This window comes from Beijerinckia mobilis, from assembly GCF_000745425.1.
Lineage (GTDB): Bacteria > Pseudomonadota > Alphaproteobacteria > Rhizobiales > Beijerinckiaceae > Beijerinckia > Beijerinckia mobilis.
Genome location: NZ_JQJH01000003.1, coordinates 115,344 through 329,119 on the forward strand (window position 1 = coordinate 115,344; position 213,776 = coordinate 329,119).

A 213,776-nucleotide genomic window follows, 5' to 3' on the forward strand; every position below is an offset into this window, starting at 1 on the left:
TTTCCGGAAACACTCCGGCCAAAAGTCAGCAGGGAACGATCTGGCTGACTTTAAGATCTGTCAAACGGATCAGGACGACATTCTCTCGAATTACCGTCAGACTGGCGATCGCGAGTTGACAATCCCGCTAGTCGACGGTCTCGTTAAAGATCATCTTCCTCCGCTTCTCCCACATTGAGGATGCGGTCGGCGATGAGACCGGAATTTTCCCGGATTGCCGCTTCAATCTTTTCTGCAGCTTCGGGATTATTCTTGAGGAAGGTTTTGGCGTTTTCACGTCCTTGGCCGAGCCGCTGGCTGTCGTAGGAAAACCAGGCGCCGGATTTCTCGACGACGCCGGCCTTCACACCAAGATCGACGAGCTCGCCGACCTTGGAAATGCCTTCGCCATACATGATGTCGAATTCGACCTGTTTGAAAGGCGGAGCGACCTTGTTCTTGACGACTTTGACCCGCGTCTGATTACCGGTGATGTCCTCGCGATCTTTGATCGAACCGATGCGGCGAATGTCCAGCCGGACAGAGGCATAGAACTTCAGAGCATTTCCGCCGGTCGTCGTTTCCGGGCTGCCATACATGACGCCAATCTTCATGCGAATCTGATTGATGAAGATCACCATGGTTTGGGAACGGGAAATCGAGGCGGTCAGCTTGCGTAGGGCCTGGCTCATGAGCCTTGCCTGCAGCCCGGGTTGATTATCACCCATTTCTCCCTCGATCTCGGCGCGTGGCGTCAAAGCCGCCACCGAGTCGACGACGAGCACGTCGATCGCGCCGGAGCGAACCAGAGTATCGGTGATTTCGAGCGCCTGTTCACCCGTATCGGGCTGCGAGATGAGGAGATCGTCAAGATTGACGCCGAGCTTGCGGGCATAGACCGGATCAAGAGCATGTTCCGCGTCGATGAAAGCGCAAGTGCCTCCGCGCTTCTGCGCTTCGGCAATGACATGCAGAGTGAGCGTCGTCTTGCCGGAGGATTCAGGCCCGTAGATTTCGATGACGCGACCACGCGGTAGGCCACCGACGCCGAGGGCGATGTCAAGGCCGAGTGATCCAGTTGAAATCGTTTCGATTTCTATGGCTTTCTGGCTCTTGCCAAGACGCATGATCGAGCCCTTGCCAAAAGCCCGTTCGATTTGCGACAGGGCGGCATCGAGCGCCTTGGTCTTATCCACGGAAGTTCCTTCCACGAGGCGAAGATTCGATTGTGACACGACACCCATCCTTCTGGCACGAGCCTTGTGCAGGCGCAATCATTGTGGATGGAATGTACTTGTTTTGTTCTCTTCCGCAAGAGGATTTTCAGAACTTTATTCTTCTCATGCCAAGCGTTCGACGCGGCGCGGGAGGATTTGGTGATTGATGAATTTCAGCGATCGGCGGCGAAAGGATCTGCCTGAACATTCCCTTGTTTAATGGTGTAGTTTTTGCTTACCATCGGCGAAAACCGATCCAATGTCGTGATGGTAACGCGCGCCCATGTCTGAATCTCAAACGCCTATAAAACTCCGCGTGCCGGATGATCTCATCAATTTCGGTGAGGTTCCGCCAGAGGTGAACGAGATATTGCAGCGTGGCGTCGCGCTTTATCGCCATGATTCCGAGGGGGCCGATAAAGCATTTCGCGAAGCCCTGATGCTCGATCCAGAGGCTCTCCCGACCTATCTCTGTCTTTATAAAATCCATACATATCAGGGCAATCTCGACGAAGCGCTGGCAATCGCCCTGGCCGGGCTGGCGGAAGCTGCACGTCAGGCGGGGCTCGATCCCGACTGGCGGCTGTGGAAAACCGAGCAGATTCCTTCAGACGTGAACAGTCCCGGCCATTTTGCTCTTTATACTTTGAAGGCACTGGCCTTTATTCATCTGCGGCGCGATGAGAGCGCAATTTCACAGACCTACCTGGCCAAGCTTGCTGAACTCGGAGCCATGGAAAAGGTCGGCGGCAGCGTCATCGCCGCTCTTGCTGCAGGCGTAAATTGAGCCGCATCGCTTTATGAGCAGCGGGAAACGGCCGCCGAATGCTCTCTGTATACGCGCTTCGAGCCAGTGGTGAATACGGATAATTCCGCGGCCAGAATGATGGACCGAAAATTGCTCGTTCTTGTTAGCGCAGGCTGGAAGGCCGTGAGTCGTTTCGGGCAGTTCCGTAGCACTCTGGCTAAAACAGGCATATTTTCAAATCGTTTGAATCGCGTCGTGATTCTGCGCAAAACGAAAATGCTTTAAAAGCCTGCTTGTGCAATGCCCTTACAGGGATCGGTCAAACGAGGTTAAGACAAGATGGAAACGGTTTTCATTAGGGAAACTTCCGACGGGCGCAAGATCGAGGTCATTGGAGCCAATGTCTGCGTGGATGGGAAACCTGTGGCCAATTCGCTTGTGTCACTAAAAGATCATCCCAATCGCGAAGCCATTCTCTTTGCTCTTCCCAATGCTGCTTTCATGGCGGGTCCGGTGGTTTTGACGGCTGAGGAAGCCTCCGTCGCCCGTGGTGCGCTCGCCGCCGCCAAGCCTGCAATGACGGATCCTGTCGAGATTTCGGAACGATTCCGGTCGGCCTGGAATTCGCGTAATCACGAAGCCGGCATCGAATAGGTCTGCTGGTTCAGCACACGTCTACAATCTGGTGTTGGAGCAGCTCGGATGTTTTCCGAACTGCTCCCAATGGCGCTTTCGGCGCTCCTATAGCATGTCCCCTGATATCATTGTTATTTAAAGTTTTCGTATTGTTCGATGCGTTGTCAAAATTGGAAAATGCGTGAGATATAATTATGTCTCTCGGTCATTTTGTTTCATGCATCGTTTGTCTGGCAGAGAAGAGTCTGGTTTCTGAAGCGCGACGCTGACGCTTGTTGGGGCGTGAACCGCGCCAAACCCGCGAGCCGCGCCAAACCTATGAAGTTTTTGATCTGGCCATGTTTTTCGGCGGCCGAATCTTGAATTTTCTCTTATCCTTTCTCCGAACTCCGGTGTGTTGAAAGCCGGTGGCTCTCCGTTCGTCGTAACGGCAACGATCACAACGCTCTAAACGTGCGTTGCCTTCACCCGAAAGGCTGGTTGAAAGATTAATGACGAATTATAATCTCAATTCCATGCAGAAGAAGAAACATCAGCTTGAGCTTGACGTTCGGCGGTTCGTTTCGGAATTGAACAACAGGTGAGGAAATGCTCTGGAATAAAAAACAGAGAGAGCATAATAATTGTTATCAACATGTGAGGACTATATTTTTAATTATACTTATTAATATTTGTGATTTGATTGTTGGAAGCTTTTCGGGTTTCCCGCGCGTCGCGCGGCCGCAAACTAAGCCGGCGCTTTCCCATTTGGCACTAACATTCGGTTTGGCTGTTTTCGCCCTTTTTCTCACTCCTGAGGCGCGTGCCGAGCCCATGGAGTTTCATCTTGTGCCGCGTACTTCCTTAACGGGTTGTTCCGCCGATTGCCGTATTGTCGTCATGGAAGGGGACATTACCGATGCGACCCCCGACGCCTTCCTGGAGTTCATGCAGGCTCATGGCCTAAAGCATGGACCGCAGCCTATCGTCTATATCCATTCGAATGGCGGTAAGGTGATGGCCGCGATGGAGCTTGGCAAGATCTTTCGCCACTTTGGCGTGACGGCCGTCGTGGGGCGTTTTCAGGGCAACGGTAAGATAAGCGGAGCGCACTGCTACTCAGCCTGTGTCTATGCGCTGATGGGCGCGCGCAAGCGCGTCATTCCGCTGGAGAGTGAACTGGGCCTGCACAGGATGTATCTCGTTTCCATCGAGGGGCGCCAGCAGGACGATGGCGAAATGAAACAGGTATTGGAACATTATACGCGATCGATGGGTGTGAGTCCCAATGTCATCGTAACGGCTGAACATATGCGTCCGGACGATGTTTATATCGTCAGTCGAGAGGAAATCAGCAAATGGCGTCTGGGAACGGCGACGTTGTGACGGTTCGCGGGCCGAGGCGACAGGTGGCAGCGGCATCAATTGTTGCCGCGGGAAGATTTCTCGCAGGAATCGGTTAGGTCTGGTGGTGAGCGTCGCTGAACGGTTGCAGGGCCTTCGAGGATGTGAGGCAGTAGGGCGGCGATCCCGCCGCGATTAGATTCGGGTCCTCCTGACCTCCGGATCGATCGCTTCGACCTGTGGTAGAGCCTTTTCCTGCAACTTATTGGTGGCTGATCGAGAAATGCAGGCTTCGGAAAACGAAAAAATGCGACCGGACCGCTTTCGATGCTTGACTTCAATCGCTGCCTATCTTACCTGGACGACCACCGCAGCGGAATGCTTCGCGGGAATGGGGGAGTAGCTCAGCTGGTTAGAGCGCCGGCCTGTCACGCCGGAGGTCGCGGGTTCGAGCCCCGTCTCTCTCGCCATTCAAGATGGTAAAAAGTAGCGCAGATTTTTGACAATAATCTTAAACTAATCTGCCTCGAATTTCAAAGCAAAGTGATCTTTCGTTGAAGTGGCAGGTCGCAAATGATCTGCCAATTGACTTGTGTGGCAGTCCGCTCAGTGCGTTGAGATCCATCCTCATTTGCTGTCATGCTTCTTCGCCTTGACCTTGCGTTAAGACGTGAGCCTCTCGATAAGGCTGGGGCTTTTCGCAGCACCTCGCTTCGCAATTCGAAATCTTTGAAAACGCTATCGCTTTTCTCGACAGACCGGCTCAAAAATCATCCATGAGTTCGGAGAGCGAAAAGAGTGAATGGTCGATAGCCGATCCTTTGAAGCTCGTCCAAACGACAGAGTTCATGCGAGCCGCAGCCTTTGACGCCTCCGGTCTTTTTTCTCTTAGCTATAACTTTGTCATTGGTTTATCGACGCTTTTGGCAGTTGCAAAAGAGCTCCGGAATTTTGCGCTCGCTCGCTCGTGACCAGAGATTCTCTTGCGTGGTCGATTGTGCTGCGATAGGCATCGCTCAACGCAGGATGGATTTGGATCGATTCTCAATCCTCTCCGTCACTCCTGTTGTTCCTACCTGGTGATTTCTTTCCGATTTTGGCTAGTTTTGCTTTTATTTCTGCTAGAACGGGGATAAGTCGCGGCGATTGGTAGCCAAAATGTTGCCCTGGCCAAATCTCGCGATTTGGTCTCAGGGCAGGTGGCTTCCCGCCGAGCCTCATTGGTCAAGAAGGTCGCGATCGATGAGATTGCCTGAGAGTATTGTCGAGCCGGAGTCTGTTGAACCCGTCTCCTCACGTTGGACGAACACGAACAAAGACCGTTCAAGGTCTTGAAATTTTTCTCTCGCTTGAGACCGGCTTGCGACTTTGGGTCTTTATCGCGAATAAAGATCGATATTTGCGGCGAGAGGTAAACTTGGACAAAAGTTCGGAAGGAAGGCTGTCCCAGCCTGAATTCCAAACCAAGGAAGGTATTGACGATGGGAGCTTGGCCTTAGATTTCGCGGGCCTGGGTATCCAAATCCGGCGGCCATACTTCGCTGCCGTATCGTAAATACCGCGACGAATCGATGTGTTATCAACGCTTCGTTTCGCCTTGAAAGAGTGCAGGAGCAAAGCTCTGTTCGCTCTTAACCTATTGAGCATCGGACGGAACTGCGGTCGTTCTTTGCTCTGGAGGCATGTTGATGCTGAACCTTTTCGATCAATATCTGCCGCTCGTCGTCTTTGCCGGTGTTGCTGCTCTTATTGCCGGCGCCCTGCTCGTCGCGCCGTTCCTCGTCGCCTTTAAGGCGCCGGATCCGGAAAAGCTTTCCGCCTATGAATGCGGTTTCAACGCTTTTGACGATGCGCGTATGAAGTTCGACGTGCGTTTCTATCTCGTCGCGCTGCTCTTCATCGTCTTCGACCTCGAAGTTGCCTTTCTGTTTCCCTGGGCAATTGCCTTTCGCTATGTCGGCGATTTGGGCTTCTGGTCGATGATCGTGTTTCTTGCCATTTTGACGGTCGGCTTCATCTATGAATGGAAGAAAGGGGCGCTCGAATGGGATTGATCCCCGCAAGCCAGTCTACGGCGCCGGTACCTTCGCAGGATGCCTATTTCCTGTCGATCAACGATCAGCTGGCCGACAAAGGTTTCCTCGTCACATCGACAGATGAACTCATCAATTGGGCCCGCACCGGTTCCTTGATGTGGATGACCTTTGGTCTTGCCTGTTGCGCCGTCGAAATGATGCAGATGTCGATGCCGCGTTATGATTGTGAGCGGTTTGGCTTCGCGCCGCGCGGATCGCCGCGTCAGTCAGACGTCATGATCGTAGCGGGCACGCTGACCAACAAAATGGCGCCAGCTTTGCGCAAGGTCTATGATCAGATGCCAGAGCCTCGCTATGTCATCTCCATGGGCTCCTGCGCGAATGGGGGCGGCTACTACCATTATTCCTATTCCGTAGTGCGTGGTTGCGACCGGATCGTTCCCGTCGATATCTACGTTCCCGGATGTCCTCCTTCGGCTGAGGCTCTCCTTTACGGCGTGTTGCTACTGCAGAAGAAGATACGCCGGACCGGCACGATCGAACGCTAAAACCAAATCTCGATGAGCATGCCTCCTTGAGAATTGGATTCCGAGAATTGGATTCTGGAATTTGGCCCCCGCGACTGCGGGGCGGCGGGTTTCCGCCGGACGTCACTGATCGCAACAGGTTGGGATCAGTGAGAGTTGATATAAGACCAGATCAGGCGCCGCGATCAATTGTGGTACGAGACAGTCGCGAGGAAGAATCGATGATGGATAATGAGCGTCGGGAATTGCTGCACCAGGAACTTAAGCAGCATGGCGACGCGATCGTCGCGGCTCTGCCCGGGGCGATCAGCGACGTTAAGGTTGCCTTCGGTGAATTGACATTGACGGTGCAAGCTTCGCGCCTGATCGAGACCGTTACCTTCCTGCGCGACGATTCTTCTTGCCTCTATGTATCTTTCATTGATCTGACAGCGGTGGATTATCCGCTGCGTGAGCATCGCTTTGACGTGGTGACGCATTTGTTGTCGCCCAAACAGAATCGGCGTATCCGCATCAAGGTCGAAACCGATGATATGACGCCCGTACCTTCCCTGGCGGCGCTTTATCCAGCCGCCAATTGGTTTGAACGTGAGGCTTATGACTTCTTCGGCGTCACTTTTTCGGGCCATCCGGATCTGCGCAGGCTCCTCACAGATTATGGCTTCGACGGTCATCCTTTACGCAAGGATTTCCCAATGACGGGCTATGCCGAAGTTCGTTATGACGACGAGCAGAAACGTGTCGTCTACGAGCCGGTGCGGTTGGTTCAGGAGTTCCGCAATTTCGATTTTCTCTCTCCATGGGAAGGGGCGATTGATTACGTCCTGCCAGGCGACGAGAAGGTCAAGCATAATCCGCAATGAACCTGTGATGCCTATGCGACCCCCCCTGCGCAAGGTTCAGGCAAGAATCATGAGTTTGTATCATGAGCGATAATCCGGTCCGCAATTTTGCGATCAATTTCGGCCCCCAGCATCCGGCGGCGCACGGCGTGTTGCGGCTCGTGCTCGAACTCGACGGCGAGGTGGTTGAACGCGTCGATCCGCATATCGGTCTCTTGCATCGCGGGACCGAGAAGCTGATGGAAGCACGCACCTATTTGCAGAACGTGCCTTATTTCGACCGGCTCGATTATGTCGCGCCTATGAATCAAGAACACGCCTTCTGTCTCGCCATTGAAAAATTGCTCGGCATAGAGGTGCCACGCCGGGGGCAATTGTTGCGGGTTCTCTTCTGCGAAATCGGGCGGATCCTGTCGCATCTTCTCAATGTCACGACCCAGGCCATGGATGTGGGTGCGCTGACACCGCCGCTCTGGGGCTTCGAGGAACGCGAGAAGCTCATGGTTTTCTATGAGCGGGCTTCCGGCGCGCGCATGCATGCGAATTATTTCCGGCCGGGTGGTGTTCATCTCGATTGCCCGCCGCAGCTCATCGATGATATCGGCGCGTGGTGTGATCCATTTCTTAAAACCGTTGATGATCTCCAGGATCTTTTCATTGAAAATCGCATCTTCAAACAGCGCAACGTCGATATTGGCGTCGTAAGTCTTGAAGATTGCTGGCGCTGGGGCTTTTCCGGGGTCATGGTTCGCGGATCTGGTGCCGCCTGGGACTTGCGCAAGGCCCAGCCCTATGAATGTTATGAAGAGATAGACTTCGACATTCCGGTCGGCCGACATGGTGACAATTACGACCGCCAGGTCATCCGCATGGAGGAAATGCGGCAGTCAACCAAGATCATGAAGCAATGTATCGAGAAACTTTCGCGTGCGGACGGCAAGGGGCCTGTCGCAACGCCGCATCATAAGGTCGTGCCGCCATCGCGCGCGGAAATGAAGCGGTCAATGGAAGCGCTGATCCATCATTTCAAGCTTTACACCGAAGGCTTCCACGTTCCTGCGGGAGAGGTCTATTGCGGCGTCGAGGCGCCGAAGGGCGAGTTCGGTGTCTATCTCGTCTCGGATGGAACCGATAAGCCTTATCGCTGCAAGATACGCGCTCCCGGTTTTGCCCATCTTTCGGCAATGGATTTCCTCTGCCGCAAATCCATGCTCGCCGATGTCAGCGCCATTCTGGGGTCGCTCGATATCGTGTTCGGTGAGGTCGATCGATGAACAGGTTGCCAGTCGAACTCGTTGTTATGGAGGTGCAAGGATGAGTAACCGCCGCTTGGCCGAAATTCAGCCTGACTCCTTCGCCTTCACGCCGGCCAATGAAGAAATCTGCAAGCAGCTCATCGCCAAATATCCTGAGGGGCGCCAGGCTTCCGCAGTGATTTCGCTTCTCTGGCAAGCGCAGAAGCAACATGATTACTGGCTGCCGAAGCCGGCCATCGAAAAAATCGCTGACATGTTGAACATGCCCTATATCCGCGTGCTCGAAGTCGCGACCTTCTACACGATGTTCAATCTGGAACCGGTCGGGCGTTTCTACATTCAGTTTTGCGGCACCACGCCCTGCCTCATCGCGGGTGCCGACGAAATCAAGGCTGTCCTTGAAAAACGTGTCGGTCCCGAAGCAACGGTGACGAGCGACGGCCTGTTCAGCTGGCGTGAGGTCGAATGTCTGGGTGCTTGCTGTAATGCTCCCATGGTGCAGATCAACGACGATTATTATGAAGATCTGACGCCGGAAAATTTTAACCAGCTGCTCGATGATCTCGCCGCGGGCCGTCCGGTACGGGTGGGTTCGCAGACGGGGCGTGTCTCGTCTGAGCCCATGGGCGGTCTCTCCGCCTTGACATCCTTATACGGTACCGATGGCCTGAGCGGGCCGCAATCGGTCAAGCCGGCGCAGAAATAAGAGAGGGATTGTCCATGCTAGAGGACAAGGACCGCATCTTTACCAATCTCTATGGCTTTGGAGATTGGAGCCTCAAGGGGGCCCGGGCACGCGGCGCCTGGGATAATACCAAAGGCCTGATCGAAAAAGGCAAGGACTGGATCATCAATGAGATGAAGGCGTCGGGGCTGCGCGGCCGCGGCGGTGCCGGTTTTCCGACCGGGCTCAAATGGTCCTTCATGCCGAAGGCGGATCCAACGCGTCCTTCCTACCTCGTGGTCAATGCCGATGAATCCGAGCCCGGCACCTGCAAAGACCGGGAAATCATGCGCAACGATCCGCATCTCTTGATCGAGGGGTGTTTGATCGCCTCGTTCGCGATGGAGGCGCATGCCTGCTACATTTACATCCGCGGCGAATATATTTTCGAGCGCGAAAGGCTTGAGGCCGCCATCGCCCAGGCTTATGAGGCCAAGCTCGTCGGAAAGGACAATATCCACGGTTGGCCCTTCGATATTTACGTCCACCATGGCGCCGGCGCCTACATTTGCGGTGAGGAAACAGCGCTGCTCGAATCGCTCGAGGGCAAGAAGGGCATGCCGCGCATGAAGCCGCCGTTCCCGGCTAATATGGGGCTCTATGGTTGTCCGACGACAGTGAATAATGTCGAATCGATCGCTGTAGCGCCGACGATCCTGCGCCGGGGCGCTGCATGGTTTTCTGGGTTCGGCGCCAAGAATAACGCGGGCACCAAGCTGTTCTGTATCTCTGGTCACGTGAACAAGCGCTGCAATGTCGAGGAAGCCATGTCGATTCCCTTCCGGGAATTGATCGACCGCCATTGCGGTGGCATTCGCGGTGGCTGGGACAATCTCCTGGCGGTCATTCCCGGCGGATCATCGGTTCCCTGTGTCCCGGCCCATGAGATTATCGACGCGCCGATGGATTTCGATACGTTGCGCGGATTGAAATCCGGTCTTGGTACGGCGGCCGTGATCGTGATGGATAAATCCACTGATATCGTGCGCGCCATTGCCCGTCTCAGCCATTTCTATAAACACGAAAGCTGTGGCCAGTGTACGCCTTGCCGTGAAGGAACGGGCTGGCTGTGGCGTGTGATGATGCGTATGGCGGAAGGCCGCGCGCAGAAGCGTGAGATCGACATGTTGCTCGATGTCACCACGCGGATAGAAGGGCATACAATCTGTGCGCTCGGCGATGCGGCCGCATGGCCGGTGCAAGGCCTCATCCGGCATTTCCGTTCCGAGATTGAAAAGCGCATCGACGAATATGCGGCCAATCCGCATAGCGAGCCAGTTGGTGATTTCGGCGTCGCGGCGGAATGAGCGACGATCGCGGATGCAAATCGCGCGATTACGAATTTTTGTTCGTCCAAAGGCATTCTTATGAGTAAAGACAGGGATGCCTCGGTTCAGGAATCACTCTATCGCCTCGAGACGTTGTTTGCGCGGACACAGGAAGATTTCAAGGATCTCCAGGAACGTCTGACAATGATCGAGAAAGGGCAGGCGGGAGGTTCGGGCTCCGTGAGCGCTCAGGTCGAGGTGCTCCTCGCCGGCCTCGGTGGTCGGCTCGATCAGCTCGACGAACGTCTGCACCGCATTGAACATCGTTTGGGTCTTGTGCTTGAGCATTTTGGTCCTGGCACATCGAATGTCGATAGATGAATGTTGTCTGACGATGTGATGGGTGTATGCGGCCGTGGTGCGGCCGGCTTGATGACTGGTTTGACGATCCGTGCCTGGATCCGCAATTTGGAGCCTGAAAGATGAGTAAACTCATCGTCGATGGCATAGAAATCGACGTGCCACCGGAATATACGCTGCTTCAGGCCTGCGAGACCGCAGGTGCGGAGATTCCACGTTTCTGTTTCCACGAGCGCCTTTCGATTGCCGGCAATTGCCGTATGTGTCTGGTCGAGGTCAAGGGCGGTCCGCCCAAGCCTGCGGCCTCCTGCGCCATGGCGGTGCGCGATCTGCGCCCGGGGCCCAATGGCGAGCCGCCGGAAGTCTTCACCAAATCGCCCATGGTGAAGAAAGCCCGCGAAGGCGTCATGGAATTTCTGCTCGTCAATCACCCGCTCGATTGCCCGATATGCGATCAAGGCGGTGAATGCGATCTGCAGGATCAGGCGATGGCCTTTGGCGTCGATTCCTCCCGCTATATCGAGAACAAGCGCGCCGTCGAGGACAAATATATCGGCGCGCTCGTGCGGACCTCGATGAACCGCTGCATCCATTGCACACGCTGCGTCCGTTTCACGGCCGAAGTCGCGGGCACCAGTGACATGGGTGCGATCGGTCGCGGCGAGGATATGGAGATCACCACCTATCTCGAAACAGCGATGACCTCCGAACTGCAGGGGAATGTCGCCGATCTGTGTCCCGTCGGGGCGCTGCTGCCCAAGCCTTACGCCTTCAAGGCGCGTGCCTGGGAACTGTCCAAGACCGAAGCGATCGATATAATGGATGCTTTGGGTTCTGCCATCCGCATCGATACGCGGGGCAGGGAAGTCATGCGTATTCTCCCGCGGCTCAACGATGCCGTAAATGAGGAATGGATTTCCGACAAAGCCCGGCAAATTGTTGATGGTTTGAAGGTGCGGCGTCTCGACAGACCCTATATCCGCAAGGACGGCAAGCTTGTCGCAGCAACGTGGCAGGAGGCTTTTGCAGTCATTGCAGAGAAGGTGAAAATGACGACAGCCGATCGTATCGGCGCTGTCGCTGGCGATCTCGCCAGCCTCGAAGATCTCTTCGCGCTGCAAAGTCTTATGCGCCAAATCGGAACCATCAATCTGGACGCCCGGCAGGATGGCGTGAAGCTTGATCCCAAATTCGGCCGCGCGAGCTATCTCTTCAATCCTTCGATTGAAGGTATCGACGAAGCCGATGCTCTGATGATCGTCGGTTCGAACCCGCGCAAGGAAGCTCCGGTTTTCAATGCGCGTATTCGCAAACGCTGGCTCAAGGGCAATTTCCCCATTGGGCTTATCGGCGAAAAAGCGGATCTGACTTATCCTTATGAATGTCTTGGCGCGGGTCCCGAGACGCTTGCGTCATTCCTTGGTCTTCCTTCGGCCAAAAAAGAAAAGCCTGTCCTGCTCGTCGGCCAAGGGGCTCTGGCCCGCCCGGATGGCGAAGCAGTGCTTGGTCTCGCGATCAAGGTGGCTGTGGCGCTCGGCGTCATCAAGGATGGCTGGAACGGTTTCGGTATCCTGCATACGGCGGCGTCGCGCGTCGGTGCGCTCGATCTCGGTTTCGTGCCAGGACAGAAGGACGGCGTGAAGGGGCTTGATACGCAAGCTATGACCAAGGTCGGCGCGCTCGATGTTCTGTTCAATCTCGGCGCCGATGAAATCACCATAGAGCCGGGCGCTTTCGTCGTCTATCAGGGCACGCATGGAGACCGCGGCGCATCGCGCGCCGATGTCATTTTACCTGGCGCGACCTATACAGAGAAATCGGGTCTCTACGTCAACACGGAAGGGCGCGTGCAATTGTCCGATCGGGCCAATTTCCCGCCGGGAGAGGCGCGTGAGGATTGGGCCATTCTTCGCGCCTTGTCGGATGTGCTCGGCACGCGTCTGCCTTTCGATTCCCTGGCTGGTTTGCGCGGCGCGCTTTATGCGGCGCATCCCCATCTCGCCGAGATCGATGGTATCGCCGTGATTGATCCAATCGATCCGTCCCGTTTTGGGGGCCTCGGCGAGCCGGATGGCAAAATTCCCTTCGTCTCTCCGGTCGTTGATTTCTACGCAACCAATCCAATCGCTCGCGCCTCCGCCGTAATGGCTGAATGCTCGGCCTTGGCCCAGGGCTTGGCGCGACAAGCGGCCGAATAAGCAGACAGGTGTGCGATGAGCGATACTAGCTGGGTAATTCCTTTCCTCCTGATGATCGTCAAGAGCCTCGTGCTCCTGGTGGTCCTCCTCGTCTTCATCGCTTACGTGCTCTATGCCGACCGCAAGATCTGGGCGGCGGTACAATTGCGGCGCGGACCGAATGTCGTCGGTCCTTATGGGCTCTTTCAGAGCTTCGCCGACATGCTCAAATTCGTGTTCAAGGAGCCGGTCATCCCGGATGGCGCGAACAAAGGCATTTTCCTTCTCGCGCCATTCGTTATGGGGATGTTGTCGCTCGCTGCCTGGGCGGTCATACCGTTGAGCGACGGCTGGGCCATCGCCAATCTGAACGTCGGTGTTCTCTATATTTTCGCCATTTCGTCGCTCAGTGTTTATGGCGTCATCATGGGCGGCTGGGCGTCGAACTCCAAATATCCATTCCTATCGGCACTGCGTTCTGCAGCACAGATGGTTTCCTATGAGGTTTCGATCGGATTTGTGATCGTGACCGTCTTGCTCTGCGCCGGTTCACTCAACCTCAATGATATCGTCGTCGCGCAGGATACGCGTTTCGGTCTTCTCGGCTGGTATTGGCTGCCGCTGTTTCCGATGTTCGTGATCTTCTTCATCTCGGCGCTTGCGGAAACCAACCGCCCGCCTTTCGACCTTGTCGAGGCGGAATCGGAACTCGTCGCCGGCTTTATGGTGGAATATTCGTCGACGCCATACATGATTTTCATGCTCGCCGAATATGTGGCGATCATGACCATGTGTGCGTTGTTGACCATCATGTTCTTCGGCGGCTGGCTGTCGCCCATTCCATATCCGCCCTTCACCTGGGTGCCAGGCGTCATCTGGTTTACGCTGAAAGTCTGTCTGTTCTTCTTCATGTTTGCGATGGTGAAGGCGTTCGTGCCGCGCTACCGCTACGATCAGCTGATGCGGCTTGGCTGGAAAGTCTTTCTTCCGATCTCCCTGTTCATGGTCATCGTGGTGGCGAGCGTGCTGCACTTCACCGGCTGGGGCGCGGGATTGGGCCAATAGGCCGGAACCGGCGAACGAACCTGAGGGTCTGAACCGGAAGCACTTGAGCGGAAAGAGCTGGTTCCTGCCCGCCCGCTAATGGAAACGGAATTCTGCAAGGGAAAGCTATGAGACTCGATTCTGCCGCCAAGGCGCTTTTTCTCAAGGAGTTCGTCGGTGCTTTTGCGCTGTCCATGCGCTACTTCTTCAAGCCACGGCCGACATTGAACTATCCGCACGAAAAGAACCCGCAATCGCCTCGCTACCGGGGCGAGCACGCTCTGCGGCGTTATCCCAATGGCGAGGAACGCTGCATCGCTTGCAAGCTCTGCGAGGCGATCTGTCCAGCTAAGGCTATCACTATTGAAGCGGGGCCACGCCGCAATGACGGTACGCGGCGCACGACGCGTTACGATATCGACATGGTGAAATGCATCTATTGCGGCTTCTGCCAGGAAGCCTGCCCGGTGGATGCCATTGTCGAGGGACCGAACGCCGAATTCGCTGTCGAAACCCGAGAAGAACTTTACTACGACAAGCAACGCCTCCTCGACAATGGCGCCCGTTGGGAGCGTGAGATCGCTCGCAATATCGCGCTCGACGCACCCTACCGGTGAGGAATACGACCATGGACGTGCCCGCGTTTTTCTTCACTTTATTTTCGACGGTCATGATCGTATCGGCCATCCTGGTCATTGCCGCGCGCAATCCGGTCCATTCCGTCCTCTTCCTGATCCTTGCCTTCTGTAATGCGGCCGGTCTTTTCGTCATGCTCGGCGCTGAATTTCTGGCGATGATACTCGTTGTGGTCTATGTCGGCGCGATAGCGGTGTTGTTCCTCTTCGTCGTCATGATGCTGGACGTCGATTTCACGGAATTCAAACAGGGTTTCCTCCAATATCTGCCCATTGGCGCCTTGATCGGTGCAGTGGTGCTCGTTGAGCTCTTTCTCGTGCTTGGCAATTGGGTAGCGGGTTCTGGCTCCGTCGCCGCCGTCACGACGCCGGTGCCGCCCGGCATGACGAATACGATGGCGCTCGGCCGCGTTCTTTACACGCAATATGCCTATCTGTTCCAGGGCGCGGCTTTGGTGCTGCTCACCGCCATGATCGGCGCCATTGTCCTGACGCTGCATCACAAGGTCGGTGTCAAGCGTCAGAATATTGCCGAACAAAATGCCCGCACGCCCGCCGACGCGATTGAAATCCACAAGGTGGCTTCGGGCAAGGGACTCTGACGTCACATGTTAAAGAGGTTGAAACCATGACGGTTCCTCTCACTCAATATCTTCTGGTCGCCGCGATCCTGTTCACAATCGGTATCGCCGGCATCATTCTCAACCGGAAGAATATCATCATCATTCTGATGTCGGTGGAATTGATCCTTTTGTCGGTCAATATCAACCTAGTCGCCTTCTCGGCCTATCTCGGAGATCTCACCGGACAGGTTTTCGCCTTGTTCATTCTGACGGTCGCAGCGGCGGAAGCGGCGATCGGTCTCGCCATTCTCGTAACCTTCTATCGAAACCGCGGTTCGATCGCGGTCGAAGATATCCATTTGATGAAGGGTTGAGCCGGTTATGCATGCCGCAATCGTCTTTCTCCCGCTCACCGGCTTTCTGATCGCCGGAATTTTCGGCCGTGTCATTGGTGCGCGCGCCTCGGAAATCATCACGACGACCTTGCTGTTTGTCGCTGCCATATTCTCCTGGATCACCTTTGTTCAGGTGGGGCTCGGGCCGGGCAAGGTGCCCACCGAAGTGATCGCGTCCTGGTTTAATTCAGGGATTTTGCAGGTCGACTGGGCCTTGCGCATCGATACTTTGACGGCGGTCATGCTCGTCGTTGTCACGTCGGTGTCGGCCCTGGTACATCTCTATTCAATCGGCTACATGCATGAAGATCCGTCGCGCTCGCGGTTCTTTGCCTATCTGTCGCTCTTCACCTTCACCATGCTGAGCCTTGTCACTGCCGATAATCTCGTGCAGATGTTCTTTGGCTGGGAAGGCGTCGGTCTTGCCTCCTATTTGTTGATTGGCTTCTGGTATACAAAGCCATCGGCCTGCGCGGCCGCCATCAAGGCTTTTGTTGCCAATCGTGTTGGTGATTTCGGCTTCCTGCTCGGTATCTTCCTCGTTTTCATACTGACCAGGTCCGTCTCCTTCGACCAGATTTTCGCAGCGGCTCCGGGCTTGGCGGGCAAGCATCTTTTCGTCTTCGGGAACGATTTCGACGCTCTGACGATTACCTGTCTGCTGTTGTTCATGGGCGCTATGGGTAAATCCGCCCAATTCCTGCTGCACACTTGGCTGCCTGACGCGATGGAAGGTCCCACGCCGGTCTCGGCGCTCATCCATGCCGCGACTATGGTGACAGCGGGTGTGTTCATGGTCGCACGCCTCTCGCCGCTCTTCGAACAGGCTCCGGATGCCTCCACATTCGTGATCATCATTGGCGCGACGACGGCCTTCTTCGCCGCGACCGTCGGTCTCGTCCAGAACGATATCAAACGCGTTATCGCCTATTCGACCTGTTCGCAGCTTGGTTATATGTTCGTCGCGCTGGGTGTCGGTGCATATTCGGTCGGTGTGTTTCATCTGTTCACCCACGCCTTCTTCAAGGCGCTTCTGTTCCTTGGCGCAGGTTCCGTCATTCATGCGATGCATCATGAGCAGGATATGCGCATGATGGGTGCCTTGCGGAGCCGAATCCCTTTCACTTATTGGATGATGGTGCTCGGCACTCTGGCTCTGACCGGCTTTCCGCTGACGGCTGGCTATTTCTCCAAGGATGCCATTATCGAAGCGGCATTCGCCTCGCATCATACGGGCGCCATGTATGGCTATGTCGCCACGGTCGTTGCCGCTGGCCTCACGTCCTTCTATTCTTGGCGGCTTGTGTTCATGACCTTCTTTGGTCCCGCCAAATGGGGTGCGGATGCGGAGGTCGTGCATGAGCTGGCACATGACGGTCTTGCCACGGCTGGTGCTCATGGTGGTCACGCTGCAGATGATCATGGCCACGATGATCATGGGCATGGTCATGCGCTGGATCCCCATGAACCTCCGCTGGTTATGCGCTTGCCGCTGCTGATCCTCGGCGCCGGAGCACTCTTCGCTGGTCTACTCTTCGCTCATCTCTTTATCGGCGAAGGTTATGAAGGCTTCTGGAAGGGGGCTCTCTTCACCGGTCCGGACAATCATATTCTCCATGCGATGGAGGAAATTCCTCGCCTTGCCGGCCTGATGCCGACGATCATGATGCTGCTCGGTTTCCTCGTCGCACTCTATGTCTATATCCTGCGGCCAGGCACTGCACACAGCTGGGCGCAGACCAATCCGATCATCTATAATTTCCTCCTCCATAAATGGTACTTCGACGAGATCTATAACTTGCTGCTCATTCGGCCGATCTTCTGGCTCGGCCGCGTGTTCTGGAAAAGAGGCGATCTCGGAACGATCGATCGGTTCGGACCGGATGGCGTCTCGGCCGCCGTGGTCGATGTTACCCGCCGCGTCGTCAAGCTACAGACCGGCTATATCTACCATTATGCGTTCGCCATGCTTATCGGTGTCGCCGCGATCGTTACCTATTATGTCGTCGGAGGGGTGCACTAATGTTCGGTTTTGGAATCCTCTCCGCACTCATTGCGCTTCCCCTTATAGGTGCGGTTTTCGTTGCACTCATTCCAGGGGATAGCAACGCAAGCCGGTCGAGTGCCCGCTGGGCGGCGCTGATCACGACACTCATTACCTTTGCCTTGTCGGTCTATGCCTACACTTTATTCAATTCGACGACGGCGGCATTTCAGCTTCTTGAGGAAAGAAGCTGGTTCGGTTCCGGTCTAGTCTACAAGCTCGGTGTCGACGGGATGTCGATCCTCTTCCTGCTGCTGACGACATTTCTCATGCCGTTTTGCATATTGGCCTCGTGGGAATCGATTTCCATGCGGGTCAAGGAATATATGATCGCCTTTCTCGTCCTCGAATGTCTGCTGATCGGCGTCTTCACCGCGCTCGATACGATCCTTTTCTATCTGTTCTTCGAAGGCAGTCTCATACCGATGTTTCTCATCATCGGTATCTGGGGTGGTCAACGGCGTGTCTACGCGAGTTTCAAATTCTTCCTTTATACGCTCGTCGGCTCTCTCCTTATGCTTCTCGCCGTCATGGCCATGTATGGAGTCGCCGGGACAACAGACATTACGGTTTTGCTGAAGACAGCTTTTCCGGCATCCATGCAGAAATGGCTGTGGCTGGCGTTCTTTGCCTCCTTTGCCGTCAAAATGCCGATGTGGCCGGTCCATACTTGGCTGCCTGATGCCCATGTCGAGGCTCCGACCGCCGGTTCGGTCATTCTGGCCGGTATCCTTCTCAAGATGGGCGGTTACGGTTTCGTCCGTTTCTCGCTTCCTATGTTCCCGGAAGCGTCGGCCTATTTCGCCCCGCTGGTTTTCGCTCTCTCGGTGATAGCGATTATCTATACCTCTCTCGTCGCTCTCGTGCAGACGGATATGAAGAAGCTGATTGCCTATTCTTCCGTCGCGCATATGGGCTTCGTGACGATGGGGCTGTTCTCAATGACGGAGCAGGGCGTGCAGGGCGCTATCTTCCAGATGGTGTCGCATGGCTTCGTCGCTGGCGCGTTGTTTCTGTGCGTCGGTGTCGTCTATGATCGTCTGCATACGCGCGAGATCGCGGCCTATGGGGGCATTGTCGAACGCATGCCGCTTTATGCCGTAGCCTTCATGATCCTGACGATGGCCAATGTCGGCTTGCCGGGCACGTCGGGCTTCATCGGTGAATTCCTCACCATGATGGGCACGTTCCAGATTAACAGCACGGTGGTTTTATTCGCCGCGACGGGTGTTATTTTCTCTGCGGCCTATGCGCTCTATCTCTATCGCCGTGTGATCTTCGGGGTGCTCGAAAAGGCGTCGCTTAGGAACCTGCTGGATCTTTCCGCCCGCGAGATTGCGCTTCTCGCACCGCTTCTTGGGCTCACACTTTATTATGGCTTTCATCCCGGACCCATTCTCGACGGTTGCGCCGCTTCGGTCGAGGCTTTGATCCGTGGCTATGATGCGGCCATTTCGGCTTCCCATACGGCGTCCCTGGCATTGCCGATCGTGCATTGAAAGCAATGTCGGCCACTTTGCGTAATACCCTGTCGATCATGAGGAATCGTGATCGGCGCCATTTGAAGTCTGAAGGAAGTGAGATGATGTCGGCGGAGACCCTCAGCTCGATGGCATCGGCTTCCTGATCTATCTTTTTCGTTTCGATCGACGAAGAAATTCCTATCGAGTTTGGATCGGCTTGTTGTGCTGTTGCGCTCCGAACTGCAGATGAAATCGTATAAGGGCTGACCGATGACCCCGCTTTCCGTCGTTCTCGCGCATACGCTTCCGGAACTCATTCTGGCGGTTGGTGCGCTGTTGCTGCTGCTGCTTGGCGCCATAAGAGGCAAGGACTCGGATGGGCCGATGACGGAACTGGCGGTCGGTGTGCTGGGCCTTGCGATCCTGAGCATTGTGCTTGGCCATAAGACAGCTTTGAACCTGTTCGACGGCTCCTTTATTGATGATCCCTTCGGCCGTTTCATGAAAGTTCTGGTCCTCATTGGCTCGCTCGTGAGCCTGATTATGGGGCAAAGTTATCTCGCGCGCGAGAAGATCGACAAGTTCGAATATCCGATCCTGATCGTCCTCTCGACCCTTGGCATGTTGATGCTCATTTCGGCGACCGGCCTGATCGCGCTCTATCTTGGTCTCGAGTTGATGTCGCTCGCGCTTTATGTCATCGCGGCTTTTCACCGTGATAATGTCAGAGCTTCCGAAGCGGGTCTCAAATATTTCGTTCTCGGAGCCTTGTCGTCGGGCATGTTGCTCTATGGCGCGTCGCTGATTTATGGCTTCGCCGGAACGGTGAACTTTACGGGTATAGCGTCCGCCCTGCATGGTGAGGCATCGCTTGGGGTCATCTTCGGTCTCGTCTTCCTGACGGCCGGTCTCGCCTTCAAAATGTCCACCGTGCCGTTTCATATGTGGACGCCGGATGTCTATGAAGGTGCTCCCACTCCCGTCACCGCCTTCTTCGCCTCCGCACCCAAGCTTGCTGCGGTCGCGGTGACGATCCGCATCATGATCACTGCTTTTCCCGGCATCCATACACAATGGCAGCAGATCATCGTCTTCATTTCCATCCTGTCTATGGCGCTCGGTTCCTTCGCGGCGATTGGACAGACAAACATCAAACGTCTGATGGCTTACTCGTCGATCGGCCACATGGGCTTCGCGCTTGTCGGGCTGGCGGCCAACTCACCAGCCGGCGTGCAGGGTGTCCTCGCCTATATGGCGATCTATCTGGTCATGACGCTTGGCACTTTCGCCGCCATTCTGTCGATGCGGATCGACGGGGTCTATGTCGAGCAGATCAGCGATCTCGCCGGGCTTGCGCGGACCCGTCCAGCCATCGCTTTCTTCCTGGCGATTATGATGTTTTCCCTGGCCGGTATTCCGCCGCTCGCGGGCTTCTTCGCTAAGTGGTATGTCTTCAACGCGGCTATTCAGGCTCATCTTTATCCCTTGGCGATCATTGGCGTGCTGATGAGCACGGTGGCGGCGTATTATTATCTGCGCATCGTGAAGGTCATGTATTTCGACGAACCGGCTCCGGCCTTCGACCGACCTTCGCCGACAGTTGCCGCTGTGCTCGCGGTGACAAGCCTCTTGATCCTGTTCCTTTGCGTCTATCCCGGTGCCTTCGTCGAAGCGACGACGGTTGCCGCGAAGTCCCTGTTTTGATGGGCCATGAGGATCGTTCTGTAAAAGAGGATGGTGTCTCTGTTCGAGCTTGGTGAAACAGCCCTTGCGCAAAACTTCAGGCTGGTTCACCTGGAAAAGGTGAGCTCGACCAATGACGAAGCCCTGAAACATGGCTTGGCCGGTGAGGCTGGCCGCTTGTGGGTGGTTGCCGATGAACAGGTGGGTGGACGCGGGCGTCTCGGACGTGTGTGGTCCTCTCCCACAGGCAACCTTTATGCGAGCGTGCTGCTGATTGATCCGGCACTGCCATTGCATCTGCCTGAACTGGGTTTCGTCGCGGGGGTTGCGGCCGCCGAAGCAGTGGGGGCTTTGGTCGGCGATAATCCTCGGCTCGGAATTAAATGGCCGAATGATCTCTTATTCGATGGCGCGAAGCTCGCCGGAATCCTGCTTGAAACGACGGTGCGGCCTGATGGTAAGCGCATCTGCGTGATTGGAATCGGTGTCAATTGCGATTCCAATCCCTTGGATACGCCTTATCCAGCGACAGCCTTGGCCAAGATTCCGTCGATAGGGGGGGAAGGAAGTGAACCGCGCGCGGTGACGATGTTCCGGCATTTGTCGTCGTGTTTTGCGGCATGGCTTGAAGTTTGGGCAGAAGGGAAAAATTTTGCCCAAATTCGGGCGAAATGGCTAAAATATGCGGCGCATCTCGGTCAATCGATTACGATTGCTCGACAGAATGAGCGTATCGAGGGAATATTTAAGACGATTGATTCTCAGGGACGTTTGATTCTGGCTGGACCCCAGGGCGAAAAAGTGATCGAAGCCGGAGATGTTTTCCTAAACGCTCCACCATAAATCGGGTTGGTCATTGTCAGAACGGGATTTCGGAATGGTTTTGGGTAAGGAGTCAGAAATCCGGTTTGGTGTTCACCTGTCTCGATCCCGTTCACGGCCAGATAGCCGATTTGTCCTGAACTTTCTGGCGCAATTCGACTTTGTGCATCACGGAGAAGAAAGGTCTCCACGATGAGCGACGTCGAAAACGAACTTGTGTTCGTACCGCTTGGTGGGCTCGGCGAAATCGGGATGAATTTCGCGCTCTACGGCTTTGGCCCGCGCACCAGGCGAAAATGGATCGCGGTCGATTGCGGGTTGGCCTTCGCAGGGCCAGAATATCTCGGCATTGACCTGATTCTGCCTAATCCAGCCTTCATTGAAAGATTGCGTGACGATCTCGTCGCGGTCATCATTACCCATGCTCACGAAGATCACATCGGAGCACTTCCCGACCTGTGGCCACGGCTTCGCTGTCCGATCTACGCCACCCGTTTCGCCGCTAGCCTTCTGGAAACCAAGCGTCTTGCCGAACCTGGTGCGCCCGAAGTACCGATCCTGACTGTCGATCAGGGTGAGGTCCTGCGGCTTGACCCCTTCACGATCGAATTCATCGCAATGGCGCATTCGATTCCGGAAAGTTGCGCGCTGGCGATCCGGACTCCGGTCGGCACGCTTATTCATTCGGGCGATTGGAAGATCGATGGTGAACCGGGTCTTGGCAGGAAGACGGATGCCCAGCGTCTGACCGAACTCGGTGACGAAGGAATTCTGGCGCTCGTTTCGGATTCGACGAATATTCTGCGTGACGGTGTGAGCCCTTCGGAAGGTGATGTCGCCCGCACCTTGCATGAAATTATCGGGACCGCCCAGGGCCGTGTCGTCGTCACGACCTTCGCTTCCAATGTCGCCCGTATCCGAGCGGTTGCCGAAGCGGCGATGGCGGCGCATCGCAACGTTGTTATGGTCGGACGCGCTATGGAACGTGTCGTCGGAATTGCCCGTGACCTCGGTTATCTCGACGGTGTTCCCCTTTTTCTCTCCATGGATGCCTATCCACATCTTCCTCGTGAAAAGGTGGTCATTCTGGCGACAGGCAGTCAGGGTGAGAGCCGAGCGGCCATTGCCAGGATTGCCGAAGGTGAACATCAGGTCGTCAATCTGCATCCAGGCGATTGCGTGATCTTCTCGTCGAGAACCATCCCAGGGAACGAGCGTGAGGTCGGACGTATCATCAACCAGTTCATTCGCGCTGGCGTCGAGGTGATCACCGATCGTAACGCGCTGGTCCATGCCTCCGGGCATCCACGCCGTGGCGAGGTCGAACAATTGTATCAATGGGTACGGCCGAAGATCGCCGTGCCGGCGCATGGCGAGGATATTCATCTTGCCGAACACGCGCGTTTTGCTCTGGAGCAAGGTGCCGAACAGGTCGTCCGGGCACGCAATGGCGATATTGTCATATTGGCGCCGGGACAGCCGGCGATCATTGGAGAAGCGCCATCCGGGCGCCTGCTCAAGGATGGCAACAGTCTTATCAAGGCTGATGATGACGCGTTGCGGGACCGCCAGAAACTCGCTTTTTCAGGTATCGTGACGATCGGCATGGCGATCACGGCGAAAGGTGAACTGGCAGGCGTACCGGATGTGGTCATCGCCGGAATGCCGAACCGCACGCAGGATGGCACGTCAATCGATGTTGTCGTGGATGAGGCTCTGTTCCAGACGTTCGATCATTTGCCGCGGCAAAAACGGCGGGATGCTGATCTCGTCTCTTCATCGATCGAAAAAGCCGTGCGGAATGCTGTGGCGGGTGCCTGGGGTAAGAAGCCGGCGGTGCATGTTCTGGTGATCGAGGTTTAGGAATGGGTTGGTTTGCTCCTCGCGGATCAGCTTTCTAAGCCATCGTATTTCCAGGCTTTTCAAATCCCGGTACGAAATCCGGTCACAACAAAAACGCGATAAGCCTGCCGATATAAAGTGTTGATGGTTGGCAGGTCGCGTGGAGGAAGGGGATGAGGACGCGAAGAGCGGAGCGCTCGCTTTTCTGGATGCTGGTGACGCTTGTGCTCGTCGGCGGCGGCGCGGCGGCTCTCATCACTCTTGGCATGAATGGCTCGCGCATGCATTCGGCTGACGCAAGGAATTTTGGCGGCGCTTTCTCCCTGGTCGATCAAAACGGCACAATGGTCACGCAGGCGAGCTTTCGTGGTAAGCCGCTGGTTCTCTTCTTCGGCTATACACATTGCCATGATGTTTGTTCCACGGCACTCGCCGATATGAGTGTTTGGCAAGCCGAGCTTGGGTCGACGGCGGAATTACCCTTCGTTTTTGTCACGGTCGATCCGCAACGCGACACGCCTGAGGTCCTGCGTGACTATCTTCGGAATTTTGCTGGTCGGATCGTTGCGCTTACCGGCACGCCGGAGTCGGTTAAAACCATGCTTGGTGCGTATCATATCGTCAGCATTCCTGTCGTGAAGGAGAACCCCAATTACGAAGTGGATCATACGGCGACGATTTTTCTGATCGGCAGAGATGGATCGCTTGTCGATACGATTCGATCGCAGGATGATCAGGGGACCGGATTGCTCAAGATACGAAAGCTTCTCTCGCGGGAACTGATCTGAGGAAAATCCTTCCAAAACTTGCCTGAAAGAGCAGATCGATACTGTTAAGCTCTTGCATCCCGCAAAGGGCGGCGCATAGTCACGCCATGATATTTTAGACCGGATCCTTCGGTGAAACACAGGGCGAAACAGGCGAGGAGAGAGGAGCGGCGCTGGATTTCCGCGCTTGCAGCCTATGTTTTTGCCCTGCAGGCACTGATTGTTGCCTTCATTCCCACGCCCTCTCGGGCAGATTTCGATCTCGCCGCTTCATTCCTGGATATTTGCCGGCATGACGGTACGCCGGTTCATGTCCCTGTTCTGCCAGATGAAGCTTTCACGCTCGTTGGTTTTTATGTGTCGGCGGTGGGGGCGGGCGATGATGGGTCGACACCATCAGAAATTGATTTTGGCCTTTTTCCATTCCGTGTTCTGGCGGCAGTGCTGTCGCCCATTTCGGATCTATTCCTCGACGCACGCGAGAGCGTGCGTACTGCCTTTGCGCGCGGTCCGCCGGTAAGGCTCTGATGTGTATCCCACATCCATTGGATGTGGGATACACATAGCGTCACTGGCAAAATTCATCCGTTTAGCCTGATGGTCTGTCCGATCTCAAGTGTGTCGCACTTCTCGGACAATCTGCCGTGTTTGAGGCCGCCAATTCTTCCTGAGATAGAGGCTTAGCGCGATCAATACCTCGATATGGGGTGGCGATCGCGGTCAAACCGGATCTGCCAGATTGGGACGGCCACCAGACAGCGATGCTCACGATCCTGAGCGCGACGAATTTGCTTTTCCCTTGTTGTGTGAGCCGTTTTTCAGCGGGCTCTTCCGGAAATTTTCATGAAACGTCATCTTCGCTCGGCTCACCGCCCGACGCGCCGGACTTGTGCGTCGTTGCGCCTGCCTTTGGCTTTGCTAGCTTCCGCAGGTGCTGGTCCTTATAACGCCGCCTATGGCCAGGATGCATTGGAACTGCCCGCCATCGATATTGTGGAATCCGGTGCGAATACGACCTCTGCTTTCATGCAGGACCTGACAGTTCCGCCGATCAAGGAGCGGTTCCAACTGCCGCAGACCTCCCATAGCGCGACTGCTGCGACCATTGCTCAAACGATCAACATTATCGATACTGAGGATTCGGTGAAATATTTCCCCAGCCTCTTCGTCCGTAAACGGAATTATGGCGACACGCAGCCTGTGCTTGCCACGCGCACCTGGGGTGTCAATTCAAGCGCACGGAGTCTCGTTTATGCCGATGATTTGCTGTTGTCGGCACTGATCGCCAACAACAACACGCTTGGTGCACCGCGCTGGGGATTGGTTTCGCCCGAAGAGATTGATCGCGTCGATTTTCTGTATGGTCCCTTTGCCGCTGCCTTTCCCGGTAATTCCATGGGCGGCGTCCTGCAGATCACCACCCGCATGCCTGACAAGCCGATCGCCGTCTTAAGCCAGAATGAAGCCTTTCAGACCTTCAATCGTTATGGCACGAAGGACACTTATCGCACGGATCAGACCAATATCGCGATTGGAAATAAAAGCGGTGATTTCTCCTGGTTTTTGACGGGCAATTACCAGAACAGCTACAGCCAGCCGCTTTCCTTCGTGACGAGTTCCACATTCCCGGCCAATACAAGTGGCGCTTTCGCTGCACTCAACAAACTTGGTACGCCGGCCAATGTTCTCGGTGCCGGTGGATTGCTGCATACACAAATGGTGAATCTCTCGGGAAAATTCGCGTTCGATATCACCCCATCGCTGCGGATGACCTATCAGGTCGGATATTGGTCTAACCACGCCAATTCATCCGTGCAAACCTATTTGCGTGATGCGACGGGAGCGCCAACATTTGCAGGCATATCGAGCTTTGCCAACAGCAATTATACGTTGCTTGAGGAACATCTGACCAATGCACTTGCGTTCCGGTCGCATACGGATGGCGTCTTCGATTGGGATCTGTCCCTTTCCAATTATTACTTTCTGCATGACACACAGAAAAATCCGTTTGGCGTCACGGCGACTGGGGTTGGTTTCTCGGCCAATGGAAAGGCTGCGCGCCTTGATGGCACCAATTGGATTAATGGTGATTTCAAAGGGATCTGGCGTCCCACAGGGCCAGGGGGCGAGCATGAGGTCAGTTTTGGTCTGCATGGTGATCGCTATTTCCTGATGAATCCGACCTATGGGACGGATATCTGGAACGGTGCGTCGGAGTCGAATGGCCTTGTCTATTCGAAGGGACGTGGCACGACCGTCACAAAAGCGCTCTGGGCACAGGACGCGTGGCGTTTTGCGCCCGGTTTCAAACTCACGCTTGGCGGGCGGCTGGAGCAATGGGAGGCACTCGGCGGCTATAATCTTGCGACAACGACGAATAGTGCCGGGGCGGTGACCGGCACGATTTCCACGAGCCAGCCTACGCTCAACGCCTTGCGGTTCTCGCCCAAATTGTCGATCGCCTGGACGCCCTCGCGGGAATGGGAGATCACGGGTTCCTTCGGTCAGGCCTATCGTTTCCCGACCGTTACCGAACTTTATCAGATCATTTCAACGGGCTCGACCTATGCGATACCGAACCCCAACCTGAGACCAGAAAATGTCTTGAGCGAAGAACTTGCCATCGAACGAAAACTCGATGACGGCCGGGTGCGGCTTTCGGTTTTCAATGAGAATGTCAACGATGCCATTATTTCTCAAACTGCCTATCTCACCGGGCAAATCCCCTATAATTACGTGATGAATGTGGATGCGATCCGCAATACCGGCGTGGAACTGGCGGCTCAGAAAGAGCACTTCCTTTTTGACGCGCTTGAAGCCCTCGGCAGTGTGACCTATGTCGATTCCCGCATCATCAAGGATACAAGCTGGGCAAGCTCCACTGGAACGACAGTCGTTGGCAAACGGGTTCCCTATGTTCCCGATTGGCGCGTGACGGCGGCTCTGACCTATCATCCGACAAAGGAATGGGCCTTGACGGCGGCGATGCGCTACAGCGGCAAACAATATTCGACCATGGATAATACGGATGTCGTCTCAAACGTCTATGGCTCGTTCGACAGTTTCGTCGTTGCCGACGTTCGTGCGCAATATAAACTGAACGATCAAACCTGGATCAATCTGGGTATCGATAATATCAATAATGAAAGCTACACTCTGTTTCATCCCTTTCCGGGGCGGACGTTTGTCTTTGGAGCGCACGTACAATTTTAGACCGGAGGAGGGTGATCGATATTTGCTCTCCGGCATATGGGAACCGATGGCGAAGGATTGTTGTGGGCGTCTGGCGATGTTCAAGCGGAATGAGCTGGCCGCGTAATCACAATCATCCCAAGCGGTGATCATTCCTTAAGCGCGAGGAGAGCGCTGAGCCGGCATGTCTCGACTTCCGGATAGGCGCAGGTGTATCCGCGCACCGCGGACGCCTGGGCATCAACGACGTCGGTGCCAGTGAGCATGAATGTCACCAGCATTTTCGCTAACTGTGAACGAACTCGCGGTTCGGAGGTTGCGGGGCTATCCGCACTTTGGCACGATCAATACGGCGAGACTTCTTCTGATGTTGATATATCGACGATCCTCGACACAGTCAGAGTTTCTTGATCGCGTTTTCAACCAATGTCTTGCAGCGCAGGAGCCGCTCGTATTCGGCCTTGTCGATCTCGACCTTTTCTGGCTCCGACGCAGGTTTTTCACCCAAGGTGAAATTGGCGGCGTTCGACGCTTCAAGAAGAGCCATTTCGAGCTGTGAGATCCGCTCTGTGGCACGTTCGAGATAGGGAATCGGATTGGCGAGGACTTTCGCTTCGTGCTGTGCCTCGAGGCTTAGCAATTGCGCGAAGCGGCGTACCTTGTCGCGATCCTTTTTTCCGAAATCATGTTCGATGATGGTCATGGGCTTCTCCCATCATGCCTTCATGGAACCGTCAGAATGACGGCCTTGGGCCCAGCTTGCAAGACCGGTTTGGATGGAAATGTCATGATGGAACGCTCCCTTCCAAAGATTTCCCCACGATCGCGGCCGGTTTTGTTGAATGAAATTTTTCAGGGAGACTTTTCAATGGGGCCTGGCCTTATGCCACAGACGGGGCAATGGGCCTTGTGCTCCTGACAAGGGATCGGAGGCGGGGAAGGGGAGCTGCTCCATCATCTCGATCTGCGCCGGTGTCGGTTTGCTGGTTTGGTAGGTTCCATCCTGGCCGGGCGGATAGGCACCGACGACCAGAAAATCCGGACTTGCCACCAACAGGCAATGGCCAGTGCCGACCGGGAGGACTGTGACATCGCCAGCGGAAAGACCCACGACGGGACCACCAAGACCACCAAGCATGACCTGTGCCGTTCCTGCCGCTATGCCGAGCACTTCATGAGAGGCGGCATGATAGTGATGAAACGGGAAAATTCCGTTCCTCCATTGCGGCGGCCAGCCGGTTTCCCGGAACAGGGTTTCAAAGTGGTGCGCAAGATCAGGCGTCGCCGCGAGATCCGTCCTGTAGAGCAGGACTGGCAGACGGGGATTATTGGGAATCCAGCCATTTTGCGGGAGAAAAAGGATTTTGGGTTCCACTGGTGGTGCCCCTGCGGCGTTTGCAACGGTCTCGGCCATAAGGGTTCTTCCAATGCAGGGACTTCATCCTGTCACCGAAAGGTGACGCCAAGAGACGACGGCATATCCCATCCGTGGCAGGAAGTGGTCTTCGGATAGACCTGCTTGATCCCGCCAGGTTGCGATCAAGGCGACTTGCTGTAACGAGTGAAAACCAGTTTGGTCTCACCATAAATCCGCGTTTCGACGTGAACGAAAGCTGATGGCAGAAGGAGCGTGGCCTCGGAGCTTTCCTCAATCACGGTGAGTGCATCCTGAGCGAGCCATTCTCCCTTGGCCAATGCCTCGAGGGCGGGTTCCGCGAGCCGCTTTCCATAGGGTGGGTCGAGAAAGGCGAGTGTGAATGGCGTTTCCTTTGTCATCGCGGGGCCAAGCCGCCTGATGTCTCGCCGTACAACACGCGCCCGATCACTCAGTCCGAGACTCTCGAGATTGGCCTGAATGACGGCGATAGGGGCTCGTGCTTCCTCGATGAGCAGGGCGCGTTGCGCTCCGCGCGAGAGCGCTTCGCAAGCAAGAGCTCCAGTCCCCGCGAAAAGATCGAGAACCGCCGCATCCGCAACCGGATCACCGTAGGAATGTTCCAAAACATTGAACAGGGTTTCCCGCAGCCGGTCCGAGGTCGGACGGGTCGCGGCCGTGGGAGGCCCCCTCAATGTCCGGCCTTTCAAGCGGCCGCCAATGATTCTCACCGCTGAAACTCAAGGCTTTTTGCCGGATCCCATATTGTCCGAGCGCCTGGGGCGGGGCGAAGGCGAGGCGGGTTTGCCCCGAGCAGGTCCGGACGCTGCTGATTTGGCGGAAAATTTGCCGCTGGCGCGTTTCGGGTCCGGGCGACCGGTTGCGGCTCTTCCGAATTCCTGCTGCGCGCCCTGTTCCCGCTTGCCGGACGCTTTGAATGCGCCCTTATCGCGATTTCCCTTCTCGATGCGGTTGTCCTTGCCGGAATTGGCCGCAAATTTTGCGAGTTTTTCGGCTCTTTCCGCTGTTCTTTCAGCCCTTGCCGTAGCCGCATGACCGGCGGCGAAGCGTTTGGCGTTGCGGCTGGTTGGTGCAATTGTTGTGGTATTTGATGCGGTGGGAATATGGCGTTCGACTTTCACGACGCGCCCATTCCTGTCAGCAATATCCTGCGATTCGATTTTCTTGCGCGGCGCATTGGTCTTGCGGACCTCATCCTCTCCGCGAAGCGTTGAAATATGTTTGCGCGAATGGGCCGCAGTCGTTCTGGAGACTTTTTCTCTTGGAGTGTCCTGTTGCGGCCGTGGCTTGACGCTATCCTGTGTGATGCGGGCCGGCTTCCGGGCGTCTCGGCCAGTGGCAGGTTTCTCATCCATCCGTTTGCCGCGCGGCGCCCCACGCGCTTCGAGGGTCGTTGCTTTCGCCGACGGCTTCGATCCTTGGGGCGATCCTTGGGGCCGTCCGTGGACAGAAGGAGCATTCTCCTCCTCGTCATGCCGTGTCCAGTCGACGCCAGCGGCGGCGGCGAGGCTTGGCCCCAATTGATCGCGGAGAACCCGCGTGCGCACTTCGCTCAACCCGCCCTCCGGCAGTTCGCCCAGTTGAAAGGGTCCAAAGGACAAGCGGATCAATCGGTTCACCGCGAGGCCGATATGTTCCAGGACGCGTTTGACTTCTCGGTTCTTACCTTCGCGCAGGCTAAGCGTAAGCCAATTATTGGCGCCTTGTTCGCGATCGAGCACGGCCTCGATCCCGGCATAATCGACCCCATCTATCGTGACGCCTTCACGCAGACGGTCGAGGACAGCCTGATTCGTCGTGCCATTGGCCCGTACCCTGTAGCGGCGGACCCAACCTGTCGTCGGTAGCTCGAGGAGACGGCTGAGGCCGCCGTCATTGGTGAGCAGCAATAGCCCCTCAGTATTGATGTCGAGCCGGCCAATGCTGAGAACACGCGGCAGATCCGGGTGATGTTCGTGAAGATAATCGAAAACGGTCAGCCGGCCTTCCGGGTCGTGGTTGGTTGTCACCAGACCGCGCGGCTTATGGAAAAGGAAAAGGCGCGTATGGGTGCGCGGGCCAAGCTTGACGCCGTCGATGCGGATGTCGTCCGCGTCGCTGACGTTTACCCCGGGTTGCGTGATGACGGTTCCATTGACGCTGACCCGGCCGTCGCTGATCCAGACTTCTGCGTCGCGGCGCGAGCATAAACCGGCTCGTGCCATCACCTTGGCGATGCGTTGCGGCTCTTGATCGTCCTTCTGGTTCTCGGCCATTGAGGCGGCTGGCCGCTTTTCTCCCGTCTTGGGGGATTTGGGTTTCCGCAGTGGCGCGGCGGCGCCCTTCTTCGGGTTCGCACTTGCCGACGGCCCCTTTTGTGCTGCAGGGGAGTGCGATTTATGGGAGGCGGCCGCCGCCGCGCGGGACGGAGGACCGGCGCGGTCAGACATTTTGCGCATGGACGGCACACCTGATGAGAATGGACAAGGACGGGGCAGAAGGGCAGGGACAGGAGGCTGCTTTCCTCCCGCCGTTCTATTTGCCGTCTGTGTCCCGGTTGATCAAGTGCATCGTGCCGAAAAGATCATGCGTTCTGCAGGATGCTGATTCTTTCTCCTTCCGGACGGAAACGCTTTTCCTTGAGCGCCGCTTCTATGTCTTCAAGCGATGAGCCGGCCGTTTCCGGCACGAAGAACAGCACGAAGAGAAAAGATGCGACATTGACCCCCGCGTAGAACCACATCGTGCCGCCAAGACCGAGCAGATGGACGAGGCTGAGCGCCGTACCGGTGACGATGAGATTGCTCCCCCAGAGCGTAGCAGCATGCAGGCTGGTTGCCTGGCTGCGCATCGACAATGGGAACATTTCGGCGCCGAGAAGCCAGCCGACCACTTGAATACCGCCGGCGTTGAACATGATGAACAGAAGCAGGAAGGCGATCACCAGCCATGAAGCAAAGCCGCCGGGTGCCGGATGCATGGCGAAGACGATGCCGAGGCCGATCAGGCTGAGAACGGAACCCGGGCACATGATGAGCATGAGGCGGCGCCGGCCGATCCTGTCGACATTGAGGCAGCCAATCAGGGTCATGACGCAATAGACGATAGCGACACCGAGGCTCGCGAGAAGCGCCGAGGAGGCTCCGAAACCGGCCTGTGACAGAAAGGTCGGCGCATAATAAATCATCATTTCGAGGCCGCCGCATTGTGTGAAGACGGCAACGCCCAGGGCCGCTACTAAAGCCGGGCGTACCCAGGGCTGGGAGAGACCGCGCCAGCCGCGATCTTCATCACGCGTGCGCTCGGCCACCTCCTGGATCTGGTTGACTTCCTTGTGGATGGTTCGATGACAATTGCGGACCCGCCGCAACGATTCGAGCGCGCCATGGAGACCGATATTTTCCGCCGCCCAGCGCGGACTCTGCGGTAGAAAAAACATTGAAACAAACACAATGAAGGCGGGGATTGCTGCGATCGCAACCATTTCACGCCACGTCCAGACCTCGTGAAGCGTAAAGCCGACGATATTGGCGAGGAGGATACCAATGCCGATCGCGACATTGAACAAGGTGACGAGTTTGCCGCGCCGATCGGACGGGGCGAGTTCCGAGATATACATCGGTACGACCTGGGTCGAACCGCCGACGGCAAGACCGAGGAAGAAACGGGCGGCGACCAAGGACCAGACGGATGGTGCAAGTGCGCAGGCCACGGCTCCGATCATGTAGACGATGGTGACGACAATGACGGAACGCCGGCGGCCGATTGCCTCGGACAGGCTGCCCGTAGCCAGAGCACCGACCACGGCGCCCGCGAGAATGGCTGCGGCGACGATCTCCTGCATGTTGCTTGGGAGCTGGAACTCTCGGGTGATGAGGATGAGCGCTCCGGAAATAATGCCGGTGTCATAGCCGTAAAGGCCGCCGCAAATGGCAGCTACCGTAGCTGCAAGCGCCAGCATATGATCGGCATGGGGCGATAATTCAAGTTGGGCGATTGCTTGCGCCGGATTAACAGAAGCCGGTGGGGAAAGCGCCTTGTCGTTATCCTGCATAGGACGAGACCTCCTTGAATTTTGCCATCGGCCTTGGGAACGAGAAGCTCACCAGTTCTAACCTTGGCTTTAGTGCCCGTCCTGAACGCGCTTGTTGATGCGTGAAAGACAGAGATGGGCAACAGCACTCGTTCGGTTCTCCATGAGAGGACCGTTGAGCCCGAAGGCAGCCGATTGGCCATTTGGTCTGTATATGCACGCCGGTTGCGTCGGCATTGTCCGGCTCTGCCGGGGCCGTCACAGCGCGCGCAAGCGGGCATCGAGCCCGCAGCTGGCACAAAAGAATATCTATCTGATAATGTATGGGAATTCTCAAACACTGTCCAGCTTCGGACGGCTCGTCTTCGGGGCGCAGAGGGGATCGTTTCCCGCAGGTGTTTGAAAAGACACTATTTAAATATGAGAAAAAAATTCAATTGCTGAATAATTGCCCAGCCACATTCCTGAGGATGAGAGCGATGAATGGTTCTCGCACCCGGCTCTGAGCCGAGACTTTACCCTTCACCGCCGTGCCAGTAGGGTACCAAGAAAAGGACCCATTTTGGATAAGGCCCGATCAACAGGCTTTGGCAATATTCATTGACAGAGGTAGCGATTGCCGTCGTAAGAGAGATAAGTCCCGCTTGAAGGATCGAAGGACCGATATTTGCGGGCACAATAGGCAATCCAGTTTGGGTCAGGCGCAGGTGGAGCACCATAATAGCCCGGAGGAGGGGCTGCATTGGCTGCGCTTCCTGCTATCGCCGCGCCGGCCGCGAGACCCAATATACCGCCGGCTATGGCAGCTCCTGCGGCGTTATTATTATAATAGCCCCGGTTCCTGTAATACCGATATTGAATTTTCCTTAGTCCAGTATCGTCCGATGCAGATGTGCCTGAATGCCATGTGGATGAGGAGAGGGGAAAAATCTGGGCCTCGACTGGTGTAAAAGTCATTAGACCTATTGTGAGAGCCAGCACGCCTGATCCAAAGAGACTGTAGCCGCTAGGCATATCGTTTTTCCTCTATTGTCGCCGTTGCGACGGAATGCATCTGCGCGCACCATTGTGACAATGTCGCGGAAGTCAGAATGAGAAATATTGAATGCCAAGTATCGAACGCCAAGCGCAAATTAGCTGCGCTTGGACGATCATGTTAGAGGGGTGTCTCAGATACTCGGCTTTGCGTTAAATGTCTGTCGAATGGCCTCGTCCGGGTGTCGGTGAAACCGATCACCGGCTTTTTCGGACGCTGTCGCGATCAATTGTCGCGCAAAGACGGCTGGCGGATCACCAGCACCGCCAAACGCGACGCCAATACCACCGGCCGTTCCAGCCACGCGTGCGGACGTTCACCCAGCGGCAATGACGGTGGTGTGGATGGTGCCATTGCGCTTCTACGATTGGCAAAGCACTTTCCGATGCAGAGATGCTTTCCCCGACAGTCAAGGCGTTTGCAGGCATGGCCTCGATACTAAGAAAACTGGCGAGGAGAGCGGCGGTCACAGGCAGCCGGCGAGCATTCATGAACATTCTCCATTATCTGGCTTGAGCAAGACCATCACAAGCCTTAGCAAAAGGCTAGACACTATCGAGCGAAAGTGCAATCCACGCTCTTTTGAAAATCATGCATCTATTTGTAATTTATAGGTTTTTATAAAATCTATCCTGATATGGCCGGGCTGATGCCTATCCTCTCTTTAAAGTGTTCTGGGAGTTCCGAAAGCACGGAGGAGTGCGCTTCCAGAGGTCTGTGATTATCGTGCATTTCAGGCTGAAACCTATCCGATCATTCGCAGTATCTCCGCCTCTAAAAACCGGCGCTATTTCGATCCATCCAAGCGCGAAGCAATCGAATGGTGCCGAAAACACTCGGGAAATCAGAATGCTTTGGCTTTTGCGAATTCGGAATAAGCTTCCACCGCTTTTCGAAGAAGCGTCTTCTCTTGGCTGTCGTCCTGGGCCGAGAGTCTTCCTGCAGCAAAGATTGCAGCATTATATTCGGCAAATTTCTTCCATTCGGCTTCGAGAAAGGCTGTCTTGAAATCCTGATCATGCAATTCGCCGAGATGAGCCTGCATTTGTTCCAACGCGTCAAGCATTGGTTGTAACGACCCGCGTTCTCGCGCTACTCCCGGCACATTTATAAAGAAATCAGCCATGTAGCGTAGCTTCTTGGCGGCGATCCGAAGCTCATGGCGGCTTACGGGAGGTAGCTTCACAAGGCTGGCACCTCGTTTGAGGATTTGGTTCTGACGTCTCTGCAGCACTTCGCGTACGAAAGAAACAAAGGATACATTCTTGGGAAGTGTCCCGCCGTCGTCAACGGTGACTTTCGGCGCCGATGACAGCCATGAGCCATGCTCGAGCCAGAGTGTGAAATCGAGTAAAAATGCCCGCGCGCGATCCGAACGAAGATCGTTCTTGAGTGCGTTATGTTCAGCATGGCGCTCCTTGTCCAGGAGCTGTGCGAGGATACGCGCGCCAGGAATGACGTCTTGCTGTGAAGCCGGTTCGAACACACTCATCTGTAGAACGTCCCGGTCACGGACAGTACCGAAGCGCTGTGCGATCCAGCGCACCTCGTCCTTCAGTTTCGGAAAAGCTTCGTCGGATAATATCGGGGCAAATAGACTAAAGGCGGCGCGCAAACGTCGCAGAGCGACGCGGCCCTTATGAATCGCTTCAACGGGGTCCGGCCCTTCGAGTGCAATCAGATTTAGCATGTAATCATGGAGGCAGGTTCTAGCGATCACTTGAAAAGCTTCATGAGAACTCATGTCCTTGGTGAGTTCTGGAGCTGAGCTTTTGGAGGGTAAGAGCCAGCGATCGAGCGCCAACAAATGGCCGTGCTCGGCCTTGCTGATATGTGAAAGTGTCAGCGGCAGTTCCGCTTGAAAACGATGTGCCAGTTGGAACATGGCAGAGGGATCGCCCTGTTTGAGTTCCAGTTCAAGCTCGTGCAGCGGAGAGAAATGCGATCCCGCCTCAATGGAACCAGTATCAAGGGCGACTTCAATCTCGGTATCGGCCTCTTTGACGAGGAAAGCGATCCGTTTGACGCGGGAAATAAAGACCGGAGCGAGTTTCTCTGCAAATTTCGGTTTGCTAAACAACGGCTTAAGCGGAATATTCGAGATGAGATTAAGATCTGGCGTCGAATCGGGGACGCGTACCTCCCACTCACCACGTTCAACATCGGAGGCTAGTTTGCATTTAACGGTTTGGATGCGCTCAACGCCGTCTGCTCCGGATAGTTCTCGTACACGGAGTGCGACGCCTTCTTTCCAAAGCGTTCCGTCGGGCGTATCGTAATAAATCGTTTTAAGGTCGTAATGTTTTGCTGAGGTGAGAGAGGGCGCAACAAGCGGGGATTGTTGCAGCACATTCCAATCGGTAGGGTCGAAGAGAAATTTCAACTCGGTTTCTTTATCGGAATTCATGGAATTGCCTTGAGGAATTGCCTTGAGCGAAAATGGCCGTTGTCGATTGCTTGTTCGTGGGCGGCCCCAATCAGGGTTGGAGTATAACAAGCCGGTCGCTCTTGACCCAATGCGGAACACCTATTCCGCCTCTCTATTGCTGATTATGAATGGACCATAATCCTGTGACATTGGAATAATTCTGTCTCATCTCGATCGTTCCGGATCGTAGAGAGGGGCTGGGTGCAAAGTGCGGAAGCAAAGCACCAGTCCAATGATCTTATCGCATTTGTCGATCTTTTGGGACGCTGGCAAAGCTTGAGTTCGAAGAAATCCAGCATAATTTCAAATCATTGATAATCACGGCCTTCAGACCTGAGCACCACGAACTGGGCTGAACCGCTTCGCTTCGACCGAATATTTTCCTTTTCGACAAACCGATTTGCCGATGCAAAATTAACGAAAACGCTTTGATTTGTCAGGGGAATGATGGAGAAATATCCGGGATTGGTTCGGAACCAATTTTTCGGGAAGGCCGAGTCCGAAGCGCAATATTCAGCATGCTCGCTTTGCAATGCACGCTGCGCCTCGGGTGACGATCCGGCCTCGAAACCACCAGCATTCGTGAGAATATCGGCTCTTGGCCTGAGCGGTTTCCAATGCTTTCAAGGTCTCATAATCGCCCGAAATTCTGCTTTCGCACAGAGGATAGGTTGGTGAATGTGACTGAATGAGGCTGCTTTGCGAACTTTTTCACTTTGATGAAACTGGAGGTCGATTTTCAGCTTTCCAAGGTTTCCATTTTGATGTGATTAGGATCGTCCGCAAAGCAACCGTCTGGGTTCGGGAATCCTTGGGCAAGACGCTGCAAGGCCTCGATATTCTCAGCTTAATCAAGTGATGCTTACGCCTGTTGGTTCGGGCGAGTGAGCACGAAAGGAGATGTTTCAAGTGATATCCGTGACTTTTCCCGATGGTGCATCGCGCCAGTTCGAGCCCGGCGTTAGCGGGACCGAGATTGCCAAGAACATTTCCCCATCATTGGCGAAAAAGGCGCTCGCCATGGCTGTCGACGGCAGGCTGAGCGACCTTGCTGATCCCATAAACCATGACGTCCGCATAGAATTCGTCACGCGTGATGATCCACGTGGGCTCGATCTCATTCGCCATGATGCCGCTCATGTGATGGCCGAAGCTGTTCAAACGCTTTTTCCTGGTACCCAGGTCACAATCGGCCCTGTCATCGAGAACGGCTTCTACTATGATTTTTATCGCAAGGAGCCATTTACGCCGTCAGATTTCGCAGCCATCGAGAAAAAAATGGCTGAAATCATCGCTCTCGACAAACCTTTCACCAAAGAGATTTGGACACGGGATGATGCCAAGGCCTGGTTCGAGACTCATGGAGAGGCTTTCAAGGTCGAACTCGTCGACTCCATTCCAGGCGAAGAAGATCTAAAAATCTATCGGCAGGGAGATTGGCTCGATCTTTGTCGCGGGCCACATCTTCCTTCGACCGGAAAGATTGGTAACGCATTTAAAATCATGAAGGTAGCTGGAGCGTACTGGCGTGGCGATCATACCAAGCCAATGCTGCAGCGTATTTATGCGACAGCCTTTGCCAGCAAGGCCGAACTCGACGCTTATTTGAAGCAATTGGAGGAGGCGGAAAAACGCGATCACCGGCGGCTGGGTCGAGAGATGGATCTGTTCCATTTCCAGGAGGAAGGGCCCGGCACCGTTTTTTGGCATCCGAAAGGCTGGACCCTGTTTCAGACCCTCATATCCTATATGCGGAGGCGGCAGCAGGAAGCGGATTATGTGGAAGTCAACACACCGCAAGTACTCGATAGAGCCCTCTGGGAGACATCCGGCCATTGGGCGACCTATCGCGAGAACATGTTTATCACCACGACGGAAGACGAACGCGTCTTCGCGTTGAAACCCATGAACTGCCCGGGCCATGTCCAGATTTTCAAGAATGGATTGAAATCCTATCGCGATCTTCCGTTGAAGATTGCGGAATTCGGCGTCGTTCATCGCTATGAACCTTCGGGAGCGTTGCACGGCGTCATGCGGGTGCGCGCATTCACTCAGGATGACGCACATATTTTCTGCACCGAAGACCAGATCATGGATGAGGTGCTCAAGATCAATGATCTCATTCTGTCGATCTATCGGGATTTCGGCTTCGAGGACATCGTCATAAAATTATCGACACGGCCCGAAAAACGCGTCGGATCGGATGAAGCCTGGGACAAGGCGGAAGCAGCCCTTGGGCGTGTGCTCGAGAAGCTCGGACATCAGTTCAAAACCGGTATCAATCCAGGCGAGGGCGCCTTTTATGGGCCGAAGCTTGAATATACTTTGCGTGACGCTATCGGCCGGGAATGGCAATGCGGCACTACGCAGGTCGATTTCAATTTACCTGGGCGTTTCGGTGCTTTCTATATTACGGCGGAGGGCGAGAAAAGTGTGCCGGTGATGATCCATCGCGCCATGTTTGGTTCGCTCGAACGGTTCACTGGTATTTTGATCGAGCATTACGCTGGCCATCTCCCGCTTTGGCTCTCACCCTTGCAAATTGTCGTGGCAACAATAACCCAAGAGGGTGATGATTATGCTTACGAGGTGATGGCGGCGGCACGCAAACGTGGATTGCGCGTGGATGGAGATCTGCGTAACGAGAAAATTCCCTATAAAGTGCGTGAACATTCTCTCGCTAAAGTGCCTGTTCTGTTCGTTGTTGGCAAGAAAGAAGCCGCTGAGCGCACCGTCTCGATTCGTCGGCTTGGCTCGAACGATCAGAGAACATTAGGCCTCAATGAGGCGCTTGATGAACTGGCAAACGAAGGGTTGCCGCCGGACCTGCGTCAAGCCTCGTAGAAGGGCTCTTGGAGGGATTGGGTGATTCGGCGATACTCCTCGAATCAGGGGCGTCGCCGATGCTTCCATCTGCTGGGCGAATCTTCAAAAACGCCAATATCCGATCGAGGTGGACTGAAGAGACCTTTCCGAAAAATTTGGAGTGTTTACCCGAAAGCGAAAGCATTTCTCGTGGGTTACATTGATCGACCGATTTTCCATGCGAAATCTCCTTGCTCAAATCCGTCCGAGCAAGGAGAGTCACTTGCAATGCATCCAAAGTAGGAAATGGGGTGAACGCGTTTCATTGGCCCAAGGGCGGATAATCGAGATGATCCGTCAGTATAATTTAAATAGATTTATGGTAAATTGAGAAGTTAAAGCGATTTCAGGTCATTCCTGAAAGGATTCTAGCAAAGGTAAGGGGGTACCAAGCCGGGTCTTGTTGGATTTTTGCAACAAGAGGTTTGTATCATTCACTCCGCGAAATGGCAGATAAGCCCGAAGAGGTTCCATAATTATTTGAAATATAGCAAGTTTTAAAGGCAACCCGCCGACGTGACGCGGATCGCTCTCCTTGACCGATTGTTGTGGGCATGAGAAGAAGTCAGCAGTGGACTGATTAGGAGTCATTGCAAGATGGCTGCTTTATTTTACGCGATATCCTAGGTGTCCCGCGATCTGCCGGGAGGGGGGCGAATTGAATTGACCTTTTCTGGGTCGCTGAGGAGATTTGAACGAGTTTATCGTTATAATTTGTCGGATTGTGTTTCTGTTTCGAAATTTGTCGTGGGTTGAGTGCGTTTATGAAGATGGGTTGCTGCGCAATGGCGAGTACATGTTGAAAATGATGTCAAGAAATCGTTTTTTCTTGGCTTTTTTTCTGTGTTGTCTGGGCTGGGTAGATGTTCATGCTCAGAACGTAGTCGTGCGACCGGAGCCTGCCGCAGCGCCGGATGGATGGGTTCGTTCGCTTGAGCGCGACTTCCGGACGTTTCTTTATTACATGAAGCCCCTCGATTATGTGCCGATCAGCTTGGCTATCGAGCAGAATGTTTTTTATGATGATAACGTACAACTTGCCCCGGCAGGGCAGCCCTTAACACCTGGGACTTCGCGTGGGGATTTCCTGTCCTCGACCAATCTCAATGGCTCGATGAAGTTTCCCGTAGGATCGCAGACCTTTTTTGTGAGCGGCGGCTATAATATGCAGCGTTACGCTTACAATAAAATTTTCAATTCCAATAATTATCATGTGGATGGTGGCATGAACTGGAGCCTTGGAAACAGGTGCTTCGGTGATATTGTCGGAGCAACCGCAACTTACCAGTCACCGTTTATCCAGCAAAATGTTATCAATCAGATCAATCTGATCACCCAGACTTCCGGTACCGCATCAGCGCGTTGCCATATCGGAGGCCAAATCTATGGCTTTGCGAATGGGGGGTGGCGGCAATATACAAACACCGCTGCAGAGCTTCAAACCAACAACCGGGACCAGACGTTTGAAACTGTTGGGCTGGAGTACAATCATTCGCCATTGGACCGTTTTGGGGTAAGTGCGACTTTCGTGCGCCGCCAATTCACAACACGGCCCGCGACAGACAATGGGCAATTGGCCGAAGGGATCGATCAGCAGAATTATCTCTTTAATTACGAGCGTGTGATTTCGCCTAAAATAATGGTGTCGGGTACAGCTGGTGTTGCAGCCGTCCAGGGGCGGTTTCCGACTTACACGGTGCGCGATGATTTTCCGATTTACTCGGTTGATTTCAGGTGGCTCTTAACACCGAGGTTCTCGATAAATTTCGGCAGCGCCAGAATGATCACTGCTCCGCAGGGTATGGTTTCCAATGCTCAGGAAGAGGAGCGGCAAAACCTTAATATGGGCTATCGGATTTCGCCGCGTCTGTCGCTTGAGGCCTATGTAAGTAGGATGAAATTCAATAATAGTGTGTTAGGAACGGCTTCGGGATCGAATGTTGCATTTCAGCAGCAACGGGTTTGGATGGGCGGGTTTCTCCTAACCTATTATGTAAGTCCTTATCTGCAGCTTCTTGCATCTTATACTTATACTGATCGTCTCGACACAGTTCAGGGTTACGACGCGAAGTCTAACCGGTTTATGTTTGGTCTTTCTTATCATGGGCGTGATTTCTACATAAACCACGGCAAAGCAACTGTAATCGACTAGGATGAGCGAAACGCCAACCATCGGTGATTTGGCAGGGTTGATTGGCGATGGGAAGATAGAGGGATATTGAGATGCGGGAGAAAGCATCGGATGGTGCAATGAGCTTTAACGTTTTTCGTTGGACAGGCCCTCGCGTCGATCGTGTGCAGGGTTCTCGAAAAGCCGGATCGTTGGCCTTTGTCGTAGGGGCTGCAGCTATTGCCGGGGCGGCGGTCTGCGCGGCGACTATCTTGGAAAGCAGCTCCGTTCTCGCGGCGGCACATCGGCTTATGCCATCGGATGTTGTTCAGATCCGTGTTATAGGGCAACCGGATCTCGATACTCAGGCTCGTGTCGATACGGATGGGACCATTGGATTTCCCTATGCCGGGCGTGTCATGGCGAAAGGACTGAGCGAGGCAGAGCTTGGCAAACGTATCTCCCAAATCCTGGATAGAGCAGATGTCATTAAGAAGCCCCAAGTTGTCGTCTCACTGACCACATTTGGCGGGCAGGTTTCGGTGCAGGGTGCTGTAGGCGCGCCGGGTCAATTTGTGCTTGATAGGCCGCTTAATTTGGCGCAAGCCTTAGCGAGAGCCGGGGGTGTTCGTGATACTGCTGGCAGTGTTGTCAAGATTCAACGTGAGACACCTCATGGTCTTTCGGTGACAAGTTATTCGGTAGATGAAGTCATGTCAGGCCGGCATGTTCCTTTTATTCAGAATAACGACAATATCGTTGTGGAGGTTGCTCCAGTTTTCTTCCTTTATGGGTTTGTCACCCGGGCGGGGCAATATCCACTCAAACCGGGTATGAGTGTCCAGCAGGCCTTGGCGCTTGGGGGTGGTATCAGCGATTTGGGTTCAGATTGGCGCTTGGAAATCAAGCGGCGACTTGATGACGGAAGCGTTGTTGAAGCACCTGTCACGTTGGACGATCCAGTGCAGCCGAATGATACAATTGTCGTGAACGAGCGCTGGTTCTAGGACAGAAGTCCTTATTTCGAACTTATCCTTGTATCGATTCCCCCAAGGTAGGGTCGGAAGGGTAAAAAGACGAATAGGCAGCATGCTATTAATTTGACCAAATTGCGATGGGTCTGATTCATTGCGATTTGGTTTAGGCGGTTGTCTAGGCGTATGGATTGCGGGTGAAATGAAGCAGTCCCTGCTCTTAGGGACCAACGCTATGCAAATTTTCCGCATCCTGGCTGCGGACTTCAAACTGCTCATACATTGAAATTGCATCTGCGTAACCGAAATAATGAAATGAACTTTTTTGCTCGCACTCTAATTCATATGTGAATCACTATTTCGATTTGTTCAGGATTATCGAACGCAGGCGTCGCTACGTCTTCAAACAAAAATGAACCTGTTTCTAAATGACGCATCTGTTATTTTGTTGAAAGTTCTCCATATCAGAACTGAAACTCAGTTCTTCCATTTTTATAACCGTGATATTTCCTCGATTTTGACCATCTGAAACGGCTCAGCGATCACGTTTCGCTTCTCGAGGGTCGATTCGTGTTTGACGGAGAAATCCCCATCAGCCGGTGAGTTGGGTGCATCGCTTTTTCCGCTACTCCTAGAAAACCAAAATTTTCTCAGATATCTTCAAAAAGCCGTTGAATAAAATTAGTGCTTATCGAATTGTCTGATTCAACCTGATTTTTGAATGTGGCGGGTGAGTAGCGCTCAAGCTTAACATCAATGTTACTGGTACATCTGTGAAACTCCTATCCTTATGCCATAAACTATGAAACTTTTTGTGCTTTACGGCAATTTCAAGGAGGAAGGAGTTTTATTCGTTTAATCCCGCCACGTGATCTGCGAGGATTAAACTGAACAGACCCTGAGAAATTTGGGTAATGACCTTCAATAAATCAATTTCTACAAATAATTTCAATCTAGTCGACATTGCGTAATGGTACAGAATGATCTATATTAATAAATAGGAAGCTGTGCCGTTCTCTTGCTGTGTGCATATACCCGCAAAATGTGCTCAGTGAAGTCTCGCTGCTTAATAAGAGCAAATTTCGATTTCAATTAAAGCTTTTGGTTATTGCGGATTGGGCAGCTTGCAGGTTGGTTGTCAGCAATGATGGACTAACGTAAAGGCGGGTCAATGTGTTGGGGCGTATGACATGTGCGTTCGTGCGGCATGGGTGGGCTTGGCTTTCTTTTTTGCGTGGTGATTTGTTATGCGTGTGGCCGTTGTACATGACTGGCTTTACGTTCTCGGAGGTGCCGAGCGTGTTTTGAAGGGGATATTGCGGTGCTATCCCGGAGCGGACGTTTTTTGTCTGTTTGATTTGCTCCCGGCGTCTGATCGGCGAAAAATCGGTTATGAAACGAGCCGTGCCTCATTTTTGCAAAAGATGCCAGGTATCCGCCATCATCAGCTTTATCTGCCTTTGATGCCGCTCGCGATCGAACAGACAGATTTACGAGATTACGACCTCATTATATCGAGCAGTTACGCGGTTGCCAAAGGAATTATTACTGGTCCAGATCAGCTGCATGTAAGTTACGTGCATTCACCCATGCGATATGCCTGGGATTTGCAGCAAACTTATTTGGAGGAGGCGCGCCTCGATAAAGGAATTCGGACGCTCTTTGTTCGCTTATTGTTACACTGGATGCGTATTTGGGACACGCGTACGGCGAATGGAGTGGACGCCTATATTGCCAATTCTCGATTCGTCGCGCGACGTATTCATAAATTGTATGGGCGTGATTCAGAGGTTATTTACCCTCCTGTTACTGTGCCGACTATTGTTCCGACGACAAAGAAAGAGAAATATTTCCTGACTGCTTCTCGTCTTGTACCTTACAAGAACACAAGAATTATCGTCGAGGCTTTTCGTGCTCTCCCGGATGAGAAGTTACTGGTTGTCGGCAACGGTCCTGAGCTCGCTTCTTTAAAAGAAAGGGCGGGGCCGAATGTTCAGTTTCTTGGTTTTGTTGAAGATTCAGAGTTGCAGACGCTTATGAGAGGCGCGCGCGCTTTTATATTCGCGGCACATGAAGATTTTGGAATCGTGGTTGTGGAGGCGCAAGGTCAAGGAACACCGGTTATTGCTCTCGGCAAAGGGGGAGCGCGTGAGACTGTGGTTGCGGGAGGTGCCGCGCCGACAGGACTATTTTTCGATGAGCCTAATTCTTCAGAGGTAGCTCATGCCGTCAGTCGTTTCATTCGATCGGAGGCAGCTTTTCTACCTGTTAATTGTCACAGAAATGCACTTCGCTTTAGCGAAGAGCGGTTCGATCATACCTTTAAGAAATATGTCGATGAATGTTGGGAGAGGTTTCAGGCCTCTCTTGTTAGTCCAGTGCCTAATATTGTTCCGCCAATGGTCATTGCTTATAAGTAAGCGAAATGACGTCTCACAGGACTGGCAGGCTGGTCGCTGTCATTCATCGATATATCGACGGGTGGAAACAGAGTGATGAACATCGTGCCAAATGATATCCGTGAAAATCAACCAAGTAGATTGCTCATGTCGGCAATTCCTCAGCCTGAGGAACGCGGTCCGAGCTTACTTGATGTCATTTTTCGGCGGAAATGGCAAATCCTGATCTTTGCGTGTGTGGCTACGCTTTTGATGGCCCTTTACGTTTATCACGTTCCTCCGCGTTATTCATCCTCAGCTTCTATCTTATTCGATCCACGACAGGTGCGTCTGATTGGTAATGAACAGATTATTACCGGCCAGGCGTTGGATGAAATGCAAATCCACAGCACTGTTGAGGTGTTCAGTTCAAGAAAACTTGCTGAAGCAGTGGTCAAAAAGCTGGATCTAAACAAGCGTCCTGAATTCTGCGAGCAATCACCGTCGTTGTTTCAAACAATCAGTCATTGGATTAGCGGGTACTTCGGCCATGTGGCGGCTCCTGAACCATCTGGTCCATGTGAAGTGAGTATCGCGAAAGCGGCGAGGCAATTAATAGAATCGGTCTCAGCGCGGGATGAAGGTAAATCTTATGTTATTCGGCTTCAAGTGGAGTCCAATGATCCTCAACTCGCTGCTGATATAGCCAATGCTTATGCGCGCGTTTTCATTGAAGATCGCTTTGAACAGCATCGCGAGCTGACTGAAAAGGCACGTGAATGGTTGATTAGTTATATTGATCGTCTTGGCCGGCAGACAGCGCAAGCAGATGCAGCTGTTGCGGAATATCGTGGCAGACACCATCTCACGCCTTTGCGTGGTGAAACGCTCGTCTCGCAAAATCTCTCTGATGTCAATACACAGTTAACAACTCTCGATAATGAGATTGCGCAGAAGCAAAGCTCTCTCAATCAATTGATGAATGTCATCAAAACGAATGGGGAAATGTCGGCGATTGCACCGTTCGTCAATTCGTCCACTATCAATGCGCCGTTGCTAAGAAGTTTGTTGGAGAAAGAGTCCATATTGGCCAGTAAAGATGCTGAATTACGGACCCAATATGGCTCAGCACATCCGAAGGTAGTTGCCACAGCAGCTTTGCTGTCGCAGATGCATCGTCAGATCATGACAGAGTTTTCGAAGAGCGTGGACGGTTTGAAACAGGAAATAACGGCTCTCGACGCGCGTAGGGCGTTGTTGTCGACGCAGTTAACAAACTTGCAATCACGTGTCGGACAGCAAGGTGATGAAGATGTTCACCTGCAGGAATTGTTGCGTGCAGCTGAGACAAGTCGTCATGTCTATCAAAATGCACTGACGCGATTGAAGGAGATTGAGATGGAACAGGGGGTCTGGCGCCCCGATTCCCAACTTGTAACGGAAGCTGTTCCCGCTCCCTTTCCTTTTTATCCGCGCAAATCCTTAATGATTGCTGGAGCGTTTCTTGCCTCGCTTTGTGTCGGTTCTGGAGTGGCATTTGGATTGAGTTTGCAGCAGCGATCATTCCGGCACGCGAAGCATATCGAAACTGAAACGGGATTGCCGATGCTCGGTGTCTTCGCTCTGCCGCCAGCGCATATACGCCCCCAGGACGTCACTATCGATGCCCCCCTCTCTTTGGAGGCGGAATGTCTTCAAAAAATTCTCGTCAATATTTTGCGGTCGAGATCCGAGGGTGCGGGAGGTGGAAAGATCGTTATGGTGACGTCCGCTCTGCCCGGTGAAGGGAAGACATCCTTTAGTGTCGCTCTGGGTCGGGCTGCGGCGCAGGCTGGTTTGTCAACTGTATTGGTTGATTGCGATCTTCGTCGTCCAACGGTGCTTCAGAAATTACGTGGATATCTTGGCGGCCCGACAGCCTTTTTGCCTGTGACCAGAGAAATGGGTGATAGTGAGACTGATTATCAACATGCTCTTGTGACTGACCGAGATTCGACACTCAAAATTATTCCACTGGCGCGTAATGACACCGCAAGCCCGCATGTGATCATTGGTGCCCCCGCACTGAAACAGATGCTCCAAGGGCTTCGGCGTTCTTTTGATCTCGTCCTAATCGACACACCGCCTCTGCTCGTGGCATCGGACGGATTGCCACTGTCATATCTAGTTGACGAACTGGTTTTTTTGATCGATTGGCAGACAACACCGCGGGATGCTGTAGGCGAAGCGATAGAGATTTTGCGGCGTCATGAAGCTCCGATAGCTGGCATCGTTCTAGGCAAGGTTGATCTGGAAAAATATACAAAGGTTGCTGGGACGAGCTCTTACGCGCGCAGTTATTATCATTATGGTCATTCAAATCAGCAGACTGAAACAAAAACGCGAAGCTCGGAATGGTTAAACTAAGAGGAAATAATGTCAGTGATCATTCCGGATGATGCGAGCTCTACGCCAAATCAGATAACTATTGGCGTTCAAATCAGCACTTTTCAGCGTCCGTCCGGCTTGCAACGCTGTCTAGAAGGGCTAGCGGAACAAAGCTTGCGGCCCGACGATGTTATGGTCATTTGTCGGGAAGATGATGCTGCGACGCATGCGTGGTTTGTCGATGTTTGGCCTCAACTTGATATTGCTCGCCAAGATAATGCCTTGCCTATTCGTATCATCAACGTTGCCACCCCTGGATTGGTTAATTCGCGTAATGCGGGTTTGAATGCCTGTCGTACAGACATTCTGGCGATTATTGACGATGACGTCGTGCCGCCCCGTGAATGGCTTGCTCATATACACAAACATTTCAAAGATGATCCGACCCTTGGTGCCCTGGGTGGGCGCGATCATGTCCACAATGGTGAGCGTTTCGATGAGCGGCAGAAAGGTCCCGTTGGACTTCTTCAATGGTTCGGTCGTGCCATCGGCAACCACCATCTCGGTTTTGGTCCCGCGCGGCCCGTGCATTTCTTAAAGGGCGCGAACATGATCTACCGGGCGAAGGCTATAGACGGTTTGCGCTTCGATACCAGGCTTCGTGGTCGTTTTGTGCAGCCGCATGACGACTTATCCTTTTCTCTCAAGGTGACGAAGCGAGGGTGGAAATTAGTCTACGACCCAGACGTGATGGTTTTTCATTATGCTGGACGTCCAGATCAACGCGCCTATAGTTCGATTGCACGACAAGTTAAGCTTGATGAGGTACGAGACTCATCTTTCAACATGGTTATCGCTCTTTGGGAAGTTTTGCCGATTTGGAGGCGTGTTGCTTTTATCATCTGGTCGTTCTTGATCGGCACGGGTGTCGAACCTGGGTTGGTTCAAGCCGTGCGGTATACTCCTCAACTTGGTCTTGTCTCCTGGAGGCGGCTTCTGGCTGCCCAACAAGGCAAGTTTCAGGCATTAGTTTATTTGTTCAGAGCGATAGACACGTCGGAGCAGACGCATCTTCCGCAATCTGATCGTTGCTTGGGGCCAGTCAGAGATCGCAAGACCGGCACGCTTTGATGAGGGCAGGATGGTTCTGCGGATTACGATTTTTCACACTTCCTTGCCGTCGCCGACGCGCAAAGTTGGCGGTGTAGAGGCATCGGTTCATCGTCTTGCAAATTTATTGGCTGTTGATCCATCGTTAGATGTGACTGTATTGACCTGTGATAACAAGCCGGTTGATGCGCTCTACCGTTGTGAACATATCTATCCGCTGGCGATGCGAAGCCAGTTGTTTCGCTTGTTTGTGCTTCCATTCCTACTGAATTTTCATAATTTTAGTACAACTGATGTCGTCCATCTTCACGGCGATGACTGGTTCTGGGTGTGGCGTAGGGTGCCGACTATCAGGACGATGCATGGTTCAGCGAAGCGAGAGGCACAAACGGCAAAATCGCTCAAGCGCAAGTTGATTCAATATTTGGTATATCCGCTTGAGCAATTATCGGTTCGACTTGCGACTTGCTCCGTCGCCGTGGGCAAGGATACTCAGGCGATTTACGGCTGCGATGAATTGATCGGAAATGGAGTGAGTCTTGCTCGATTTTCGCCGCGTTCCAAAACCTCGTTTCCGTTGCTTGTCTTTATCGGAACTTGGAGTGGGCGCAAACGGGGCAGTTTTATCTTCGAGACGTTTTGTAAGGAAATATTGCCACGTTTTCCAGAAGCTCAATTATGTATGGTGAGCGATTACACGCCGCCGCATGAGAATGTTATCGGTCATAAACATCTTCCAGAAGCTGATCTTGGAGTTCTTCTGTCTGAAGCGTGGGTATTTGCTTATCCCAGTCAATATGAAGGCTTTGGTATTCCCTATGTTGAAGCCCTCGCCAGTGGCACAGCGATCGTGACGACGGATAATCCCGGTGCAAGAGAAGTGTTGGAGGAGGGACGTTACGGTATCATTTGTTCGGATGCGGAGTTCGGTAGCAAATTGGTCGATCTTCTGACGGATGCGTCGAAGCGTGATGAGTTTGCGAGGGGCGGATTGGCGCGCGCGGCAGAATTCAGTGACAAGACGGTCGCGGCTCGCTATGCGTCTCTTTATCGAGAGGTCGCAGACCATGTTGAATAATAGCGTTGTCGCGGATGAGAGATCCCCTGTAGAGAATACAGCCTCGTCTCTGCGCTGTTTGCAGATAGGGATACGGTGGCGTGGGCAGGGAGCGGGAGGTCTCGATCGCGTTTTTTTTGATCTCTGCCATTCCTTACCAAAACAGGGTGTTGCGATTCATGGGCTGGTGGTTGAGCCCGTTGAGGCTGGGTTAAGCACCAATGAACTGATCGAATCCTTTACCGCCGAGGATGCGGGTTATATTGGCCGACTTTTTGGCGCACGCAGGAAAATTGACCAGCTCCTTGCCACGGAAAATATTGATGTTGTCGCCGCTCATTTTGCCTTTCATATCGGGACGGCACTTGATCGCTTGCATGATCACCCGCTCGTCATGCATTTTCACGGCCCTTGGGCGGAGGAATCCGCCTTTGAAGGGGAGAGCGAGGTCTCTGTATTCGCTAAGCGTTTAATTGAGAAATACGTTTATAGGCGTGCCGAACGGCTCATTGTGCTTTCAAATGCCTTTCGCGATATCCTCGTTCGGGAATACGGTATCGCGCCGGAGCGTATATGTGTCATAAGCGGTGGTGTGGATGTTGATCGTTTTCGGTTGCGGTTATCCCGTATTGCGGCGCGTGAAACACTGGGGTGGCCGACAGACCGGCCGATATTAATTAGTGTCCGACGTATGACAGAGCGAATGGGGTTAGATCGATTGCTTCTCGCCATGCAGACAATCGTGAAAGCTCAACCAGATGTCCTTTTAATGCTGGGCGGTACAGGTCATCTTTCCGAATCATTACAAAAACAGTCCAAGGCTTTAGGTCTTGAATCGCATATTCGGTTCCTTGGCTTCGTTCCTGATGCGCTCCTTCCGTTGGCTTATCGAGCTGCTGATATCAATGTCGTTCCTTCCGTTGCCTTGGAGGGGTTTGGGCTGACTGCAGGAGAAGCCCTGGCTGCCGGAACACCATCGATGGTGACCCCAATAGGTGGTTTGCCGGAGGTTGTTGAGGATCTTTCAACAGATCTTATTTTCGCGTCTTCTAAACCCGATGATCTCGCGGCGGGTCTAGTTGACGCCATAAGCGGTGCTATTTCTTTGCCGACAATAGAAGCCTGTGAGAGCTTTGCATCGCGATTTGATTTAGCGCGGGTTGCTGCAAAAACAGCAGCAATCTATCGGGAAGTGGCTTGATGCCGAGAAAGATTCTTTTCGTCAACCACACCGGGCAAATGGGCGGCGCAGAAGTCATGCTGGTGACGGTAGCGCACCACTATCGTAGCGACTGTCACGTCGTGTTATTTTCCGACGGGCCGTTAAGGCAAAAACTTCTCGAATGCGGCGTTTCTGTCAGCGTGCTTGACAGCGATAAATCCATGTTGACAATTTCGCGGCAGGGAGGGTGGCTTGATACACTCTTCTCGGTGCCCGCAGTTCTCAGAACGGCATGGAGTTTAGCCGGTGTAGCTCGGCATTACGATCTTCTTTATCCAAATTCTCAAAAAGCTGCCGTCATCACGATGCTGACGGGTGCATTCCTTCGCAAACCCGTGATCTGGTATTTGCATGATATTCTTTCTGCGGCACATTTCAGCACCTTACAGCGTCGTGTCGTTGTCGGCTTAGCAAATTACACTACGCGATGGGTGTTGACCAATTCGCAAGTCAGCCGAAATGCATTCATAGCTAGCGGAGGTGATGAAAATCGTATTTCGGTCGCTCCATGTGGTGTCGACTCGGCACCATTCGATACAGTCACCGAAACGGAGGTCCGCAATTTCAGGCAAGAGCTTGGCCTTGAGGAGGTTCCAGTCATCGGTTTATTCGGGCGGATCACTCCATGGAAAGGTCAGCATGTGCTGATCGAAGCATTGACTCAATTACCTGACGTTCATGCTCTCATCGTTGGGGATTCCCTTTTTGGGGAAGATGTTTATAAACAGGAGCTGAAAGAACTTACCACACGTCTTGGGCTGCAAGACAGGATCCATTGGCTTGGATTCAGACTGGATGTTCCTCGTCTTATGCGCTCAGTCGATATCATCGTGCATTGTTCCACTTCTCCTGAACCATATGGTCTGGTCATTGTCGAAGCCATGTTGGCCAAGCATATCATTATCGCAGCGGATGACGGTGCGTCGCGCGAATTGCTTGGTGATGACTATCCATTTCTTGTCACACCCGGGGAACCGGAGATTCTTACTAACGCCATAGTACAAGTTCGCTCTTGCAATACAGAAGAAAAAGAATGTCTCGTTGAGAGAAATTTGCAACGGGCGCGCACGCTTTTTTCCCCAGAACGTATGCTCTCAGATATCGATCGTATTGTTAGCCAAGTGGGGTGAAGTAGCATCATGTCAAAAACCTTAACCCTGCCATACCGCTCGGGTTTATCCTTGCGATATGAAACCGTCGTTGGCTTGAAACAAGTCTTGGCGATGTTGATGCTTGTGAGCATCACATGGCTTATTGCGGTCCTTCATCTTGCTATTTTGGCACGGTCTGTTTACCTCGTCGTCGGCGTTGGCTTGGGCATTTATTATATTCGTCGTTCACCTTGGCAATATTTGAGCTGGGTTCTGTGGTTTTGGACTCTTTCTCCGTTTATGCGCAGAATTTGCGATTATTATTCGCAGCCGGATACGATCAATATTGTTTTGATTACGCCTAATTTTCTAACTTTGCTCATGTTTCCATCCGTTATAACGAGCAGAACATTGCTGAAAAGGAAGGAAGGCGCGGTGGGGCTCCTGCTGCTTGTTCCGGCGCTTTATGGACTTTGCGTAAGCTTTTTGAGAGCTGACATTTATGCGGGTGCTGTCGCCACTCTTGATTGGATCATCCCATTAATATATTATTGGTATATTATAGATAAGGCTAATTATGTCGAAGAGTGTAAGCCGTATTTGGATGTATTTGTGCCGTTGAGTTTGGGTATTATTTCCCTTTATGGAATTTATCAGAATTTTTATCCACCGCCATGGGATGTGCAATATTGGAATTTTTTTAAGGGTGAAGGAGACATATTTAAAGAAGTCCCAATGTTTAGCGTAATGAACAGTGTGGGTGTTTTTGCGATGTGGCTCGTAATGCTCATCGTGTTATCACTCAATATTGGTGGCATCTTTTCTTTTTTTGCGATGCCCGTTGCCCTTTTGGCGCTTGTTATGACGGAAGTTCGCGCGGCGCTTGGTACGCTTGCGCTTGCGCTTTTACTCACAATGATATTTGGTCGAGGTCGGCTTGTTTCGTCTCTTTTCGGGGTGCTAATCGCCATTATGGTCAGTTCTGGCTTGTTCTTGGCCTTGGATTCTGAAGTGTCTTCAAAACTAATTTCGCGTTTTTCATCAGTGGGCGATCTGCAAAATGATGGAAGTGCGCGGGTCCGCCAAGAATTGTTTTTCAGAACCGGCCCTGAATTTATTGAGTCACATCCCTTTGGTGTTGGCATTGGCGCTGTTGGCAAAGGGGCACGCGACGATAAAGGTCGCGATAAAGAAAAGTTCAATGATCTCGACTCTGGTATCATCGCTCCTTTTGTCGTTTTTGGCTGGGCTGCAGGTTTCGTATATTTTTTCGGGATGGTCGCCGTTGTGATACAAGCTGGTCTTGCGGCATGGCGATCAAAATCGCAACTAGCATTTGTTTTTGCCGTGAATGCAGCAGCGTTTTTGATGACCTGTTTGTTTACAGTGGTTATTGGTATTCAGGGGATGATTGTCTGGTTTAGCGCATCCTGTGCTGTGGCCATTGAAATTGCAACTCGAAGTCAACGAAATGTGATGAAGGCACGGCGCGAATATAAGGACTGGCGTGTCTGAACTTTGTGACAAGGCTTCAGAATATCTGATTATCATAGATGTTCATACCTGGTTGTAATTTGGCGTTTAATGCTAGGTTTCAACAAGGCAGACTCGTCGAGCTTGGCGACCGCAGGGTGGTGGTGGTTTTTAGCCCGACCCCATTGATCCCGACTTGTCAGGATCAATGAGGCTTAGCACTACAATTGCGTTTTGTGATGATTTCTGGATCTATAGGTGACCATGATTCGAAGCCTGATCGATGGTAGCGCTTCTGTTGAGACGATGCTGGAACTCCGGGCTTCTTCGCTGCGGGATGCAAAGGAGCGGCTCCGGGCATCATTCACGCGGGAGCGTGTCGAGTTTCCGCCTCGGACTTTCTGGATGTGCTGATCGGTAACGAGCCGTGCAAAACGGGCGATATGCGGGCCGAAGCGGCGGGTGATCCTGGTCCCCTTGGAGGCAGCAGGTGCTTTCTAGGCCCGGGGGCAATGGAACGCGGATGCGCTTCGTGATGTCGTCAGAGATTATGTTGTCGAGCATCTTTGCTCCGACGATAGTGTTCTGGTGATCGATGAGACGGGCTTTCTGAGTAATGGCTTGGCTTCCTGCGGCGTCGGACGGCAATATATGGGCTCGGTCGGCGAGATCACCCACTGCCAGATTGGAGTGTTTGCAGCCTATGCCTGCGGCAAACGTCATGCCTTCATTGATCATGCTCTGTATCTGCCAAAGGATTGGACATCGACCTCTGGGGAGCCACGATCTACGCCTATATGGGTAATCAATTCTACGAAGAATTGCATACCCTTGAGTTTCCAAACGGACTCTAAAGTATAGTTCCTCGGGGAGTGTTTGACCAACCTGTTGGGCTCGGAAAGTTCATAATTGGGTGAACCGCTTTTTTGGGAACGGAAAAGTTGCTAGAAGTGCGAAATATTTTGGAATGTCGTGCGGACGTGCCGAGGTCCCGGTTAAAATTGATTTATTGCTAAGGTCTTAGTGATTTATGTCTGGAAACAATTTTCTCTTTGCTCGGGTTCATGAGCTTTTTTTCGAACAAGTAAAGCTACGACCCAACGCGCTCGCTGTCCGTGATGGCGATAATTTGCTTTCTTATGAAGAATTGGATCGCCAATCGAACCAGTTAGCGCATTTTTTGCTCTTAAATGGTGTGTCTGCCGGTGATCTTGTCGTTTTATTGACTGGTCGCTCGAGCGAGGCAGTGGTTGCTCTGCTTGCCATTCTCAAGGCTGGGGCCTCCTATCTTCCTCTTGATCCTGCTTATCCGATCGATCTCCTAGAATTCATGATGCAGGATGCGAAACCGTCCCTTGTTCTCTATGATAAAACCTTTCCATATACTCAGAATTTCCGTGATTCCCGTGGATTCGATCTAGACTTGGCGCTAGAGGCTGCACGTGGTGAATCCGATCGAGTGCCTGATGTAGGAGGTGATGGCGCAGACCTGGCTTATGTGATGTATACATCCGGCTCGACGGGGCGGCCAAAAGGCGTCTGTGTAAAGCATCAAGCGGTGGCCCATCTCGTTCTTGGTCAAGATTATGCTCCCTTTGGACCGGATCAGAAATTTCTCCATTTGGCGCCGCTTGCATTCGATGCCAGCACATTTGAGATTTGGGGCGCTTTGCTTAATGGCGCTAGCATCGGTATCGTGGGAGAGGCTCGGCCTTCTCTTGATCAAATTGCCGATGCGCTCGACGCATACAGGATAACAACGGCGTGGTTTACTGCGGGTTTATTTAACTTGTTGGTGGATCACCGCTTGTCCGCGCTTGAGCATCTTCAATGTATTCTTGCCGGTGGTGAGGCTTTGTCGCCAACGCATGTCGAAGCAGCGTTGAAGGGGCTACCACATACGCGTCTTGTCAATGGTTATGGCCCGACTGAAAACACGACATTTACATGTTGTTATTCCATTCCGCCAGAGGGTTGGGGTGGAGGTGCCGTGCCGATCGGTGTCCCTTTGGTCGGGACTGATGTTTACATCCTTGATGATGGTCTTGTGCCGGTGGCCTCAGGGCAGACGGGTCAGCTCTGTGTGGGTGGACTAGGTGTTGCGCGAGGATATTTGAATCGGCCGGAATTAACGGCTCAAAAGTTCGTACGAAATCCATTTGATTCAGAAGGGACAACAAACCTTTACTTGACAGGTGACCTCGTACGTTTGCGTTCTGATGGAATGATCGCGTTTCTCGGCCGTGCAGATCAACAGGTCAAGATCAACGGTAGGCGTATTGAACTTGAAGAGATCAGTAATGTGTTGCGTGATGATCCACAGATCGCGGATGCTGTGGTCGTTGTCGATGATTCAAGTGGCGTGAGGCATCTTGTCGCTTATTTGAAGCCAGCGAAGTACGAAAGCGTATCGACAGCTACTCGATCCGCCTGGGTCGCTTCCGTTCTCGCTCGCCTCGGTCGTGCGTTGCCAGATTATATGGTTCCCCACGAAGTAGTGGTTCTCGAGACCATTCCTTTAACACCGAATGGCAAGGTCGATAGGCGGCGGCTGCCTCCGCCAGAGAGACCGACGCTACCCTCCGATTCTGATATAATCGCTTTGTCGGATTTGGAAAAATTGCTACTTGGAATTTGGAAAAATATTTTGAAGGTTGATTCTATCCCGCTTGACAGGAATTTTTTCGATCTTGGTGGTACGTCCTTACAGCTGGTCGCCGCTCACGCCGAGATCGAGAAGGAATTGAACAAAAAGTTTCCGTTGGTCGCTTTATTTCAATATTCAAATATTATGGAACTTGCCAGTTTTCTTGGAGAGACTCGCGTTGATAACGAGCTGGAGTCGGCACGCACCCGCGCATCAAAGCGCAGCGATAATTTGCGGCGATTTCAGAAAAAAGCGAGTGAGAAGGGTAGCTCGCGTTAGTTCAATTTATATTGTGGTATTTCTGGGCGAGTTTCTTTGCATTGATTCTTGATATAACTGCACTGTATTGCTATAAAATACTATATTGAAGCCCGTTAGAATTTCTGTGTTTATAAATCATTGGTAATTATGGAAATTATTGTTGATCTAGAAGCAGGTGTTTTCTGTGATAGGAAATTCAAAATTATAAATTGATCTTGAAATTCCCAAAAAAATCTACTGTGGAAGATGAATGATGATATGTCGGAGTATTTTAACTATTAGGTATTTGCTACAAAAATAAGCTCTTTTAATGGATTTGAATATTATGGTGCCTGCGTCGATTTAAATGCGCAGGGGCATGTTTGGAACTTTCCGAATTGCTCCATCTTGTTGAATCGGGCTGTTCTGCTCACAGTGCCATTTGTGCCGCTAGCAAAATAGTTTGCTAGCGTGCATCTTTGATTAGAGGTTAGGCATCTCCGAATTAGTATAATATATTGCGACCAATAGGGAGTGAGGAAATTTCAGTACTGAACTAAGGTCGTTGCCGTGCGGCTTGGTAGCAAAATGAAATTTTCATAAAATGCATCAGTTAGCTTTGGGGACATCCGGTGACAAAGGATGACAATCGGTCTTACGAGGAACAGGCACTACCGGAAGGGGCTATTGCTATCATCGGCGTGTCGGGCCGGTTTCCTGATGCGGCTAACATAAGCGAATTCTGGCAGAATATCAAAGCGGGTCGCGATTGTGTTTCTCGTTTCGTGGATAATGAGCTCGATGATGCCTTTCCGCCGGAGGTTCGTGGTGCGCCCAATTTCGTAAAGGCGCGACCAATTCTCAAGGATGTTGATCTGTTTGACGCGTCCTTTTTCGGCATGCACGCTCGAGAAGCGGCCTTAACGGACCCGCAACACCGCCTATTTCTTGAATGCGCCTGGGAAGCGCTTGAAGATGCGGGTTATGACCCGGCGACCTATCCGGAGGCGATTGGTGTATTCGCTGGCTGTAGCACGAATACCTATTTTTTGAACAATGTCTGCGCTGATCGGTCTGTCATCGACGACTTCACGAGTAATTTCCAGCTAGGAAATTATCCCATGCTCGTCGGTGAGGGGCAGGAGTTTCTCGCGACTAAGGCGGCTTATAAACTTGATCTGCGCGGTCCCGCGGTCAGTGTCGGGACGGCCTGCTCGACCTCGTTGACTGCCGTTGCACAAGCCTGTCAAGGCTTATTGTTATATCAAGCGGATATGATGCTTGCGGGTGGTGTATCGATCAGTTTCCCGCAACAGCGTGGTTATCTCTATCAGGAAGGCGGTATGGCATCGCCGGACGGGCTTTGCCGGCCATTCGATGCCGATGCTGCCGGAACTGTATTCGGGAGCGGTGTTGGTGTCGTTGTGCTGAAGCGGCTCGAGGATGCGATATCTGATGGTGATCAGATTTACGCCGTGATACGTGCTGCTGCAATCAATAATGATGGCAGCGGAAAAGCTGGCTATACGGCGCCAAGTATTGATGGCCAGGCTAATGTTATTCTCGCCGCGCATGCCATGGCTGGTATCGATGCACGCTCGATTGGCTATGTAGAGTGCCACGGTACGGCGACGCCTTTGGGTGATCCGATCGAATTCTCCGGTCTTGTCAAGGCGTTCCGGTCGACGACCTTGGACAGAAATTTCTGTGTTCTGGGATCGGCAAAGGCAAATGTCGGTCATCTCGACGCCGCTGCGGGCGTAGCTGGTCTCATCAAGACCGTATTGACGCTTCGCGACGGAGAAATACCTCCGCTTTTGCACTTTACCTCCCCAAATCCGCAAATTAATCTAAGCGACAGTCCCTTCCTCATCAATAAGGAAACAATTCCGTGGCGACGGTCAGGGACACCTCGGCGCGCCGGTGTCAGTGCGTTTGGCGTCGGAGGGACCAATGTTCATCTCGTTATCGAGGAAGCGCCACTTTTGGAGGCTGCCGGCGATGCGGACTCTTTGAATGCCGCCTATATTCTTCCGCTTGCGGCACGCAGTCCGGAAGCCCTCGATGAGATGAGGCGGAGGCTTGCCGAGCGGCTGGCGAGCGATCCTAAGCTCTCGCTGGATGACGTTTCCCATACATTGCAGATCGGTCGGCGTCATTTCACTCATCGCACGATGATTGTCTGCCGTGATGTGTCCGATGCGATTGGCGCGCTGACGGCTAGTGAGGGAAGAGTGAAGCCGACAATCGCAGCGCCACACCCAACGCTCGCATACATGTTTCCGGGTCAGGGTACTCAGTATCCCGGTATGGGGGCGGAGCTTTATGAGACGCAGCCGGCGTTCCGCGATATTATTGATAAGGGCGCTGATTTTCTCCGGTCCAGAATTGGCCTCGACCTGCGCGATCTGCTCTACGGGCCGCAGGCAAGTAAGACAGAAAATCAGGAGCGGTTGCGCTCAACGCTCTTTGCGCAGCCGGCGTTGTTTCTCGTCGAATATGCAACGGCTAATCTTTTCGCCCATTGTGGGTTCCAGCCGAATGTCATGATTGGCCACAGCATCGGCGAATTTGTCGCCGCGACTTTGGCATCAGTGATGACATTCGAGGAGGCTCTTGGCTTCGTCGCGGAACGTGCCCGTCTGATGTATGCCGCTCCGGTCGGCGGAATGTTGAGCGTTCGGCTTGCTGAGGCGGATCTCGCGACGATCCTGCCGGAGGAACTGGATATTGCGGCGGTGAACGCTCCGGCGCTTTGTGTTGTCTCCGGCCGGCTCGATGCTATCGAGCAATTTGCTGATGATCTCGCTCGGCGGGATGTCGTCGCTCGTCGCCTTCATACGTCGCATGCTTTTCATTCTCGGATGATGGATCCTGTCGTCGCGGAACTTGCGGAGACGGCATCGAGGATAAGATTTCGGGCGCCGAAAATACCTTATGTATCCTGCATCACCGGGCGCTGGATCTCCGAGGCGGAGGTGACTTCACCGCTGTATTGGACGCAGCATTGCCGCAGAACAGTCCGTTTTGCCGAGGCTCTGCAAAACCTTCGGGCCGAGGGCAATCCCATCTTGCTGGAAGTCGGCGCGGGGCAGACATTGACTACGCTGGCAAATCAGGCGGCGGCATGGAGGAAAAAGGAAACGACGGGTGAGACCGGGGAAATTCGTAAACCTGCGATTTCTTCCCTGCCGGATGCTACGCGTGGGACAATCGAGACCCAGGCATTTGCGGAGGCGGTTGGGCGTCTCTGGATGGAAGGCTTCGAACCGGACTGGGAGGCTATTCACACCAGGCCCTGCCGGCGCGTTTCGCTCCCCACTTATCCTTTTGAGCGGAAAAGGCATTGGATTGATGCACCACAGCCCGCGTGGCGCTCGTTGTCAGATGCGGCGGCGTCGAATGGCGCACTGACGAGAGATCTGGCATCGGGTCTACCGATCGGCGCGGAAGAGTCCCATATTGCTAAAGAAGTTTTTATGGAGTCGACGATGAATATGATGGCCAACCCCAGCGCCGGAAGCGCGTCTCGTGCGCATCGTCTGACGAGAAATGTCCTTGAAATTTTTGAGTCTTTATCCGGAGATCAGATCGCAGCGGATGATTATGGCGCGAATTTCATAGAACTCGGCTATGATAGTCTTTTTCTCGCACAAGTCGCCACGCAATTACAGAAAGTTTTCGGAATAAAGATTACTTTTCGGCAGTTGCTAAATGATTTTCCATCTATTCAAGCGTTAGTCGCACATCTCGACGCTTTATTGCCACCGGACCCTGTTGCAGAGCCCGCACCGACACCTGTGGCGGCTGTGATCCCGGCTGTGCACCGCTCCGACGCAATTGTGGCGCCACAAGCTATCCCCCAGATCAATTCTGGTTCGGGACTCGAAGGTCTTTTCCGTGAACAATTGCATGCGATGCAGACTCTCCTGTCGCAGCAATTGCAGGTGTTACAATCGGGTGCGGCAAATGGGCTAGGCGTTGTTGCGTCTCGTCCATCTGTGGTTACATCGAATGTTGCTGTTTCCGATTTAGGGGCCGCGGCGTCTCCCGTGGTGACCACGCAGGTGCGATCGGATGGAAGCCTGCAAGATAAACCACATGAGGAGGGCGAAACACCTTCCCGTTTCCAGATTTATCGTCCGGGAAATGCGACGCGGTCGGACGATCTTTTGCCGATACAGAAGGCGTTCATCGATGAGCTCGTCGCTCGTTATTCGGCGAAATCGCCGGGATCGAAGGCGATGACGCAGGAATACCGGTCGGTTCTCGCAGATCCGAGGGCGGCGAGCGGTTTTCGTCAGGAATGGAAGGAGATCGTTTATCCGATCGTCTGTGCGCGTTCCAAGGGATCCAAGATTTGGGACATAGACGATAATGAATATGTCGATCTCGTCAATGGTTATGGCCAGACGGCGTTTGGTCACGCTCCGGATTTCATCCTCGACGCAATCAGCGAGCAGATGAAGCTTGGCTTTGCCATTGGTCCGCAGACCCCTCTCGCCGGTGAGGTCGCCACGCTATTCGCTGAAATGACCGGGAACGAGCGTGTCACCTTCTGTAATACCGGCTCCGAGGCGGTGATGGCGGCCATGCGCGTTGCGCGGACGGTCACTGGCCGTGATCGCGTCGTTGTGTTTAATGGCGCTTATCATGGTCAATTCGATGAAGTGTTGGTCAAGGGGGCGAGCCGCAACGCGCCGCCGCGCGCCTTGCCTGTGGCACCAGGCATTCCGCGCGGTTCCGTCGGCAACATGGTCGTCCTCCCCTATGCGACACCTGAAAGCCTCGACTGGATCCGGCAAAATGCCGATGATCTTGCGGCGGTGGTCATTGAGACGGTCCAGAGCCGCCACCCGGCGTTCCAGCCCAAGGCCTTTATCGAGGAAATACGCGCGATCACAGCCAAATCGGAATCGGCTCTCGTTTTCGATGAAGTCGTGACGGGTTTCCGCGTTCATCCAGGCGGTATGCAAGCGGTTTTCAACATCCGTGCGGATTTGGCGACATATGGCAAGGTTGTCGGAGGCGGCATGCCAATTGGCGTGCTGGCCGGAAAATCCCGTTTCATGGATGCTTTGGATGGCGGACAATGGCGATACGGCGATGATTCATTCCCCGAGGTCGCGCCGACTTTCTTTGCTGGTACTTTCGTGCGGCATCCTCTTGTTCTCGCCGCAGCAAGGGCGGTTCTCCTGCATCTCAAGGAGGCTGGTCCCGGTCTTCAGGAGAAATTGACGGCGCGCACGGCGGCGCTTGTCGCGCGTATGAATGGTGAATTGGAGAAACGTGGCCTCGTGACCCGTGTTGAGACCTTCAGCAGCTTTTTCTACATGAATTTTGGTGCCGAAGACCGACTTGCATCGCTGTTATTCATTCATATGCGACTCCTTGGTGTGCATATTCACGAGGGATTCCCGTGCTTTCTGACAACGGCTCATAGTGACGCCGACATCGAACATATTTTCTCGGTCTTCCAGCAAAGCCTTGATGCCTTGCAAGGGGCAGAGATTTTGATGGGTTCGCGCGGGCAGGAGATATTCGGCGCGGTGGTTCCGCCATCGATGGTCCTGCCGGATGAGGTGCCATTGACGGAACCTCAGAAAGAAGTCTGGCTCGCGGCGCAACTTGGCGAAGCGGCCTCCTGTTCCTTCAATGAATCCGTCAGTCTCGACTTAAAAGGTTCCTTGAATGAAACGGCGCTCCTGCTGGCGCTGGAGGATGTCGTCGATCGCCACGAGATTTTGCGTGGTTCCTTCGGTCAAACCGGTGAGAGGCTGCATATAGCTTCTCAGCTCGTGCTGCCGTTGGAGCGGCTGGATTTCAGTGCGCGGAGCGATGCGTCAATCGCGCTGCATGATATTATCGACGAGGACGCGCATACACCTTTTGATCTGGCCAATGGCCCGCTGGCCCGGGCACGTTTGATCAAATTGGCGTCCGACCATCATGTTCTCGTCTTTTCCGCCCATCACATCATTTGTGATGGCTGGTCGATGAATGTCATCATGAATGATCTCGCCGCATTCTATGCGGCACGCGCGGAAGGCCGTGACGCTGGATTGCCCCCCGTTCTCGCTTTTCGCCGTTATGCGTTGAACGAAGCCGCCAAGAGTGGAGCGGCGAGCGAGACCGAGACCTATTGGCTGGATCAATACAAGACCATCCCCGCATCTCTCGAGCTGCCTGCCGATCGTCCGCGCGCGGCGCAAAAGACATTCGCGGGCGCGACCTATAGCACGACGATCGAGGAAGGCCTCTATCGTGATGTGCGCAAGGCGGGTGCTAAACAGGGATGCACCCTGTTTACGACGTTGTTTGCGGCATTTCAGATCCTTCTATCGAAATTGACTGGCTCAGAAGAACTCGTGATCGGCGTGCCGACAGCGGGGCAGAGTCTGCTCGACGACGAAATCCTCGTTGGCCATTGCGTGAATTTCCTCCCCATTCGTGGACCTGTTGATTTTTCGCAGAGCGTGGGCGCGCATTTGCAGGCGGTCCGCAAGGTTACAGGGGACGCATTCGATCATCAGGATTTCACCTTCGGCACATTGGTCAGGAAGCTCAATCTTCCACGTGATCCGCGTCGCCTTCCGCTCACTTCGGTCCAGTTCAATCTGGAAAAGCTTGGCGAAAGTGCCAATTTTCCGGGTCTTTCGGTCAGTATGGCACCAAATGCGAAGGCATTCGTCAATTTCGACCTGTTCATGAATGTTATCGAATCCGACCGTGGTTTGCGGATTGATTGCGATTACAGCACTGAACTATTCGATGAATCGACGATCGCGCGTTGGGTCGATTATTTCCGCATGGTGTTGGTATCGATCGCAAGGGATCCGGCACAACAGCTGACGGATGTTTCTTTGCTCTCTCCGGGGGAGCGAGATTGGCTCCTGTCGGATTTGAACGACACCAAGACGGATGTTGATCTGCGTTCGATTTCCGATCTGATCGGCGATCAGGTCGCGCAACATCCGGATGAGGTTGCAGCGATTTGCAAGGGCGTTTCGCTGACCTATCGGGAGCTTGACGATCGGGCGTCGCATCTGGCGCGGGGTCTGCGGAAACTGGTATCTGGTGAGGGAAGACGCATCGCCCTTGCCGTGGACCGCTCTCTCGACATGCTGATCGCGCTCATTGCAATCATGAAGGCCGGCCATGCTTATGTGCCGCTTGATCCGCAACATCCTGAGGCCCGGTTACGTCTTGTTCTGGATACGGCCGACGTCTCGGCGCTGATTTGTGACAGTGATGCGCTCGCAGCCATGGTCGGTGACCTGCCGGTTGTGCGCCTCGGTGTCGGTGGGTTCGATGTTCCCGTGAGTCAGGATCCCTTGCCGCCGGTGAGCGCGGAGGCAAGCGCTTATGTCATTTTCACATCGGGATCGACCGGTGTCCCCAAGGGCGTCGAGATTGCCCATCAGTCTGTCGCCAATCTGCTATGGTCGATGGCGAGTGTTCCGGGATTTACACAGAAGGATATTCTCGTCGCCGGAACGACGATCGCTTTCGATATTGCGGCTCTCGAACTCTATCTACCGCTCATTCGTGGCGGTGTCGTCGTGATCGCCAGCAGGGAAGATGTCAAGGGCGGCTTTGGTTTCATTTCTCTGATCGAGACCCACAAGGCGACCGTCGTGCAGGCGACACCATCCTTGTGGCGGATTCTGCTCGAAGCGGGGTTGAAGCCGCATTCCGGACTCAAAATGCTTTGTGGTGGCGAGGCGTTGCCGCGTGATCTAGCCGATCAGCTCCTTGCTACCGATGGCGAGCTCTGGAATGTGTATGGTCCGACAGAAACCACCATCTGGTCGTCCATTGGCCGTGTCCAAAAGGGTAGTGCCTCCATCACGATCGGTATGCCCGTCTTCAATACGCAATTGCATATTCTCGATGAGCATCGGCGATTGGCACCCATTGGCGTCTTTGGAGAGCTTTATATCGGGGGGCTGGGCCTGGCGCGTGGTTATTTCCGGCGGCCCGATCTCGACGCTGGCGCGTTTTTTGATTTGTCCTTAATGGAAGGGGCGCAGCAGCGTCTTTATCGCACGGGCGATAAGGGGCGGCGTTTGCCGGATGGTTCCATTGAACTGGTTGGCCGGCTCGACCAGCAGATAAAATTGCGTGGTTTCCGGATTGAGCTAGGTGATATTGAATCCGTCATACGCCAATGTACCGGCATTGCGGATTGCGCTGTTGCCTTGCAGGCTTCTTCAGAAGAGACGATGCGTCTCGTCGGTTATTACGTCGAGGCGAAGGAAGGGGCGTTGTCGCCTGCCATGCTTTCCTCCCATGTCGCTTCGCGACTACCAGATTATATGGTACCAACCGTGTGGCTTAAGCTTGATCGACTTCCATTGACGCCGAATGGCAAGCTTGATCGTAAGGCGCTGCCGGTAGCCGAAGTGGGCATCGAGTTCGAGCATCGTGTCGTGACGCCGCCAAGGACGGAGATGGAAAAGCGTCTCGTCGCGATCTGGAAAGAAGTGCTGAAACTCCCCGATGTCGGGATCGATGACAATATTTTCTCGCTTGGGGTGGATTCCATCCAGATTTTCCGTCTGGCTCTGCGTATGCGCGAACAGAATATTAATTTGTCCGCCGCCGATCTCATGCAGCATCCGACGATTGAAGAACTCGCCAAGGCTGAGGCGAAAGCAAGCTCGGCCGATCAACCTCAAACTCCCTCTTTGTCCAGCTTCCGGCGGAGAGGGGGACGTATGACGGGAGGGCCGCAATGAACCAGATGCGCTTTTCCGATTTGAAGAGTGATGAGGTGAACGAGAAGAAGGAAGCGGAGACCCCGGAAGAGATTCTCAGCTTTCCTTGCTCGTCGTCTCAGGAACGGTGTTGGTTCATCAATGCTCTCAATCCGGGTACGACTGCTCTGAACATCGCTCTGCGGTGGGACATCAAGGGATGTTTCACGCCCGATCTCGTCGAACGGGCGTTCCAGCAGGTTATTGACCGGCATGAAATCCTGAGATCACGTTTCATCGAAAAGGACGGAGAGCTCGTGCAGGAGGTCTCTCCTCACGTTGATTTCAAATTGACCGTCATCGATCTGTCGGTACATCCGGAAGAAAAGCGCGACGAAGAGGCACTCGCCTTCGGCAATCGCGAAGCGCATGTTCCTTTCGATCTGGAGCATTTCTCGCTCATTCGGGCGACATTGCTCATGCTGTCGCCGACGCATGGAATCATTTTGGTGGCCATGCATCAGATCGTATTCGACGGATCATCGATACGTATTCTGGCCAATGATTTTGGAATGATAGCGGCCGCGCTGGAGGCGGGACGGACTCCCGATCTGCCCGATCTGCCTCTGCAATATGGTGACTTCTGCCTCTGGCAGAAGGAATATTATGCGAGCGAAGGGTTCGACGCCGAGGCCAGGTTCTGGAAACAGCAACTGGCGGGTATGACCTATTTCGAGGTCAGGCCGGATTATCCACGCCCTCCCTTGCCGACGCATCGTGGCGAGATCCTGGCTGCGATGTTGCCGCATGATCTCGGCACCAAAGTAGAGGATACCGCAAAACATTATAATGTCACTTTGTTCAGCCTCGGTTGTGCCGTGATCGCTGCGGCGTTGCATCGCTATACCGGGCGGAACGACGTTATCTTTTCGACCCAGATCGCCAATCGTGACGAGCCTGAACTCGAAAACATGATTGGTATCTTCATCAACAACATCGTCATGCGTCTCGATGCGAGCGGTGATCCGACGTTCAGGGAATTCGTGGGGAATGTCGCGAAGACTGTCCAGCATGCGCTGATTCATCGGCGCATGCCCTTCCACAAGCTCGTCGAGCTTGTGAATCCGCCACGTGACCCTAGCCGCCTGCCGCTTGTCTCCATCAGCTTCACGGTTCTCCACGATGTCATGGAGCATAAGCACTATGGCAATTTCGATTTGCTCGGATTGCCTTCTCTGGCTGTCGGATCCGTCTACGATCTGAACTTCTTCATGGTCCATTGGCCAAATGGCTGGCGCATGGCTATGGAATACAATCCGGATCTATTTGATCGGTCGACTGCAGAGGGGCTGCTTGATTTTCTCGTCAAGACATTCGAATCGATCATCTGCCATCCGCAGGACCGTTTATCCGCGTTGATTCCGCCGATGCGGGAATCGGCACAGACACTGAGCGATGCGGACCAAAGTTTTAGTGATCTGATCAGCACGGTTATTCATCATTCCGATATTGCTGATGCGATCATCGCTCCGCAGCTATTGTCATCCGGCAAGCCGGTAGCAAATCTTTTTGTCGTGCCGGCCAGCGGAACAAATACGCCGCTCGAGACTCTGCCCGGCAAATTGATGACATATCTTGCGCAGACCCTGCCGCAGGATGAACTGCCCGGACATATTAGCGTTCTGCTTTCGCTTCCGCGCAAAGCGAACGGTTCTGTGGATCTGGCGGCATTGCCGACCCCGGCGTCTCCTGCTTCAGTGCCGACGAAGCCCGTCGTGCCACAAGAGGATCGGCTGAGTCCTGTTGAAGCCAAGCTCGCTTCGATCTGGGAGGACGTCCTGAAGGTCCAGGATGTGAAGCCGGATTCGAATTTCTTCGAACTCGGAGGTCATAGTCTGCTGGCCGTGCGCTTGATGGTGCAGGTTGCGAAGGTCTTTGGGACGAAGCTTGATATCGTGACGTTGTTCCAGTCGCCGACGTTACGTGAATTTGCCTCACATCTGTCCCTTCCGGATCAGGCTACCGACCATTGGGCCATTGTTTCGATCCAGCCGGAAGGCGACAAAATCCCAATCATCACAATCAATAATGCAATCCGTTTCTATAATCTCGCCCGTATGATGGGAACGGATCGGCCGATGATTGGTGTGCAATTGGAGGATATGGCGGGGGCGAAGCCGGTTGCCGGACGGAGCGTGCAGGATATTGCATCCGACTACATTGAGCCTATCCGCGCGGTGCGGCCTCATGGCCCCTACATTCTAAGCGGTTGGTGCGTATCGGGATCGATTGCTTACGAAGTGGCTCATCAGCTCCGCCAAAGTGGGGAATCCGTGCCGCTCGTGATCCTGGTCGATAATTGGATTCCACGGCATTTAAGGTTTCTGCCGCGTTGCCTTTATAGTCTTGAATATAAGCTAAATTATATTCTTCAGGATTTCCGGCGGATCTGGCGCGGGCAGGCGAATATTTCCAAGGTTTTGTCTGGATATCGCAGACTGCGTAAGAGCGGCCTGCTGAATCTCGCCGCTGCCTTGCGGATCATTCCTCCCTTACCGCCGGAGCCTACCGATGAAGTCGAAAAACAAATCGAGGATAATTATCTAAGTTTCTATCCGTATATGACGAAGGCGCGCCTTTTTTATGTGCCGCCTGACACAAATGACCGTGTCGTCATTATGCAAAGCGACGAATTGGCCAATCTTTTTCCTGAAGATCCAAAGATGGGTTGGGGAGCTCATTGCAAAGGCGGGCTGGACGTCCTTCGCGTTCCTGGCCTCCATGTTGAACTTCTTTTTGACGAAGGGGCCAAGCTGATCGCCGATTATCTACGGCCGGTCCTCGATGAGATCGATCATCAATGTGAACCGGAGCAAGTGGGTGAGGGTCACAAGAAGTCGAATTGATCTCTATGCGGTTGGCCATACTTTTGGCCGCAGTGATCTGCTACACGGATAAGCCATTTGTTCTTCAGTCTATTCGGTTTATCCTTGATGCGTTTCCTCTCCAGGCATCTCTGTTTGGAGAGGTGCTCTATTTTCGATTTCTTATTACGATCAGGATGTTTGTATGCGTCCTTTAATCATTCTTGTCGTGGCCCTCATGGCGTTTTTGGCAGGTCATTTCGTGTTTGGTTCGACGCTTCAGCGATTCGTGCGGGAATCCTACCTCCTTATTTCGAATAAACTGCCAAATGGCGCCACGGGACCCTTTGTCGTTGCTTCGGCATCGATTGAGCTCATCTCGGATGATCCCCAGGAAAGGACCATCACCGCGCATTTATGGTATCCGACCGCTGGTGACAAACCGGATGAGGCTCCGGGGGCTGCCCCACAACCGTCGGCACGACCCTGCGAAACAATTCTGCCTTCGCTGCATCTGGCGGAGGCTCCGAAGCCGTTCAGCCTGCTTCTGTATGCGCCGGGCATGGGGGGAAACCGGCTCGAAAATCGGATGACCTCGCAATTTCTGGCGAGTAACGGCTATCTGGTCCTTGCGATGGATGATGGCATCGTTCCGCAAAAGCCCGGTGATCAGCCCTCTGCCTTTCCGCTGGACTTCCGTACGATTGATCTTATGCGCACGACCATCCGCCTGGGAACGGAGAAGGCGTTGCATGATGCCCGGGCGGCGTTGCAGGCTCTCGATCGCTTTACGCATTGCGCCCAACAAACGTGGGCAGGCAGGGTCATATTCGATCGTGTCGGCTTTTTCGGATTTTCCCTCGGGGGAAGCACCGCGGCTGAGGCAGCCTTGCTCGATCCGCGTGTGGTTGCTTCCGTCAATCTGGATGGCTGGCTGTTTGGGCCGTCAGCAGACGGTAAGAATGAAAAGCCTTACCTGTTGCTTCTCACCGATGACACGAATCTCACATCCGCCGGCCTACGCAAGGCTCTGGCCTCCGATGAGCCGGCTGTTCATTACGAAGCCATAGTGAACGCCCATTTCGTGCAGACGCATAAAGCACTTGTGCAACGGCCAGGAAATTACGGCTTCTGGATCCACGGCACGGGTCATGGCGGCTTCACCGATCTGAATTTGAGCCGTTCGCAATGGCGCGTCTGGCGTCATGGTGATCCTTTCCGCATTCAGGAAAGCAAGGATGCCTATCTCAAGGCTTTCTTCGACACGGCGCTGAAAGGTATGGCCCCGGCTCCGCTGCTTACGGCCAATCCCTCGCCCTATGCCCGTACAGATGTTTTGAAGGACAATGCTGAATGGGGCGAAGGGATCGCCACCGCGCCGACGCAATCGGATCTCGCCTCGAAATGATGCAGCCGCCAGCGATGAGCCGCATCGGGATTGCCATCCTGCCAGCGCAACAATTGTGGCGGTTCATCAGGTTTCACTGAAACATCGAATGAATCGAGCGGGATCGCCAGGCCTTGGCCGAGGGCTTTGACGAAAGCCTCCTTGCGTGTCCAGGCCTGAAAGAAACCACGTTCGCGTTCCGCAGGGGGCAGGCTGGCGAGATCGGCGCGTTCGCGCGGGGAGAAGAAAGTTTCCGCGATTTCTTCCTCGATCGGGCGGATGATTTCGATGTCGACGCCGATCTCGCAATGATAAGTCACGGCGAGCGCGGCCAGATCAAGCGAGTGACTGAGATTGAAACATAGTCCCGTATTTTCCCCGGTTAGATACGGCTTGCCATAGGCGTTGGCGGCGAAATGAAGCTGATCGGGGGCGCTTTTGCCATAGGATGCCAATCGTTCCCGCATACCGCCTCTTGCCGTGATGAAGCGCCGGGCGTGGCGTCCATGAACGAAGCGTTCGACGCGCGCCTTTTCATCCTCACTCAGAAAACCATAAAGACGTTCGCGTTCGCGTGAATCGATATCGAGCGGCCAGATCCACAGATCGACGATGGCAGGATCTGAAGTATTTGTATGCATGATCGCGAATACAGTCTGGCATTGGGATAATGATAGCCCGCTGACCCATTCCGAATGACGGATGGGTAAAGCGCTGGTGGATGCGATGTGTGTGCGCATCCACCAGCTATTCATCAGCAAGTCGATGAGATCAGCCGAGTGAGCGTTCGGCTATATCCTTGACATCCGGCGATAATCCGGCGACGCCGGCGACACGGCGCAATGCGGCCTCGGCGAAGGTGCGGCGGCCTGTTTCGAGAGAACGCCAGCTGCGGAAGGCCGAGAGAAGGCGCGCTGCGACCTGCGGATTGAGCGGATCGAGTTCCAGGACGATTCCAGCAAGGAAATCGTAACCGCTGCCGTCCGCAGCGTTGAACTGTGTCTGGTTGCCGGTGGCGAAAGCGCCGATGAGGGAGCGTGTCCGGTTGGGATTATGCAGCGAAAAGGCTGGATGCTGCATCAGGCTTTTGACACGGTTCAGCGTTTCAGGTTCGGGGATCGTCGCCTGAAGAATGAACCATTTGTCGATGACGAGCGCCTCGGCCGCATGGGTCGCATAAAAGGCTTCGAGGGCTTTTTCGCGGGAGGTGCCGGCATATTGGGTCAATATGCCAAGTGCCGCGATCTTATCGGTCATGGTCGTCGCGCTCTCGAATTGCTTGAGAGCCAATTCGAGACCTTCATCACGGCTTCCTGCGCAGAAGAGATCGAGCGCCGCATTGCGCAACGAGCGCCGACCGGCGGAGGCGGCGTCGGGCGAATAGGGTTCTTCGCTCGTCATCGCCTGGTAAATCTTGAGCAGATTGGGTTTCAGCCCTTCGCCGATCGCCTGCCGCAGGGCGACGCGCGCGCCATGGATCGCCGCAGGGTCGACGTCATTGCCGATTTCTCGCGCGAGATCGGCCTCACCCGGCAATGTAATGACTTGCGCGGTGAAGGCTGGATCGGAGCTTTGGTCGAGAACCCGCAGCAAGGCGCTGATGAAAGCCTCGTCATAGGCCGGCTTGTGCCCCGCACGCACGACCTCGACAGCGCGGACGAGCTGACGGGTGGCATAGGTTTGCGCCGCCTGCCAGCGGTTGAACGGGTCTGAATCATGCGCGACGAGGGTGAGGAGATCGGCCTCGCTCAGTGCCGTTTCGAGACGCACCGGCGCGGAGAAGCCGCGTAGCAGCGAGGGAACCGGGCGTTCAGGCACGGCATGGAAGACAATGCGCCGGCGTTCCGTCGTGAGTTCGATGAGATCCCTCGCACATTCCTTTTCATCCGCCGCATCGGGACCGCTCGATTGCAGATCGACAGGCGTGCCGTCACGCGCGATGAGGCCGAAGGCGACTGGGATGACGAAGGGCTGTTTTGTCTCCTGGCCCGGTGTCGGCTTGCAGCTTTGGGTGAGATCGAGTGTGTATGTCTGCGCCTGTTCGTCATAGGCGGTCTCGACCTGGACGAGAGGCGTGCCGGATTGATGATACCAGAGCGAGAACTGATTGAGATCGCGTTTCGCGGTTTCCGCGAAGCAGGCGATGAAATCCTCGATTGTGGCGGCAGTGCCGTCATGCCGGTCGAAATATAGATCCATGCCCTGCCGGAAGGCTTCATCGCCGATCAGCACCTTGAGCATACGGATGAGTTCGGCGCCTTTTTCATAGACCGTCGCCGTGTAGAAATTGTTGATTTCGAGATAGGTGTCCGGCCGCACATTATGCGCCAGCGGCCCGGCATCCTCGGGGAATTGCGCCGAGCGCAAGGTACGGACATCGGCAATGCGGCGCACCGCGCGCGAGCGCATGTCGGCGGAAAATTCGTGATCTCGGAAGACGGTCAGCCCTTCCTTGAGGCACAGCTGAAACCAGTCGCGGCAGGTAATGCGATTGCCGGTCCAGTTGTGGAAATATTCATGGGCGATAACCGCCTCGATCTGCGCGTAATCCGTATCCGTCGCAGTCTCGGGCAAGGCGAGAACATATTTGTCGTTGAAGATATTGAGGCCCTTGTTCTCCATCGCACCCATGTTGAAATCGGACACGGCAACGATATTGAACACATCGAGATCGTATTCGCGGCCAAAGACCTCCTCGTCCCAGGCCATCGAGCGTTTCAGCGCATCCATGGCATAGGCCGCGGCTTTCTCCTTGCCGGGCTCGACATAGATGCCAAGGGCGACTTCGCGTCCGGAACGGGTGATGAAGCGATCGTGGATCGATCCAAGAATGCCGCCGACAAGCGCGAAGAGATAGCTGGGTTTGGGGAAGGGATCATGCCAGATGGCATAATGGCGGCCGGTGCCCTCTATCGTGCCGCTTTCGATCCGGTTGCCGTTGCCGAGCAACACCTGCGCCTCGCGGAAATCCGCTTCGATCCTGGTCGTATAGACGCTCAGCACGTCCGGGCGGTCGAGGAAATAGGTGATGCGGCGAAAGCCTTCCGCCTCGCATTGGGTGCAATAGGCGCTGCCGGAGCGATAGAGGCCCATCAGCCGCGTATTGGCCGTGGGATCCACTTCCGTCTCGATCTCGAGATGGAACGGCTCGTTCGGCACCACGTCGATACGCAATTGATCCGGGGTCAGAAAGAGATTGGAGGGATCGAGCTGTGCCCCGTTCATGAGCACATATTTGGCCTTCAGATCATCGCCATCGAGAACGAGCGGAGCGCCCGGGACACCGTTCGGATTGGGGCGGAGCGAGAGCTTCGATTGAACCCGGGTCGCCGTCGCATGCAGGCGGATATCGAGTTCCACGCGGTCGATCAGATAATCGGACGGTCGATAATCAGCGAGGCGGACGGGCTGGGGAAGGTCTGTACGCATGGGACTCTCTTCAACGGAATGGACGCGGCTTGAGACGCAGCTCGGGATTTTGCCTCATGTGGCGGCCATCATAGGCTTTCGCAACCGTTGATCAACGCCGTCAGCCTCCGCATCGCGTGCCGACGTCACGATCATTCGGCGGCGGCGAGCCTCGGCTGGGCCAGCTTGCGGGCGATCAGCGCCGCCACGACGAATGTGGTAATGCCGAAAAGGATCAGCACGAAAGAGGCGGACAGCCCGATGAGAGGGCTCTGCGCCAGGGCCGAGGCCAGGCTCGCAAGAATCATGAAAAGCGCATTGAGAATGTTGATGGCTCCGACGATGCGGGCGCGCTGAGTGGCTTCCGCATTGGCCTGAACCATCGTGAAGAGCGGCACGACGAACAGGCCACCGGAGAGAGCGAGGCCGATGACGTCGAAGGCAAGCCGCAGGCCGGTGGCATTGCGGAAGAATTCAACGAGCTCAAGCGTTTCGCCCGGTTTGTTCAGGTTCAAGGTCGCAAAACCAAGATCGATGAGAAAGACCGCCATGCCGATTGCCGCCGGAGTGACGATGCGCAGCGGCGGCCGGCCATGGGCGAGAAAGGCGGCGAGAAGCGAGCCGATGCCGATGCCGAAAGCGAAGAGTGCGCTGATGGCCGTCTCGACATCGAGCCCGCCGCCGAGCTTGTTGCGGATGATAGTTGGCACGAGAGAGACGGCGACGGCGGCCAGTACCCAGAACCAGGAAACGGCGAGGCCGCCGAGCCAGAGCAGGCGATCCGCCCGCAGGAAATGCAGGAGCGCCCGGGTCGAGGCGAAGGGATTGCGGTGAATGTGCAGGGCAGGATCGGCCGCTCCCTTGCCGGGAATGAAGAGGCTGGAGACGAAGCACAAAAGCGCGATTGCGAGCAATTGCAGGGCGATGGTTTCTGGCGTGCGATGGTCGGACGCGGAAAGGCCGCCAAAGATCAATCCGAATAAGATGGCGAGAAAGGTCGCCGCCTCGATCAAGGCATTGCCGGCGGTGAGTTCCTCCAGCGAAAGAAGCTCGGGCAATATCCCGTATTTAATGGGTCCGAACAGGGCAGCGATCGTGCCGAGCCCGAACAGGGCAGCAAAGAGCGCCGGGACGGAATTCAGCCAGAAACCGATTGCCGCCAGCGTCTGAACCGCGAGTTCACCGCCTTTCAGATAACGTGTGATGCGCGCCTTGTCATAGGCATCGGCCCATTCGCCGCCAAGACCTGAGAGAAACAGGGACGGCAGAATGAAGATCGCCACGGCCAGGGAAACGAGCGGTCCGGCTTCCGCTTCGCCAAGGCGAAACAGTACCAGCATGGCGAGCATGTTGCGGACGAAATTGTCGTTGAAGGCCGAAAAAAACTGGCACCAGAACAGGGGAGCGAACCGGCGCTGCCGCAAAAGGCCGAAAATCATCGGAAAGCACCATGGAAAAAGGCCGAAAAGGCGAAACACACAGGAAAGCCGTTAGTCTGGTTTTTTTATGAATGATCCCTCGTGAAACGGGGAGCATCGAAGGCGCCGGTGGTCGATATCGAACCGCCCTTGTACCTTCCCAAGTGTCAAAATAATCAGAAATTCACCTGAAAGATGGCATCGCCTTGAGGGCCATGGACGAGGGTCATGGACGAGAATTATGGGCGACGATCAGGGACTGGCCTGTTTCAGCACATCGGCATGGCCGATAACGCGCGAAATTTCCGGAAAATCAGTTCGGATCCCGTGATCGAGCGCATCGACGCGGTCATGAACTTCGGCGACGGACAGGCTCGGGTCGACCGCGCAATGATAATTGACCACCAGTCCGGCCGAGGTTTCCCGAACGCGGACATTATGAATCTCCGATATCGCCTGATCGGGAAGCGCGATCTTGCTCAGATAGGCCTGGATTTCAGCGATTTTTGCTGCCGGTGCATCCCTGCCGGATAGTTCGGCTGGCATCATCGGTTCGATATGGCTTTCGACTTCGGTGTCAGGTCCGAGTTCCTGGGCGATCTCATTCTCGAGGCGCGAGACGATCTCATGCGCCATGCCATGGGTCATGCTGGCGGTGAGCTCGACATCGAAGCTGATGGAAATACGCCCATCGATTTCCTGCACCGTCACATGGTGGATCGCGACATGCCGCTTGGCGGCAATCAGGAGAATGCGTTCGAGAATCGTCTCGTCGCCGAGCGCGACCGGATGCGCTGACAAGGTGAGCGAGACGTCGGGATAATGTTGGGCGAGGGCGGACCGGACGTTGGTCTTGATCTTGGCGGCTTGTTCAAGCGGCAGCGTGCGGGCGACGGAAATATCCATTTCACCCAGAACCTGTGAGCCAAATGGGCGCAACCGCAGAGTTCCCAGCGCGATTACGCCTGGCACGGACGAAACGAGGTCGCGAATCTTGTCCGCGAGACCTTCGGGGGCCGCATCGAGCAAGGTGTTGATCGTCTGCCGGCCCAATTGAAAACCTGTATAGGCTATGATGCTCGCGACTGCGAGGGCGGCGAGCGGATCGGCGCGGGGGAAACCGAGCCAGGTCATGAAGAGGCCGAAGAGAGCGGCGCCCGACGCACCGAGATCCGCCATGAAATTCAGGGCTTCGGCGGCCAAGGCCTGGCTTTTGGTGCGTTTGGCGATGGAGCGGAGCGATTGCCAGCGGATTGCGTCAATGACCATTGAGACGATCAATACGCCGAAGGAAAGAACGCCAGCCTCGATGATGCTGCCGCCTTCCCACAGGCGGCGCAGAGCTTCGGTTATGATGAAGACGCTGAATCCGAACAAAAGACCGGTTTGGACCAGAGCCGCAAGCGCCTCGACCTTCGCATGCCCATATTGATGAACATCATCGGCGGGCTGATGAGCTATGCGCAGGGCCACGAAGGTCATGAGCGAGGTGAGGATGTCAGCGAAATTATTGGCCGCCTCGGACATGATGGCGAGCGAGCCGGAAGCCACCCCGGCGATGACTTTAGCGAGAGTCATCAGCGCCTTGACGCCGACTGAGATCAGCGCCTCGCGCTCCTTTTCCCAATTCTCGTCCGCCGCCTCGATCGGCTCTCCCGCGGCCATCGGGGAGTTGTTGCCGTCAGCCGTGCGTCCAAAAGCAAACATCGTCCCGAGACCGCTGCCGAGGCTGGAGAACAGGGATCCGCCGGCCGTCATGATGGAAACGCCGCGGGTGAGAAACGTCCGGGCCGTTTTCCGGCCCCGCAGAAGGAGCGCGAAATTAATGGATGCTCTGTCAGAGCGCACAGGAAAGGGGCGCTGACGATTGAGAGTCTGCCGCCGTTTGCGGCTGTTGCTATAATACGGCATCGACCGGAGCCTTGGGAAGCGAATCGGAAGAGGGCCTACAGTCATCGGGCGTAGCGGAACCGGAGGGAAAAGTGTGGGGCAATGCCAGGCCGGGAGCAACGGCACCGTTTCGGCTACGCCCTCTTTCTGCTTCGCTTATCGGTGAGCCCGCCAGGACCATGGACAGCGAGGGAAGAGCCGAGGGACAAGCATGGAATATCTTCATACGATGGTCCGGGTGACCGAGTTGGAAAAGTCGCTGAACTTTTATTGTGACAAACTTGGCCTTGTCGAGGTCAGACGCGTGGAAAGCGAGAAAGGCCGCTACACATTGGTCTATCTCGCGGCGCCCGGCGACATGGAACGGGCGATCAAGTTCATGGCCCCCCTGATTGAACTGACCTACAATTGGGATCCGGAAACCTATACGGGGGGCCGCAATTTCGGTCATCTCGCCTATAGCGTCGAGAATATCTACGCGACTTGTGAAAACCTTATGAGGAAGGGCGTGACCATCAACCGGCCACCGCGTGACGGGCATATGGCCTTTATCCGCTCGCCCGATAATATTTCCATAGAGATCCTGCAGAAGGGCGAGCCTTTGCCGCGCCAGGAACCTTGGGCCTCCATGGCGAATGTGGGGACCTGGTGAAGCAGGGCTGAAACCGATAGGCTCTTCCCGATCCGTCATGCCAGATTTTTATTCCCGTGATTCCTCAGCGATGGGTTCTTTTGGAAATGTGGCGCGGCGATTCTGCCCCCTCACGGCGGCGGGCTGCCTCTTCGACCCGATTCTTAAATGCAGGAAACCGTGATCGAGAGGAGCGATGCGGGTGGCGGATCCAGAAAATATTGGCCAGCTTGACGAAAGGGTGAGCCGGTAGAAGGAAGCCAAGGGAAACGTCGCGGAAAGCGTGAGGCAATTGCGGCAATTCGGCCACAGTCGGGTTTCGGACTGCCGCCTATGCGCTTCAAAAATGTTGCAACGCATCCTCAGTCCTGCGACAGACGGCGGGGAATTCCGGCGGGATTGCAGCGGGTGGAGATCCGCTCTACAGCATCAAACTGAAAGCGTGCGCCGCTTTTGGGATAAACCGACGCTCTTCCGGGCTGTTAGAGCATCGTTTTCGATCTCGTGAAATGTGCGATGCCCATTGGCCGCCATGGATGAGATGTTATGAGGCTTTGGCATCAACCCTGCGGCGATCGCGAACTGGACCCCGATCGGAGATCTTGAATTGGGCATGGTGATTCCTCTCGAAGACGCAAAAGAGACCGGCATCGAAAGGCTCCTTGCCCTGGTGACGCCAGATATGGAGCGCGTCAACCAGACCATTCTCTCGCGCACCACTTCCGACGTGTCGATGATTCCCGAGGTGGCGAACCATCTGATTTCCTCCGGGGGAAAACGGCTTCGTCCAATGCTGACGCTCGCCGCCGCGGGGCTTTGCAATTATGCCGGGCAGGGCCATGTCAAATTGGCGGCTGCGGTGGAATTCATGCATACGGCTACGCTGCTGCATGACGATGTCGTGGACGAAAGCGACATGCGGCGCGGGAAACTCGCGGCTCGTATGCTGTGGGGCAACGAGGCGAGCGTTCTCGTCGGCGATTTTCTGCTCGGCCAAGCGTTCAAGATGATGGTCGAGGTCGGCTCGCTCGCCTGTCTCGAGGTCCTGTCTTCCGCCGCGGCTGTGATCGCCGAGGGAGAGGTCATGCAATTGGCCGCCGCCAAGGATACGGAAACCGGCGAGGACGATTATCTGGCGGTGATCCGTGCAAAAACTGCTGCTTTGTTCGGTGCGGCCGCCGAGGTGGGCGCTTTGCTGGCGGAACGGCCCAAAGCCGAGGTTGCCGCTTGCCGCAGCTATGGGCTGAACCTTGGCATTGCATTCCAGCTGATCGACGATGCCCTCGATTATGGCGGAACATCCGCCAATCTCGGCAAGAATGTCGGCGACGATTTCCGCGAGGGCAAGATCACGCTTCCCGTCGTGTTGAGTTTCCGGCGGGGCAGCCAGCAGGAGCGTGATTTTTGGCGCCGCACGTTGGAGAAGGGCGAAATCGCCGATGGCGATCTTGATGTCGCCATTGCCACGATGCGCCGGCATCGCGCCATTGAGGATACTGTCGAGCGCGCCCGTCATTATGGCGCGATGGCGCATGACGCTCTGGATTTGTTTCCCGCTTCCGCCTGGAAGCTGGCTCTGAACGACGTTGTTGATTTCTGCGTCAACCGCGTTTCCTGACTTCCTCACCCTCTCGATTCCGGCCTGTACCGTTTTGAGACGCGACTTCAAAGTCGCGGCGTAACCGCTTCGCAAGCATGTTTGCCGATAAATCTCCCGGAACAGAATTGCGGCTTGGCCGCACGGAAATCGGGATAGGGCATGCGCGGGTCGCGAGTCGGTTGGGCAATGGGAATCATCGCGCCATGGTGTCTGGCGGTCGGATTGCTCGTGTCGTTCAGTGCGGATGCCGGCCAGGACGCGGTGATGGGCGGTTCTCTCGTGCCATTGTCGGATCGGGCCCCTGACCGTCCGGTTGTGCTCATTCCCGATGAAGCCTTCGGCATAGAAGCGGTTCCCTCCACCCGTAGTGATGCGATCGTCGCCGTGGCGGCCTTGCGGGCGGTCAGCCTGGAATTGGGAGAAAAGCAGGATTTCGCCCAATGGGCGGATGAGGCCGAGCCACATGCCGACCTCAAACGCTTCGCCCAGACGAATGACGGGAAAGCCGTTCCGATGATCGATCGCAGCCGCAAGGGTGATCCTTTGATCGGGTTGCGGCCGACTTTTGATACGAATTTGCGTAAGGATGGCGGCTACGCCAGATTGCGCGCGCATGATCTGCTGTTTGCCCATGATGAAACCTCGCCCACCGGGGGATTTTCTCCTGCCGATGGCGATGTCGATGGGCCGGAAAGCGTCGCGGCTTTCGAACCCTGGCCTGATGGGGAAAATCCGACCACCGCTCCGGCTCGTGCCGATGCCTCTCCGGCGGCGGCAGAGACCGCAACCACGGAGACACGCACCACCCTGATCATGCGCCCGAGCGCGCTCAATGAACGGCTCGTACAAGGGGCGACACCGCCAACGCCGCGCGCCTTGGCGCTCGCTTCGACGACGCCGGCGCCAGCGGACACTACGCCGGTCGAGGTCGTCTTCCAGCGCTCCAAAAATGCGCCAGAGGAATTTGTGGAACGGCAGAAACCGAGTTATGCGGCGCTGATCGGCGCCGATCGGTCGGCGAGCGAAAAACGGTGTCTGGCTGAAGCGATTTATTTTGAGGCGCGTAGCGAAACGGAAGAAGGCCAGGCGGCTGTTGCCCAGGTTGTCCTCAATCGTGTCGCGAGCGGCCTTTATCCAGCCTCGATCTGCGGCGTCGTCTACCAGAACCGCACCCATTACCGCGGATGTCAGTTCTCCTTCGCCTGTGAGGGAAAATCCCTGCGGGTGAATGAGCCCGAAGCCTGGCGCCTTGCTGTCAGGGTTGCGGATTCCGTCATTGCCGGCCGCACTTACCTTGCCGACGTCGGAAATTCCACCCATTATCATGCCGATTATGTTCGGCCGCGGTGGGCCAAGGCTTTGAAAAAGATGGAAGTTATCGGGCGCCATATCTTCTATCGGCTAAGGCCCGGACAAAGCTGAACGGGTCGCGAGCCGTTACGAGTGTACTCTATATGGCCATTCGCCTGAACGCATGAAACGATCCCGGCTGCTGGAAGACCTTTTTGCCGGGAAAGGATTGTCTGGCTGAGCCCGGTCGGCCATCCTATTTCCGCCTTTTCCACGGGGCAAAGTTGACTCGGCCAATTCAGGTGCGTTCTTCCGATAATGGCCGTGTGAGACCCTTCGATCGCGGCGCCGCGTGTATTTTCGCTGTGAATTTTCTCGCCGCCTGCTTAAAAATCTTTGGAAATGGTTCTGTTTTTTGAGTGAGACTATCCGGAAACAGCCGAATGCGCTCTCCCGTCAAGGAAACGTGTTGATGCAAGATGCTTGGCGCATTGTAGCTATTTCCCGCATTGTGCCGCCTCTTTGAGGTGGAAGGAAACTGCAGGAAAGCCATTTCTGCATGATCCGTCCGGGAAATCTCATCATTTGATTACGAAAAGCGCATAAAATTCGTCTTGAAAACGACTATATCCTTCCAAAATTGATGCTCAAGATCGTGTGCGCTCTCAGGGAAAGACGATAGCGTGTCCTTTATTTTCCGCCTTGCTTCTTCTCGTTTTCTCCCGCGCGGCCTGAGTCTCGCCATGACCTGCTCGCTTCTTGCCCCGGCGCCAATGGCGTTCGCAAGGGCCAAGGAAAGCCTGGCCATAGCGACGCCTTTCGAGGTTGGCGAAAGCCCCATGGGCAATTATCTCGCGGCCTATGTCGCCGGGATCGACAAGGACACGCTGGCCGCAGCCACCTATTTTCGTGAGGCGCTGCGTTATGACCCCAACAATCCGGCGCTGATCGAGCGGGCTTTCGTCGCGGCGATTTCAAATGGCAACATGCAGGATGCCTTTGGCTTCGCGGAGCGGCTTCTGACGCGTGATCCCCGTAACGGCCTGGCCCATCTCGCGCTTGGCGTCAGGGCCATCAAGCAGCATCATTATGCCGCCGCACGCAACCATTTCGCCCGGGGCGGCGCGAGCCGCGAACGCGATATTACGGCCACTCTGCTTGCCGCCTGGACTTATGCCGGAAGCGGCGATTACAAGCGCGGGCTCGAACTCGTCGATCGTCTGCGTGACGAGAGCTTCGGCGTGTTCCGGGATTTCCACGGTGGATTGATTGCCGAGGTCGCGCATAATAGCAATGAAGCGACGCGCCGCCTGAAAGCCGCCTATGATTCCGACAAGAACACTCTGCGGCTGGTCGATGTCTATGCCCGTTTTCTTGCCCAGCATGGCCAGCGCGAAGACGCGATCAAGGTCTATGAGGCCTATGATGAACTTCTGCCCAATCATCCGATCATCGTAGACGCCCTCGCGGCGCTGAAAAGCGGTAAGACACTTGAATCGCCGATCCGCACGCCGGAGCAGGGCGCGGCGGAAGTGCTCTATGGCCTGGGTGCCGCCGGCAGCCGTCAGGGCGACGAACTTGCTGCGATGATCTATCTGCGCCTGTCGCTGTATCTCTCACCAGACAACAGCCTCGCGCTGATCACGCTTGGGGATATTTACGAGCGCATCAAGCAGAATGAACGGGCGCTCGAAGTCTATGAATCCGTTCCGGAGGATGACCCTCTGCGGGTCACAGCGGATATTCAAAGCGCCCAGATTCTCGAAGTGCTCGGGCGCACCGAGGAAGCGCGCAAGCATCTCGAATCGATCGTCAAGGATCATCCCAAGGATGCCGATGCCCTTGCCGCGCTCGGCAATCTCCAGCGCGCGCATAAGCAATATGCCGAGGCGATCGAAACCTATACGCGGGCACTGGAAGCGACGAACAAACCCGAAAAGGCCACCTGGCCGCTGTATTATTTCCGGGGCATCTCCTATGAGCGCAACAAGCAATGGCCGCAGGCCGAGGCCGATCTGCGCCGCGCGCTGGCCCTCTTCCCCGATCAGCCGCTCGTCCTGAATTATCTCGGCTATAGCTGGGTCGATCAGGGCCTCAATCTCGATGAGGCCTTCACCATGCTGCACAAGGCCGTCGAATTGCGTCCGACCGATGGCTATATCGTCGACAGCCTCGGCTGGGCCAATTACCGGCTCGGGCGTTACGATGAAGCCGTCAAGGAACTCGAACGCGCGATCGATCTCAAACCATCCGACCCGGTGATCAACGATCACCTTGGCGACGCCTACTGGCGTATCGGGCGCAAGCTCGAGGCCCATTTCCAATGGAACCATGCGCGCGATCTCGGCCCCGAGCCGGAGGACAAGGATCGCATCCTGAGCAAGATCGCGCATGGCCTCAATGACGAGGAAAAGCCGGCGGCTGCTGAAGCAAAGCCCGACAAAAACGGCGGCTGACACCACAGCTGCTCTTATGATTGCTCTTGGCTCCGCCTCACGTGCGGCTTGACGCTTTGCGCCGTCTCGCCGAGAAAATCCCTGTGATTTCCTGATGGCCCTGCCTTCGGCTGGGCCATAATAGTTCCGGATATGGCTTTGGCATCTTCTGTTCTGATCGAACGCGCGCCCGCGAAGGTCAATCTCACCCTCCATGTCGTTGGCCGCAAGGAAAACGGCTGGCACGAGCTCGAAAGTCTCGTCGCATTCACCGCGGGCGGGGATGTTTTGTCCCTGACGCCCGGGGAGATGCTCGGCCTGACGCTCGAAGGTCCGACAGCCTCGCTTGCCGGCGACAATGATCAGAATCTGGTGTTGAAGGCGGCTCGTAATCTCTCAAGCCGTGTTGATGGCTTGCGCACAGGCGCTTTCCATCTCGTGAAACATCTTCCGGTCGCGGCCGGTGTCGGTGGTGGCTCGTCCGATGCAGCGGCGGCGCTGCGCCTGCTCGCCCGGGCCAATGAGATCGCCTTCGATGATCCGCGCCTGCAGGAGGCGGCGCGCGAAACCGGTGCTGACGTCCCTGTCTGCCTCGACCGGTGCGCCCGCATGATGGAGGGCGTTGGGGAAAAACTTGGCGAACCCTTGCGCCTGCCGCCGCTCGTGGGCCTGATCGTCAATCCGGGGCAGGCGCTTGAGACCAAGGCGGTGTTCGCCACGATGAATCTGGCGCCCGGAACGAAAACCCATTACGGCGCGCATCCCGCGCTGTCCGCGCCACAGGATATGGCAGGGTTTCTCGCGGCGCTGCGCAAGGGCCGCAACGATATGGAGGACGCGGCCTGCGTCCTCGCGCCGGTCATAGGGTCCATCCTCGCGGTCCTGTCGGCAGCGCGCGGATGCCAGCTCGCGCGCATGTCGGGGTCCGGTGCGACCTGCTACGCTTTGTTCACCGATTGCCGCGCGGCGCTCAAGGCGCGCCAGGCGATTTTAAAGGCGCATCCGGAATGGTGGGTCAAGGCCTGCGTGTTCCGGTAAGCGATGGCCGATGAATTTGCCCTATCACCATTGGCTCGCGAAATGAGCCCAAAGGCTTCAATGGCCAAGCTCTTGTTAAGCAATATCTGTTAATATATATGTGAACGGTTTTTTACAGGATAAAACCGTGCCTTACCGTTTTCCACTGCTTCGCCGCCCGCTTGCTCTTCTCGCTTGTATCGAAACACTTTCCACTTTGACGGCTCATGCTGAGGATGGGGTGATCGAGCTTGCGCCTGTCACCATTTCGGCTGAGGGCGCCGCCTCGACGGAGACGGTTCAAGGTGGTTATCGCGTCAAAAACGCCACTCTCGGTCCCTTTGGGCAAAGGCCCATTGTCGATACGCCTTTTTCCGTCACGGTGGTGCCATCCGATCTCGCCAAGAACCAGCAATTGTTGAGCGTGCGGGAAGCCCTCCGTCTGATTCCTTCCGTTCAAGGCGAGAATATCCGGCCGCAGACGCGCGGCATGCAGGCTGGTGTCGTGCAAAATACGCGCATCGACGGTCTGAACATTGCGGCGACGACCGATTATCCGATGGAACAATTCGATCGGATCGAAGTGCTGAATGGTCTTTCCAGCGCCATCTATGGTCCTTCCAATCCGGCAGGCACTTTCAATTTCGTCCTGAAGCGTCCCACCGAGACGCCTTTGCATGAATTGACATTCGGTTATCTCTCGCAGACCTCCTGGCTCGGCCATGCCGATCTCGGTGGCTATCTCGACGAGGGGCGGCATTTCGCCTACCGTTTGAATCTGCTTAATCAGAATGGCGTCAATTATGTCGATGGCAGCCAGTTGAAACGCCAGCTTGCGAGCCTCGCCTTCGACATTCACATCACGCCGGAGACGGTCGTCGAGACCAATGCGAGCTTCTATAATTACGTCACCAAGGGTTTGCCGGGAACATTCGCTCTGGCAAGCGGCGTGAGTTTTCCCTCAGCTCCCGATCCGACCCGTGTCGGCTACGGCCAGCCTTACGGCGGTGACGACAATCAGACCGCCATCTTCAGCGGCCGCCTGAAACATGATTTCGGGCAGGACTGGCATCTCACGGCGGCGATCCTGCGCCAGAGCAATGACAGGGCGTCGACTGTTCCGACGAATACACTGACGAGCAATTCCGGGGCCTATACGACGACGGCGGCGACGACAACCTATTCGCTGGATACTGTGCTGAGCAATATGGTCGCGCTCAACGGCCGTTTCTTCACCGGCCCCGTCTCGCATGATTTCGTGATCGCGAATAATGGTTTCCTGTGGGATCGCTATACGCCGTATCAGACCGGGGCGGTGACGCTCGGCAGCGCCAGCCTCGCCAATCCCGCCGTCTTTCCCGCGCGCGCCTTTCCGGATTTCAAGAACCGTTATCGTTCGGTGGAAACCTTCCAGCAATCGATCACGGTCGGCGATATTATCGGGCTCAGCGAACAATGGGCGATGCAATTCGCCATCAGCCAGAGCTGGATCAATGCGCAGAATTTCAACCGTTCCGGTGTCATGACCAGCAATTACAATACGAGCGGAGTCAGCCCGACGGCGAGCGTATTGTTCAAGCCGAACCGGATCTCGACGGCCTATCTCACTTACGCGGAAAATCTGCAGCAGGGCGATACGGCGCCGAATGGTGTGGCCAATGCCGGCAATGTGCTGGCACCCGTGCGTGCGCGGCAATGGGAGCTTGGATACAAGGTCGATCTCGAAAGAATCAATTTGCGGGCGGCCCTGTTCCAGATTGAGCGACCCTATGCTTATACGGTCAATAATGTTTATGGCGTCAACGGCTTGCAGGTCAATCGCGGCATTGAGCTGACAGCCGCTGGAAAGCTAACGGATGATCTGACCCTTTTCGGCGGTCTGTCGCTGCTCGACCCGCGGCTTCAGAATACGGCATCGGTGACGACGACCGACAAGCAGATTCTCGGCCTCTCGCATGTTATGTTCAACATGCTGCTCGATTATCAGTTTCCGCTCGTGCCCGGCCTTGCCTTCAACGCCAATATCAATTTCGCCAGTGCACGGCCGGGCAATTACAGCAATACGACCTGGGCTGACGGCTATGTCGTCGCCGATCTCGGTGTGCGCTATGAGACGAAGGTTATGGACCATCCCGTCACCTGGCGCCTGAATGTATATAATGTCGCCGATGAACATTATTGGGCCAATGTCGCGCCGACAGGTCAGAATGGCTATAACAGCACGGACAATGGCATAGGAACGCTGGGCGCGCCGCGGACTGTCCGTCTATCGATGCAAATGGATCTGTGATGATACGCAACGTCCTGTGCCGGAATCTCCTTGTCTTCCTTGTCGTCCTATGGCCTTGCGTCTCCAGGGCCGATGAACAGACAGGATCCCCCCAGCCTTTGCGCGTCTTTGCAGCGGGTAGCCTCAGGGGCGTGGTCAAGTCGCTCGTCGCGACTTATGAAAAGACGACGGGGCAAAAGATTGATACCGTGTTTGGACCTGCCGGCTTGTTGCTCGACAGGATCGAAAAGGATGGTGGTGCCGATCTCTTCCTTTCCGCCAATATGAACCACCCCGAGCAGTTGGCGCGTGCTGGAAAAAGCCTGCCGCCGGTGATTTATGTGCGAAACGCAATGTGCGGGCTGGCGCGCAAAGATTTTGGCCTCACGACGGAAAATTTCCTGCAGAAGCTTCTCGATCCGGCGACCCGTATTGGGACCTCGACGCCGAAGGCTGATCCGGGCGGGGATTACGCATGGACGATGTTTGCCCGGGCGGATGTGCTGAAGCCGGGCGCCGAGAAGCAGCTTGAGGATAAGGCGCAGAAACTTGTCGGTGGCACTCTGGCACCACCGCCTGCCGCCGGGGCCAATCCTGTCGCGCAATTCGTGAAAGAGGGGACGGTCGATCTCTTCATCGGCTATTGCAGCCATGGGAGCGCTGCGCCGGATAATGATCTCGTCTCCGTCAGGGCACCCGATGATCTTAATATCGCCGTTGATTACGGAATGTCGGTGATTGAAGGAGCGGATCCAGAACGGCAATGGGCGGCGGCGCGCTTCGCCCTTTATCTTTTGACGCCTGGTGCGCAAAAAATCTTCGCAGAATTCGGCTTCGTGCCGGTGAGACAGAGCACACAGAATTGAGGCGTCGCATTATCAGGAGATCTTGTTGATTGCTCCGATCGCGCTGGCGATAAGAGTGACGCTGGCGCCGCCAAGAAGAATCCAGAAAGTCTCGATTTTCGTCATCAGGAGCAGCGCGAGGCTGATTGTGGCAATGGTCATTGTCAGCGGATCGGTGAGCGCGTCCCTGCCAAGCGGTATGGCTGCCGCGAATAGCAGAGCGGCACTGGCGATGACGACGCTTTGCAGAACGGTTTTCACACGCGGATGCTCGACCCTGCGGCCGGCATAGTGAAGGATAGGAATGATGGTCAGGGCTGGCGTGATCATGGCCAGCCAGCCAGCCAGCGCGCCGGGCCATCTGGAAACGAAATAGCCGACACTGACGATGAATAATCCGACTGCCCCGGGCGTACTGCGGGTGATGACGATGGCCTCGTTCAACTGCTGTTCCGTCAGCACATGATAATGGGTGATGAGTGCGTCATGCACAGCGGGCAGGGCCGCGAGTCCGGCAAAGGAAGTGGCCGCGGCCTTGAGCAGGATGACATAGAGCAGAAAGATGTTCATGCTTTCACCGGGGGCAGGAAGACACCGAGAAGACCAGCGAGCAAGAGCACTTCGATGGCGGGGATTTTGAGAAAGACATAGAGTGTGAATGCGGCAAGGCCGATGCCGATGAGACGCAAACATTCGGCCTTGCGTGCATGAGGCCGTGCGATGATCCATGCTGTCTTGATGGTCAAGGCGACCGCGCCGGCCATGGCGCCCCGCAAAGCCTCGTTGAAGAGAAGATTATCGCGCCACGCATCGAACAGGATCGTGAGGGCGACAACCATCAAGGCGCAGGGAAGAGAGGCGGCAAGAAGAGCGGTGATGGCGCCGGGAACGCGTTGCAGGACCCAGCCGAGGCCGGTGCAGAAAGCCAATAGATTGGTGCCGGGTATCAGACGCGCCAAGGCGAAACACAAGGTGAAATCATCCTGGCTGACCCAGTGACGTTTTTCGACCAATTGCTGATGAATGGCTGCGGCGGTGAGGCTGCCTCCGCCCATGGTGAAATTAGCGTGGCGGATGAACAGACTTGCGATCTGGGAAAGAGTCGGATGCGGCCTTCTGGGTTCCTCGATTGCATGTGTCATTGGATTCTTGATGGGCATGGAGAAACGTTTCGTTGCATCGCGATTGGCGAGAATATCCGGTCCTATAGGGGAATAGCAGCGGCAGGACCGGAATACGCGCCGATCGTGTCACAAGTCGCTTCAATCCGTCTTGAGAATATTGCCGGTGATAACGGAGACGTGACCGTGAAAGCCCTCCCGCTGCGCCTTGAGCGCCATTCTTTCCCAGGCGGAATTGGCATGTGCTGCCGCCGCGAAATCCTCGGCTGGCCACGTCATGTCGAGATAGGCTGGAACCTGTGCAATCGCGGCGGCAAGCACCGTCTGTGCTCGTGCGAAGATAAGCGGCGCTGGGTCAAAGTAATCCGCCGCTTCAAGCGTCGCGATGGCGGGCAGGTCGATGTTCAAGGCCCTCGCCAGCGGGCGCGGGGTGTGAATGAATGCGACGAGACGGGGACTTGATCCAGCATAGGTTTGCAAGGTGAAACAGGCGGCAGGCGTTGCCGCAACCTCGGCAATGATTTTCGTGGTGCCGTCCGGCCTGTTATGCAAGGCCTCGTGAACGGCAAGCAGGCAGCCCGCATGCTGCACATCCATGCCGCCGCCACATCCGTGCAGCACGATGCCATCGAGCCTATGCTGTATGATCGCGGTCAAATGATCATCGAGCTTGGCGTCATCGAGTGAGGGAAGCTGTGCATAGATCACTGTGCCGCCGAGGCGACGCAGGCCATCCATTTTCTCTTTGAAACATTCTGTATTTTCGATGGCTCCGGCCGGGATGACAATCGTCCCGTCGGCAGAGCCGGCCAGCGGTGGATGCGCGAAATCATTCAGTCTGTAGAAAACTGGAGATGTATGCGGCGCGTCATCAGCCCTGCATGACATTGTTCAGCTTGGCCCAATAGAGCAGGGCGATGGTTTTCGCGTCGATGATCTCACCCTTGTCGATCATGGCAAGCGCTTCATCAAGCGTCGGTTCCAGAATCTCTATATCCTCGGCCTCCTCTTCAAGGCCGCCGCCCGGGCCGACACGCTGATCAAGGCTGTAGGGCGCCGCGAAATAATAGAGTTTTTCGGCGACCGCGCCGGGCGTTGAATAGGCTTCGAAGAGGAATCTCGGCTCACCGATGGCAAAGCCGGTTTCCTCCTGCGTCTCGCGGATGATGCAGGATCGCGGATCATCGCCGCCGAGCTTTCCGGCACAGACCTCGATCAGGCTTTCGCGATTGTTGCCGAGAAATCCCGGTAGGCGGAACTGCCGCACGAGCAGGACACGCGATCGCGTGGGATCGTATAGGAGAATGGCTGCGCCATTGCCCGTATCAAAGAAATCTCGCGCCTGTTGTTGCCATTCGCCATTGAAGCGCTTGCGCTCGATGACGATACGCTCGAGCTTGCCGAAACCGTCCGTCAGGATTTTGCGGCTGAGAATGCGGATTTGGTCAGACATGCTCAAGGTCCGAATTGTTCGCGTAGAATCTGTTCGTTGAGCGAATGGCCGGGATCATGGAGAAGCACGAGGCCGGTCGCATGATCCATCTCGATGGTGACGCGGGCCACGTGCCGGAATTCGTAATGGTCGGCGACAGCCGAGACTGGTCGTTTGTCCGGATCGAGGACCGTGATCGTCACACTCACCTTGTCACGCAGCAGCGCGCCACGCCAGCCGCGTGGCCGGAACGGAGAAATGGGCGTGAGGGCAACCATGGCGGCATCAAGCGGAAGGATCGGCCCGTGGGCGGAGAGATTATAGGCGGTGGAGCCGACTGGTGTTGCCAGAAGCACGCCATCGGCGACAAGCTCGCTCAACCGTTCCTGACCATTGATCGCGATGCGCAATTTGGCGGTCTGATAGGTCTGGCGGAACAGATAGACTTCATTGATGGCGCGCGCCTTGATTTCCATGCCGCGCGTATCGACTGCCTGCATACGCAGCGGATGCACGACGGAGGCTTCGGCCACTTCCAGGCGTTTTTCAAGCTCGTCCAGCCGGAATTCATTCATGAGAAAGCCGACCGAGCCGCGATTCATGCCATAGATCGGTTTCTTCTGGCCCATGAAACGATGCAGCGCCTGCAACATCATGCCATCGCCGCCGAGCGCGACAATGACATCGGCTTCGTCCGGATTGACATTACCGTAGAGGATGACGAGCTCCCGCATCGCCTCGGCGGCCTCATGCGTGGAAGCGGCGATGAAGGCGATGCGTTGAAAACGACGCTGCTTCGACAAGATTCTGTCCGCGATTGAGGCATTGGCGATGGATGGGATAGAGCACCGTCCCGCTTCACCGTGGCATTGGTAAAGCCACATCGCGTACCAGGGACGATTCTCCTCCTTTTCCTTACCGTCTAGAATATCCCGACAGACCTTCGCAAGCCTAGCCCGGACTTGTCGTTGATCGGGGCCACGCGAAAGTCTCGAAATTGCATTCGCTCGCGAGGTCAATGTGCGGCGCAATGTCGCTTCGGTAATCGTTCTCGCGCTCGCACTCGCACCGTTTGGGATGATTCCCTGATTGGTTCAAGGGTTGGACACGGGTTCGTTTGCGGGAGCGGAAAAGTCGATGGTTGTCGCAGGGTCACCGGCGAGCAGGCGCTGCGGTCTTTGCTGAAAGCTCCAGCCTTTCGCAATGCGATCGAAGATCCAGGTCGTCGAGAAATTGTCGATCGGCCAGCTTTGTGGACTCTGCTTCTTATTGCCGAGAATGAAGTTGGCGATCCTTGGTAATTGATTGTGTTTCCAGGAAATGAGAACAACGCCGCCTTGTTTGGCGTTGACGGCTTCGACCAGTGCCGGTTCTTCCCCTTCCGCGAAGTCGCAATTCACCGGAATGGCTAGCTCTTCCGCGAGAGGCCAGAGCGTCTGCTGCGGTCGCAGGCTGGTGTTGGTTGGATAGGCCCGACAGGCGAAAAGACAATCCGGCTGTGCGATGGTGGGATCGAGAGGGGCCTGACCATCGAGCGGCGCGAAATAGCGCACCAGGGCGCCTGCGCGCTGCCAGCCGCGAACCGAAAGTGAATCCTTGCTCTTTGTCCCATCAGGTTCGACGCCGCGAATGGAATTGGGCAGAAGATTTCTATCCTTGATCGGTTTCTCCGAGTGGCGGATCAGCATAATTTTGAGAGGAGGCATGGCAAAACCTGATACGGAAGCGCGAAGGAACGCCGCGACGGCCTGTGACGAGCCGCCGGTATTCTGGCTTTCCTCCCGAGGCATTGATGTTTAAAGCTCGGCTTTATACTAGACCTCATCGATCCCGGTCTGTTGGATCGATGAGGTCCGTCGGGGAAGCCGCCGCTATGCGGGCGTGGCGCCCAATCTTGACGTATTATTCCTGTCGAGATTGGGTGTGGCACGTAGCGGCGAAGACATGTTTCAGAGGAATGGAGCAATTACGGGACCTGTAACGTCAAGGGAATAGATGTGTTCACCCGTCGCTGGCCTGGTCCTGATCGCACGCTCCTGGTGAGTGGTTATGCGCATCAATCGTTTATGAGAAGGGATGTCCTGCCAAGGCATCGGTTATTCAATCTTTGATTACTATTTGCCGTTCAGATGGAGGAGGGCGACGATTTTGCTGACGTTTTCCCCGCCATGCCATTCCGTCGGAAGGTCCGATGACTGAACATCCCATTGCCGAAGTCGGTTCACATTTTCTCGTCGGCCTTCGCCCGACGCCTCTGCTTGACGAGCGCGACCGGGTTTTGTTGAGGGATCTGCAACCGGCGGGGGTGATCCTCTATAAAAGCAACTTCCGCCATGATCTGCCTTATGCCGAATGGCTCGCCAGTCAAGCGCGCCTGATCGAGGATATTCATGCCGCCTGCGGCCGCGAGCATCTGTGGATAGGCGTTGATCATGAAGGCGGCCGCGTCTGCCGTACACCGGCGCCGATCACAAGGTTCAGCTATGCCGCGCATTGGGGCGAACGTGCTCCCGCGATCGGCGCAGCGATGGGAATGGAACTCGCCTCGCTGGGGATCAATCTCAATTTTGCGCCGGTACTTGATATTCATACCAATCCCGCCAATCCAGTGATCGGTGAGCGGGCTTTCGGTTCCGACGCGGAGACGGTCATAGAGCACGGGCTCGGCTTTCTGCGGGCGATGGAGGCGCAGCATGTGCTTGGCTGCGGCAAGCATTTCCCCGGGCATGGCGATACGTCCGTCGATTCCCATTACGGCCTTCCCAGCCAGTCGGCGGGGCTCGATGATCTGCGCCGGCGTGAATTGCTGCCCTTCATCGCGGCGATCAAGGCAGGCGTCTCGATGCTCATGACCTCGCATATTCTGTTTCCGGCGGTGGATCCTGAGTTTCCGGTCACGCTGTCGCGGCGTTTCTGCACCGATCTTCTGCGTGATGAGCTGGGCTATCGCGGCGTTGTGGTCTCCGACGACATCGGCATGGGCGCGATGAACGCGTTTTTCGCGCAGCCGGAAGCTGCCGCGCGGCTTCTCGCCTCAGGCTGTGATCTGATCATGGTTTGCGCCCATTGGACCGAGACCGAGCGCGTGCGCGATTTCGCTCAGGCGATCCTGCACGCCCGGGAGGCCGGCGAACTTCCCGAAGCGCTGCTGTCAGCCTCGCAGGCGCGGATCGAGGCGCTCCTGCGCGAGGCGCCGCGCAATCCGGTCACAAGCCTCGCGCCGGAGATCTTCGAGCGTCACGCACAGGCGGGACCGCTCTTCGAGGCAAAGACCGTTGAGGTAATTTGATACCAAATCGCACAGAGCCCGACAGATTGGGATCAGCGAGACTGGGTATAAGAATGTGATGGGCTTTCGGTCTGTTGTTCGTGCACCGTTCGCGTTTCCACTGGGCGCACGGTACGGGCGTAATTCTGGGCGATGACCGCGCAGACGAAAAGCTGAATCTGGTGGAAGAGCATCAGGGGCAGTACGGCGAGGGTGACGGAAGGCCCGGCGAAGAGAATATTCGCCATGGGAATGCCGCTGACGATGCTTTTCTTCGAACCGCAGAAGACAATGACAATCTGATCCTCGCGTTTGAAGCCGAGCCAACGGCTAGCATAGGTCGTCGCGGCGAGGGCAATGAAAAGGATCAGCGTGTCGGCGGCGAAGATCACGCCGAAATCAGCGAGGCTGAGCGACGACCACACATGATTGACCATGCCTGTGCTGAAGGCCGCATAGACGACGAGCAAAATTGAGCCGCGATCCACGAAAGAGGTGAGCGCCTTGTGGCGCTCGACGAAGCTACCGATCCAGCGCCGCAGACCCTGCCCGAGAAGAAAAGGGACTAGAATCTGGATCACCAGATCCTCGATCGCGCCGGTATTGAGGCCGACGCCCTTGGTCCGCATCAAAAGCGAGACCAGTGCCGGGGTGATGAAAATGCCGAAGAAACTCGATGCGGAAGCACTGCATAAGGCTGCAGGCACGTTGCCGCCGGCAATCGAGGTGAAAGCCACTGAGGATTGCACTGTCGAAGGCACCAGCGTCAGGAACAAAAGCCCCATCGCGACCTGCGGCGATAGCCAGTTCCCCAAAAAATGCACCAGCATGAGGCCAACAACGGGAAACAGCACGAAGGTGCTGGCGAGCACCACCAATTGCAGACGCCAATGGGTGATGCCGGCAAGCACTGCCTCCGGCTTTAATCGTGCACCGTAAAGAAAGAACAGGGCGAAAATGGCCGCATAGACCAATTGATCCATGAATCGGTCCATGGCGCCGCGCGCCGGGGCTACGACGGCAAGGCCGATGGCGATCAAAAGCCCGATGAGAAACGGGTCGAGCGGGGGAAGAAAGCGGCGGAGAGCGGACATGGCGATTCTTTCGAACATTTTCGGGAATCATGCCCGCATGGAGCGGAAAATGCCCTTATCCATTGGTTTAAGTCGGATGTACGAGCGCGCCGGATCGCCCTTTGAAGGGCACGAATGTCCTACGTCCTGCCGCTTGCCCCAGACGGCAGGATTGATCTTCATGCAATGCCATTGAAATGACGGAGCAACGTCCTATTGAAAGGCGACTTTCAGAATTTCGTAGCTCTTGCCGCCGCCAGGGGTATTCACCTCGACGGAATCACCAATTTTCTTGCCGATGAGGGCGCGCGCGGTTGGAGAGCTGATCGACACACGGCCAGCCTTCACATCGGCCTCGGTCTCTCCGACGATCTTATAGACTTTCTCTTCTTCGGTATCTTCGTCGACGAGCGTCACGGTCGCGCCGAACATCACGGTTGAACCGGACAATTTGCTCGCGTCGATGATTTCCGCACGGGATAATTTATCCTCGAGCTCGGCGATCCGGCCTTCATTCAAGGATTGAGCTTCCTTGGCGGCATGATATTCGGCATTTTCCGATAAATCGCCATGAGAGCGGGCCTCGGCGATCGCCTGAATGATCCGTGGGCGTTCTTCCTGCTGGCGTTGCTTCAATTCCTTGTCCAGCGCCTGGTAACCCTCTGGCGTAATCGGGAATTTATCCATCATCGTCTCTTTCGAAATAAAATACCTGCCGCTCGTAACGCCCGATCAAGAATGGCAAGTATGGGACACCTTCACGGGTCCGGCAAGAGCGGGATCACGCTCTCGAAGTCCTAATCAGGCGAAATAATCCTGAAGGGCGTGAACTTCCAGATCTCCCGCGAGATAAGCACGGATTCCTTGCGCGGCGGCGATCGCTCCCGCAAGAGTGGTATAGTAAGGCACTTTGTGCAAGAGCGCGGCGCGGCGCAGGGAGCGCGAGTCGGCCAGCGCCTGCGCGCCTTCCGTCGTGTTGAGCACGAGCTGTATCAGGCCATTCTTGATCGCATCGACCACATGCGGGCGGCCTTCCGAGACCTTGTTCAACCGTTGCGCCGGAATGCCCTCGGCCTCCAGGAAACGGGCGGTGCCGCCGGTCGCGCAGATCTTGAAGCCGAGCGTCACTAGCAACCGGATTGTTTCGACGGCGCGATGTTTGTCCTCGTCGCGCACCGAGACAAAGACGGTGCCCTTGGTCGGCACTTTGGTGCCACCGCCGAGCTGGCTTTTGGCGAAAGCAATGGCGAAGGAATAATCGATTCCCATGACTTCGCCGGTCGAACGCATCTCTGGTCCCAGGACCGTATCGACACCGGGAAAACGGGCGAAGGGAAAGACGGCTTCCTTTACGCCGACATGCCGCAGCTTTTTGGATTCCAGCTTGAAGTCGGCGAGGCGTTCCCCGGTCATGAGGCGCGCTGCGATCTTGGCAAGCGGCACGCCGATGACCTTGGCGACGAAAGGAACTGTGCGGGCAGCGCGGGGATTCACCTCCAGCACATAGATTTCATCGTCTTTCAAGGCATATTGGACGTTCATGAAACCACCAACCTGCAGGGCGAGGGCAAGCTTGCGAGTCTGATCCTCGAGTGCGGCGATCTTTTCGGGACCGAGAGACCGGGGTGGCAGCGAGCAGGCGCTATCGCCGGAATGAATGCCGGCTTCCTCGATATGCTCCATGATGCCGCAGATGAAGACCTCCTTGCCGTCGCAGAGGGCATCGACGTCGACTTCCACGGCATCGGAAAGGTATCGGTCGAAGAGCAGCGGGTTCTTGCCCAGTACCGTATTGATCTGGCCGGTCTTGTCGTTGGGATAACGGGATTTGATCTCAGAGGACACGAGGCCCGGCAGGGTGCCGAGGAGGTAGTCGTCGAAGGCCGCATTGTCGCGGATGATCGCCATCGCCCGGCCGCCGAGCACATAGGATGGCCGCACCACCAGCGGAAGGCCGAGATCGGCGGCGACGAGGCGCGATTGTTCGACCGAGAAGGCGATCCCGTTCATCGGCTGCTTGAGGCCGATCTTCTCCAAAAGGCGCTTGAAACGGTCCCTGTCCTCGGCAAGATCGATGGAATCGACGGAGGTGCCGAGAATAGGCACGCCGGCCCGCTCCAAAGCATGGGCGAGTTTGAGCGGTGTCTGGCCGCCGAACTGGACGATGACGCCTTTGAGAGTTCCGGCTTGTTGTTCCTTCGCCAGGATGGAGAGCACGTCCTCGATCGTGAGCGGTTCGAAATAGAGCCGGTCCGATGTGTCGTAATCGGTCGAGACGGTCTCAGGATTGCAGTTGATCATGATCGTCTCGAGCCCGGCATCGTGCAGGGCGAAACAGGCCTGACAGCAGCAATAATCGAATTCGATGCCCTGGCCGATGCGGTTCGGGCCGCCGCCGAGAATCACAACCTTGTCGCGGTTCGAGGGGCGGGCCTCGCAGACGGGCGGCCCGGCAAAGGGTGGTGCATAAGTGGAATAGAGGTAGGCGGTGGGAGAGGCGAATTCCGCCGCGCAGGTGTCGATGCGCTTGTAAACGGGCTCGACGCCGAGTTCCGCCCGCAGCGCGGCGACCTCGCGGGGGCCTGTGCCGGTAAGCGTCGCTAGCCGCGCGTCGGAAAAGCCAGCGGCCTTGAGGCGGCGCAGATTGGCGGCATCCTGAGGCAGACCGAAGGCGCGCACCTTGGCTTCGAGGTCCAGAATGCCGGCGATCTGATCGAGAAACCAGCGGTCAATGGAACAGGCCTCGTGGATTTCCTCGATGCTCATTCCCTCGCGCATCGCCTGTGCGACCTTGAGGAGCCGGTCGGGTGTCGGTCGGCCGAGGGCGCCGCGCAGCGCGTTCATGTCGTCGCCGAGACCGAGGCCATCGATGGCGATTTCATCGAGCCCGGTGAGGCCGGTATCGAGCGAGCGAAGGGCTTTCTGCAGGCTTTCCGCGAAGGTGCGGCCGATGGCCATGGTCTCGCCGACCGATTTCATCGCGGTCGTCAGCGTGTCCTCGGCGCCGGGAAATTTCTCGAAGGCGAAGCGCGGAATTTTGGTGACGACATAATCGATCGACGGCTCGAACGAGGCTGGCGTTGCCCCGCCGGTAATGTCGTTGGCGATTTCGTCCAGCGTATAGCCGACGGCGAGACGTGCCGCGACTTTGGCGATGGGAAAACCGGTCGCCTTCGAGGCCAGCGCCGAGGAGCGCGAGACGCGCGGGTTCATCTCGATGACGATCATGCGGCCATCCTGCGGATTGACCGCGAATTGCACGTTGGAGCCGCCGGTCTCGACGCCGATCTCGCGCAAAACCGCGAGCGAGGCATCGCGCATGACCTGATATTCCTTGTCGGTCAGGGTCAGCGCCGGGGCGACGGTGATCGAATCGCCGGTATGGACACCCATCGGATCGATATTTTCGATCGAGCAGACGATGATGCAATTGTCGTTGCGGTCGCGCACGACCTCCATTTCATATTCCTTCCAGCCGAGGACGCTTTCCTCGACCAGAACTTCGTTGGTCGGCGAGGCATCGATGCCCCGCTCGATGATGTCGATATATTCGGCCTTGTTATAGGCGATGCCACCTCCCGTGCCGCCCATGGTGAAGGACGGGCGGATGATCGCCGGCAGCCCGATATCGTCGAGAATATCGAGTGCCTGGTTGAGCGTCTTGATCTGATGCGAGCGCGGCGTCGAAAGCCCTATCTTCGTCATCGCCTCGCGGAACAATTCGCGGTCCTCGGCCTTGTCGATCGCTTCGGCGGTCGCGCCGATCATCTCGACGTCATAATCGTCGAGAACCCCCATTTTCTTGAGAGAAAGGGCACAATTCAGCGCTGTTTGGCCACCCATCGTCGGCAAAAGGGCGAAGCCGCCCGGCGCGGCATGGCGTTCCTTGGCGATGATCTTGGCGACCACTTCCGGGGTGATCGGCTCGACGTAGGTCCGGTCGGCCATGTCCGGATCGGTCATGATCGTCGCCGGATTGGAATTGACGAGAACGATCCGGTACCCCTCCTGTCGCAAAGCCTTGCACGCCTGCGTTCCAGAATAATCGAATTCGCACGCCTGGCCGATGATGATCGGACCGGCGCCAATGATCATGATGGTGCCGATATCTGTGCGCTTGGGCATGCGATCGCTGTTCCTGTAACCAAGGCTCGGGGGAGAGCCATCGAGGGTGAAATTCGGGCAACCGGCATGCGGCCGGGCAAGCTGGCCGCCGCGGAACGCGCGCCCTCCGTCGCGCTTCTCGCCGCATCCATCGGGCAGGTCGCGGCGCGCAGCATCCTTGCCGGGATCGGCCCGGAAGGAAACTGTGAAGAAGGATCGGAATGGCGTGGCGGGCCAGTGCTAAAACAAAAAACCCGCGGATGGAACGAAAGATTGCGCTGAGAGAGCGGGAAAGTGCGCCACACGCTCGCGGAGGCCTCTGGCCTCTTGGTTCGGGGAGTGGATTTTCACAGGCAGTGCGCCACCAAAGACTTCTTACCTCCCGTTTCTTGCTTCCCGTTTCAAGGACCGACGTAACGAACCGACGGCCGGGAGGAATTCTCGAGTGAAGCGGGAATGGGTTCCTCTACCGAGAGCGCGGCGGAACGCCCTGTGTTGACGGAAAGGGAGGCTTCGCGTCGCGCCGGGAAAATGGGATTCGCCTTGGCGGCGGCAATGGCGACGAGCAGTTCCTTGTGGCGCGCCTTGCGGCCGCTCAGCATTGCTATCGGCTGGAAATCATCGAGGGAATGCGGTCCGCTGCTATCTCCCGTGAAGATGCGCAGACCTTCCGGCAGCATGACTGCGTCACCAGAGCGCAGCGTCACATCCTTCAGAAGATCGGCTTTGGCATCCCCCGTCAAAGCCTGGATGATGACGGGTCTCGGTGGTGATTTGGCGATCCGCGCTTTCTTTTTCTTCGCGTGGTGGCTGCGCGCCGAATGGGAATGCGGGGAGGGCGAGACATAGACCGGCGGTGCCGCCTCCTCCAGTCCAAACAGGGCCTCGAAAAACCCCGCTTGGGCATTTTCCACCGGCAGAAGAAGCGCGCCGGCAAGGAGCAAAGATCGAAAAGGAATCTGACGAATCGATGCGTTAGAAATCGATGACGCGGAAATCGATCGCATGGCTATCTCGGAGTTAGGCGCCGCGGTGAAACCAGTTTTGCATCGATGTTTTGAAAGAAGGCTTTGGTGGCGAGTTTAACGCCGCTTCCGCTTCGGCTTCCAGCAATTTCTGGTATTCCTCGCGGATAAGTGCGACGCCATAGGCTCTTTCCAGGCGGCGGATGGTGAAATGTCCGCGTGCCAAGGTCTGGAAATGGTCGATAAAGGCGTAATTGACGGCTGCTCCACCGACGGCTCCGAGCACCGGGACGCTTTGAGCGGCGAGCTTCTGCGAGACCACTATGCCGAAACGCGGCGCGATTTGCGCGATGAGGCGAATCAGCACCGGCGCCGTCTCATCGACGATCTGATGCGTCATGAGATAGCGCGTCGCCTCGGTAACGGATCTGGCAAGTATGCTGCGCATGGCGAAATAGCTGGTTTTGACCGCGATATTTTCCAGCCGGCCGTCAAAACTCATCGCTTCGCGGCGCACCTCGTCGTCCGCATGCAGGGTTCGGATGTCACGCTCATTGCCGAGCGCGAAAACCTCGAGACAGGCGAGAGCAACGTCGGGATGGTCGAGGTCCTCTCCCTCGCTGCGTGCAATATCGGCGATCGAATGGAGCATGACGCCGGTCGAGAAGGGGAGTTCGACAAGAAGGCTTGAAAGGCCGAAGGCTCCCCCGGTGGCGCCCGAGAGCACAGCAACCGCCTTGTGCCAATGCCGGCTGTTCTGCCCTTCCTTGTTCCTCAGCGAATTCAGGACGAACCGCAACGAGGATTGAATCGCTGTGAGCGCCGCCTTGTTGGCGCTGTCCACCACGGCAGGGGGAATGAGCGGTGCGAACAGAAGTGTTTTGCGCCCCACAAGTGCCTGGATGCGTGCTGCAAAACTCTTGTGCTCGATCTGACGCAGGGCACGCAAAAGTGCGGCTTGGTCCTCTGGCAAGAGCAGGCTGCCGAGCGCCGGCAGACCGGAATTGGGCGTTGGTTCGATATTCACCAGGGACATACGGACCTCAAGACCATCCGATGAAAATTATGAAAATAACCTTAACGGCGACAAGAGAGCTTTTTTGATCTGCGGGGCCTGTTCAGCCGCATCAATAAGGAGCACAAGTCAGGTATGAACGAATGATTAACGATCCCGGCTTGTGTTGGTTCAACAAGCCGGATCAATGCAGTCATTGCCTTGATGATACTTGCCTCTTCAAGGCGCAATTTCCGCGGGCATTGCCTCCCGGGGCGTGTTTCCGGCAGGCCTTGCCGGCTGCAGGATCGGGTAGGGACGTTTGGAAGGCGGATGCTTTTCCGCACCTCCCGTTCTGTCCGGCCTTGAAAGGTAAGATAGGGATGAAACCGTTTCTTTACTATGGCGGTTTCGTCGCAGAAATAGCTGGCCTGTGTGCAGAGACGGTTGGTTCTTGCCTTCACTGGACAGGTGGACACCGCGAATTCCGTCAATTCGACAGGAATTGGCAAAAGTTGGAATACCTTGCCTGACGTTACTGGAGCGTGCGGCGGCAATTTCCTAAAGGTTGAGGCTTTTGCTTAGAGTCCTTGCAAAGACCTTCGCTCAAACTGCCCTGAGTTCCGATCGAGGAAGGGAAAATGAGCACGTTGACAAGCTCTTTGGCGTGGTTTTCAGCAATGCGCGGCCTGGCATTGCTGCTCGCGCTGTGCATGGCGCCATCGAGCGGATGGAGCCAGACGAAGGAAGCCATCCTTCGGTCCACTTTTGTAAGCCTTGGTCCGGTGACGAGCGTGCCCTACGGCTGGATCGATTTCTGCCGCCGCAATCCCGGTGAATGTCTCGACGCGGACAGGGCCCCCGTCACGATCCAGCTGAATGCGGCGACCTTGCGGCAATTGGTGCGCATCAACGCAGGCGTTAACAAGGCGATCGTGCCGGTCTCGGACGCGGACCATTGGGGTGTGCTTGACCGGTGGGATTATCCCACGGATGGTAAGGGGGATTGCGAGGACTTCGCTCTGCTCAAACGCAAGCTCCTGATCGAGGAAGGTGTTCCGCGCCAGGCATTGCTCATGACCGTGGTCAAGGACCAACAGGGCGAAGGCCATGCGGTTGTGACCGTTGAGACCGATCATGGAGAATTCATCCTCGACAATCTGCAAGATGAGCTCAGACCATGGGACAAAACCGGTTATCGTTTCGTTAAGCGCCAGTCCCAGGAAAATGAAAATGTCTGGGTGCAGATCGGCGAACCGACACAGGCACCAGCCTATGTTTCGCGCTAGAGCATTTTCAAACTGATCGTATCGTGAAGCGACTCCATATTTACAAACGCATCAAACCGAAAAGTGACTCCCGCTTTTCGGTTTGATGCGTTTACATGTCGATACGCCTGCAAGGCTTGAACGGCACTTCCGCCGCCTATTTTCGCGCGGCGAGGCGTCGATCCGATCTCTGGTGCCATTTGGGCCAAGCCAACGAGAAAATTGCGAGGAGAAATCCACATGGAAACCATCACGATCGGCTCCACCGCTCACAAGACCTCACGCGTCGGACTCGGCACTTGGGCGATCGGCGGTTGGATGTGGGGCGGCACCGACGACAAGGAGGCGATCGCCACGATCCGCTCCGCCGTCGAACGCGGGATTACCTTGATCGATACGGCGCCTGTTTATGGATTCGGCCATTCCGAGGAGGTCGTCGGCAAGGCTCTGGCCGAAGGTGGCCTGCGCGGCGAGGTGCAGATCGCGACGAAGCTCGGCCTTGACTGGAAGGACGGCAAGGTCTTTCGCGATTCGAGTCCCGCCCGGATCCGCGAGGAGGTCGAACAATCGCTCTACCGCCTGCAGACCGATGTCATTGATCTCTATCAGGTCCATTGGCCTGATCCGGCCGTTCCCTTGGAGGAAACAGCGGGTACGCTTGAGGACTTGCGCAAGGAAGGCAAGATAAAGGCGATCGGTGTCAGCAATTTTTCCACTGACCAGATGGATCAGTTTCGCAAGGCCGCGACTCTGGATGCCATCCAGCCGCCCTATAATCTTTTCGAGCGCGAGATCGAAAAGGACGTTTTGCCCTATGCGGCGAAGAACGGTTTGACCGCTTTGTGCTACGGCGCGCTCTGCCGTGGGCTTCTGGCCGGAAAGATGACAAAGGATCAGACATTCAAGGGTGATGATCTGCGGCTCAAGGATCCGAAATTCCAGAGTGATCGCTTTCCCCATTATCTTGCAGCCGTCGAGGAATTGAGGACGCTTGCGAGGGAGCGTTTCGATAAATCCGTTCTGGCGCTTGCGGTGCGTTGGGTGCTCGATCAGGGACAGACCATTGCGCTCTGGGGTGCCCGGCGTCCCGATCAGCTCGATCCGATCGGCGAGATCGACGGCTGGCATATCGACGAGGCCACGATGAAGGACATCGACGCGATCCTCCTGCGTACCATCGAGAATCCGATTTCGCCGGAATTCATGGCGCCGCCGCTGCGCCGTGGGGCAGCGTGATTCTTTCGATCGGCCATCGAAAACCGGAAAAATGTATCATGAAACCGGCGGGCAAGGAGCCCGCCGATTTTTTGTTTATGGCGGGCAGCGAACGGAAGCGAATGCGATAGGGATCAAAAAGCGACGGCGCGGCACTTTCGCGATCACCGCTTGTCGGGTGTCATGTTCAGTCTTCGTATGAAGAAGAGTTCATACAATCTCTCGGCACCAATATGCGCACCTAATTCCTTGAAGGCGAAGAAGGGAATCAATGTGACGAACATGATCATCGAAATGACGAGGATACCGCCGAGCCGGCCGCCATTGAGTTCATGTATGCTCGCAGCAATCGTTTCTCCTTTCAAGAGACCTCGCGCCGATTCCTCAACGATATTGAAACCGATCAGCAGGAGAGAGAAAATCGCGGATTTATAAACGATCGGATAGATCAGCGGCTGCTCCTTGAATCGGTCGGCAAGATTGATTGTCTCTCCGAGCAGCATCACCTTGGCCAGGATCAAGGCATTTACAAGCGCGAAACCAAGATCGGATCCAAGGCGGGACTGTTCGACGAGAATGTATTTGTGAAGGGCGAAAAGGCTGAGCAATATCCAGAAATAAAGAAACATATTCAGGAATTTCTTCGCTTCGTTCAGCACTTTTCTTCTGATGGTCAGGACCTTGTCCGCGAGCATGAAAATGCCTCCCTGTTGCCTTTTGCCGGGCGTGGATTTTTGATGAGAGACTCCAGGAGCAAGGACTCGGCTCAAGCAAATTTTCCAAACTTCGGCTGTACCTGAAAATCCAACAAACATTGATTTTGCTTTCAAAAAGCAAGATCAATCGCAGCTTCAGCCAGGCACGGGCGCCGAGGACCCTTGGCTCAAATTGCTGTAGTCCAACCACTGGCATTTAATAGTGTTTCCCGTGCTGATAAGAAATATCGTTTCTTGCGAGATGAAATGCGGCGAAGCTCATTGGATAACGATTCTGCCGGAGAGGATTGCTGCGTGACACAATCGGTTGGTTTACGACCCGATGATTCCGACTGTCTCGCCATAGGCTTCAAACAGCTCACGCTCCTTGCCATGATCGCCGGATACATTGATGTCGTCGGCTATATCGATCTTGGCATTTTCACCGGTGTCATGACGGGCAATACAGCCCATCTCGGTGTTGCCCTCATAAGTAGTGATTGGCAGGTCGCGGCGAATATTGCCTTCGTCATCGCGGCCTTTTTCAGCGGCGCGGTCATCTCCAGCATCATCCGCCGCAAAATGGAGCCGCCAGTGCTTGAATTGATCATCATGGCGGCACTGCTTGCCATTGCACAGATCTTGCGCCTGACACAATTCAACACACCTCCCTTGGAAATTGCATTGCTGGCGGGTGCCGCAGCTATGCAGGGGGAGACGGTCGCCCGCTTTTCCGGCATTGCCTTGCAGACGATCGTGGTGACCAGCAATCTCCTGAAATGCGCCAAATCCTTCGTGGATTTCTGTGCCGAACGCTTTTTCGGCGCGCCGCCGGAGCAGGGCAAGGGCCTATCGGGCAGAAAGACACATTGGGCTGAAAGCGCCCTGCCGGGCCTCGCATGGGTCTCTTATCTCACGGGGGCCTGTGTCGCTGCACTGCTTGCTGCGCGAATGGAATATCAGCTTATTCTCCCGATCGTCCTGCTTTTTATCGTGATCGGTCTCACACTCATCTTTGAGCGCCGGAAGGTGAAGGCTTCCGTGGAGGAATGATACCCGCGATCATAGGGCAGCGGTTTTCCGCCGAACAATAGAGACCATGCCAGATTGTGACCCTGCGCTCTGAAAGAATGATCATTGTGGCCATGCGTGCAAGGCGGTGGCCGCCACTTGCTGCAGGGCTTCACGCGATGCGCCGGCCTTTGCCTGGACGGAAAGACCGCAGGCCATTGTCATGATGAAACGCGCAAGCTCGGCCGGATCGGACGAGGCGGGCAGATCGCCTTCTTCCTTTGCGCGCGTAAGCCGCTCGCAAAGCTTTTCTTCATCCGCCGCGCGCCGTGTGGTGAGTTCTTTCTGGATCGACTCGCTTGCATTGGAACAGACGAGAGCCCCGTTGATGTTGAGGCAGCCTGCCGGAGTCTGTTGGCCGGTCATTACGAGAATGTAGCCATCGAGCATGGCTTGTGCGACCTCAAGGGCATGAGGCTTTGCCAGCGCCGTGTCGATGAAATGCAGATGTGTCTGATAAAAACGGTCGAGCGCCTTGCGAAATAAATCTTCTTTGTTGCCGAAGGCCGCATAGAGGCTTGGTTTGGTGACGCCGAGCGCTTCAGTGATATCGGCAAGTGTCGTGCCTTCATAACCATTGCGCCAGAATAGGGCGAGAGCCCGATCGAGGGCCTGATCGAGATCGAATTCCCGAGGGCGTCCCATAAGCTGCGCATGCCGACTGGCATGCCTCCTCTCGCTACGATACTATCAAACCGGAGGGCGAACGCCGCTCTTTGAAACGGATCACAGGCTTGCAAAACCGAAGAGGGCGCTCACCGAAGAGTACGCTCATGGGGTCTGGTTAGTCGACCGATGCTCCCGCATGCGGCAGGTGCATCGGCTTCGACCTTCTTGTAACTCTTGATGCGGCTTCAAAACATTGTGTCGAAAGTATGAAGCGGCACTTTTTCTCATTCTGCGGCATCGGCCGTTGCTGCCTTGTGTTCATCTCTCTGAGCGAGGGGCAGTCCGAGGCGCCGCGCCACGACATAGAAGACGGGTGTGAAGACAAGGCCGAAGGCCGTGACGCCGAGCATTCCGAAAAAGACCGCCGTGCCGAGCGACTGGCGCATTTCCGATCCTGCTCCGCTCGCCGCGACCAGCGGCACCACGCCGAGAATGAAGGCGAGCGATGTCATGAGAATTGGGCGCAGGCGAACCCGTGCCGCCTGGACGGCTGCTTCTGTTGTTGTCGCACCGTCGTCTTCGGCCTGCTTGGCAAATTCGACGATCAGGATCGCATTTTTCGCCGCGAGACCGACGAGAACCACGAAGCCGATCTGTGCCAGAATATCGATCGCCATGCCGCGCAGCATCAGGCCGGAGACGGCGGCAAGGAGACACATAGGCACGATGAGAATGACAGAAAGCGGCAGCTTCCAGCTCTCATATTGCGCCGCGAGCACGAGAAAGACGAAGAGTACGGAAGCGCCGAAAATGAGCAGCGTCGATGTGCCGGTGGCACGTTGCTGATAGGCGATTTCCGTCCATTCATAGCCGAATCCCGCCGGAAGATGCTCCTGAGCCAGGCGTTCCATGGCGGCGAGTGCCGTGCCGGTGGAGACGCCGGGACGTGCCGCGCCCATGACTTCGGCATTGGGATAGAGATTATAGCGCGGCACGCGATAGGGGGCCGTCTGCGCCTTGAAGGTGGCGACCGTGCCGATCGGCACCATGGCGCCTTGCGCATTGCGGGTGCGCAGGCGGGATATATCCTCGATCTCCCGGCGGAACTTGCCGTCGGCCTGGGCGACGACCTCATAGGTACGGCCTAGATAGTTGAAATCGTTGATATAGGCTGAGCCCAGATAGACCTGCAGGGCTTCGAAGATGCGTTCCGGCGTCACGCCCACCTTTTCTGCCTTAGCGCGGTCGATGTCGGCATAGATAGAGGGCGTACGCGTGTTGAACAAAGTAAAGACGCCGGCGAATTCCGGTGATTGATTGGCCGCGGCGACGAGATCTTGCGCCGCAGCTTCCAGTGCCGCCGACCCGAGACCCGTGCGATCCTCCACCATGAGCTTGAAGCCGCCGGCGGTGCCGATGCCCTGGACGGGTGGCGGTGCGATCGACAGGATGAAGGCGTCCTGGATCACCGACAGCCTTTGCCGCAGATCGGCGAGAATGACATTGGCCGACAGGCCCTTGGCATGGCGCTCCTCGAACGGCTCCAACGGGGCGAAAATCGTGCCCGCGTTGGAGGCATTAGTGAATGTCGTCGCGTCGAGCGCCGAGAAAGGCACCACATGGGCGATGCCAGGCGTCGCGAGAATGATGTCGCTCGCCTGTTTCAGCACGGCTTCCGTGCGGTCTAGCGAGGCGCCGGGCGGCAATTGCAGAATGTTGATGAGATAGCCCTGATCCTGCTCCGGCACGAAGCCCGTCGGCGCACGGGCGAATTGCCAGCCGGTGAGGCCGATGAGGCCGGCATAGATGATGAGCACGAGCGAGGTGAGACGGATGAGCCGCGAGGTCGCCTGGCCATAGGTTTCGGAGAGCCAGTCGAAGCCGCGATTGAACAGGGTGAAGAAGCCGTGGACGAGGCGCACGGGCCAGAATTCCTTCTTCGCTGTTGTATGCGCCGATCCATGTTCATGCGGCTGCAGCAGCAAGGCGCAGAGCGCCGGGCTGAGAGTCAGCGAGACGAAGCAGGACAGAACCGTCGATGCCGAAATGGTGACGGCGAATTGCCGGAAGAAGGCACCGCTGATGCCGGAAATAAAGGCCGAGGGAATGAACACGGCGCAAAGCGTCAGCGCAATCGCGATGAGCGCGCCGCCGACTTCATCCATGGTGACATGCGCGGCCTCGCGCGGGGACAGCCCCTTTTGCAGATTGCGCTCGACATTCTCGACGACGACGATCGCGTCATCGACCACGATGCCGACAGCGAGAACGAGGCCGAACAGCGAGAGGTTGTTGAGCGAGAAGCCGAGTGCCGCCAGAATGGCGAAAGTGCCGATGAGCGAGATCGGGATGGCGACGATCGGGATGATGGAAGCGCGCCATGTCTGCAGAAACAGGATGACGACCACGACGACGAGCGCGATTGCTTCCAGGATCGTATGCAGCACCGCGCGCACCGATTCCTCGATGAAGCGGGTCGGATCATAGATCACGTCATAGGCAAGGCCGGGCGGAAAATCGCGGGCGAGTGTATCCATGGTCGCGCGCACACGATTGGCCGTGTCGAGCGCGTTTGAGCCCGGCTGCTGGTAGATGGGCAGAGGCACGGCATTGCGCCCGTCGAGAAAGCCGTTCGCGCCGTAATCCTGTGCGCCGACCTCGACGCGGCCGATGTCCTTGATCCGTGTCAGCCGTCCGTCGGCATCCGATTTGATGATGATTTCAGCGAATTCCTGCGGCTGCGTCAACCGTCCCAATGTCTGCACGTTGAGCTGGAAGGCGGAAGCCGAGGGAAGCGGAGGCTGGTTGAGAATGCCGGCGGAGACCTGGACATTCTGCGCCTGCAAGGCGGCGACGACCTCTCCGGCGGTAAGGCCATAGGCGGCGACCTTGTCGGGATCGAGCCAGATACGCATCGCGTAATCGCGGCTGCCGAAGACCTGCACATCGCCGACACCTTCGAGACGCGCGAGCACATCGCGGATATGCAAGGTCGCGTAGTTCGACATATAGAGTTGGTCGCGCGAGCCGTCCGGTGAGAAGAGATGCACGAGGATCAGCATGTCGGGCGTGGTCTTACGCACCGTCACGCCGAGCCTTTGCACTTCCTGCGGCAGACGCGGCAGTGCGATGGAGACTCGGTTCTGCGTCAGCACCTGTGCGGTATCGAGATTGGTGCCGATCTTGAAGGTGATGGTGATGATGAGTTTGCCGTCGCCGGTTGCCTGGCTGCTCATATAGAGCATGTCCTCGACGCCGTTGATCTGCTGCTCGAGCGGTGTCGCGACGGTATGGCTCACCACCTCGGCCGAGGCGCCGGGATAGGTCGCGGTGATCTGGACCGTCGGCGGAACGATTTCCGGATATTCGGCGACCGGCAGCGTGAAATAGGCTGCAAGGCCAATGATGGTGACGAAGGCGCTCAGAACCGTCGCGAAGATCGGACGGTCGATGAAGAAATGCGACAGGCGCATGGCGCGACCCTTACAGTTTTGCGGTGATCGTGCCCTGTTCCGGTGTCACTGTCGCGCCCGGGCGAGCGCGCATCAGGCCCTTGATGATCACGCGGTCATCCGGTGACAGACCTTCCTTGACGACACGCAATCCGTCGACCAGTGGGCCGGTGCGTATCGGTTTCGGGACGACTTTATTATCCTTGTCGACGACCATCACAATCTCATGGGATTGATCGGCAGCGACGGCCTCCGGCGGGACAAGCAATGTCGGCCGCGGGGCACCGATCGGCACACGCAGGCGGGCGAACTGGCCGGGTGTCAAAGCGAAATCAGGATTGGCAATGGTGGCGCGCGCCCTCAAAGTGCCACTGCTGCGCTCCACGGCATTGTCGAGAAAGTCGAGCCGTCCCTGAATGGCGGTTCCTGCCTCGTCATCGAGAATGATGTCGATGAGGGGCGCCTCCTTGTCGGTCGGCTTGCCGTGGGCGCGCATATAGGTGCGATAATCATTCTCGCTCATCTCGAAATCGAGATAGATCGGATCGAGCGAGACGAGGGTCGTCAGCAGATTGGTGCCGCCGCTGGCGCCATTGCTTCCGCCATTGACGAGGCTGCCGACGGAGACACGCCGCGCACTGATCTTGCCATTGAAAGGCGCGGTAATATGTGTAAATTCGAGATTGAGTTCGGCGGTGCGAATGGCGGCGCGCGCCTGATCGACCGCCGCTTCGGCGCCCCGCTGCTGCTGTGTCCTTTGATCGACATTCTGGCCGGAGCCGAAATTGCGCTGTTTCAACTCGCGCGCGCGCCAGAATTCCTGATTGGCAAGGTCAAGCTGGGCCTCGGCTGTGCGTAGCCCTGCCTTTGCCTGCTCATATTGAATCTGATAGGGGCGTGGATCGATGACGAAGAGCAGGTCGCCTTTATGGACTTTCTGTCCGTCAGTGAAATGATATTCGGTCAGATATCCGGAAACCTGGGCGCGGATCTCCACGGAATTGACCGCCGATAATTGTCCGAGAAAACCGACGGTGGGGGCGAGAGTTTTCTCCAGCGGCCGGCTCACCATGACTGAGGGAGGCGGAGGGGCGGAGTTGGCCGCGGCCTGTGGCGGCTGGTTCAGGAAATGATAGGCCGCGCCACCGCCTGCAATGAGCAAAAAGATGAAAATTGCTGATCCGGTTCTCGAGCGGCGCCCGCGAGTCCGAGCCGGATCCTCAATGGCACCACGTTGTGTGCCGGTCAGGGCTTCCTGCTGAATGGTCATGCTTTATGCCCGCTGCGAGCCCACGCGGCAAGAAACACGCGTGGCATGAAAAATGATGGGATGGAAACGCGCCGCCCGGCAGGTTGTCCGTGCATTACATACCATCCGGTATAAAACCAAAGTGCCCTCCGATGACCTTTTTGTCAATTGTTTTATTCCTTTTGGTATGGAATGGCGGAAGAATGCTGAATCACGGCAAAAATCTGTGCGCCTCGTTTCAGCCCGTGCGCGTGGAAAAGCGTATTGATATCAAAAGGCGAGAGGCCTGATTCATCGTTTTTGGGCCCCGCGACGGTGAGGTGGCGGTTCTCAAGCCGGACTGCCTTTATCTCGACAGTTGGGGGCAAGGAGGCTGGGGATGCCGGCTTATTTCTGTGGAATTCGGGTATCTAACGCATCAAACCGAAAAGTGGTGTCCACTCTTCGGTTTGATGCTGCGGATTTTGCGTTGTGATACTTATTCGCAGGAACCAAAATCGCTTTAAATCCTGGCATAATATTGACGGAAGGCTTCTGCGAAGTCACAGCGGGCTTCGAGCCCCCGATAACGCGCCCAGCGCATGAGTGTTTCGTCGGAAAGATAATTGTGCTTGCTGCGTATTTGCGAAGCGAAAACCTTATTGAAAATGGCGATCTTGCTCTGCACCAGATCTTCCGTCATTTCGACATAGAGATTAGGAGAGAAATCCATCGGATAGGGTTGATGGACATAAGTCGGATTTTCCATCAAATAGATGGTTTGCGGCGTATAGCTGAAGGTTGGCCGTGTGGCGGCGATGACAGCTTCATAAACGATCGTATGATCATGGTGAAATGAGGGACCCATGATCATGAGGAGCTGCGGCCTCAAGCTGTGAATGACATTTTCACAGAATTTGACCAGGAATGAGCGGTTGACTGTATCGAGTCTGGCTTCCTTATCCAGTGGAAGTTGTTCGCCATTGACCTCCGGGCGAAGCCATTTTCCGCCAACGACGTTGACATATCTTTCATATTCATCAAGGCGCGTTTGCCGGCTGACGAAACCGTGATGCAATTGCAGATCGGAAGCGGCAATCAGGCAGAAATGAAGATCCAGTTCATCCTTGTATTTCAGGAAGTAGCCGCCAGCAGCAATCAGACTGTCGTCGCTGTGTGGTTCTATGACAAGGGTGACTTTTTTACTCATTCCGATACATTCCTCCTGCCTATGGTCCATGACATTCCGGCAAGATTGCTGCCGGGTTTCCTCGGGATGGCTATTTGCGGGTTCAGAGATGTTCCCGGCAGCTCAAATACCAATGAACGGTTTCGCTCAATTGCGAGGATAATCCATCATCCGGCATATAACCCAATTGCTCGCGCGCCTTTGCGATATTGGCAAGTGAGTGACGTATATCTCCCGTCCGGAAATCCGTATAATGCGGTTCTGCCGGAATATAGGGGAATTCATTGATGATACTATTGCGGATATAGCCGTATAATTGGTTAAGGGTCGTGCTGCGTCCGGTGCCGACATTATAGGTGCCTTCGTAGGCGGAATCCGGGGCGCATGCGGCCAGTAAATTGGCCTGCACGACATTGCTGACGTGGCAAAAATCCCGGCTTGTCTCGCCATCGCCAAAAATGGTTACCGGATTGGCGCTGATCATGGAGTCAATCCATTTGGGAATGACCGCCGCGTAAGCCCCCTGTGGATCCTGCCGCACGCCGAAGATGTTGAAATAACGAAGGCCAACGGATTTCACATGAAAGAGTTTCGCGAAGACGTCGGCGTAGAGCTCGTCGACATATTTCGTGATGGCATAGGGGGAAAGAGGACGTAGCTTGCCGTTTTCTTCTTTTGGCAGGCCCGGAGTATCGCCATAAACCGCGCTGCTTGAAGCATAGACCAGGCGTTTGACGCCTGCATCGCGCGCAGCGACGAGGATATTCAGGAAGCCATTGATATTGTAATCATTTGTGAGTGTGGGTTCCTCGATGCTCCTGGCGACCGAACAGAGGGCTGCCTGGTGAAGGACATAATCGGCCAGGAGAGTCTCGCCACTGTCGATCGAAAACATCATGGCATGCCGGCAATCATCCAGGCTGCTGATGTCGCCGTGGCGAAACTGGAAGCGTGACCATTGCTGTTCCGTTACCAAAGCATGCACGGAATCGAGATTATCCCTTCGTCCCGTGGAAAGATTGTCGAGGCCGATGACATGCTGATCCATCTGCAATAGAGCTTCAAGAAGATGGCTGCCAATAAATCCTGCGACACCAGTGACAAGCCAGATGCCCGGTTTGTCCAAGAGACGAGATTGAAGATCCGGATAAGTAATCATGAAAATGGACCGAGCTGAATGGAGCTGGAAATCATTGCGGAAACAAAATAATTCCTGCATGATATGGAAGTGTTCGATTAATCAGTTTTACACTTTCACCAGGTCTCATCGAACATGACCGTCTGCGAACAATGAGCTTCAGCTCGAGTGTCGCTCCCCGCTTTGTGGGGGAAATCTCCAAGGGTTAATCTCCAGATGATTATCGCACCTTGGCAATAGTCTATCTACAAAACACCTCAGGTCGATGACGGTTTATAAATCCTGTGGCATGCAGTCTCAGGATATAAAGAAATCGTAAAAACATCAACGATCGCGATCAACAAAAAAATGATATGGCATTCTCAGACGATAGTCGGAAAGAGAACATTCATTGGCTTGTCGCGGTAAAAATCTTTGTATTTGTTTTAACGGTCAGAGCAAAACATCAAAACATACGCCAAGCAGTAACGCTTAATGTCAATAAGATGATGGGTTTGTGCGTCCCTGTTCATGCAATTTTGTAGCTTCGCGCGTTATCATGCAGGTGTTTTGTGCATTAACAATTTAAGCGAATAATGGAGATGGTCTATAAGTAGATGGCAGGTTCCGATTATTTGCCGTACTGAATAAGCGTTGCAATATTAGCTGAGGTCCGGAAGAGGCTATCACTTCACGGAGATGGTGTATATTGTCATCCAAAAGTCTGCGGCAATCTAGGCAATTTCAAGGCTGTATGCTTAAGCTTGCATTTCGAGTCCGGTGTTGTTCTTGTGTCTTGGTGATGTATCTTGGACGTGATGGTGAAAATAGCCCAGTCAAATCTTTTGCCTGTATCGGCCGAAATCTATTGTAATTGTCTAGCGTGGCTGAAGTTCCATTTGAAACAGGATAATGTGTGTATATCGGATCCGTTACGCTTGAAGGAGTGCCGCTTTTCAAGCCCGCTTCCAAGTTTTCAAACGGATCCGGTCGCGCGGTAAATTCTCAAATTGGATGATGTTGATACACTATCATCTTGAAAATGCGGATAAGTTACCGAAGGTCGGGCGGCTTCGAACATTTTCTCGGTGTCTCACGAAAAACCGGCGCATTATGGAATTATTTCAATAATGTAAGAGCTCAATATCAGGGGATGAGCACGGCTGCCCCGTCGAAACGGCCGGCTCGTAGGTCGTCGAGTGCACGATTGGCTTCTCTTAATGGGTAGCGCGTTATTTGTGTTACGATGCCGATTTTTGGCGCGAGGCTCAGAAAATCGAGACCGTCCTGCCGTGTGAGATTGGCGACGGAGACAAGTTGTCTTTCCTCCCACAGAATATCGTATGGGAAGGAGGGGATATCGCTCATATGAATGCCGGCGCAAACCACGCGTCCCCCCTTGCGCACCGCGCGTAAGGCCGTCGGCACCAGAGATCCGACCGGCGCAAAGATGATGGCAGCATCGAGCTTTGCGGGGGCAGACTCGTCGGATCCTCCCGCCCAGACGGCGCCCAGCTTGCGCGCAAAGGCTTGCGTGGTCGTGTCGCCGGGTTGTGTAAAGGCGAATACCGTGCGCCCCTGCCAGATGGCGACTTGGGCGATGATATGGGCTGCGGCGCCGAAGCCATAAAGCCCCAGCGTGCGCGCTTCTTCTCCGGCAATGACCAGCGAACGCCAGCCGATAAGGCCGGCGCAAAGCAAGGGGGCGAGACTGGCGTCATCGCCATCCTCACCTAATGGAAAGGCGTAACGGGAGTCGGCAATGGCCGCAGTCGCATAGCCTCCTTCACGCGTAAAACCAGTAAACAGCGGGTGGTCACAAAGATTTTCGTGTCCGCTTACGCAATAGGGACAGACACCGCAGGTGTGTCCGAGCCAGGGAATGCCGACCCTCTCGCCAACGCGTAACGTCTCGACGCCCGCGCCGATTGCGTCGATTCTGCCGACGATTTCATGGCCAGGGATCATCGGTAGTCTGGGATTTGGCAATTCTCCGTCAACGACATGCAGATCGGTGCGGCATACGCCGCATGCGAGCACCCGCACACGGATCTCGCCGGGGCCTGGTTGGCGGTCTGGCAATTCCGTCCATTCGAGCGGCTTTTTCAAGGCTTTCAGGACCATGGCCTGCATATCTTGTCCTTATTGTTGAACGGCGTCAGGAGATGCGCCCGGACGGAACCGTGCGCGCACCAAAATGTGTCGGGCGGTACAGCGGAGCAGTGACACATATTCCAACCATGCGTGATCTGAACAGTTGAATATTGTTCAATTGTTTTGATCACGCAAAGGTTCAATGATTACGCAAGTCGTGTCGGTCTATCTTGCATCTTGGAACCGGGCCTGCCGGGGGATGACCTTCGGCGGTTTTCAAACCTAGTTGGTTATCTCGCATGAAGTGAATCCAAATGTTTGGCAAGGCATGTGCGACCCTTGCCATTCCTGGAATCATCTCTGCGCGGGTGCTGCCAATTGAATAGTTTTGCTAATGATTTCAAAACATAGTAGCGTAAATCCCGTTCGCTTGCGGAGAGGATTGATGAAACGATTCGTAATTATTATGCTCGCTCTTGTGTCGCTCGACCTTTCCGTGTCCGAAACCTCCGCTCAAGGTCTCGTTGGCGGCGCCCAGCAGGGCGCGGCAGCGGGTAACCGTGCGGCTGGTCCTATCGGCGGCGTCGTCGGCGGGGCTGTTGGCGCCGGCGTTGGCGCTGCGACTGGAGCGGTCCAAGGCGTCGTCGGTGGTGTAAAAAGCACGGTGGGCGTGCCGCATCGCCGGAACAAGCACGTCATTCACCATCACCACCATCACCATCACGTTCACACCCGTTAACGCCTTGAATGAGCGCGTTGAGGATGAGCGCGTTGAGGTCGCGAACTCTTAGGGCACATGGGAGACCATCGTCCTACGTGTCCTTTGAATGAGGCCGATCTTACCGTATCAATCGAGGGAAATTGGTGTTCGGGCGGGTGCGGGTAAGCCTCTGATCCGTCCGTGTTCGCGGCCATTCGATGAACCGTTCAACCCAATGCGGAGTCTGACTCCCCGAGCCTTTGACCGAAGGAAGAAAAACGCGTGAAACCCTGGTTTTCCGGAGATCCTTCCCCCGGTGCCTTAAGCCTCATGCTCGGCGCGCATTTCGTTGGAGGGTTTTTGCTTGGTGTGATCTATTTTCGCGCCATGTGGTGGAACACGCGTCTGCTTGCGCAAGGTACCAGGCCGCTGCTGGCAATTTCGATTGCTCTTTGCCGCTATGGTCTGCTCGGCGGCCTTTTGGTCCTGGCGAGCCGGGAGGGCGTTCTCCCCTTGCTCGTCACGGTCGCTGGGCTCTTTGTCGGCCGCTTCGTGATCTTGCGACGCGTGATGGCGAAAATTTCGTAAATTCTCCTCAGTCTTTTCTCTTCGGATGTTCCAGCCATTCGGTGAGGTAAACACCCGTCACGATCACACCGAGAGTGGTGCCGGTCAAAGCTGTCGTCCACCAGCCACCGGAATGATAGGTCAGGGTCGCGACGGCTGATCCAAGGGCACCGAGCAAAAAGACGATTGTCATATAGAGGGCATTCAAGCGTCCTCGGGCATGACCCGGCAGTGAAAAGATGACGCGCTGGCTGAGAATCTGATTGAGCTGGACCGCGGCGTCGAGAGTGATGGCGAAAATCGCGAGCGCGGCGAGCCAATGCCACGATACCGCGAAGCCGGATGCCAGACAGCTTAGTGCGATCCCGATGAGGGCGACCAAAGTGCCGCTGCGGACATAGCCGCGATCGCCGAGCCTTCCCGCGACAGGTGCCGCAAGAGCGCCTCCGGCGCCTGCCAGAGCAAACAGGGCGATCGCATCCTGACCAAGACCGAATCCATGGATCAGGACCAGCGGCGAGGCCGTCCAGAACAGGTTGAACACCATAAAGGCGATACCCTGATAAAAGGCGCGCCGCTGTAGCGGCCGTGCAGTCAGGACGATATGCCCCATGGAGCGCAGGATCGCGCCATAATGGTCACGCTCCTGCAACCGGTAATCCGGCAGGATGCGGGCGAGCCATACGAAGAGCAGAAGCATCATTCCGCTCGAGAGCCAGAAAACCGAGCGCCAGCCGGCATGTCCGGCGATCAGGCTTGCGATGGGCCGCGCGAACATGATGCCGGTGAGAAGTCCGGCCATGATATTGCCGATCGTCCGGCCGCGAATCTCCTCGGGAACCAGAGAAGCCGTGAAGGGGACGATGACCTGTGCACCGGCGGAGCAGAAGCCGACGACGACGGCGCCAGCGAGAAACAATGCCTTCGACGGAGCAAGCGCAAGACCGACGAGGGCCAGCGCCGTGGCCAGCAATGTCGATAGAATAAGACGCCGGTTTTCGAGACAATCGGCGAGTGGGACGAGGAGCAGGAGACCGGCGCCATAACCAAGCTGGGTCAGCGTGACGATCATGCCGGCATAGCTCTCGTCGAGCTGCAATTCCGGCGCGATCAGGTCGACGAGCGGCTGCGCATAATAAAGATTGGCCACCATGGCGCCGCAGGCGACGGCGCAGGCGAGTGTCAGGGCCGAGGGCAGGCCCCGATCGTAGATTTCCGATGCGGCGATGGTCATGACTTCAGATGGGGAGCGATGAGGGAGAGATCGGCCGCCGACAGGCGGTCGGCGGCGGTCGATGCTTGATGCCAGTAAGGATAGAGCAGCGGTTGCAGGCTGACCGCATCCAGTTTTGCTCGCTCATCGGCGGTAAGAACGAGATCGGCCGCCTTGAGATTATCGGCTAGCTGCGTTTCTGTCCGTGCGCCGATGATTACAGATGCAACGCCCGGACGGCCGAGCAGCCAGGCAAGCGCCACTTGCGCGGCCGAGACGCTGCGTGCCTCAGCGATTTCGACGAGAACCTCGACGATGTCGTAAAGCTTTTCCACATCATGGACGGGTGGTTCATCCCACTCCGCCGCCTTGCGTGTGCCTTCCGGCTCCGGTTGGCCGCGCCGGTATTTGCCCGAAAGAAGGCCGCCGGCGAGCGGGCTCCAGACCACGAGATCAACGCCCTGATCAAGGGCAATCGGCACCAGTTCGTGTTCCGCTTCGCGCGCCTGCAGTGTGTAATGGATCTGTTGGGCAATCGGGCGGGCACGCGGAAAGGCCTGCGTCACCCATAGCGATTTCATGACATGCCAGCCGGAAAAATTGGAAACGCCGACATAATTGATTTTACCAGCGCGGACGAGATCGTCGAGAGCGGAGAAAATTTCCTCAAGCGGCGTCAGCCCATCCCATTCATGCAGCCAGTAGACGTCGATGTGATCGGTTTTGAGACGCCGCAGACTTGCCTCGCAGGCGTGAATCAAATGATGGCGCGAAAGGCCACGCTCGTTCGGTCCTTTGTCGCCAGTGGGAAAACGCGCCTTTGTGGCGAGCAGCAGCCGTTCACGGCGCCCGAGCAGGACATCGCCGATGATTTCTTCGGAAAGGCCATCGGAATAGATATCGGCCGTATCGATGAAATTAACGCCAGCCTCCAGACATTGGTCGATTTGCCGTGCGGCCTCTTTGGTGTCCGTATTGCCGGTTTTGGCGAAAACTCCCTTGCCGCCGAACGTCATGGTTCCAAGCGTCAGTGCGGAAATTTTGAGTCCTGAGCGGCCAAGCGGACGATAATCCATACGATTTTCCCTAATCATGGTGCTGTGCCCGTTGGGGCACAAATTTCATGGAGATAATCAACCATGAGCTTTTGAAAATCTCAATCTGATTGAATTATTCCTGCGTCCTGCGGGATGACAAATGTCCGTGACCTTGCAAGCCTTCGGCGCGGCCTGAATGTGCGTTGTTTGAAAGGGAAAATATTTCCAAATCTTTGCGCGTCGTCGGACACAATTCGATTTGAAAATCCGCTGTTCCGGCAGCAGCCTCGCCATGGTGGAGAGCTGAGAGGCCAAAAAATGGCTGCCCGGAGTTGGAATCCTCGCCCTTTTCGACATTTCCTCTGTTTGACCGTCATATCAGCGATGTCTGACCTTGTGATATCACCACATTCAAGGATCCGTCCTGACCTTCCGCTTCGGGCGTTTCTTTTGCACGGCGGCGCTGCCGCCTGTTCGCGGCAGGCAACGAGGAAATTTGCGCGCACAAAGCGTGCGGGGAGGTTCGCGTGACCGTTTCGCTGATCCCTGAGGAGGATGTCGAGACACGCCGGCAAGGCTTTCAGGCGCTTTCGCCGCGGCCCTGGCTGCGTGTCGAGGCGGGGCGGGCATTGGCTGGTGGCCGTTTCGTGGAAATCATCTACTCCGCATCCTTTTGGGATATCCCGGTGCGGCCAGTTTTCCGGTTTTGCCTGCAGGATGGATTGCGAGAGACCTCTCGGGAAGAAGCTTTCATCGATCGGCTCGCGCCTGGTCCGGTGGCGGGCAAAGGACTCTGGCGTGGATTTGTGCCTGAAAACTGCGATGGCTTGCTGATCAGTCCGACCAACCGGCCTGGGCCTTTCGATTTCAGAATCCTCTCGATCCGGGCGATTTCTCTGCCGGAGATGTTTCGCGGCGCATGGACCCGTGACCCGAGACGGGCTGGCACCGCTCTTCTGCGTCAGCTTATCGGACAAAGGCAAAAGGCTACGGCCGTGCTGGAGGGATCTTCTGTTCTCCCTCTCGCGCAGTCACGATCCTGGCTTGCAGAGCGGGTGCGTCCTTTTGAGGTGGGCGGTCTCGATCATCCACGTTTCGACTGGAACAACGGCCTTACGATCCACATCGTCCTGTCTCCGGGCAAGGGGAATAAAGCGACGCTTGCAACGAGCATCGAGGCGCTGCGGAAACAGATCTATCCCCTCTGGACCCTGACGCTCCTGTTCCCGGATGGAGAGGATAGCGGACCTCTCCCGGCAAGCGAGGATCCGCGGATCAATGTTCTGGCTCGGTGCCTCTTGCCGGATTTGTTTGCGACGCTGCCCGCTGCCGATCTGGTGATTGAAATGGAGGCGGGTGATGAATGGATGGACCATGGCCTTGCCTGCTTCACCGAAGCGGCGATCCGTCATCCGGAGGTAAAGCTGTTTTACGGCGATGAAGAAAACGAGTCTGGCCATGTTTTATTGAAGCCCGGCTGGAGCCCCCATTTCTTCGCCAATGGGCCGTTTCTCGGCCGAGCTTTTGCCACCCGTGTCGAGTCATTGCGTCAATCTCTGCAAAAAGATGAAGGAAAAGATCGCGAATTACCGGCAGGGTCGCCGTTTGGAAGGGATTGGCTTCACGCCTTGTCCGGGGCCGAGATCTTACCGTTGCATCGTATCCTGCTGCGGCGAAACGATGAAGGTTTCCCGGAGGAAGCGGTGCGGTTGAAGGAGGGCGAGAAAGTGCTCGCGGGCCGTCCAGCCATCGTGCTGCCTCAAGAGAACGGTCTTGCGGACGAGCTGGAGGAGCGTGAGACCAATCCTTCGGTAATGATCATTCTGCCCGTGCGCGACGGAGCGGAAAAGCTAAGCCGAAGTATCGCCAGCATCTATGAACACACGGCTTTCGACAATTATTCCATTCTGATTGTCGATGATGAAAGCGTCGAGGACGATACGAAGCATCTGTTTGAATTGGTGCGCAAGGACCGGCTCATCTCGATCCTGCACAATCCGGGCGGCGTCGGCATTGCCGCGCTGTGCAATGCAGCTGCTGCGCGGCGGCGTGCCGATATGATCGTCTTTCTCGACAATGGCGCCGAAATTTTAGATTCGGACTGGCTCGACCGTCTGCTGGCCCTCGCTATCCAGCCCGATATTGGTGCCATCGGCGTGCGGCTGCTGACTCCGTCGGGTGCGGTTCTGCCTTCCTCTTTTATCCTGGGTGCGTCTCCTGGCCAGGTTGAGGTTGCCGGCACAACGTGTGCGGACGATGTCCCGGAAAACCGCCTATGGCAGGCGCGGGCGCGGCGGCTGCACGAGGCTGCGGCGGTCGGCGGCGGTTGCTTCGCCGTGGCGCGGCGCAAATTCATGCTGACAGGTGGTTTTGCCCCTGCGCCCGTGCTTCCACCTAACCTCCGTGAAAGTGATCTTTGCCTGCGCCTGGCGGCGAAGGGATATCGAGCGATTCTCGATCCGTCGATCCGGTTGCAACTCGATGCGCCGCGCGCTTCTTCAGGTTCAGCCGGAGAGGAATGGTTTGCGCGGCAATGGTTCGATGTTTGGCGCGATGATCCCTGCTTTCATCCGGGCCTGGTGCTCGATGGCGCTCTTGCGCTCGGATGAAGCAGAGAATGGATTTCCGGTCTGTCGGGATCTGACCGGAAGAACCGGGTGCTCAAAAAGCTCCGATTAAAAACGTCATTCCAGCGAGCCCCATGGCCGCACCGGCGGCCTGCCGAATGCGAAGACCGGACGGCCCGCCAATAGCGCCGAGCGCAAGGCCGAACAGAATGCCGATGGCATGCAAGAGCGCGGTTGCCGCAAGGAAAGCCAAGCCATAGGCGAAGCCGGAAGCTGTCTCGGGCATTTCCACTCCATGCGCATAGCCGTGGAACAGCGCGAAAAAGCCGATCAGGCCCATGGCCGCGCCTAGGGACAGCCGGGCATGAGTGGCGATCACCAAACCGAGGGTTACAACAGAAAGCGCGATGGCGATTTCGACAAAAGGCTCAGGAATATGTTCCATGGCGAGCGCGCCGCCGACTGCCATCATGGTCAGGAAGCTCGCAGGCACCAGCCACAGCGCGCGTCCCCCGAGCATTGCCGCGATCATCCCGACCGACACCATTGCCAAAAGGTGATCGAGGCTCATGAATGGATGCAGAAAGCCGGTGACGGCATCGAAACCATGGTCGTGTGTCAGGCCGGTGCCGATATGCGCGAGGGCCAGAGAAGGGGACAGGATAAGCCCTGTGGTGGTGAGGAGTTTCTTCATGATCGTTCCTGGAGAGACGAAACAGGTCCGACAGACTTGATAAAGCGGATGGCCAGACTTTTGCGACCATCGCAAAGGGCAGGGATGGTTTCAAGTGACCGGATGGCTGCCTTGCGGTAAAAAGTTCGCTTCGGCCGGCAAGCCGGCCATCGGAAAAGGAGTATGGGCGTGGCGGGCGAGGAAGAGCGGTCGATTGTGGTCGAGGGGATGCTGATCCAGCGCCCGGAATTGGTCTGGAGGGTGCTGACGGAGTCGGATTTGATCGGACGCTGGTTTATGCCCAATGATTTCGAGCCCGAGGTCGGCCATGAATATACGTTTCGCAGCGGTCCTGTCGGCGATTGGGATGGGTTGTCCGGCGGCGAAGTGCTCGAAGCCGAACCCTATTGGCGGCTGCGCTATTCCTGGCGCGGCGGCTCGCATGAATTGCCGGGATTCGGCCGCTATATCGATACGATATTGACCTGGACGCTTTCGCCTTTGCCCAACGGGACCCATGTAAGGTTGGAACATTCCGGCTTCACGGAGGATTCCGCACCGGTCTTCGAGATCATGAACAGCGAGAACGGGTGGCAGGCCGTCATCAACCGTTTCGCCAAAGTGGTGAATGAGGTCGCGGAGGACGAGTAACGGGTTTTGTCATGAGCCTCTCTGCGATCGTTTTTTGCGGTGATGACCAGCGGCGCGGCGGGCGCGAGTTCGATCTTGCGCGCGCCATGGTGGCCTCATTGTCGATGCTCGTGCCGTTGCATATCGAAGGCATTGTGCGCGACATCGTCATCGTAGGCCCTGAAGGGCTGGAGCTCCCGCTCGTCGCCGAACATGCTGGTTGTGATTGCGTAGAGGCGGCGAGCGAGGCCGCCGGTCTCCATCCTGCCGCGGAGTTGACGCACGAACCGGATCTCCTGCTTCTCAAGGCGGGCCATGGCCTCGAACCGCTCCTCGTGGAAGAATGCAGACATCGGATGGCCGATCCGGATGGCTGGCGCAAAATCATGCAGCTTACACGATCGCCGGAAAACTGGCGTGAGCGTTACATCAGCGCGGCCTGCGTCGGCCTGATCCTGCCGGGCGCGCGTAAGGTTCTCAGTCCTGGGGATAGTTTCTCGACGATTACGCGGCGGCATCGCGGCGAAACGCGGCTGCCGCCGCTCGCCAACAGGATCGCGTTTTTTTGACAATGACAGGTATCAATAGACAGACACTCACATCGGCCTTGGATGGAGCGGGCCGATGCGCAGCTTTATGACACACTTCGCGAATATCATTGCGCGAATGTATTGCACGCAGAGACTTGTCCCGCACGGAGGCCGGTATTCAGCCATTGCGTGCGCTGCGTCGAGGATCCATGCGTGAAGGAATCCGGCACGGCATAGCCGCGTGAGGATTCCTGGAGACGATCGTCGCCGATCGCCTGCGCTGTTTTGATCGCTTCCTGAATATCGCCTGGCTGCAGGGTCTGCCATTTGCGATTGGCATTGGCCGCCCAGACGCCTGCGAGGCAATCCGCCATGAGCTCGAGCCGGACCGAGAGCGCATTCGCCTGCGCCTTGCTCCCGGCGCGTTGCTGCGCCGCCTGTACCTTCGGCAGAATGCCGAGCAGGTTTTGCACATGGTGGCCGATTTCATGCGCGATGACATAGGCATAGGCAAAATCGCCGCCGCCACCGAGTCGCTTTTGCATGTCGCGGAAAAAGGATGTGTCGAGATAGACTTTCTGATCGTTGGGGCAATAGAAGGGCCCCATGGCGGCCTGCGCGCCGCCGCAGCCTGAACGCGTCGAGCCGCTGTAGAGGACGAGCTTCGGCCTTGTATAGGCAATGCCTTGCTGCTGCGGCAGAATGTCGGACCAGACATCCTCGGTCTGGGCGAGAACGGCGGCCACGAACTGGCCCATCTGGTCGTCCGGCGCGCCGGTTTTCGGCGGGCTCGCCGATTGCGTATATTGATGGCGCGCGCTGTTTACCATTTCCGCGCCGCCGATCAGAAGCCGAGGGTCGATCCCCAGCGCCCAGCCGAGAAGGCCAAGTACGATGATGGCGCCAAGACCGAGCTGGCCGCCGCCAAAACCGCCGCCGCCCGTCGGCCCTTCCGCTCGGCGGTCCTCGACATTATCCGAGCGCCGAAAGCTTTCCCATTCCATCTGACTCTCCGGCCGCACACAGCAATCGCCATGCTTCTTCGCAAGGCATAGAAGGCCAGTTTATAGCGCGTTTTCCGATCGTGGTTTAAGGAAAAGTCCGGTCGCCGGTTATGAAGCCGGATGGACTCAGGTCACGGAGCCTTTCTTGCGCGGCGTGCCCAGGGGCGCGTGTCCACCGCTTCCTCGGCGCCCAGCGCCGGTTGATAGAAACGCGTGAGATCGGGCCTGCGGCCTTCGGCAAGAAGGGCAAGAGTTGATTCATCCTTGATATCGAAGGAATCGAAGCCGCAACGCGCTAACAGCTGCAGCTGATCGTAGAGAATATCGCCGGTGGCGCGTAATTCTCCTTTGTAACCATGGTAACTGCGCAATTCCCGCGCCATGGAATAGCCACGGCCATCGCTGAATTTCGGAAAGTCTATGGCAATCAACCCGAAATGGGAGAGGTCCGGCACGAGATCCTCCACCGTGGCGGCGGGCTCGATCGTGATGCCATAGGCCAGATGGTTGGAGAGATTTTGCTTCTCCGTCTCCCAGCGTTTGCGGGAAAGGAGTACTTTGCCGGAGGCGGGCAGGGGCGCGTCGTCATCGACCTTCTGCCAATCGTCGTCCTGCAGGGAATCGTTCTTGAAAAGGCGCATTTCAGGCATCTGCACGTGTATCGGATTTCTGGACGTGAATGCCGCATTCGACCTTGCCCTTGTCGCGCCAGCGGCCGGCGCGCGGATCCTCGCCCGGTTTTACCGGAGAGGTGCAGGGAATGCAGCCAATGGATGGATAGCCTTTGGCGACGAGCGGATGCGCCGGAAGATTCCATTCCTTGAGATAGGCGGTGAGCGCATCGGGTGTCCAGCCGGCGAGCGGGTTGACCTTCATGCGCGAGGTCCCTTCCTCCAGTTCGAAGAAGGATAATGCCGCGCGCGTCGCCGCCTGAAACCGCTTGCGTCCGGTAATCCAGGCATCAAAAGGCGCAAGGGCGTCGGCGAGCGGCAAAACCTTGCGAATCTCGCAGCAGCGGTCGGGATTGGTGGCCCAGAGAAAGCTTTCCGGATCTTCCGCCGCAAGCCTCTTCGGGTCAGGCCGGATATCACGGACATCCGTAAGGCCGAGTTGTGCCACGAGCCTGTCGCGATAATCGAGTGTTTCCGAAAACAGCACGCCCGTATCGATGAACAGCACGGGCAAAGCCGGGTCGATGCGCGAGACGAGATGGAGCAGGACGGCCGATTCGGCGCCGAAACTGGAAACAAGAGCGACACGGCCCGGAAAGAGATCGCGGATCACGAGGCGCAGCAAAGCCAGAGGCTCCATGGCCGCGAAAGCCTCGGAAAGCCGTGCGGCCGTGGCCGGACTATTGAAAAGGGGTACGTCAAGCGCTTGCATAGAGCGCCTCCTTGAACGGGGCGATTCCCACGCGCCGGAAGGCAGTGATGAAATCTTCTTCCTGCCCCTGTCGTAGCTTCAGATAAGTCTCGACGATGCGGTCGACCGCATCGACGATCTCTTCGGAGGAGAAGCTGCGGCCGGTGATTTCGCCGATTGTGCACTCTTCATCCGCCGTGCCGCCGAGCGTGATCTGATAGGCTTCGACACCGCTCTTGTCGAGGCCGAGGATACCGATATGGCCGACATGGTGATGGCCGCAGGCATTGATGCAGCCGGAAATATTCACCGTCATATGGCCGATATCTTCCGCACGCTTCCCGGCGAAGCGCTCGGAAAGGCGTTGCGCCACTGGGATCGAGCGCGCCGTCGCGAGCGCGCAATAATCGAGGCCGGGGCAGGCGATGATATCGGTGATGAGGCCGGTATTGCCGGTGGCGAGCCCCTGTTTCACCAGCGCGTCGAAAATAGCCGGAACGTCGTCGAGCGCGACATAGGGGAGAACAAGATTCTGCTCGTGGGCGACGCGGATTTCGCTGCGCGAATAGGTTTCCGCGAGATCGGCCACAGCCTCCATTTGCTCGGCGGTGGCATCTCCCGGAATGCCGCCTTCGGGTTTCAGAGAAATAGTCAGGATGCCGTAGCCCGGAATTTTATGGGCGGCGAGATTATGCTCGATGAAGGAGCGGAAGGCCGGATCGGCCGCCTTGCGCGCGTCGAGCTTGGCGGAGGTGGCAGGACGCGGAGCGAGATCGGGCGTCGCGAAATAGGCGCGGATGCGCTCGATTTCTTCCGCCGGCAAATGCAGCGGATCGACGTCGCGATGTTTCGCGAAATCCTCCTCGACCTCGGCGCGGATGGCGTCGGCACCTTTTTCCCCGACCAGGATCTTGATGCGGGCCTTGTATTTATTATCGCGACGGCCTTCGAGATTGTAAATGCGCAGGATCGAATTGGTGTAGGAGAGCAGGTCCTCTCTCGGCAGGAAATCGCGGATCTTGTGGGCGATGAGCGGTGTGCGGCCGAGTCCGCCGCCGACATAGACGGCAAAGCCCACCTCCCCCGCCTCGTTGCGGACGATCTGATAGCCGATGTCATGGACGCGCAAGGCGGCGCGATCATGCGCCGAGCCATTCACTGCGATCTTGAACTTGCGCGGCAGAAAGGAGAACTCCGGATGCAGGGAGGACCATTGCCGCAGGATTTCGCCATAGGGGCGCGGATCCTCGATTTCATCGGCGGCGACGCCGGAGAAATGATCCGCCGTGACGTTGCGGATGCAATTGCCGGAGGTCTGTATCGCGTGCATCTCGACGCTTGCGAGCTCGGCTAGAATATCCGGGCAATCGGCGAGTGCGGGCCAGTTGAACTGAATGTTCTGCCGCGTCGTGAAATGCCCATAGCCCTTGTCGAAGCGCCGCGCGATGAAGGCGAGTTTGCGCAATTGCGTCGATGACAATGTGCCATAGGGAATAGCGACGCGCAGCATATAGGCGTGCAATTGCAGATAGACGCCGTTCATCAGCCGCAACGGCTTGAACTGCTCTTCATCGATCGCGCCCGAAAGACGCCGGGCGACCTGATCGCGGAATTGCGCGACGCGATCGGCGACGAACTGAGCATCGAATTGGTCATATCTGTACATGCGTTTCAGCCTGTGAAAGGGCGTTGTGCGGGAACCCCGCGCGATGTGGTCTCCGTGATTTGGCGCGGAAATTTCCCGGTACGGCCAAATCCGATTGTCTCTGGAGCGTTTCGACTATATCCGGAGACGCTTCTTTCAAAAAATCACTGCATTTTCAGAGCCATGGAACCGCGTCGTTCAGGAATGCGCGGCATAATCGATCGTCGGGCCTTTGGCCCTGATGGTATCGCGCAGTTTGACTGCCGCGACGCTTTGCGTCGCCGTGGTGACTTCGACGAGAAACGGATCGACGATCAGGTTCTTTTTCACATCGCCGCGCGCCAGTTCGAGCGCCGATTTCGCCGCCTCCGCATCCGTGAAAATCGTGGCTTCGCCAATAGCCACGACCCAAGCGCCTTCCGTCGTGAAATAGACGACGAGACCATCCGATAGGCGATTGGCGGAAATGATCTGGGTGGCATTTCTAGCGGACATGGACGGAACGATCTCGTTAGCAGGCGGGGCGATTACACCCCCTATAGACTATTTAACGGCAATTGGCGAGAATTAAGAATAAATCCTTTTTTTAGATGTAAATTACAGGCAGGCCGCTTGCATTATTAGGATAATCCTATAAGGTATGTAGAAATTATGACGTTGAGGGTCTTCGTATCACCTTGAATCGGTCCGCGATTGGAGGCTGTAGAACATCTTCATGTGTTTTCCTAATCGAAGCGTCCTGGAAACTTCTGGACGCTCTTTCGGAGAGCCGCCTTGTCCTTCCGACGACCGTCCATTCTGCCGGGTTTCGGCCTGACGCTTGGATATACATTGGTCTATTTGACAGCCATTGTGCTGTTACCTGTGGCTCTTCTGATTCTCCGCTCGAGTTCTCTGGGTCTCGACGGCCTTTGGGCCATTGCCACCGAGCCGCGTGTCCTCGCGGCCTTGCGGATCAGCTTTGGCATGTCTCTGGCCGCCGCTGGCATCAATGTCGTCTTTGGGGCAATTATTGCCTGGGTACTGGCGCGTTATGAGTTTCCGGGCCGCCGCCTGCTCGATGCCGTCGTCGATCTGCCTTTTGCCTTGCCGACAGCCGTCGCAGGCATAGCGCTCGCCTCGCTTTATGCACCTTCGGGCTGGATCGGCGGTCCCCTGTCTACCCTTGGCTGGCGTATTGCCTATACGCCGCTCGGCATCGGCGTAGCGCTGATTTTCATAGGGCTGCCGTTCATCGTCCGGACGGTGCAGCCGGTGATCGAGGAGCTGGACGCTGATGTCGAGGAAGCCTCCGCCACGCTTGGGGCGACACGTGCGCAAACGCTCTTGCGTGTCATTCTTCCTTCTCTTGTGCCTGCGCTATTGACGGGCTTTGCATTGGCTTTCGCGCGCGGTGTTGGCGAATACGGATCGGTGATCTTCCTCGCCGGCAACCTTCCCTATGTATCCGAGATCGCGCCATTGCTCATCGTGGTCAAGCTGGAACAGTTTGATTACGCTTCGGCGACGGCAATTGCGACTTTGATGCTGATCGTCTCTTTCTTCATTTTGTTGGTGATTAATCTCATTCAGTCCTGGAGCAGGCGGAGGTTTGGTTATGTCTGAGACCTCAATCGAATGGGTACCGGAGGCCGGTTTCGTCGTTCCGCAGAAACAGAGAGTCCGCCGCATCCGCACGGCTGTGACGACGGAAGGCCCGGTGCTGAGGGCCAGCCTTATTGGGATCGCAATCACATTCCTTGCTCTCTTTCTCCTTTTGCCCCTGATCGTGGTCTTCTATGAAGCCTTCAATCATGGTCTCGGGGCTTATTTCTCTGCGCTGACGGAGCCGGATACACGCGCGGCAATCGGGCTCACTTTGCTTGTGTCGGCCTTCGTCGTTCCACTCAATGTTGTCTTCGGTCTTGCTGCTGCCTGGGCAATCGCCAAATTTCAGTTTCCGGGGAAGAGTTTCCTCATCACCCTGATCGATCTGCCGTTTTCGGTATCGCCCGTGGTTGCCGGCCTGATCTATGTTTTGATGTTTGGATCGAATGGACTGCTCGGAGAATGGCTGCAGGCGCATGATATCAAAGTCATTTTCGCTGTTCCGGGCGTCGTCCTTGCGACGATTTTCGTCACCTTTCCCTTCGTCGCACGCGAAATTATTCCGCTGATGGAAACGCAGGGCACGGTCGAGGAGGAGGCCGCTCTGACGCTCGGGGCCAGCGGTTTCAGCACCTTTCTGCGCATTACGCTCCCCAATATCAAATGGGCCTTGCTCTATGGCGTTCTGCTCTGCAATGCGCGTGCGATGGGTGAGTTCGGCGCGGTCTCCGTCGTTTCGGGGCACATTCGCGGCCTGACGGATACAATGCCGTTGCATATCGAAATTTTGTATAACGAATACAATATCACCGCGGCTTTCTCTGTCGCCTCGGTATTGGCGCTGCTGGCGCTGGTGACTTTGGTCGCCAAAACAGTGCTCGAAGGGGTGTGGGGCGAGGAACTCGCCGGGGGATCGCGCCGGCATTGATCGAGCAGGTAGCGGCCTGATGCTTGTCGCAAACGCGATGTATGCGGCAGTAGAGGCCCTGGGGATTAAGGTCTGGGACAAGGTGCGGAGACAGGCATCATGCAGATTCGTGTCGTTGATATCGTCAAGCAATTCGATCCGCGAGCCAAAGGGCCTGTGCTTGACCAGATCAATCTCAATGTCGTCGGCGGCGAATTGCTGGCTCTGCTTGGTCCTTCCGGATCCGGCAAGACCACTTTGCTGCGCATTATCGCCGGACTCGATCAGCCGACCGGCGGCAAGGTTTTCTTCGGTGAGGAAGACGCTTCAGGCTTGCGTGTTCAGGAACGCCGTGTCGGCTTCGTCTTTCAGAATTACGCTCTCTTCAAACATTTGACGCTTGAGGAGAATATCGCCTTCGGTCTGACGGTGCGCGATCGCGCGACGCGTCCGCCGAAAGCGGAAATCAGGCGGCGGGCTCTCGAATTGCTGGATCTCGTGCAATTATCCGGTCTCGGCAAGCGTTATCCGGCGCAATTGTCGGGCGGCCAGCGCCAGCGTGTCGCGCTTGCCCGTGCTCTCGCCGTCGAGCCGCGTGTTTTGCTTCTGGATGAGCCTTTCGGCGCGCTCGATGCCAAGGTTCGCCGTGATCTCCGGCTCTGGCTGCGCGAACTCCATGACCGGACGGGCCACACGACCTTATTTGTGACACATGACCAGGATGAAGCGTTGGAACTGGCCGATCGCGTCGCGGTCCTCTCGCAAGGGCGCATCGAGCAGATAGGTTCGCCCGACGAGATTTACGATCATCCCGCGACGGCCTTCGTTCATGGTTTCATCGGCGAGTCGAGCGCCCTGCGGGTCAATGCACGTGAAGGTCGTCTCTTCATCGGCGATCGGCCGCTTTCGATTCCCTTGCGGGAAGAGCGTCCGGGTTGGGGCAGGCTGTTCATCCGGCCGCAGGATGTCGTCATCGGAGAAAAGGGATTGAGCGAGACAGGACGGCCGCCGATCGAGGCTGAGGTCCTCTCCTTGTGGCGTAGCGGCCCGACTCGCCGCGCGGAACTGGCGCTCGCAGGTGAGGCTGGCCGTATCGAGATCGACGCGCCGGTCGCGACTCCTCTCACCCCGGGAGAAAAAGTGCCGCTCCACTTTAAACGGGGTACCTTCTATCTGGAGACCCCGGCGGCCTAATGTCGCAAAGAACGCATCGGAGTGGGGTGCCGGTGAAACTGTGCTGTTTGAATTGAACGAAGTCAGGCTGGTCGTTCGGCGGATGATGAGCCTGTCGGCATAGACAGCGCGTTTTGACCGCTGGCGCGTTAGGCGGCCTTTCCGCAATGTGGATGCTGCCGAAAGAGGCAATCGAATCCCCTTCGTCCTCCTTTGCCGGAAGGACATCCCTCCCTTTTAGAGTTTTCGTGCTGAGGCCCATTGCGGCACATCCGCGCGGTCCTTCGGCCCAATCCCACGTCCCGGCTCGTTGGCAGATTCGGGATCTGCTCCAATTACGACGGTGCGAGGTTTAGATACTTTCGGATGGCCCTATGCGTTTGGTTGCGATGGCGGCCAATGCGAGGACGAAATTTAAAAAAAATGCGCTGCTGCCCCGGAAAATTTTCTGCGCCGGGCCATCTTCAACGAGTGGGCAATTTCCTTTGCCTGCATCATGCCCTAAAAGCGCGACTTGAAAGCGCCATGATCGGGGAATGGATAGGCACTTTCGCAAGGCTCGCGGCGTCTATCAATTTTGCCGCGCTTTGTGAAAGGTCTTTTTTCACATGTCTGATAAAAGCCTCGTGAAATCTCCAACGCTCAGGATGGCCTGAATTCGGGAGTTTGCGTGTTTCTGACCGACATAGAACCCTATATCGTCCAGCATGGCTATTGGGCTGTCTTCGTGATCGTTCTGCTCGAAAGCGCGGGCGTTCCCCTGCCTGGGGAAACGGCATTGTTGCTCGCCGCCGGCTATGCGGGCGCGACGGGACAGATGCAGCTTGCCTGGATCATCATCGCGGCAGCGGGCGGCGCTGTTATCGGCGACAATATCGGCTTCTGGATCGGCCGCAGGTGGGGCGCGACCTTTCTTCTGCGTTACGGCAAATATATTCACCTGCCGGAGACCCGGTTGCAGGTCGGCCAGTTTCTGTTCAAGAAGCATGGCGCGAAAATCGTTTTCTTCGGCCGTTTCGTTGCCTTTCTGCGTGTGCTTGCCGCCTTGCTCGCCGGTGTGAATCACTTCGGCTGGGGGCCTTTCCTGCTCTATAATGCCGCCGGTGCCATCGTCTGGTCTGTGGTCATGGGCGGAGGCGCCTTCGTCTTCGGTGATTCGATGAGCAAGGTGAGCGGTCCCTTGGGGATCATCGCTCTCGCCATTTTCATCGGTGCGATCGTCGCTTTCATGATCGTCATCAGGCGGGAGGAGCGCAAGTTCGAGGAACAGATCAGCGGCTGCCCTGAAGCCGATATCCGCCCTCTTGTGGAAACCGGCGAATAAGGCGCTGGGAAGCGGCTTTCCGGAACGAAGCGGGACACGAGACGTTCGTCTGCTTTGCGTAAATCCGGAAAGGAATTTCGCGATGCGACTGAATCCTCTCAGACTTGCGTGCTTTGCCGCGGCTTTGGCGGCAGGGCCGGTTTGGGCTCAGATGGCACCGGGTCAGGCCGGCAATCCGCAGGAAGTCATTCCGGAGAAGGCTCCCACATTACCGAAGACGGAGCCTTACCATGGAGGACCGCAACCGCAGAATCCCTTGCGCAGCGGCCGCAGCGTTGGCAAGACGCTCGACAATTCGAATGGTGTCGTCACGTCGCCGGAAGATGTCGATCCCGAAATGTCCACGGATGCGCCGGTCCCTCATCCTCAGGAGACCCGGTGATCCCGTCTTGTGTGAATCGACGAATGGCACTCCCGTCATTCTCAACTAAGCTGCGGGTTAGATGGATTTAAGGAAGACTAGGGCATTGCTTTGGCAGTGAATGGTCTCAGGAGCCGACGCGCGTCTTGCACCGGCTGCGCCAGATTTATCGCCGGGATGATTGACATCAGTCTCGCGATGGCGCTTTCCTGCCCTCAGACGCCGTAACGTTGCCATCCTTTTCGGACGTAGCGTTCTATTGTGACGGTTACGGCATTTTCAGGCTCTGCCTTTTTCCCGGTCGATCATTCGTGAACGCTCCTGCCTCAATGCCGCGCGCCGTCTTCACTGAAGGCTCGCCGATGCGTCATGTCCTCGTCATGACCGGGGCGGGTTCCATCGGCCTGGTCGCTGCTTTCATGGTGGATTTTCTGTCGCTCCTCTATGTTTCGCGGCTGAACAATCCGCATATGACTGCCGCCGTGGGCTTTTCCAGCCAGGTTTTGTTCTTTCCCATTTCGATCGAGATCGGATTTTCTATCGGCATCGGCGCGGTGGTGTCGCGGACCATCGGAGCGGGTAACAGGGCGCTCGCGCGCCAGTTGGCGGCCTCCGGGCTCGTTCTGGTCGCTTTTCTGCTGGTGATTCTGGTGATGGCGGTCCTGCCCTTCGTCGAAGGGATTCTGACCTTTGCCGGAGCGCGGGATGAGACACTGGAGATCGGCACGCGCTATCTTGCGATTACCTTGCCGAGCATGATCTTTCTTGGCCTCGCGATGGCGCTGGCGAGCCTTTTGCGCGCGGTAGGTGACCCGCGCCGTTCGATGTATGTCACTTTGGGCGGCGGCATCGTCACGGCCATGCTCGATCCGCTGTTCATTTTCGTTTTCGGGCTCGGCGTCGAGGGCGCTGCGATCGTCGTTCTGATTTCGCGCTTTGCCTGCATGGTCGTCGGTCTCCATGGTGCCGTCCTGCGGCATAATCTCGTCGGCCAGCCGAAGCTACGGGCGATCGGAGGCGACGTCCGACCGATCTTCTATGTCGCCGTTCCGGCGATCCTGACCAATCTCGCTGCGCCCGTCGCCAATCTTTATTCTTTGCGGATCGCCGCGACATTCGGCGAAACGATCGTGGCCGCTTTCGCCCTGATCGACCGGCTGACGCCACTCGCCTTCGGAGTCCTTTACGCACTTTCGGGAAGTGTCGGGCCGATCATGGCGCAAAATCTCGGTGCGTGTCTGCCCCACCGCGTCCGCCGGACCTTGACGGATTGCCTGATCGTCGCGGCGGTCTATACGCTGGTCATCTGGGCCGTCCTGTGGATTTCGGCACCCTGGCTTGCGGCGCTTTTCGCTGTCTCCGGCGAAACGCGGCACCTCCTCATCTATTTTTGCACTTATGGCGGCATGTTGTGGCTTTTCCTCGGCGGCATCTTCGTGGCCAATGCCGCCTTCAACAATCTCGGCTTTCCGTTTCTATCGACCTTCTTCAACTGGGGGAGAGCGACGCTCGGCACAATGCCGTTTGTCGCCTTGGGCGCGCATCGTTTTGGGGCGACGGGCATTATTATGGGGATGACTGTTGGCGCGGCACTTTTCGGGCTCGGCGCGATGGCTACCGCCTATCTCGTCACCGGGCGGCTCGCCAAGGCGCCGCGTGACGCGTAACATTCGCAAAACGGCGCCAGGATTCATGATCCGCGACCTTTTTCCGCGCGACGGGAATCGCGTGGAACCGAAATTCCAAACCGAAATTTTGTGAGACCCGGAACGGGAGGAATCTTTGATGTTCAATCTTTATGAGATTCTCCAGAATGCTCAGAACGGCTATGGAACTGAAAATCTGGCAAAACAATTCGGATTGTCGCGCGAGCAGACCGAGGCGGTGATTCAGGCGCTGCTGCCTTCCCTTTCCTCGGGTTTCCAGTCGAGCATGATGAACCCGGCGGCCTTCGGTTCCTTCATGGGAGCCATGAGCAATCCGCAGAATCAGGCTGCCTATGCCACCTCCGATGCGACGCAGGCGGGCGCGACGGCGAGCCAGGGTGCCGAGCTCTTCGGCCAGATGTTCGGGCCGCAGGCGATGGAGCCCCTGGCGAAACAGGCCGCCGTGCTCAGCGGAGTCAGCCCGCAGATTATCCAGAAAATGCTGCCTGTGCTGTTTTCGATGCTGATGAATGGCGTCGTTAATGCCATGCGCGAGAAAGGCTTTGGCGGCTTTTTCGATCAGATGGCACAGAGCGGTGCTGGCTCTTGGGGAAATATTCTCGGACAGATGTTTGGTGGAGCGGCGCCTGCGCCGCAAGCGCAGCCCCAGGCAGAGCCGCAGGCTCCATCCGGTGGTCAGAGGCAGGGGGAGGCCGGGGCAGGCGGCGTCTTCGGCAATCTGTGGGGGTCGATTTTGGGACAGGCCCTGGGGGGCGGTCAGGCCCAGCAGCCTTCGCCGAACATGCAGACCATGCCCGGGTTCGATCCAGCGACAATTCAGGCCGGTTTTGAAGCCTTGAGCAAGATGTTTCAGCCTGGTGGGACGGGAACGGCGACGCGCGCCGCATCTGATGTGCCACCCACGGATCTTTCAAGTGAAATTGGCGACATTTTGAGCAATAAAAAGTAGGGAACACGCACCAGACCGGCTCCGGCCATTGTGACGGGTGAAGCGCATGCGGTTCAAGCCGCACGTATTCCATTCAAATTTCTTGAATGGAGCCGGTTTGAAACATCCGGACCTGCCCTCCGCGCATGGGAGGGCTTTTGCGACTTTGGGGCTCGCCTTTCCCGAGTCAAAGAGGCGTGGCGTGCCGAATGGATTGCGCGTCGACGCGCACGCGCCTATGAAGCTTTTACGGCACGGGTGAAGCCTGCACCCGCAACATGATCCTTGAGTAGATGAAAGCGCGTCAATGGCTCGCGACGTTTCGGATTCGACCCTCATCACGTCGCGCGCGGAGCTCGTCGCGTGGTTTAATGAGGGCATGAAGCCACCGGCCGACTTCAAGGTCGGGACGGAACATGAAAAATTTCCCTTCTACCGTTCGAGCCATGAGCCCGTACCCTATGAGGGCGATCGGGGGATCAAGGCGCTTCTCGACGGAATGCAAGCGCGTCTGAACTGGGAACCGATCCTTGATCGCGAACACATCATCGGTCTTTTTGACGAGAAAGGCGGCGGAGCGATCTCGCTTGAACCCGGCGGTCAGTTCGAGCTTTCCGGCGCGCCGCTTGCCACGATCCACGAAACGCGGGAAGAATTAGAGCATCATTTCAAGGCGCTCGATTCCGTCGCCGAGCCTCTGGGCATCGGTTTCCTGCTCATTGGCATGACGCCCAAATGGCGGCGCGAGGATGTGCCGGTAATGCCTAAACAGCGTTACGACATCATGCGGCGCTATATGCCCAAGGTCGGCACGCGCGGACTCGACATGATGTTTCGCACCTCGACGGTGCAGGCCAATCTCGATTATTCGAGTGAGGCCGACATGGTTTTGAAAATGCGGGTCGCGATCGCCCTGCAGCCCCTGTTGACCGCGCTTTTCGCCAATTCGCCCTTTACCGATGGCAAGCCCAATGGACTGCTTTCCGCCCGGTCGGAGATCTGGCGGGATACGGACAAGGCGCGCGCCGGCATGCTGCCCTTCGTCTTCGAAGACGGCATGGGGTTTGATCGCTACGTCGATTATGCGCTCGACGTGCCGATGTATTTCGTCAAGCGGGGCGAAGTCTATCACGATGTCGCCGGGGCAAGCTTCCGCGATCTTCTGGCCGGCCGCCTGCCGCAATTGCCGGGCGAGCGCGCGACTCTCTCGGACTGGGCCAATCACCTCTCGACCATTTTTCCGGAAGTACGGCTGAAACGTTATCTCGAAATGCGCGGCGCCGACGTCGGGCCGCTTCCGCTCTGCCTCGCTCTGCCGGCTTTTTGTGTCGGGTTGCTTTATGATACCGCCTCGCTCGAATCCGCCTGGGATCTCGTAAAATCCTGGAGCGTCGAGGAGCGGCAGACCTTGCGGGACGACGTGCCTCGCCTCGGCCTCAAAGCTTCGGTGAAAGGCCGCAGCCTGCGGGAGATCGGGGTGGATGTGCTGGCGCTCGCCCGCGCGGGACTGAAGGCGCGGGCAAGGCTCGATGAGGCGGGCGACGACGAAACCCATTTCCTTGATCCGCTCGACGCGATTATCGCCGGGCAATCCGAAGCCGAGCGGCTCTTGTCGCTTTATGACGGCGCGTGGGGTCAATCGGTCGATCCGTTGTTCGATCTCGGATCGCCGGTTCTCGCTGCGGTGTGATGCCAAATTCCAATACCGGGCTCATACAGGGACCAAGTCTCATTGAGAATCGGTATTTGCTGAAGCGATAGGAATGGATTTGGATTGATGCCGAGCTTGCGATCCACTTCCGGACCGACGATGGCCCTTGCATCGGCGGCTTTGTTTGGCGCGAGCACCCCATTGGCAAAGCTGCTGCTCGGCGGCGGCGTCGATCCATGGCTGCTCGCGGGACTTCTTTACCTTGGATCCGGAGTTGGTCTCGGTATTCTCCATTTAATCCGGCGCATGATGGGTATCGCTGCGGCGGAAGCACCGCTGAACCGTGCCGATCTGCCATGGCTGGCGCTTGTCGTGCTCTCAGGCGGTGTTGTCGGTCCGCTGCTTTTGATGATCGGTCTTTCGTCAACGCCCGCTTCAACGGCGGCTCTGCTGCTCAATGTCGAGGGGTTCGCGACCCTCGCCATCGCCTGGGTGGTCTTTAAGGAGAATGTCGACCGCCGCCTGCTTTTGGGAGCATTCGCAATTCTCGCTGGCGCAATTGTCTTGTCATGGCAAGGCGGCCCTGCGGGAGTAGGGATTGGAGCCATTGCCATCATTGGGGCCTGCATCGCCTGGGGCATTGACAATAATCTGACCCGCAAGCTTTCAGCCGCTGATCCGATGCAGATTGCGATGATCAAGGGTCTGGCTGCTGGCGCGGTCAATCTGACATTGGCGTTTGCCCATGGTGCGCGGGTGCCGGCCGTTCCGGAACTTGCAGCCGCGGGAGTGATCGGTTTTCTGAGCTACGGCGTCAGTCTCGTTCTGTTCGTTCTTGCCCTGCGCTATCTGGGTTCGGCGCGGACAGGAGCCTATTTCTCAACGGCGCCTTTCATAGGCGCGGTGCTCGCGGTCGTGCTGTTTGGCGAGCCCGTCACCGGCCAGCTGGTAATCGCCGCCATTTTGATGGGCATCGGCCTCTTCCTGCATCTGGCGGAACGGCACGATCACCAGCATGTCCATGAGGCGATGGAACATGCCCACCGCCACATTCATGATGAACATCATCAGCATGAGCACGGTCCCGATGATGCCTCCGGTGAACCGCATGTGCATGTTCACAAACATCAGCCGATGACACACCGGCATCCCCACTATCCTGACCTGCATCATCGACACGGTCACATCCACTGATCCGTCTCATGGCGTCAGAGAGACGCGTGAACGGCTTCCGTCGACGAATGTCAAAGCCCGACGAATGTCAAAGCCGAAGTGCGACGGGCTCGGCACAGGACACCCCGGCTGCAAGCGTGCCTTTATCCATCCGGTGAAGAATGAGTGTCAGAACCGCCGCGACGAAGGCGAGGATCGCGCTGATCCAGGGTAATTGCTCATAGGCCAGTCCCTGCGTCAGCAGCGTGCCGCCAATCCAGGCGCCGATGGCATTGCCGAAATTGAATGCGCCCTGATTGATCGTGGAGGCGAGATTGGGTGCATCATATGCGTCGTTGACGATGCGCATTTGCAGCGGCGGTACCAGGGCGAAAGCGAGGACACCCCAGATGAATATGGTCGCGGCGGCAGGCAACGGCTCGGCACTCGTGTAGCGGAACAGGCACAGAAGCGGGATCAGGAGCGCCAGCGTGGCGAGGATTGTCGGGATCAGCTTCCAGTCACCAAGCCGTCCGCCAAGGAAATTGCCGCAGGTCACGCCGATGCCGAAGAGGAACAGGACGAGTGTCACTTGATGTTGCGGCATGCCTGCGACATTTTCGAGAATGGGCGCGATATAAGTGAAGACGCTGAACAGGCTCGCGGAAGCAAGAACGCTGATCGCCATGCAGAGGAGGATTTTCGGCCGCGCCAGAGCACGTGCCTCACGCGAGAGCTGCATGGGTGCAACCGGTATGGCCCGGGGCAGCCAGGCGGCGAGGGCAATGATGGCGATGATCCCGATCACGGCGACGCACCAAAAAGTTTCCCGCCAGTTCAGCGTTTCGCCCAGAGCCGTGCCGAAGGGCACGCCGAGGACATTGGCCAGAGTGAGCCCGGCAAACATCATGGCGATGGCCTGACCCTTTTTCTCGGGCGGGACGATAGCGGCGGCGACGACGGCGCCTATGCCGAAGAAGGCGCCATGACAGAGCGCCGTCACGATGCGAGCCACCATCAACAAGCCATAGTCGGGTGACAGGGCGCAAAGAACATTGCCGAGAATGAAAACGGCGGCCAGCGCCAGCATTGCCTTGCGGCGATCGAGGCGCGCGGTCGCGATGGCGAGAAACGGCGAACCAAAAGCAACACTGAGTGCATAGGCACTGACCAATATGCCGGCTTCGGGAATTGTCACATTGAGGTCGGAGGCAATGTCCGGTAGCAAGCCCATGATAACAAATTCGCTGGTTCCGATGCCGAAAGAACCAATGGCGAGAGCGACCAGCGCACGCAGGATCGCTTGATTGTTGGTTGTCTGGTTGTTCATGGTTTGGCTGCTTGTAGACTTGCGAAGGGTGGATGCCGATGTCGTTATAATAAATCTCCTTGATCCCAACCTGTTGGGATCAAGGAGATTCGGCGGAAAGCCGCCGCCCCGCCGTCGCGGGGCCGAGTCTCAATGAGTCATTCTCGCTGAAACTTGGTATTCAAGATGCAGGCAAATGCGACCTGCAGCACCCCGGCATGAAATTCCGGTCGCTCAAATCGCAAGGGTCGATCAGGAAGAAGATAACGCTCTCGTCTGGGCGGTCTGGTCAAAACCACCAAAAAACGAAAGCCCGCAGGCAACGGAACCTACAGGCTAATTCATACGCTACAATGCTTCCTCTTTGGTAAAAACTGCAAAGGATGCATGGCCGCTCCGCGAAAAACGCCGTGCGGCCGCGGGGCCGAGGTTTCCGCCGGCCTTCATTGATCCCGGAAGACGGGTGGCAATGAGATTCATTATAACCCATCGGGACGGGTGCATTCGCACCAGATGTATGCGGAGCGTGCTTGGCGCGTACTCTCGCCGATTTTTGACCGTCTGGTTATTGCGAGAGGTGATCAGAAGGAGGGAAGCCGATCGATCCCATAAAGACCTTCGATCGCGGAATCGGTCAGCACGTCCATACTGGGACCATCCGCTGTGATCCGCCCGTTCTGCAAAAGGATTGCGCGGTCGAAAAGCGATCTTGCCCGCAGGGGATCATGGGTGGTGGCGAGGATCGCATAGCCACTTTGCGCAAGCTGCTGCAGATGCGCGAACAGACGCATCTGCTGGCCGAAATCGAGGCCTGTTTCCGGTTCGTCGAGAATAAGGATACGTGCTCCCTGGGCGAGTGCGCGGGCGATGAGGACGGCCTGGCGTTCGCCTCCCGATAATTCCGTATAGGGTCTTTGTGCGAGATGTGTGATCGCCAGTTTCTGCAGGGCGGCTCCTGCGGCCTCGCGGTCATCGGGATCGGCAAGCGGTCCGAACGGCGAGAAGGGCAGGCGGCCGAGCATCACGATTTCCTCGGCCGTATAAGGGAATGCCGGGACGTGTCCTTGGGGGACATAGGCGATGGCACGGGCAAGAGCGCGCCTGCCGTAATTTTCGAGCGCGCGGCCTTCGATCAGGATTGTCCCCTTCTGCGCGGGCAAGAGGCCGAGCAGAAGCCGCAAGAGTGTGGTCTTGCCGGCGCCATTGGTGCCGAGCAGGGCCGTGAGTTCACCAGCGGCCAGGTTCAGGGCGAGGTCGTGGAGAATAGTTCGGCCGCCGAGACGATAACCGAGCCCTGTGACAGTCAGCCTGCTATTCATATCCAGCCCCGCCTTAAAAAACGGAGGACGCCGAGGAAAGCCAGGACGCCAATGAGATCGACCAATATGCCGACCGGGATTTCCTCCTCCGAGATGCTGCGCGCCAGATCATCGCAAAGCAGCAGAAAAACGGCGCCGAGACAGGCCGCGAGCGGCAAAACACGGCTATTGGCAGGGCCGGTGAGCAGCCGCGCGACATGGGGAATGATGAGCCCGATCCAGCCGATCATTCCTGCAATTGAAACCGTGAGAGCGGCGAGAATCGTCGCGGTGGCAATCGCGCCGAGCCGCAGGACTTCGACCGGGACTCCAAGCGTGCGCGCCTCGTCATCCCCCATGGCCAGCGCATCGAGCATACGCCCGAGGCCGGCAAGACTGAACAGGGATAGCCCCAGGATGAAGGCAATGGTCGGCAGCTGCGCCAATTGCACCTGCGTGAGGCTGCCGAGGAGCCAGAACACGATGTCGGGCAGCTGGCGTTCCGGATCGGCGACATATTTCAGGATGGAGAGCAAAGCCGTAAACAGGGCGGTGCTGACGAGGCCGCCGAACACCAGCATGAGAATGGACCGGGCTGCGAAACTGCGGGCGACGAGGACCGCCAGGATGACGGCGCTGATGCCTCCGAGAAAGGAAAGTGTCTGAACGCCGGATATTCCGGCACCGAGGATAATGCCGAGCGCAGCGCCGAAACCCGCCCCGCTGAGGACCCCGAGCAGGTCCGGCGAAACGAGGGGATTGCGGAAGACTGCCTGATAGGTGGCGCCGGTGATCGAGAGTGACGCTCCAATCAGGGCGGCAGCGCCGATCCGCGGCAGGCGGGCGTCGAAAAGGATCGAATGGATGATTCTATAGCGAGCATCCGGCATTTCGCGGACACCCAAGGCGGTCTCCGCGAAATGCAGCAGATCCAGGGGAGCAATCGGATAGCGGCCGATGCAAAATGAGAAGATGGTAACGAGCGCCAGGAGGAGGGTGGCGCCGACGATGAGACCGATGCCGGACCCCGATTTCCGTTGATCCGTGGAAAAAGTGAGAGCGGTCAATGTGTACTACTCTCTTCCGGCAGTTTCCCCGCGAGAATGCGATCGGCTTCTTCAGATGTCAGCGGATAATCGAAGAAATCGCGATAGAACTGAATTGCCGCCGTTTTGGGATCCTGGTTCTGGAACAATTCGGGATGCAAAATCTTGGCGGTCCAAAGCACCTGTAGCGGAAATTCAACGCCGTAGCGATCCCAGGGGAATACACCTGTGGGATTGCGATAGACACGATTGCGCTGCACAGCCACCAGGGATTGCCACAGGCCGTCCGCCGCATGCGGATTGAAAGGTTCCGTATGGCCGGCAATAATGATGATGTCCGGATTCCACGCGGCGATCTGTTCGAGTGATACTTCCTTGCTGTTTCCGGTGATCGTCTCTGCCACGTTGCGGCCCCCGGCGAAGCGGATCCATTCGTCGATAATGGTCTTTTTCCCATCGATCTTGAGGGGATGCAGCGACACGATATGCAGAACGCGTGGTCTTGCTTGTGCGGGAAGTCGATCGGTGATTGTGCGGACAGAGCCGACGATCTCATTGAAGCTTTTCTCGTAGAGCTGCAACGCGTTGTGCGCCGCCGATGTATTGAGCACATCTGCTGTCAGACGAGCCGCGCGTATCAGTGCATCGCTGTCTTGAAAACTGCCATCGATCACGGGAATGTTCATGTTCCGCAAAGGACCTGTGGCCGGAGAATTGGAAAAGACAAAAGCCGTATCGACCCCGTGGCGAACGAGTGTCTCGATATTCGGAACTGGCCCATTAATCGAAATCGCCTTGTTTAAGACCGGCGCGACCTTATACATCCAGGGTTGCGATGATGGACTGTCTACGGTGACAACGATCCTGTCCGCCGCTTTGAGCAATATGAGAAGGGCTTGATGCGCAAACCAGAGTTCCGCAAGCCGGGCAGGGTGCTGCGCAATTTCGACCCGTGCGCCGCTCATGTCGGTAATCGTGCGCGGCCCGTCAGCATGGCAGGGAAGCGGAAGAAGCGCGAGCGCTATGCTCAAACGCAAAAACCACGATCCCCAAAATCGCTGGCTCCGGTTTTCTGGTTTAGCGGCGGCAAATTCGGAAAGACTCGACGCGGGCTGCAAGCGTCTTTTGATCATTAAAGTCTTATTCATTCGATGTTTATATTACGATTTATACATCTTGGCTAATCTCGACTGGTTTTTCATGACCAAATCGAAGATGATATTTCGGTGATCTTCCAACAGTTCCTCAAGTTGTTCCTCAAGATGTCCCTTAGAATGTGATGCGCACTTGCAGCGAGATCTGTCCATTGATTGCGGAGGAATTTGGAAAAACTCTGTCATCGACCGGGATTTCGGCCATTGGTGATTAAATTTTTGACGAAGCGCGATGAGGACCTTCCTCAGGGATGCAGCACTTTTTCGGCCGCAAGAGCAGATGCAATCGCGTCTTCACCATTAGACATTATGATTTCGAACGTGAATTCAAGCAGCGGAACGAGCACCATCCGCTAAGCAGGAAAGAAGACAGTTTTGTGTGGCACTGAAAAGACCAACGATCCCATCAACAAGGACGAAACCTCCTTGCGTGTCGACCGTAGAACCTTTGTCGGGCTGGCTGCCGCTGCGGGCATGCTTCCCTCGCTCGCGCGCGCTGAGGAGACGCCTGCGTCGACAGCGGCACCTGTTCCAGCACCCGCTCCGGTGACATTGCCGAAGCTCGATGCCGACCATCAGGCCATTCTCGACGAACTGCTGGCGGGTCATTCTCGCTATCTCGCGAATGCGCCGCGCGAACGGGATTTTTCTGCGAAGCGCGCCGAACTTTCGGAAGGACAAGCGCCGTTAGTCGCGGTTCTCGCCTGCTCGGATTCCCGTGTGCCGCCGGAGGTTCTTTTCGATCAAGGTCCTGGAAAGCTGTTCATTGTCCGCATCGCAGGCAATTTCGTAACCGACGAGGGTCTAGCCAGCCTCGAATTCGGGACGAAAGTGCTTGGTGTCAAATTGATCGTCGTGTTGGGGCATACACATTGCGGGGCGGTCAATTCCGCCATCAAAGTGTTACAGGAACAGACCGTTCTGCCCGGACATATTCAGGACCTCGTCCGCAACATCAAACCGGCGATCGAGCCGGAACTCGCACATCCGGGTGAGGATCTCGAGGATCGTGCTGTCGCGGCCAATGTCCGTTTCAACGTCGATCGTCTGAAGAAGGCGACCCCCATCCTTTCCGAATTCGTGACGGATGGAACGGTCGTGGTTATCGGCGGCGTTTACAATATTTCCACCGGACGTGTCAGCCTGGTATGATGGAGAGTACGGCGCTCTTCGGAGCGCCGTTTCCGTTTGTTCTCGTGTCCGCCCCATTGCAAGAGCAGAGTGGAATGTCAATTCCACTCACGCCGATGAGACAATCGGCAGATCGGCGACCCGGACCAATCCGCGTTGACTCGTGAAGGAAATCGTCTGTTCGCCAGACTGCTGCTGCGAAACGCCGGAAATCCGAAGATCACCGGTATCATATACAGTGATGCGGCCGCTGTCTTCGATGACCAATCGATGCGTTTCTGGGAAAGTGGCATAACGCAGCCTGTTCTGGGCTCCGACGGCGCTCGGCGCGCCGAGATTTTGCGGCCACCACGCGCCGGTTGCCCCGCCCGAACGATAAGAGACGTCCTGTTCCTCTCTGAACGTTGTTTCCGCAGGTATGGGCCGCGCTCGCAAATAGGCCGCGAGATCCGTGCATAAAGCGTCGAGCTTCGCCTTAAGGGCGTGATCGAACATATGGCCAATCATTGTCATTCCGCTGGACCATTGCGCCATGCCACCGAAGAAAGGATGGCTGAACTGCGCCATCGTGCCACCCCCCGATCGAAGGGCGCAAAGAACTGTTTCGACGGCATCTTTCGGGATGGAATATTTATCCGCGAGATTTTTGACGATCGTCTCTTCGTTGTCGGAAAATGCTTCTGCTTTCGGCGCTTCCTCTGTACTCGAGAATTTTCCGGCCATTGCCGTTTCTCCTTTGATTGGGGGTGATGTTCCTGCCAATTGCCGGGATATAAGTGCGTCGCAGCAAACGCCAAGATGGTAAGCGTCCCGGGATAATGACGGAGGCAGACTTTGCCCTTCAGCCGATGCAAATGTGCCCGAGATTTCGCGAGAAATAGGCATCAATCGACCGGGAACCTGCTGACACTCCCCATACCGATCACGGCGAATTTGTGTTCATTTCCCAACTAGCGTGCAAGACTTCAGGCTGCATACGCAAATTTACGAGAGCGCCGTCGAGCGTTTTTGTATCAATGGAGGTCGCGACCAGTGTCACGACCAGATCTGTTGTCGTGTCCGAGACTTCTTCCGATTCAATCTCGCTGACAGGTATTTTGTTGTTGCTCAGATAATTGTTAATCTGATTCCGTACAGACGGGACGGCATCATCCTTGACGGTTATGCGGAGCGTGAATTCACCCTCAAGCGCCTGTGTATCGATCGGTCGCTCGTTGATGAAATTGACGACCGGCCGCAACATCGTATTTCCGGCGAGGATGAAAAGTGTAACCAGACAGGCTTCCGCCACCATGTCGGCTCCGGCCATGGCTCCGACGGCAGCTGAAGCCCACAGCGTTGCTGCCGTATTGAGTCCGCGGATATTTGCCCCCTCCTTCATGATTGCGCCGGCACCAAGGAAGCCGACGCCGGTCACGACATTGGCGATGACGCGTGTCGCGCCTTCTGCGCCGACGATCCGCGCGCCGAGATCGACGAAGGCTGCCGCGCCAACGGCGACGAGGACATTCGTGCGCAAGCCAGCGACACGCTGTCGATATTGCCGCTCTGCACCAATCACTGTTCCGAGCAGAAATGCCGAAAGAAGGCTGACGAAGGAATCGAGAAACTGCCAGAATTGAAAAGTTTGAATAAAGCGCATGAAGAAGGTTCCGGCGGCTATTGGGCGGGATGCACCTTTTGGGGTGAGATCTTCAAGCTCTTGCTGCGAGCTCTTTGAAGGAGAGACCTATGCTGAATCCCGACGTCGATGAGTCATAATGACTGTTTTTTCTTAAGGTTTTGGCCTCGGCAAGATCGGAGAGCGGATATACGCCGAATCTCCTTGATGACGAGAAGCCGTAATCATTGACGACGATATGACACGTCTTCGATGATTACATGACGATGCGAAATGTCCCTAAGCCTCCTCGGCATATTGGCATTGCCTTCCTGTGTAAAAATCATCTTTGTGGAATGCCATTGCAAGCAGAGTTGGCAGACAAAATTGCCGGTGAGTAATGCAGCCTCAAATGGGAAAGGCATGTGATTCGACCATCGTGCGGCATCGCCGGCGTCATCGCGGTCGAGGCATTTTCACGCCGAATTGAGCTGTTGTTTTGAAAGTGTTTTATCCGCCGGCAGTCAGAGAATAAGGGTCGATCCTACAAGACGCTAGGCTGATTGGAGGCACCCGTGGCGGCCCATGGCGTTGAATAAGTGAACTTTATTTTACTATTCGGCAGAAGGACCTTTCGTTTGAAGACGGTTTCGTCCTCATGCTCCAGCTTATTGCCCAGGAGACCGCTGCCTGATGTCCCGGTTTCGCCGCTGTATCCTTCCTGCTTGGAGAAGAAGTCTTTTCTATATCATCATATTAGGCGGCAGTATCATTATATCCACCAGGACTGTGCATGCCGAGGACATGGCGGCGGAAATACGCATGCTGAAGAAAAAGTTGGAGGACTTCGAGGCAATCAAGGCGCGGTTGCGTGCCCTTGAGGAGAAGCTTGATAGCCAGAATATACGTGCATCAACCGTGCATGGGCATAAGACACATCTCGTTCATGTTCACGAACGCCCGCAGACAGAAACTCAACCCGCGTTTCATCAGGAGGCCGAGGCGAAAGATGTCCATATTCGGGATCCTTTCGGCGCGGCGCATGAACGTGTTCCAGTTTCCGTGGCCTTGCCAATCAATCAGACCGGAGGACATTATACTTTTAACTTCAATGGTATAAGAGTGACCCCAGGCGGTTATGTCGATCTCAATGGAATTTTTCGCAGCAAGAATCTTGCTTCCGATATCGTCACGCCGTTCAATTCTATTCCCTACGCCAATGTCCCCCTCGGTCATACGCAGGAGTTTCGCGGCTCGTCGCGTCAGAGCCGTGCATCGATGCTGGTCGAAGCCGACGTGTCTCCAACGACGCATCTTGCCGGCTATGGTGAGTTTGATTTTCTGGCTGCGCCGCAGACAGCGAATACAAACGAAAGCAATTCCTTCTCGCCGCGTATTCGCAATCTTTATGGAACAGTAGACTGGGATGATCTTGGATTGCACTTGCTCGCCGGTCAATCCTGGTCGCTCGCGACAGTCAATCACAATGGCATCATGCCGCGTGATGAATATTTAGCGCAAACGATTGATGTCGGCTATGTTCCGGGTTTTGTCTGGACGCGGCAGCCGCAATTACGCCTGGCCAAGGAACTTCTGGACAAGAAATTGTGGATCGCCGCATCGCTCGAAAATCCGGCGACGACATTTTACACTGTCGGCTCGACGCCCTGGGGAACGGCGGCCCTGCCGTCGACATTGCTTTACATGACCCAGGGCGGTTCGTTCTTTGACGCCCAAAATCAAATTTCGCTCAACCATGTACCGGATATTATCGGCAAGGTCGCATATGAACCGACGATCTTTGACAGAAAAACGCATATGGAATTGTTTGGTATTTATCGCAGCATTTACACGCGCAATAATTTCTCCAACCATGATGTCGCGGCTGGTGGCATCGGTGGGTCGCTGATCTTTCCTCTTATTCCAAAGCAGCTTACGCTGCAATTGTCGGGGCTGACAGGAACTGGAATTGGCCGTTACGGTGCGGGCCTCCTGCCGGATGCGACGATCAACGCCAACGGCGATGTCTCTCCCATTCCGGAGACAATCCTCTTTTCGGGTCTCACCTGGAGCCCGACGCCACGGCTCGACCTTTATGCTTATGCGGGGGAGGAGTTTGCTCGCGCGACTTATTCGACGACAAGCAACGGCCTTGCTTATGGATATGGTAATCCTTTGTATGACAATCGCGGTTGCTCGGTCGAAGGAGCTTCGAGTTCGACCTGTAACGGTAATACGAAACTCTTGCGCCAGATTACCGGAGGCCTTTGGAATCACGTTTATGATGGACCTTTTGGCCATCTGAAATTCGGACTGCAATATTCCTATACGCAGCGTTTCGGCTTCGTCGGCATCGGTGGTGCGCCGAAAACCGATGAACATGTGTTTCTCACAAGCTTACGCTTTTATCCGTTCTGATGCCAAAGGGCGATGAGGTTGCCTCATCGCCCTTTGGCCAGCACAGGTACGGGTGACGGCTTTCTGTCGAATACTATGCATCACGACAGGTCGTAATCCATTCCCCTTTGTGTGAGAGTATGTATCCCAGCCGCAAAGGTATCGCTTGAGAACATAGCCGGTCACCATGCTCCTAAGCCACGTTCGCGAGCAAGCCGAGAGGGTGTTTGCGTGACGTTCAGCTCAACAGCGTCGCGTTCAGGCTGATATCGGCCTTGATGACTTTCGAGAGCGGGCAATTGGCTTTGGCCATATTGGCCAGTTCCTGGAAACTTGCCTGATCGGCGCCGGGAATACGCGCTGTCAGTGTAAGCTCGACCTTTGTGATCGCATAGCCGCCTTCGACCTGATCGAGTGAAACCTTCGCCGTTGTTTCCATCTCCGTTGCGACAAGCTTAGCTTCGCCGAGAATTAACGACAGGGCCATGGTGAAACAGCCGGCATGAGCGGCCCCGAGCAATTCTTCGGGATTGGTGCCTTTCTGTCCCTCGAAACGGGCAGCAAATCCATAAGGATACGCATCAAGGGCGCCGCTTTCCGTGGAGATCGCGCCTTTACCATCCTTGAGCCCGCCGGACCATCTGGCCGAAGCTTTGCGGACAATCGCCATGTTTATCTCCCTGCTTCCTGGCGGCGAGAAATATCGTCGTCAGATGAATGTTTTCATTTTTATGATTTAGAAAGATTTCGTGACAGAACAATGGACCTCGGGAGAGGCGAAAGGCGGTCGTCTTGATCGTGGACTTTGCCGATGAGGTTCATCCGCATCCGTCTGATCAACAGCATCTGAGGCTGTTTTCCGTTGCGAAACAAACCAAGCCGGTATAGAGGGGCGCTTTCGTCCGGCCGTTCTGGTACGATCTGGTGGATTGTCCAGCATTGATCAGTGTTCACCCGGGGTCGGGAAACTATCCTGGATATTTGTATGAAATATTCGAAGCTGATGAAAAATTGAATTTATATGCAATCCACGAGCTCAGAACGAAGTTTCGCTTCTGCGAGCATATCTTCGGGAGCAGTGTCCATCAATAGACCTTGAACTATGCGTAATGCTACTCTGATTGGTCTGTATGCTTATATGATCAATTTACATGGACATAGTGTAAAATAGTGTAGGATTATGGTGCAACGGAGTATGTTTCTGTAAACAGATGTATATCTGATAGTCTATCAATTGAAACTGGACTCTATCGAAAACGGGATGGAATCCAATTTCTGCTGTTTCTTTCAATTTATATGTTTATTTACCAATTCTGTGCTGGTGCCCAACGTCAGATAAATTTTATATAGTTTGATTCTATATTAAAAATGCGGAGTGTTATGTTTCAAAGGGCAGGCTGCGGGTGGATGTGATCAATCCTGAAATCGAAAAACTGATCCGCGAGATTTATGATTGTGTTGCCGATCCTTCCGGTTGGGAAAAGGTCCTGCAGCAAATCGTCACTCAAACCCATGCGGCAACGGCTTTGATGGAGGGACAGATGTCCTGTCCGCAGCCGAGGAAAATCGCGGCCTGGAACGCCGATCCCTCCTATCGGGACATCTATTACAAATTTTTTCATGCGCGAAACCCCTTCGTTCCGATCCGCAAGGCTCTTGGTGCCGAGACCGTTTTTAACGGGAATGTGATAACCGGTACGGAATCCTACCGCGCCTCGGCTTTCTATAATGAATTTGCACGGCCACAGGCGTGGAACGCCTTCATCAGTGTCAGCCTCAGTGGGCCGGGCAATTCCGATGTTCTGGCTCTCATATGCAATCAGGATACTGATTTCACGCAAACCGGTGCGGCGCAGTTGCTCGGCGTTCTCGCGCCGCATTTGCGCCGTGCCTATGATCTCGGCGGTCTTTTGTCGAAGGCCCAGCAGACCACGGCAATATTAGGTGAGGCGGTCGCGGCGGCGGGTTTCGGCACAATTCTCTTGAGCGAGAAATGCCGGATCATTTACGCAAATCCGGTGGCCGAGGTGATGCTGCGCGAGCAAAAAGGACTGGCTTTCATAAGGGGCGAACTGGTGGCGGAGGCGACGCCGCTGACCTCGCAACTTGCCGCTATGGTGAAGGCCTGCGTCGATCCCCACGCGTCGGTGCATTCTCTCCGCACGGTGATCAAGCTCGCGCGGCGTGACGAGGGGCCTCCCATCCTTGCTTATGTCCTGCCGGTTCAGGGGCAGGCGGCGATGATGCTGACTGATCATGACCGGCCGGTCGCGACCTTGTTCCTGGTCGATCCGCAGCGTGACCTCTCTGTCCGGCTGCAGAATTTTGCAAACTTATACGCATTGAATCCGACGGAAATCGCCGTTTTGAGCGAAATTCTCGGCAGTCAGGCGCTGACGATCGTGGCTGCGAAGCTCGGCATGTCTCCGGCGACCTTGCGGATGCACCTCGGGCGTATTATGGCGAAAACAGGGACCAGTAACCGCCTCGAACTGCTGCGCCGCTTTTTTGAAACGATAAGCTGTGCGGCGCCTTGAGATCATCTCCCGTAATCCGATCACGAAATCGGAGCAAGGAAGCGGGAAGGTTGTCTAGCCGTGCCGAAACGTGCGATTCACAGTCCGGAATAAAAATGTAGAGGGCTGGATCTAGGATCAAGAATGCCACAAGAATCACTCAATTCCTATCGCTCCGGCCCCGATGAACGGGGGCATTTCGGAATTTTCGGCGGACGTTTCGTTGCCGAGACGCTGATGCCGTTAATTCTCGACCTTGAGAATCATTACGAGGTCGCGCGCGTTGATCCCGCCTTCAAGGCAGAACTTTCCTATCTTCTGACCCATTATGTTGGCCGGCCAAGCCCGCTTTATTTCGCCGAGCGCTTGACGGAGCATGTGCGCGAGGTTGCAGCGCGGGCTGGGGACGCAGGCGGCGCGAAAATCTATTTCAAGCGCGAAGAACTGAACCATACCGGCGCGCACAAGATCAATAATGTGCTCGGACAAATTCTGCTCGCGCGGCGCATGGGCAAGACCCGGATCATTGCCGAAACCGGAGCCGGTCAACACGGCGTAGCGACTGCCACTGCCTGTGCGCGGTTCGGCCTCGAATGCGTCATCTATATGGGCGCCGTCGATGTGGAACGACAAAAGCCGAATGTCTTCCGGATGAACCTTTTGGGAGCCAAGGTCGTGCCCGTACAATCCGGCGCGCGTACCCTCAAGGATGCGATGAACGAGGCCCTGCGCGACTGGGTCACCAATGTCTCGGATACTTTTTATTGTATCGGTACGGCTGCGGGACCACACCCCTATCCGGCGATGGTGCGGGATTTTCAATGCATTATCGGCGAGGAGACCCGCACGCAGATGATGGCGAGTGAGGGGAGATTGCCCGATTCTCTCTTCGCCTGCATTGGCGGTGGTTCCAATGCCATCGGCCTGTTCCATCCCTTTCTCGATGAGCCGGGTGTCGAGATTTTCGGCGTCGAAGCGGCCGGCTTCGGTCTTGATAAAAAACATGCGGCGTCGCTCGCCGGCGGCCGGCCGGGCGTGCTGCATGGAAACCGGACCTATCTTCTCATGGATGAGGATGGACAGATCGAAGAAGGCCATTCGATTTCGGCCGGGCTCGACTATCCAGGCATTGGGCCGGAACACGCTTGGCTCAAGGAAAGCGGGCGCGTCACCTATCTTTCGGCGCGGGATGACGAAGCCCTGCAAGCCTTTCAGCTTTGTGCTAGGCTTGAGGGGATTATTCCTGCCCTCGAACCGGCCCATGCGCTTGCGAGAGTCGTGGAAATCGCGCCATTGAAGCCGCGCGATCATCTCATGGTGGTCAATATATCCGGCCGCGGCGACAAGGATATCTTCACGGTCGCCGAACATCTCGAGGGCATTTAAGGCGCCGAGACGACCCAGCGACAGACCAAGCTCACACGACGAGGTGGGGCCTGTTCACGGAATGGCTCATTTGGCTTGTGGTCCAGGCCCTGTAGTCGTTGACGAAACGGCGCGTTTAGGCCGCTGAGAGTGGCGGCCGGGCTTTGCCTGAGGTGTTACGCTCGCTACTCGACATTTCTTTAGGCACCGTGTGATTGCGCGCCATATTTTTCAATTCTTCGAGTGTTCCGGCATCGAGACCCAAATTTTCGAAGGCGCTGCTTTCGGGATTCACCTCGCGGCTATTGCTAATGTGCATCTCTCTGGAGACAGAGTCTTCGGGACTATTGGGAAATGGGTCTGAAAACCCCAAAAAGGTGTCCTCGGCTGGTGGTTTGACCGCTGAATTGGCCTCCAGGGTACTGTGAAAAGGCAGAACGCGTTCAGCCGGCAAGGTGACGATGGCTTCCGTCCCCTTATGCAGATGGGATTTCAGACGGAAGGTCCCATTGTGCATCTCGACCAAACCTTTCACGATGGGCAGGCCTAGTCCCGATCCTTCCAGCGCATTCTTCTGGGCGAAGGACCCCCGGCCAAAAGAGGTCATGACAAGCGGGATCTCCTCTTCCGGAATGCCGGGGCCGGAATCGCTGATCGTCACATATTGGCCGCCGCTCGCGGTCCATCCGATTTTAAGCGTGACCAGGCCGCCTGGCGGGGTGAACTTGATGGCATTGGTCAGGAGATTGAGCATCACCTGCCGAAGAGCCCGTTCATCGGCCCAAAGACGCGGGAGATTGGGCTCGACGAATTCCTCGATCGCGATACCGCGCTTCTTGGCCTTCAATGCCATTAGGTGGTGGCATTCGCCAATGATGGCAGCGAGCGATACCGATTCTTCCTTGAGATCGACGCGACCGGCCTCGATGCGTGAAAGGTCGAGGATTTCATTGATCAAGGTGAGAAGATGCTGGCCACTTGAGTGGATGTCGTTCGAATAATCCTTGTAAGACGAAATGACATGAGCGCCGAATAATTCACCTTTCATGACCTCGGAAAAACCAAGGATGGCGTTCAGCGGCGTGCGTAGCTCATGGCTCATCGTGGCGAGAAAGCGCGATTTCGCGAGATTGGCTTCCTCCGCCCTGCACCGGGCGAGATCGCTATTGACGCGGGCCCGTTCGAGTTCGGTGATCAACTCGTCTTTCTCGGTCTGAATAGTCAATTTTTCTACGATGATATGACCGATCTTCCGCGCTATGATTACAAAATAGATCAAAATAGCGCCGGAAAGTCCGGAGAGCGGGATCGCCGCGCTCCAAACAGGCACCAGCCTCGCCAAGAGGATTGTCGCGATTCCCAGCGGCAACAGGGGGCCGGCGATAAGCCTCGGGATCGGCGCTGTAATACGCAGATTGGCCGCAGCGTATATAAGGGCGAAGACGAGGCCGGCCGTCAGCGCGATTTCACCGCCGGCATTGATGAGCTGGCCGATGAAAAGACCCCATAACAGGCCATAGCTTATCTCGCCGAGGGAAAATCCTCTCAGCCAGAACAGAAGGACCTCGTTCCTTGGCGGATGGGAACCCACCGGGCCATGGAATTGCTGGAGTGCTCTGCGCGTCAGGGTCAGTAGGCCCAGGGAGAGAAAAAGCCAGCCACAGACGAAAATTGCATTGAGCCAGACGAGACCGGTCAGCGCCAAAGCGATGCTTTGAATAGCCAGCATTGTAAGAGAATCGATGCGGCGCGTCGAATAAGTCTGGGCCAGATCGAGCAGGAAGGCGGCATCCGCCGCCGGTTTTTTCGCGCGCCGGGATCTCGCCTTTGGCTCGGTCGACACTGTCGTCTGGGAATTGGGCGTAACGACCGAAGTGTCGCGGGTCAAATCATTGGCTGGTGGCGCGGCGGAGCGCATCGCTGCCGAACAACCTGTCGAAAGAAAGCTGTTGGTGGAGGGACGCACGGCTGCATGCATGGTCGAGGGAACCATCTCTTGACGAAAAATTCATTCGCGACTCCGAACCATGGAGGAGAAAAATGAATGCAGGGCTCATCTAGAAAAGATATTTTGATTCAAACTATTCCGATTATTTCTTGAGAGAATGAAGTAAATGGCGACAGATCTCGCATGCTCATTCTTGCTACCCTACGAAACTGGTGCGAAGCCGGAGATGCCGTGTGAGGAAAGCCAGACGACGTTCTGGGGGCGCTTTGGCCGGGGATTTGAATTGTTGAGCCAGGCGGCCGCATATGCTGAGGCTCGCCTTGGCTTGTGCTGGCGCATGTTGTCAGTGCCATTGAAGTGTTTGAAAGAATTTTCATTTCTGGATCGGAGTGGAAAATACACTGATCTTGTTGAGTGGGCGCTTCCGAATACGCCCTGAATCGAAAGGAAGCCTTGGGTGGGAGATGCGCTTGCCGCCTATGCGGCCTCGATCCGGTCTTGCCAGCTTTGCCGCGAACAGCCTTTGAAGAATCCACTACCGCATGAGCCAAGGCCGGTCTTGCGCGTTTCGGAGACGGCGCGTCTGCTCATCGCCAGCCAGGCACCGGGCGTCCGTGTGCATCAGACCGGACTTTCCTTCAACGACGCTTCAGGGGACCGTCTGCGCGGCTGGATGGGGATCGATCGCGACCTGTTTTATGATGAAACGCAGATCGCCATCGTGCCCATGGGATTCTGCTTTCCGGGGCATGACGCGAAAAAAGGGGATTTGCCGCCGCGCCCGGAATGCCGGCAACATTGGCATGATGGTTTATTCGCTCTCATGCCGCAGATCGAAGTGATTCTGGCGATTGGTCGCTACGCCCAGGACTATCATTTCGCGCGATTGGGCCGTCCCTTGCCGAAGCGGTTGCGCGTCGACGAGATCATCCGCTCCAGTGCCGATTATTCGCCGGTGACGCCCCGAATCATCGCTCTACCGCATCCTTCCTGGCGCAATAGCGGTTGGATCAAGCGTAACCCCTGGTTCGAAAGTGAAGTCCTGCCGCCGCTGCGCGCCGCCGTGGCGTCCCTGACCACCTGACATGGCGGTTAAAAAATATCATAATTTATATTGCTTTATTACTGGATCGAATCCTAGCGACAGCGCCATCCATGAGTCGATGAGCCTTCTCAATCCGCTTGGCGTTGTATTAAACTGCTCGATAAATTGGATCAGCAGCCGATGCTTTATCTAAAAATAAACCTATGATAAAAAACGTAAAAATGGCATAAGGCCTTCCGTTTGTTGCTATCCGGTGTGTCTAATTCGTGTAAACTCGGCACGCGCTTTGAAACCGTTGGAAACGGCCTCGCTTTTTGGGGAGCGTTTCGAAAAGGGCGCTAAGGGATGCGCTATGACGAGAAGGTGGCGCTTGGCGATTTCTAAACCGATTGTTACATTCAAAAATGAACAGGTGGCGACAGGTGATCCTTTTCAATAACGGCTTTCGTCGGAAACGGGTGACCCGAACCACGTATATCTGTTTAAGTGTTTGATAATTAGTAGATTTTTGAGAAGGCAGAGAGGCCAAAGGCAGGCCGCGGCTAGTTGCGCGGGGATCTTCGCGGGCACGTGGTGATCAGGCCTTCGATCAATCCGTGGTTTTGACGGGGGGATGGACCCCGATGGAAACCATGATGGCAAGGACACGATGCAGACGATTTACGGTGCTGGAGGGAAAGGTCGGATGAGGAGTGGCGGCGAATTTGCCGGTGCGGCGCTTCCCGACGATTCTCTTTCACCCTTTCAGCCGCCATTGCGCAATCACATCTATGCTGCTCTCGATCTTGGAACCAATAATTGCCGTCTCCTGATCGCCAAGCCTACCCTGCATGCCAATTGCCAGGGAGGCTTCCGGGTCGTTGATTCCTTCTCGCGCATCGTCCGGCTGGGAGAAGGACTGTCCCGCACCGGGCGTCTTGGCGATGCGGCGATCGGGCGGACGCTCGAGGCGCTTGAGGTCTGCCGCGACAAAATGCAGTTGCGCGGGGTAACGCGCGCCCGGCTGATTGCGACGGAGGCCTGCCGTTCTGCCGAAAACGGGGCCGCCTTTCTGGAACAGGCGCGGGCGGTCACTGGTCTCGATCTCGAAATCGTGGATCGAGAGACCGAGGCGCATCTCGCCGCCGCAGGGTCGGCTTCGCTCGCTGATACGGCTGCCGAAGGCGTGCTGCTGTTCGATATTGGCGGCGGCTCGTCCGAAGTCGTCTGGCTCGGGCGTGAACGCGATAATGGCGAGATCGGCGGCGTCAGAGCGCCGGAGGTGATTTTGCGTGAGCGCGTGCGGTTCTGGACGTCGCTGAAACTTGGGGTCGTGACGCTCGCGGAAAAATTCGGTGGTCTCGATGTTTCCGACGAGACCTTTGAGGCTATGACCGATTATGTCGGCGCGGAACTGGCGCATTTCGTCGAGCAGGTCGGCGCTGAATATCGGTGCCGTAATTTTCACCTGCTTGGCACCTCGGGAACGGTTACGACCATTGCCGGCGTCTATCTCGGCCTTTCACGCTACGACCGGAGGCGGGTCGACGGATTGTGGATGACCAGTTATGAAGTTGATCACGCGATCTCGCGCCTGCGCGGGATGAGCTTTCAGGAGCGCGCGGCCAATGGCTGCATAGGGCTTGGAAGGGCCGATCTGGTCCTTGCCGGATGCGCTATTCTGGAGGCGATTCGCCGCGCATTTCCCGCCGAACGCGTGCGCATTGCCGATCGCGGCCTGCGTGAAGGCATATTGATGCAGATGATCGGGGCCGATCGGCTGCAAGCGGACGTCTGGCGGCGATGAGACACTGTGTGCCGTGAAACCTGCACGGCCGTTATGCTTGTCCTCGGGTTTTGACCGTAATTTCATGGCTCTTTGAACTTGAGCTCATGTGATCAATAAGCGTCGTCAGAATCCCGTCGCTCTCTTTGCGGGACCTGATCTCCTTTGAATTCGACATCATTCCATCTCTTGCCGGGACGTCACGATGACTGAGGGCACCTCATCGGGCCGCGAAGGCGGCCGTTCTTTGAAGACACGCGTCAAGACGGCACGCAAGCGCTCGCTCTCCTCAACGCTGTGGCTCGAACGGCAGCTCAACGACCCTTATGTCGCGCGAGCCAAGCGCGAGGGAATGCGCTCGCGCGCCGCCTACAAATTGCTGGAAATCGATGAGCGTTTTCCGTTCCTGAAACCGGGACAGAAAATCATTGATCTCGGAGCCGCCCCCGGCGGCTGGTCGCAAATCGCCGTCCGCAAGAGCCAGAGCGAGCAGGGCCGTGGCCGGGTCATCGGTATCGACCTTCTCGAAATCGCCCCGCTTCCGGGTGCTGAATTCAAGATCATGGATTTTCTCGACCCTGCCGCGCCGCATTTGCTGGAAGAATGGCTTGGCGCAAAGGCCGATGTGGTTCTCTCCGACATGGCGGCTAATGCGACCGGCCATAAGAAGACCGACCATTTGCGCATTGTCGGGCTTGTTGAACTCGCCGCCGATTTCGCAGCCGATGTGCTCGCGCCGGGCGGCAGTTTTCTCGCGAAAGTGCTGCAGGGAGGCACGGAAAATGCGCTTCTTGCCCGGTTGAAGAGGGATTTCGCGACAGTGCGGCACGTCAAGCCGCAGGCGAGCCGGGCCGATTCTTCCGAGCTCTACATGCTGGCCACGGGCTTTCGTGGAGCATCTGCGGAACCGCCCGTGGATCCGGAGGTGTGACGCTCCGGTTCAAGGGGGATCATCGTTGGTTCGGCGGTTGGCGAGCTCTGCGCCGGCATCGGGAGCGAGGTGCCGGAAGACGAGCGCCGAACTGGCGGAAATCAATCCAACAGCGATGAAGGCCCAACGGAAATTGGCCGGCGTGAAAGGATCGCCGTTCGGCGTCAGCGCCGCAAAGACCTGTAGAAGACCGGCGGCGACGGCAATGCCGATGCTGAGGGACAATTGTTGCGCGACGGAGGCGAAGCTGGTCGCCTGACTCATCAGTTCGGTTTTAATATCGGCATAGGCTATCGCATTGATGCTGGTGAAGGCGAGTGACCGGAAGAACCCTCCGGCGAGGAGGAGGCCGAGCATCAGAATGAGCGGCGTCGAGGGGGTAAAGAGGCCATAAGTGGCGAGAATGGCGCCGGAAAGAAGCACGTCATAGATCAGGATGAAACGGAAGCCGAAGAGCCGCAGAATAGGTGTCGCGGTGGTTTTCATCAGCAGCGCGCCGACGGAGGCGATGAAGGTGATGGTGCCGGACTGAAACGGCGTCATGCCGAAGCCGATCTGCAGCATCAGCGGCAAAAGAAACGGCAGTGAACCAATGCCGATCCGGAACAGGGCGCCGCCTAGGACGCTCGCCCGGAATGTCGGAATGGCAAGCAGCTTGAGATCGAGCAGTGGATGTTCCGTCCGGCGCGCGTGGCGAAGATAAAGGCCGAGAAACAGGGCGCCGGAGGCGATGAGACTGAAAATGATCGCCGGAGGAACAAGGCCGCGACCGGCTCCGGCAAAGCCGAAGATCAAGGTGCCGAGACCAAGCCCCGAAAGCAGAAAGCCCCGGCTGTCGAGCGGCCGGACATGATCCTCGCGAAGGTTTTCGATATAGAGCAGGGCAAGGCAGAGCCCGAGAACGCCGATTGGCACATTGATCCAGAAAATCCACCGCCAATGAAAATAGGTGGTGATGAAACCGCCGAGAATGGGGCCCGTCACCGGCCCGAGCAGCGCCGGCACCATGAGATAGGCGAGCGCCCGCACGATGTCGGCGCGCGCGACGCTACGCAAAAGGACGAGACGCCCGACCGGCACCATCATCGCGCCGCCGATGCCCTGAATGACGCGCGCGCCAACGAGCTCTGGCAAGGTGCTCGAAAAACCGCAGAGAACCGACCCGCCGGTGAAGACGATGATTGCCGCGCAGAAAATCGTGCGCGCCCCGAATCGGTCCGCCGCCCAGCCGCTGACCGGAATAAAGACGGCGAGCGAGAAGAGATAGGATGTCATCGCCAGCTTAAGGGCGATGGGATCCTCTCCAAGATCGGCGGCGATCGCCGGCAATGAGGTGGAAATGACCGTCGCGTCGAGATTTTCCATGAAGGCGGCGCAGGCCACGATCAATGCGACGAGAAGATAGCGGGGCATAACCGGATCACAGTCGGCAGGCGGATCCGGCGCGGATGAGCCTCCCTTAGCTTGATGTTCTTTTGCATGGAGCCTTGGTTCCGTGCGCTCCATTACAGGAATTGACTCGATCGTGGAATGCCGTCATCCGACGCAATCTGCACAGAGACGGGCTTGATGATGGGCTTTCCGCGTAAAAATCGCGCACTTTGCTTTACGGCGGAAGTTCGATCATGCTATGAGCCCCCGGCAACTCTTGTCGACATAATGACCTCCTCGAACCGCGCGCCCTGATTGACGGCGCGGCGTTGCTCGAGGCTACTCTGGGAGTTGTCTCTTGGCCTCCATCAAGACGCATAATTTCAAGGAAGCCTTCACATTTGATGATGTGCTTCTTCTGCCGGGCCATTCTCAGGTGATGCCGAATGCGGTAAGCCTGCAAACCCGTTTGACCTCCGACATCCAGCTCAATGTGCCGATTCTTTCCGCTGCCATGGATACGGTGACGGAAGCGCGGCTCGCCATCGCCCTGGCGCAGGCCGGTGGCATCGGCGTGATCCACCGCAATCTGCCGCCTGAGGAGCAGGCCGAGGAAGTGCGCAAGGTCAAGCGCTATGAAAGCGGGATGGTGGTCAATCCGATCACCATTTTTCCTGATGAAACGCTTGCCGATGCTTTGGCGCTGATGCGCCGCTATGGCATTTCCGGCATTCCCGTCGTCGAGCGCGGCGCTGGCAGCAAGCCCGGCAGATTGTGCGGCATTCTGACCAATCGTGATGTCCGATTCGCCGCCAATCCGCTGCAGCCCATTTCCGAATTGATGACCAAGAGCCTGATTACGGTCCGCGAGGGCGTGAGCCAGGATGAGGCGCGGCGTCTGCTGCACCAGCACAGGCTTGAAAAACTGCTGGTCGTCGATGACGATTTCCGCTGCGTCGGCCTGATCACCGTCAAGGATATGGAGAAGGCGACGCTTTATCCGCTCGCCTCCAAGGATCATGAAGGCCGGTTGCGCGTCGCGGCGGCTTCGACCGTCGGCGACAAGGGCTATGACCGCGCCCTGATGCTGATCGACGCCGGTGTCGATTGCCTCGTGGTGGATACGGCGCATGGCCATTCCCAATCGGTGCTTGATCAGGTCACTCGGCTGAAGCGCATTTCCAACAAGGTCGGTCTTGTCGCTGGCAATGTGGCGACGGCCGATGGCGCCAAGGCGCTGATCGACGCAGGCGCGGATGCGATCAAGGTCGGCATCGGGCCAGGATCCATCTGCACGACGCGCATGGTTGCGGGTGTCGGCGTGCCGCAGCTGACCGCGATCATGGATTGCGCCGAGGTGGCCCATGCCGCCAACGTGCCCGTGATCGGCGATGGCGGCATCAAATATTCCGGCGATCTGGCCAAGGCGATCGCCGCGGGCGCTGATTGCGTGATGGTGGGCTCGTTGCTCGCCGGCACTGACGAGAGCCCCGGCGAAGTCTATCTGTATCAGGGCCGGTCGTTCAAATCCTATCGTGGCATGGGCTCCGTCGGTGCCATGAGCAACGGCTCGGCGGATCGCTATTTTCAGCAGGATATCAAGGACAGCCAGAAGCTGGTGCCGGAAGGCATTGAAGGCCAGGTTCCCTATCGCGGACCGGCTGGAGCGATCCTGCATCAATTGGCCGGGGGCCTGCGGGCGTCGATGGGCTATGTCGGTGCGGCGACGCTGACGGAATTCCAGGCGCGCGCCGAATTTGTGCGGATCTCCTCGGCGGGCCTGCGTGAAAGCCATGTGCATGATGTGGCCATCACGCGCGAAAGCCCGAATTATCCGACCGGGATCTGACGAAATGTCGTTGCAAGCCGTTCTCCTGCCGGTTTTCGTCCAGTTCGGATTGACGACCTTCCTGTTGTTCTGGATGGTCGTCGACCGGCGGCGGCTGTTTCGCAGCGGCAAGGTACGGCTTGGCGATGTGGCGCTCGGCGAACAGGAGCCCTATCCGCCGCTCTCGCGGCAGATAGGCAATGCCTATAACAATCAATTCCAGATGCCGGTGCTGTTTTTTGCGCTGGTCCCTCTTGTCCTCATCGCCCGCAAGGCGGATCTCTCGTTCGTCGTGCTGGAATGGGGTTTCGTCGTCTGCCGCCTGCTGCATGCTTATGTGCATACGACCTCCAACAAACTGCCGTTGCGCGGCTCCTGGTTCGCGCTCGGCGGAATGTTTCTCTTGATGATGTGGATTCTGTTCGCGGCGCGTCTGTTCCTCTCCCCACCCATTGAGATTTGATGATTCAAGCTGCCCGTTACAGCGCCGCGATAGAGATTCTTGCCGATATCGAAACCCGCCGCCGCCCCGCCGCCGATGCCATCAAGGATTGGGGGCATGCCCATCGTTTCGCCGGTTCGAAGGACCGTGCCGCCATTTCCGGCCTCGTCTATGATGTTCTGCGCCGCAAAGCCTCCGCGGCGTGGATCATGGGCGAGGATACGCCGCGAGCCTTATTGCTTGGCTCGCTTCGGCTTGTGCATGGATTGGCGCTCGAAGCTGTCGAGAATCTGTTCAACGGTGAGGGCCATGCGCCGCAGCCTTTGAGCGAGGATGAACGGCAGCGCTATCGCGATACCCTGCTTGCGCCAGCACCGGATCCGATCAGGGGCGATTATCCGCAATGGCTCGAACCGTCCTTCCTCAAGGTTTTCGGTACCGATGCCGCAGCCGAGGGTGAGGCGCTCGCCGCTCGCGCTCCGCTTGATCTGCGCGTGAATCTCCTCAAGGGTGATCGCGCCAAGGCGCTGAAGTCACTGGCGCATCTGAAGGCGGAGCCGACGCCTTTTTCTTCCGTCGGGTTGCGCCTGCCGCTTCTTCCGGATGGCAGGGCCGCGGCGCTCACCGCAGAGACGGCCTACGTCAAGGGCCTTGTCGAAGTGCAGGATGAAGGCTCGCAGCTCGCCGCGCTGCTCGCGCATGCACGCGCTGGAGAGCAAGTGCTCGATCTCTGCGCTGGCGGCGGCGGAAAGACGCTCGCCATGGCGGCGGCGATGAACAACAAGGGCCAGATCTATGCGAGCGATAATGATGGCCGCAGATTGGCACCGATCCATGCGCGTCTCACGCGCGCAAATGTCCGCAACGTGCAGGTGCGTGCGCCGCGCGGCAGGATCGCACCGCTCGACGATCTGAAAGGGCGCTGCGATCTCGTGTTTGTCGATGCGCCATGCACGGGAACAGGCACATGGCGGCGTAATCCCGACGCCAAATGGCGCATCCGGCCGGGCGCGCTCGAAGAACGGATCAAGCAGCAGGATGAAACGCTGGCGACGGCGGCGGCTTATGTGAAACCCGGCGGCCGCATCATCTATGCAACCTGTTCTGTCCTCGCGGAAGAAAACGAAGGTAGAATCGTCGATTTCCTCCGCGAGCATGAGGATTACACGGCAAGGCCGGTTGATGACATGGTGCGTGAGGCTGAACTTCCGGCGCTCGCCCCATTCGCCTCGGCGCTTGGGCCGGGGCTGCGGCTCACGCCGAGGACGAGCGGCACCGATGGATTCTATGTCGTGGAGCTTACGAAGCGCGGATGATCAGTGAACACCCAGGAAGGCGAATGGCTTCGCCTCCTTGAAACTGTCCGTGGCATTGCCGGAATAGATATTGGTCTGTTCCGGTCCGAGATCGAGCTTGCGCACTTTTCCTGTCTCCGCCGAAAAGTCGATTGCCTTCAGATCGACCCAGAAAATGTTTGGCGTGAGTGCGGATTCAAAGAAATACAGTTTGCGCTTCTGGTCGGCGACGGTCCGCCACCGTGTCGAGGAAATATTGGGTTCCTCGGCTGTATTCAGCCCATAGGGGACGGATACATTACGAATGACGCCGAAGACGCTGGCGATGGTCTTGTTCGGTGACGCATCCTTGGGGATGGCGTTGATGTAGAAAGAGGCGCGGGCGAAGCGGTCGGAGGCTCTGTTGGTGCCCGGCAGCATGATTGTGCCACCGATCTGCTGCCAATAGGAATCCAGCGCCAATTGCTGTTCGAAGAGCGGCGAATTGGTCATGACCTGATATTTGCGATCATGGTGAATGACCTGCTTGCCTTTGACATATTCGATGATGGCGCTGTCACCTTTGGCGTCCGAAATCGACAGATGCACAGTGGCAAGACGCGTTTCGCCCGGCACATTCGCCGTGGCGATCATAAACGGCTCCTTCGAGAGCGCATCCACGGCCTCGGAAACCGTGGCGTAATTGTCGAGAACATATTGCGCCCAGGCAGCAATGCTGAGACCCGGTTTCGTCTTGTCGAAGGCCGGATATTCGGATTCGACGAGCCAGAGCAGATTGGCCGACAGCCCTGCCTCATTGAGCCCGTCCGTCGTCGAGACATCGAAGCCGGAGGCAATGACACTGCCATATTTCGAGGTCCATTGGAGGGAGTTCAATCCCGCCTCACCGCTGCGTTTCATGCCCCGGGGAAAAATCCACAGATTGGTGCCGACATCGGTCTTCCAATCCATCGATCGCGCCGTGACGACATTGCCGTCCTCCCCAAGAAAGACCGCGCGCGTGCAGGCTTCCACCACGGGTGTCGTCATGACGGTGGGGAGCAGGCCAAACAGGAACAGGAAGCGGGCCAATGATTGTGACATAGGGGTTCATCCTTCCCGATACGAAAGCTGGAGCGTGTGAATAGTAAAGGGATTCTCCTTGCGATGGGAAGGCGTTCGGCAATCGTCGAGGAAGACCATTTCCGTTGAGGCGCATCGTCAGATGCGGGAGGACTGGCGCGATCGTGCGGTGTGGAAGGATGACCTCTGCCCCCAAGTGGAAAAATCTGCCGTGCACATCGATTTCCTGCACCTGCATGTTGAGCGGAATCGAGGCTTCGATTTTCTGCCATTGACACAGCGACGAGGCTTATGGGATGGAGGAATGGCTCCGGGGCCAGAGGCCATCGGGCAGGAGGGCGGTTAGCTCAGTTGGTAGAGCATCTCGTTTACACCGAGAGGGTCGGCGGTTCGAGCCCGTCACCGCCTACCAGGGATAGCAGCGGCTTACCCCATCAGCTTCAGAAACTACCTCGGCACCTCCGGCCGTGAGCCAGGCGCATGACGCAGGCCCGCCTTCGTGGCCGAGGGCAATTATATCACTTCCCTCATGTAGGAATGCTCAAGGTAACAGCTGCGGCAGCGCGTGCTGCAATACATGCCGGTCCGATCGCTATAAAAGGTATTGCGACCGCGTTTTATCTTTTCAAAACTATAAGCGAAAATCAGAACGATGACCGCCCAGGCAAAGCCTATGAAATTCAAAATCAAGGCGGCTTTAAATAGCTTATTCAATAAATACATCTGAAAACCTCGAAAGGTTGCTGCAGCGGCAGCGGCCTTGATCACCAATGCGATTGCGTTAGTGCCGCTGCAGCCGAGAACGTGTCGGATCAATCCGAAATCGTTCTCCATCCTATGCCGGGACTAAACAGCTAACCTTTCTTGAAGAATCGGTCATGCAGCACCATGCCGGTGACCATGGCAAGAACGAAGAGCGCTGTCTGCCAGAGGCCCTGCGACAGCGACGCGATGGCCGGGCCAGGGCAGAAGCCGGCGAGACCCCAGCCGATTCCGAAGAGTGCGGAGCCGATGATCAGCGGGCTGTCGATTCGCTTGCTCGTCGGTAAATAGAAGGTCCATTCAAAGACTGGATGCTGCATGCGCTTTGCGAGCGTCACACCGCAAAAGGCGACGACAACGGCCCCCCCGAGAACGAAGGCAAGCGTCGGATCCCAGGCGCCGAAAATGTCGAGAAAACCCTGGACGCGCACCGGATTGAGCATGCCCGAAAGTGACAGCCCGAAACCGAAGATGAGGCCACATAGGAGGGCGGTCGCGATCCGTATGATCTGATTATTCATAGGCTGAACTTTCTCAAAAGGGTGACGGTGATGACGCCCGCGACAAGGAAGGTGACGACGGCGGCGAAGGAGCGCGGTGATAGGCGCGCGAGCCCCAGCACGCCATGGCCGCTCGTGCAGCCGGAGCCAAGGCGGGTGCCAAAACCGACCAGAAGCCCGGCGGCGATCAGAAGCGGCCAAGGGGCGGTAATCGTGATTACAGGCGGATGGCCGAAAACCATGGTGTACAGCACCGGCCCGAGAATCAGTCCGAGAATGAAGGCGCCATTGGTGGGCAGTTGGTCCCCAGCCAGCAGGCGTCCGAGAATGCCGCTGATGCCCGCGATGCGCCCGTTGAGCAGCAACAGCAGGGCGGCTGCAAGTCCGATGAAAAGGCCGCCGGCCAAGCCTAGCCAATAAGAACTCATGCAAAATCCCTCGTGCTTTGGATAAGCGCCTGTACCCGAACCCCCAATGGAATTCGGGTCGTGTTCTTGCAAATCATTCCATCCCGGGGATTTGCAAGAGTGTACCGTATTATACCAAGTCTCACTGATCCCAACCTGTTGGGATCAGTGAGGTTCGGCGGAAAGCCGCCGCCCCGCAGTCGCGGGGATCAGTCTCAATGAGTCATGCTCATTGAGACTGGGCATTAATTCTATTCTACCGGGAAATCTCTACGCGTGCCTATGCGCGTATACGGGCTTTGATGATGCCGCGGAGCCCCGCAAAATCGAAGCCCAGCGTCACCACAGCAAAGACGGCGAGCCCCAGACAAGTCTGTAATGCGAGGGTCGTAAGACCTGGTTCGCGGCCGCGCAATGGCAAAAGGACGCTGGCCATGAGGCCGGTGGCGAGCAGGGCAATGAGGACATCGCGCCAATGTGGCCATTGTGGCCGTGTGACACCGGCGAAACAGACGAGAGAGACCATGGCTGCCAGCATCGCTCCAGCTTGAGCGATGGCCAGACTCGATGCATCCGGATTGCGCGGCAGGACATAGACGAGAATCGGATCGACGATACAGGCGATCACCGCCGCGGCGATGAGTGGCATCGTACGTTTCTCGATCTGGAAGATCGGGGTGATGGCGAATTGAATGAGCGCCGAACAGAACAAGCCCGTCAGCATCAACGGTAGAAGCAGGGCAAACGGGCCGCGAAATTCCGCCGGCACAAGAATGGTCTCAATCGATGGAAGCGTGAGCCAGAGGCCTGTGCAGGAGGCGAGAACCACCGAAAAAATGATGGCAATATTGGTGGCTAGGCGCTGACGTCCACGATGCGGGCCGAGCAATTCATGGGCTGCGACCGCAATCTGGAACAGAACCACATCGAGTGCCGAACCGATCGCCTGGATCGCCTTGGCGCCGAAATCGAAGGCGAGAGAAAATTGGCCGGTCTCCGAAAAGCCGTACAAAATCGCGATCAGCGACCGGTTGGCGAGAGGAATGGAGAGATAGAGCAGATTGGCGCAGACGATCGGCAGGCTGTAACGCACGACCATGCTGGCGGTGGCGAATTGCGGTAGCGCCTTACCGCCATCAATGTCGTCATGAGGCAAGGCGCCTTGCGCGGCAAGCACAGCGGCGCAAAGGCTGAGCGCCGCGCCGATCAAGGTCAGAATGGCCGAATTGTACCAGAAGGCTGCGCCGCCCATCAGAACGGCGCCGAGCAGGCTCTTGATCAGGACCAGCTGGACATAATGGTTGTTCTGGAAACGTGCCCGGGCGAGAGCAGCATGGTAATCGAACAGGCCGTTGGCGACGGCAATGAACAAAGCCAGCGCGATGAAGGAATTGGAGAGGGTAAAACGGATCCCGGAAAGCATCAGAAGCGTGCCGCCGACCCCGATGCCGCATCCGAGCAGGCGGAAGGAGACTTCCAGCGTCGGCCGAAGATCGGGCATTTCGCGCTGTGATTTCTGTGAATAGAAACGCGTCGCGCCGAGTCGTATCCAGTCGAAGAAAGCAGTCTGTACGGCGATAGCCGTCGCATGGGTCAAAGCGAAACGGCCATATTCCTCTGGCCCGAGAAATTTCGCGATCAACAGGCCGACCGCGAAATTGAAGAGGATATTGCATAAAAAGGCGAGAAAAACGCTCATGAACCGGGAAAAACCGAACTGGGCCTGAGAAGATTCGTGGCGGCTGAAGCAAGCACGCGGGGCTTACCGCGTTCCGCCGGGACTACCATTTTCGTTTCTGGCACAGGATCATGAAATCCAAAAATCGGCATTTCGGGGGTCATCTCGGCAAATAATACCAAATCTCGATAAGCACGCCCCCCCGAGAGTCGGATTTCCGAGATTTGGTATGAGCCGATGATTGAGCTGTTATTCGGCAATGTCGGCGTCGCGCGGCTTTTTGCCAGGGGCTGTCCAGGAGCCGTTTTCGAGTGAAACCGGTACAATGGGGCGGCCGCCCCACAGGCGTGGGCTCAGCCAGCCGTTGGTGGTGATCATCGCACGCGCGGGCGGAACGCTGGCATCCTGATCGAGTGCTACTGGAAGCAGCCCATGGGCGATCAGGGCTTCGACGCTTACCGGGTCGGGCAGGCGGCGCAAACCGTTGAATTCCAGGAAGCGGCCAGACCAGCCATAAGCTGTCAGGGCAACGGCGGCGAGCGCGCCGATGACGCCGTCCTCGGTGCCGCCAAGACCTTCGAGATGAATGCCTGCCTCGGCGGCCGTCGTCCGCGCCTGCTGCTGTGTGACGATATCCTGCGTGCAGGCCAGGCCAAAGGCAATCACGGCTGGCGTGCAATGATCCGGAACGGTCACACAGAGGCCTGGATCGCTTCCGGGGCTTGCGAGAAGTTTGATATGCTCCCTGGCGCGTTGGGTGACGTCTGGTATTTGCGCCTCATTGTCGAGATCGACGGCGACGCAGGCCGGGCTGTTGTGGGATGTATAGGGAATGCGGGCATCAACCAGAAGCTGGTGCCGCAAAACACCCCAAAGGCGCACGCCCGCCGGGAGCTTTTTTTCGAACATGCGGGCAAGGCGTCCGGTGCCGATCGGCGCGCCCAGCACGTCCGTATCGTCGATGCCGATCAACAAACGCATGATGCGTGTTTCCAATATGCTTTGTTCAATGCAGGAGTTGCTCGATCTCTTTATCGCTGGGATCGCTGCCAAAGAAAAGCCGAAGGAATGCACGTGTATCCGCTATCCGATCGAAAGGAAGCCGGTCCGGATAGAGACTATGGGCGAGCCATTGGATGCCGAGTGCACGCATGACGCTCGGCGGCCTGTCGAGCCAGTTGAAAGGAAAATGCGGCACGATGGTGATATGTTCCTTTTGGACGGCCTCGACATGCCGCCAGTTGGGGTCAGCTGCAACCGCCCGGCCGAAATCGGGATCCTGGACCAGAAGCAGATCCGGCCGCTCGGCGATGATCTGTTCCAGCGTGACACGGTCCATGCCCATATGGGTCGTCTGCTCGCAATGATGAACGGCCTCACCGCCGGCAAGGATGACGGGCTCGATGTGAAAGGATGTATCGCATTCCGTGGCGAGACCGTCGGGCGATTCCGCATAATAGACGCGGATTTTCTTATCCGCAGACAGGCTTCCGACGGCGTCTTTCACACCGGCCAGCGCGGCTTCGATATAGGCGGCGAGTTTTTCCGCGCGTTCTTCACGGTGCAACAAGGTTCCAAGGAACCGCAAGGCTGCGGGATAACCGGCAAGCGTATTCATTTCAACGAAGAGGACAGGCAATCCGGTTCCGCTGAACTGGCGTAGCGTGCGATCCGTATCGCCCATTGGATCGATCCAGGCGAGAATGACGTCTGGATGCAGAGCCATGACTTCTTCAGGGTTGAGCGAACGGCCGCGTCCGGGCATGCCGCCCAGCACGGGCAGCGCGCGCAGCGAAGGGTCGAGAAAAGGCTTGGCGGATTCGGAGATGGGGAAATTGGTCGCGGCGAGCAGATCGGGCGCCAGCGCGTAGAGCAGCACCGTCAAGGGATAGGAAGCGGAAAAGACCTTGTCGATCTTGTCCGGAACGATGACCTCGCGGCCTTTCATGTCGGTGATGGTGCGCGCCTGTGTTGTGGTGCAAAGGCCGAGAAGCACAATGACGAGGCTTATCAACGTGCGTGCAAGGAGTTTTGTCATGCGGCATCATCATCCATAATTGTGTATGTGATGGACAGATGCGCTCATGTCCCCATTTTTGCGGAACACAAGGCTCTGCCCGATAGGATGTTGGCCATGTCGAACGATGGAACCTGTCGCGATGCGTCGGCACAGCCCGGATTCTAGAACGAAATCACCAATTCACCGCCATAAGTGGCGCCCCAGGCTGGATAGCCATAGACGGTTTGATATTTTCTGTCGGTGATGTTGCGTCCATAAACCGATATGCGCGTATCAGAGAGTCCCAGCTTGAAGCCATAGCTGCAGCTCAGATCGATGACCACGGCATCGCCGACCTGATGATAGCCGCCATCCGCCGAATTGAAATTCGACAGATAGGGTGAAAAATAATTCAGGGCGACAGTACCACTGAAACTGTCCCAGGATTGTGTCAGTGTGAAATTGACGATATCGCGCGCCAATGTCGCTCCATAGACGGCGATGGAGGAGCTCGAAGCCTGTCCAAGATGCATCCAGCTCGCGCGATAGGTCATCGGGCCGAGATCATTTGGATTGGCATAGTCCTTTCCGAACCAATCCGTCGGCAGCACGGTGCCATGGGCCAGCAGTTCGAAACCACTGCGATGCGTATCTGATTGCGACCAAATTGCGGTCTGATAGCCGTTGATTGTCTGGTAGCTCGTCGGAGTCTTGTCGTTGGCGACATGAACGTCAAAATAGTTGAAACCCGGTTGGAAATAGGGAGCAATCGGCGCGTCTATTCCAACCTCCCATTTGTTCTGGGTTTCGGGACTAAGTGTCGTGCCATTGGTCGTGATCACGGTCATTGGCAATCCGGCCTGTTCCGTATGAGAATAACGCGCGGTGGCCAGCAATTGCGGCAAGACTTTCCACGCACCGCCAGCCGCATAATTGAGTGCCAGCGGCAGTTGCCGATTGTAGAAATAGGAATAGGTCGTAGTGCCGGAGCTGGAACTCGTTCCTTTTCCGCTGCCCGTGCCGTTACCGGCCCCAGTGCCTCCACCTGTTCCGGAGCCTGAGCCTGAACCGCTTCCCGAACTGTTGTTTCCGCTGCCGCTTCCCATATTATAAAGATCAATGCCTTGATTGATGGTGCGATCATCAACCCGCGCGGAAGCGTCGAGTGTCAGGGCATCGTTGAAAAACTTGTGTTCGAGATTACCGTAGCCGCTCAAAATTGATTCGGAATGTGCATAGCCGGAGTAGAACAGCTGACCATTTGGTGAATCATAGGTGAGATATTGTGTGCCGAGCTGCAGCAATGTATCGCCCAAATTGACATTGTGCCGCATATTGACATTGAAGATGTATGTTCTGTCAAAATTTGATGTAATTGTATTATTGTTGTAGCTCGCCTGGATGTTATTGGCGGAGACAAGATTATAGGAAAGCACCAGCGTGGTCGAATTGATCGCGTCCCAGGTGAACAGAGAGTTCGATGTCGCGACCAATGTGTCTATCGGCGAGTAGGACCATTGCTGCGCGACGAGCGTCGCGGTGTTCTCGCCTGCGGTCGCACGCTGGAATCCATAGCGCGCGTGATCCTGAAAGATCGAGAAATCGGTCCTGAAGCCGCCGTTGATGACACCGCCCGTCACCTGCGACGATTGCGTGTCGTTCCAGGCATTATAGCCGGAAGGACCATTGCTTTTACGATAGGCCAACAGACCGGAGACATAGGCGCTCGGCTCGTTCGGTCCGTCGATGAAAGTGGTGCCGGCATAACCTGAACTCGTAAAGGTCCCGAAATTTTCGACCCGCGCGCGAAATTGACCTTCGGTTCTTGCCGGTCTGTGTGTGCGGATGACGATGAAACCGCTGTTCAGCGCCCCCGAGGCGGAATCGATATTGGTCATCGGCCCGAGCGTGAGCGCGGTTGGGTCACGGATGATATCGACCTGTTCGATGGCTGCGACAGGCAAGCTCTGCAGGACACGGCCTGCTGTTGCCAGAGGCATATAGGCGCCGTCGATAATGAAACCGTAATTGGAATCGCCACGAATTTGAAGATTATTGGAGAGTTTACGGCCTTGGTAGGTTGGCAGGACGCCGGTCGCGTGACTCAAGAGATCGTAAATATCCCGAGGCTTCAGGTTTTCGATATCCGCACGTGTGAAGGTTTCTGTATGCGGCCGGCTGCTTGGAGCGACGCGAGCGAGATTGCTTGTGCTATCCGGCTTGAGATCGGTACGGCTGAAGGGACCATTATCCGTAGTTGCTTCGATGGTAATGGGATCGATATTGACCGATGATGTCTGAGCGACCGAGCCCAAGGGAAACAAGATCACAAAGCTCGTGGTAAAGATCGAAAATCGGAAGTATTCCTGCCCTCCGCGGTACGCTAGCCTGCCCATGCTCCTCGCTTCCTTCATTGCCTTCGCTCGAAGGAAGCATCTTCACGAAATGAAGAATGCGCTTGCTGCTTCCGTCAAGCTTTGGCTAGCTTATATATCTAAAGATATAGCTTTGGAAGGGCATTCACGTGACAAAATTCCGCGAGGAATTTCGCGCCAGAATCGACGGAAATGCGGGCAGGGCATCACCCGATTCATCGGATGCGGGAGCGATGCTTACTGGTTCCGTCAACGCGTTGAATTTTTCAGAAAACGGCATCCGCTTCCCAGTTTGATACTATATGGGGTTGGCCGCATTGTCCTTCCGTCCAGGAAGCAAGGAAGGACTTATTTCCGTTTGTCAGCGCGGTGTTCGGGGGGGGGGCTTCACGGTTTGAATGAGGATTCAAATTGCGTGAAAAGCTTTTGTTCTCCTTGAAAGAACTGTTTCGGAACCGTCCAAAAATGCTCTAAAAATCGCTGGCGATTCCGTTTTTTTCCCAATCGCCATAGCGGACCGGTTCGGGGCCATCTCGTCCATTGATTTCCTTGGGAACTGGCTGCCGCTGCGCATCCTGAAGCGCTCGCCTCTCCGCCGCTTCCGCCAATGCCCGTTTGGCGGCGTCCGAGAGGATTTTTTTCGGCGGTTCGGCTTCATGTCCGGATGGCTTATCGGAGCTCATGTCTGGTCCTTTCACAGGGCTGTTGGATCGTCCGATGACGGGTTCGAATTCCAATCCTGGAAATTTGTATTTTCAAGGACATATCAGCAAGGACATATCGGATTGTCCAAGGGTCGCCAAGCGCCATTTCCGGCTATTGCCGCATCAAGCCGGAGAGAGGAAACACCTTTGGGAAATAATTCGATGCGTTTACAGACATTCTGAACATCCATTCCTGAACCCAAGCGGCGAGTGGGGCTCCGGCCTCAAGGAACGAGAGAAGCGTGGAAGATCCATCAAACCGGCGCCAGGCTGGCGGCAGAAGCAGAGCGGGCCACAGGTCTTTTGTGCAGTCTTCGGCTGAACAGATCCAGGGGCTTGAAACCCGGCTGGCGGCTGCCATGGTCCTGCGCGCGATCCTGACGAAAAAGCAGGGGCTGGATGATTTCTTCGCACCTGAGGCGAGCGTCGTATTCCTCACGAGGCTTGCTCCGCGTGATCGTGCTCTGGCGCGGTCGATCGTTACTGTCGCCTTGCGGAGGCTCGGTACGATCAGAGCCGCCATCGGGCAACTTTTGAAGACGAGCCTTCCGCGGACGGCTTCCGATCTCGAATGGATTCTTCTGGTTGCCGGTGCACAGATCCTGTTTCTCGATGTCCCCGATCACGCTTCCGTCGATCTTGCGGTCCGTGCCGCGCGGCTCGATCCCAAGATCGCGGGCTTTGCTCCGCTTGTGAATGGAGTCCTGCGCAATCTCATTCGTGAACGGCAACGCATTCTTGATGAAGGCGACGCACTGGCGCTGGATACGCCTCCCTGGCTCGCCGAGCGATGGCAGAAGACTTATGGCGAGGACACGGCCAGGGCAATCGCGCGGGCGCATCGTAACGAGCCGACGCTTGACATAAGTGTAAGGCAGGATCCTCTCGGCTGGGCACAGCGGCTCGGTGCGCGCCTGTTGCCGACGGGTTCCCTGCGGCTTGAATCGCATGCGGCGATCTCCGAGCTTCCAGGCTATGTGGAAGGCCAGTGGTGGGTGCAGGATGCCGCAGCCGCTTTGCCGGCGCAGCTTTTGGCGATGACGCCCGGCGCGCGTATTGCTGATTTTTGCGCGGCTCCCGGCGGCAAGGCTGCCCAGCTTGCCGCGCGTGGAGCGAAAGTCGTCGCGATTGATCGATCCTCTTCCCGTATGAAACGCCTCGAAGCGAATTTCACCCGGCTACAGCTCGAGGCCGAGATCGTGATCGCTGATGCCCTGGCCGTGGAGATGGCGCCCTTCGACGCCATTTTGCTGGATGCTCCCTGTTCGGCGACAGGCACAATTCGCCGCCACCCGGATATTGCCTGGATCAAACAGCCGAAGGATATTGTCGCGCTTGCCGATTTGCAGAGCCGTCTGCTCGAAAAGGCAGCGACCTTGCTGAAGCCCGGTGGTACCCTGATCTATTGCACCTGCTCGCTCGAAGCGGAGGAGGGGGAAGACCAGATCGCCGCTTTTCTGGCGCGCCACGGCGATTTCCGTCGCATCCCCATCCTTGCTTCCGAAGTCGGCGGATTGAACGAAATCATCAATCCGCAGGGCGATTTGCGCATGCTTCCAAATCATCTGCAGGCGCAGGAGCCGCGCTTTTCAGGTCTTGACGGCTTTTTCGTCTCGCGTTTGACGCGTCTCGACACTTTACCCGTTTAAGCGGCGTATGGAAGCGGTGGATACGACCACGCGGTGATTCGAAAACGCTTCCGCTTTCACGACATCAAACGGTGAAGTAAGTGCCGCTTCGGAGGAATTTGCTTCGCGCGTCTCATCCTTCAGCGGGCTTTTCCATCTGTAATACTTACACGTTCAAGCTCTTGCGTGAAGACTGTATCGCAGTTTCGGTCGACGCCGTGAAATTGACGAATTCGGCCATCGGGCTTACCAAGATATGAATTCGGATCACTGTGAGCAAAAAGAGAATGCAGTGGTATGCTAAAGACCTAATATAGGACTTCTCCTGGTACCACTCTCTTTGGTATTGAACTGAAAAGTATTGACAGTAACAGAGCTCATTGCTCGTGAATAATAACGTATCGGGCGAATGTCTGTTGTATAGACCGTGACAGGTGCCCATCATTCTTTTTAGAGACGCTGGCTCAAGTATTGGTATCGGTGTCTCAGCCGGTTTTTTCCATTGTTTCTTGAAGAATTGACAATTTGGCAGGACGCCGTAGCGGCAGAGGCTCGGCGCCGCCGCTTTATCGCAGGATGACGCGTCCCGCCTTCTGAACTCACGACCAGGCAATCCGATCTCCTTTCAGGCTCGCGTCAAGCGGGCCTTTTTTATTGAGGGTTTCATGGCTGACCGATTTTCGGAATGTCTCGAATTCACACTCCAATACGAAGGTGGTGACAGTAACGATCCGCGCGATCCTGGGGGCGCGACGCGTAACGGTATTACGCAAGGAAGCTATGATACATGGCGCAAGCAGAATGGGCGCCCGACGCAATCCGTGTTCAAGATGAATACTCTCGAACGGAATGCGATCTATCTTGCGAATTACTGGAATGCGATGGCCTGCGGCACGAGGCCTCCCGGCGTCGATCTCGCCCTGTTCGATGCTGGCGTGAATAGCGGAACAAAGCGCGCATTGGAGTGGAAATCGGCTGTGCCGGGGACAGATCGCGTTGCGACCATCAAGGGTATCTGCGCGCGTCGCCTGTCCTTTGTCGAGGGATTAAGGACGTTCGCAATCTACGGTAAGGGCTGGCGGAAGCGCATTGCCGCTTGTGAAGCTGAAGCCATCAAAGTGGCGGCTGGCGATACCGCGCCTGAGGTTCTGGCGTTTGAAGCGCGCGCGGCAGCCGCCAAGGCTGCGAGCACTAAGACAATGATTGCGACAACGGCTTCCGCTGGCGCGGGCGTCGGGCTTGTCCATCAATCTTTTGGCGGACAGGCCTGGCTGACAATTCTGTTTCTGCTTCTCATCGTTGTCGGCGTCGTCATCCTGATCATTCGGCGCAAAAATCAAGAGACGAGGGCGCAAGCACTTGATGCCGCAGCCAAAACGGCTGTGACGATTATTTCGACGACAAACAGAGCTAAAACGGGAGGCACCAATGTTTAATTTTCTCCTTCTGGTCGTCGTGGGGATTGCCGGGTTTATCTATGCCTGGCCGCGTATTCGCGCCTATCAGGCGGCAATCGGTGTTCCTGATGCGATTGAGAAAGCGGGGGATTCGATCATCACGCGTATCCGCCTGCGCCTGCTCGGCCTCAAGACGATCATTCTCGGCTATGTAGCGCTGTTCATTTCAGCCGTGCCCGATATTCTCACCGAAATTCCGGAAATTCACCATACGCTCGATCAGCTCGATCTGTCGATCTGGTTGTCACCGCAGGGCGTTATCTTGGCCCACAATCTTCTCAATATTGCGATGCTGCTGACACGGCTCGCTGGTATGACTGTCATTGTCAATGGCGTGCCAACGCGGCGCGGGGAGGCGGCCTGAATGTTCGGCTCGATCATCTCCGCAATCTTTTCCGGTATCATCTCGCCAATCGTCACCGCCTGGTCAGATGTGAAATTGCAGAGCCTCAAGAGTGAGGTTGATGGCTTTACGGCGGCGATTGGCGGCGATGCTGCCATTGGCAAGGCGTTTCTTGAGGCACAAACGCAGAACGCGCAGATCAAGGCGGCTTCGAATACCTGGATCGGTGCCCGGCTCATCATCGTTGCGGCCGGTCTTCCGGCGGCGATCCACTTTGGCGCTGTGATGCTGGATTCCACCTTCCAGTTTGGATGGGAAATCCCTAAATGCCCACCGCCTTATGACAGCTATGAATGGTCGATCATTCAGAGCTTCTTCTTGGTCGCACCGGCGATGCCGATCATGAGTGCAGCCGCCGCGTGGCTCTCGCGGAGGCACTGACATGCCTCCGGCCGATGATGATATTCACGGGCGTCTCGGGTTTCTCGAGGCCAACATTCAGAGCATGCGGGAGACGGTGCGGCTGCTCTCGGAAGCACGCGATCAGCTCATCGCAATCAACGCGCGTCTGGCAAATCTCATTCAGAGCATCGATATTCAAACTGATGCACACACAAGACTGAGTGCTCGCGTGGACATATTGGAACAGCGTGCGAACAATCATCGTGCGATCATCAACACGGTAACATTGATCGGCGCTCCAGTCATGGGTGCTGTCGGCTGGCTTGCAAGCCATCTCTCGCCCTTCCGCGATTGGATAAAGTGAGGATATTTCATTGGCCTATAAGTATTATACATTGATGCCGCCGTCCGATGGGAGCAAAAATTCATTGACCGTCAATGGCCGCACCTATTCGGCGACGCCAAATTCATCGATCAGCGTTCCGGACTTCGATGCGAATGTCTTGATGGCGAACGGATGGACGCGAATTTCAAATCCATCGACTTCAAAGACACAGACTGTGCGTCAGATCGCGACGCGTTGTTATGTTCCAAGCCATGCACCGATCGCTTCCAATAAATATATTATTTCCTGTACGACCCACCAGGCTCGTGACACGGTCACGCAAATGGCTGCGGTGTTTCCAAATTTCTATGTCGATTCGACGACCTTCCAGGACACAAACGGCCCGGGCGTGGCCGCGACGATCAACGCAGCCTATGTGGAATATCCTTTCGGGACTTTCACACCCTTCAAATTCGGCGGCAGCACCACAGGGTCTATCCCCAACGCCAGTTTCATGGCGACGGATCTCGCCGCCGTCAATATCCCGAATGGTGCGACCTTCCGGATCCACTTCTCCGGCTATTTCCCGAATGGGATTATTTATTGTCCGAATACGAATACGCGCAATCTCACCGGCGGCGACAAATGGAATTTTGGAGCCTCTCCCTATACCGGCTTCCCGACGAATTACGGGACTGATGCGGGTTCCGGCTTCTACGGTCCTTGTGCAATCGTGGGTCCGTCCTCTCGCCTAGCAGTGGCCTTGATCGGGGATTCGATCATGTTCGGCTATATGGATGCGGTGTCCGACCTTGGTGCCGATACCGGAATCATGGCCCGCGCCGTCGGGGCGAAATATGCCTATATCAACATGGGTGTGCCGAGCGATCGCACGATGTATGCGGCGACGGGTTTCGTCAACAGGGCCACGCTCACCAATCTTTACTGTCAGGGTGTGATTTCGAACTACGGAATCAACGATCTGGCCGCCTCGAGAACATGGGTGCAACTCTCCGCCGATCTTCAAACCCTCTATGGCAAGCTGTCGGGAAAACCGATCCTGCAATGCACGATCGGGCCGAAAACCACCTCAAGCGATGGATGGACCTCCGCGACACAGACGCTGTTTGCCGGTGAGGCGGAGCGCAAAAACGCGAATTCGGCAATCAGGGGATGTCTGCCAAACACCATCGGGCATGTCGAAGTGGCAAATGTCCTGGAGACGGGGTGGAATACCGGGCTTTACAAATTTCCGGGCTTTACCACTGACGGCACGCATCCCAACCAGGCCGGCAACCTCCTGCTGGCTTTTGCCGGGGCCGTCGATATGAACTTCATGGGATGAGGCAGGCCCTGGCTTTTGCCGGGCGCTCTGTAGCCGGATGTTTCTCATCGGCATGATTGCTGAAGGAGAGAGGCGTTAGAGCATTTTCAAGTGGAGCGGTTCGGACACATTCGAACATGCTTTAGACTGACATAAGTCTCGCTGGCCCGGGCTGGATGGGGCAGCGAGATTCGCCGACAGCCCCCCATACGCATCTTTTCTCCTATCATCCTGAGAATCCACGATCATTCGCAAACACTGGACAGCTATCACCGATTATCCACTGCGTTTTTATCGCATCGCGAGACTCCGATTGACTCATGCTTTCGATGAGAACAAATATAGAACATAGCAATAGGGAATCTCCAGCAGAGCTCTGAGGAGCTGCCGTTTTGTCATGTCTGATCTCACCGACAGGGCCGTCATTGCCGAACTCCAGCAGCATATTGAGCGTATCGAGGGGCCGCGAGGCCGTGCCCGGATCGTTCTGCCTTTTGGCATCAGTGAGATCGACAGGCGGTTGCCGGGCGGCGGGCTGGCGCTTGGCGCGTTGCATGAAGTCGCCGGAGGCGGCAATGGTGCCGTGGACGGGGCGGCGGCGGGGTTATTCACCGCCGGTATCGCCGCACGGACGCGGGGCAAGGTGCTCTGGTGCGTCACGCGGCCGGACCTGTTCGCTCCAGCGCTCTCGCAGGCCGGACTGCAATCGGACCGCGTCATCTACCTTGATGGCGGCGATGAGAAGACCATCCTTGTCTGTTTTGAAGAGGGGCTGCGCCATGGCGGCCTCGGTGCTGTGGTTGCAGAAGTTGCTCGCCTGCCTATGACCGCTTCGCGGCGGCTTCAGCTTGCCGCCGAGGGATCGGGCACGATCGGCATTGCGCTGCGCCGTTGGCGCCGACAGACTGAGGCCTCCGATTTCGGTCAGCCGACGGCCGCCACCACGCGCTGGCGGGTCTCGGTCTTGCCATCGACGCCGCTCCCCGTTCCCGGTGTCGGCCGGCCGCGCTGGCTGGTTGAACTGATCCGTTGTCGTGCTGGCGAGAGCGCGGATTTCGAATTGGAGGCATGCGATGACACGGGTCATCTCCATCTTCCTCCCGACCTTGTCCACGGACCGGGTCAGGCGGAGGGCGGGCGACGCAGCGCCTCCGCCTGAGACACCGTTCATATTGGTCGGCCGGGATGGAAGACGGCGGATTGTGCTGGCGGCGGATGCTGCCGCCCAGGCCGCCGGCCTGCGTGTCGGCATGACCGTGACCAAAGCTCTGGCGCTGGTGCGGGATCTTGTGATCGAGGACGCCGATCCGGCTGCTGATGCCGCAGCATTGGAGCGGCTTGCTGTCTGGATGCTGCAGCATTTCGCCCCGATCGTCGCCGCCGATCCGCCTGACGGGATCGTTATCGATTCCACTGGCGCCGATCATCTGCATGGTGGTGAGGCCGCGATGCTCGCGACCATAGTCGCAAAACTCGGTGGCGTCGGCCTGCGCGCCCGCACGGCTATCGCCGACACCTGGAGTGTGGCCCATGCTCTTGCGCGTTTCGATGCCCGGCCAAGCTATGTTTCCAGGCCGGGGCACGCCGCGACCGACATCGCGCCTTTGCCGATCGCGGCACTCCGGCTCGTGCCGGAAGGAGTGGACTCGCTCTGCGTTCTCGGCTTCACGCGCGTCGGTGACCTGCTGGCGCAGCCGCGTGCGCCTCTGGCGCTGCGCTTTGGACCCGAGCTCGGTCGGCGTCTCGACCAAGCCATTGGCCAGATCGCGGAACCGATCGAACCGATCCGGCCCAGGGAATTGATCGAGGTCCGTCGCACCTTCGCCGAGCCGATCGGCGCGCCGGAGACCATCGCGCGCTCTATCGGCAGGCTCGTGGGTCAGCTCTGTGATGCCCTTGAGCAGAAGGGTCTCGGCGCGCGGCGGCTCGATCTCATCTGCCATCGAGTTGATAACCGGGTACAGGCCGTGCGGGCCGGGACGGGCCTGCCGTTGCGCGATGTGAAGCGCATGACGAGGCTGCTCTGCGACAAGATCGAGACCATCGATCCAGGCTTTGGCATTGAAGTGATGACCCTCACCGCGACAATGGCTGAGCCTCTGATGCCGAAACAGGCAGTGTCGACTCTGGTCGAGGAAGCAGTGCCCGATATTTCTGACCTGATCGATCTGCTTGCCAATCGCGTCGGCGAGCAAAAGCTCTATCGTGTCATGCCGGTGGCGAGCGACGTGCCCGAACGGTCGGTCCGCCACATCCCGGCCCTGGCACCAGAGACCGGAGCGGATTGGCCGGGCCGCTGGCCGCGGCCTCCTCGGCTGCTTGCCCGGGCCGAACCGATCGATACGGTTGCACTGCTTCCCGACCATCCCCCCGTCTCCTTCGTCTGGCGTGGCGTGCGCCGGCGGGTGAAGCGTGCCGATGGTCCCGAGCGCATCTTCGGCGAATGGTGGAAGTGTGATCCCGAGCTGGCCGCCGTGCGTGACTATTTCCGCATCGAGGACGATGCTGGCGAGCGATATTGGGTGTTCCGCGCTGGTGATGGCGAGGATCCGCTGACCGGCTCGCAGCGCTGGTTTCTGCATGGGATCTTCGGATGAGCGGGCTGCGCTATGCCGAGCTGCAGGTGACCTCGCATTTTAGCTTTCTGCGGGGGGCATCGTCTTGTGAGGAACTGTTCGCGACGGCGGCCACGATGCAAATCGAGGCTCTTGCCATCGTGGACCGCAACTCGCTGGCCGGCATCGTGCGCGCTCATGAAGCGGCCAGGACGACGGGAGTCCGGCTGGTGGTCGGCTGCCGCCTCGATCTCAGCGACGGCACCTCGGTTCTGGTCTATCCGGTTGATCGACCGGCCTATGCGCGGCTTTGCCGTCTGCTCTCCCTCGGCAAGAGACGCGCGGGCAAGGGCAGGTGCGACCTCGCCTGGGCGGATCTTGCCGCTTATGGCGAGGGCCTGATCGCTGTCCTCGTGCCGGATATGGCCGACGAGGATTGCGCGTTGCGGCTGCGACGCCTGCGTGAGACTTTCAATGACCGCGCCCATTTGGCGTTGACGTTGCGGCGCCGGCCGAACGACCAGCTCCGGCTCCATGAACTGTCCAATCTCGCCGCGCATATGCGCGTGCCGACCATCGTCACCAACGACGTTCTCTTCCATGAGCCCGGCCGGCGCATCCTACAGGATGTCGTGACCTGTATCCGCCATAATGTCACGATCGACGCGCTGGGGGACCGGCGTGAGCGTCATGCGGATCGGTATCTGAAGCCGCCCGATGAAATGTATCGGCTGTTTGCGCGCTATCCCGAGGCGTTGGCGCGTACGGTCGCGATTGTCGAACGATGCCGTTTCTCACTCGACGAACTGGTCTATCAATATCCGGAAGAGCGTTCCGATCCAACGCTGACACCGCAGGAGACATTGGAGAAACTGACCTGGGAGGGCGTGGCTTGGCGTTACCCGGAAGGTCACCCAGAGGAAGTTGACGAGACGCTCCGGCACGAACTGCGGCTGATCGGGAAGCTGAATTACGCACCGTATTTTCTGACGGTCCAGTCGATCGTCCGCTTCGCGCGGTCGCAAGACATTCTCTGCCAGGGCCGCGGCAGTGCCGCGAATTCTGCTGTCTGTTACGTACTCGGCATCACTTCGATCGACCCGGCAAGAAATGACCTGTTGTTCGAGCGCTTCATATCCGAGGAGCGCCGCGAACCACCTGACATTGATGTCGATTTCGAACATGAGCGGCGCGAGATCGTGATGCAATGGATCTTCGAACATTATGGCCGCGATCGTGCAGCTCTGTGTGCGACGGTGATCCGCTATCGCAGCAAGGGCGCGCTGCGGGATGTCGGCAAGACCCTGGGCCTGCCGGAAGATCTCATCAGGACGCTCGCCACCGAGACCCGGGGCCGTTCAAGAGAGGGGTTTGCGGAAGGTCTCACGGATGCGCAGATCGAGGCTCTGAATCTCAATTCAAAGGATCGCCGTTTGCGGCTCGCGCTCGATCTCGCCAGCCAGCTCATCGGTGCTCCGCGTCACCTGAGCCAGCATCCGGGCGGTTTCGTCCTGACCCATGACAGGCTTGACGATCTCGTTCCCATAGAGCCGGCCGCGATGCAGGACAGGCAGGTCATCGAATGGGACAAGGACGATATCGACGTAGTCCGCTGGATGAAGGTTGATGTTCTCGCGCTCGGCATGCTCAGCTGTATGAAACGCGGCCTCGATCTGCTTGCCAATCACAAAGGTATTAGGCTCGATCTTGCGACTATACCGGCTGAGGATCCGCGCACCTATGCGATGATCCGCAAGGCGGATACGCTCGGCACTTTCCAGATCGAGAGTCGGGCGCAGATGTCGATGCTCCCGCGGCTCAAGCCCAGAACCTATTATGATCTCGTCATCCAGGTCGCGATCGTCCGGCCGGGCCCGATTCAGGGAGATATGGTCCACCCCTATCTGCGGCGGCGCGAAGGGCTGGAGCCGGTTCACTATCCAAAACCCGAGCTTGAGAAAGTGCTCGGCAAAACCTTGGGCGTGCCGCTTTTCCAGGAACAGGCCATGCGCGTCGCGATCGAAGGCGCGGGCTTTACGCCGGGGGAAGCCGACAGGCTGCGCAAGTCAATGGCGACCTTCAAACATACAGGCGGTGTTTCCGCCTTCAGGGAAAAGCTGATCGCCGGTATGCTCGCCAATGGTTACGAGCGTGATTTTGCCGAACAGACCGTCAGACAGCTTGAAGGATTCGGCTCTTATGGATTTCCGGAAAGCCATGCAGCATCTTTCGCGCTGCTGGCCTATGCCTCGGCCTGGATAAAGTGCTGGCATCCGGATGTCTTCTGCGCGGCGCTGTTGAATTCGCAGCCCATGGGCTTCTATGCGCCTGCCCAGATCGTGCGGGATGCGGAAGCCCATGGTGTCGAGGTCCGGCCGGTTTGTGTCAATGCCAGCCGTTGGGATTGTACGCTCGAGCCGCGCGATGCCGAGAATGATCGTTTTGCCGTGCGTCTTGGTCTCAGGATGGTGAAGGGGCTCGGCAATGCCGAGGCCGCGCGGCTCGTCATCAGCCGTGCAGACCGAGTCTTTCTCTCAGTGGCGGATCTCTGGCACCGGGCTGGCATAGCCTCGGCCGCGCTCGTGAAGCTTGCCGAGGCCGACGCCTTCAGACCGGCGCTTGGCCTCGCGCGGCGGCAAGCCTTGTGGGCGATCAAGGCATTGCGGGACGAGCCGCTTCCTCTTTTCGCCGCAGCGGCGAGAGCGCAGGAGCCTATCGCGGAACAGAACGAACCCTACGTGGCTCTAAAGCCAATGCTGGCAAGCAGCGAAGTCGTCGAGGACTACAATCATATCGGCCTGACATTGCGCCAGCACCCGGTCTCCTTTCTCCGGCCGGGTCTGCAGCGTCGAGGAATCCTTTCCTGCGCTGATGCTGTTACATCCCGCGACCGTCGCTGGGTCAAAGTGGCGGGTCTCGTGCTGGTGCGTCAACGGCCGGGCAGCGCGAAGGGCGTGATGTTCATCACGCTGGAAGACGAGACAGCCATTGCCAATCTCGTGGTCTGGACCAAAGTCTTTGAGACCTACCGCCGCATCGTGATCGGTGCCGGAATGATCAGTGTGTATGGACGCATTCAACGGGAAGGCGAGGTCGTGCATATCGTCGCCCATAGCCTTGTCGATCTGTCGGTAGAGCTCGCCGGAGTCGGCACCTGTGAAGACAATCCGCATTCACATGAACATCGCGACAAGGTCCATCATGCTGTGCCGGTACCTGATCCGGTGGGAGTTTCAAAGGTTATGACACTGACCCAACCCCATGGACCAAAAGACGGGATCAAGGTGAAGCCACGGGATTTTCGTTGACACACAGAGCAATGAGGTGACGCTTGAAATTTGGACAGGGCGTCTCGCTCATTCCATCCACTCCTCTGGGCGGGATGACGACGATAGACAGAGCTATGGCGCGGAATTCAAGGCCAAAGTCGCGAAGGACGCGAGGCGTGACGACCTGAAGCTGGAGGAATTGGCAACCAGGTGAGACTACCTTACCGCTCCCGATCACATCAAAACGCTGCTGTCAATTTGCAAGAATTCCTGTCTCCAATACAGTCAATCCGGCAAATACGAGTACCTGCCGGATCAAAAATTCTTCAATCAGTCAATTGATTGTGAATAGTTCGCGGATGGTGTACATCCCTCCATTCTTACAAAAGACGATGGATTGGCATCAAGGAAGCTGCCGCCGAAGCTGCTCTCCTTCCATTGAGCCTAGCCGCAATGGTCTCAGGCAGCGATTGCAGAAGGCAGGAAGCTGCTGGATGTGGCCATCGGCTCTTGGAGCTCCTGCTGCGGCTGCAACGAGGTCTCTTTCGTGTCCACATTATAGGATATGCCCTGGCTTCCGGCAAAAACCCCTTGGGCCTGCGTCACGACGCCATTACCAGAGATCTTATAATTGGATGTGTCGATGATATTATGGGTCTGGCAATCAGAAATGACCTGTTGGATCGGAATGAACCAGAGCCAGTGATAGTCATTGGGATTGAGGGCGACTTTGTGTTCGAACCATATGGCGACATGACCGATCAAGCTGACGTCGCAGCTCCATTTGATATTGTAATCTTGAACGGTAATGATCATTTTGGCTTCGAACAGGCTATGGGCGGCGACATTGAAAGGCTGGTCGACGCTCCAGGTCTTGGATTTGTCATAGCTTGCGCCTTGCGTCGATGACAGCGAGACATCCACTGTCGTCGTGCTCGATATTTCCGCAATCTCCGGCAACCCCGCTTGAATGGTGATGCTTTCCGAAATGGAAATACTTTCTGTCACTGACCAGGTGAAATTGCGCTGAACGGTCTCGGACTGATTATAGGTAAATGTCTGTTCCAGCGACGAATCATTGCGATAAGTTGTTATAACCGACGTGAGCTGTTTCGGTTTTGGCAGGGGAGAACCGGTGTCATAGGAGATCGTTTGGGCGGCCGCGGTCGTTTGATAACCATGATAGGCATTCAGTTCACTATGATCCGAGTAGCGTGTACTGGATGTAAACCGACATTTCCCGCCACCATGCTGGTGGACCATCCAATTGCCCCATGCATCGGTAATTTCCTGAAGACTCCGTGCCATGGCATTTTCTCCATATGTTATCGTGCATGCTTTATGTAGAATGCATGTCTGTCATCAGAATAATTTAGAGATTGTAACACTGGCCGGCGGCGTTCGACCAGGATTTGCCATGAGATTTGACAGTGCAATTATGCCGATCCCGATGGCTCAGGACTTTTCCTGTGCATTTTCGTGCGCTCCAGCATGTCTGTGTGGCTGCATCGGCTTTTTCCGCCATTGAAGCGGTAAAAGACAGACATAAACAGGCAATGGCCATCCCTTTGGCAATGTTCATCCGCAGTTCTGCAGTCGATTTCATAGACATAGACCTTATCGAGAGGAAAATTGACGAATGCCGCGGCATCCTGGAAACCGGGCAGCCAATCGTTATATATAATTATTAAATAAGCAACAGAGATTTGCAGGCTGATGAATAAGCCCAAGGCCTGACGCCAGAAGTGCATCATTTTATTTTGAATGGGAGGATGATCTGCGGGATAAGTGCTGCGTGGGAATCTCACGACGGAATCGGGGTCCGCCCATATCATCAAGCGATATTGAGAGCGCGGGCTAGGTAAATTAACCAGGTGGTATCTTTAAAAACTGACGCGTTAAGAGGTCGATCCGGCTGGTGGTGCAGACCATCGGTATCGCCAGTGTCGAGGCTGCCATCACGCTCGTTGTCGTGGACGACAACAGGATCCTGGATGTGTTTCGACAGGGGAATTGCGTCCGCAGAAGGCCCGAGATATAGCTTGTGAAACAGCCAGTAAAGGCTCGATCAAAGGCATTTGCCAGAAACTTCGTGTATCCGTTGTGGATCAGGCTGCCGCAGCCGCACGATGGAGGTTTTGCTGATCCGGACTTTTTATGACACGAAGAATTTTAGATAAGCCAAAGAAAACGCGACGCCCACGATCTCTATACAAAAAGGCACGGCTACAATACCCGCTGACTTGTGGGACCATAGCAATCCTAGATAGTCGTGGGCTGAAGCACTCAGGAAGATTCCGACAAGAATTATGCTCGCGACGAACATCGCTGTTGCCGTTAGGGCAGTAAGAAACCAAAGAATAACCAGTGCCGCGCTCAGCCCGATTTTCGCAGCGATCGTCGATAATCGGTTCACGGTTGCTTCCTCAACCGGAGGCCTGGGTCTTCCCCTATCCTCGACAAAGCCGTTGGCTTAATGGTGCCGGTTGCAGGAGTCGAACCCGCGACCTACTGATTACAAATCAGTTGCTCTACCAACTGAGCTAAACCGGCAGAAAGCTTTTAATGTCTCAAAAATCCGTTTCCTGCTTAGCGCGGAAACGGCGATTTGTCGCTGGATTCTATCCGTCTGCTAAAGAAAATTCTAGCATCGTCTTTTGGGCTCTTCAATGCCTCGCTCGTGTTCGCGTGTTTGATCCGGCAGTGATCAGAGCCTGAGGGCTGCACCAGGATCGCGGATCAGCACGCTTGTTGAAACAGGCGATCCACACCTGGTGCTATCGATATCGTCAATCTTCAGGTTACGCGAGGCTGATCGCTGAACTGGCCGGCCTTGCGAAACCGATAAAGATAGGTCGGTACGATGGTCTCGAAGGATTCCGGTTCGAGACCGAAGGCCTGCAAGCTCCGTCCTTCGGCCTTGGCTTCTTCCGAGACGATATTGTCGCGGCGCAGCAATTCGACCTGATCGCGTGTCAGGGAGAAGGTCGACGGGAATAAACCAAGGGACAAGGCTTCGGCGATTTCGGTTCCGAACGCCACGAGTTTGGCGAGGGGGAAGGGGATCGGCAGCAGCAATCTCTGCCGTTCTATCGTGGCGAGAATAAATTCCATGATCTCGCGCATGCTGCGGATTTCCGGGCCGCCCAACTCGTAAATGGTGCCCGTCTTGACGTTACCATTCAAAGAGCCAGCGACCGCTTTCGCCACATCTCCCACGAAGACCGGCTGAAGTTTTGTCTTGCCCCCGCCGATGAGGGGCAGGGCCGGGGAGATGCGCGCCATGGCCGCGAATCGATTGAAGAAATCATCCTCGGGGCCAAAGACAACCGACGGACGCAGGATGATGCCTTCGGGCAGGATGTCGCGAATCGCCGCCTCGCCCTCTGCTTTGGTGCGCGCATAGATCGATGACGCCTTCGGATCCGCGCCAATGGCGGAAATATGGACGAATTTCTGGATCCCGGCCGCGCGAACCCCTTCAGCCACGGAGCGAGCGCCGGCAGCCTGAATCGTGGTGAATTTCTGCTTACCAGACGGCTTCATCAGGCCGACGAGATTGACGGCGGCGTCCGAGTCACGCAGGGCCGAGGCAATGGATTCGGGATAGCGCAGATTGGCCTGAACGGCATGGATCTGGCCGACTTGGCCCAACGGCTGCAAGTGAAAGGCGAGATCAGGCCGGCGAGCTGCCACACGGACACGCCATCCATCCCGCGCCAGGGCGCGCACCACGTGGCGCCCAATAAAACCCGAGCCGCCGAAAACCGTGACCAACCGGCCCGTCTTGACCAATGCGTCTGTCATTATCCGTGCCTCTGGAAAAATCCGATCCTAGCCCTTCTACAATATTGATTGTAGGAGCGGGACCCCTTTTTAGAAGCGTTCCGCCCATCTTGATGAAGGGAATGTGATCAAGAGCGCCGCGTCTCAATCCTGCGGCACGGCCTCCTGTAAGAGAGCCTGTGCAGTTTGTCATTACCCTGAAGGAAGGAGAAAGGACGCCGCAGAAATGAATCGGCGCATTTCCCGGCTTTCGCATTGACAAGCCATATGTGCTGCCCGTATCAGAAAGCCGCCTGCCCTGGTGGCGGAATTGGTAGACGCGCTGGTTTCAGGTACCAGTGGGTAACACCGTGGAGGTTCGAGTCCTCTCCAGGGCACCAATGGCGTTCTTGCCATTTATTTTATTGTCATTTTGGGGATTTTTGCCCGTACCTAGAGAAATGGTGCGGGATTGACGCATTGCTCGCCATGGGCTTGTCCAATCCCTCTCGGACGCTCTTTCTGTGCTCAACCACGCTGACGGGATGCGCAACGAGTCTGCCGTCGTCCAAAGCGAAATCATCGTGGGATCGGCTTCCGCGCCGCCGCTTTGGGCCTATCCGGTCTCAGCCTGCTCGATGCGTTGATCACATGGCTGGCGGACGTCATGATGAGCAACCGTCATGACGTCTGCGTGATATCCTTGATTTCAGCGAGATGGTCCGGCGCAACCATTAAAGAGACAGACCTCTGTCCCTGATGGTTAGGCAATTACTTCTTCAGATCGACCACGACCTCTTCGAGTTTTCCCTGAAAGTCGAAGGGTGCATTGTAGTCATAAGTCACTGGAGTGCCGGTATCGGTTCCAATGTCCTGATTCTCCGACAGCGAGTATTTGAACGGCGTCGTCCGTTCGATCCGGCCGCTGCCGACCTGTTTGCCATCGGCGAACAAGGTGATAGTGCCGGACTTGCCGGTGTCGTTGCCACCATCATAGGAGAAATCCATCTTCACCTCGTGCTCGCCTGCTGCCACTGGCATGCTGCTCGATACCGAATAGCGGGCGACATCGATGAAATTGTGTACGGCATTGAGCTTGCCATCCTTCAGATAGAAGGCCCAGCCGCCAGTATTGCCGCCCTGGGTGAAGATCATACCGCTGGCTTTGTCCTTGATATTCACCTTTGCCGTAATGCTGAAAGACTTGTTCTTGAGGTCGGGTGCGGATGATTCCGGCAGGCCGGCAAGTACACCCTCATAGGTGAAATGTGTCCGGTTCCCCGCGAGATTAGGCTTGCCGGTCAGTTCGGCGCTGAACCGTTCCGCGCCACGCCAGTCGAGAGGAAGAGCCTTGTTGATCGAAGCCTGCGCCCACCAAAGCGCCTTGAGTTCATCAAGCTTTTCCGGACGTTTGCCGGCCAGATCGTCGGCCTGCGTGAAATCTTTCTCCAGATTGTAGAGTTCCCACTTGGCCTTGAAGGGATCAAATGCGCCGCGCTCGGGTTGCCAGGGCTCGAATGCCAGGGATGCAGCCCACCAGCCGTCCTTGTAGATGCCGCGATTAGCGAACATCTCGAAATATTGGCTGGTGCGGATCTCCTTGGCATTGGCATCCACCAGGGTCGGAAGCAGGCTCTTGCCCTGCATGGGGGTCTGTGCGGTTCCATTCACGCTGCGCGGTTCGGCGATGCCGGCTGCGTCGAGGATGGTGGGCGCGATGTCAATGACATGACTGAACTGTGTCCGCAATTCACCACCCTTTTTGTAGCGTGCGGGCCATTTCACGATCATTGCATTGCGGGTACCGCCCAAATGGCTTGCGACCTGTTTCGTCCACTGGAACGGTGTATCCATTGCCCATGCCCAACCGGCCGGGAAATGGTTGAAATGCATATCTGTACCGATCTCGTCGATGTGGTCGAGCATTTGATCGGCTGTCATCAGATAGGCATTGAAGAAGGCGTTTTCATTCAGCGTGCCGTCAAATCCTCCTTCAGCCGAGGCGCCGTTGTCACCTACAATGTAGAGGATCATTGTATTGTCGGCATCCGGCATCGTCGCCACATAATCGAGGACGCGTCCGACCTCATGATCCACCTGTTTGCCGTAGGCGGCGAAGACTTCCATCATCCGGCTGTAGAGTTTCTTCTTCTTTTCGTCGAGGCTGTCCCAGGCAGGCAGGCTTTTGGGCCTTGGGGTCAGGACCGCGTCCTGCGGGATGATGCCGAGATCCTTCTGTCGCTGGAATGTTTGCTTGCGGTATTCATCCCAGCCCATATCGAATTTTCCAGCGAAGGCGCCGATCATGGCTTTCGGTGCCTGGTGCGGGGCGTGCGTGGCTGCCGGGGCAAAATAGAGGAACCAAGGCTTGCCCGGCTCGATAGCCTGGATATTCTTCAGCCATTGAAGCGCATGGTCGGCCAGATCGACACTGAGATAATAGCCTTCCTTATGCGGCGTCCCGAGCGGCGTTTGATTCTCGAAGAGGTAGGGCCGCAGCTGATTGGTATCGCCCGCCATGAAACCATAGAAATAGTCGAAGCCGAGGGCGTTGGGCCAATGATCGAATGGGCCGACGGCACTGGTCTCATAGACCGGCGTATTGTGGTTCTTGCCGAACCATGAAGTAATGTAGCCGTTCTGGCGGAGGATTTCCGCAACCGTGGCCGTATCCTTCGGAATGATCCCGGTATAGCCGTCATATCCCGTGGCAAGCTCGGTAATTACCCCCGTTCCGGCAACATTGTGATTGCGACCGGTCAGAAGCGCAGCGCGTGTGGGAGAACATAAAGCCGTGGTGTGAAAGCGGTTATAGAATAGACCCTGGTGAGCCAATGTATCCAACGCAGGCGAAGGCACGCCGCCGCCGGACACGGAAAACTGCCCAAAACCGACATCATCCAGAAGGATGAGCAGGACATTGGGTGCACCTTTAGGGGCTCGTATGGGGGCTGGAAAGGTTGCCGGATCCGAGTCCTTGAATGTCGTACCGACAGCACCGCGGAATTTCTGTTCGGCATAAGGCAGAACGACCTGTCCGTCTTTCGCCGCGAGAGGAGCGTTATCTGTCTGGGCATAAGAGGTCATGGTCTGGGCTATCAGCAAAGACGTCGTGACTGTGGCGAGTATAACGATCCTGCGAGCCATATCTGCGCCTTTCTACTTGAAATCACTTCGAGAGAGAATGTGTTCCGGTTCTGGAACTGCCCTGCGCAATATATCATTCCATCAAAGCGGCGGTGTCTCCGCCGGACATTGAATCGAGGGGAAGACTATCAGCTTCCCGTGGAGTGGGCGAGAGGACCATTCGACGCCCATGCCGATAGTGAAATACACCGAAAGTATAGGATCGCGTATGCCGTCAATCCATTGCAGACATACTCAGCGTCAAAACACTATGAATTGCAGAAATCTTCATCTTGTATTCTTTGGTGGCCATGCCGACGCCAATCCGGCTCGCCATCCCACTGATTCCGCGATGATGGCGAGCGCGCCAGGTGATCAGTTTTCCGTCAGCCAACGATCAATCTGAGGGATCACGTCCCTGCGCAGCCGCGCACGCATGCGGATGGTATCCTCAGCCTTGAGGACGTCGTGCCGGGCTGAGGCGGGAATGTATTTTTCCGCAAATGCGTGGAGCTGATCGGCGCGTGCCGGATCGGCCGAGGGCGAGGCAACATCGCCATAAAGCTGGTAGCGCTGGAGCGAATCGAGCCGGTTCTTAAAGAACGCCCTATGCTCGGTAGCGAAGGCCCAAGTCAGGTCAGGGTCCGCCTGCGCTGCGATATAAAGCATGTACGGCCCGCCGGTGACGGGGATTTCGTCGGTCAGCGTCAGTGCCAGTGCCTGTTTCAGGATCGCCGGGTCGGTCGCGGTCGCGAGTGCGAAATCGAGATGCAGCTTCTGGAGCGAATCGGTGTCGGCCGCCGCCATCTTCCGCAATTGTTCGAACGTCGCATGATCGGCGTTCTGCGCCGTCACCGCGATCACGGCACGCGCTGTGGACCCGCTGGCAGCGGCGGGGTCGGTGAGCATCGCCTCGAATTGACGATGCGCTTCGGCGATCACCGCCTTGTCGCCAAAATGGCCTAGCGTTCGGATCAGCGTGTTCCGTAACATGCCCGCATTGTCCGATTCGCCGGCTTTGTCATCGAAGCCGAGCCCCTCGAACTCGAGATTGAGCAGCCCGCGCGCATAAGCACGGAAGGCATCGCGCTGTGGTCCCGGCGCGTAGATGGCATCGATCGTATGGAGCTTCTGCGCCAGCCGATCCCATACGATGGGATCGGCAGAGACAGGCAGCTTGCGCGTCAGATCGAGGAAATCCGCCGCGCCGCCATCGCCCGAGGTGGCGAGCGCCCAGGTATCGGAAAACAGGCCAAGCTGATCGGCCACCGGCACGTGCGCGAAACCAGCCGCCAGTCTGGTCATCTGACTTTTGGTGTGGCAGGTGCGAAAATAGCCGATTTGCCCAGCATTGACGATCAAAGGAGCGGTGCCGCGAGCGGCCAGAGGCACCGAATTGGTACTGGTCACTGTGATGCGCTGCTCAGCCGCAGGTTGGCCGAGCGGAGCAGTGATCACGGGTACCATCCAGCTGCGCGGCTGTTTGGAGGCAGCATCCAGCCCGAAGCGCCCCTGCGTCAATGACAGTGCCCCGTCTGTCTCGCTTTCCTTGATAAGAGGCACGCCGGCCTGTTGCGTGAAATCCTTGCTAATCTGCACGATCGGCTTTCCGGACGATGCCTGGATTGCCTGGAAAAGCGCGGCCGTGGTGGCGTTGCCATAGGCGTGCGCAGCCAGATAATTGTGAATACCGGTACGGAAATTGTCCGATCCGGCGTAGGCCTCGATCATCCGGATTACGGCAGCGCCCTTTTGGTAGGTAATCACATCCCCGATCCGATTGACCTGGTCGATCGTGTCCGCCTGTTCCACCACCGGGTGGGTGGAGGCAAGCGCGTCCGTGGTCAAGGCATTGTCACGGCTGGCCGTGAATTGTAGCCAGACATGCCATTCGGGATGGATGGTGTCGGTCGCCTTATTTTCCATCCATGAGCCGAAGCCCTCGTTCAACCAAAGGTCATCCCACCAGCTCATCGTGACCAGATCGCCGAACCATTGATGCGCCATCTCATGCGCGACGACCATGTAGACATTCTGCTTGTCCGCATCGGTCGCAGTCTTGGGATTGATGAGCAGATCGCTCTCGAAATAGAAGATCGCGCCCCAATTCTCCATCGCGCCGAAACTGCCCGAGCCCGGGCCGCCGATCAGATCGAGCTTGGGTAGCGGGAAGTTGATCTCGAAATATTGATTGTAAAAGCGCAGGATATGGCCGGCCGCATCGAGCGCGTAGCGTGCCTGATCGGTAGCACCCCGGCGCACGATGACGCCCACGTCCACCCCGTCCACATCCTCGTGGATGCGCTGCATATCGCCGATGCCGAGATACAAAAGATAGGACGACATCTTCGGCGAGGGCTGGAAGGTGACACGCTTCATGCCGCCCACCACCTCCGTTTGCCGTGCGATCGGCATGTTGGAAACGACGAATTGGCCCATGGGCGCCGTCACCGTAATGTCGAAGACCGCCTTCATGTCAGGCTGGTCGAAACAGGGGACAAAGCGGCGCGCGTCCGCCGCCTCGAACTGGGTGGCGAGCATCCGCTTCTTGCCTTGTGGCGTATCGTAGTCGAGCGCGAACAGCCCCTGGCCGCTGGTGTTGATCTTGCCGTGGTAGGCCAGATCCAGCGTATAATGGCCCACTATCAGCGGCTTTGCGAAGGTGAAGGTGGCGGTCTGGAAGGTCGGGTCATAGCGGATCGTGGCCGTGCCGACGCCGACCAGTTCGGCATTATCGATCTGCAGGTCGAACACATTGAGCGTAATGGTTGGTGTTGCCGCGTGAACATCGAGCGTGATGCCAACGGTACCTGAGAAGGTCAACTTCTGTGCGTCTGGAACCACCGCGATATCGTAACGCACGGGCGTGACCGTGCGCGGTAGTTGTGCTTGATGTAACCTAACTTCCCTGGGCTCGGGGGGCGCAGCCTGCGCCATGGCGGGCATTGTAAGCGCGAGAAGGCCGGCGACCGCGGTGGCGACGACAAGCGCAGCGCAGGCCGAGGGGGATTCGAGCATGGAGCAATTTGCTGGCATTCCTCCTCACAGATCAGAGTTATGCACGCGATTTTTTATGTACGTGTCAAAGCGAGCCAAAGCCCTTCGCTGGCACAAGCCTAAAAGGCGATCAGACCGTTTCCAGAGACGCTTTCAAACGCGGGATGGCCGCAATTGGCCGCATTTTCACCAGGCCGTCGTGATCATAATAAGTTTTGCGTGCGTCCGAGGGTGTGCCCGGCGTAGCATGAAATTCTGCGCCCGCATGTCATCGGTCCGTTTGCTGTCTCGTCAGGCCCGTAGAACCCCTGACCAAAGGATTGGATCCTCGGCTTTTTCAGATTTCGTTAACCATTTGGTTTCCAAAGCAAATAAACAGCAAATCATTTTGCTGGCGGATGGTCCATGGGCCGATAAAGCCGAAGCCTTGCACAGACACAGCATGGCCTACTTCACCATGAAATGGTCGTTCTCAATGCTTTGCTGCATGTGTTTGGTGACATGGCAGATGGAATTCTTGCGCAACAGGCCTTCCTTCTTTGCCACTTTGATGATGGGTGGGAAGGTTTGGACACCCTCGGTGCCAACGCTGTCAGATACAAGGAGCAGCTCGTCTTTCGTCATCTTGTGGAAGAAGCGTCTGCCGGCAGCAAGATCACGCTGCACTGTCAAAGGGAAGCGAACCGGCTCCTCTGCTTGTCAATCGCCCGGTATAAATACCGCTATTGGCCACGGATCTGCTTCTAAGGCTCGTTGACAGGGATCGAGACTTAAAATACCTTAAATATTGTATATTATAATTGTATATTTCTGATGTAATTTTTGTTTGAGATGGAAGGGCGACCACGTGACGACAAACGCTCTGGTTCTGCTTCTTTTCAGTTTTGTGATGGTCTCGTCGCCTGTCACTTTCGCAGGAGAACATGGCCCGACGAATGATGGCTTTGATCGCACGGAATTGCCGCTTTCGTTGCCACCTTTTAAGGGTGTGATCGGGAAGACCTACAAGGAAAGCAAGGAAGACTGGCCTCGCGTTCCCACCCCGCCACAGGGCGCGCCGAATGTCGTGGTCATCCTGCTGGACGATGTCGGCTTCGGCCAAAGCTCGACCTTTGGCGGCCTCATTCCCACCCCGAGCCTCGACCGGCTGGCCGCGGAAGGCCTTCGCTACAACCGTTTCCACACCACCGCCATTTGCGGACCGTCACGCGCCGCGCTTCTGACCGGGCGCAATCATCATGATGCCGGCAACGGTTTTCTCATGGAATGGGCGACCGGCTATCCGAGCTACACGACGATGATTCCGCGCGAGACCGCGACTATCGCCGAAGTGTTGAAGGATAATGGATATGCCACCTGGTGGTTCGGCAAGAACCACAATACGCCGGATTGGGAAACATCCGTCGCCGGTCCCTTCGACAGATGGCCGACAGGCATGGGGTTTGATTATTTCTACGGCTTCAATGCCGGCGAGACGCATCAATATTATCCGACATTGTTCGAGAATACTGTTCCGGTGGAGCCGCCTTCGTCGCCGGAAGAAGGCTATCACTTCATGACGGACATGACCGATCGTGCCATCGCCCGGATGAAATATTCGAAATCGGTCGCGCCGAACAAACCCTTCTTCATGTATTTCGCTCCGGGCGCCATGCATGCCCCGCATCATGTCACCGCCAAATGGCGTGACCAGTTCAAGGGCAAGTTCGACATGGGCTGGGATAAATATCGCGAGCAGGTGTTTCAGCGCCAGCTCGCGATGGGCATTATCCCGCCAGATACCAAGCTCACGCAGCGTCCCGATTGGGTGCCGGCCTGGGATAGTCTGAGCGACCAGCAGAAGAAACTCTACAATGCGCTTTTCGAGAATTACGCTGGTTACTTCGCCTTCACCGATCACGAGATCGGGCGGCTGCTCGACGCCATCAAGAAGCTGCCGGATGCCGACAATACGCTGATCCTCTACATCGTTGGTGACAATGGCGCGTCATCGGAAGGGGGACCGGATGGCACATTGAATGAAATCAAGAGCCTGAGCGGATTGCCGACGAGCATCGAGGAAACCCTGGCGCATCTTGACAAGCTGGGTGGACCGGAAAGCGAACCGCATTATCCCGTCGGTTGGGCTTGGGCCGGCAATACGCCGTTCCAATGGGTCAAGCAGGTGGCCTCACACCTCGGCGGCACACGCAATCCTCTCGTCGTGAGCTGGCCTGCCCGGATCAAGCATGACGACAAACCGCGGGATACATTCCTCCATCTCGTGGATGTGATGCCGACGATTCTCGAGGCAGCGCATATACCGATGCCGGAGGAGGTCAATGATGTCGAGCAGAAGCCGCTCGCCGGCAAATCCTTCCTTGCAAGCTTCACCGACCCGCATACCACCGGCCGCTCGGAACAATATTTCGAAATCTTGAGCAATCGCTCCGTCTATCTCGACGGCTGGAAAGCCAATGCACAGCACACTTTGCCGTGGCGGCAGGACCTTGCCCCTGGCAATTGGGACAAGGACAAGTGGGAGCTCTACAATCTCGATAAGGATTTTTCCGAGGCTAACGATCTTGCCAAGGATCAGCCCGCGAAGCTCGCGGCGATGAAGGCCGAGTTCGACGTGCTGGCGGAAAAATATCATGTCTATCCGCTGGATGACCGCGGCGCGGCGCGCCTCGTGACGCCGAAACCGCGGCCGCCGGGCTCGGATCCCGCGGCCACGCAATTCACCTATTATGCTGGAGCAACCCGTCTTCCGGAGACTGCGGCGCCGCCGATGAAGAATCGCAGCTGGACGCTGACCGCCGATATCAAAACGGAAGGTGTCAAGACGAATGGTGCCATCATGAGCTTTGGCGGAGTGGCTGCGGGGATGACCTTTTACCTGAAGGATGGTCTGCCGATCTTTGATTATAATTATTTCGAGGATCATGCCGTCATAAAAGGGGACAAACCAGTTCCTGTCGGCGCGGCCAAGATCGGACTGGCTTTTGATTACGCCGGTGGTGGTCAGGGCAAGGGCGCCAAAGTCACGATCAAGGTCAATGGCGATGAGGTTGCGGCGGGCGATATTCCCGCGACTGTACCGGGCCGTTTCGGTGTTGATACTTTCGACATCGGGCAGGACGGCGGCCAACCTGTGACCTTCGCCTATAAGCCACCTTTTAAATTCACCGGTGAGATCGACAAGGTTGTCATCGACCTGAAGAACTGAGGGAAAGGGTTTTTGTCCCGTGAGTTTTGCTTCACGGGACCATCTTCTCGCGCCGATTCAGCTGCGGAAACGGCCGCCGAAGTTGAGTTCCTCGTGCTCGATCTTGTTCCATTCGTCGTTCAGATCCGCGACTGTTTGATAGAAGGGATTGTCACAGTCGGGAAAGAATTGCCGGCGGGTCAAGTCGACGATGCGTTGTCCATTGATCTGGACAAGGAAATGAACCCAATATTGCTGATCGGCGACGGCATACCAGCGCTCGTCCGCATCGGGCGCCTTCGTGCGCAATCCCTCGCAGCGGAGCACTTGCGCATACGATCCCTTTGATCTCAAACTATCGGCAAGCCGGTGAGAAACGCCACGACAACGGTTGTAGTAATTATCGAGTGTATCAGCACTCTGTTGAATCAATAATGTGTCCTCGGCGGCGCTTGCCATGGCGAGACCTCGTTGTTCGTGAAAAGGGCTGCCTGAGAACGGCAAGATATTGGGATGCCAAATTTGAGTATACCAAGACAGGGAGAGACCGAGTGTAGCGTCCCGCCGAAGGCGGGCAGATCGCGTAACGGTTATTGTATAGGAACAGTTCTTCAGAGCATTTTCTGATAACGTTTGAATCGCTTAGTGATTCTATTGCATTGAAAATACTAAGTTTTTAGAGTAGGGTGTTGCTGGATATATCGTGGCGCTCTGGGATCAAATCCTTGGGAAGCGAGAATAAATGCACGTGAAACCGGCTACGCTCTTCCCTTATGCGGCGTCGTGATCATCACGGGCACATCTGGCTCCTCATATCAATCCAGACGGCCGGTTCCGAAGGGATATATGATAATACGCAATAAGTGGACCATTTCTATGAAGGTGGCGCTGGTCATGGCTGATTTTCTCGCAAGGGCCGGGAAACCTCATTTTTAAACGGCCCCGGTTTCAACGAAGGTTTTGCCTCGCGGGATCATGCGGCGCGTGATGGCTGCGCTGTCTTGATGCTGCATCAAGCTTGAGGCTGATGATCCACTACAGACCCATACTATCCGCGAGTGCCCCGAAATCCGGCACATCGATGTCCCATTGTCCGTCGGCGACGAGATCCGTCGTCTGACCGGGACCATGTTCCATAGGGCGGGCGACGAAAGCCGTGCGCATTCCGCAAGACTGAGCGGCTCTGAGATCATCATTATGCGCGGCGACCATGCAGATCTCTTCCGGATCGAGCATGAGAATTTCCGCCGTCCGCAGATAGGCGCGCGGTTGCGGCTTGTAGGCTTGCGCCACTTCGGCCCCGAGAATCGCGTCCCATGGCAGATCGGCCCGTTTCGCCATATCGATCATCAAGCGGACATTGCCATTTGATAAAGGCGCGATGATCAATCGCGATTTCAGCCGCCTCAAGCCCGCGACGCTGTCCGGCCATGGATCGAGGCGATGCCAGGCCAGCGTGAGCGCGTCGAGCTCTTGCGAGGGCAGGGCGCTTGTTTCAAATCCGAATGTCGGCAGAATCGTTTCGAGATTTTCACGATGCAGGATATCAAGCGGAACGAACGGCCTACTACCGTTGCGCACCGCCTCCATGGCGGGAGAGTAAAGGGCGCGCCAGGCATCTGCGAAGGCGAAAGGGTCGAGATCCTGCCGTTGGTGCCGCGCGAAAAAGGCCTGTGCCTCGCGCGCGATACTGGTGCGCCAGTCAACCACCGTTCCGAAGACGTCGAAAACCATGGCGCGGATGCCTGCCAAACCCATGCGCTTATCCTTTCCCTTTATCCTCGTGTTATGATCAGGACCGGATTATAAACATCCATGCGTGACATTCTGCTCGTCTTCGTCGGCGCGGGCTCGGGCGGCCTCCTGCGCCATTTTCTCAATCAGTTCGGCTTGAGAATTGGCCTCCGCCTGGGATGGACCGCCTTTCCATGGATGACCTGTTTCATCAATGTCACCGGTTCGTTTGCCATGGGGCTCCTCGTCGGTTCGCTTGCGGGCTATGGTGACGGACGCTGGCAGCAATCCTTGCGGCTGTTCCTCGCCACCGGCGTTCTGGGCGGCTATACGACCTTTTCCACCTTCTCCCTTGAGAATAGCGTGTTGATCGAAAAGGGGGCTATCGGAATTGCTGCCCTTTATACGGCTCTCTCGCTTGGTTTTGGCCTTGGCGGCGTGTTCCTCGGCCTGCTTCTGACTCGGAGTTCGACGTGAGCGCGAAAACCCTGATGGTCGATGCGGATGAGGAAGGGATGCGTCTCGACCGCTGGTTCAAGCGGCGCGTCCCCGATCTTTCTCTCTCGCATCTCAACAAGATCGTGCGGACGGGCCAGGTGCGTGTGGATGGCGCGCGGGTCAAGACAGCGACGCGGCTTGCCGCCGGCCAGAGCGTACGTGTGCCGCCGCTTGATCTGCCGGACCAGCCGCCGGTCGCCAAGCCGGCGATCATTCCCGCCGATGCGCAGGCCCTGCGCGAAATGACCCTGTTCGAGGATCGCGATCTCATGGTCTTGAACAAGCCCTTCGGCCTCGCCGTGCAGGGCGGTTCCGGCATGACGCATCATCTCGATAAAATGCTCGCTTCCCTGCCGAATGAGCGGGGCGACCGGCCGGTTCTGGTGCATAGGCTCGATCGTGATACTTCGGGTGTTTTGCTTATCGCAAAGACGCGGCGCATGGCGGCGGAACTCGGCGAAATCTTCCGGTCGCGGCAGGCCCGGAAAATCTATTGGGCCGTGGTCGAGGGCGTGCCCAAACCGGCGCAGGGCCGCATCTCGCTCTATCTCGCCAAAGGTGAGGGGATGGAGGAGAAGCGTGGGCCAAATCGGGATAAAAAGACGGCGGACTCGGAGGCGCGCGCCGGCCTTGAAAAGATGCGTGTCGCTAAACATGGCGACGAGGATGCGCGCCATTCGGTGACCTATTATGCCATCGTCGACAAGGTCCCCTCGCGTCTCGCCTGGCTCTCGATGAAGCCCATTACTGGCCGCACGCATCAATTGCGCGCTCATGCGGAAGCCATCGGCCATCCGATCATCGGCGATCCGAAATATGGTCTGAAACCGAAGGATGATCCCCGCCGCAATGATCCGCTGCGTGCGCTGCCCGAGGGCGTTGAGCGCAAGCTGCACCTTCTGGCGCGGCGGCTGATCCTGCCGCATCCGCGTGGCGGTATTCTGGATGTCACTGCACCGCTGCCGCCCCATATGCAGAAAACCTTCGACTTGTTCGGCTTCGACGTGAAGCAGGAGGATCCGATTGACCACGCGCCTGAATGAAACCGCGCCCTTGGTGACTCACTTGCCAGCGGCCTTGACTGCTGACCGGCGTAGGCTCGTGCTTTTCGATGTCGATGGCACGCTGGTCGATAGCCAAGATTTCATCGTCGAGGCGTTGCGGCGGACACTCAAGCTTCATGATCTGCCGATGCTCGAGCGCGGAGAGGCTCTGTCGGTCGTCGGCCTGTCTCTGCCGGAGGCTTTCACCGCTTTGGCGGGTGCCGCCGCGCCGATCGCCGGGCTGGTCGAGACTTACAAAAGCACCTGGACCCATATGCGGGAGGAACCGGGCTATGACGATCCGCTTTACGCGGGGGCGCGTGAATGTCTCGATGCTTTCGTAGGCCGGCCGGAACTTGTCCTTGGCCTTGCCACGGGCAAATCGCGCCGCGGAGTCGATCATATGCTCGAAAGATGGGCGCTGCGCCCCTATTTCGAGACGGTGCAGACGGCGGACGACCATCCCTCGAAACCGGCGCCCGACATGATCCTGGCCGCGCTTGCCGAAACCGGCGTTGAGCCGCAGGATGCTTTCATGATCGGTGACACGGCCTATGACATCGAGATGGCACGGGCGGCCGGTGTCCGGCCGATTGGCGTTGCCTGGGGATATCACGACAAAACAATGCTGGCGGCGGCAGGTGCCGAAATCATCGTCGAGGATTTCACGGAAATTACCCGGCTGATCGATGCCGAAATCGGCGCTGAGGCCGCAGCAATGAAGGGGTAGGATGATGGCCGAAAACCGCGATCCCGCGGATCTCGCGGCACTCTTTGGCGAGCCGGGAGCAAAGCCGGTCGATCCCGTCGCTTTGGCGCGGCGTGATCTCAAAAAACATCTGCCGAAACGTTTTTTCGATAGGGCCGAAGTGCTCGCGCTCGATGAAGGCTTTGCCCTGGCGCTCGATGGCCGCCGTGCCAAAACGCCCGCGCGCCAGGATCTCATTCTTCCGACTCAGGCAGCCGCCGACGCGCTTGCCGGTGAATGGAATGCCTTGACGGAGATCGTCGACCCGGATCTCATGCCGTTGACCCGGATCGCCAATTCGGCGATCGACGGCGTGCGTGGCGCGCTTGCCGAGACCGCCAATGAAATCATCCGCTATGCGGGCTCCGATCTCGTCTGTTATCGCGCGGAGGGGCCGGAAAGTCTCGTTGCCGCGCAGGCCTCCGCCTGGGATCCGGTGCTGGCCTTTGCTCGGGAGGCGCTGTCGGCGCGTTTCGTCTGTGGCGAAGGTGTCATCTTCGTGACCCAGCCGCCCGAAGCGGAAGCGGCGCTGGCACGCGCAGTGCGTCGCTGGACCGAGGGGAAAGCAACGGCTCCGTTCGCTTTGGCTTGCCTGCATGTCATGACCAGCCTCAACGGCTCGGCGTTGATCGCGCTCGCTGTCGCGCATGGCGCATTGGCGCCGGAACAGGCGTGGGCTGCCGCGCATGTCGATGAGGATTTCCAGATGCGTGTCTGGGGCCGTGACGAGGAAGCCATGGCGCGCCGGGAGAAACGATGGCGGGATATGGCGGCGGCGGCGCGCCTCTTCCAGCTCGTCCATTCATGAGGATCGAACGATATGAGCAATCTTTACGACATCACGGTCAAGACGATCGAGGGACCGAACGAAAAGCTTGGCGAATACAAGGGAAATGTCATGCTGATCGTCAACACCGCCTCGGCCTGCGGATTGACGCCGCAATATCTCGCTCTTGAAAAGATTTACGAAAATTACATGAGCCGGGGTTTCGTCGTGCTCGGCTTTCCCTGCAATGATTTCGGCGCTCAGGAGCCCGGCACGGAACTCGAGATCCAGAGGTTCTGCGAGGCGAAATTCAACGTGCAATTCCCGATGTTCGCCAAGATCAGCGTCAAGCCCGGTTCGCGTCATCCCCTGTATGAGGAATTGATCGCCCGTCAGCCAAAGGCGCGCACCAATCCCGGCGCCCCCGCAAAGGACGGCAGCGATATTTCCTGGAACTTCGAGAAATTTCTGGTGAGCCGCGACGGTGAGGTCATCGACCGTTTCGCGCCGCAGGTGACGCCGGATTCGCCGCTGGTGATCGAGGCCATTGAAAAGGCGCTTGGTCCGGAGGCTTGATCTTGACAATCCGTCCCTATCGAGCGTTGTGAATGTTTGATAGGGCATCTTTAGTCTGTATCCGTTGTCATTTTTTATGATTCATGTTTCGATGACAACGGATATTCGTATCGGGAACGGGATTCACGATACCTCGCTTTATTCCAGCTGCGCAGATGAATCCACGCGAGCGGAGTGGCCGGAATGATGATAGCGGCCCGGGATGACTGAAAATACCAACGAACGCATGGCGGCAGCTGAGCCGCCCCGTCTGATGATCCGGCTTGCCGAAGCCGATGATCTTCCCTCTCTCCTCGTCTTTGCCAATACATTCCGTCTCCCTCATCCGTATCGCGGAAAGGGCAAGGCTTCGGCCGAATCCAATTTGATCAAGTCGGTTTTGCCAAAGCTCGCGCTGCGCCGCTTATGGCCAGCTATGGCTTGCGCAACACGTATGCTTGCGCTCGATGACGGGATAATCATCGGCCAGGCCGTGTTGACGCCCCCCCGTCTCGAAAACACGGAACGGATGGCGACGCTTTCCATCAAGGTCAGCGAGGATTGTCGTGGGCGCGGAGTCGGTACTGCCTTGCTTGCCGCATTGCTGGCGCAGGCCGATACGTGTCTCAAGCTCGACAGGGTGACGCTCTCGGTGCGATCGGATAATCACCACGCCCTTTATCTTTACAGGAAATTCGATTTCCAGCGGGTGAGTGCCGCGCCCCATCGCGCTTTGCCGGACAGAGCGGACGGGATGTGTGTGGCGATCGAGGAATGGGTCCGCATCCGTCCACAAAACCCTGCCGAAAGTCTGGTTGCAAGTAGGGCTGAGTAAGTCATAGCTCCTCCTAAAGGCAGAATTCGCGAAATTCATGCGCGATGTGCCAAATTTGCGGGTTTTGGAACGGGGGAACTGCGTGAAGACCATTCTCGAACGGCTTGACGAGCGTGAAGCTATTGCCCGTCTTGGTGGTGGAATCGAGCGCCTGAAGGCGCAGCACACACGCGGCAAGCTGACCGCGCGCGAAAGAATCGAACTGCTGCTCGACGAAGGCTCGTTCGAGGAATTCGACATGTTCGTCCAGCATCGGGCGGTCGATTTCGGCATGGATGCCGTCAAGATCCCCGGCGATGGCGTGGTGACCGGCTGGGGCACCATCAACGGCCGCACGATCTTCGTTTTCGCCAAGGATTTCACCGTTTTCGGCGGTTCGCTGTCCGAGACGCATGCGCAGAAGATCATCAAGCTGCAGGATATGGCGTTGCGCAATCGCGCGCCGATCATCGGCCTGTTCGATGCGGGTGGCGCGCGTATTCAGGAAGGTGTCGCGGCGCTTGGCGGCTATGGCGAAGTGTTCCAGCGCAATGTTCTCGCCTCCGGCGTTATTCCGCAGATATCGGTCATCATGGGGCCATGCGCCGGCGGTGACGTCTATTCCCCGGCGATGACCGATTTCATCTTCATGGTGAAGGATACGAGCTACATGTTCGTGACCGGTCCCGATGTCGTGAAAACCGTCACCAATGAAACGGTGACGGCGGAGCAATTGGGTGGCGCCAGCGTGCATGCGACGCAGAGCTCCATCGCGGACCATGGCTATGAAAACGATGTCGAGGCGCTTTTGCAGATGCGCCGGCTCGTCGATTTCCTCCCGGCCTCCAATGTTGCGCCGCTCCCCGAATGGCCGAGCTTCGACACCTCGGACCGGCTCGATTATTCGCTCGATACATTGATTCCGGATAATCCGAACAAGCCCTATGACGTGAAGGAATTGATCGTCAAAACCGTGGACGAGGGCGATTTCTTCGAGATCCAGCAGACGCATGCACGCAATATCGTCGTCGGTTTCGCGCGTTTCGAGGGCCGCACCGTCGGTATCGTCGCCAATCAGCCCCTGGTCCTTGCCGGCGTGCTCGATTCCGATGCCTCGCGCAAGGCTGGGCGCTTCGTGCGCTTCTGCGATTGTTTCAATATTCCGATCGTCACTTTCGTCGACGTCCCGGGCTTCCTGCCGGGTGTCGCCCAGGAACATGGCGGTCTCATCAAACATGGCGCGAAACTGCTGTTCGCCTATGCGGAAGCCACCGTGCCGAAGATCACCATCATCACCCGCAAGGCTTTCGGTGGCGCCTATGACGTCATGGCGTCGAAACATTTGCGCGGCGATGTCAATTATGCCTGGCCGACGGCGCAGATCGCGGTGATGGGCGCGAAGGGCGCGGTCGAGATCATCTTCCGCAAGGATATCGGTGATCCGGAAAAAATCGCCAAGCAGACGAAGGATTACGAAGACCGCTTCCTGTCACCCTTCGTGGCGGCGGAGCGCGGCTATATCGATGAGGTCATTCAGCCGCATACAACACGCAAGCGCGTATCCCGCGCGCTCGCTTTGTTGCGGACGAAGAACCTGGAAAATCCCTGGAAGAAACACGACAATATCCCGCTTTGAAGATGGAGCGGCGCGGCCATCTTTGGCCGCGCGCAGCCGTAGCCCGCAGCCATAGCTCATTGTCGCGCATTCACATCTTTTCGGAAACGTTCCATGTTCAAGAAGATACTCATTGCCAATCGTGGCGAAATCGCCTGCCGTGTCATCAAGACCGCGCGCAAGCTCGGTATCAGCACCGTCGCCGTCTTTTCCGAGGCAGACCGCAACGCCCTGCATGTCCGTATGGCGGATGAAGCCGTCTTCATCGGAGCCGCCGCGGCGTCGGAATCCTATCTCGTCATGGACAAGATCGTGGCCGCCTGTGTCGAAACCGGCGCCGAGGCGGTCCATCCGGGCTATGGCTTCCTTTCGGAGCGGGCGGCCTTTCCCGAGGCGCTTGCCGCCAAGGGGATCGTCTTCATCGGTCCGAACGCCAAGGCCATCGAGGCCATGGGCGACAAGATCCAATCGAAGAAATATGCCCAGGCCGCCGGCGTCTCCGTCGTGCCGGGTTTCCTGGGTGAGATCGAAACACCGGAGGATGCCGCGCGGATTGCCGATGATATCGGCTATCCGGTCATGATCAAGGCGTCGGCGGGCGGCGGCGGCAAGGGCATGCGCATTGCCCATTCCCGCGAGGAGGCGATCGAAGGATTTGCCCGCGCCCGCTCGGAGGCCAAATCCTCCTTCGGCGATGACCGCGTCTTCATCGAGAAATTCATCATCGAGCCGCGCCATATCGAAATCCAGGTTCTGGGCGACAAGCACGGCAATATCATTCATCTTGGCGAACGCGAATGTTCGATCCAGCGCCGCAATCAGAAGGTCATCGAGGAAGCGCCGTCGCCGCTGCTCGATGCTGCCACCCGCGAGAAGATGGGCGCCGAGGCCGTCGCGCTCGCCAAGGCGGTGGGCTATGATTCCGCTGGCACGGTGGAATTCGTCGCCGGGCAGGACAAACAATTCTACTTCCTGGAAATGAATACCCGCCTGCAGGTGGAACATCCGGTGACGGAACTCGTCACCGGTCTCGATCTGGTTGAACAGATGATCCGCATCGCCGCGGGCGAGAAACTCACTTTGACCCAGCACGACGTGACATTGCGCGGCTGGGCGGTCGAAAGCCGCGTGTATGCGGAAGATCCCGCCCGCAACTTCCTGCCTTCGACGGGCCGTCTCGTCACCTATCGGCCACCGGCGGAAGGGCTGGTCGACGGCATCACCATCCGCAACGACACGGGTGTTTATGAAGGCGCCGAGATCTCGATCAATTACGATCCGATGATCGCCAAATTCATCACCTACGGTGGTTCTCGTCAGGCGGCTGTGGAAGCCCAGGCGGAGGCGCTCGATGCTTTCGTCATTCACGGCATCCGTCACAATATTCCGTTCCTCAACAGTGTCATGCGTCACGAGCGTTTCCGCTCAGGCAAGCTCTCGACGCAATTTCTGGCGGAGGAATATCCGAAGGGCTTTACGCCGCATGTGCCGCAGGGTGAGGAAGCTTTGGCACTCGCCGCCGTCGCCGCCGCAATCGATGACGTGCTGAATGAACGCAAACGCCATATCACCACGCAATTGCCGGCAGCCAAGCCCGTCACCTTCACCAAGGAGCGCAGCGTGCTTCTTGGCAAGGAGCGCTATGACATTCGCATCGAACATGGGGTGGAAGGAGCGCGCGTTCATTTTGAGAAGGAAAACCTGTTCTATTTCTGCCGCTCTTCGTGGCGCGGTGGCGAAATCGTCTGGCACGGCACGATCAATGGTGTGGCCGCCTGTGTTCAGGTGCAGCCGATCCCCAATGGCTTCTGTCTCGCGCGCGGCGGCGCCGAGGTAGAGGCGCGCGTCTATACGCGGCGGGAAGCCGATCTCTCCGCCTTCATGCCGGAAAAGGCCCAGGCCGAGGCGTCAAAAGCTTTGTTGTGCCCGATGCCGGGCCTCGTGCGGGCGATCCATGTCGCGCCGGGCCAGGAGGTCAAAGCTGGTGATCCGCTCTGCGTCGTCGAGGCGATGAAGATGGAAAACGTTCTGCGTGCGGATCAGGACGTCACGATCAAGAGCGTGCTCGCGAAGGAAGGCGATTCCCTCGCCGTTGACGCCGTCATCATGGAATTCGCTTAAGCATCCATCGCGGTCTTTTTTCCACTCTTTCAACCCGTGCGAGGTCATAGCCTCGCGCGGGTTTTTGTTTCTTGGCCCATCCTTGGCTCTATTCACCCCGCGTCGAGCAAGCGCACGGCTTCCCGTCGCTCGAACAGATTGAGCAGAAGCCGCAAGGCATCGCCACCGGCGCCTTCGAGGCGCGGGTTGATATCGACAATGTGGCGCGCCTCGGCACGGGCCAGCGCCAGCAATTGGGTGTGGACCGAGAGATCCGCAAGACGGAAACCGGGCAGGCCGGATTGTTTCGTACCGAGAATATCGCCTTCGCCGCGCAGGCGCAGATCTTCCTCTGCGATCCGGAACCCGTCCTCGCTATCGCGCATGATGGCGATCCGCGCCTTGGCGATCTCCCCGAGCGGCGCCTTGTAAAGCAAAAGGCAAGAGGATTTTCCGGGGCCGCGGCCTACGCGTCCGCGCAATTGATGGAGTTGCGCCAGGCCGAAGCGTTCCGCATGCTCTATGATAATGACAGTGGCTTCCGGCACATCGACGCCGACCTCGATGACTGTGGTCGCCACCAGAATGCTGGCATCGCCGCTGGCGAAGGCGGCCATCGCGGCGTCTTTTTCCGCCGCCTTCATCCGGCCATGCAGCAGCGCGACCTTGCCCTTGAAGATCGAGGCGAGATCCTCAAAACGTGCCTCGGCGGCGGCGACATCGAGCGCCTCGCTTTCCTCGACCAGCGGACAGACCCAATAGGCGCGTCCGCCTTTGGCGAGCAGCCGGTGGAGCCCGTTCACGACTTCATCGATCCGGTCGATGGGCAAAGCGCGGGTGTCGATTTTCTCCCGGCCGGGCGGCTTCTCGCGCAGGATGGAAACATCCATGTCACCGAAATAGGTCAGCACCAGCGTTCGCGGAATCGGGGTCGCCGTCATCACCAATATGTCGACGGCCTCACCCTTGTCGCTGAGTGCGAGCCGTTGATGCACACCAAAACGATGCTGTTCATCGACGATGGCGAGGCCGACATCGTGAAAGACGACATCCTCCTGAAACAGAGCATGGGTGCCGATGAGAATGTCGATCTCCCCGGCGGCCAGCGCCGCAAGCAGGCGTGCACGCGCGGCGCCTTTGTCGCGGCCGGTGAGCAGCGCCAACCGCAATCCGGTATCTGCGCAGAGCTTGGTGAGATTGGCATGGTGTTGGCGCGCAAGAATTTCCGTCGGTGCCATCAAAGCCGCCTGGCGTCCCGCCTCGACCACTCCGGCCATGGCGAGCAAAGCGACGAGCGTCTTGCCGGCGCCGACATCACCCTGCAGAAGCCGCAGCATACGGCGCGGCGCCGCAAGATCGGCGCGGATCTCGGCCAGCGCCTTTTCCTGGCATGGTGTCGGGCAATAGGGCAGGCTCGCGAGGAGCTTCCGCGTGATCGAGCCATCGCCCTCGACGATCCGGCCAGCCATGCGCCGCCGGTTGCCGCGCATCAGCGCAAGAGTGAGCTGGCTTGCCAGCAATTCATCGAGCGCGAGTCTTTGCCGGGCGGGGGATTCGAGCCCGATGGCTTCGGGCTCGGTTGGATGATGCAAAGCCTCCAGTGCCTGGCAGAAGTTGGGAAAGTCCGGCAATTTGACGACTGAAAGATCATGCCATTCGGGCAGCTTCATCATCAACAGCCTTGTCTTCGCGAATGCAGCCTCGATGGCCTTGCCGATTTGCTTTTGCGACAGGCCCTCGGTCGCCGGATAGACGGGTTCGACCGGCGGCATGGCTGCCAAAGCCTGGGCATCGAGCACGCGGTCGGGATGGACCATCTGGCGATGTCCGTCCCAGAGTTCGAGCTTGCCGGAAACCCAGCGTTTGGCACCGCGGGGCAGTGATCGTTCAATCCAGGTGGAATTGGTCAGGAAGAAGACAAGGAGCACGTCGCCGGTTTCATCCTCCACCAGCACCCGATAGGGCGCCTTAGAGCGGGCAGGCGGAGGGCGGTGTTCGACGACGGTAACTTCCAGAGTGACAATCTTGTCGACCGGTGCTTCAGCAATCTTCGGGCGCTCGCGGCGGTCTATGGTTCCGGTCGGCAAATGGAACAGAAGATCGATAACACGGGCTCCAGGGCCGTTGGCTGGACAGCCGAGGGCCTTGGCGAGCAGCACCGCCATCTTCGGGCCGATGCCTACCAGCGATTCGGCGGAGGCAAAAAGTGGGTCGAGAAGGGACGGCCGCATCGTCAATTTCCGGAAGATCCCTTGAAGATCCTTTAGAGAAGATCCTTCGGAACCCTTGAAAGGCTCCCCGCATCCCCGGCACAAGAAGGGTCAGAAGCAACCGAGCCGCGACAGCATCCTTTTGATCCCGCTCACATTCTCGAAAGAGCCGGCGCTGGCCATCGCGTCGGTGTCCGCGCGAGAAAGGAATGTTCCGGTTCACATGCCTGATTTCGAAATGATCGTTCCTGTTCTATAGTGCCGCCCGGTTTCGGCGCAAGCATCTCCCTTGCGCGTCAGCCTGCTTTTCCCTTGAGCATTTTTCATTTACGTGGAATCGCTTCGCGATGAGAATAGATTGAAAATGCTCTCATTTCTTAAGTGGAGCGTTTCCGGATAAATCCGAAACGCTCTCAGGTCGATCATTTCGCGGCCGGCTGGCGGCAGCTTTGCTGCTTTCTTCCACCACAGAAACATCTCATGAACGATAATCACATTGAAATCCTGTGCGAACCGGCCGATCTGCGGGTACGGCTGGCGCAATGGCGCGCGCAGGGACAAAGACTCGTGCTCGTGCCGACGATGGGCGCGCTCCATGCGGGGCATATGTCACTCGTCAAGGAGGCGAAGCGTCTTGGCGATCGCGTTCTTGTATCCGTTTTCGTCAATCCCACCCAATTCGCGCCCAATGAGGATTTTGGCGTCTATCCGCGCCGTCTGGAGACCGATGCCGAGCTTGCCACGCAGGCGGGCGCCGATCTGATCTTCGCGCCGACGCCGCAAGCCATGTATCCGCAGGGTTTCGCAACGACCATTTCGCTGACTGGCCCAGCGACCGTAGGGCTCGAAGACAAATTCCGCCCGACCCATTTCGCCGGCGTTGCGACCGTCGTCGCCAAATTGTTCAATCTCGTGCGGCCGGATGTGGCGATTTTCGGCCAGAAGGATTACCAGCAGTTGCAGGTCATCCGGCAGATGACGAGCGACCTCGATATGGACATCGGGATCGTCGGCGCGCCGACGATCCGCGAGAAGGACGGGCTCGCGCTCTCCTCGCGTAATCTCTATCTGACGGTCGCGGAACGCGATTGCGCACCGCGTCTCTATGCGGCGCTTCTGCAATGCGCGCGCGAGATCGGCATGGGGACCGCCTCCATCGGTGCCGCGCTCGAGGCCACGACGAAGAATCTTAAGGAAATGGGCTTCGTCGTCGATTATCTCGAAGCGCGTCATGCCGAAACGCTCGAGCCGGTCGCAAGCCCGGAGGAAGGGCCGATCCGCCTGCTGGTGGCCGCCAAGCTCGGAACGACCCGTCTCATTGACAATATCGCGGTCTGAGCCTTGATCATGTCCGACACACAGCTCGTCCATCTGCGTATTATCGGCCGCGTGCAGGGCGTCGGCTACAGGGCCTGGACGGTGGGGGAAGCGCGTCGTCTCGGCCTCGGCGGCTTTGTCCGCAACAAACGGAATGGCAATGTCGAGGCGGTGTTGATCGGCGCCAGCGAGACCATCGCCGTTCTGGTTGAATTATGCCGTTCTGGTCCTCCGGCTGCGCGGGTCGATCAGATCGAGCAGGCGATCATCAATGAAGAGATGGCGCGGATACTCGCGGAGCCGGGGTTGCGGGAGGAAGCATGTTTCGATTTCTGACACGGGGTTCCATCGCTTGTGCCGCGCTGCGCCCGATCACGCTTTTGGTCATGGCCCTCTTTGCCGCGAGTCTCGGCGGTTGCGATAAATGCGGCAACAAGATCAAGATCAATTCGCCGACGATTCCGGAATCTTGTCACGATTCCACCAGCCAATGAGGGCTGAAACCGGCGCCCGCCTTTTGGCAAGACGCCGCAGGGGTACCGCGGATCGGCTCGCGGTCAGGGCGTGGATGTCTTTTCCACCATTTTCGCCGCGGCGCGCCGGTTCTGGTAGAGCACCATACTGACGCCGCCCACGATGATGAAAGCCGCACCGAGCAGGCTGCGCGGGCTTGGAATTTCGCCGAATACGGTCGAACTGATCAGTGTGGCCCAAAGCAGGCTGGTATAGCCGAAGGGCGCGATCGTGCTTGCTGGCGCGGCGGTATAGGCGCGGATCAGGCAATAATGGCTACCCCCGCCCATGGCGCCGAGCAGGCCCATCAAAGCCGCATCGCGGACATTTGGCCAGATCCCGGTGAAGGGAAGCAGTACGCTCATGACGACGACGCCGACGAGTCCGGTATAGAAAAAGGTCGTCAGCGGCGTATCGCGTCCAAATAGCAGCCGCGTGGTGATCTGGTAGTTGGCATTGCAGAATGCGCCGATGACCGGAAGCACCATCCAGGGAGAGAAATCGAGCCCCGTGGGATTGGAAATAATCAAGACGCCGGTCATACCGGCGCAGACGCTGAGCCAGCCGACAAGGCCGACCTGTTCTTTCAGGATGAAGACGGAGAGAGCTGTGACGAGAACCGGCGTCACCCACATGATGGCGGTGTAATCAACGAAACGCAGATGCTGGATGCTGATGTTGGCTAAGAGCGTCACGCCGAGCAGAAGTGTCGAGCGCAGAATCTGCAGGGATGGCGCATTGGCTCGCATGGCGGAAGGCCGGCGCAGGAGAACGATGCCGGTCGCGATGAGAACATGCACGAAATACCGCGCCCAGGTGACCTCGATCAGCGGATAGGAATGCATCAGCACGCGGGCTGTGGAATCCTGGCCAACGAAAAGAAGAGTCGTAAGGCTCATCCAGAAAATACCGGAGAGCCAGGGAGGCGCTGAGCCCATTAATGCAACAATACGGATGAAAAGGAAGGAAAGCCGCTCAATAAGGCGGGTGGCTGCGATTCCGGCAGATATTGATCAGCCGCTGGCGCGGACCAAAAGGAGAATCGTAGGTTTCCACGCGATAGCATTCATCGCTGGCCTCGTTGTGGGTATAGCCATAGGGATAGGGGTGACCCCAGAATCCGAGCGTCTCATCCCTGCTACCGAGAGAACCGGCTTTGGCCTCAAGCCCGAAAAAGGTGACAGCGACGAAGGCCATCAGCACGACAAGGATCTTTTCGAGCGATTTCATCCTACGCACCATTGGCTCCCTTACGCAAAACCGCTATGGATCCCTCGCATATATGCGCTGGTTCCGCAAGATGGTCCAGCAACGCTTTTGCTGTGATCACCGTCACCTCGACCTGAACTCCGCTAAAATCATGAAGTTTCTAAGAAAGGCAAGTGGGCCTGCGCTTTATGCGCGAAGCCTGCGGCCATGGAATCAGGGCCTATGACTGGCGCCGGTACCGATCACAGCCGGGAGAGCCTGGCGGGTGGTCCCTCCATCATTCTCGTGAGGCCGCAGCTCGCGGTCAATATTGGCATGTGCGCGCGGGCCATGGCGAATTTCGGCCTGTCGGATCTGCGGCTCGTCGCGCCGCGCGAGGGCTGGCCGAGGGAAGGCCGTTTCAAGGACGAGGCGGAAGCCGCGGCGGCCGGTGCGGTGCATCTTCTCTCCTCGGCGCGGGTCTTTGCCACTCTTGCCGAAGCAGTTGCCGATCTCAATTTTCTGTGGGCGACGACCGCGCGCGAACGTGGCCAGCATAAAAGGGTGGTGACTCCCGCTGAAGCCATGCCGGAATGCGCAGCAAGGCTTGGTCAGGGAGAACGGCAGGGAATCCTGTTTGGTCCGGAACGGACAGGCCTCGACAATGATGATGTCGCATTGGCCGATGCCATTCTGACATTTCCGGTTAATCCCGCTTACGCTTCCCTCAATCTCGCCCAGGCCGTGCTGCTGACCGGCTATGAATGGTTTCAGGCGGCGCATGGCGCCGCCGCCCCATTCCAGCTCACTGATTATTCACCGCCCGCGCCGCGCGAGATGATCCTGTCGTTTTTTGATTATCTCGAGGCGGAACTCGACCGCTCGGGCTTCTTCCGGCCACCGGGTAAGGCGCCGGTCATGCGGCGCAATCTGCGCAATATTTTCCACCGGATGGCGCTGAGCGAACAGGATGTGCGCACCCTGCGTGGTGCTGTGGTGCGGCTTGTCGAGGGGCCGCGCGCGCTGTTCCCGCGCAAGGCGTCTTCCCAATCAGCCGCGCCTCAGCCGCATTCCGGTCATTCCTGTTCCGACTCGCTGGATGAGACCGCCGATACAAAGTCTCGATGAATCGGATTTATCGAGACCTGCCTTCGCGACTGCGGTGACGATCTCCCATCCTGCATCGGACGGAAGCAGCATTTTCTTAAACTTGATCCTGTTTGCTGCGAAGTGACAGCTGCGTCCGCGCGGCTATGGCGCGAATGTCGTCCTTTCTCTCAGGATTGGCTTTTTCAGGATGTTTGCCTTAAGCAGGACAGGCTTCATGGCCGAGGCGACGAAGGAACCGGCCATTCCGGCAGGTTTGATGCGGATTGAAAACCGGCCTGCGGCGGGATTTGGTGGCGGAAACAGGCGTCCGATGAACCCTATTCCCAAAATTCTGGTCTTCGATTCCGGACTTGGTGGTCTGACCGTTTTTGCGGAAATCGCGAAACTGCGTCCGCATGCCGATTATCTTTATGTGGCCGATGATGCGGCCTTTCCTTATGGCGCGATGAGCGAGACGGCGCTGGTCGCGCGGGTGCTCGATGTCATCCGGCAGCTTGTCGCCTCCTATGGGCCGGATGCCGTGGTCATTGCCTGCAATACAGCCTCGACGCTTGTTCTGCCGCATTTGCGCGCAGCTTTTCCAAATCTGCCTTTCATCGGCACGGTCCCCGCGATCAAGCCGGCGGGGGAGATGTCCCGCTCGCGGCTGATTTCGGTGCTCGCGACGCCGGGGACCGTCGCGCGTGATTACACCCATGACCTTGTGCGCAGCTTTGCTTCGCATTGTGCCGTGACGCTCGTCGGATCACAACGCCTTGCTGCGCTGGCAGAAGCGGCGATGCGTGGCGAAAGCATAGACGATTCGGCGATCGCGCAGGAAATCGCGCCCTGTTTCATTGAATCGGAGGGGCGGCGGACTGATTGCGTGGTGCTTGCCTGTACGCATTTTCCGCTTTTGCTCGACCGTTTCCGCACCCTCGCCCCTTGGCCGGTCGGATGGATCGATCCCGCGCCGGCAATCGCGCGCCGTGTCGATCATATTGTGAGCGAGGAACGCGGTTTCGGCGCGGATCGGGAACGGGCAGGGGGATCGCGCCGGGCCTTGTTCACCAAGGGAATGATTCCGAACCCGGTTCTGGAGCAGGTATTGCGGGCGAGAGGGCTCACTCCCGTTACGGAAGCAGGGTTTTCGCGGGATTTATATCAAGGGGATTCGGCGGAAAGCCGCCACTCGGCCGTCGCGGGGGGTAAGTTTCAATAAGTCAAGGCTCGCTGAGCCATTCTCATTGAGCCTTGGTATCAGCCCTGTGTTTCGCTTCCTGAGGGGGTGCGAGGAGAGCGTGGGCCTGAGCCACATCCGCCGCGATCTGTGCTTTCAGGGCATCGAGAGATGGAAATTTTTCTTCGCCGCGAATGAAGGCGACGAAGGAGACTTCGAGACTCTTGCCGTAAAGATCGCCTGAGTAATCGAGTAGAAAAATTTCGAGCAGAGGGATGCCGTCATCATCGACTGTCGGCCGGCGTCCGTAATTGGCTATGCCATCGAGCAGTATTTCAGCGCTATCGATGCGCACGCGCACGGCATAGACGCCATGGCGCAGGCGGCAATTGCCTTCTGGCTTCAAATTGGCGGTGGGGAAGCCGAGCTGGCGGCCGAGCGCCTGACCGTGCAGCACCGGGCCAGTGATGGTGAAGGGATGGCCGAGGAGATGGGCGGCGTGATCGACATCGCCAGCCTCGAGAGCGAGCCGCGTCGCCGTCGAGGAGGCCGCCTCGTCGCTGCCAGCGAGATCGGAAGCCACCCGCTCGACGATATCAACCTGAAATCCGTGACGGCGGCCGGAATCCTTCAGAAAATCCGGCGTTCCCTGGCGTTTGGCGCCGAAATGAAAATCATAGCCCGCAACCACGGCGGAAACATCCAGCCGCCGCAGGAGAATGTCGGTGACGAAAGTTTCGGCCGTCATACCGGCGAGTTCGGCATTAAAGGCAACGACGATAATGCCGTCGAGGCCCAGATATTCCAGGGTTTTTGCTTTATCCTTCAAGGGTGTCAGGCGGAAAACAGTTCGCTCGCCGCGAAAGAAATCCGCCGGATGCGGCTCGAAGGTGAGTACGGCGCAGGGTTTGCCGAGTTTTGCGGCAAGCGCCTCGGCACGCCTTATGACGGCGAGGTGGCCGCGATGGATCCCGTCGAAATTGCCGATAGCCACGACCGCTCCGGCAAGTCCCGCAGGCGGCTCCTGCGGATCCACGGCGAGAATGAAGGGTTTTTTGGAGAGCGTTTCGGTCAAGGGTGCGACGCGAGTAAGGTCATGATTGGATGGGAATGGCGGCGGACCCGCCCCTCCACCGAGGCCCGCGGACCCTGCCTTGTCGGCGCGGCGACGTCAAGCGCGGGTGCCTCAAGATCCAAAGTCGGGAAGGGCGTGCCATTATCGGGGCTGATGCCAACTCAAAGATCATGTCTCGCTGAGAGTTTGACTCCGCGACTTTTGCCCCGCGACTGAGGTCCGGCGGCTTCCCACCGGACCTCATTGATCCCGAGAAGTTGGGGGGCAATGAGAGGTGGTACGCCTACCAAATGAGTTCCGGCATGAGCGCCATCGGCGGCCCATCCGAGGATTCGAGAAATTGTCTCAGCGCGGCGGCATCGAGATCACCGCGTTCGCCAGGATGCAGTTCGGCGCGGTGAATACCGGAGGTAATGAAAATATTATCAAGTCCCTGGCGATGTGCGCCGGCGATATCGGTATGCATGGCGTCGCCGATGATGAGAACACGCTCTCTCCGGGTGGGGGCGCAACCGGCTAGGGCAAGGGCCCGCTCGTAAATTGCCGGAAAGGGCTTGCCTGCCTGGATCACCGTGCCGCCCAGTGCTTCATAGCGTTCGGCGATCGCGCCCGCGCAAGCGACGAGTTCAGGGCCGATCCGGACGACAATATCGGGATTGGCACAGATCAATTCAGCGCCGCGCCGCGCGGGTTCGGTCAGCAGGGCATCGTAATCCTCGGCTTTTTCCCGCTTCTCGTCGAAAAGGCCAGTGCAGACGAGGTAATCCGCCTCCGCAGCCGGAACGAAAGCGAGCGGCGCGCCGCCAAGCCGGGCGGCCTCGTCGTAAACCACATTGTCTCCCGGCGGACCGATGCGGAACAGTGAGAGACCAGGCCTCTCGAGAATGAGACCGATCGTGACATCGCCCGAGGAGACAAGTCCGTCATAGGCCTCCCGCACGAGACCGAGACCATCGAGCTGGCGCATGATGACCGGAGCAGGGCGTGGCGCATTGGTAATGAGGATGACCTTGCCGCCCTTCTGGCGAAATTGCCGCAAGGCGTCTCCCGCCTTCGGAAAAGCGGCGATCCCGTCATGTAAGACGCCCCAAACGTCGCAGAGAATCACATCATAATTCGCCGCGAGATCGCTGAGGCCGCCAAGCTTGCGAGGAGGGACGTTGGGTAAGGGCTGTTTATCCATTGAGGCGATGCAGGCCGTGACGTCGAGGATGAGGTAATGGCAGAGGCGCTGTCAGCGCTGCGTTTGGCCAAGAATAATGAGAGTGTGATTGCGGGTAGTGGACAGGATGGGCCAAGCGCCGAACCCACTTGAAAACGTCCTGAAACGCAGCTTCGAGGCAAGCTGTAGCAGGCCTGGACAACGCGTCAAGTTGGGACAAGAGCCGATTTCGGGTGAAGGATAGCCCTAGGTCCTGTTGACGAATAGGATTCCCAAGTTGCGAAGGTTCTGATTCAAAGTCGCTTTCAGAAGGAGGCGACTTTGATTCGTGGGCTGATGTCGGATGAAGAATGGGCCTGTCTTGAGCCGTTCGTGACGCGGCGCGGGCCGCATAGCGGGCGACGTGCGAAGGACCATCGCCTTGTTCTTGATGGTATTTTCTGGATTTCCCGCACGGGCGTGCAATGGCGCGATTTGCACGAGCATTTCGGCAAATGGTCATCAGTTTATCGCCAGTTTCGGCGCTGGACGCTGGCTGGATTGTGGGAAACGCTGCTCGAAGCCTTGAATGAGACCGAAGGTGTCGGC

166 protein-coding genes, 4 tRNA genes and 2 pseudogenes are annotated in these 213,776 nt (G+C 56.6%); 104 read left to right on the forward strand and 68 right to left on the reverse strand.

The features are described 5' to 3' along the window. Positions 1–143: 143 nt before the first annotated feature. On the reverse strand, positions 144–1,214 hold the full coding sequence (gene recA, locus DL88_RS04575; protein ID WP_034992986.1) for a recombinase RecA: 1,071 nt from the start codon (positions 1,212–1,214) through the stop codon (positions 144–146). A 265-nt stretch (positions 1,215–1,479) separates the two neighbouring features. Here recA and DL88_RS04580 point away from each other — a divergent pair, with 265 nt between their 5' ends. From DL88_RS04580 to DL88_RS04705, 24 genes are all read left to right on the forward strand, one after another. Continuing rightward, positions 1,480–1,983 (forward strand): hypothetical protein, encoded by a 504-nt coding sequence (locus tag DL88_RS04580; protein WP_034992610.1) that lies wholly within the window; start codon positions 1,480–1,482, stop codon positions 1,981–1,983. A 300-nt stretch (positions 1,984–2,283) separates the two neighbouring features. Continuing rightward, on the forward strand, positions 2,284–2,598 hold the full coding sequence (locus tag DL88_RS04585) for a hypothetical protein (protein WP_034992611.1): 315 nt from the start codon (positions 2,284–2,286) through the stop codon (positions 2,596–2,598). Positions 2,599–3,168: 570 nt separating this feature from the next. Continuing rightward, positions 3,169–3,945: a COG3904 family protein gene (locus DL88_RS04590; RefSeq protein ID WP_156970936.1), complete on the forward strand. Its 777-nt coding sequence runs from the start codon at positions 3,169–3,171 to the stop codon at positions 3,943–3,945. A 351-nt stretch (positions 3,946–4,296) separates the two neighbouring features. Continuing rightward, a tRNA-Asp gene (locus DL88_RS04595) sits at positions 4,297–4,373 on the forward strand. A gap of 1,218 nt (positions 4,374–5,591) precedes the next feature. Further along, positions 5,592–5,957: an NADH-quinone oxidoreductase subunit A gene (locus DL88_RS04610; protein ID WP_034992991.1), complete on the forward strand. Its 366-nt coding sequence runs from the start codon at positions 5,592–5,594 to the stop codon at positions 5,955–5,957. Next, positions 5,948–6,487 carry a NuoB/complex I 20 kDa subunit family protein gene (locus DL88_RS04615; RefSeq protein ID WP_051955589.1) on the forward strand — a complete coding sequence of 180 codons (540 nt, stop codon included), beginning with the start codon at positions 5,948–5,950 and terminating at the stop codon, positions 6,485–6,487. The genes DL88_RS04610 and DL88_RS04615 overlap by 10 nt, the downstream gene beginning before the upstream one ends. A 203-nt stretch (positions 6,488–6,690) precedes the next feature. Beyond that, on the forward strand, positions 6,691–7,329 hold the full coding sequence (locus tag DL88_RS04620; RefSeq protein ID WP_034992993.1) for an NADH-quinone oxidoreductase subunit C: 639 nt from the start codon (positions 6,691–6,693) through the stop codon (positions 7,327–7,329). A gap of 62 nt (positions 7,330–7,391) precedes the next feature. Then, positions 7,392–8,582: an NADH-quinone oxidoreductase subunit D gene (locus DL88_RS04625; RefSeq protein ID WP_034992620.1), complete on the forward strand. Its 1,191-nt coding sequence runs from the start codon at positions 7,392–7,394 to the stop codon at positions 8,580–8,582. 40 nt (positions 8,583–8,622) lie between these two features. Beyond that, positions 8,623–9,270, forward strand: coding sequence for an NADH-quinone oxidoreductase subunit NuoE (nuoE, locus tag DL88_RS04630; RefSeq protein ID WP_034992624.1), 648 nt, complete (start codon positions 8,623–8,625; stop codon positions 9,268–9,270). Positions 9,271–9,284: 14 nt separating this feature from the next. Continuing rightward, on the forward strand, positions 9,285–10,595 hold the full coding sequence (gene nuoF / locus DL88_RS04635) for an NADH-quinone oxidoreductase subunit NuoF (RefSeq protein WP_034992627.1): 1,311 nt from the start codon (positions 9,285–9,287) through the stop codon (positions 10,593–10,595). Between the two features lie 60 nt (positions 10,596–10,655). After that, a complete protein-coding gene (locus tag DL88_RS04640) occupies positions 10,656–10,937 on the forward strand; it encodes a hypothetical protein (RefSeq protein ID WP_034992630.1) in 282 nt (93 codons plus the stop codon). A gap of 101 nt (positions 10,938–11,038) precedes the next feature. Then, positions 11,039–13,114: an NADH-quinone oxidoreductase subunit NuoG gene (gene nuoG, locus DL88_RS04645; RefSeq protein ID WP_034992633.1), complete on the forward strand. Its 2,076-nt coding sequence runs from the start codon at positions 11,039–11,041 to the stop codon at positions 13,112–13,114. A 15-nt stretch (positions 13,115–13,129) separates the two neighbouring features. Then, complete coding sequence (nuoH, locus tag DL88_RS04650) at positions 13,130–14,158, forward strand: NADH-quinone oxidoreductase subunit NuoH (RefSeq protein ID WP_034992636.1); 1,029 nt, start codon at positions 13,130–13,132, stop codon at positions 14,156–14,158. Positions 14,159–14,265: 107 nt separating this feature from the next. Continuing rightward, complete coding sequence (nuoI, locus tag DL88_RS04655; protein WP_034992639.1) at positions 14,266–14,754, forward strand: NADH-quinone oxidoreductase subunit NuoI; 489 nt, start codon at positions 14,266–14,268, stop codon at positions 14,752–14,754. Between the two features lie 11 nt (positions 14,755–14,765). Then, the gene (locus tag DL88_RS04660; protein WP_034992641.1) at positions 14,766–15,374 is read left to right on the forward strand and encodes an NADH-quinone oxidoreductase subunit J; all 609 of its coding nucleotides are present in this window, start codon (positions 14,766–14,768) and stop codon (positions 15,372–15,374) included. Between the two features lie 26 nt (positions 15,375–15,400). Further along, positions 15,401–15,709, forward strand: coding sequence for an NADH-quinone oxidoreductase subunit NuoK (nuoK, locus tag DL88_RS04665; protein WP_034992644.1), 309 nt, complete (start codon positions 15,401–15,403; stop codon positions 15,707–15,709). Between the two features lie 7 nt (positions 15,710–15,716). Further along, entirely contained in the window at positions 15,717–17,753 is a 2,037-nt protein-coding gene (gene nuoL, locus DL88_RS04670; protein WP_034992646.1) for an NADH-quinone oxidoreductase subunit L, read from the forward strand. Then, positions 17,753–19,273, forward strand: coding sequence for an NADH-quinone oxidoreductase subunit M (locus tag DL88_RS04675; RefSeq protein WP_034992650.1), 1,521 nt, complete (start codon positions 17,753–17,755; stop codon positions 19,271–19,273). The genes nuoL and DL88_RS04675 overlap by 1 nt, the downstream gene beginning before the upstream one ends. A 234-nt stretch (positions 19,274–19,507) precedes the next feature. Next, positions 19,508–20,941, forward strand: coding sequence for an NADH-quinone oxidoreductase subunit NuoN (gene nuoN / locus DL88_RS04680; protein ID WP_034992653.1), 1,434 nt, complete (start codon positions 19,508–19,510; stop codon positions 20,939–20,941). Between the two features lie 30 nt (positions 20,942–20,971). Beyond that, positions 20,972–21,763, forward strand: a complete 792-nt coding sequence (locus DL88_RS04685) for a biotin--[acetyl-CoA-carboxylase] ligase (protein WP_051955590.1) — start codon at positions 20,972–20,974, stop codon at positions 21,761–21,763. A gap of 171 nt (positions 21,764–21,934) precedes the next feature. After that, entirely contained in the window at positions 21,935–23,605 is a 1,671-nt protein-coding gene (locus tag DL88_RS04690) for a ribonuclease J (RefSeq protein ID WP_034992656.1), read from the forward strand. A gap of 152 nt (positions 23,606–23,757) precedes the next feature. Next, a complete protein-coding gene (locus DL88_RS04695) occupies positions 23,758–24,372 on the forward strand; it encodes an SCO family protein (protein WP_051955591.1) in 615 nt (204 codons plus the stop codon). A 111-nt stretch (positions 24,373–24,483) separates the two neighbouring features. Beyond that, positions 24,484–24,879 carry a hypothetical protein gene (locus DL88_RS04700; protein ID WP_034992658.1) on the forward strand — a complete coding sequence of 132 codons (396 nt, stop codon included), beginning with the start codon at positions 24,484–24,486 and terminating at the stop codon, positions 24,877–24,879. Positions 24,880–25,194: 315 nt separating this feature from the next. Next, entirely contained in the window at positions 25,195–27,564 is a 2,370-nt protein-coding gene (locus DL88_RS04705; protein WP_034992660.1) for a TonB-dependent receptor, read from the forward strand. A 376-nt stretch (positions 27,565–27,940) separates the two neighbouring features. On the opposite strand, the gene DL88_RS04710 is transcribed toward DL88_RS04705, so the two are convergent. The 7 genes from DL88_RS04710 to DL88_RS04740 form a co-directional block, all read right to left on the reverse strand. Further along, complete coding sequence (locus DL88_RS04710) at positions 27,941–28,246, reverse strand: hypothetical protein (RefSeq protein ID WP_034992662.1); 306 nt, start codon at positions 28,244–28,246, stop codon at positions 27,941–27,943. Positions 28,247–28,408: 162 nt separating this feature from the next. Beyond that, positions 28,409–28,957 (reverse strand): hypothetical protein, encoded by a 549-nt coding sequence (locus DL88_RS04715; protein ID WP_051955592.1) that lies wholly within the window; start codon positions 28,955–28,957, stop codon positions 28,409–28,411. A 125-nt stretch (positions 28,958–29,082) separates the two neighbouring features. Continuing rightward, on the reverse strand, positions 29,083–29,649 hold the full coding sequence (gene rsmD / locus DL88_RS04720; RefSeq protein ID WP_034992665.1) for a 16S rRNA (guanine(966)-N(2))-methyltransferase RsmD: 567 nt from the start codon (positions 29,647–29,649) through the stop codon (positions 29,083–29,085). 9 nt (positions 29,650–29,658) lie between these two features. Further along, positions 29,659–31,377: a pseudouridine synthase gene (locus tag DL88_RS19215; RefSeq protein WP_169741538.1), complete on the reverse strand. Its 1,719-nt coding sequence runs from the start codon at positions 31,375–31,377 to the stop codon at positions 29,659–29,661. Positions 31,378–31,502: 125 nt separating this feature from the next. Then, the gene (locus tag DL88_RS04730; RefSeq protein WP_034992666.1) at positions 31,503–32,972 is read right to left on the reverse strand and encodes a sugar porter family MFS transporter; all 1,470 of its coding nucleotides are present in this window, start codon (positions 32,970–32,972) and stop codon (positions 31,503–31,505) included. Positions 32,973–33,548: 576 nt separating this feature from the next. After that, the gene (locus tag DL88_RS19765) at positions 33,549–33,965 is read right to left on the reverse strand and encodes a BA14K family protein (RefSeq protein ID WP_305953007.1); all 417 of its coding nucleotides are present in this window, start codon (positions 33,963–33,965) and stop codon (positions 33,549–33,551) included. 866 nt (positions 33,966–34,831) lie between these two features. Further along, positions 34,832–36,394 carry a CYTH and CHAD domain-containing protein gene (locus DL88_RS04740; RefSeq protein WP_034992671.1) on the reverse strand — a complete coding sequence of 521 codons (1,563 nt, stop codon included), beginning with the start codon at positions 36,392–36,394 and terminating at the stop codon, positions 34,832–34,834. Positions 36,395–37,324: 930 nt separating this feature from the next. On the opposite strand from DL88_RS04740, the gene thrS reads away from it, so the two are divergent. From thrS to DL88_RS04820, 15 genes and pseudogenes are all read left to right on the forward strand, one after another. Next, positions 37,325–39,259: a threonine--tRNA ligase gene (thrS, locus tag DL88_RS04750; RefSeq protein ID WP_034993005.1), complete on the forward strand. Its 1,935-nt coding sequence runs from the start codon at positions 37,325–37,327 to the stop codon at positions 39,257–39,259. 796 nt (positions 39,260–40,055) lie between these two features. Continuing rightward, positions 40,056–41,432 (forward strand): porin family protein, encoded by a 1,377-nt coding sequence (locus DL88_RS04755; RefSeq protein ID WP_156970937.1) that lies wholly within the window; start codon positions 40,056–40,058, stop codon positions 41,430–41,432. 71 nt (positions 41,433–41,503) lie between these two features. Further along, complete coding sequence (locus tag DL88_RS04760; RefSeq protein ID WP_034992677.1) at positions 41,504–42,397, forward strand: polysaccharide biosynthesis/export family protein; 894 nt, start codon at positions 41,504–41,506, stop codon at positions 42,395–42,397. 1,214 nt (positions 42,398–43,611) lie between these two features. Further along, complete coding sequence (locus DL88_RS04765) at positions 43,612–44,784, forward strand: glycosyltransferase (protein ID WP_034992679.1); 1,173 nt, start codon at positions 43,612–43,614, stop codon at positions 44,782–44,784. Positions 44,785–44,859: 75 nt separating this feature from the next. Then, positions 44,860–47,148, forward strand: a complete 2,289-nt coding sequence (locus DL88_RS04770) for a GumC family protein (RefSeq protein ID WP_084704941.1) — start codon at positions 44,860–44,862, stop codon at positions 47,146–47,148. A 9-nt stretch (positions 47,149–47,157) separates the two neighbouring features. Next, positions 47,158–48,240 (forward strand): glycosyltransferase family 2 protein, encoded by a 1,083-nt coding sequence (locus DL88_RS19770; RefSeq protein WP_084704943.1) that lies wholly within the window; start codon positions 47,158–47,160, stop codon positions 48,238–48,240. Between the two features lie 10 nt (positions 48,241–48,250). Beyond that, positions 48,251–49,297 (forward strand): glycosyltransferase family 4 protein, encoded by a 1,047-nt coding sequence (locus DL88_RS19775; RefSeq protein ID WP_084704945.1) that lies wholly within the window; start codon positions 48,251–48,253, stop codon positions 49,295–49,297. After that, complete coding sequence (locus DL88_RS04785; RefSeq protein WP_051955596.1) at positions 49,287–50,477, forward strand: glycosyltransferase family 4 protein; 1,191 nt, start codon at positions 49,287–49,289, stop codon at positions 50,475–50,477. The genes DL88_RS19775 and DL88_RS04785 overlap by 11 nt, the downstream gene beginning before the upstream one ends. Then, the gene (locus tag DL88_RS04790; RefSeq protein WP_034992689.1) at positions 50,477–51,628 is read left to right on the forward strand and encodes a glycosyltransferase; all 1,152 of its coding nucleotides are present in this window, start codon (positions 50,477–50,479) and stop codon (positions 51,626–51,628) included. Before DL88_RS04785 ends, DL88_RS04790 begins: the two co-directional genes overlap by 1 nt. Positions 51,629–51,637: 9 nt before the next feature. Beyond that, a complete protein-coding gene (locus tag DL88_RS04795) occupies positions 51,638–53,104 on the forward strand; it encodes an O-antigen ligase family protein (RefSeq protein ID WP_156970938.1) in 1,467 nt (488 codons plus the stop codon). Positions 53,105–53,326: 222 nt separating this feature from the next. After that, positions 53,327–53,845: pseudogene (locus DL88_RS20745) on the forward strand (transposase); the annotation flags it as partial. 247 nt (positions 53,846–54,092) lie between these two features. Further along, positions 54,093–55,988 carry a non-ribosomal peptide synthetase gene (locus tag DL88_RS04805; RefSeq protein ID WP_034992699.1) on the forward strand — a complete coding sequence of 632 codons (1,896 nt, stop codon included), beginning with the start codon at positions 54,093–54,095 and terminating at the stop codon, positions 55,986–55,988. 593 nt (positions 55,989–56,581) lie between these two features. Then, a complete protein-coding gene (locus DL88_RS04810; RefSeq protein ID WP_051955597.1) occupies positions 56,582–64,690 on the forward strand; it encodes a hybrid non-ribosomal peptide synthetase/type I polyketide synthase in 8,109 nt (2,702 codons plus the stop codon). Then, positions 64,687–67,554, forward strand: a complete 2,868-nt coding sequence (locus DL88_RS04815; protein WP_051955598.1) for a condensation domain-containing protein — start codon at positions 64,687–64,689, stop codon at positions 67,552–67,554. Before DL88_RS04810 ends, DL88_RS04815 begins: the two co-directional genes overlap by 4 nt. A 163-nt stretch (positions 67,555–67,717) precedes the next feature. After that, the gene (locus tag DL88_RS04820) at positions 67,718–68,920 is read left to right on the forward strand and encodes an alpha/beta hydrolase (protein WP_034992701.1); all 1,203 of its coding nucleotides are present in this window, start codon (positions 67,718–67,720) and stop codon (positions 68,918–68,920) included. Here DL88_RS04820 and DL88_RS04825 read toward each other — a convergent pair. The 4 genes from DL88_RS04825 to DL88_RS04840 all read right to left on the reverse strand — a co-directional run bounded on the left by DL88_RS04825 (position 68,830) and on the right by DL88_RS04840 (position 75,483). After that, positions 68,830–69,639, reverse strand: coding sequence for a 4'-phosphopantetheinyl transferase family protein (locus tag DL88_RS04825; RefSeq protein ID WP_051955599.1), 810 nt, complete (start codon positions 69,637–69,639; stop codon positions 68,830–68,832). The two genes, DL88_RS04820 and DL88_RS04825, sit on opposite strands and share 91 nt — an antisense overlap. Positions 69,640–69,670: 31 nt before the next feature. Further along, positions 69,671–72,328 (reverse strand): aminopeptidase N, encoded by a 2,658-nt coding sequence (gene pepN, locus DL88_RS04830; RefSeq protein ID WP_034992704.1) that lies wholly within the window; start codon positions 72,326–72,328, stop codon positions 69,671–69,673. A 131-nt stretch (positions 72,329–72,459) separates the two neighbouring features. Beyond that, positions 72,460–73,746: an MFS transporter gene (locus tag DL88_RS04835; RefSeq protein ID WP_034993014.1), complete on the reverse strand. Its 1,287-nt coding sequence runs from the start codon at positions 73,744–73,746 to the stop codon at positions 72,460–72,462. Between the two features lie 231 nt (positions 73,747–73,977). Next, entirely contained in the window at positions 73,978–75,483 is a 1,506-nt protein-coding gene (locus tag DL88_RS04840) for a cation diffusion facilitator family transporter (RefSeq protein ID WP_245270622.1), read from the reverse strand. Between the two features lie 343 nt (positions 75,484–75,826). Here DL88_RS04840 and DL88_RS04845 point away from each other — a divergent pair, with 343 nt between their 5' ends. From DL88_RS04845 to modA, 7 genes are all read left to right on the forward strand, one after another. Beyond that, positions 75,827–76,267, forward strand: coding sequence for a VOC family protein (locus DL88_RS04845; protein ID WP_034992705.1), 441 nt, complete (start codon positions 75,827–75,829; stop codon positions 76,265–76,267). 592 nt (positions 76,268–76,859) lie between these two features. Then, the gene (locus DL88_RS04850; protein ID WP_156970940.1) at positions 76,860–77,864 is read left to right on the forward strand and encodes a polyprenyl synthetase family protein; all 1,005 of its coding nucleotides are present in this window, start codon (positions 76,860–76,862) and stop codon (positions 77,862–77,864) included. A gap of 141 nt (positions 77,865–78,005) precedes the next feature. Beyond that, complete coding sequence (locus DL88_RS04855; RefSeq protein WP_034992709.1) at positions 78,006–79,268, forward strand: cell wall hydrolase; 1,263 nt, start codon at positions 78,006–78,008, stop codon at positions 79,266–79,268. A gap of 611 nt (positions 79,269–79,879) precedes the next feature. Beyond that, entirely contained in the window at positions 79,880–81,592 is a 1,713-nt protein-coding gene (locus DL88_RS04860) for a tetratricopeptide repeat protein (RefSeq protein WP_051955628.1), read from the forward strand. Positions 81,593–81,724: 132 nt separating this feature from the next. Next, positions 81,725–82,609: a 4-(cytidine 5'-diphospho)-2-C-methyl-D-erythritol kinase gene (locus DL88_RS04865; protein WP_034992711.1), complete on the forward strand. Its 885-nt coding sequence runs from the start codon at positions 81,725–81,727 to the stop codon at positions 82,607–82,609. Between the two features lie 127 nt (positions 82,610–82,736). Further along, a complete protein-coding gene (locus DL88_RS04870; protein ID WP_084704951.1) occupies positions 82,737–84,878 on the forward strand; it encodes a TonB-dependent receptor in 2,142 nt (713 codons plus the stop codon). Further along, entirely contained in the window at positions 84,878–85,723 is an 846-nt protein-coding gene (gene modA / locus DL88_RS04875) for a molybdate ABC transporter substrate-binding protein (protein WP_034992714.1), read from the forward strand. Before DL88_RS04870 ends, modA begins: the two co-directional genes overlap by 1 nt. A 12-nt stretch (positions 85,724–85,735) precedes the next feature. Here modA and DL88_RS04880 read toward each other — a convergent pair whose 3' ends face one another. The 6 genes from DL88_RS04880 to DL88_RS04905 all read right to left on the reverse strand — a co-directional run bounded on the left by DL88_RS04880 (position 85,736) and on the right by DL88_RS04905 (position 89,961). Next, positions 85,736–86,272, reverse strand: a complete 537-nt coding sequence (locus tag DL88_RS04880; RefSeq protein WP_034992716.1) for a chromate transporter — start codon at positions 86,270–86,272, stop codon at positions 85,736–85,738. Beyond that, entirely contained in the window at positions 86,269–86,862 is a 594-nt protein-coding gene (locus tag DL88_RS04885; protein WP_034992730.1) for a chromate transporter, read from the reverse strand. The genes DL88_RS04880 and DL88_RS04885 overlap by 4 nt, the downstream gene beginning before the upstream one ends. Before the next feature lie 102 nt (positions 86,863–86,964). Beyond that, on the reverse strand, positions 86,965–87,711 hold the full coding sequence (locus DL88_RS19230) for an aldolase/citrate lyase/malate synthase family protein (protein WP_051955600.1): 747 nt from the start codon (positions 87,709–87,711) through the stop codon (positions 86,965–86,967). Beyond that, positions 87,695–88,276 carry an NUDIX domain-containing protein gene (locus DL88_RS04895; RefSeq protein ID WP_034992734.1) on the reverse strand — a complete coding sequence of 194 codons (582 nt, stop codon included), beginning with the start codon at positions 88,274–88,276 and terminating at the stop codon, positions 87,695–87,697. Before DL88_RS04895 ends, DL88_RS19230 begins: the two co-directional genes overlap by 17 nt. Before the next feature lie 2 nt (positions 88,277–88,278). Beyond that, a complete protein-coding gene (locus DL88_RS04900; protein ID WP_034993025.1) occupies positions 88,279–89,058 on the reverse strand; it encodes an NAD kinase in 780 nt (259 codons plus the stop codon). Between the two features lie 291 nt (positions 89,059–89,349). Next, positions 89,350–89,961 (reverse strand): hypothetical protein, encoded by a 612-nt coding sequence (locus DL88_RS04905; protein WP_156970941.1) that lies wholly within the window; start codon positions 89,959–89,961, stop codon positions 89,350–89,352. 485 nt (positions 89,962–90,446) lie between these two features. On the opposite strand from DL88_RS04905, the gene DL88_RS04910 reads away from it, so the two are divergent. After that, on the forward strand, positions 90,447–91,544 hold the full coding sequence (locus DL88_RS04910; RefSeq protein ID WP_034992737.1) for a glycoside hydrolase family 3 N-terminal domain-containing protein: 1,098 nt from the start codon (positions 90,447–90,449) through the stop codon (positions 91,542–91,544). A 32-nt stretch (positions 91,545–91,576) separates the two neighbouring features. Here the strand turns inward: DL88_RS04910 and DL88_RS04915 are convergent, their stop codons facing one another. The 3 genes from DL88_RS04915 to carB all read right to left on the reverse strand — a co-directional run bounded on the left by DL88_RS04915 (position 91,577) and on the right by carB (position 96,721). Next, a complete protein-coding gene (locus DL88_RS04915) occupies positions 91,577–92,635 on the reverse strand; it encodes a bile acid:sodium symporter family protein (protein WP_245270624.1) in 1,059 nt (352 codons plus the stop codon). Positions 92,636–92,809: 174 nt separating this feature from the next. Next, positions 92,810–93,283: a transcription elongation factor GreA gene (greA, locus tag DL88_RS04920; RefSeq protein WP_034993036.1), complete on the reverse strand. Its 474-nt coding sequence runs from the start codon at positions 93,281–93,283 to the stop codon at positions 92,810–92,812. A 114-nt stretch (positions 93,284–93,397) separates the two neighbouring features. Beyond that, the gene (gene carB / locus DL88_RS04925; RefSeq protein ID WP_034992740.1) at positions 93,398–96,721 is read right to left on the reverse strand and encodes a carbamoyl-phosphate synthase large subunit; all 3,324 of its coding nucleotides are present in this window, start codon (positions 96,719–96,721) and stop codon (positions 93,398–93,400) included. 66 nt (positions 96,722–96,787) lie between these two features. On the opposite strand from carB, the gene DL88_RS04930 reads away from it, so the two are divergent. After that, positions 96,788–96,982, forward strand: coding sequence for a hypothetical protein (locus DL88_RS04930; RefSeq protein WP_034992743.1), 195 nt, complete (start codon positions 96,788–96,790; stop codon positions 96,980–96,982). A 119-nt stretch (positions 96,983–97,101) separates the two neighbouring features. Here DL88_RS04930 and DL88_RS04935 read toward each other — a convergent pair whose 3' ends face one another. Continuing rightward, positions 97,102–97,707, reverse strand: coding sequence for a hypothetical protein (locus DL88_RS04935; RefSeq protein ID WP_156970942.1), 606 nt, complete (start codon positions 97,705–97,707; stop codon positions 97,102–97,104). 13 nt (positions 97,708–97,720) lie between these two features. Then, the gene (locus tag DL88_RS04940) at positions 97,721–98,701 is read right to left on the reverse strand and encodes an EcsC family protein (RefSeq protein ID WP_034992748.1); all 981 of its coding nucleotides are present in this window, start codon (positions 98,699–98,701) and stop codon (positions 97,721–97,723) included. A 599-nt stretch (positions 98,702–99,300) separates the two neighbouring features. Between DL88_RS04940 and DL88_RS04950 the strand changes: the two genes are divergently transcribed. Both DL88_RS04950 and DL88_RS04960 read left to right on the forward strand, forming a co-directional pair. Further along, the gene (locus DL88_RS04950) at positions 99,301–99,948 is read left to right on the forward strand and encodes a transglutaminase-like cysteine peptidase (protein WP_245270625.1); all 648 of its coding nucleotides are present in this window, start codon (positions 99,301–99,303) and stop codon (positions 99,946–99,948) included. A gap of 219 nt (positions 99,949–100,167) precedes the next feature. Beyond that, positions 100,168–101,163 carry an aldo/keto reductase gene (locus DL88_RS04960; protein ID WP_034992759.1) on the forward strand — a complete coding sequence of 332 codons (996 nt, stop codon included), beginning with the start codon at positions 100,168–100,170 and terminating at the stop codon, positions 101,161–101,163. A 143-nt stretch (positions 101,164–101,306) separates the two neighbouring features. Here the strand turns inward: DL88_RS04960 and DL88_RS04965 are convergent, their stop codons facing one another. After that, entirely contained in the window at positions 101,307–101,837 is a 531-nt protein-coding gene (locus tag DL88_RS04965) for a hypothetical protein (RefSeq protein WP_034992763.1), read from the reverse strand. Between the two features lie 315 nt (positions 101,838–102,152). On the opposite strand from DL88_RS04965, the gene DL88_RS04970 reads away from it, so the two are divergent. Beyond that, entirely contained in the window at positions 102,153–102,890 is a 738-nt protein-coding gene (locus DL88_RS04970) for a YoaK family protein (protein ID WP_034992767.1), read from the forward strand. An 81-nt stretch (positions 102,891–102,971) separates the two neighbouring features. On the opposite strand, the gene DL88_RS04975 is transcribed toward DL88_RS04970, so the two are convergent. The 6 genes from DL88_RS04975 to DL88_RS05005 all read right to left on the reverse strand — a co-directional run bounded on the left by DL88_RS04975 (position 102,972) and on the right by DL88_RS05005 (position 112,636). Continuing rightward, positions 102,972–103,553, reverse strand: a complete 582-nt coding sequence (locus DL88_RS04975; protein WP_034992769.1) for a TetR/AcrR family transcriptional regulator — start codon at positions 103,551–103,553, stop codon at positions 102,972–102,974. Positions 103,554–103,801: 248 nt separating this feature from the next. Next, a complete protein-coding gene (locus DL88_RS04980) occupies positions 103,802–106,990 on the reverse strand; it encodes an efflux RND transporter permease subunit (RefSeq protein WP_034992773.1) in 3,189 nt (1,062 codons plus the stop codon). Positions 106,991–107,000: 10 nt separating this feature from the next. Then, entirely contained in the window at positions 107,001–108,239 is a 1,239-nt protein-coding gene (locus DL88_RS04985; RefSeq protein WP_051955602.1) for an efflux RND transporter periplasmic adaptor subunit, read from the reverse strand. Between the two features lie 481 nt (positions 108,240–108,720). Next, a complete protein-coding gene (locus tag DL88_RS04995; protein WP_169741539.1) occupies positions 108,721–109,407 on the reverse strand; it encodes a PIG-L deacetylase family protein in 687 nt (228 codons plus the stop codon). A gap of 82 nt (positions 109,408–109,489) precedes the next feature. Next, positions 109,490–110,545 (reverse strand): SDR family oxidoreductase, encoded by a 1,056-nt coding sequence (locus DL88_RS05000; protein WP_034993040.1) that lies wholly within the window; start codon positions 110,543–110,545, stop codon positions 109,490–109,492. 1,104 nt (positions 110,546–111,649) lie between these two features. Beyond that, positions 111,650–112,636 (reverse strand): zinc-dependent alcohol dehydrogenase family protein, encoded by a 987-nt coding sequence (locus DL88_RS05005; RefSeq protein ID WP_034992781.1) that lies wholly within the window; start codon positions 112,634–112,636, stop codon positions 111,650–111,652. 406 nt (positions 112,637–113,042) lie between these two features. Here DL88_RS05005 and DL88_RS19785 point away from each other — a divergent pair, with 406 nt between their 5' ends. Beyond that, positions 113,043–113,336 (forward strand): hypothetical protein, encoded by a 294-nt coding sequence (locus DL88_RS19785; RefSeq protein WP_084704955.1) that lies wholly within the window; start codon positions 113,043–113,045, stop codon positions 113,334–113,336. A 243-nt stretch (positions 113,337–113,579) separates the two neighbouring features. Continuing rightward, on the forward strand, positions 113,580–113,885 hold the full coding sequence (locus DL88_RS05015; RefSeq protein WP_034992786.1) for an ATP synthase subunit I: 306 nt from the start codon (positions 113,580–113,582) through the stop codon (positions 113,883–113,885). Positions 113,886–113,892: 7 nt separating this feature from the next. Here DL88_RS05015 and DL88_RS05020 read toward each other — a convergent pair whose 3' ends face one another. Together DL88_RS05020 and DL88_RS05025 are read right to left on the reverse strand one after the other, a co-directional pair. Beyond that, on the reverse strand, positions 113,893–115,098 hold the full coding sequence (locus DL88_RS05020; RefSeq protein ID WP_156970943.1) for an MFS transporter: 1,206 nt from the start codon (positions 115,096–115,098) through the stop codon (positions 113,893–113,895). Continuing rightward, positions 115,095–116,153, reverse strand: coding sequence for an aldo/keto reductase (locus DL88_RS05025; protein WP_034992789.1), 1,059 nt, complete (start codon positions 116,151–116,153; stop codon positions 115,095–115,097). The genes DL88_RS05020 and DL88_RS05025 overlap by 4 nt, the downstream gene beginning before the upstream one ends. Before the next feature lie 488 nt (positions 116,154–116,641). Here DL88_RS05025 and DL88_RS05030 point away from each other — a divergent pair, with 488 nt between their 5' ends. Next, positions 116,642–118,723 carry a glycosyltransferase gene (locus DL88_RS05030; protein WP_034992792.1) on the forward strand — a complete coding sequence of 694 codons (2,082 nt, stop codon included), beginning with the start codon at positions 116,642–116,644 and terminating at the stop codon, positions 118,721–118,723. Positions 118,724–118,775: 52 nt separating this feature from the next. On the opposite strand, the gene DL88_RS05035 is transcribed toward DL88_RS05030, so the two are convergent. Next, positions 118,776–119,375, reverse strand: coding sequence for a HupE/UreJ family protein (locus DL88_RS05035; RefSeq protein WP_034992795.1), 600 nt, complete (start codon positions 119,373–119,375; stop codon positions 118,776–118,778). 162 nt (positions 119,376–119,537) lie between these two features. Here DL88_RS05035 and DL88_RS05040 point away from each other — a divergent pair, with 162 nt between their 5' ends. Then, entirely contained in the window at positions 119,538–120,005 is a 468-nt protein-coding gene (locus DL88_RS05040; protein WP_034992797.1) for an SRPBCC family protein, read from the forward strand. Positions 120,006–120,016: 11 nt separating this feature from the next. After that, a complete protein-coding gene (locus DL88_RS05045; protein WP_034992801.1) occupies positions 120,017–120,553 on the forward strand; it encodes a hypothetical protein in 537 nt (178 codons plus the stop codon). An 86-nt stretch (positions 120,554–120,639) separates the two neighbouring features. On the opposite strand, the gene ypfJ is transcribed toward DL88_RS05045, so the two are convergent. The 5 genes from ypfJ to DL88_RS05070 form a co-directional block, all read right to left on the reverse strand. Next, complete coding sequence (gene ypfJ / locus DL88_RS05050; RefSeq protein WP_034992805.1) at positions 120,640–121,518, reverse strand: KPN_02809 family neutral zinc metallopeptidase; 879 nt, start codon at positions 121,516–121,518, stop codon at positions 120,640–120,642. Between the two features lie 131 nt (positions 121,519–121,649). Next, on the reverse strand, positions 121,650–122,159 hold the full coding sequence (locus DL88_RS05055) for a DUF934 domain-containing protein (protein ID WP_034993046.1): 510 nt from the start codon (positions 122,157–122,159) through the stop codon (positions 121,650–121,652). A gap of 1 nt (position 122,160) precedes the next feature. Next, a complete protein-coding gene (locus DL88_RS05060; RefSeq protein WP_034992807.1) occupies positions 122,161–122,901 on the reverse strand; it encodes a phosphoadenylyl-sulfate reductase in 741 nt (246 codons plus the stop codon). Then, positions 122,888–124,546, reverse strand: a complete 1,659-nt coding sequence (locus tag DL88_RS05065; RefSeq protein WP_034992810.1) for a nitrite/sulfite reductase — start codon at positions 124,544–124,546, stop codon at positions 122,888–122,890. The genes DL88_RS05060 and DL88_RS05065 overlap by 14 nt, the downstream gene beginning before the upstream one ends. Before the next feature lie 177 nt (positions 124,547–124,723). Next, a complete protein-coding gene (locus DL88_RS05070) occupies positions 124,724–125,020 on the reverse strand; it encodes a DUF2849 domain-containing protein (RefSeq protein ID WP_034992811.1) in 297 nt (98 codons plus the stop codon). A gap of 279 nt (positions 125,021–125,299) precedes the next feature. Between DL88_RS05070 and cysT the strand changes: the two genes are divergently transcribed. From cysT to DL88_RS05115, 9 genes are all read left to right on the forward strand, one after another. Next, the gene (gene cysT, locus DL88_RS05075) at positions 125,300–126,130 is read left to right on the forward strand and encodes a sulfate ABC transporter permease subunit CysT (protein ID WP_034992812.1); all 831 of its coding nucleotides are present in this window, start codon (positions 125,300–125,302) and stop codon (positions 126,128–126,130) included. Continuing rightward, positions 126,123–127,040: a sulfate ABC transporter permease subunit CysW gene (gene cysW / locus DL88_RS05080; RefSeq protein ID WP_034992814.1), complete on the forward strand. Its 918-nt coding sequence runs from the start codon at positions 126,123–126,125 to the stop codon at positions 127,038–127,040. The genes cysT and cysW overlap by 8 nt, the downstream gene beginning before the upstream one ends. 99 nt (positions 127,041–127,139) lie before the next feature. Continuing rightward, positions 127,140–128,213 (forward strand): sulfate/molybdate ABC transporter ATP-binding protein, encoded by a 1,074-nt coding sequence (locus tag DL88_RS05085; protein WP_034992816.1) that lies wholly within the window; start codon positions 127,140–127,142, stop codon positions 128,211–128,213. 649 nt (positions 128,214–128,862) lie between these two features. Then, positions 128,863–129,516 (forward strand): DedA family protein, encoded by a 654-nt coding sequence (locus tag DL88_RS05090; protein WP_051955605.1) that lies wholly within the window; start codon positions 128,863–128,865, stop codon positions 129,514–129,516. Positions 129,517–129,598: 82 nt separating this feature from the next. After that, positions 129,599–129,898 (forward strand): hypothetical protein, encoded by a 300-nt coding sequence (locus DL88_RS05095; protein WP_051955606.1) that lies wholly within the window; start codon positions 129,599–129,601, stop codon positions 129,896–129,898. Positions 129,899–130,188: 290 nt separating this feature from the next. Further along, a complete protein-coding gene (locus DL88_RS05100; protein ID WP_245270626.1) occupies positions 130,189–131,544 on the forward strand; it encodes an MATE family efflux transporter in 1,356 nt (451 codons plus the stop codon). A 118-nt stretch (positions 131,545–131,662) separates the two neighbouring features. Then, entirely contained in the window at positions 131,663–132,493 is an 831-nt protein-coding gene (locus DL88_RS05105; protein WP_051955607.1) for a DUF937 domain-containing protein, read from the forward strand. A gap of 286 nt (positions 132,494–132,779) precedes the next feature. Continuing rightward, the gene (locus tag DL88_RS05110) at positions 132,780–134,162 is read left to right on the forward strand and encodes a glutamate--cysteine ligase (protein ID WP_034992820.1); all 1,383 of its coding nucleotides are present in this window, start codon (positions 132,780–132,782) and stop codon (positions 134,160–134,162) included. Between the two features lie 87 nt (positions 134,163–134,249). Continuing rightward, positions 134,250–135,317: a DMT family transporter gene (locus DL88_RS05115; RefSeq protein ID WP_051955608.1), complete on the forward strand. Its 1,068-nt coding sequence runs from the start codon at positions 134,250–134,252 to the stop codon at positions 135,315–135,317. Positions 135,318–135,384: 67 nt separating this feature from the next. Here the strand turns inward: DL88_RS05115 and DL88_RS05120 are convergent, their stop codons facing one another. The 4 genes from DL88_RS05120 to DL88_RS05135 all read right to left on the reverse strand — a co-directional run bounded on the left by DL88_RS05120 (position 135,385) and on the right by DL88_RS05135 (position 139,965). Beyond that, positions 135,385–136,605: an MFS transporter gene (locus tag DL88_RS05120; protein ID WP_051955609.1), complete on the reverse strand. Its 1,221-nt coding sequence runs from the start codon at positions 136,603–136,605 to the stop codon at positions 135,385–135,387. A gap of 560 nt (positions 136,606–137,165) precedes the next feature. Further along, a complete protein-coding gene (locus DL88_RS05125; protein ID WP_051955610.1) occupies positions 137,166–137,903 on the reverse strand; it encodes an ABC transporter ATP-binding protein in 738 nt (245 codons plus the stop codon). Further along, entirely contained in the window at positions 137,900–138,949 is a 1,050-nt protein-coding gene (locus tag DL88_RS05130; RefSeq protein ID WP_084704957.1) for a FecCD family ABC transporter permease, read from the reverse strand. Before DL88_RS05130 ends, DL88_RS05125 begins: the two co-directional genes overlap by 4 nt. Then, positions 138,946–139,965: an ABC transporter substrate-binding protein gene (locus DL88_RS05135; protein WP_245270628.1), complete on the reverse strand. Its 1,020-nt coding sequence runs from the start codon at positions 139,963–139,965 to the stop codon at positions 138,946–138,948. The genes DL88_RS05130 and DL88_RS05135 overlap by 4 nt, the downstream gene beginning before the upstream one ends. Positions 139,966–140,457: 492 nt before the next feature. On the opposite strand from DL88_RS05135, the gene DL88_RS05140 reads away from it, so the two are divergent. Next, positions 140,458–141,234 (forward strand): carbonic anhydrase, encoded by a 777-nt coding sequence (locus tag DL88_RS05140; RefSeq protein WP_034992822.1) that lies wholly within the window; start codon positions 140,458–140,460, stop codon positions 141,232–141,234. Positions 141,235–141,321: 87 nt separating this feature from the next. Here the strand turns inward: DL88_RS05140 and DL88_RS05145 are convergent, their stop codons facing one another. Next, positions 141,322–141,936, reverse strand: coding sequence for a hypothetical protein (locus DL88_RS05145; RefSeq protein ID WP_051955612.1), 615 nt, complete (start codon positions 141,934–141,936; stop codon positions 141,322–141,324). A gap of 199 nt (positions 141,937–142,135) precedes the next feature. After that, on the reverse strand, positions 142,136–142,855 hold the full coding sequence (locus DL88_RS05150; protein WP_034992825.1) for an MgtC/SapB family protein: 720 nt from the start codon (positions 142,853–142,855) through the stop codon (positions 142,136–142,138). Positions 142,856–143,635: 780 nt separating this feature from the next. Here DL88_RS05150 and DL88_RS05155 point away from each other — a divergent pair. Then, a complete protein-coding gene (locus tag DL88_RS05155) occupies positions 143,636–145,231 on the forward strand; it encodes a hypothetical protein (protein WP_051955613.1) in 1,596 nt (531 codons plus the stop codon). 217 nt (positions 145,232–145,448) lie between these two features. Here DL88_RS05155 and DL88_RS05160 read toward each other — a convergent pair whose 3' ends face one another. Further along, a complete protein-coding gene (locus tag DL88_RS05160) occupies positions 145,449–145,880 on the reverse strand; it encodes an OsmC family protein (protein ID WP_034992827.1) in 432 nt (143 codons plus the stop codon). Between the two features lie 739 nt (positions 145,881–146,619). Between DL88_RS05160 and DL88_RS05165 the strand changes: the two genes are divergently transcribed. Both DL88_RS05165 and trpB read left to right on the forward strand, forming a co-directional pair. Then, positions 146,620–147,747, forward strand: a complete 1,128-nt coding sequence (locus DL88_RS05165; RefSeq protein ID WP_084704981.1) for a helix-turn-helix transcriptional regulator — start codon at positions 146,620–146,622, stop codon at positions 147,745–147,747. A 123-nt stretch (positions 147,748–147,870) separates the two neighbouring features. Beyond that, positions 147,871–149,112 (forward strand): tryptophan synthase subunit beta, encoded by a 1,242-nt coding sequence (gene trpB, locus DL88_RS05170; protein ID WP_034992833.1) that lies wholly within the window; start codon positions 147,871–147,873, stop codon positions 149,110–149,112. 115 nt (positions 149,113–149,227) lie between these two features. Here trpB and DL88_RS05175 read toward each other — a convergent pair whose 3' ends face one another. Continuing rightward, a complete protein-coding gene (locus tag DL88_RS05175) occupies positions 149,228–151,069 on the reverse strand; it encodes a sensor histidine kinase (RefSeq protein WP_245270629.1) in 1,842 nt (613 codons plus the stop codon). 427 nt (positions 151,070–151,496) lie between these two features. Here DL88_RS05175 and DL88_RS05185 point away from each other — a divergent pair, with 427 nt between their 5' ends. From DL88_RS05185 to DL88_RS05195, 3 genes are all read left to right on the forward strand, one after another. Next, on the forward strand, positions 151,497–152,123 hold the full coding sequence (locus tag DL88_RS05185) for a uracil-DNA glycosylase family protein (RefSeq protein WP_034992839.1): 627 nt from the start codon (positions 151,497–151,499) through the stop codon (positions 152,121–152,123). 646 nt (positions 152,124–152,769) lie between these two features. Continuing rightward, a complete protein-coding gene (locus DL88_RS05190) occupies positions 152,770–153,870 on the forward strand; it encodes a Ppx/GppA phosphatase family protein (protein WP_084704959.1) in 1,101 nt (366 codons plus the stop codon). Positions 153,871–154,054: 184 nt separating this feature from the next. Then, a complete protein-coding gene (locus tag DL88_RS05195) occupies positions 154,055–154,780 on the forward strand; it encodes an RlmE family RNA methyltransferase (RefSeq protein ID WP_034992843.1) in 726 nt (241 codons plus the stop codon). 9 nt (positions 154,781–154,789) lie between these two features. Here DL88_RS05195 and DL88_RS05200 read toward each other — a convergent pair whose 3' ends face one another. Further along, positions 154,790–156,193 (reverse strand): DHA2 family efflux MFS transporter permease subunit, encoded by a 1,404-nt coding sequence (locus DL88_RS05200; protein WP_034993083.1) that lies wholly within the window; start codon positions 156,191–156,193, stop codon positions 154,790–154,792. Between the two features lie 316 nt (positions 156,194–156,509). On the opposite strand from DL88_RS05200, the gene guaB reads away from it, so the two are divergent. Genes guaB through DL88_RS05215 form a run of 3 tightly spaced genes read left to right on the forward strand, consistent with a single transcriptional unit; the run spans position 156,510 to position 159,737 of the window. Next, positions 156,510–158,000 carry an IMP dehydrogenase gene (gene guaB / locus DL88_RS05205; RefSeq protein WP_210165266.1) on the forward strand — a complete coding sequence of 497 codons (1,491 nt, stop codon included), beginning with the start codon at positions 156,510–156,512 and terminating at the stop codon, positions 157,998–158,000. 4 nt (positions 158,001–158,004) lie between these two features. Further along, positions 158,005–158,442 (forward strand): MAPEG family protein, encoded by a 438-nt coding sequence (locus DL88_RS05210; protein WP_034992844.1) that lies wholly within the window; start codon positions 158,005–158,007, stop codon positions 158,440–158,442. Then, positions 158,442–159,737 carry an RsmB/NOP family class I SAM-dependent RNA methyltransferase gene (locus tag DL88_RS05215; protein ID WP_034992845.1) on the forward strand — a complete coding sequence of 432 codons (1,296 nt, stop codon included), beginning with the start codon at positions 158,442–158,444 and terminating at the stop codon, positions 159,735–159,737. Before DL88_RS05210 ends, DL88_RS05215 begins: the two co-directional genes overlap by 1 nt. Here the strand turns inward: DL88_RS05215 and DL88_RS05220 are convergent, their stop codons facing one another. Then, a complete protein-coding gene (locus tag DL88_RS05220; protein WP_156970953.1) occupies positions 159,738–160,745 on the reverse strand; it encodes a linear amide C-N hydrolase in 1,008 nt (335 codons plus the stop codon). A gap of 369 nt (positions 160,746–161,114) precedes the next feature. On the opposite strand from DL88_RS05220, the gene DL88_RS05225 reads away from it, so the two are divergent. After that, positions 161,115–161,190, forward strand: a tRNA-Val gene (locus DL88_RS05225). A gap of 68 nt (positions 161,191–161,258) precedes the next feature. Beyond that, positions 161,259–161,483 carry a hypothetical protein gene (locus DL88_RS20145; protein WP_156970944.1) on the forward strand — a complete coding sequence of 75 codons (225 nt, stop codon included), beginning with the start codon at positions 161,259–161,261 and terminating at the stop codon, positions 161,481–161,483. A 149-nt stretch (positions 161,484–161,632) separates the two neighbouring features. Here the strand turns inward: DL88_RS20145 and DL88_RS05235 are convergent, their stop codons facing one another. The 6 genes from DL88_RS05235 to DL88_RS05260 all read right to left on the reverse strand — a co-directional run bounded on the left by DL88_RS05235 (position 161,633) and on the right by DL88_RS05260 (position 168,448). Beyond that, positions 161,633–162,061: a YeeE/YedE family protein gene (locus tag DL88_RS05235; protein ID WP_034992850.1), complete on the reverse strand. Its 429-nt coding sequence runs from the start codon at positions 162,059–162,061 to the stop codon at positions 161,633–161,635. Then, positions 162,058–162,468, reverse strand: a complete 411-nt coding sequence (locus DL88_RS05240; protein ID WP_034992851.1) for a YeeE/YedE family protein — start codon at positions 162,466–162,468, stop codon at positions 162,058–162,060. The genes DL88_RS05235 and DL88_RS05240 overlap by 4 nt, the downstream gene beginning before the upstream one ends. A 259-nt stretch (positions 162,469–162,727) precedes the next feature. Further along, on the reverse strand, positions 162,728–164,146 hold the full coding sequence (locus DL88_RS05245) for a lipopolysaccharide biosynthesis protein (protein ID WP_034992853.1): 1,419 nt from the start codon (positions 164,144–164,146) through the stop codon (positions 162,728–162,730). 228 nt (positions 164,147–164,374) lie between these two features. After that, positions 164,375–165,106, reverse strand: a complete 732-nt coding sequence (locus DL88_RS05250; RefSeq protein ID WP_034992856.1) for a hypothetical protein — start codon at positions 165,104–165,106, stop codon at positions 164,375–164,377. A 25-nt stretch (positions 165,107–165,131) separates the two neighbouring features. Beyond that, positions 165,132–166,163: an ABC transporter substrate-binding protein gene (locus DL88_RS05255; RefSeq protein ID WP_034992859.1), complete on the reverse strand. Its 1,032-nt coding sequence runs from the start codon at positions 166,161–166,163 to the stop codon at positions 165,132–165,134. Positions 166,164–166,306: 143 nt separating this feature from the next. Further along, on the reverse strand, positions 166,307–168,448 hold the full coding sequence (locus DL88_RS05260) for a TonB-dependent receptor plug domain-containing protein (protein WP_169741540.1): 2,142 nt from the start codon (positions 168,446–168,448) through the stop codon (positions 166,307–166,309). Positions 168,449–168,648: 200 nt separating this feature from the next. On the opposite strand from DL88_RS05260, the gene DL88_RS20655 reads away from it, so the two are divergent. Then, positions 168,649–168,795: a hypothetical protein gene (locus tag DL88_RS20655; RefSeq protein WP_210165267.1), complete on the forward strand. Its 147-nt coding sequence runs from the start codon at positions 168,649–168,651 to the stop codon at positions 168,793–168,795. Positions 168,796–168,969: 174 nt separating this feature from the next. On the opposite strand, the gene DL88_RS05265 is transcribed toward DL88_RS20655, so the two are convergent. Beyond that, positions 168,970–169,182, reverse strand: a complete 213-nt coding sequence (locus DL88_RS05265) for a DUF1674 domain-containing protein (protein WP_034992863.1) — start codon at positions 169,180–169,182, stop codon at positions 168,970–168,972. A gap of 326 nt (positions 169,183–169,508) precedes the next feature. On the opposite strand from DL88_RS05265, the gene DL88_RS05270 reads away from it, so the two are divergent. From DL88_RS05270 to DL88_RS05310, 9 genes are all read left to right on the forward strand, one after another. Continuing rightward, positions 169,509–170,852 (forward strand): RsmB/NOP family class I SAM-dependent RNA methyltransferase, encoded by a 1,344-nt coding sequence (locus tag DL88_RS05270; protein ID WP_034992865.1) that lies wholly within the window; start codon positions 169,509–169,511, stop codon positions 170,850–170,852. A gap of 644 nt (positions 170,853–171,496) precedes the next feature. Then, positions 171,497–172,267 carry a glycosyl hydrolase 108 family protein gene (locus DL88_RS19235; protein WP_051955615.1) on the forward strand — a complete coding sequence of 257 codons (771 nt, stop codon included), beginning with the start codon at positions 171,497–171,499 and terminating at the stop codon, positions 172,265–172,267. After that, positions 172,260–172,652 (forward strand): hypothetical protein, encoded by a 393-nt coding sequence (locus DL88_RS05280; protein WP_034992867.1) that lies wholly within the window; start codon positions 172,260–172,262, stop codon positions 172,650–172,652. The genes DL88_RS19235 and DL88_RS05280 overlap by 8 nt, the downstream gene beginning before the upstream one ends. Next, positions 172,653–173,072: a hypothetical protein gene (locus tag DL88_RS05285; RefSeq protein WP_051955616.1), complete on the forward strand. Its 420-nt coding sequence runs from the start codon at positions 172,653–172,655 to the stop codon at positions 173,070–173,072. A 1-nt stretch (position 173,073) separates the two neighbouring features. Further along, complete coding sequence (locus tag DL88_RS05290) at positions 173,074–173,397, forward strand: hypothetical protein (RefSeq protein WP_034992869.1); 324 nt, start codon at positions 173,074–173,076, stop codon at positions 173,395–173,397. Positions 173,398–173,407: 10 nt separating this feature from the next. Next, entirely contained in the window at positions 173,408–174,703 is a 1,296-nt protein-coding gene (locus tag DL88_RS05295; RefSeq protein ID WP_156970945.1) for an SGNH/GDSL hydrolase family protein, read from the forward strand. Positions 174,704–175,079: 376 nt separating this feature from the next. Beyond that, the gene (locus DL88_RS05300; protein ID WP_034992873.1) at positions 175,080–175,841 is read left to right on the forward strand and encodes an ImuA family protein; all 762 of its coding nucleotides are present in this window, start codon (positions 175,080–175,082) and stop codon (positions 175,839–175,841) included. Then, complete coding sequence (locus DL88_RS05305) at positions 175,756–177,279, forward strand: Y-family DNA polymerase (protein ID WP_034992875.1); 1,524 nt, start codon at positions 175,756–175,758, stop codon at positions 177,277–177,279. Before DL88_RS05300 ends, DL88_RS05305 begins: the two co-directional genes overlap by 86 nt. Further along, on the forward strand, positions 177,276–180,545 hold the full coding sequence (locus tag DL88_RS05310; RefSeq protein ID WP_034992878.1) for an error-prone DNA polymerase: 3,270 nt from the start codon (positions 177,276–177,278) through the stop codon (positions 180,543–180,545). Before DL88_RS05305 ends, DL88_RS05310 begins: the two co-directional genes overlap by 4 nt. A 420-nt stretch (positions 180,546–180,965) precedes the next feature. On the opposite strand, the gene DL88_RS05315 is transcribed toward DL88_RS05310, so the two are convergent. Then, the gene (locus DL88_RS05315; protein ID WP_051955617.1) at positions 180,966–181,814 is read right to left on the reverse strand and encodes a hypothetical protein; all 849 of its coding nucleotides are present in this window, start codon (positions 181,812–181,814) and stop codon (positions 180,966–180,968) included. A gap of 191 nt (positions 181,815–182,005) precedes the next feature. Between DL88_RS05315 and DL88_RS20150 the strand changes: the two genes are divergently transcribed. Next, positions 182,006–182,197 carry a hypothetical protein gene (locus tag DL88_RS20150; RefSeq protein WP_156970946.1) on the forward strand — a complete coding sequence of 64 codons (192 nt, stop codon included), beginning with the start codon at positions 182,006–182,008 and terminating at the stop codon, positions 182,195–182,197. A gap of 786 nt (positions 182,198–182,983) precedes the next feature. Here DL88_RS20150 and DL88_RS05330 read toward each other — a convergent pair. Then, positions 182,984–183,059, reverse strand: a tRNA-Thr gene (locus DL88_RS05330). Between the two features lie 243 nt (positions 183,060–183,302). Next, positions 183,303–184,313 carry a complex I NDUFA9 subunit family protein gene (locus tag DL88_RS05335; RefSeq protein WP_034992883.1) on the reverse strand — a complete coding sequence of 337 codons (1,011 nt, stop codon included), beginning with the start codon at positions 184,311–184,313 and terminating at the stop codon, positions 183,303–183,305. 274 nt (positions 184,314–184,587) lie between these two features. Between DL88_RS05335 and DL88_RS05340 the strand changes: the two genes are divergently transcribed. Continuing rightward, positions 184,588–184,672, forward strand: a tRNA-Leu gene (locus tag DL88_RS05340). Positions 184,673–185,042: 370 nt separating this feature from the next. Here DL88_RS05340 and DL88_RS05345 read toward each other — a convergent pair. From DL88_RS05345 to DL88_RS19240, 3 genes and pseudogenes are all read right to left on the reverse strand, one after another. Then, positions 185,043–187,358, reverse strand: coding sequence for an arylsulfatase (locus DL88_RS05345; RefSeq protein ID WP_156970955.1), 2,316 nt, complete (start codon positions 187,356–187,358; stop codon positions 185,043–185,045). A gap of 414 nt (positions 187,359–187,772) precedes the next feature. Continuing rightward, positions 187,773–190,415, reverse strand: a complete 2,643-nt coding sequence (locus tag DL88_RS05350; protein ID WP_034992885.1) for a M1 family metallopeptidase — start codon at positions 190,413–190,415, stop codon at positions 187,773–187,775. Between the two features lie 426 nt (positions 190,416–190,841). Further along, a pseudogene (locus DL88_RS19240) lies at positions 190,842–191,072 on the reverse strand (DDE-type integrase/transposase/recombinase); the annotation flags it as partial. Between the two features lie 169 nt (positions 191,073–191,241). On the opposite strand from DL88_RS19240, the gene DL88_RS05360 reads away from it, so the two are divergent. Continuing rightward, complete coding sequence (locus DL88_RS05360; RefSeq protein WP_210165268.1) at positions 191,242–193,602, forward strand: arylsulfatase; 2,361 nt, start codon at positions 191,242–191,244, stop codon at positions 193,600–193,602. Between the two features lie 57 nt (positions 193,603–193,659). Here the strand turns inward: DL88_RS05360 and DL88_RS05365 are convergent, their stop codons facing one another. Beyond that, a complete protein-coding gene (locus DL88_RS05365; protein ID WP_156970948.1) occupies positions 193,660–194,040 on the reverse strand; it encodes a hypothetical protein in 381 nt (126 codons plus the stop codon). A gap of 576 nt (positions 194,041–194,616) precedes the next feature. Beyond that, entirely contained in the window at positions 194,617–195,339 is a 723-nt protein-coding gene (locus DL88_RS05370; RefSeq protein WP_034992891.1) for a haloacid dehalogenase type II, read from the reverse strand. Between the two features lie 57 nt (positions 195,340–195,396). On the opposite strand from DL88_RS05370, the gene DL88_RS05375 reads away from it, so the two are divergent. The 8 genes from DL88_RS05375 (at position 195,397) to DL88_RS05410 (ending at position 203,475) form a co-directional block, all read left to right on the forward strand. Then, positions 195,397–195,792 carry a CrcB family protein gene (locus DL88_RS05375; protein WP_034992893.1) on the forward strand — a complete coding sequence of 132 codons (396 nt, stop codon included), beginning with the start codon at positions 195,397–195,399 and terminating at the stop codon, positions 195,790–195,792. A gap of 14 nt (positions 195,793–195,806) precedes the next feature. Continuing rightward, on the forward strand, positions 195,807–196,856 hold the full coding sequence (locus tag DL88_RS05380; protein ID WP_210165274.1) for an RluA family pseudouridine synthase: 1,050 nt from the start codon (positions 195,807–195,809) through the stop codon (positions 196,854–196,856). Then, a complete protein-coding gene (locus tag DL88_RS05385; protein WP_245270631.1) occupies positions 196,837–197,586 on the forward strand; it encodes an HAD-IA family hydrolase in 750 nt (249 codons plus the stop codon). The genes DL88_RS05380 and DL88_RS05385 overlap by 20 nt, the downstream gene beginning before the upstream one ends. Before the next feature lie 4 nt (positions 197,587–197,590). Continuing rightward, positions 197,591–198,412 carry an ATP12 family chaperone protein gene (locus DL88_RS05390; protein WP_034993104.1) on the forward strand — a complete coding sequence of 274 codons (822 nt, stop codon included), beginning with the start codon at positions 197,591–197,593 and terminating at the stop codon, positions 198,410–198,412. A gap of 12 nt (positions 198,413–198,424) precedes the next feature. Continuing rightward, positions 198,425–198,946 carry a glutathione peroxidase gene (locus tag DL88_RS05395; protein WP_034992899.1) on the forward strand — a complete coding sequence of 174 codons (522 nt, stop codon included), beginning with the start codon at positions 198,425–198,427 and terminating at the stop codon, positions 198,944–198,946. 202 nt (positions 198,947–199,148) lie between these two features. Next, positions 199,149–199,760 carry a GNAT family N-acetyltransferase gene (locus DL88_RS19245; protein WP_051955620.1) on the forward strand — a complete coding sequence of 204 codons (612 nt, stop codon included), beginning with the start codon at positions 199,149–199,151 and terminating at the stop codon, positions 199,758–199,760. A gap of 82 nt (positions 199,761–199,842) precedes the next feature. Further along, positions 199,843–201,375, forward strand: a complete 1,533-nt coding sequence (locus DL88_RS05405; protein ID WP_034993110.1) for an acyl-CoA carboxylase subunit beta — start codon at positions 199,843–199,845, stop codon at positions 201,373–201,375. 93 nt (positions 201,376–201,468) lie between these two features. After that, the gene (locus DL88_RS05410; protein WP_034992903.1) at positions 201,469–203,475 is read left to right on the forward strand and encodes an acetyl-CoA carboxylase biotin carboxylase subunit; all 2,007 of its coding nucleotides are present in this window, start codon (positions 201,469–201,471) and stop codon (positions 203,473–203,475) included. 92 nt (positions 203,476–203,567) lie between these two features. On the opposite strand, the gene recG is transcribed toward DL88_RS05410, so the two are convergent. Then, positions 203,568–205,685, reverse strand: coding sequence for an ATP-dependent DNA helicase RecG (gene recG / locus DL88_RS05415; RefSeq protein WP_034992907.1), 2,118 nt, complete (start codon positions 205,683–205,685; stop codon positions 203,568–203,570). 459 nt (positions 205,686–206,144) lie between these two features. On the opposite strand from recG, the gene panC reads away from it, so the two are divergent. Genes panC through DL88_RS20160 form a run of 3 tightly spaced genes read left to right on the forward strand, consistent with a single transcriptional unit; the run spans position 206,145 to position 207,475 of the window. Then, a complete protein-coding gene (gene panC / locus DL88_RS05425) occupies positions 206,145–207,002 on the forward strand; it encodes a pantoate--beta-alanine ligase (protein WP_034993115.1) in 858 nt (285 codons plus the stop codon). A gap of 9 nt (positions 207,003–207,011) precedes the next feature. Beyond that, complete coding sequence (locus tag DL88_RS05430) at positions 207,012–207,317, forward strand: acylphosphatase (RefSeq protein WP_034992913.1); 306 nt, start codon at positions 207,012–207,014, stop codon at positions 207,315–207,317. Then, a complete protein-coding gene (locus tag DL88_RS20160) occupies positions 207,302–207,475 on the forward strand; it encodes a hypothetical protein (RefSeq protein WP_156970949.1) in 174 nt (57 codons plus the stop codon). Before DL88_RS05430 ends, DL88_RS20160 begins: the two co-directional genes overlap by 16 nt. A 63-nt stretch (positions 207,476–207,538) precedes the next feature. On the opposite strand, the gene DL88_RS05435 is transcribed toward DL88_RS20160, so the two are convergent. Both DL88_RS05435 and DL88_RS05440 read right to left on the reverse strand, forming a co-directional pair. Continuing rightward, positions 207,539–208,432: a DMT family transporter gene (locus DL88_RS05435; RefSeq protein WP_051955621.1), complete on the reverse strand. Its 894-nt coding sequence runs from the start codon at positions 208,430–208,432 to the stop codon at positions 207,539–207,541. A gap of 37 nt (positions 208,433–208,469) precedes the next feature. Further along, positions 208,470–208,724, reverse strand: coding sequence for a hypothetical protein (locus DL88_RS05440; protein WP_034992917.1), 255 nt, complete (start codon positions 208,722–208,724; stop codon positions 208,470–208,472). A gap of 201 nt (positions 208,725–208,925) precedes the next feature. On the opposite strand from DL88_RS05440, the gene DL88_RS05445 reads away from it, so the two are divergent. Further along, entirely contained in the window at positions 208,926–209,810 is an 885-nt protein-coding gene (locus DL88_RS05445) for an RNA methyltransferase (RefSeq protein ID WP_051955622.1), read from the forward strand. 292 nt (positions 209,811–210,102) lie between these two features. Beyond that, entirely contained in the window at positions 210,103–210,993 is an 891-nt protein-coding gene (gene murI, locus DL88_RS05450; RefSeq protein ID WP_084704985.1) for a glutamate racemase, read from the forward strand. A gap of 22 nt (positions 210,994–211,015) precedes the next feature. Here murI and DL88_RS05455 read toward each other — a convergent pair whose 3' ends face one another. Further along, complete coding sequence (locus tag DL88_RS05455; protein WP_051955623.1) at positions 211,016–212,026, reverse strand: bifunctional riboflavin kinase/FAD synthetase; 1,011 nt, start codon at positions 212,024–212,026, stop codon at positions 211,016–211,018. A 283-nt stretch (positions 212,027–212,309) separates the two neighbouring features. Further along, positions 212,310–213,209, reverse strand: coding sequence for a TIGR01459 family HAD-type hydrolase (locus DL88_RS05460; RefSeq protein WP_034992921.1), 900 nt, complete (start codon positions 213,207–213,209; stop codon positions 212,310–212,312). 315 nt (positions 213,210–213,524) lie between these two features. Here DL88_RS05460 and DL88_RS05465 point away from each other — a divergent pair. Then, on the forward strand, positions 213,525–213,776 hold a 252-nt coding region (locus DL88_RS05465), incomplete at its 3' end, for a transposase (protein ID WP_034992925.1).

Excerpts from the sequence above, each read along its gene's own strand:
- DL88_RS05410 (WP_034992903.1), top strand. The coding sequence starts at position 201,469 with ATGTTCAAGAAGATACTCATTGCCAATCGTGGCGAAATCGCCTGCCGT.
- DL88_RS04940 (WP_034992748.1), bottom strand. The coding sequence starts at position 98,701 with ATGTCCCTGGTGAATATCGAACCAACGCCCAATTCCGGTCTGCCGGCG.
- DL88_RS05105 (WP_051955607.1), top strand. The coding sequence starts at position 131,663 with ATGTTCAATCTTTATGAGATTCTCCAGAATGCTCAGAACGGCTATGGA.
- DL88_RS05150 (WP_034992825.1), bottom strand. The coding sequence starts at position 142,855 with ATGCGCTTTATTCAAACTTTTCAATTCTGGCAGTTTCTCGATTCCTTC.
- DL88_RS05020 (WP_156970943.1), bottom strand. The coding sequence starts at position 115,098 with ATGACCATCGCCGCATCGGAAATCTACGATCGGGGCCTGCCCTCGGCC.
- DL88_RS05285 (WP_051955616.1), top strand. The coding sequence starts at position 172,653 with ATGTTCGGCTCGATCATCTCCGCAATCTTTTCCGGTATCATCTCGCCA.
- DL88_RS04765 (WP_034992679.1), top strand. The coding sequence starts at position 43,612 with ATGCGTGTGGCCGTTGTACATGACTGGCTTTACGTTCTCGGAGGTGCC.
- DL88_RS05055 (WP_034993046.1), bottom strand. The coding sequence starts at position 122,159 with ATGCGCCTTTTCAAGAACGATTCCCTGCAGGACGACGATTGGCAGAAG.
- DL88_RS05280 (WP_034992867.1), top strand. The coding sequence starts at position 172,260 with ATGTTTAATTTTCTCCTTCTGGTCGTCGTGGGGATTGCCGGGTTTATC.
- DL88_RS04865 (WP_034992711.1), top strand. The coding sequence starts at position 81,725 with ATGGCTTTGGCATCTTCTGTTCTGATCGAACGCGCGCCCGCGAAGGTC.
- DL88_RS05435 (WP_051955621.1), bottom strand. The coding sequence starts at position 208,432 with ATGGGCTCAGCGCCTCCCTGGCTCTCCGGTATTTTCTGGATGAGCCTT.
- ypfJ (WP_034992805.1), bottom strand. The coding sequence starts at position 121,518 with ATGGAATGGGAAAGCTTTCGGCGCTCGGATAATGTCGAGGACCGCCGA.
- DL88_RS05095 (WP_051955606.1), top strand. The coding sequence starts at position 129,599 with ATGCGACTGAATCCTCTCAGACTTGCGTGCTTTGCCGCGGCTTTGGCG.
- DL88_RS04590 (WP_156970936.1), top strand. The coding sequence starts at position 3,169 with ATGCTCTGGAATAAAAAACAGAGAGAGCATAATAATTGTTATCAACAT.
- DL88_RS05345 (WP_156970955.1), bottom strand. The coding sequence starts at position 187,358 with ATGACCTCTTATGCCCAGACAGATAACGCTCCTCTCGCGGCGAAAGAC.
- DL88_RS04625 (WP_034992620.1), top strand. The coding sequence starts at position 7,392 with ATGAGCGATAATCCGGTCCGCAATTTTGCGATCAATTTCGGCCCCCAG.
- DL88_RS04730 (WP_034992666.1), bottom strand. The coding sequence starts at position 32,972 with ATGCAGGATAACGACAAGGCGCTTTCCCCACCGGCTTCTGTTAATCCG.
- DL88_RS04795 (WP_156970938.1), top strand. The coding sequence starts at position 51,638 with ATGTCAAAAACCTTAACCCTGCCATACCGCTCGGGTTTATCCTTGCGA.
- DL88_RS04640 (WP_034992630.1), top strand. The coding sequence starts at position 10,656 with ATGAGTAAAGACAGGGATGCCTCGGTTCAGGAATCACTCTATCGCCTC.
- DL88_RS04840 (WP_245270622.1), bottom strand. The coding sequence starts at position 75,483 with ATGACGGCCGGCGGATCCCTGTTCTCCAGCCTCGGCAGCGGTCTCGGG.
- DL88_RS05155 (WP_051955613.1), top strand. The coding sequence starts at position 143,636 with ATGCTGAAGAAAAAGTTGGAGGACTTCGAGGCAATCAAGGCGCGGTTG.
- nuoI (WP_034992639.1), top strand. The coding sequence starts at position 14,266 with ATGAGACTCGATTCTGCCGCCAAGGCGCTTTTTCTCAAGGAGTTCGTC.
- DL88_RS04950 (WP_245270625.1), top strand. The coding sequence starts at position 99,301 with ATGAGCACGTTGACAAGCTCTTTGGCGTGGTTTTCAGCAATGCGCGGC.
- DL88_RS19785 (WP_084704955.1), top strand. The coding sequence starts at position 113,043 with ATGAAACGATTCGTAATTATTATGCTCGCTCTTGTGTCGCTCGACCTT.
- DL88_RS04835 (WP_034993014.1), bottom strand. The coding sequence starts at position 73,746 with ATGATTTTCGGCCTTTTGCGGCAGCGCCGGTTCGCTCCCCTGTTCTGG.
- DL88_RS05245 (WP_034992853.1), bottom strand. The coding sequence starts at position 164,146 with ATGAGCGTTTTTCTCGCCTTTTTATGCAATATCCTCTTCAATTTCGCG.
- nuoK (WP_034992644.1), top strand. The coding sequence starts at position 15,401 with ATGACGGTTCCTCTCACTCAATATCTTCTGGTCGCCGCGATCCTGTTC.
- DL88_RS04960 (WP_034992759.1), top strand. The coding sequence starts at position 100,168 with ATGGAAACCATCACGATCGGCTCCACCGCTCACAAGACCTCACGCGTC.
- DL88_RS04585 (WP_034992611.1), top strand. The coding sequence starts at position 2,284 with ATGGAAACGGTTTTCATTAGGGAAACTTCCGACGGGCGCAAGATCGAG.
- pepN (WP_034992704.1), bottom strand. The coding sequence starts at position 72,328 with ATGCGTACAGACCTTCCCCAGCCCGTCCGCCTCGCTGATTATCGACCG.
- DL88_RS04860 (WP_051955628.1), top strand. The coding sequence starts at position 79,880 with ATGACCTGCTCGCTTCTTGCCCCGGCGCCAATGGCGTTCGCAAGGGCC.
- DL88_RS05200 (WP_034993083.1), bottom strand. The coding sequence starts at position 156,193 with ATGCCCCGCTATCTTCTCGTCGCATTGATCGTGGCCTGCGCCGCCTTC.
- DL88_RS05120 (WP_051955609.1), bottom strand. The coding sequence starts at position 136,605 with ATGAACAACCAGACAACCAACAATCAAGCGATCCTGCGTGCGCTGGTC.
- DL88_RS04845 (WP_034992705.1), top strand. The coding sequence starts at position 75,827 with ATGGAATATCTTCATACGATGGTCCGGGTGACCGAGTTGGAAAAGTCG.
- DL88_RS04880 (WP_034992716.1), bottom strand. The coding sequence starts at position 86,272 with ATGAACATCTTTCTGCTCTATGTCATCCTGCTCAAGGCCGCGGCCACT.
- DL88_RS05335 (WP_034992883.1), bottom strand. The coding sequence starts at position 184,313 with ATGACAGACGCATTGGTCAAGACGGGCCGGTTGGTCACGGTTTTCGGC.
- DL88_RS04710 (WP_034992662.1), bottom strand. The coding sequence starts at position 28,246 with ATGACCATCATCGAACATGATTTCGGAAAAAAGGATCGCGACAAGGTA.
- DL88_RS04975 (WP_034992769.1), bottom strand. The coding sequence starts at position 103,553 with ATGGGACGCCCTCGGGAATTCGATCTCGATCAGGCCCTCGATCGGGCT.
- DL88_RS05005 (WP_034992781.1), bottom strand. The coding sequence starts at position 112,636 with ATGCAGGCCATGGTCCTGAAAGCCTTGAAAAAGCCGCTCGAATGGACG.
- DL88_RS05195 (WP_034992843.1), top strand. The coding sequence starts at position 154,055 with ATGACTGAGGGCACCTCATCGGGCCGCGAAGGCGGCCGTTCTTTGAAG.
- DL88_RS04760 (WP_034992677.1), top strand. The coding sequence starts at position 41,504 with ATGCGGGAGAAAGCATCGGATGGTGCAATGAGCTTTAACGTTTTTCGT.
- DL88_RS04985 (WP_051955602.1), bottom strand. The coding sequence starts at position 108,239 with ATGACCATTCAGCAGGAAGCCCTGACCGGCACACAACGTGGTGCCATT.
- DL88_RS05440 (WP_034992917.1), bottom strand. The coding sequence starts at position 208,724 with ATGAAATCGCTCGAAAAGATCCTTGTCGTGCTGATGGCCTTCGTCGCT.
- DL88_RS05215 (WP_034992845.1), top strand. The coding sequence starts at position 158,442 with ATGATTCAAGCTGCCCGTTACAGCGCCGCGATAGAGATTCTTGCCGAT.
- DL88_RS05460 (WP_034992921.1), bottom strand. The coding sequence starts at position 213,209 with ATGGATAAACAGCCCTTACCCAACGTCCCTCCTCGCAAGCTTGGCGGC.
- DL88_RS05250 (WP_034992856.1), bottom strand. The coding sequence starts at position 165,106 with ATGCGTTTGTTGATCGGCATCGACGATACGGACGTGCTGGGCGCGCCG.
- DL88_RS04785 (WP_051955596.1), top strand. The coding sequence starts at position 49,287 with ATGTTGAATAATAGCGTTGTCGCGGATGAGAGATCCCCTGTAGAGAAT.
- DL88_RS04910 (WP_034992737.1), top strand. The coding sequence starts at position 90,447 with ATGACTGAACATCCCATTGCCGAAGTCGGTTCACATTTTCTCGTCGGC.
- greA (WP_034993036.1), bottom strand. The coding sequence starts at position 93,283 with ATGGATAAATTCCCGATTACGCCAGAGGGTTACCAGGCGCTGGACAAG.
- DL88_RS04660 (WP_034992641.1), top strand. The coding sequence starts at position 14,766 with ATGGACGTGCCCGCGTTTTTCTTCACTTTATTTTCGACGGTCATGATC.
- DL88_RS04580 (WP_034992610.1), top strand. The coding sequence starts at position 1,480 with ATGTCTGAATCTCAAACGCCTATAAAACTCCGCGTGCCGGATGATCTC.
- DL88_RS19215 (WP_169741538.1), bottom strand. The coding sequence starts at position 31,377 with ATGCGCAAAATGTCTGACCGCGCCGGTCCTCCGTCCCGCGCGGCGGCG.
- DL88_RS05350 (WP_034992885.1), bottom strand. The coding sequence starts at position 190,415 with ATGCTCGAATCCCCCTCGGCCTGCGCTGCGCTTGTCGTCGCCACCGCG.
- DL88_RS05110 (WP_034992820.1), top strand. The coding sequence starts at position 132,780 with ATGGCTCGCGACGTTTCGGATTCGACCCTCATCACGTCGCGCGCGGAG.
- DL88_RS19235 (WP_051955615.1), top strand. The coding sequence starts at position 171,497 with ATGGCTGACCGATTTTCGGAATGTCTCGAATTCACACTCCAATACGAA.
- DL88_RS04825 (WP_051955599.1), bottom strand. The coding sequence starts at position 69,639 with ATGCGCACACACATCGCATCCACCAGCGCTTTACCCATCCGTCATTCG.
- DL88_RS04930 (WP_034992743.1), top strand. The coding sequence starts at position 96,788 with ATGCGGCCGGGCAAGCTGGCCGCCGCGGAACGCGCGCCCTCCGTCGCG.
- DL88_RS04690 (WP_034992656.1), top strand. The coding sequence starts at position 21,935 with ATGAGCGACGTCGAAAACGAACTTGTGTTCGTACCGCTTGGTGGGCTC.
- nuoN (WP_034992653.1), top strand. The coding sequence starts at position 19,508 with ATGACCCCGCTTTCCGTCGTTCTCGCGCATACGCTTCCGGAACTCATT.
- DL88_RS05315 (WP_051955617.1), bottom strand. The coding sequence starts at position 181,814 with ATGGCACGGAGTCTTCAGGAAATTACCGATGCATGGGGCAATTGGATG.
- DL88_RS04855 (WP_034992709.1), top strand. The coding sequence starts at position 78,006 with ATGCGCGGGTCGCGAGTCGGTTGGGCAATGGGAATCATCGCGCCATGG.
- DL88_RS05445 (WP_051955622.1), top strand. The coding sequence starts at position 208,926 with ATGACTGGCGCCGGTACCGATCACAGCCGGGAGAGCCTGGCGGGTGGT.
- DL88_RS05220 (WP_156970953.1), bottom strand. The coding sequence starts at position 160,745 with ATGACGACACCCGTGGTGGAAGCCTGCACGCGCGCGGTCTTTCTTGGG.
- DL88_RS05390 (WP_034993104.1), top strand. The coding sequence starts at position 197,591 with ATGGCCGAAAACCGCGATCCCGCGGATCTCGCGGCACTCTTTGGCGAG.
- DL88_RS04675 (WP_034992650.1), top strand. The coding sequence starts at position 17,753 with ATGTTCGGTTTTGGAATCCTCTCCGCACTCATTGCGCTTCCCCTTATA.
- DL88_RS05370 (WP_034992891.1), bottom strand. The coding sequence starts at position 195,339 with ATGGGTTTGGCAGGCATCCGCGCCATGGTTTTCGACGTCTTCGGAACG.
- nuoE (WP_034992624.1), top strand. The coding sequence starts at position 8,623 with ATGAGTAACCGCCGCTTGGCCGAAATTCAGCCTGACTCCTTCGCCTTC.
- DL88_RS04695 (WP_051955591.1), top strand. The coding sequence starts at position 23,758 with ATGAGGACGCGAAGAGCGGAGCGCTCGCTTTTCTGGATGCTGGTGACG.
- DL88_RS05255 (WP_034992859.1), bottom strand. The coding sequence starts at position 166,163 with ATGACAAAACTCCTTGCACGCACGTTGATAAGCCTCGTCATTGTGCTT.
- DL88_RS04685 (WP_051955590.1), top strand. The coding sequence starts at position 20,972 with ATGGTGTCTCTGTTCGAGCTTGGTGAAACAGCCCTTGCGCAAAACTTC.
- DL88_RS05375 (WP_034992893.1), top strand. The coding sequence starts at position 195,397 with ATGCGTGACATTCTGCTCGTCTTCGTCGGCGCGGGCTCGGGCGGCCTC.
- panC (WP_034993115.1), top strand. The coding sequence starts at position 206,145 with ATGAACGATAATCACATTGAAATCCTGTGCGAACCGGCCGATCTGCGG.
- DL88_RS05000 (WP_034993040.1), bottom strand. The coding sequence starts at position 110,545 with ATGATTACTTATCCGGATCTTCAATCTCGTCTCTTGGACAAACCGGGC.
- DL88_RS04850 (WP_156970940.1), top strand. The coding sequence starts at position 76,860 with ATGGTGATTCCTCTCGAAGACGCAAAAGAGACCGGCATCGAAAGGCTC.
- DL88_RS04895 (WP_034992734.1), bottom strand. The coding sequence starts at position 88,276 with ATGTCTGACCAAATCCGCATTCTCAGCCGCAAAATCCTGACGGACGGT.
- DL88_RS04615 (WP_051955589.1), top strand. The coding sequence starts at position 5,948 with ATGGGATTGATCCCCGCAAGCCAGTCTACGGCGCCGGTACCTTCGCAG.
- DL88_RS05085 (WP_034992816.1), top strand. The coding sequence starts at position 127,140 with ATGCAGATTCGTGTCGTTGATATCGTCAAGCAATTCGATCCGCGAGCC.
- DL88_RS05395 (WP_034992899.1), top strand. The coding sequence starts at position 198,425 with ATGAGCAATCTTTACGACATCACGGTCAAGACGATCGAGGGACCGAAC.
- DL88_RS05060 (WP_034992807.1), bottom strand. The coding sequence starts at position 122,901 with ATGCAAGCGCTTGACGTACCCCTTTTCAATAGTCCGGCCACGGCCGCA.
- DL88_RS19230 (WP_051955600.1), bottom strand. The coding sequence starts at position 87,711 with ATGTCATGCAGGGCTGATGACGCGCCGCATACATCTCCAGTTTTCTAC.
- DL88_RS05040 (WP_034992797.1), top strand. The coding sequence starts at position 119,538 with ATGGGCGTGGCGGGCGAGGAAGAGCGGTCGATTGTGGTCGAGGGGATG.
- DL88_RS19765 (WP_305953007.1), bottom strand. The coding sequence starts at position 33,965 with ATGCCTAGCGGCTACAGTCTCTTTGGATCAGGCGTGCTGGCTCTCACA.
- DL88_RS05305 (WP_034992875.1), top strand. The coding sequence starts at position 175,756 with ATGACACGGGTCATCTCCATCTTCCTCCCGACCTTGTCCACGGACCGG.
- DL88_RS05190 (WP_084704959.1), top strand. The coding sequence starts at position 152,770 with ATGAGGAGTGGCGGCGAATTTGCCGGTGCGGCGCTTCCCGACGATTCT.
- DL88_RS04805 (WP_034992699.1), top strand. The coding sequence starts at position 54,093 with ATGTCTGGAAACAATTTTCTCTTTGCTCGGGTTCATGAGCTTTTTTTC.
- nuoH (WP_034992636.1), top strand. The coding sequence starts at position 13,130 with ATGAGCGATACTAGCTGGGTAATTCCTTTCCTCCTGATGATCGTCAAG.
- DL88_RS04620 (WP_034992993.1), top strand. The coding sequence starts at position 6,691 with ATGGATAATGAGCGTCGGGAATTGCTGCACCAGGAACTTAAGCAGCAT.
- DL88_RS04820 (WP_034992701.1), top strand. The coding sequence starts at position 67,718 with ATGCGTCCTTTAATCATTCTTGTCGTGGCCCTCATGGCGTTTTTGGCA.
- DL88_RS04770 (WP_084704941.1), top strand. The coding sequence starts at position 44,860 with ATGAACATCGTGCCAAATGATATCCGTGAAAATCAACCAAGTAGATTG.
- nuoL (WP_034992646.1), top strand. The coding sequence starts at position 15,717 with ATGCATGCCGCAATCGTCTTTCTCCCGCTCACCGGCTTTCTGATCGCC.
- modA (WP_034992714.1), top strand. The coding sequence starts at position 84,878 with ATGATACGCAACGTCCTGTGCCGGAATCTCCTTGTCTTCCTTGTCGTC.
- DL88_RS05290 (WP_034992869.1), top strand. The coding sequence starts at position 173,074 with ATGCCTCCGGCCGATGATGATATTCACGGGCGTCTCGGGTTTCTCGAG.
- murI (WP_084704985.1), top strand. The coding sequence starts at position 210,103 with ATGAACCCTATTCCCAAAATTCTGGTCTTCGATTCCGGACTTGGTGGT.
- DL88_RS04740 (WP_034992671.1), bottom strand. The coding sequence starts at position 36,394 with ATGAATTCCGATAAAGAAACCGAGTTGAAATTTCTCTTCGACCCTACC.
- trpB (WP_034992833.1), top strand. The coding sequence starts at position 147,871 with ATGCCACAAGAATCACTCAATTCCTATCGCTCCGGCCCCGATGAACGG.
- DL88_RS04790 (WP_034992689.1), top strand. The coding sequence starts at position 50,477 with ATGCCGAGAAAGATTCTTTTCGTCAACCACACCGGGCAAATGGGCGGC.
- DL88_RS19775 (WP_084704945.1), top strand. The coding sequence starts at position 48,251 with ATGGTTCTGCGGATTACGATTTTTCACACTTCCTTGCCGTCGCCGACG.
- DL88_RS05365 (WP_156970948.1), bottom strand. The coding sequence starts at position 194,040 with ATGGCAAGCGCCGCCGAGGACACATTATTGATTCAACAGAGTGCTGAT.
- DL88_RS04915 (WP_245270624.1), bottom strand. The coding sequence starts at position 92,635 with ATGTTCGAAAGAATCGCCATGTCCGCTCTCCGCCGCTTTCTTCCCCCG.
- DL88_RS04705 (WP_034992660.1), top strand. The coding sequence starts at position 25,195 with ATGAAACGTCATCTTCGCTCGGCTCACCGCCCGACGCGCCGGACTTGT.
- DL88_RS04980 (WP_034992773.1), bottom strand. The coding sequence starts at position 106,990 with ATGCGCCTGTCGCATTTCTTCATCGACCGTCCGATCTTCGCGACGGTT.
- DL88_RS04815 (WP_051955598.1), top strand. The coding sequence starts at position 64,687 with ATGAACCAGATGCGCTTTTCCGATTTGAAGAGTGATGAGGTGAACGAG.
- DL88_RS04905 (WP_156970941.1), bottom strand. The coding sequence starts at position 89,961 with ATGCCTCCTCTCAAAATTATGCTGATCCGCCACTCGGAGAAACCGATC.
- carB (WP_034992740.1), bottom strand. The coding sequence starts at position 96,721 with ATGCCCAAGCGCACAGATATCGGCACCATCATGATCATTGGCGCCGGT.
- DL88_RS05380 (WP_210165274.1), top strand. The coding sequence starts at position 195,807 with ATGGTCGATGCGGATGAGGAAGGGATGCGTCTCGACCGCTGGTTCAAG.
- cysW (WP_034992814.1), top strand. The coding sequence starts at position 126,123 with ATGTCTGAGACCTCAATCGAATGGGTACCGGAGGCCGGTTTCGTCGTT.
- DL88_RS04965 (WP_034992763.1), bottom strand. The coding sequence starts at position 101,837 with ATGCTCGCGGACAAGGTCCTGACCATCAGAAGAAAAGTGCTGAACGAA.
- DL88_RS05070 (WP_034992811.1), bottom strand. The coding sequence starts at position 125,020 with ATGTCCGCTAGAAATGCCACCCAGATCATTTCCGCCAATCGCCTATCG.
- DL88_RS05065 (WP_034992810.1), bottom strand. The coding sequence starts at position 124,546 with ATGTACAGATATGACCAATTCGATGCTCAGTTCGTCGCCGATCGCGTC.
- DL88_RS05235 (WP_034992850.1), bottom strand. The coding sequence starts at position 162,061 with ATGAATAATCAGATCATACGGATCGCGACCGCCCTCCTATGTGGCCTC.
- DL88_RS05115 (WP_051955608.1), top strand. The coding sequence starts at position 134,250 with ATGCCGAGCTTGCGATCCACTTCCGGACCGACGATGGCCCTTGCATCG.
- DL88_RS19770 (WP_084704943.1), top strand. The coding sequence starts at position 47,158 with ATGTCAGTGATCATTCCGGATGATGCGAGCTCTACGCCAAATCAGATA.
- DL88_RS05175 (WP_245270629.1), bottom strand. The coding sequence starts at position 151,069 with ATGCATGCAGCCGTGCGTCCCTCCACCAACAGCTTTCTTTCGACAGGT.
- DL88_RS05210 (WP_034992844.1), top strand. The coding sequence starts at position 158,005 with ATGTCGTTGCAAGCCGTTCTCCTGCCGGTTTTCGTCCAGTTCGGATTG.
- DL88_RS05265 (WP_034992863.1), bottom strand. The coding sequence starts at position 169,182 with ATGAGCTCCGATAAGCCATCCGGACATGAAGCCGAACCGCCGAAAAAA.
- DL88_RS05430 (WP_034992913.1), top strand. The coding sequence starts at position 207,012 with ATGTCCGACACACAGCTCGTCCATCTGCGTATTATCGGCCGCGTGCAG.
- DL88_RS05025 (WP_034992789.1), bottom strand. The coding sequence starts at position 116,153 with ATGGATTATCGTCCGCTTGGCCGCTCAGGACTCAAAATTTCCGCACTG.
- DL88_RS04885 (WP_034992730.1), bottom strand. The coding sequence starts at position 86,862 with ATGCCCATCAAGAATCCAATGACACATGCAATCGAGGAACCCAGAAGG.
- DL88_RS20160 (WP_156970949.1), top strand. The coding sequence starts at position 207,302 with ATGTTTCGATTTCTGACACGGGGTTCCATCGCTTGTGCCGCGCTGCGC.
- DL88_RS04935 (WP_156970942.1), bottom strand. The coding sequence starts at position 97,707 with ATGCGATCGATTTCCGCGTCATCGATTTCTAACGCATCGATTCGTCAG.
- DL88_RS05045 (WP_034992801.1), top strand. The coding sequence starts at position 120,017 with ATGAGCCTCTCTGCGATCGTTTTTTGCGGTGATGACCAGCGGCGCGGC.
- DL88_RS05310 (WP_034992878.1), top strand. The coding sequence starts at position 177,276 with ATGAGCGGGCTGCGCTATGCCGAGCTGCAGGTGACCTCGCATTTTAGC.
- DL88_RS04715 (WP_051955592.1), bottom strand. The coding sequence starts at position 28,957 with ATGGCCGAGACCGTTGCAAACGCCGCAGGGGCACCACCAGTGGAACCC.
- DL88_RS05240 (WP_034992851.1), bottom strand. The coding sequence starts at position 162,468 with ATGAGTTCTTATTGGCTAGGCTTGGCCGGCGGCCTTTTCATCGGACTT.
- DL88_RS05035 (WP_034992795.1), bottom strand. The coding sequence starts at position 119,375 with ATGAAGAAACTCCTCACCACCACAGGGCTTATCCTGTCCCCTTCTCTG.
- nuoF (WP_034992627.1), top strand. The coding sequence starts at position 9,285 with ATGCTAGAGGACAAGGACCGCATCTTTACCAATCTCTATGGCTTTGGA.
- DL88_RS04610 (WP_034992991.1), top strand. The coding sequence starts at position 5,592 with ATGCTGAACCTTTTCGATCAATATCTGCCGCTCGTCGTCTTTGCCGGT.
- DL88_RS19245 (WP_051955620.1), top strand. The coding sequence starts at position 199,149 with ATGACTGAAAATACCAACGAACGCATGGCGGCAGCTGAGCCGCCCCGT.
- recG (WP_034992907.1), bottom strand. The coding sequence starts at position 205,685 with ATGCGGCCGTCCCTTCTCGACCCACTTTTTGCCTCCGCCGAATCGCTG.
- DL88_RS20145 (WP_156970944.1), top strand. The coding sequence starts at position 161,259 with ATGACGCAGGCCCGCCTTCGTGGCCGAGGGCAATTATATCACTTCCCT.
- DL88_RS05160 (WP_034992827.1), bottom strand. The coding sequence starts at position 145,880 with ATGGCGATTGTCCGCAAAGCTTCGGCCAGATGGTCCGGCGGGCTCAAG.
- DL88_RS05125 (WP_051955610.1), bottom strand. The coding sequence starts at position 137,903 with ATGAATAGCAGGCTGACTGTCACAGGGCTCGGTTATCGTCTCGGCGGC.
- nuoG (WP_034992633.1), top strand. The coding sequence starts at position 11,039 with ATGAGTAAACTCATCGTCGATGGCATAGAAATCGACGTGCCACCGGAA.
- DL88_RS04995 (WP_169741539.1), bottom strand. The coding sequence starts at position 109,407 with ATGAGTAAAAAAGTCACCCTTGTCATAGAACCACACAGCGACGACAGT.
- DL88_RS05300 (WP_034992873.1), top strand. The coding sequence starts at position 175,080 with ATGTCTGATCTCACCGACAGGGCCGTCATTGCCGAACTCCAGCAGCAT.
- DL88_RS05145 (WP_051955612.1), bottom strand. The coding sequence starts at position 141,936 with ATGGCCGGAAAATTCTCGAGTACAGAGGAAGCGCCGAAAGCAGAAGCA.